The organism is Mycoplana dimorpha, from assembly GCF_003046475.1.
In the GTDB taxonomy this organism is placed as follows: Bacteria; Pseudomonadota; Alphaproteobacteria; order Rhizobiales; family Rhizobiaceae; genus Mycoplana; species Mycoplana dimorpha.
The window spans coordinates 1-163,444 of the sequence record NZ_PZZZ01000006.1 but is presented as its reverse complement, the minus strand read 5'-3'; the positions used below and the strand labels follow the sequence as shown (position 1 = coordinate 163,444).

At 65.2% G+C, this 163,444-nt stretch carries 143 protein-coding genes and 1 pseudogene; 78 read left to right on the top strand and 66 right to left on the bottom strand.

The features are described from left to right. The 7 genes and pseudogenes from C7449_RS22120 to C7449_RS15445 form a co-directional block, all read left to right on the top strand. On the top strand, positions 1–343 hold a 343-nt coding region (locus C7449_RS22120), incomplete at its 5' end, for a DUF4082 domain-containing protein (protein WP_245414410.1). Positions 344–458: 115 nt separating this feature from the next. Beyond that, positions 459–1,486 (top strand): annotated as a pseudogene (locus C7449_RS15470) (GTP-binding protein). A gap of 338 nt (positions 1,487–1,824) precedes the next feature. Beyond that, positions 1,825–2,652 carry a transporter substrate-binding domain-containing protein gene (locus C7449_RS15465; protein WP_108003796.1) on the top strand — a complete coding sequence of 276 codons (828 nt, stop codon included), beginning with the start codon at positions 1,825–1,827 and terminating at the stop codon, positions 2,650–2,652. Between the two features lie 84 nt (positions 2,653–2,736). Further along, complete coding sequence (locus C7449_RS15460) at positions 2,737–3,378, top strand: amino acid ABC transporter permease (RefSeq protein WP_108003795.1); 642 nt, start codon at positions 2,737–2,739, stop codon at positions 3,376–3,378. Continuing rightward, positions 3,375–4,043: an amino acid ABC transporter permease gene (locus C7449_RS15455; protein WP_108003794.1), complete on the top strand. Its 669-nt coding sequence runs from the start codon at positions 3,375–3,377 to the stop codon at positions 4,041–4,043. The genes C7449_RS15460 and C7449_RS15455 overlap by 4 nt, the downstream gene beginning before the upstream one ends. Further along, entirely contained in the window at positions 4,040–4,831 is a 792-nt protein-coding gene (locus C7449_RS15450; RefSeq protein WP_108003793.1) for an amino acid ABC transporter ATP-binding protein, read from the top strand. The genes C7449_RS15455 and C7449_RS15450 overlap by 4 nt, the downstream gene beginning before the upstream one ends. A gap of 257 nt (positions 4,832–5,088) precedes the next feature. Then, positions 5,089–5,760, top strand: a complete 672-nt coding sequence (locus C7449_RS15445; protein ID WP_108003792.1) for a TetR/AcrR family transcriptional regulator — start codon at positions 5,089–5,091, stop codon at positions 5,758–5,760. A gap of 165 nt (positions 5,761–5,925) precedes the next feature. Here C7449_RS15445 and C7449_RS15440 read toward each other — a convergent pair whose 3' ends face one another. Together C7449_RS15440 and C7449_RS15435 are read right to left on the bottom strand one after the other, a co-directional pair. Further along, entirely contained in the window at positions 5,926–7,215 is a 1,290-nt protein-coding gene (locus tag C7449_RS15440) for an NAD(P)/FAD-dependent oxidoreductase (RefSeq protein WP_108003791.1), read from the bottom strand. Between the two features lie 40 nt (positions 7,216–7,255). Further along, a complete protein-coding gene (locus C7449_RS15435; RefSeq protein ID WP_210204742.1) occupies positions 7,256–8,629 on the bottom strand; it encodes a glutamine synthetase family protein in 1,374 nt (457 codons plus the stop codon). 578 nt (positions 8,630–9,207) lie between these two features. On the opposite strand from C7449_RS15435, the gene C7449_RS15430 reads away from it, so the two are divergent. The 6 genes from C7449_RS15430 to C7449_RS15405 all read left to right on the top strand — a co-directional run bounded on the left by C7449_RS15430 (position 9,208) and on the right by C7449_RS15405 (position 15,116). Next, positions 9,208–10,305 carry a polyamine ABC transporter substrate-binding protein gene (locus C7449_RS15430; protein ID WP_108003790.1) on the top strand — a complete coding sequence of 366 codons (1,098 nt, stop codon included), beginning with the start codon at positions 9,208–9,210 and terminating at the stop codon, positions 10,303–10,305. A 12-nt stretch (positions 10,306–10,317) separates the two neighbouring features. Continuing rightward, positions 10,318–11,457 (top strand): ABC transporter ATP-binding protein, encoded by a 1,140-nt coding sequence (locus C7449_RS15425; protein WP_108003789.1) that lies wholly within the window; start codon positions 10,318–10,320, stop codon positions 11,455–11,457. Beyond that, positions 11,454–12,377: an ABC transporter permease subunit gene (locus tag C7449_RS15420; RefSeq protein ID WP_108003951.1), complete on the top strand. Its 924-nt coding sequence runs from the start codon at positions 11,454–11,456 to the stop codon at positions 12,375–12,377. The genes C7449_RS15425 and C7449_RS15420 overlap by 4 nt, the downstream gene beginning before the upstream one ends. Position 12,378: 1 nt before the next feature. Then, positions 12,379–13,188, top strand: a complete 810-nt coding sequence (locus tag C7449_RS15415; RefSeq protein WP_108003952.1) for an ABC transporter permease subunit — start codon at positions 12,379–12,381, stop codon at positions 13,186–13,188. 270 nt (positions 13,189–13,458) lie between these two features. Then, a complete protein-coding gene (locus C7449_RS15410) occupies positions 13,459–14,334 on the top strand; it encodes a hydroxymethylglutaryl-CoA lyase (protein WP_108003788.1) in 876 nt (291 codons plus the stop codon). Beyond that, complete coding sequence (locus tag C7449_RS15405; RefSeq protein WP_108003787.1) at positions 14,331–15,116, top strand: crotonase/enoyl-CoA hydratase family protein; 786 nt, start codon at positions 14,331–14,333, stop codon at positions 15,114–15,116. Before C7449_RS15410 ends, C7449_RS15405 begins: the two co-directional genes overlap by 4 nt. Positions 15,117–15,310: 194 nt before the next feature. On the opposite strand, the gene C7449_RS15400 is transcribed toward C7449_RS15405, so the two are convergent. The 7 genes from C7449_RS15400 to C7449_RS15370 are packed head-to-tail and all read right to left on the bottom strand — an operon-like array spanning position 15,311 to position 23,577. Next, positions 15,311–15,679: a RidA family protein gene (locus C7449_RS15400; RefSeq protein ID WP_108003786.1), complete on the bottom strand. Its 369-nt coding sequence runs from the start codon at positions 15,677–15,679 to the stop codon at positions 15,311–15,313. Between the two features lie 13 nt (positions 15,680–15,692). After that, positions 15,693–16,988: an NAD(P)/FAD-dependent oxidoreductase gene (locus tag C7449_RS15395; RefSeq protein WP_108003785.1), complete on the bottom strand. Its 1,296-nt coding sequence runs from the start codon at positions 16,986–16,988 to the stop codon at positions 15,693–15,695. A 54-nt stretch (positions 16,989–17,042) separates the two neighbouring features. After that, entirely contained in the window at positions 17,043–18,608 is a 1,566-nt protein-coding gene (locus C7449_RS15390) for an ABC transporter substrate-binding protein (protein WP_108003784.1), read from the bottom strand. Positions 18,609–18,637: 29 nt separating this feature from the next. Next, positions 18,638–19,960: an MmgE/PrpD family protein gene (locus C7449_RS15385; RefSeq protein WP_108003783.1), complete on the bottom strand. Its 1,323-nt coding sequence runs from the start codon at positions 19,958–19,960 to the stop codon at positions 18,638–18,640. Between the two features lie 25 nt (positions 19,961–19,985). Next, entirely contained in the window at positions 19,986–21,758 is a 1,773-nt protein-coding gene (locus tag C7449_RS15380) for an ABC transporter ATP-binding protein (RefSeq protein ID WP_108003782.1), read from the bottom strand. Next, positions 21,758–22,639, bottom strand: a complete 882-nt coding sequence (locus tag C7449_RS15375) for an ABC transporter permease (RefSeq protein WP_108003781.1) — start codon at positions 22,637–22,639, stop codon at positions 21,758–21,760. Before C7449_RS15375 ends, C7449_RS15380 begins: the two co-directional genes overlap by 1 nt. Continuing rightward, complete coding sequence (locus C7449_RS15370; protein WP_108003780.1) at positions 22,636–23,577, bottom strand: ABC transporter permease; 942 nt, start codon at positions 23,575–23,577, stop codon at positions 22,636–22,638. Before C7449_RS15370 ends, C7449_RS15375 begins: the two co-directional genes overlap by 4 nt. Here C7449_RS15370 and C7449_RS22400 point away from each other — a divergent pair. Together C7449_RS22400 and C7449_RS15365 are read left to right on the top strand one after the other, a co-directional pair. Then, positions 23,568–24,080 carry a helix-turn-helix domain-containing protein gene (locus tag C7449_RS22400; protein ID WP_342588265.1) on the top strand — a complete coding sequence of 171 codons (513 nt, stop codon included), beginning with the start codon at positions 23,568–23,570 and terminating at the stop codon, positions 24,078–24,080. The genes C7449_RS15370 and C7449_RS22400 overlap by 10 nt on opposite strands. Further along, complete coding sequence (locus C7449_RS15365) at positions 23,966–24,583, top strand: IclR family transcriptional regulator domain-containing protein (RefSeq protein WP_245414408.1); 618 nt, start codon at positions 23,966–23,968, stop codon at positions 24,581–24,583. The genes C7449_RS22400 and C7449_RS15365 overlap by 115 nt, the downstream gene beginning before the upstream one ends. A 165-nt stretch (positions 24,584–24,748) precedes the next feature. Here the strand turns inward: C7449_RS15365 and C7449_RS15360 are convergent, their stop codons facing one another. Both C7449_RS15360 and C7449_RS15355 read right to left on the bottom strand, forming a co-directional pair. Continuing rightward, positions 24,749–27,940, bottom strand: a complete 3,192-nt coding sequence (locus tag C7449_RS15360) for an efflux RND transporter permease subunit (protein ID WP_108003779.1) — start codon at positions 27,938–27,940, stop codon at positions 24,749–24,751. Beyond that, complete coding sequence (locus C7449_RS15355) at positions 27,937–29,106, bottom strand: efflux RND transporter periplasmic adaptor subunit (protein ID WP_108003778.1); 1,170 nt, start codon at positions 29,104–29,106, stop codon at positions 27,937–27,939. Before C7449_RS15355 ends, C7449_RS15360 begins: the two co-directional genes overlap by 4 nt. A gap of 352 nt (positions 29,107–29,458) precedes the next feature. Between C7449_RS15355 and C7449_RS15350 the strand changes: the two genes are divergently transcribed. The 5 genes from C7449_RS15350 to C7449_RS15330 all read left to right on the top strand — a co-directional run bounded on the left by C7449_RS15350 (position 29,459) and on the right by C7449_RS15330 (position 34,116). Next, the gene (locus C7449_RS15350; RefSeq protein ID WP_108003777.1) at positions 29,459–29,851 is read left to right on the top strand and encodes a RidA family protein; all 393 of its coding nucleotides are present in this window, start codon (positions 29,459–29,461) and stop codon (positions 29,849–29,851) included. A 147-nt stretch (positions 29,852–29,998) separates the two neighbouring features. Next, a complete protein-coding gene (locus C7449_RS15345) occupies positions 29,999–30,997 on the top strand; it encodes a TRAP transporter substrate-binding protein (RefSeq protein ID WP_108003776.1) in 999 nt (332 codons plus the stop codon). Positions 30,998–31,081: 84 nt separating this feature from the next. Further along, the gene (locus C7449_RS15340) at positions 31,082–31,558 is read left to right on the top strand and encodes a TRAP transporter small permease (RefSeq protein ID WP_108003775.1); all 477 of its coding nucleotides are present in this window, start codon (positions 31,082–31,084) and stop codon (positions 31,556–31,558) included. Continuing rightward, complete coding sequence (locus C7449_RS15335; protein ID WP_108003774.1) at positions 31,555–32,835, top strand: TRAP transporter large permease; 1,281 nt, start codon at positions 31,555–31,557, stop codon at positions 32,833–32,835. Before C7449_RS15340 ends, C7449_RS15335 begins: the two co-directional genes overlap by 4 nt. A 36-nt stretch (positions 32,836–32,871) precedes the next feature. Beyond that, entirely contained in the window at positions 32,872–34,116 is a 1,245-nt protein-coding gene (locus tag C7449_RS15330; RefSeq protein ID WP_108003773.1) for a Zn-dependent hydrolase, read from the top strand. Between the two features lie 30 nt (positions 34,117–34,146). Here C7449_RS15330 and C7449_RS15325 read toward each other — a convergent pair whose 3' ends face one another. From C7449_RS15325 to C7449_RS15310, 4 genes are all read right to left on the bottom strand, one after another. Next, positions 34,147–35,067: a LysR family transcriptional regulator gene (locus tag C7449_RS15325; protein WP_108003772.1), complete on the bottom strand. Its 921-nt coding sequence runs from the start codon at positions 35,065–35,067 to the stop codon at positions 34,147–34,149. Between the two features lie 162 nt (positions 35,068–35,229). Continuing rightward, positions 35,230–37,188 carry an oxidoreductase gene (locus tag C7449_RS15320; RefSeq protein WP_108003771.1) on the bottom strand — a complete coding sequence of 653 codons (1,959 nt, stop codon included), beginning with the start codon at positions 37,186–37,188 and terminating at the stop codon, positions 35,230–35,232. Continuing rightward, the gene (locus tag C7449_RS15315) at positions 37,181–37,543 is read right to left on the bottom strand and encodes an AraC family ligand binding domain-containing protein (protein WP_108003770.1); all 363 of its coding nucleotides are present in this window, start codon (positions 37,541–37,543) and stop codon (positions 37,181–37,183) included. Before C7449_RS15315 ends, C7449_RS15320 begins: the two co-directional genes overlap by 8 nt. Positions 37,544–37,674: 131 nt before the next feature. Beyond that, positions 37,675–38,253, bottom strand: coding sequence for a helix-turn-helix domain-containing protein (locus C7449_RS15310; protein ID WP_210204741.1), 579 nt, complete (start codon positions 38,251–38,253; stop codon positions 37,675–37,677). Positions 38,254–38,531: 278 nt separating this feature from the next. On the opposite strand from C7449_RS15310, the gene C7449_RS15305 reads away from it, so the two are divergent. Both C7449_RS15305 and C7449_RS15300 read left to right on the top strand, forming a co-directional pair. Further along, complete coding sequence (locus C7449_RS15305; protein WP_108003768.1) at positions 38,532–38,921, top strand: antitoxin Xre/MbcA/ParS toxin-binding domain-containing protein; 390 nt, start codon at positions 38,532–38,534, stop codon at positions 38,919–38,921. After that, positions 38,918–39,436, top strand: a complete 519-nt coding sequence (locus tag C7449_RS15300; RefSeq protein ID WP_108003767.1) for an RES family NAD+ phosphorylase — start codon at positions 38,918–38,920, stop codon at positions 39,434–39,436. The genes C7449_RS15305 and C7449_RS15300 overlap by 4 nt, the downstream gene beginning before the upstream one ends. A gap of 215 nt (positions 39,437–39,651) precedes the next feature. Here C7449_RS15300 and C7449_RS15295 read toward each other — a convergent pair whose 3' ends face one another. Further along, the gene (locus C7449_RS15295; protein ID WP_108003766.1) at positions 39,652–40,167 is read right to left on the bottom strand and encodes a MarR family winged helix-turn-helix transcriptional regulator; all 516 of its coding nucleotides are present in this window, start codon (positions 40,165–40,167) and stop codon (positions 39,652–39,654) included. An 84-nt stretch (positions 40,168–40,251) separates the two neighbouring features. Here C7449_RS15295 and hmgA point away from each other — a divergent pair, with 84 nt between their 5' ends. Beyond that, positions 40,252–41,613 (top strand): homogentisate 1,2-dioxygenase, encoded by a 1,362-nt coding sequence (hmgA, locus tag C7449_RS15290; RefSeq protein ID WP_108003765.1) that lies wholly within the window; start codon positions 40,252–40,254, stop codon positions 41,611–41,613. Positions 41,614–41,911: 298 nt separating this feature from the next. On the opposite strand, the gene C7449_RS15285 is transcribed toward hmgA, so the two are convergent. Further along, positions 41,912–42,538 carry a DUF2585 domain-containing protein gene (locus C7449_RS15285; protein WP_108003764.1) on the bottom strand — a complete coding sequence of 209 codons (627 nt, stop codon included), beginning with the start codon at positions 42,536–42,538 and terminating at the stop codon, positions 41,912–41,914. A gap of 35 nt (positions 42,539–42,573) precedes the next feature. Between C7449_RS15285 and C7449_RS15280 the strand changes: the two genes are divergently transcribed. Both C7449_RS15280 and maiA read left to right on the top strand, forming a co-directional pair. Further along, positions 42,574–43,599 carry a fumarylacetoacetate hydrolase family protein gene (locus C7449_RS15280; RefSeq protein WP_108003763.1) on the top strand — a complete coding sequence of 342 codons (1,026 nt, stop codon included), beginning with the start codon at positions 42,574–42,576 and terminating at the stop codon, positions 43,597–43,599. After that, positions 43,596–44,237 carry a maleylacetoacetate isomerase gene (gene maiA / locus C7449_RS15275; RefSeq protein ID WP_108003762.1) on the top strand — a complete coding sequence of 214 codons (642 nt, stop codon included), beginning with the start codon at positions 43,596–43,598 and terminating at the stop codon, positions 44,235–44,237. Before C7449_RS15280 ends, maiA begins: the two co-directional genes overlap by 4 nt. Positions 44,238–44,406: 169 nt before the next feature. Here the strand turns inward: maiA and C7449_RS15270 are convergent, their stop codons facing one another. The 9 genes from C7449_RS15270 to C7449_RS15230 form a co-directional block, all read right to left on the bottom strand. Continuing rightward, on the bottom strand, positions 44,407–45,435 hold the full coding sequence (locus C7449_RS15270) for a trans-3-hydroxy-L-proline dehydratase (RefSeq protein ID WP_108003761.1): 1,029 nt from the start codon (positions 45,433–45,435) through the stop codon (positions 44,407–44,409). Between the two features lie 113 nt (positions 45,436–45,548). Then, on the bottom strand, positions 45,549–47,243 hold the full coding sequence (lhpI, locus tag C7449_RS15265) for a cis-3-hydroxy-L-proline dehydratase (RefSeq protein WP_170115906.1): 1,695 nt from the start codon (positions 47,241–47,243) through the stop codon (positions 45,549–45,551). After that, entirely contained in the window at positions 47,240–48,241 is a 1,002-nt protein-coding gene (locus C7449_RS15260; RefSeq protein WP_108003759.1) for a 4-hydroxyproline epimerase, read from the bottom strand. Before C7449_RS15260 ends, lhpI begins: the two co-directional genes overlap by 4 nt. 13 nt (positions 48,242–48,254) lie before the next feature. Next, the gene (locus C7449_RS15255) at positions 48,255–49,502 is read right to left on the bottom strand and encodes an NAD(P)/FAD-dependent oxidoreductase (protein ID WP_108003758.1); all 1,248 of its coding nucleotides are present in this window, start codon (positions 49,500–49,502) and stop codon (positions 48,255–48,257) included. A gap of 10 nt (positions 49,503–49,512) precedes the next feature. Then, a complete protein-coding gene (locus C7449_RS15250; RefSeq protein ID WP_108003757.1) occupies positions 49,513–50,235 on the bottom strand; it encodes an amino acid ABC transporter ATP-binding protein in 723 nt (240 codons plus the stop codon). Beyond that, positions 50,228–50,881: an amino acid ABC transporter permease gene (locus C7449_RS15245; protein WP_108003756.1), complete on the bottom strand. Its 654-nt coding sequence runs from the start codon at positions 50,879–50,881 to the stop codon at positions 50,228–50,230. The genes C7449_RS15250 and C7449_RS15245 overlap by 8 nt, the downstream gene beginning before the upstream one ends. A 13-nt stretch (positions 50,882–50,894) precedes the next feature. Next, on the bottom strand, positions 50,895–51,560 hold the full coding sequence (locus C7449_RS15240; protein WP_108003755.1) for an amino acid ABC transporter permease: 666 nt from the start codon (positions 51,558–51,560) through the stop codon (positions 50,895–50,897). 68 nt (positions 51,561–51,628) lie between these two features. Continuing rightward, a complete protein-coding gene (locus C7449_RS15235) occupies positions 51,629–52,435 on the bottom strand; it encodes an ABC transporter substrate-binding protein (protein ID WP_108003754.1) in 807 nt (268 codons plus the stop codon). Positions 52,436–52,598: 163 nt separating this feature from the next. Beyond that, positions 52,599–54,116, bottom strand: a complete 1,518-nt coding sequence (locus C7449_RS15230) for an aldehyde dehydrogenase (NADP(+)) (protein ID WP_108003753.1) — start codon at positions 54,114–54,116, stop codon at positions 52,599–52,601. A gap of 125 nt (positions 54,117–54,241) precedes the next feature. Between C7449_RS15230 and C7449_RS15225 the strand changes: the two genes are divergently transcribed. The 3 genes from C7449_RS15225 (at position 54,242) to C7449_RS15215 (ending at position 58,001) form a co-directional block, all read left to right on the top strand. Beyond that, positions 54,242–55,279 (top strand): Ldh family oxidoreductase, encoded by a 1,038-nt coding sequence (locus tag C7449_RS15225; protein WP_108003752.1) that lies wholly within the window; start codon positions 54,242–54,244, stop codon positions 55,277–55,279. A gap of 704 nt (positions 55,280–55,983) precedes the next feature. After that, positions 55,984–57,495, top strand: coding sequence for an APC family permease (locus C7449_RS15220; protein WP_108003751.1), 1,512 nt, complete (start codon positions 55,984–55,986; stop codon positions 57,493–57,495). 11 nt (positions 57,496–57,506) lie between these two features. Beyond that, complete coding sequence (locus tag C7449_RS15215) at positions 57,507–58,001, top strand: universal stress protein (protein ID WP_108003750.1); 495 nt, start codon at positions 57,507–57,509, stop codon at positions 57,999–58,001. 544 nt (positions 58,002–58,545) lie between these two features. Here the strand turns inward: C7449_RS15215 and C7449_RS15210 are convergent. The 7 genes from C7449_RS15210 to C7449_RS15180 all read right to left on the bottom strand — a co-directional run bounded on the left by C7449_RS15210 (position 58,546) and on the right by C7449_RS15180 (position 64,941). Next, entirely contained in the window at positions 58,546–59,508 is a 963-nt protein-coding gene (locus C7449_RS15210; protein WP_108003749.1) for a dihydrodipicolinate synthase family protein, read from the bottom strand. 113 nt (positions 59,509–59,621) lie between these two features. Further along, positions 59,622–60,329, bottom strand: a complete 708-nt coding sequence (locus C7449_RS15205) for a GntR family transcriptional regulator (protein WP_108003748.1) — start codon at positions 60,327–60,329, stop codon at positions 59,622–59,624. 125 nt (positions 60,330–60,454) lie between these two features. Next, entirely contained in the window at positions 60,455–61,597 is a 1,143-nt protein-coding gene (locus C7449_RS15200; RefSeq protein WP_108003747.1) for a M24 family metallopeptidase, read from the bottom strand. 160 nt (positions 61,598–61,757) lie between these two features. Continuing rightward, positions 61,758–62,519 carry an amino acid ABC transporter ATP-binding protein gene (locus tag C7449_RS15195; protein WP_108003746.1) on the bottom strand — a complete coding sequence of 254 codons (762 nt, stop codon included), beginning with the start codon at positions 62,517–62,519 and terminating at the stop codon, positions 61,758–61,760. Next, complete coding sequence (locus C7449_RS15190; RefSeq protein ID WP_108003745.1) at positions 62,516–63,196, bottom strand: ABC transporter permease subunit; 681 nt, start codon at positions 63,194–63,196, stop codon at positions 62,516–62,518. The genes C7449_RS15195 and C7449_RS15190 overlap by 4 nt, the downstream gene beginning before the upstream one ends. Before the next feature lie 304 nt (positions 63,197–63,500). Further along, a complete protein-coding gene (locus C7449_RS15185) occupies positions 63,501–64,274 on the bottom strand; it encodes an amino acid ABC transporter substrate-binding protein (RefSeq protein ID WP_108003744.1) in 774 nt (257 codons plus the stop codon). 223 nt (positions 64,275–64,497) lie between these two features. Further along, positions 64,498–64,941 (bottom strand): DUF1810 domain-containing protein, encoded by a 444-nt coding sequence (locus tag C7449_RS15180; RefSeq protein WP_108003743.1) that lies wholly within the window; start codon positions 64,939–64,941, stop codon positions 64,498–64,500. Between the two features lie 213 nt (positions 64,942–65,154). On the opposite strand from C7449_RS15180, the gene C7449_RS15175 reads away from it, so the two are divergent. Together C7449_RS15175 and lhgO are read left to right on the top strand one after the other, a co-directional pair. Next, positions 65,155–65,889, top strand: coding sequence for an SDR family NAD(P)-dependent oxidoreductase (locus tag C7449_RS15175; RefSeq protein ID WP_108003742.1), 735 nt, complete (start codon positions 65,155–65,157; stop codon positions 65,887–65,889). Between the two features lie 15 nt (positions 65,890–65,904). Beyond that, positions 65,905–67,098, top strand: a complete 1,194-nt coding sequence (gene lhgO, locus C7449_RS15170; RefSeq protein WP_108003741.1) for an L-2-hydroxyglutarate oxidase — start codon at positions 65,905–65,907, stop codon at positions 67,096–67,098. A gap of 96 nt (positions 67,099–67,194) precedes the next feature. On the opposite strand, the gene C7449_RS15165 is transcribed toward lhgO, so the two are convergent. Beyond that, the gene (locus C7449_RS15165; protein WP_108003740.1) at positions 67,195–67,452 is read right to left on the bottom strand and encodes a glycine zipper domain-containing protein; all 258 of its coding nucleotides are present in this window, start codon (positions 67,450–67,452) and stop codon (positions 67,195–67,197) included. A 404-nt stretch (positions 67,453–67,856) separates the two neighbouring features. Between C7449_RS15165 and C7449_RS15160 the strand changes: the two genes are divergently transcribed. The 9 genes from C7449_RS15160 to C7449_RS15120 all read left to right on the top strand — a co-directional run bounded on the left by C7449_RS15160 (position 67,857) and on the right by C7449_RS15120 (position 76,071). Continuing rightward, entirely contained in the window at positions 67,857–68,954 is a 1,098-nt protein-coding gene (locus tag C7449_RS15160) for an RHE_PE00001 family protein (RefSeq protein ID WP_108003739.1), read from the top strand. A 244-nt stretch (positions 68,955–69,198) separates the two neighbouring features. After that, positions 69,199–69,903, top strand: a complete 705-nt coding sequence (locus C7449_RS15155) for an SDR family oxidoreductase (RefSeq protein ID WP_108003738.1) — start codon at positions 69,199–69,201, stop codon at positions 69,901–69,903. A 128-nt stretch (positions 69,904–70,031) separates the two neighbouring features. Continuing rightward, complete coding sequence (locus C7449_RS15150; protein WP_108003737.1) at positions 70,032–70,646, top strand: DUF922 domain-containing Zn-dependent protease; 615 nt, start codon at positions 70,032–70,034, stop codon at positions 70,644–70,646. Positions 70,647–71,024: 378 nt separating this feature from the next. Then, positions 71,025–74,018: a DNA translocase FtsK gene (locus tag C7449_RS15145; RefSeq protein WP_108003736.1), complete on the top strand. Its 2,994-nt coding sequence runs from the start codon at positions 71,025–71,027 to the stop codon at positions 74,016–74,018. Positions 74,019–74,271: 253 nt separating this feature from the next. Then, positions 74,272–74,481: a cold-shock protein gene (locus tag C7449_RS15140; protein ID WP_108003735.1), complete on the top strand. Its 210-nt coding sequence runs from the start codon at positions 74,272–74,274 to the stop codon at positions 74,479–74,481. Between the two features lie 321 nt (positions 74,482–74,802). Further along, the gene (gene rpsU / locus C7449_RS15135) at positions 74,803–75,045 is read left to right on the top strand and encodes a 30S ribosomal protein S21 (RefSeq protein WP_108003734.1); all 243 of its coding nucleotides are present in this window, start codon (positions 74,803–74,805) and stop codon (positions 75,043–75,045) included. A gap of 39 nt (positions 75,046–75,084) precedes the next feature. Then, on the top strand, positions 75,085–75,285 hold the full coding sequence (locus C7449_RS15130; RefSeq protein ID WP_108003733.1) for a hypothetical protein: 201 nt from the start codon (positions 75,085–75,087) through the stop codon (positions 75,283–75,285). A gap of 355 nt (positions 75,286–75,640) precedes the next feature. After that, entirely contained in the window at positions 75,641–75,823 is a 183-nt protein-coding gene (locus C7449_RS15125; protein ID WP_108003732.1) for a hypothetical protein, read from the top strand. Continuing rightward, the gene (locus C7449_RS15120) at positions 75,820–76,071 is read left to right on the top strand and encodes a hypothetical protein (RefSeq protein WP_108003731.1); all 252 of its coding nucleotides are present in this window, start codon (positions 75,820–75,822) and stop codon (positions 76,069–76,071) included. The genes C7449_RS15125 and C7449_RS15120 overlap by 4 nt, the downstream gene beginning before the upstream one ends. Before the next feature lie 60 nt (positions 76,072–76,131). Here C7449_RS15120 and C7449_RS15115 read toward each other — a convergent pair whose 3' ends face one another. From C7449_RS15115 to C7449_RS15100, 4 genes are all read right to left on the bottom strand, one after another. Next, positions 76,132–76,575, bottom strand: coding sequence for a DUF1801 domain-containing protein (locus tag C7449_RS15115; protein WP_108003950.1), 444 nt, complete (start codon positions 76,573–76,575; stop codon positions 76,132–76,134). Between the two features lie 41 nt (positions 76,576–76,616). Further along, positions 76,617–77,171, bottom strand: a complete 555-nt coding sequence (locus C7449_RS15110) for a DUF1801 domain-containing protein (protein WP_108003730.1) — start codon at positions 77,169–77,171, stop codon at positions 76,617–76,619. A gap of 101 nt (positions 77,172–77,272) precedes the next feature. Continuing rightward, a complete protein-coding gene (locus C7449_RS15105) occupies positions 77,273–78,514 on the bottom strand; it encodes an AGE family epimerase/isomerase (RefSeq protein WP_108003729.1) in 1,242 nt (413 codons plus the stop codon). 657 nt (positions 78,515–79,171) lie between these two features. Continuing rightward, the gene (locus C7449_RS15100; RefSeq protein WP_108003728.1) at positions 79,172–80,008 is read right to left on the bottom strand and encodes an amidohydrolase family protein; all 837 of its coding nucleotides are present in this window, start codon (positions 80,006–80,008) and stop codon (positions 79,172–79,174) included. Between the two features lie 187 nt (positions 80,009–80,195). Between C7449_RS15100 and C7449_RS15095 the strand changes: the two genes are divergently transcribed. From C7449_RS15095 to C7449_RS15080, 4 genes are all read left to right on the top strand, one after another. Continuing rightward, positions 80,196–81,473 carry an L-fuconate dehydratase gene (locus tag C7449_RS15095; RefSeq protein ID WP_108003727.1) on the top strand — a complete coding sequence of 426 codons (1,278 nt, stop codon included), beginning with the start codon at positions 80,196–80,198 and terminating at the stop codon, positions 81,471–81,473. Between the two features lie 64 nt (positions 81,474–81,537). After that, positions 81,538–82,680 (top strand): alpha-hydroxy acid oxidase, encoded by a 1,143-nt coding sequence (locus C7449_RS15090; protein ID WP_108003726.1) that lies wholly within the window; start codon positions 81,538–81,540, stop codon positions 82,678–82,680. 138 nt (positions 82,681–82,818) lie between these two features. Further along, entirely contained in the window at positions 82,819–83,304 is a 486-nt protein-coding gene (locus C7449_RS15085) for a nuclear transport factor 2 family protein (protein WP_108003725.1), read from the top strand. 222 nt (positions 83,305–83,526) lie between these two features. Next, positions 83,527–83,922, top strand: coding sequence for a VOC family protein (locus C7449_RS15080; protein ID WP_108003724.1), 396 nt, complete (start codon positions 83,527–83,529; stop codon positions 83,920–83,922). A gap of 57 nt (positions 83,923–83,979) precedes the next feature. Here the strand turns inward: C7449_RS15080 and C7449_RS15075 are convergent, their stop codons facing one another. Continuing rightward, entirely contained in the window at positions 83,980–84,888 is a 909-nt protein-coding gene (locus C7449_RS15075; RefSeq protein WP_108003723.1) for a DMT family transporter, read from the bottom strand. 258 nt (positions 84,889–85,146) lie between these two features. Here C7449_RS15075 and C7449_RS15070 point away from each other — a divergent pair, with 258 nt between their 5' ends. Further along, complete coding sequence (locus C7449_RS15070) at positions 85,147–86,931, top strand: IlvD/Edd family dehydratase (RefSeq protein WP_108003722.1); 1,785 nt, start codon at positions 85,147–85,149, stop codon at positions 86,929–86,931. Positions 86,932–86,946: 15 nt separating this feature from the next. On the opposite strand, the gene C7449_RS15065 is transcribed toward C7449_RS15070, so the two are convergent. The 3 genes from C7449_RS15065 to C7449_RS15060 form a co-directional block, all read right to left on the bottom strand. Then, complete coding sequence (locus C7449_RS15065; RefSeq protein ID WP_342588264.1) at positions 86,947–88,785, bottom strand: heavy metal translocating P-type ATPase; 1,839 nt, start codon at positions 88,783–88,785, stop codon at positions 86,947–86,949. A gap of 143 nt (positions 88,786–88,928) precedes the next feature. Next, positions 88,929–89,090: a hypothetical protein gene (locus C7449_RS21820; protein WP_170115905.1), complete on the bottom strand. Its 162-nt coding sequence runs from the start codon at positions 89,088–89,090 to the stop codon at positions 88,929–88,931. A gap of 73 nt (positions 89,091–89,163) precedes the next feature. Next, positions 89,164–90,060 carry a DMT family transporter gene (locus C7449_RS15060; protein ID WP_374828230.1) on the bottom strand — a complete coding sequence of 299 codons (897 nt, stop codon included), beginning with the start codon at positions 90,058–90,060 and terminating at the stop codon, positions 89,164–89,166. A 374-nt stretch (positions 90,061–90,434) separates the two neighbouring features. Between C7449_RS15060 and C7449_RS15055 the strand changes: the two genes are divergently transcribed. Next, positions 90,435–91,790 (top strand): amidase, encoded by a 1,356-nt coding sequence (locus C7449_RS15055; RefSeq protein WP_108003948.1) that lies wholly within the window; start codon positions 90,435–90,437, stop codon positions 91,788–91,790. Between the two features lie 285 nt (positions 91,791–92,075). Here C7449_RS15055 and C7449_RS15050 read toward each other — a convergent pair whose 3' ends face one another. Both C7449_RS15050 and C7449_RS15045 read right to left on the bottom strand, forming a co-directional pair. Continuing rightward, a complete protein-coding gene (locus tag C7449_RS15050) occupies positions 92,076–93,509 on the bottom strand; it encodes an aldehyde dehydrogenase family protein (RefSeq protein WP_108003947.1) in 1,434 nt (477 codons plus the stop codon). Between the two features lie 140 nt (positions 93,510–93,649). Further along, the gene (locus tag C7449_RS15045; RefSeq protein ID WP_108003720.1) at positions 93,650–95,137 is read right to left on the bottom strand and encodes a S10 family peptidase; all 1,488 of its coding nucleotides are present in this window, start codon (positions 95,135–95,137) and stop codon (positions 93,650–93,652) included. Between the two features lie 228 nt (positions 95,138–95,365). Between C7449_RS15045 and C7449_RS15040 the strand changes: the two genes are divergently transcribed. Then, the gene (locus C7449_RS15040) at positions 95,366–95,794 is read left to right on the top strand and encodes a CHRD domain-containing protein (RefSeq protein WP_108003719.1); all 429 of its coding nucleotides are present in this window, start codon (positions 95,366–95,368) and stop codon (positions 95,792–95,794) included. A 153-nt stretch (positions 95,795–95,947) separates the two neighbouring features. Here the strand turns inward: C7449_RS15040 and cueR are convergent, their stop codons facing one another. The 6 genes from cueR to C7449_RS15005 all read right to left on the bottom strand — a co-directional run bounded on the left by cueR (position 95,948) and on the right by C7449_RS15005 (position 103,107). After that, positions 95,948–96,358: a Cu(I)-responsive transcriptional regulator gene (cueR, locus tag C7449_RS15035; RefSeq protein ID WP_108003718.1), complete on the bottom strand. Its 411-nt coding sequence runs from the start codon at positions 96,356–96,358 to the stop codon at positions 95,948–95,950. After that, entirely contained in the window at positions 96,355–98,859 is a 2,505-nt protein-coding gene (locus tag C7449_RS15030; RefSeq protein ID WP_108003717.1) for a heavy metal translocating P-type ATPase, read from the bottom strand. The genes cueR and C7449_RS15030 overlap by 4 nt, the downstream gene beginning before the upstream one ends. 227 nt (positions 98,860–99,086) lie before the next feature. After that, positions 99,087–100,490, bottom strand: coding sequence for a c-type cytochrome (locus C7449_RS15020; protein WP_108003715.1), 1,404 nt, complete (start codon positions 100,488–100,490; stop codon positions 99,087–99,089). Beyond that, positions 100,487–102,118, bottom strand: coding sequence for a GMC family oxidoreductase (locus tag C7449_RS15015; RefSeq protein ID WP_108003714.1), 1,632 nt, complete (start codon positions 102,116–102,118; stop codon positions 100,487–100,489). The genes C7449_RS15020 and C7449_RS15015 overlap by 4 nt, the downstream gene beginning before the upstream one ends. Positions 102,119–102,127: 9 nt before the next feature. Next, positions 102,128–102,637 carry a sugar dehydrogenase complex small subunit gene (locus C7449_RS15010; protein WP_108003713.1) on the bottom strand — a complete coding sequence of 170 codons (510 nt, stop codon included), beginning with the start codon at positions 102,635–102,637 and terminating at the stop codon, positions 102,128–102,130. A 59-nt stretch (positions 102,638–102,696) separates the two neighbouring features. Beyond that, positions 102,697–103,107, bottom strand: a complete 411-nt coding sequence (locus C7449_RS15005; protein WP_108003712.1) for a DoxX family protein — start codon at positions 103,105–103,107, stop codon at positions 102,697–102,699. Between the two features lie 359 nt (positions 103,108–103,466). Between C7449_RS15005 and C7449_RS15000 the strand changes: the two genes are divergently transcribed. The 6 genes from C7449_RS15000 to C7449_RS14975 all read left to right on the top strand — a co-directional run bounded on the left by C7449_RS15000 (position 103,467) and on the right by C7449_RS14975 (position 109,937). Further along, positions 103,467–104,591, top strand: a complete 1,125-nt coding sequence (locus C7449_RS15000; protein ID WP_108003711.1) for an AI-2E family transporter — start codon at positions 103,467–103,469, stop codon at positions 104,589–104,591. Positions 104,592–104,879: 288 nt separating this feature from the next. Beyond that, positions 104,880–105,593, top strand: a complete 714-nt coding sequence (locus tag C7449_RS14995; protein ID WP_108003710.1) for a cyclic nucleotide-binding domain-containing protein — start codon at positions 104,880–104,882, stop codon at positions 105,591–105,593. A 70-nt stretch (positions 105,594–105,663) separates the two neighbouring features. After that, a complete protein-coding gene (gene dnaK, locus C7449_RS14990; RefSeq protein WP_108003709.1) occupies positions 105,664–107,577 on the top strand; it encodes a molecular chaperone DnaK in 1,914 nt (637 codons plus the stop codon). Positions 107,578–107,798: 221 nt separating this feature from the next. Beyond that, positions 107,799–108,737: a lactate/malate family dehydrogenase gene (locus C7449_RS14985; RefSeq protein WP_108003708.1), complete on the top strand. Its 939-nt coding sequence runs from the start codon at positions 107,799–107,801 to the stop codon at positions 108,735–108,737. A 188-nt stretch (positions 108,738–108,925) separates the two neighbouring features. Further along, the gene (locus C7449_RS14980; protein WP_108003707.1) at positions 108,926–109,417 is read left to right on the top strand and encodes a redoxin domain-containing protein; all 492 of its coding nucleotides are present in this window, start codon (positions 108,926–108,928) and stop codon (positions 109,415–109,417) included. After that, positions 109,404–109,937, top strand: coding sequence for a DsbA family protein (locus tag C7449_RS14975; RefSeq protein WP_108003706.1), 534 nt, complete (start codon positions 109,404–109,406; stop codon positions 109,935–109,937). The genes C7449_RS14980 and C7449_RS14975 overlap by 14 nt, the downstream gene beginning before the upstream one ends. A 339-nt stretch (positions 109,938–110,276) precedes the next feature. Here the strand turns inward: C7449_RS14975 and C7449_RS14970 are convergent, their stop codons facing one another. Then, entirely contained in the window at positions 110,277–111,926 is a 1,650-nt protein-coding gene (locus C7449_RS14970; protein ID WP_108003705.1) for an MFS transporter, read from the bottom strand. Between the two features lie 567 nt (positions 111,927–112,493). On the opposite strand from C7449_RS14970, the gene C7449_RS14965 reads away from it, so the two are divergent. Then, complete coding sequence (locus C7449_RS14965; RefSeq protein WP_108003704.1) at positions 112,494–113,870, top strand: PQQ-dependent sugar dehydrogenase; 1,377 nt, start codon at positions 112,494–112,496, stop codon at positions 113,868–113,870. Between the two features lie 274 nt (positions 113,871–114,144). On the opposite strand, the gene lon is transcribed toward C7449_RS14965, so the two are convergent. Genes lon through C7449_RS14950 form a run of 3 tightly spaced genes read right to left on the bottom strand, consistent with a single transcriptional unit; the run spans position 114,145 to position 117,496 of the window. Beyond that, positions 114,145–116,562 (bottom strand): endopeptidase La, encoded by a 2,418-nt coding sequence (lon, locus tag C7449_RS14960; RefSeq protein ID WP_108003946.1) that lies wholly within the window; start codon positions 116,560–116,562, stop codon positions 114,145–114,147. Between the two features lie 32 nt (positions 116,563–116,594). Further along, on the bottom strand, positions 116,595–116,999 hold the full coding sequence (locus C7449_RS14955) for an Hsp20/alpha crystallin family protein (protein WP_108003703.1): 405 nt from the start codon (positions 116,997–116,999) through the stop codon (positions 116,595–116,597). A 56-nt stretch (positions 117,000–117,055) separates the two neighbouring features. Then, positions 117,056–117,496 (bottom strand): hypothetical protein, encoded by a 441-nt coding sequence (locus C7449_RS14950; RefSeq protein WP_108003702.1) that lies wholly within the window; start codon positions 117,494–117,496, stop codon positions 117,056–117,058. A 614-nt stretch (positions 117,497–118,110) separates the two neighbouring features. Between C7449_RS14950 and uidA the strand changes: the two genes are divergently transcribed. From uidA to C7449_RS14935, 3 genes are all read left to right on the top strand, one after another. After that, a complete protein-coding gene (gene uidA, locus C7449_RS14945) occupies positions 118,111–119,994 on the top strand; it encodes a beta-glucuronidase (protein WP_210204740.1) in 1,884 nt (627 codons plus the stop codon). A 333-nt stretch (positions 119,995–120,327) separates the two neighbouring features. Then, on the top strand, positions 120,328–123,153 hold the full coding sequence (locus C7449_RS14940; protein WP_108003700.1) for a glycoside hydrolase family 2 TIM barrel-domain containing protein: 2,826 nt from the start codon (positions 120,328–120,330) through the stop codon (positions 123,151–123,153). A gap of 362 nt (positions 123,154–123,515) precedes the next feature. Beyond that, positions 123,516–124,010: an FUSC family protein gene (locus C7449_RS14935; protein WP_245414404.1), complete on the top strand. Its 495-nt coding sequence runs from the start codon at positions 123,516–123,518 to the stop codon at positions 124,008–124,010. A gap of 148 nt (positions 124,011–124,158) precedes the next feature. Here the strand turns inward: C7449_RS14935 and C7449_RS14930 are convergent, their stop codons facing one another. After that, the gene (locus C7449_RS14930; protein WP_108003698.1) at positions 124,159–125,130 is read right to left on the bottom strand and encodes a quinone oxidoreductase family protein; all 972 of its coding nucleotides are present in this window, start codon (positions 125,128–125,130) and stop codon (positions 124,159–124,161) included. 45 nt (positions 125,131–125,175) lie between these two features. Between C7449_RS14930 and C7449_RS14925 the strand changes: the two genes are divergently transcribed. After that, on the top strand, positions 125,176–126,078 hold the full coding sequence (locus tag C7449_RS14925; protein WP_108003697.1) for a LysR family transcriptional regulator: 903 nt from the start codon (positions 125,176–125,178) through the stop codon (positions 126,076–126,078). A 257-nt stretch (positions 126,079–126,335) separates the two neighbouring features. Here C7449_RS14925 and C7449_RS14920 read toward each other — a convergent pair whose 3' ends face one another. Next, positions 126,336–127,349 (bottom strand): LacI family DNA-binding transcriptional regulator, encoded by a 1,014-nt coding sequence (locus C7449_RS14920; protein WP_108003945.1) that lies wholly within the window; start codon positions 127,347–127,349, stop codon positions 126,336–126,338. 274 nt (positions 127,350–127,623) lie between these two features. On the opposite strand from C7449_RS14920, the gene C7449_RS14915 reads away from it, so the two are divergent. From C7449_RS14915 to betT, 11 genes are all read left to right on the top strand, one after another. Next, positions 127,624–128,670, top strand: coding sequence for an ABC transporter substrate-binding protein (locus C7449_RS14915; RefSeq protein WP_108003696.1), 1,047 nt, complete (start codon positions 127,624–127,626; stop codon positions 128,668–128,670). Between the two features lie 72 nt (positions 128,671–128,742). Continuing rightward, complete coding sequence (locus C7449_RS14910) at positions 128,743–129,561, top strand: ATP-binding cassette domain-containing protein (protein WP_108003695.1); 819 nt, start codon at positions 128,743–128,745, stop codon at positions 129,559–129,561. Next, on the top strand, positions 129,558–130,820 hold the full coding sequence (locus tag C7449_RS14905; RefSeq protein ID WP_108003694.1) for a sugar ABC transporter permease: 1,263 nt from the start codon (positions 129,558–129,560) through the stop codon (positions 130,818–130,820). Before C7449_RS14910 ends, C7449_RS14905 begins: the two co-directional genes overlap by 4 nt. Before the next feature lie 21 nt (positions 130,821–130,841). Continuing rightward, positions 130,842–131,570, top strand: coding sequence for an SDR family oxidoreductase (locus C7449_RS14900; protein WP_108003693.1), 729 nt, complete (start codon positions 130,842–130,844; stop codon positions 131,568–131,570). Between the two features lie 43 nt (positions 131,571–131,613). After that, a complete protein-coding gene (locus C7449_RS14895; protein WP_108003944.1) occupies positions 131,614–133,245 on the top strand; it encodes an FGGY-family carbohydrate kinase in 1,632 nt (543 codons plus the stop codon). A gap of 456 nt (positions 133,246–133,701) precedes the next feature. Next, positions 133,702–134,826, top strand: coding sequence for a sugar ABC transporter substrate-binding protein (locus C7449_RS14890; RefSeq protein ID WP_108003692.1), 1,125 nt, complete (start codon positions 133,702–133,704; stop codon positions 134,824–134,826). 161 nt (positions 134,827–134,987) lie between these two features. Beyond that, a complete protein-coding gene (locus C7449_RS14885; RefSeq protein WP_245414403.1) occupies positions 134,988–136,532 on the top strand; it encodes a sugar ABC transporter ATP-binding protein in 1,545 nt (514 codons plus the stop codon). Next, positions 136,529–137,509, top strand: a complete 981-nt coding sequence (locus tag C7449_RS14880) for an ABC transporter permease (protein WP_108003690.1) — start codon at positions 136,529–136,531, stop codon at positions 137,507–137,509. The genes C7449_RS14885 and C7449_RS14880 overlap by 4 nt, the downstream gene beginning before the upstream one ends. Further along, positions 137,506–138,498, top strand: coding sequence for an ABC transporter permease (locus C7449_RS14875; protein WP_108003689.1), 993 nt, complete (start codon positions 137,506–137,508; stop codon positions 138,496–138,498). Before C7449_RS14880 ends, C7449_RS14875 begins: the two co-directional genes overlap by 4 nt. A gap of 145 nt (positions 138,499–138,643) precedes the next feature. Then, positions 138,644–139,540 (top strand): DMT family transporter, encoded by an 897-nt coding sequence (locus C7449_RS14870; protein ID WP_374828227.1) that lies wholly within the window; start codon positions 138,644–138,646, stop codon positions 139,538–139,540. A gap of 463 nt (positions 139,541–140,003) precedes the next feature. Beyond that, positions 140,004–142,229: a choline BCCT transporter BetT gene (betT, locus tag C7449_RS14865; protein WP_108003688.1), complete on the top strand. Its 2,226-nt coding sequence runs from the start codon at positions 140,004–140,006 to the stop codon at positions 142,227–142,229. Positions 142,230–142,555: 326 nt separating this feature from the next. On the opposite strand, the gene C7449_RS14860 is transcribed toward betT, so the two are convergent. From C7449_RS14860 to C7449_RS14845, 4 genes are read right to left on the bottom strand one after another with little or no spacing between them, the layout of a single operon-like run. Then, a complete protein-coding gene (locus tag C7449_RS14860; protein ID WP_108003687.1) occupies positions 142,556–142,801 on the bottom strand; it encodes a hypothetical protein in 246 nt (81 codons plus the stop codon). Between the two features lie 2 nt (positions 142,802–142,803). After that, positions 142,804–144,057: an aminomethyltransferase family protein gene (locus tag C7449_RS14855; protein WP_108003686.1), complete on the bottom strand. Its 1,254-nt coding sequence runs from the start codon at positions 144,055–144,057 to the stop codon at positions 142,804–142,806. A 2-nt stretch (positions 144,058–144,059) separates the two neighbouring features. After that, positions 144,060–145,622: a phytoene desaturase family protein gene (locus C7449_RS14850; RefSeq protein ID WP_108003685.1), complete on the bottom strand. Its 1,563-nt coding sequence runs from the start codon at positions 145,620–145,622 to the stop codon at positions 144,060–144,062. After that, positions 145,609–147,228 (bottom strand): phytoene desaturase family protein, encoded by a 1,620-nt coding sequence (locus C7449_RS14845; protein ID WP_108003684.1) that lies wholly within the window; start codon positions 147,226–147,228, stop codon positions 145,609–145,611. The genes C7449_RS14850 and C7449_RS14845 overlap by 14 nt, the downstream gene beginning before the upstream one ends. Before the next feature lie 162 nt (positions 147,229–147,390). Between C7449_RS14845 and C7449_RS14840 the strand changes: the two genes are divergently transcribed. Genes C7449_RS14840 through C7449_RS14825 form a run of 4 tightly spaced genes read left to right on the top strand, consistent with a single transcriptional unit; the run spans position 147,391 to position 151,308 of the window. Further along, the gene (locus C7449_RS14840) at positions 147,391–148,191 is read left to right on the top strand and encodes a class I SAM-dependent methyltransferase (RefSeq protein ID WP_108003683.1); all 801 of its coding nucleotides are present in this window, start codon (positions 147,391–147,393) and stop codon (positions 148,189–148,191) included. 26 nt (positions 148,192–148,217) lie between these two features. Continuing rightward, positions 148,218–148,910, top strand: a complete 693-nt coding sequence (betI, locus tag C7449_RS14835; RefSeq protein WP_108003682.1) for a transcriptional regulator BetI — start codon at positions 148,218–148,220, stop codon at positions 148,908–148,910. Between the two features lie 26 nt (positions 148,911–148,936). Continuing rightward, positions 148,937–150,019 (top strand): substrate-binding domain-containing protein, encoded by a 1,083-nt coding sequence (locus C7449_RS14830; protein WP_108003681.1) that lies wholly within the window; start codon positions 148,937–148,939, stop codon positions 150,017–150,019. Then, positions 150,016–151,308: a flavin monoamine oxidase family protein gene (locus C7449_RS14825; protein WP_108003680.1), complete on the top strand. Its 1,293-nt coding sequence runs from the start codon at positions 150,016–150,018 to the stop codon at positions 151,306–151,308. Before C7449_RS14830 ends, C7449_RS14825 begins: the two co-directional genes overlap by 4 nt. 16 nt (positions 151,309–151,324) lie before the next feature. Here C7449_RS14825 and C7449_RS14820 read toward each other — a convergent pair whose 3' ends face one another. From C7449_RS14820 to C7449_RS14805, 4 genes are read right to left on the bottom strand one after another with little or no spacing between them, the layout of a single operon-like run. Next, complete coding sequence (locus C7449_RS14820; RefSeq protein ID WP_108003679.1) at positions 151,325–151,690, bottom strand: VOC family protein; 366 nt, start codon at positions 151,688–151,690, stop codon at positions 151,325–151,327. Between the two features lie 29 nt (positions 151,691–151,719). Beyond that, positions 151,720–152,793 carry an ABC transporter ATP-binding protein gene (locus tag C7449_RS14815; protein ID WP_108003942.1) on the bottom strand — a complete coding sequence of 358 codons (1,074 nt, stop codon included), beginning with the start codon at positions 152,791–152,793 and terminating at the stop codon, positions 151,720–151,722. A 40-nt stretch (positions 152,794–152,833) separates the two neighbouring features. After that, on the bottom strand, positions 152,834–153,655 hold the full coding sequence (locus C7449_RS14810) for an ABC transporter permease (RefSeq protein WP_108003678.1): 822 nt from the start codon (positions 153,653–153,655) through the stop codon (positions 152,834–152,836). Then, on the bottom strand, positions 153,652–154,569 hold the full coding sequence (locus C7449_RS14805; protein WP_108003677.1) for an ABC transporter permease: 918 nt from the start codon (positions 154,567–154,569) through the stop codon (positions 153,652–153,654). Before C7449_RS14805 ends, C7449_RS14810 begins: the two co-directional genes overlap by 4 nt. Before the next feature lie 252 nt (positions 154,570–154,821). Here C7449_RS14805 and C7449_RS14800 point away from each other — a divergent pair, with 252 nt between their 5' ends. Then, a complete protein-coding gene (locus tag C7449_RS14800) occupies positions 154,822–156,243 on the top strand; it encodes an aminotransferase (protein ID WP_108003676.1) in 1,422 nt (473 codons plus the stop codon). 6 nt (positions 156,244–156,249) lie between these two features. On the opposite strand, the gene ybaK is transcribed toward C7449_RS14800, so the two are convergent. Both ybaK and C7449_RS14790 read right to left on the bottom strand, forming a co-directional pair. Continuing rightward, positions 156,250–156,723 carry a Cys-tRNA(Pro) deacylase gene (gene ybaK, locus C7449_RS14795; protein ID WP_108003675.1) on the bottom strand — a complete coding sequence of 158 codons (474 nt, stop codon included), beginning with the start codon at positions 156,721–156,723 and terminating at the stop codon, positions 156,250–156,252. Between the two features lie 107 nt (positions 156,724–156,830). Beyond that, positions 156,831–158,045, bottom strand: a complete 1,215-nt coding sequence (locus C7449_RS14790; RefSeq protein ID WP_108003674.1) for an aromatic ring-hydroxylating oxygenase subunit alpha — start codon at positions 158,043–158,045, stop codon at positions 156,831–156,833. 575 nt (positions 158,046–158,620) lie between these two features. Here C7449_RS14790 and C7449_RS22355 point away from each other — a divergent pair. From C7449_RS22355 to C7449_RS14765, 5 genes are all read left to right on the top strand, one after another. Further along, on the top strand, positions 158,621–160,585 hold the full coding sequence (locus tag C7449_RS22355) for a DUF2817 domain-containing protein (protein ID WP_108003673.1): 1,965 nt from the start codon (positions 158,621–158,623) through the stop codon (positions 160,583–160,585). Positions 160,586–160,664: 79 nt separating this feature from the next. Beyond that, on the top strand, positions 160,665–161,462 hold the full coding sequence (locus C7449_RS14780) for a transporter substrate-binding domain-containing protein (protein ID WP_108003672.1): 798 nt from the start codon (positions 160,665–160,667) through the stop codon (positions 161,460–161,462). A 113-nt stretch (positions 161,463–161,575) separates the two neighbouring features. Next, positions 161,576–162,283 carry an ABC transporter permease gene (locus C7449_RS14775; RefSeq protein ID WP_108003671.1) on the top strand — a complete coding sequence of 236 codons (708 nt, stop codon included), beginning with the start codon at positions 161,576–161,578 and terminating at the stop codon, positions 162,281–162,283. Between the two features lie 3 nt (positions 162,284–162,286). Continuing rightward, positions 162,287–162,979, top strand: coding sequence for an ABC transporter permease (locus C7449_RS14770; RefSeq protein ID WP_108003670.1), 693 nt, complete (start codon positions 162,287–162,289; stop codon positions 162,977–162,979). A 168-nt stretch (positions 162,980–163,147) separates the two neighbouring features. Continuing rightward, positions 163,148–163,444: alcohol dehydrogenase catalytic domain-containing protein (locus C7449_RS14765; protein WP_170115903.1), on the top strand; the 297-nt coding region annotated here is incomplete at its 3' end.

Here is a 163,444-nt window from a genome sequence, read left to right as displayed (position 1 = left end):
CGACCTGTGGACGGCCACCGGCACGAAGCTGTCCACCGCCACCTTCACCAACACCTCGGCCACCGGCTGGCAGACCGTGGCCCTGCCGAACCCGGTCACCATCGCCGCTAACACCACCTACATCGCCTCCTACCACAGCACCGGCAACTACGTGGCGACCGATGGCTACTTCAGCAGCCCCGTCACCAATGGCCCGCTGACGGCGCCGTCCAATGCCGGCGCGGGCGGCAACGGTGTCTATGCCTATGGGGGATCCGCCACCACGGGCGTATTCCCGAACGCCACCTTCGATTCCGCCAACTACTGGGCCGACGTGGTGTTCAAGCCCCAGCTCGCCGCCTGAGGCACCCGGCCGGGGGCGGGAAGGGGAGGCGGGAGGCGGGCAGCACTGGCGTGGCGCCGACCTGGGCGATCAGCCTGGCCCCCGTGCAGGAAAGCGTTCGACGGAGAGGGGAGGCATGACCGATCGGCTACCTGTGACCGTGCTCGCCGGGTTCTTGGGGGCCGGCAAGACGACGCTTCTCAGCCACGTGCTGATGAACCGGCAGGGGCTTCGCGTCGCCGTGATCGTCAACGACATGAGCGAGGTGAGCATAGACGCCAGCCTGATCCGCGATGGTGACGCCAGGCTGTCGCACACGACGGAGACGCTCGTCGAACTGACCAACGGCTGTATCTGCTGCACGCTGCGCGGCGACCTCCTCGTGGAGGTGCGGCGGCTGGCCGAAGAGGGGCGGTTCGATTATCTGCTGATCGAAGGGACCGGGATTGCCGAGCCGCGCCCCATCGCGGCGACCTTCTCGTTCCGCAACGAGCACGGCGTTTGCCTTGCCGATTCCGCCAGGCTCGACACGATGGTCACCGTCGTCGACGCCGCGAACCTGCTCGCCGATTACGGCAGCGCCGATCTGTTACGTGATCGCGGCCTGCAGGTGGACGGTGAGGACCGCCGCACGCTCATCGACCTCCTTGTCGACCAGATCGAGTTTGCCGACGTGGTGGTGATCAACAAGGTCGCGGATGCGACCGAGGCGACCCGTACAGCTCCGATGCCCACGTCCCCGAGACCGAGGAATTCGGCGTCGCGAGCTTCGTCTATCGGGCCAGGCGTCCATTCGATCCGGCGCGGTTTCGCGCCTTCCTTGACAAGCCCTGGCCTGGGGTGCTGCGCGCCAAGGGCCACTTCTGGCTGGCCACCCGCCCGCGCCATGTCGGCCTGATGTCGGCCGCCGGCGTGCAGCGCCGCTGCGAGCCGATGGGGCTCTGGTGGGCGGCCGTCCCGCTGGAGAACTGGCCGCCCCGACCGCAGTTTCGCCGGTTCCTGCAGAGCCGCTGGGACAGCGCCTGGGGCGACCGTCGGCAGGAACTCGTCTTCATCGGGGTCGCCATGGACGAGGCAGTCCTCCGAGCCGCATTGGACGACTGCCTCGCCAGCGCCGATCCTCGGGATTGGCCGACCCTCACAGATCCGTTTCCGGCCTGGTAGCCTTCCGGCATCCCTTCCCGTCGCCTGTCCGAGCGACCGCCAGCCTTGCGATGCCGGCAGGCGCGACAACGGGCGGCAAATCAGGATTGCGGAGTGGGAGGAGGCGGCGCCCACGCCGGCCGGCCGGCACAAGTATATACATAATCCCCGCAATCCAGCGTTGGTGGGCGCGGCTTCGCCATCCGATATGATGCGTTGACAGCGCTCGAAAAGCTGCTTTTATGTATAGTCATGTCGGCCTTATGGAGGATCGGGGTTGACGGGGTTTCAAGGGGGATCCGACGTTTTTGTCAGGCTTTTGCGCCCGCTTGCGGGCAGAGCCCAAATGGGAGGTGTCAATGCAGAAGAGCTTTTTAGTGAAGGCGGTGGTCGGGGCAGCGATGCTGCTTGCGGCGACGGCGGGTGCCTACGCGCAGGATGCGCTGGACCGTGTCAAGCAGGCCGGGACGCTGAAGGTCGGCACGGAGACGGCGTTTGCGCCGTTCGACTTCATCGACGCGGGTGAGCATGCAGGCCTGAACGTCGATCTTTACGATGAGATCGGCAAGGAACTCGGCGTCAAGATCGAATGGGTCCTGCTGCCGTGGGAAGGCGTGCTGCCTGGCCTGGAGGCGGGCAAGTTCGACATCGTCGGCGGACCAGCGACGGTGACCAAGCAGCGCATGGAGCGCTATCGCTTCACGCCGCCGGTCGCCGAGGCGACCGTTGCGCTTCTGAAGCGCGCCGGCGACGAAAGCGTGCAGAAGCCGGAAGACGTCGCCGGCAAGGTGGTCGGCGGCGGCAAGGCTTCCGCCCAGCTCGAGCAACTCAAGGCGTTCGTCGACAAGCTGCCCGGCAAGGCCGACGTGCGCGAATATCCCGGCAACAACGAGGCTTATGCCGACCTGGCGGCCGGCCGCATCGTGGCGGTCGGCAATTCGCTGCCCAACATCGCCTTCGTCGCCAAGCAGCGACCGGAAACCTTCGAGGTGGTCCAGCCGCCGTTCGGCACCAAGGCCTATTTTGCCTATCCTGGCCTGAAGGACGACGATCACAAGAGCCTGATGGACGCGATCGAGGCCGCGATGCTCAAGATCAAGGGTGACGGCCGTCTTGCCAAGATCCAGGAGAAGTGGTTCGGCGCGACCTTCGACACGCCCGACCTCGTCACCGAACCGGCGCTCTGATCGATCAGCACCGCCGCACGCGCCGGGAAACGCGTGCGGCGGTGCTGCATTCCAACCAGCCAACCCAGACGGGTAAGCCGCTAAATGTCCTGGAAACTATTCGAACTGCTGGTCCAGGCGTCGCTTTATACGGTGCTGATCAGCTTCATCTCCATCACCATCGGGCTGGCCATCGGCATCGTGGTGTCGGCGGCGTCCCTTTCCTCGCAGCGCGCCCTGTCCATCCCGGCCCGGACCTTCGTCAGCTTCTTCCGCGGCGCGCCGCTGCTGGTGCAGCTTCTGCTCATCTACAACCTTCTGCCGGCACTCGGCCTCAACGTTCCGAGCGTGGTCGCAGCGATTGCCGGGCTGTCCCTGTGCACGGCCGCCTACCAGGCGGAGAACCTGCGGGGCGGGTTTCAGAGCGTGCCGCGCGGGCTGCTGGAGGCCGCCGACATGGCGGGATTGAGCGCGTTCCAGCAGTTCCGCCGCATCCGGGCGCCGATCGCCCTGCGGCTTGCCTTTCCCTCGCTGGTCAATGAAGCGATCATGATCCTCAAGGCCTCGTCGCTGGTGTCAGTGGTCGGCATCGTCGAGCTGACCCGCATGGCGCAGGATCTCGCCGCCAGCACCTATCGGCCGATCGAGCTGTTTTCGGCCGCCGGCCTGCTCTACCTCATCATTAATTGGCTGATCGCCTCGGGCGGCTCGCTGTTCGAACGCTCCTTCCGCTGGGGACGGCCATGAATTTCGATACGAACCTGATCGTCAGCATCATGCCCGAGCTGGCGCGGGCGTTCGGGGTAACGCTTCTGACCTGGGGCTTCGGGGTGATCGGTGCGGTGATCCTCGGCTTTATGGTCGCGGTCGGGCGGCGCTATGGCGGGGCCTGGCTCAATTATCCGCTGTGGCTGTGCGTCGAGGTCATTCGCGGCACCCCGTTCCTGATCCAGCTCTTCCTGCTCTATTACGGCGGGCCGTTCGTCGGCATCTCGTTGGATCCGATACCAGCCGGGCTGCTGGGCCTCACCGTCTACGGCGCCGCCTATTTCAGCGAGATCTTCCGGGCCGGCTTCGAAGCGGTGCCGCCGGGTCACGTCGAGGCGGCCGAATGCGTCGGGCTTAACCGGCCGCAGATCATCCGGCGCATCATGATTCCCGAGATGACCATGCTGGTGCTGCCGGCCTCGGTCAACATGGCCATCATCCTGCTGAAGGAAACCGCGGTGCTGTCCATCATCACCGTGCCGGAACTGACGCTGGTGATCAGCGCCATCGGATCGCAGCAATATGCTTTCGTCGAGTCGCTCTTCCTGCTCGCGCTGTTCTACTGGGGGCTCGTCGAGCTTTCCGGCAGGCTCGGACGCTTCATGGAAGTCCGTCTCTCAAAATACAGGTTTGTAACGACATGACGACGCCAGCCATTTCCGTCAAAGGACTGATCAAGCGTTTCGGCGAGGTCGAGGTGCTGCACGGGATCGACCTCGAGATCCCGCAGGGGCAGGTCTCCTGCATGATCGGCCCGTCCGGCTCGGGCAAGAGCACGCTGCTGCGCTGCATGGCCTTTCTCGAGGAGGCGACCGAGGGTCTGATCTACATCAACGGCGAGCCGCTCGGCTTCGCGCCCGGGCCGCAGGGAAAGCCGGTGCGGCTGCCGGCCGCTCGCATCCGGGCGGTGCGCTCGCAGATCGGCATGGTGTTCCAGCAATTCAATCTGTGGCCGCACATGACTGCCCTCGGCAATGTCAGCGAGGCGCTGAAGACCGTGCACGGCGTCCGCAAGAGCGAGGCCGAGGAGCGCGCCATGCTGCAGCTGAAGAAGGTGGGCCTCGCCGAGCGCGCCGGGCATTACCCCTCGCAGCTGTCCGGCGGCCAGCAGCAGCGCGTGGCGATCGCGCGGGCCCTGGCGCTCGAGCCGAAGATCATGCTGTTCGACGAACCGACATCCTCGCTCGACCCGGAACTGACCGGCGAGGTGCTGAACGTCATGCGTTCGCTGGCCGCCGACGGCATGACGATGGTGGTGGTGTCGCACGAAATTGGCTTTGCCGCCTCGGTCGGACAGCAGATCGCCTTCCTCGAGCAGGGCAGGCTGGTGTTCGCAGGGCCGCCGCGGGACGTCTTCAACAAGCCGCGTCACCCCCGCCTCGACCAGTTTCTCGACACCTACCTCGACCGCGGCGCGGCGATGCTGGCCTGATTGCGGGGGGCGTGGAGCGGCACCCGACTGGGGCCCCTGCGGATAGACGGGCAAGACGCTCAGGACGCCGATCTCCTCTTTATCGGCGAATGATGCGCGGCCGAACCGTGGAGTTTCCCGGACGAGCCCATCGAGGCGGCCCGGCCGCGTCCGCGCGAACGGCGAAGAAAGGACCTGCCGCTGCTTGCATCCCGAAGCGTCCGGCGACATCATCGGTCGCGATGCCGCCGCCGGCGGTGCCTTTCTGAATGAGCGCGATGACTACTTCCAGACAAAGAACCAGCCCAGGCCCGCGCGGCCTGTCGAAGGACATCATCGTGGAGGCGGCGCTGGAGCTGATGGAGGCGGGGGGAGAGGCCGGCTTCACGCTGCGCAAGCTGGGCACGCGTGTCGGCTGCGATCCGATGTCGATCCTCTATCATTTCAAGTCGAAGGAAGGCCTGTACCGGGCGATGGCAGGGCGACTGGAATCGCAGCTGCGAATCGCGCCGGCCGCGTTGCCGTGGCGCGGGCGCATGCGCCATCTCGCAGACCAGTATCGCTCCGTGGCGCTGCGCTTTCCCAAGAGCTTCTGGCTGATGCAGAATTTCGTCTATACCGGCCCGGCCGACTACGACCATATGGAGATGGTGCACGGCGCGCTGCGCGAGGCCGGCATTCCGACCCGCGACATTCCCGCGATCTGCCTTGGCTGGTATGCCTGCATCACCGGACTGGCGATGGGCGAGATCGGCGGGCTGGTCGGCCCCGCCAGCACGCAGGACCTGGAGGAGCTGGCACAGCTGCCGGATCATTCGCATCCGCTACTGAAGGGGGCGATGCCGCTCTATCAGGACCTGGCGCCGAATTCGGTGTTTGCGCTGAGCATCGAAATGCTGCTCGACGGCATCGTCGCGCTGGCGGCGCAGCACGAGACCGTGCGGGCCTGATCGGCCGCTGGCGGCGCGGTATCGCGCCGGCATTTTGCCCGTCGCGACCTCGGCCGGAAAACCGCTGACGCTTTTCGCCGCAAGGGTAGTGGCTGCGGGTCCGGGCGAGGTCGGCGTCGGCTGTCGCCCGAAACGCCTGCAACACTACCGGGGCCGGGGCGTGCCCTACCGCAGCGCTTCCGTTTTCTGGAAATACCACATGCCGAGCGCCAGCGCCCGGTTGCCGAGATAGCGGCCGACCGGCAGGCGCCAGTGCCAGGCGCTGGCGAACACGTCGAAATCCCGGCTGTCGCCGGTGATCGCCGCCGCCATGATCTCGCCGATGATGTGCGAGGTGGCGATGCCGTGGCCGGAATAGCCCTGGGCGTAGAAAACGTTCGCCGTGACGTTGCCGAGCTGCGGGATGCGGTTGATGGTGATGCCGTCCTGCCCCTCCCAGGCGAACTCGATCTTCACGTCGGAAAGCTGCGGGAAGGTTTTTACGATCGCCGGCCGCATCGGCGCGCCGATGTCGCGGCTCTGCGTCCCCTTGTAGTTGGTGCCGCTGCCGAACAGCAGCCGGCGGTCGGCGGTCAGCCGGTAATAGTCCAGCACGAACCGGGTGTCGTAGACGGCGAAATCCTGCGGCAGGACGCGTCTGGCCAGGTCCTCCGGCAGCTGCTCGGTGGCAACGATGCCGAGCGTGGCCGGAAACAGCATGCCGGCAAGCTTGCCCGGCGCCAGATGGTGATAGCCGTTGCCGGCGATCAGCACCTTGTCGGCCCGCACCCGACCTTTCTCGGTCACGACTTCGGGCCGATCGCCATGGACGATCTTCGTCACGGGCGTATCGGTGAAGATCTGCGCGCCCAGCGAACGCGCCGCCTCGGCTTCGCCCAGGCACAGGTTGAGCGAGTGGAGATGCATGTTGCGGCGGTTGACGATGCCGGCATGGTAGATGTCGGTGCCGACATACTGGTGCAGGTCGGCGCCATAGACCATCTCGACCTCGTCGCCCATGCCATGCGCGCAGGCTAGCCGGTACATCTCCTCCAACTCGCCGATGTGCGAGGGCTGGTAGGCGGCCTGCATGTGGCCGTGCTTCAGGTCGCAGCTGATGCCGTATTTCGCCACGCGGTTCTTGATGATGTCATGGCCGCGCCAGCGCAGGCGCCAGACGAAGTCGGCGGCCTCGTCGCCGAGCTTGCGGCGGAACTGCCGCTCCATCGCCTTGTCGCCGGAAAGCGAGCCGGTGACCTGACCGCCGTTGCGCCCGGAAGCGCCCCAGCCGATGCGGTTGGCCTCCAGTACGACGACGCGCACGCCGCGCTCGGCCAGTTCCACCGCCGTGGCGATGCCGGTGAAGCCGCCGGCGACGATGGCGACGTCGCAATCGACCTCGCCTTCCAGCCGCGAAAATTGCCCGGTCCCATTGGCGGACGCGGCGTAATAGGATTTGCAATAGGCTTCGGCCATGCCGGCTCCGTCGGAATTTGGGGGATCAAGCCCGGCCGGATCAGACCGAAAGCCGGTAGGTGGTGAGTTCGAATTCGCTGATGCGGGCGGCGAATTCAATCTGTTCCTGCTCCTTGCAGGCGACGAAGGCGTGGACGAATTCGGGATGCAGCAGGGTCTTGGCCCGTTCGGATGCCGAAAACCATTCCAGCGCCTGCAGCCAGTCGCGGGCGATCGCGGGGCGGTCGGAATCGTGCGAATTGTTGCGCACCGGTTCCGCCGGCTCGCACCTTTCCTCGATGCCGCGCAGCGCAGCACTCAGGATGGCGGCCAGCACGATATAGGGGTTGGCGTCGGCGCCGGCGACGCGGTGCTCGATGCGCCGCGCCGCGGGATCGCCGGCCGGGATGCGCACCGCCGAGGTGCGGTTCTCATAGCCCCAGGCAACCGTGGTGGGCGCCAGCCCGCCGGGTCGCAGGCGGCGGTAGGAGTTGAGATGCGGCGCGAAGGCCAGCGTCATTTCGGTCATGGTCGCCAGCAGGCCGCCGACGGCATGGCGCATGGCGTCCGTTCCCTTCTCGCCGCCGTCGTTGAAGATGTTGGCGCCGTTCTCGTCGATGATGGAGAAGTGCACATGCATGCCCGAGCCGGCCCAATCGCGGCGCGGCTTGGCCATGAAGGATGCGGCATGGCCGTGGCGGCGGGCGACGTTCTTGATGATCTGCTTGAAGAGGATCGTGTCGTCGGCGATCCTCAGGGCGTCGGGCAGGTGCAGCAGGTTGAATTCGAACTGCCGGGGCGAACTCTCGGCGATCGCCGCCTCCACCTTGATGCCGCAGGCATCGGCGGTGCGGTAGACGTCGTCGAGAAAGGCGCTGGCGGCGTCGAGTTCGTCGAGCGAGTAGATATTGTCGAAATCGCCGCAGATCGTGCCGGGCCGGAAGCCGGCGGGGGCGGGATCGCCCTCCGGCGCAAGCAGGTAGAATTCCAGCTCGGTCGCCACGACCGGCCGCAGGCCCTTGGCCGAATAGCGCGCCAACACGGCGGCGAGCAGATGCCGGGCATCGGCGAAATAGGGGCTGCCGTCCTCCTTCCACATCGTCAGCGGCAGCAGCGGCGCGTCGCAGCCGGCCCAGCCCAGCGACACCGGCGGGCGGCCGGTCGGCAGGCAGATGCCGTCGAGGTCGCCGCTCTCCATGGTGAGCTTGGTGCCGGCGACATCGACGCCCCAGATGTCGACGCCGATCGACGACATCGGCATGCGGATGCCTGCCTTGTGCACCGACTTCAGCTTGGAATCGGGCATGCGCTTGCCGCGCAGCACGCCGTTGAGGTCGCAGATGGCAGCAAAGAAATGGCGCTGCGCCGCGGCTTCGCTGCCGCTTCCGGCGGGCTCCGCACGGTCCAGATCGCCGGCAAACATCGTGGCATCCATAAGAACGTTCCTTACTCGTCACCGGCTCGGTCGGTGCAGATCCCGAGCTACCGGTCTGTGCGGCGCCCGGGCCACTGCCGCGCAGAGATGTTGCGCGGCCGCTGCCGAGAGCGGGTTTTTGCGGAATTTCTACACCGTAGATAAAACAAGTCAAGCGTGCTGACGGAACTGGCTCGAGAGCTTGGCACGCCCGATATACGCGGCCCTTCGCGTATGGGAGCCATCGCGGTTGCCGCTCACCCGAGGTGGCCCGAAGGCAATGCACCCGTGGCGGTCGAATTTCGACGCGTGGGGCGATCGTCGCCCGTCCCAAGCTTTCATCAGGTTGCAGGTGACGGCAAATCCGGCTTGACGCAACCCCGCCGCCCTGTATGTTTTCTACATTGAAGGGTTTGGGCTCACATGTGTGGAGGCATGCGGGTCTAGGACGGGAGAGGGGCGAATCGCCGGCGCGGCACGGTGGGGCATGTCCGGCATCGGCCGTTTCATGTTCTCGGCGTCAAATTCGCTTCTGCTCCAGGATGCCCGTATCGCCCGGCGCGGACGCGCCGGGCCACAGAGGCAAAAGGGGAGGAAACATGCGAAACTTGCAACGAGGCGCCCTCGCGGCGTTCCTGTCGATGACGATGCTGTCGCCGGCTGCCGCCGACGATGAAAAGTCCCTCAACGTCTACAACTGGTCCGACTATATCGGACCGACCACGGTGGCCGATTTCGAGAAGGAAACCGGCATCAAGGTCAATTACGACGTTTTCGATTCCAACGAGGTCCTTGAGGCAAAGCTGCTGGCCGGCAGCTCCAACTACGACGTGGTGGTGCCGAGCGCCCAGTTCCTGGAGCGGCAGGTCAAGGCCGGCGCCTACATGGAGCTGGACCGCAGCAAGCTCGAGAACTTCGGCGATCTTGATCCGGTGCTGATGAAGCAGCTGGCCCTGAACGATCCCGGCAATGCCTATTCGGTGCCCTATCTGTGGGGCGCGATCGGCATCGGCTACAACAAGGCGATGATCAAGGAGCGGCTCGGCACCGACAAGATCGATTCGCTCGACGTCATCTTCAAGCCGGAGAACGCCAGCAAGCTGGCCGATTGCGGCCTGACGCTGCTGGATTCGCCCTCCGAGATCATGGCGACCGCGAACGTCTACCTCGGCATCGATGCCAACAGCGAAAATCCCAAGGATCTCGAAAAGGCGGTCGAACTGCTCAAGGGCGTGCGCCCGCATGTCCGCTATTTCCACTCCTCGCAGTTCATCAACGATCTGGCGAACGGCGCGGTCTGCATCACGCTTGGCTATGCCGGCGACATGGTGAATGCGCGCGAACGGGCGCAGGCGGCCAATAACGGTGTCGATCTGGCGATCATCGTCCCCAAGGAGGGCGGCATCCTGTTCTTCGACGTGATGGCGATCCCGAAGGATGCCCCGCATCCGGAAAACGCCTATGCCTTCATCAACTACATCTCCAGGCCGGAAGTCATGGCCAGCCTGTCCAACTCGATCAACTTCCCGAATGTCAGCCTGGCGGCCGATCCGATGATCAGCGAGGAAGTGCGCAACGATCCCGGCGCCTACCCGCCCATGGAGCTGCGCGACAAGCTCTATGCGATGAAGGCCCATTCGCTGAAGTTCGACCGGCTGCTGACGCGGGCCTGGACCGAGATCAAGACCGGCCAGTAGCGGCGAGGACCCATGAGCAGCGCCATTGAAACCCAACCCGTCGGCACTGCCGGCGGGGCAGATGCCGCCCCCTTCGTGCGCATCGAAGGCATCACCAAGCGCTTCGGTGCGATCGTGGCGGTCAACAGGATCGACCTGGACATCCAGCGTTCGGAGCTGTTCTGCCTGCTCGGCGGCTCCGGCTCCGGCAAGAGCACGCTGCTGAGAATGCTGGCCGGCTTCGAGCAGCCGAGCGAGGGCCGCATCCTCATCGACGGGCAGGACATGACCGGGGTGCCGGCCTATGAGCGGCCGGTCAACATGATGTTCCAGTCCTATGCGCTGTTTCCGCACATGAGCGTGTCCGACAACGTCGCCTACGGCCTGCGTCGCGGCGGCGTGCCGCGCGCGGAGATCCGCAAGCGGGTCGCCGACATGCTCGACATGGTCAAGATGGGCGACTATGCGCAGCGCCGCCCGCATCAGCTTTCGGGCGGCCAGCGCCAGCGCGTGGCGCTGGCCCGCGCGCTCGTCAAGCAGCCGAAGCTCCTGTTGCTCGACGAACCGCTGGGGGCGCTCGACAAGAAGCTGCGCGAGGAAACCCAGTTCGAGCTGATGAAGATCCAGGCCCAGCTCGGCACCACCTTCATCGTCGTCACCCACGACCAGGACGAAGCGATGACGCTGGCCTCGCGCATGGGGGTGATGCGCGACGGGCGGCTGGTGCAGGTCGGCGGCCCGCGCGATCTCTACGAGTTCCCGGCCGACCGCTACGTGGCCCAGTTCATCGGCGCGGTGAACCTGTTCGACGGCGTGCTGATCGAGGACGAGCCCGGCCACGCCCGCATGCGCTGCGAGGAAGCCGGCTGCGTCATCCATGTCGGTCACGGCGTCACCGGCACGCTTGGCCAGACCGTGCACCTGGCGATCCGGCCGGAGAAGATCAACCTCGCCCACGACCGGCCCGCACAGGACGAGAACGTCACACCCGGCACCATCGACGAGGTCGCCTATCTGGGCAATCTCAGCGTCTACCAGGTGCGGCTCGACACCGGCCGGCTGATCCACGTCACCCTGCCCAATCTCGACCGGCACGAGGGCAATGTGTTCGAGATCGGTAACCGGGTCTATTGCAGCTGGGGCCCGGCCAGCGCCGTGGTGCTGCCGGCATGAGCGGCCAGGGAGCATCCGCGGCAGAGGGCCGGCCGAAGCGGCGGCTGGGGCGCAACAGCGTCATCGCGCTGCCCTATGCGTGGCTGCTGCTGTTCTTCCTGCTGCCCTTCGCCTTCGTGCTGAAGATCTCGCTGGCCGAGGCCGACATCGCCATCCCGCCCTACACGGCGTTGCTGGACTGGATCGACAACACCACGGTCGCCATCCAGCTGACCTTTGCGAAATACCAGCTGCTGCTGGAAGACCGGCTCTATCTCGCCGCCTATCTGAACTCGGTGAAGATCGCCGCCATCGCCACCGGCCTCTGCCTGCTGATCGGCTTTCCGATTGCGCTGTTCATCGTCAGTCGGCCCGTGCATGCCCGCATCTTCTGGCTGGCCGTGGTGATGCTGCCGTTCTGGACCTCGCTGCTGCTCAGGGTCTACGCCTGGGTTGGTATCTTGCAGAGCAACGGCCTGCTCAACACCCTGCTGCTCGATCTCGGGCTGATCCATCAGCCGCTGGTGCTGCTGCACACCGATCTCGCCGTCTATATCGGCATCGTCTATTCCTACCTGCCCTTCATGGTGCTGCCGCTCTATGCGGCGCTGGAGAAACTCGACGCCACGCTGCTGGAGGCCTCGGCCGATCTCGGCGCGCGCCCGGCCGTCACCTTCGCCACCGTCACCCTGCCGCTGGCCTTGCCCGGCGTCATCGCCGGCTGCCTGCTGGTGTTCGTGCCGGCGGTCGGCGAATTCGTCATCCCGGCGCTGCTCGGCGCGCCCGACACGCTGATGATCGGCCGGGTACTGTGGGACGAGTTCTTTGCCAATCGCGACTGGCCGATGGCCTCGGCGGTGGCGATCGTCATGCTGGTCGCGCTCGTGGCGCCGGTGATGGTTTTCCGGGCGCGCGAAACCAGAAAAGCGGATGGGGCTTGAGATGCTGAGGACCGGTCGCTTCGTCTCCATCATGGCCGTTGCCGGCCTGCTGTTCCTATACATCCCCATCCTGCTGATGATGGTGCTGAGCTTCAACGCCTCGCGGCTGGTGTCGGTGTGGGGTGGCTTCTCGCTGAAATGGTATGGCGAGCTGTTTGCCAACGATCAACTGCTCGGCGCCGCCTGGCTCAGCGTCAAGGTCGCGGCGGTCAGCGCCACGCTGACGGTGGTGCTCGGCACGCTCGCCGGCTACGTGCTGACGCGCTTCGGCCCGTTTCGCGGCCGGGCGATGATGGCCGGCATGGTGACCGCGCCGCTGGTCATGCCCGAGGTGATCACCGGCCTGTCGCTGCTGCTTCTGTTCGTGGCGATGGAGGATTTCATCGGCTGGCCGCAGGGTCGCAGCCCCACTACCATCATCATCGCGCACGCCACCTTCTGCATGGCCTATGTGACGATCATCGTGCAGTCGCGGCTGGCGCAGATGGACGGGGTGCTGGAGGAGGCGGCGCAGGATCTCGGCGCCCGGCCATGGCGGGCCTTCGTCGACGTCACCCTGCCCATGCTGGCGCCGGCGCTGGTCTCGGGCTGGCTGCTGGCGTTCACGCTGTCCTTCGACGACCTGGTCATCGCAAGCTTCGTCTCGGGGCCGGGGTCGAGCACCTTGCCGATGGTGATCTTCTCCAAGGTCAGGCTCGGCGTCAGCCCCGACGTCAACGCGCTGGCCACCCTCCTGATCGGCTTCGTCGGCGCCTGCGTGTTCATCTATAGCTGGCGGGTCGGGCGGCGGGCGAGGCAGCGCGACGCCTGACGGCGACGAGCGCCCTGCCAGGCGTCGAGTTGCTCCGGCATTTGACAGAAGAGACCAGCCGGATTGATCCGCCGGCGCCCTGCGTGCACTATTGCGCAATGTTGCTCGATGTGAGTTCCACCGTCCGCAAAGGAGGCAAGGACACCGGGATCCAGGTGGGCGGGTGGCTTTGCCCTCCGAGTTTCCGGACCGCCGCCCGGATGGGCCCGCTGCGGTGGATCGAGCTTGCGCTGACACCAATGCGGTTGCGTTCGGTGAACAGGTGACCTAATGGGCGAGTTTGTCGAGATCGTCGAGATGGCGGCGCGTGACGGCCTGCAGAACGAAAGGCGTATCATTCCGGCGACGGGCAAGATCGCGCTGATCGACCGGCTGTCGGTGTGCGGCTTCAGGCGCATAGAAGCGACGAGCTTCGTCAGCCCGAAATGGGTGCCGCAACTCGCCGACGGCGCCAAGGTGATGGCCGGCATCGCCCGGCGGCCGGGCGTGCGCTACGCCGCACTCGTGCCCAACGTGAAGGGATACGAGGCGGCGAGGGCAGCCGGCGCCGACGAGGTGGCGATCTTCGTTTCGGCGTCGGAAGGCTTCTCCCGCGCCAACATCAACTGCTCGATCGAAGAAAGCCTAGAGCGCTTGAGGCCGGTTGCCGAGCGCGCCCGTGCCGACGGCCTGCCGCTGCGCGGCTACGTCAGCTGCGTCGTCGTCTGCCCCTATGACGGGCCGACACCACCCGGCGCCGTTGCCGCTGTGACCGAAAAACTGCTGGCGCTCGGCTGCCATGAGGTGAGCCTTGGCGACACGATCGGCCGGGGGACGCCGGAGAATATCGCCGTCATGTTGCGCGCGGTGCTGGGGGTGGCGCCGGCCGAGCGATTGGCCGGCCACTACCACGACACCGGCGGCACGGCTCTCGACAATATCCGCGTCAGCCTCGACATGGGGCTGAGGGTCTTCGATGCCTCGGTCGGCGGCCTGGGCGGCTGTCCCTATGCGCCGGGCGCGAAGGGCAATGTCGATACGCTCGCAGTCGTCCACATGCTGCAGGCAACGGGCTTCGACACCGGGCTGGATATGGCCCTGCTGGCGGAGGCGGCCGATTTCGCCCGTGGACTTGTCGCCGGGCCCGAAGCGGAGGCTGCCACATGAGCTTCGAGACGATCTCGATTTCCACGGACCATCGTGGCGTGGCGACGCTGAGGCTCGCCCGGCCCGAACAGCACAATGCGCTCTCCTCCACGATGATCGCCGAGCTGAGGGCGGCCGCCGGACGCCTGGCAGGCGATCCGGCGGTGCGCGTCGTTGTCCTGACGGGGGAGGGGGGGAGTTTCTGCGCCGGTGCCGATCTAAACTGGATGAAGCAGCAGGTCGCGGCGACGCGCCAGCAGCGGATCGCCGAGGCCCGCAAGCTCGCCATGATGCTGAAGGCGCTGCGCGACCTGCCGAAGCCGCTGATCGCCCGCGTCAACGGCCAGGCCTATGGCGGCGGCGTCGGTCTGATCAGCGTCTGCGACGCGGCGATTGCCGCATCGGGGGCGCGCTTCGGCCTGACGGAAACCCGGCTCGGGCTCATTCCGGCCACCATCAGTCCCTACGTCATCGCGCGGATCGGCGCGGCGAACGCGACGCGCTATTTCTGTTCGGCACGACTGTTCGACGCGACAGAGGCGCATGATGCCGGCCTCCTCAATGCGGTCGTCGAGGCAGGCGGGCTCGATGCTGCGGTCGAGGCGGAGATAAGCCCCTATTTCGCGGCGGCGCCGGGGGCGGTCGCGGCAGCCAAGGCGCTGGTGCGCGCGGTTGCCGCGCCGATCGACGAAGCGTTGATCGAGATGACGCTGACCCGGCTTGTCGACACATGGGAAACGGCGGAAGCGGCCGAGGGGATCGCAGCGTTCCTGGAGAAGCGGCCGGCGGCCTGGAAGGCCTAGCGGGATGGGCAGGGCAGGGGAAGTGGTACGCAATCGCGTGCCGGCCGACCGCAGCCATCTGCCTTGAGCAGTGACATGCCCCCTACAGGATCGGACGATGCAGCGCTCAAGACAGACGGAGCGCTGCACCGCAACGTTATCGGCGGCGCGTGACCGCGGGATCGGGCCGAGCCGGAACTCGGCCAGCCCCAACCTCAGGCTTCGATCACCTCTGCATCGCCGAGCGCCGCGGTGACCATGATCTCGACGCGCATGTCGGGATCGCCGAGCTCTACGGCGCAGCAGCATCGGGTCGGCGGGTTTCCGGGCGCCACCCACTCCTTCCAGACCGCATCCATCGCGGCGAAGTCGGCCATCGTGGTGATCCAGACTTCGGCTGTCAGCAGGCGCGACTTGTCGGTGCCGGCGCGTGCCAGCAGCTCGTCGATCTTTGCCAGCGTTTCGCGGGTCTGTGTGGCGACGTCGCCGGCATTGTCGGAGAACTGTCCGGAGAGGTAGCAGACGCCGTTGTACTTCACCAGGCGGCTCCGGCGGGCATTGACGTCAAATCGTTCGACTTTCATGTTTGGTTCCCTGCTACGATTCCAGACCAGCCTTGCGGCTCTCGATTGACGACACAATGTGGAAGCCGATGCTGCGGAACGGTTCCGGAGCGATCAGGCTGGCGGTCCCCATCACATCGGTGATTTTCGCCGGATCACCCTTGCCGAGCATCAGTTCGCCGAGGTGCCGGCCCAGCATCGTACCCTTGGCGATGCCGCTGCCGTTGCAGCCGCCGGAGGCGAAAAGGCCGTCCTCGAGCCTGCCCCACCAGGGCGCACCGTTCATCGTGAAGGCGGTGGTCCCGCCCCAGACATATTCGAATTCCACGTGTTTCAGCCCCGGCCAGCGCCGCGTGAAGCGATCGCGCAGCTTGGTGAAGGCTTCGTCGTTTGGGACTTCGCTCTCATGGGCGTAGAGCGACCGCACCATCAGGCGGTCGCGCCCGATGCGGCGCAAGGTTGTCCCCAGCCGGTGCGAGGGCAGCAGGCCCCAGGCGGGCGATTGGCCGAGATGGGCCAGGTCGGTCTCCGAAACGGCCCGCGTCACGGCGGCATAGGTGAAGATCGTCGTCATCCGCAGCTTCAGGTAGCCGAACCGCCGGATGAAGCCGTTGTTGGCGAGCGCCACGTTGCGGGCGCGGACCACACCGCCCGGGGTTCGGAGCTCCCATCCGGAACCGCTGCGTGTCAAGCTCTCGACCGGTGTGTTTTCGTAAAGGCCGATGTCCTTCGGAAGCGCGTCGGCCAGGCCACGAATGAGGGCGGCCGGCTGCAGGAGGTAGGTATCGTCGAGATGGACACCGAAGCGGTAATATTCCGAGCCGATGCGTTCGGCGATGTCGGCCCGGCTCAATTCGGTATGCCGGATGCCGTTGGCCTTTGCGACCTCGACGACGTTCCTCAGCGAGGCTTCGCCGGCTTCGGTAGCGGCACCGCGGATTGACCCCACCTGCTGCAGATCACATTCGATGCCGTTATCGACAATGATGTCCTTGAGCCAGTCGAACGAGGCCCTCATCAGGGCCGACTGCCGGCGGGCCTTGTCGGCGCTGGCGAGGGTGGCGGTGCGCGGCAGGACCTCGGCACCGGTAAATCCGGAATTGCGCGCCGAAGATCCTTCCCCGATCGTCGAGGCTTCAAACACGGCAATCCGCGCTTGCGGATCGATTTCGTGGAGCCGGCGGGCGACCGCCAGGCCGGTGTAACCGGCGCCGACGATGGCGTGGTCGACGACCAGATCCTTCTGCAGGGGCGGGCGGGGCGTGCGTGGCGGCAGCATGGCGTTCCAGCCGCACAGGTTCGAATAGCTCGGGAAGGTTTGCTTCGGCATGACTAATTCATCGCAAGGTGGGATGGGCTGCGGTTGCCCGCAGCCCGGAGGTGGCTATTCGGTGAAGTGGGTGAGTTCGGTCACCAGCGGTCCGAGCGACATCGAACCCTTGAACTCGAAGCCCCAGTTCAGGTTTTCCCGCCGCGCCCAGACGCCGGCGGTCTCCGTCGTCGGGATGGCGCAGACCGCCTCGATGATCAGGCGTTGCGCCTCATGCCACAGCTCGAGCTGCTTTGCCGGGTCGGTTTCGACGCGGGCGGCCTCGATCTGCTTGTCGGCCACGTCGCAATGGCTGAAGTTCGTCACCGCCGTCGGAGAGCCGATGGCGCTGCTCGAATGGAAGAACTGCGACAGGTAGACGTCCGCGACCGGGAAGCGCGCCGCGCCGTAGGAGACCAGCGGGCTGACGTCCTGGCGGATCATCTGGTGCCAGGTCGCATGTTCGACCGGCTCCAGCTCCATGTTGATCCCCACTTCCTCGAGCTGGGCCTGCAGGACCTGGTTCGAAGATTCGTAGCTGGGCAGCTGGCTGGAGATCATCTTGACCGACAGGCCGTCCGGATAGCCGGCTTCGGCCAGCAAGGCCTTCGCCTTGTCCGCATCGAACGTCACGTGGCCGTTGTCTTCGGTGTAGCCGAGATTGTTCGACGGCACGACGGACTTTGCGACGCGGGTGAACTCGGCGCCGCGATAGGTGGCGACGCGGCTCGAATCGACGGCATAGGCCAGCGCACGGCGGACGCGGATGTCGTCGAACGGCGGCTTCTTGGTGTTGATGTGCAGCAGGGTCAGTTCGGCGGGGTCGAAGATGTCGACGGTCGCGCCTTCGATCGCCTGGGTGCGCTTCAGCCAGTTCGGGTCGGCCAGGCCGGTGGCCGCGTCGACTTCACCGGCAACGAAGGCCAGGTCACGGGCGGCTGCGGCGTTGAGGAAGCGATAGGTCACCTTCGTCAGCTTCGGGGTGCCGCGGAAATAGTCCTTGTGAGCGGAGAAATGCACCGCCACGCCCGGCTCGATCGAGTCGAGCTGGAACGGCCCGAATCCGACCGGATTGCGCGAAAAACTCTCGCCGCGCTCTTCATAAGCCTTCTTGCTGACGATGAAACCGCCGGCGTAGTTGGCCAACGGACCGAGCACGCTCGGAATGACGTTCTTCAGCGTGATGCGCACCGTATAGGGATCGACGGCTTCGATCTTCTCGAAGGCCGCGTAGTCCGTGGCGAAAGCCGAGCGCTGGGGGTCGGCCGACTTCTGCAGGCTGAAGACGACGTCCTCGGCGGTCACTTCGCCGTAATTGTGGTGGAACTGCACGCCCTTGCGCAGCTTGAAGGTCCAGACCAGCTTGTCGTCGCTGGATTCCCAGCTCTCTGCCAGGTCTGGCTCGATCGTCGCAGGGTCGGTGGTGCCGGGAGCAAAGCGGACCAGCCCGCCGAAGACCCAGGCGACCAGCGTGCGGTCGGTCGTGCTCGCCGAATAGTGCGGGTCGAGATTGCCGATGTCGGCCGCTGCCGCACCGAGGGTGAGCTCGGTTTTCGCGGCCAGCGCCGGCAGGGGAGCGAGCGCGCTGCCTGCGAGTAGTGCAGCCAGAACGCCAGCCTTTGTGAACCTCAAATGCATCATTGCCTTACCTCCTTGATGAGCATGATTTCTTATTTGTTCAGATCCGGCCGCGGCGGGCTCAGCACGCTGAAGAGCGGCCCGAAGCCGCGGTCGAGCGCCGGAAGAATTTTGTCCAGCCAGTGCGTATCGACGCTCGCGGCGCCGATCCTGCGGAACTTGTCGATCACCTGCTCGCGCGACATCGGGTTTGCGACGTCGCCGAGCGGATGCAGGACCGTCAGGCTCTGCGGCCCTTCGCCCTGATCGAGGATCACCCGGCAGGGCGTGCCCTTGGGGAAGGAATCGGCGAAGTCTTCGTGCGCGACCAGTTCGATGCGGCCGGCAAGGTCGAGCACGTCGGGATCGGTGAGCCGGGCCGGGTCGACGGGCTGAAGGGCGGCGGCGCCGTGCAGGGCGGCCAGGGCGCAGCTGAAGTAGAAGCTGTATTGGCCGGCCTCGAGCGTCTTCGGCGCCCGGGCATTCGACAGCCGCAGGCCTTGCGGGAAGGTCTCGATGCGCAGGCTGCGAATGGTCTTGCCCGGCTGGCGCAGCTGGACGATCGCGTCGACCGCGGCGTGCATGTAGCGGCAGCAGGCGTAGGGCTTGAGATAGCACTGCTGCAGCCACCAAGACTGCCCAAGGCCGCCGGTCAGGATTTCCCGATCGAAATGCGTCGGCTTGTCCAGGAGATCGATCGGTCCGTTGGCGCCGGCGCGGGCCCGGTAGGCGCCGGTGAGGCCGGCCGTGACGGCAGGGGGAATCGCTTCCTTGACGGTGCTGCCCTGATATTTGGAGCTGCCGGTCGGGAAGCTGATGGGGCCTTCGGCGCCGGCAATCGCCATGGCATGTGCGAGCTGCGCGGCGTTCAGGCCCAGCAGGCGTCCGGCCGCGGCGGCGACGCCGTAGCCGACCCAACGACCGCTGCTGTAGGTCTCGATGGTCGAGGTCGGTCGCGACGTGGCCACGCGCAGCGCCACGTCATAGCCGAAAATCATGGCGTCGATGATCTGCTCGTCGCTCGAGCCGAGGGCCTGCCCCACGGCCAGCGCGGCGGGAATGACGCCCGCGCCGGCATGGCCGGCGGCGCCGCGATGGCCATCGTCGATGTCGAGCGCACTGGCGGCGGCGGCGTTGGCCATGGCTGCGCCGGCAGGCGAAAGGCTGAGATCGGTCAGCCAGACCCTGGCTGGTCCGGCGCCATACAGGTCGGCTGCGGCGGCGCGGGCGGCGGTTGCCAGCGGCGAGTGCAGGCCGGCGGCCGTCGCGGCCATCAGGTCGGCCAGCAGAAGCGATGCGGCTTCACGCGCTTGCCGGGGTATGTCAGCGGACGGGTAACCGGCAACAAAAGTCGCCAGCTCTTCAATTATATACACGTGAGAAGGTCCTTTTGCGGTCGGGTCAGCTTGCGCTGCGGATGAAATGCCCCTCGGATGCCATGCTCCAGCTCGGCGGCGGTGCCCGGTATTCGAGGGGCTTGATCGGGCTGCGCGGCTTGGTGAGGTCCACGCTCGGCAAGGGACGCTTGCCGCGCTGGTCGGGGTGGGTGATTGGGATCGCCGACAGCAGGCGCCTGGTATAGTCGTGGCCCGGATGGCCGATGACGTCCTCGGTCTTGCCGATCTCGACGATCTCGCCGAAGTACATGACGGCAACCCGATCGCAGATGCGCTCCACCGCCGCCATGTCGTGGCTGATGAACAGATAGGAGACGTCGAATTCCTTCTGCAGATCGATCATCAGGTCGATGATCTGACCCTTGATCGCCACGTCCAGCGCCGACACCGCCTCGTCGGCAATGATGAGCTTCGGCGACATGGCGAGCGCCCGCGCGATGCAGATCCGCTGCCTTTGACCGCCGGAAAATTCGTGCGGCAGGGAGGTGGCGCGGGCCGGGTCCAGGCCGACGCGTTCCATCAGCCATTGCATCTTCTCGAAGGCTTCGGCCCGCTTGGCCAGGCCATGAACCAGCATGGGCTCCATGATCGCGGAGCCGATGGTCTGTCGGGTGTCGAGCGAGCCGAACGGATCCTGGAAGATCATCTGTACGTCTCGGCGCATCCGCGCGAGGCTCTGCGGGTCGCCGTAATCCACCCGCTGGCCGGAGACGCGGACCTCGCCGGAATCGATCGGGGCGAGATTGATGATCGCCTTGCCGATGGTCGATTTCCCGGACCCGGATTCACCGACCAGCCCGAGCGTTTCGCCCTTGCCGATGGCAAACGAGGCGTGCTCCACCGCATGGACCATGCCGGTCAGGCGGCCGAAGAAGCCGCTGCGAACCGGAAAACGCACCGTCAGGTCGTTGACCTCCAGCACCGGCGCGTCGCCGGCGTAGGAGACCGGCACGCCCTGCACCGGCTGCGGCGGCGTCCGGGTTTCGGCGAATTTCCCGACGAGGCTCGGGGCTGCCTCGATCAGGCTGCGGGTGTAGGCGTCCTTGGGGGCGGAGAATACCTCATGGACCGTGCCGCTCTCGATCTCGCGGCCGCGGCGCATGACCAGCACATTGTCGGCCACCTCGGCCACCACTCCCATGTCATGGGTGATGAACAGGACGGCAGTTTGTGTCTCCCGCTGCAGGTCCTTCAGAAGCGCCAGCGTCTGGGCCTGGACAGTTACGTCGAGTGCTGTGGTCGGCTCGTCGGCGATGATCAGGGCGGGATTGCAGGCAAGAGCCATGGCGATCATCACGCGCTGCCGCATGCCGCCGGAGAAGGTGTGCGGATACTGGTGCATCCGCACTTCCGGGTCGGGGATGCGCACCTTCCGCAGCATGTCGAGGACGGCTTCCTTCAGCGCCGCGCCTCTGAGCCCCTTGTGGATGCGGATCACCTCGGCGAGCTGGTCGCCGACGCGCTGCACCGGGTTGAGCGAGGTCATCGGCTCCTGGAAGATCATGCTGACCCGCCCGCCGCGCACCTTCTGCATGGAAGGCTCGCTCAGCGTCAGAAGCTCGCGGCCTTCGAGCGCGATCGAACCCTTGGCCCGGCCGATGCGCTCGGGCAAAAGTCCCATGATCGCCAGCGAGGTGACGGATTTTCCGGAGCCCGACTCGCCCACCAGCGCCAACGTGCTGCCGGGAGCGATGTCGAAATTGAGGTCGTGGACAACCGTGGTGCGCCCAAAGGAAATGCTGAGGTTGCGCACCGAAATCACGGGGGACTTATTCATCAGGAAGCATCCTTCAGGCGGGGGTCGATCGCGTCGCGCAGACCGTCGCCGATCAGGTTAAATGCAAGCACGAGCAGCAGGATCGCGAGGCTGGGGATGATGGCCAGGTGGAAGGCGCTGAGGATGTTGTCGAACCCGTCGCGCACCATGCCGCCCCAGGTGGGAGTCGGCGGCGCAAGGCCGAGGCCGATGAACGCCAGCGACGCTTCGGTGCGCACGGCGGTCGCCATCCAGAGCGAGGCCATCACCATCACCTCCGGCAGGATGGCCGGCATGATGTGCCTGAACAGGATCCGGGGGCCGGAGAAGCCCATCGCCCGGCAGGCCTGCACATATTCGCGGTCACGCTGCGTGATGACGCCGGCGCGGGCGATGCGGGCGAAGGCAGGGGTCGCTGTGAAGGCGATCGCGATGATGATGTTGGTCAGCGTCGCGCCCATCAGGGCCACCAATGCGAGGCCGAGGATCAGCGAAGGGAACGCCAGCACCACATCCATGACCTGCATGAAGATGATGTCGATGCGGCCGCCGACATAGCCGGCGATCATGCCGATCACGGTGCCGACAACCAGGGCCACCAGGATAGCGGACATGCCGATGGTGAGCGAATAGCGTGCCCCGTACAGCAGCCGCGTCCAGATATCCCGGCCGAACTGGTCGGCGCCCAGCCAGAACTGGGAGCCGGGCAGGGCCAGCTGGTCCATGATGCTCTGGCGGGCAGGGCTGTGCGTCGCCAGCTGCGGCGCGAAGATCGCGGCGAGAACCAGCGCCAGGACGATGAAGACGCCGATCCAGGTCGAGGCATTCAGCTGCCCGAGAAAGGCGCGAATGCTGCTCTTGCGATCGATCGGCGTCGAGGGTGCAACGGTCGTGTCGGTCATTTGTACTGAACCCTCGGATCGAGAATGCCATAGGTCAGGTCGGTCAGCAGGTTCACGACGACGACCATCAATGTGTAGACGACGATCATGCCCTGCAGCAGCGTGTAGTCCCGCTGGGTCAGCGCGGTCAGGATCAGCTTGCCGAGCCCCGGGCGCGAGAAGACGATCTCGGTCAGCACCGAATTGCCAATCAGGATGCCGAGGTAGAGGCCCACCACGGTGGTGATCGGGATCAGGCAGTTTCCGAGGGCATGCTTCCAGACCACGGTGGCGGGGCTGGCCCCCTTGGCGCGCGCCGTCCGCACGAAGTCCTGGCTCAGCACCTCGAGCATCGCCGAACGGGTGACGCGGGTGATGTAGGTCATCATGATCAGCGCCAGCGCGATCGTCGGCAGCGCCATCTGCCGGAGCCTGTCGGCGATGGTCTCGCCGGTACCGGCACTGATCACGGGGAACCAGCGGAGCTGGATGGCAAAGACCATCAGCAGGATGATCGCCGCGACGAACGCCGGCAGGGAAAGCCCGAGCAGCGAGATGAAGCGCAGCACATAATCCGGCAGCCGATTGCGCTTGACGGCGGCCCAGACGCCGGCCGGAACGCCGAGCAGCACGCCGAGTATGAGCGCTGCGATCGTCAGTTCCATCGTATAGGGCAGGACCGCGAGGATCTCTTCCGAGACCGGGCGTCCCGTCACCATCGAGTTGCCCAGATTGCCCTGGACCGCCTGCAGCAGGAACTGGCCGTATTGCACGAGCACCGGCTGGTCGAGGCCGAGCCGCTTGTGCAGCGCGGCGATGCTGGCCGGGCTTGCCTGGTCGCCGAGGATCACCAGCGCCGGATCCCCGGGCAAAATCCTGACGATCAGAAAGACCAGGGTTAGCACGCAAAACAGCGTCAGCGCGGCGAAGCCGAGTCGCTTGATCAGAAATGGCAGCATCCAAACGCCCTATTCTCAGACCGGACAGCGGGAAGGCGGCCTGCAAGCGCACCTCGACGCCCCGCGCCCGTTGTCTGGCGCAGGCGAAACAGGCGGATGATGCCCCTCCCAATGTCCGGAAAACTTGTTCTCCGTGCCCACAGGTTGCCCGAAATTTGACACCCCTGTCAACAAATTCCTTTAATTGTCATTGTTGGCGTGATATTGTTCCAAATATCAGAATTCGGAGAAGCCCGATGTCCGGCAGCCTTGCCTCCTCGCTCAACGCAGAGCGCGCCCTTGAGATTTTGCTGGTTCTCGGCGAGGTGGGGCCGGAAGGAATTGGCCTGGCGGAGATCGCCCAGAGAACGGGCAGCGCGAAGTCGGCCGCCATCGCAGCCTTGCGGCATTGCTGCAGAAGGGCTTTGCCGAGCCGGCCGCGCGCTACGGGCATTACCGGCTGGGGCCGGCCGTTCCCATGCTGGCCAAGCGGCAGGAGCGGCTGGAGCCGCAGATCCAGCTGATTCGGCCCGGCATGACGGAGTTTGCCCGGCGCACCGGCTTTACGGTCTACCTGATGGTGCAGGCCGGCGTGGATGCGGTTTGCGCCGAAATGGTCAGCCGCTCCACGCGCCGGCAATTCACCATGGGCGTCGGTGCACGCGTGCCGATGGGCATCGCGGCGGGAAGCGTGGCCCTGCTGTCGATGCTGTCGGAGGAGAACGCCGCGCAGATCATCCAGGCCAACGGCGAGCGCTATGCAAGCCATCCCTCGCTGCGACACGTCGATGCCGACGTTGTGGCGGAAAAGGTCGCCGCGGCGCGTCGGCGCGGGTATGCGGTCAATATGGGGTACTTCCTGCCGGGTGAGGGCGGCCTCGGCCTGCCGGTTCCGCGCCGCGGCCACTACGAAGTCAACGTTGCCGTCTCGTTCAATGCGCCGCTCGAGATGATGAATGATCGCTGGATCGAAGAAACAATGGCGAACCTGCGGGAATGCCTCGGCGTGACACTGTCGGCCCCTTGAACCGGATGCCTGAAAACCAGACGCGCGGCGGGCCCGGCACGTGTGGTGCGGTGACCGGCCGTGAGAATGGTGAAGAATGGTGGGGGCGGATGGCTCGCCGATGAGGCGAGCGGCATGCGTGGCTCACCGCAGCAGACCGTTTTCGCGCCGGTCCGCGCTTGACCGCTACAGGTCCGCCGCCTCGAGGGCAGCGTCCTTGCGCTTTTCGGCGAGCGCTTCCGGGCGATGCCTGCCGGCCGAGCGCAGGGCCACGAAGAAGACCGGCGTCAGGAACAGTCCGAACAGGGTCACGCCCAGCATTCCAGAAAAGACGGCGGTGCCGAGCGCCTGGCGCATCTCCGCTCCGGGGCCGGTCGCAATCATCAACGGCACGACGCCGAAGATGAAGGCGAAGGCGGTCATCAGGATCGGCCGCAGTCGCAGCCGCGTCGCTTCGACCGCCGCCTCGACCGCCGTCTTTCCCTCCAGTTGGCCCTGCCGGGCGAACTCGACGATCAGGATCGCGTTCTTGGCCGCCAGGCCGATCAGCACGATCAGGCCGATCTGGGTGAGGATGTTGTTGTCCATGCCTCTCAGATGCACGCCGATCAGCGCTGCCAGCACCGCGAGCGGGACGATGAGGATGATCGCAAGCGGCAGCACCCAGCTTTCGTACTGGGCGGCAAGCGCCAGGAAGACGAAGATCACCGAAAGAGCGAAGATGTAGGTCGCCGTGCCGCGGGTGGCGCGTTCCTGGAAGGCGAGTTCGGTCCACTCGAACGAGGTTCCGGCCGGCAGCATCTGCTTTGCCAGCGCCTCCATCTTGTCGAGTGCCGTGCCGGTTGAAACGCCCGGCGCGGCGTTGCCCTGCAGCGGCACCGAAACGTACATGTTGTAGCGCTGGATGAGGGGTGGGCCGCTGGCGTCGCGTATGTCGACGAGCGTTCCAAGCGGCACGAGCGCGCCCGTCGCCGACCGGACCTTGAGCGCCAGTATGTCGGACCGTTCGAGACGGTGCTGCTGGTCGGCCTGCGCCCGCACCTGGTAGACACGCCCGAAGGCGTTGAAGTCGTTGACGTAAGACGTGCCGAGGTTGATCGACAGCGTGTCGAAGATGTTGGGGATCGGTACGTTCAGCGTACGCGCCTTATCCCGGTCGATGGCGAGGAAATACTGGGGACTGGAGGCCGAGAAGGTGGTGAACACTCCGGTGAGGCCCTCGGTCTGGTTCGCCGCCCCCATCATCTGGTAGGCAAGGCCGAGCACCCGGCGCATGTCGGAACTCTCCAGATCGAGCAGCTGGATCTTGAACCCGCCCGAGCTGCCGACACCCCGGACGGACGGGGGCGGCACGGCGATGATGAAGGCTTCCTGTATGCTTTGCAGGCTGCCGTAGAGCTGGCCGATGATCTGGTTCGCGCCGAGTCCTTGTTTCAAGCGGTCCTCGAAGCTTGCGAAACTGGCAAAGACCACGCCCGAGTTCGAGGCGTTTGTGAAGGTCGCCCCCGAGAAGCCGGAGAAGGCCACGGCGTTCTTCACGCCGGGCGTCTTGCGGATGATTTCGGAGGCGCGCAGGACGACGGCATCGGTTCGCGCCAGCGAGGCGCCATCCGGCAGTTGCACGACGACGATGGCATAGCCCTGGTCCATCGTCGGGATGAAGCCACGGGGAACGACCTGGCCCATGTGCCACGTCGCATAGAGAAGCCCGGCGAAGACCAGCAGGCTTGCGGTGATTGCGACCCGGGTGCCGACGAGGCGCCGGACAATCCAGGAGTACCCCTCGCTGAGTCGGCTGAACCCGGCGTTGAAAGCCTGGGATGGCCGGCGCACAAGCCGGACCAACGGACTGCCGCTCCGGTTCTTATGTGAGTGGGGCCGCAGCACGATTCCGGCCAGCGCCGGAGACAGAGTCAGCGAATTGACCGCCGAAATCGTGGTCGCAACCGCGATCGTGACTGCGAACTGCCGGTAGAACTGGCCGGTGATGCCGGGGACGAACGCGGCCGGCACGAACACGGCAGTCAGTACGAGCGAAATCGCCACGACCGCGGTGCCCACTTCGTCCATGGTGATGTGCGCCGCCTGTTTCGGCGTCAACCCCTGCGCCAGGTTGCGCTCGACATTCTCCACCACGACGATCGCGTCGTCGACCACGATCCCGATCGCGAGCACGAGCCCGAACAGCGTCAGCATGTTGAGCGAGAAGCCGAAGGCAAGCAGGAAGGCGAAGGTGCCGATCAACGACACCGGGATCGCGACGATCGGGATGATCGCCGTGCGCCAAGACTGGAGGAACACCAGCACGACGATCGCAACCAGAACGGACGCCTCGAGGATGGTCTTGTAGACCTCGCGGATCGATTGCGAGATGAACTCGGTCGGATTGTAGACGATCCGATATTCGAGCCCCGGCGGAAAACTCGGCGCAACCTCCTCCATCAGGGCCTGGATGGAAGCCGCGGCTGCGAGCGCATTTGTGCCGGGCCGGGCGAAGATGCCGAGGGCCACCGCCGCCTTGCCGTCGAGATAGCTGTTCGACACGTAGTCCTTGGCTCCGAGCTCGATGCGAGCGACGTCCTGCAACTGCACGAGCCGGCCGGCCCCGGTCGACTTGACGATGACATAGCGGAACTGGCGCGGATCGGAGAAGCGCCCCTCGGTCGTCACCGTGTACTGGAAGGCGTTGTTGCCGGAGGTCGGCGGGCCGCCGATGGAGCCGCCCGACACCTGGACGTTCTGATCGCGCAGGGCCTGCACCACGTCGGTTGCCGTCATCCCATAGGCGCCGAGCTTCTCCGGATCGAGCCAGATGCGCAACGAGTACTCCCGCTCGCCGAAGAGGATGACGTCGCCGACGCCGTCGAGGCGCACGAGCCGGTCGCGGATGCGGCTCTTGGCATAGTTCGAAATATACAGCTGGTCATACCGGTCGTTCGGCGAGAGGAGGTGCACGACCATCATCAGGTCCGGCGAGCTTTTTGTCGTGGTGACGCCGGCGCGACGGACCTCTTCGGGAAGCCGCGGCTCGGCGACGGCCACGCGGTTCTGCACCAGCACCTGGGCCTGGTCGAGGTCGGTGCCGAGCTTGAAGGTGATGGTGAGCGACATCGTGCCGTCGGCGGTGGAGTAGGAGGACATGTAGAGCATGTTCTCGACGCCGTTGACCTCCTGCTCGATCGGCGTCGCCACCGTATCGGCGATCGTCTGGGCGTCGGCGCCGGGATAGACGGTCCGCACGACGATGGTCGGCGGTGCGATTTCCGGATACTGGGCGACCGGCAACTGGGTGTAGGCGATGCTGCCGACGAGCAGCAGCACGATGGACAGAACCGAGGCGAAGATCGGCCGGTCGACGAAGAAATGGGCGAACCTCACTGGAGCGCCTCCGCGCTCACCGTCTCGGGCGCCGTATCCTGTCGCTCCGGCGGCAGAACGATCGTCTCGGCCGTGACCTTCACGCCGGGCCGGATGCGCATGAGGCCGTTGACCACGATCGTCTCGTCGCCGCTCAGCCCGTCGCGGATCACCCGATAGCCATAGATGCGCGGACCGGTCCGCACCGGCTTGGTGCTGACGCTGCCGTCCGGCTGGAGCACGTAGACGACCCGCTCGTTCTGGTCCGATCCGATTGCCTCGTCAGGCACGAGAACCGCGCGATAGGGCTGCGAGCCGGCGACCTGGATCCGGCCGAACAGTCCCGGCTGCAGCACATATTGCGGATTGGGCAGGCGGGCGCGAACCCGCATCGTGCCGGTCTGGTCGTCCACCCGGTTCTCGGCGAAATCGAGCTTGCCCTTGAAGGACGAGTGCTGGAAATTTCCGATCGTCACCGTGATCGGCAGGCCGCTTCCGCCTTCCTGCAGGTCGGTGCCGGCCGCCCGCGCGGTGTCGGCGTAGGACAGCAGCCGGCGTTCGTCGACGTCGAAATAGAAGTCGATCGGGTCGAGGCTGACGATCGTCGTCAGCACCGTTTGGTCCGCTTCGACAAGGCTGCCGGGCGAAATCAGGCGCCGGTCGATGCGGCCGGATATCGGCGCGGTGATGCTGGTGTAATCGAGGTCGAGCTGGGCGCGCTCGACTGAGGCCTCCGCCCCGCGCACATTGGCTCGGGCCGACTCCAGTTCGCGGCGACGATCGTCGAGGGTCTCCACGGCCTGGCTGCCGCTCGTGACCAGAGACTCGGCCCTGTGGAACCGGGATTCGGCAAAGGTAAGCGTCGATTTCGCCACCTCGAGCGCCGCCGTCGCCGAGTTGAGTGCAGTCCGGAAAGGACGCTGATCGATCACGAAGAGGAGATCTCCCGCCTTCACGATCGTTCCATCCCTGAAATGCACTTCCTCGAGATAGCCGCCGACGCGGGCGCGGACCGCGACCTCGTCGACGGCCTGGAACCGCCCGATGAACTCGTCATTGTCGACGACCTCGCGCACGAGCGGCTTGGCGGCCGTCACGGTCGGCGGGGCATTCTGGGCGAACGCGGCCTGCGTAGCGGGACCGGATACGAGAACCAGTATGGCGGCAAGCACTGGAGACTTCGTCATGGCTTTGTCTCTGCTCAAAGTGCGCTGAATTTGCTCAGATGCGGCGGGCGATGTGCCGCCGGGCTGCCTGTTCGTCTGTCGCTTTATCGTCCTTCGGAGAGTGGGCGGCGTCTCGGGCGGGGATTAGGCCGGTCGTCGCGCTGCACCATGCATATTAGCTGTTGCTACGAATTGGTCGAGTGCTTCGGCCGGCGTTTTTGGGCGCAAGCGCTTTCGTGGCCTCTCGAGCATGCTTGACCCGCGGAACGAACTCCCGGCGGTCGGCACCAGTCGAGGCAGGCCCTTCCCCTGTCGCCGGACTCATGGCTTAGCTTTCCCGACGCAAACACAGCGGCATCCGGAGGCAGGCACCTTGAAACATGAAGCTATTGAAATTCCAATCATTTCTGAAGCGATACGAAAGCTGGGCGCTCCCACCTCGGCGTTGACCCGAGTCGGCGGCCTTCTCTACACCTGCGGGATGCCGCCGATCGATCTTGAGACCGGTGAAATCGTCAAGGGCAGTATCGCGGTCCAGACGCGGGCTTCGCTGGAGGCGCTTTCCCTTACCCTGCAGCACGCCGGGTCATCGCTCGATAATGTGTTCAAATCACTCGTCTTTATCACCGACAACAAGCTCGCCGGCGAGATGAACGCGGTCTACCGCGAGTATTTTCCGAATAATTTCCCGGCTCGCAGCTGCGTGGCGGTCAGGCCGTGGTCGCTCTTCGACATCGAGATCGAGTGCATTGCGACGGTCGACTGAGGCGGGCGGATGCGGGCGTTAGCCACAGGAAATCCGCCCTGCCTGACATAGGCGGATGCAATGCTTGTCATTGAACCGGGTTATTTGCCTGCGGGCGGTCCTGCCTGCCATGGATGTACGGAATAAGCGCAACAAATGAGGGTGCAAATGAAACTGGGCATATCGAAGATTTCCCGCGGCCTGGCCGCCACAATGCTGGCGGGCCTGATCGGTCTTTCCTCCCATACGGCCGCCATGGCCGAGACGACGATCCGCCTCGGGCACGTGCTTGCCGATACCCATAGCTGGCACAAGGCCTCGACTGACTTCGCCAAGGAAGTCGCCGAAAAGACCGAGGGCCGCGTCAAGATCGAGGTCTTCCCCTCCGGCCAGATCGGCACGGAAAAGGAAGTCATCGAGGGCATGCAGATCGGCACCATCCAGGGCGGCCTGATCGGCAGCGGCTCCTTCCAGTTCGTCGAGCCGAAGTTCGGCATCATCGAAATGCCCTATGCCTGGACCAGCCGCGAGCAGGCCTTCGCCGCGCTCGACGGCAAGCTTGGCACGGCGCTTGCCGGCCTGCTGCAGCCGAAGGGCATCGAGGTGTTGGCCTGGTGGGAGAACGGCTTCCGCAACATCACCAACAACAAGCACCCGATCGTAAAGCCCGATGATCTGTCCGGAATCAAGATCCGCGTGACGCCGGACAAGGTGCGGCTTGCGACCTTCGAGCTTCTCGGCGCGCAGCCGGCGCCGCTGGCCTTCGGCGAACTCTATTCGGCCCTTCAGCAGGGCGTGTTCGACGCGCAGGAAAACCCGCTGTCGATCATCGACGCATCCTCGTTCTACGAAGTGCAGAAGTACGTCTCGATGACCGGCCACATCTGGGGCGCGGCCTGCCTGACGGTGTCGAGCATGACCTGGGCGCAGATTTCCCCCGAGGACCAGGCCATCGTCAAGGAAGCCGCCGTCAAGTGGGGCAACGCCCAGCGGCAGATGGTCGCCGACAACGAGGTCGCGCTGATCGAGAAGCTGAAGTCGAAGGGCATGGAGTTCAACGAGGTCGACAAGGCCGCCTTCGTCGAGGCCCTGCAGCCGATCTGGGAAAGCGAGAAGGACGTGTTCGGTCCCGAGCTGATCGCAATCATGGACGAATACCGCAAGTAAGCCCGATCCGTCCTGCCCGCCTCTTCCGGCGGGCAGGACGCCGCCGTTTCGACGGCCTTTCCCAACGACATCAGCGAGGTTTACATGGAAGACGCACCGATGCCGCCTTCGCGGATCGCCTCGGCCATAGACCGGGCAGCCGGCACCATAGGCGGTCTGGGCATTGCCATCTTTACCGGCATCATCGTCTACGTCGTGATCTGCCGCTATGCGTTCTCGTTCACGCCGCGTTGGTCGGAGGAGATACCGCGTCTGCTTCTGGTGTGGGTGACGTTCATCGGCGCGATCTCGGCCTTCGTCCGCAAGACGCATCTGTGTGCCGGCCTGACGGACCTCATCGTCGCACCGGGCCGCTTCCGCGGCTTTCTCGCCCTTCTCGCACGGGTCGCCGCGTTCCTGTTCCTGATCGTGGTCTTCTGGTCCGGCTGGAAGATCACGACCCTGACCTGGTCGCATGAGACCACGGTGCTGAGCTGGCCCGCCGGCCTCGTCTATCTCTCCCTTCCGGTCACGGCGGCCTTCGCCCTCGTCGCCCTGCTCGCCATGGAGCTGCGCAAATGAGTCTGGCGCTCGTTGTCCTCTTTCTCGTCTTTGTCCTGCTGCTGCTCATCGACGCGCCGATCGTCATTGCGCTCGCGCTGTCCTCGGTGGCCTATCTGCTGGTCGGCGATGCGCTGCCGGTGATGGTGGTCGCGCAGCGCATGGTCGCCGGCATCGACAGCTTCACGCTGCTTGCCATTCCGCTGTTCCTGCTTGCCGGGCTGCTGATGGTTCATGGCGGCCTGGCGCCGCGGATCGTCAATCTCTGTGCGGCCGTCGTCGGCCAGCGCACCGGCGGCCTTGCAATCGTGATGATCGCCGCCTGCATGATGTTCGGCTCGCTCTCGGGTTCGGGTGTCGCCGATGTGGTGGCGATCGGCTCGATGCTGCTGCCGGCCATGAAGGAGCGCGGCTACGATCCCGGCTTCTCCGCCGCGGGCCTCGGCTGCGCCGGCTCGCTCGGTACGGTCATTCCGCCCTCGATCGTGCTGATCGTCTACGGAACGGCGACCGGCACGTCGATCGGGCAGCTGTTCATCCATTCCATCGGCCCCGGCATCCTGCTCGGGCTCGGCCTGATGGTCGTGGCTTGGTGGATCTCGCGCAAGAACGGCTGGAAGGGCGGCGAACCCTTCAGCTGGGGGCGGCTGGCGACGGCGCTGCGCGAATCCGTTCTTGCCCTGCTGGCGCCGGTCATCATCGTCGGCGGCATCCGCTTCGGCATCTTCACGCCGACGGAAGCGGCAGGCATCGGCGTCGCCTATGCCCTGCTGGTCGGAACGCTGGTCTATCGTCGCCTGACCTTCGCAAAGGTTTCCGCCCTGCTGCGCGACACGACGGAGATGACCGGTTCGATCCTCATCGTCATCGCCGCCGCCTCCGTGTTCGGCTGGATCCTGACGGTCGAGCAGGTGCCGCAACTCGTGGTCAACGCGATCACCGGCGCGACGGAAAGCGCCACGGTCGCCCTGATGCTGATGATGGTGGCCGTCCTCGTGCTCGGCACATTCATGGAATCCATCGCCATCATCCTCATCCTGGCGCCGGTGTTCCTGCCGGTGCTGCGGGTCTACGAAATCGATCCGGTCTATTTCGGCGTGCTGCTGACCATCAACCTGGCGATCGGCGCCAACACGCCGCCGCTCGGCATCGACCTGATGGCCGCCTGCCGTACCGGTGGCATCCCGATGTCGGCTTCGTTCCGCTACCTGCTGCCGTTCATCGGCGTCATGACGTTCATCATGTTCATGCTCGTCCTGTTCCCGGGCCTGATGACCGTGATGTCGTTCGGCATGTGAGCAGCTTCTTCCACAATCGCACCTGAAAGGTGAACCATGTCGTTCTCCCCGAACACCCGAGTCGATATCGACCGTTTCTGGTCGACCATCGAAAGCTCCGCCGAGATCGGTCAGGGACGGCCGGGCGGGCTTGCCCGGCTCACGCTGACCGACGCGGATCGCCAGATGCGGGACCTGTTCGTCAACTGGTGCCGGGATGCGGGCCTGAGCGTCGAGATCGATGAACTCGGCAACATCTTCGGCCGGCGCGAGGGCCGCGAGCCCGGCCTGCCGCCGGTCGTCATCGGCAGCCATCTCGATACCCAGATCAATGGCGGCCGCTTCGACGGCATCGCCGGTGTCCTGGCCGGGCTGGAAGTGGTGCGTATGCTGAACGATGCGGGGCACGTGACCCGTCGCCCGATCGTCGTCGTCGACTGGACGAACGAGGAGGGCGCCCGCTTCTCCCCGCCGATGGTCGCCTCGGGCTGCTTCGTCGGGGCATATGAGGCGGACTGGGTCCGGGGTCTGGTAGCCGATGACGGGGCGCGGTTCGGCGACGAGCTGGAGCGCATCGGCTACAACGGCAACAAGCCGTGCCGGGCTGGCGAGATCGATGCCTATTACGAACTGCATATCGAGCAGGGGCCGATCCTCGACCGCGAGGGTCGCGACGTCGGCGTGGTGACGGGTGGCTATCCGAGCTATGGGATGCGGGTGCGCTTCGAGGGCAAGACCGCGCATACCGGGCCGACGCCGATGGACCTGCGCCACAATGCACTGATCGCCGGCGCCCGCTGGCTGACGGCGGTGGACGACATCGGTTGGGATTTTGCCGTCGGCGACGGCAAGGCGACCGGGGCACGGCTGGCGGCCTGGCCGAACAAGCCCGGCATCCTCTCCGACACGGCCCAGGCCATCTGCGACGTGCGTCATCCCGACCCCGCCACGGCACGGGTGATGGCCGAGAAGATGCGCCGCGCGCTGTTCGAAAGCGCTGCCCGCGCCGGCTGCGAGGCGGTGATCGAGGACGAATGGTTCTGGGGTGGCGACATCTTCGACCGCACCATGGTGGACGGCATCCGGGCCGAGGCTGCGCGCATGGACTATGATTGGCGCGATATCCAGTCCCAGGCCGGGCACGACGCCTATTTCCTCGCCCGGCACTGCCCGACGGCGATGATCTTCACGCCCTGCAAGGGAGGCATCACCCACAACAACGAGGAGGACTGCGACCGTGACGACCTGGCGCCCGGCCTCAATGTGCTGCTGCATGCGGTTGTGGCCCGCGCCGACCGCTGATGGCCGGTGAGGGTGCCGGTCGCGGCGCCCTCAATGCATGTCGGGATAGAGCGTTCGCAGCTCCTGGACCAGATCGAGGAAATGCCGCTCGGCGCGGGAGTAACCGCCTTCCGGGTGGCTTACCAGGAAGACGTCGGCGCCGAGCGGATATCCCTTGATCTCCAAGGGCCAGAGGAGGCCGCTCGCCACCTGGCCGTGAACCGCGGTCACCGGCAGAATGCCAATCCCGAGGCCGGCGATGATCATTCGCCGCACCTCCTCCAGATTTGGGCTCTGTCCGCTGATGCGCTCGCCGAGGCCAAGGCTCTGGCTGAGCACTGCCATGGGTTCGAGGCCCATGCCCTCGGTGGCGCAGGTGAAGGACACAAAGGACTCCTGCCGCAGTTCCCGCTTCTCGATCTCCTTGCGGCCGAAAAACGGGTGCTCCGCGCCGCAATAGACGCTGAATTCCTCGCGAAACATCAGCTCGCAGTTCAGGCTGAAGACGGGGCGGGAAAGCAGGCAGAAACCGATGCCGCACTTTTCCGTCTGGATGCGCTTGATCGTGTCCTGGCTGTTCTGGACCTCGACCACCCAGGTCACCGAGGGGTAGCGCTGGTGGTAGAGGCGCATGGCTTCGTTGATCAGCGACGACTCGAGGTTGGAGATGATCTGGATGCGGATCTCGCCGAACTCCTCGGCGGCCCGGTCCTGGGTGCGCTGGGCGATCCGCTCGACCGCCTGGAAGATTTCGCTGCACTCCTCGTAGACCTTCTGCCCGGGCGCCGTCAGTTCGAACTTCCGGCTGCCGCGCAGCACGAGCTGGCATCCAAGCTGCTCCTCCAGGCGCTGGAGCGCCTGGCTGACGGAGGGTTGGCTCATGTTCAGCCGCGCCGCGGCCCGCGTAACGCTCCGCTCTTCGGCAACCATGAAGAACGATCGCAGGAGATTGAGATTGAGGTCTTTCAGCATCCGGTCACTCTATCCAGGAGATTGCAGCCGACGTCATGTCCGGATGGCGCCTGCTTTGCAATGCACTATAGATGCTGTTTGAGCATTGCTGGTCAGTTTGGCCCTCTGATGCGCCGCATGCGTTCGCCTTGAAGCGGGTGCCCCCGCCTTGGGGGCAGGGCCTTAAAGCCCGGCCCCGATCCGCAGTCCATCGTAGACAGCCTCTTCTGCCGTGCGCGGCGCCAGGCAGTCGCCGGCCATGTGCACCTCGATGCCCAGCCCCGCCAGTTCCCGCTCGAGACTGTCGGCCGGCCGATGGCCGAGACAGACGACGAGCATGTCGATGTCGTCGAAGGTGATGGGCTCGCCGCTGACGGTGTGCTGCATGTAGACGGTGCCGCTGTCGGCACCATAGAGGCGGGCATAGGGCGTGACGCGAACCTGCAATCTGTGCAGTTCGGCGGCGATGTTGTCGCGGACGTAGAGCGGCAGCGTGGCGGCCGGATGGGTGCCGTTCACGGCCAGTTCGACGACGCTGCCATCCTTGACCAGCATCTCGGCAATGCCGGGCCCGATCCAGTCGCTGCGCCAGTCGGCGATGACGACGCGGCGGCCCGGCTTGACCTCCTTGCGCAGGATCTGCCAGGCGTCGACGACCTGGACGGACTCGTCGACCGGGAATTCCGGCACATAGGGGGTGGCGCCCGTGGCGAGAACGACCGCGTCGGGGCTCTCGCGTTCCACCAGCGCCCGGTCGACCCGGACGCCGCGGACGATCCGCACCTGCTGCTGTTCGAGCTCGCGGCTCAGGTTGGTGATGATGCCGCCGAACTCCGCACGTCGAGGCAGGAGCTGCGCCAGCTTCGCCTGGCCGCCGAGCTGGCTTTCGGCCTCGTAGAGGGTGACCTCATGGCCACGCTTGGCCGCCGTGATGGCCGCCTTCATCCCGGCCGGGCCGCCACCGACGACCATCACGCGCCGGGCGCGGCCGGCGGGCTCGATGGAGCCGAAGCGGAGTTCGCGGCCGGTCTCCGGATGCTGGATGCAGGAGATCGGATAGCCCCGGTGGAAGTGGCCGATGCAGGCCTGGTTGCAGGCAATGCAGGCGCGGATGTCGTCGGGGCGATTGTCCCTCGCCTTGTTCGGCATTTCCGGATCGCAGATCAGCGCACGGGTCATGCCGCACATGTCTGCCGAACCGCTGGCGATCACCGCTTCTGCTTCGTGCGGCTGGTTGATCCTTCCCGCGACGAAGACCGGGATCGTCAGCGCATCCTTGATCCGCTTGGCGTCGCTGGCGAGGTAGGCGTTCTGGTAGGCCATCGGCGGCACGATGTGGACGGCGCCGCCGACCGTTGCGGACGTGCCGGCCGTCACGTTGACATAGTCGAGCAACGGCTCGAGGCCGGTGCAGCACTCGAGCACTTCGTCGGCGGCCAGCCCGGTCTCGTCGCGTTCATCCGCACTGATGCGCATGCCGATGACGAAGTCGTCGCCGGTTTCCGCCCGCATCGCCTCCAGCGCCTCCCTGAAGAATCGCAGGCGATTGTCCAGGCTGCCCCCATACGCATCGGTCCGCCGGTTGACCCTCGGATTGAGAAACTGCGCGGGCAGGTAGCCGTGGCTGGCGACGAATTCGACCCCGTCGAGACCGGCCAGATACATCCGCTTCGCAGCCGAGGCATAGCCGGCGACGATCTCCGCGATGAGTTCCTGATCGAGTTCCCTGGGCATGACGCCGAACCGCTCGTTCGGCGAAACGGAGGGCGCGTAGGCGACGGCGAGCAGGCCATCGCCACTTTCCATGATCTCGCGGCCCGGATGGAAGAGCTGCGAGAAGATCGCACAGCCCTCGGCGTGGCAGACCTCCGCCAGCCGGCGATAGCCATCGATGCAACCGTCATCCGTCGCCATCAGCATGTGCGACGTATAGCGCGCCGTTTCATGAACGCCGGCGACCTGGGTGATGATGAGGCCCACCCCGCCCTTGGCGCGCGCCCTGTGGTAGGCGATCAGCGCGTCGTTGACGGTCGCATCGGTCGGCATCGTGGTGTCGTGGCCGGTCGACAGGATGCGATTCTTGATGCGCTTGCCGCGAATTTCCAGAGGCGAGAAAAGACCGGGAAACAGTTCTTCAGTCATTCCGGGCCTTCTCCGCACGCGCCTTCCAGTCGACCGGCGAGAGCGCGTAGAATACCGTCGCGCCATCGCCTTCATAGTGCAGCGGCGTGTTCTCGGGCACCCACAGCACGTCGCCCGGGGAGCATTCGTACACGGCATCGCCGACACGAAGTCGGAATGTTCCTTCCAGCGTGACGATCAGTTCGTCGTAGAGGACGGTCCAGGCGATCGAGCAGTCATCGAACCGGGCGATCCCGGCGCCCATCGAACGGCTCAGTTCGGGGCCTACCAGGCGGCTGATCGACGCCTTGTCGGCGGGGCTGCCATACGGCTCGAAAACCCGCTCGCTGCTTTTGAAATGCACGATATCCGCCATGTCTCACTCCCGTCCGCCACCAAGATTTTCTCCGACACTGCGGTTCCACGAGTAAAAAATCAATCCAAATTTTTACTACTGGAAACTTACAAGGCGAATTATTTTACGTGAGACCTTGGCGGACGGGGACGTCAGAATGCGGGCGGGCTTATCGCCCAGAGGACGATCGCCTCGACCGTTCCGGGATTCCGGTAACGGTGCGGCTCCCTGGAGGAGAACGAGCAACTGTCGCCGGTTGCAAGGTGAAAGTGCTTCTCGCCGACCCAGATCTCCAGTTCGCCGGCCAGCACGAACCCCACCTCGTCGCCCTCGTGCGAATAGGCTTCCCTGCTCTCGCTGCCGGGGGGCATGCGGCTGTAGATCATTTCGACCTGAGCGCTCATCTTCGGGGTGAGCAACTCGTCGACGATCCCCTTCTCGTATTCGATCTTCAACCGGTTCCGGGCACGGACGACGTATTCGCGCTCTTCCGCCGGCACGTCCAGCGAGCCGGAGAAGAACCACTGCACCGTCACGCCCAGGCTCGCGGCGATGTTCACCAGCGCCGGAATGGACGGATAGGCAAGGCTTCGTTCGATCTGGCTGATGTAGCCGGGAGACAGCCTGGACTGTTCGGCGAGGGCGGACAGGGTCATCTTGCGGCGCTTCCGCAACCCGCGGATCCGGTCCCCGAGAATTGGGTGGCCGTTCAACTCCGATTCGACTCTCATGTCCTGCATTTCCCTTTCGCCCGCATATGGCACCCCACACGGCTTTATCCAAATTATCCAGCGGGGAGGCGGTGTAAAGCCGGCCACGATACATCCGACGAGTGCGCCGGCGCGCAACAGGCGGCGGCGCGAGCTTGATGTCCGATCCGCGGGGAGGTTCGCGGACTGGCGTTGAGGCAGGCTGGGGACGCAGAAGTCGGGGGCCGGTGCCTTGTCGCAGCGCTGGAAGCGCCATATATTATGCACAGGAAATACGGCGCGGGAATTGGCAGGGTGACATGGCACACGCATTGAAAACCACAGAGCGGAATGCTCCGCTGGTCGTTGCCTACATGGACCAGGGCGGCAAGATCGCGCCGGATGACGTGGCGGACGGCTTCGGCATGTCCAAGGGCCAGCTCGCCGAGACGGCCGGGCTGGCGCGCGAGACACTCTACCGCTCCGCCCGCAGCATGGGCCCGAAGACACAGGGGCGCCTGCGCGAGATGCTGGAGATCATCAGCCGGGTGAGCGACTGGGCCGGCGGCAAGGACCAGGCGATGGCCTGGTACCGGGCGCAGCCGCTCGCCGCCTTCGGCGGGCGTACCGCCGAGGCGTTGGTGAAGGACGGCAAGGCATCGGCCGTGCGCGACTATCTCGACCACGTCGCGCTCGGGGGCTTTGCTTGAGGTTTGCCGGTACCGCCTACCGCGCGCATGACCCGCGCTGGGCGTTCAAGCCGGTCTCCGGCGAGGGGGCGGCGATCCGGGGCGCCCGATTCAATCCGAAAGGCACGCCGGCGCTCTACCTGGCGCTGAGCATCATGACGGCGGTCAAAGAGGCCAACCAGGGCTTCGCCCACCGCATCGATCCCTGCGTGCTCTGCTCCTACGACGTGGACTGCGAGGACATCGCCGACCTCTGCACCGTGGCCGGCCGGGCGGAATTCGCCGTTTCGGTCGAGGAAATGGGCTGCGCCTGGGCCATGGCGCTCGCCGAAGGCAAGAGGCCCGCCTCGTGGGAGATCCACGACCGCCTCGTCGCACGCGGCGTTGCCGGCATCGTCGTGCCGAGCTTCGCCCCCGGCGCCGGCGAGGACGATCGGAACCTGGTCCTTTGGAAATGGGGGCCGGACCTGCCGCACCGGGTGGACGTTTTCGATCCCAGCGGCCGCCTGCCGAAGGACCAGCTCTCCTGGCGTTGATCTGCCGGCGCTCCCCGCGGGTTCGTCGACCTGGCCGAAGGCCACCTCGATCCGCCGTGCTCAACCGGCTTGCGGGCCTTACTTTCCCCTGCGCACTTCCAAATCGGCACGATGAGCAAGAATCGCATGCTCGCCTTGGTGCAGTTGGCAGCGGGAAGGCAAGCGCTACGGTAAGCGAGGCAAGGCGTGAGACGGCCAAACACGAGCCGCGTCCGTCAGCCAGCCCCACCGCGCCGCCGTGCCGCCCGCTGCGGGTTCGCCATCATCACCTCGACGGCATCGAGCCCCGCCTCGAGCTGCCGCAGGCCGGCATCGCCCAGAAACTCGGCCAGCTCCCGCTCGTAGGCGTGCGCCAGATCCACCATCTCCCGGTAGATGCGCAGGCCGGCCGCCGTCAGTTCGAGGTTCTCGACGCGCCGGTCGCTCTCGTCCAGGCTGCGCTTCAGCCAGCGGCGATCCTCCAGCGACTTCACGGCACGGGAGACCTTGGTCTTGTGCATGGTCGCATTGGCCCCAATTGCCGTCGCGGTCATCCGCCCGTAGGAGCCGAGCGCCGCCATCGTCCGCCATTCCGGCCGCGTCATGGCGTAGCGCGCCTTGTAGTGGGCGGCAAAGCGCAGGCTGACCGCCTCGGCGGCGCGGTTCAGCCGATAGGGCAGGAAGGCGTCGAGATCGAAATCCGCAGTGCCTGCCACAGTCTGCACCGCCTCCTCGTCGAGTTTCCGGCTCATGCGATCGCCTTGATAGTTACAAAATAGACAGTTACGACTGTAACCAATTTCCGATATGGCAGTTTTGCAGAGGAGGTGCGAGCCATGCTGGAGAAGACCGAAAAGGCGGTCGCCGCAGGCGCGACCACGTCCGAAGGCATCAGCTACATGCCGGGCTTCGGCAACGACTTCGAGACGGAGGCGCTTCCCGGCGCCCTGCCGCAGGGGCAGAACAGCCCCCAGAAGTGCAATTACGGCCTCTATGCCGAGCAGCTGTCAGGCTCGCCCTTCACGGCGCCGCGCGGCACCAACGAGCGCTCCTGGCTGTACCGCATCCGCCCGAGCGTGCGTCACACCCGGCGTTTTGCCAACGCCAGCTATCCGTTCTGGAAAACCGCGCCCTGCCTCGACGACCATTCGCTGCCGCTTGGCCAGTTGCGCTGGAACCCGCTGCCGGAGCCGGCGGACACGCTCAACTTCCTCGACGGCATCCGCACCATGACGGCGGCAGGCGACGTCCTGACCCAGGTCGGCATGGCGGCGCACGCCTATGTCTTCAACGACGACATGGTCGACGACTACTTCTTCAACGCCGACGGAGAGCTGCTCGTCGTGCCGCAGGTCGGCGCGCTGCGCGTCTTCACGGAAATGGGCATCATAGACGTCGAGCCCTCGGAGATCTGCCTGATCCCGCGCGGCATGATGTTCAAGGTGTCGCGGATCGGGGAGGAAAAAAGCTCGCGCGGCTATATCTGCGAGAATTACGGCGCCAAGTTCACCATGCCCGACCGTGGCCCGATCGGTGCCAACTGCCTGGCCAACCCGCGCGATTTCAAGACGCCGGTCGCCGCCTTCGAGGACAAGGAGACGCCCTGCCGGGTGCATGTGAAGTGGTGCGGCAAGTTCTACGTCACCGAGATCGGCCATTCGCCGCTGGACGTGGTTGCCTGGCATGGCAACTACGCGCCGTTCAAATACGACCTGCGCACCTTCTCGCCGGTCGGCGCCATCCTGTTCGACCACCCCGATCCATCGATCTTTACGGTTTTGACGGCGCCGTCAGGCGAGGAGGGGACCGCGAACGTCGATTTCGTCATCTTCCCGCCGCGCTGGCTGGTGGCCGAGCACACCTTCCGGCCGCCCTGGTATCACCGCAACATCATGAGCGAGTTCATGGGGCTGATCCACGGCCAGTACGACGCCAAGGAAAAGGGCTTCGTTCCCGGCGGCATGAGCCTGCACAACATGATGCTGCCGCACGGCCCCGACGCGACCGGCTTCGAGAAGGCCTCGAACGGCGAGCTGAAGCCCGTGAAGCTCGACAACACCATGGCCTTCATGTTTGAGACCCGCTTTCCCCAGCAACTGACGCGCTTCGCCGCCGAGCTGGAGACGCTGCAGGACGACTACATCGACTGCTGGGACGGGCTGGAACGCCGCTTCGACGGCACGCCGGATACCAAGTGATGGTGGTGTGTCGCGGCGGGCGGCAGGTAATGTTGCGCTTGCCTTGTGCATCGGCTCGACTCCCTCTCCGCAACGCTCCCGACGTCAGACTGGGATCGGTGGCCTCGCCCCTTGTTCCCGTCACCCCGGACTTGATCCGGGGTCCAGCCACGCCGTGTCTTCGGCGCAAGAGTTCCCTTGCGCTCAAGGACTTGAGCGCGCTGGATGCCGGATCAAGTCCGGCATAACGGGGGAGGGGAGGAGGTCCGTCGTCCAAGCGCTTGTCGTCGCGGAAGCGTTGTCGGTGTTGCGCGGCGCCTCAACCGCCCGCCTGCCATGCCTTCACCGCCTCCAGCGGCCAGACGAGCATCAGGATGTTGAGCGCCAGGCCGTCACGGATCAGATACGTCGTCAGCGCCTCGAAGAAGATAATGATCGCGACGCTCGCCCAGACCGGCAGCCGTGCGGCGAGGAAGAAGCCGAGCACCATCGCGGCGATGTCGGCGGCCGAATTGATGATGCTGTCGCCAAAATAGTCGAGCGAGATCGTCGCCTCGCGGTAGCGGTTGATGATGAAGTCGGTGTTCTCGAAGATCTCCCAGGCGCATTCGACGACGAGCGAAAGCGCCAGGCGGGTGACGATGCCGGCCTTCGGCAGCAGGAACGCGAACAGCGCGTAGAACAGGATGCCGTGGATGATGTGGCTCGGCGTATACCAGTCCGACAGGTGCTGCGAGTTCTCCGAGGAGACGACGACGCCGTGCCAGAGCTTCACGTAGCCGCACTTGCAGATCCAGATGCGCCCCATAAGGTGCAGGATTACAGCTGTAACGGCGATGGCCGCGGCGGAGACGCCAAGCGACTTGAAGAGCGTGCGGTTCAAGCGGAAATTCCTTGGCTTTTGGGCCGGGAGCGAACAGGCGACGGGTCGCGGCGAAGATGCCATACTGGCGCGGCAAAACACAAGATCGGGGAGGCAGCATGAAACTCGCAACGCTCAAGGACAGTACCCGTGACGGCAAGCTTGTGGTCGTGTCGAAGGACCTGACGCGCTGCTCGGAAGTGGGCCACATCGCCCGCAGCCTGCAGGCGGCCCTCGACGACTGGGCCCATGCCGGCCCGCGCCTTGCCCGGGTGGCCGAGGGCATCGAGACCGGCTCGCAGCCGACCACCCGCTTCCACGAGCACGAGGCCGCCTCGCCCCTGCCGCGCGCCTACCAGTGGGCGGACGGCTCGGCCTATGTCAATCATGTCGAGTTGGTGCGCAAGGCCCGCAATGCCGAGATGCCGGCGAGCTTCTGGACCGACCCGCTGATGTACCAGGGCGGCTCCGACTGCTTTCTCGGCCCCCGCGACCCGATCGTCGTCGCCGACGAGGCCTACGGCGTCGACATGGAGGGTGAGGTCGCCGTCGTCGTCGACGACGTGCCGATGGGGGCGAGCGTCAAAGAGGCGCGGGGCGCCATCCGGCTCGTCATGCTCGTCAACGACGTTTCGTTGCGCGGCCTGATTCCGGCCGAGCTCGCCAAGGGGTTCGGTTTCTTCCAGTCCAAGCCGTCGTCGGCCTTCTCGCCGGTCGCCGTGACGCCGGGCGAACTGGGTGACGCCTGGGACGGCGGCAGGCTGCACCTGCCGCTGCTTGTCTCGCTCAATGGCAAGACCTTCGGCCGCGCCAATGCCGGCATCGACATGACCTTCGACTTCGGCGAGCTTATCGCGCACGCGGCGAAGACCCGGGCGCTGGCGGCTGGCTCGATCATCGGCTCGGGCACGGTCTCCAACAAGCTCGATGGCGGCCCCGGCAAGCCGGTCTCCGAAGGCGGCGCCGGCTATTCCTGCATCGCCGAGATCCGCACCATCGAGACCCTCGAGACCGGCGCGCCGAAGACGCCGTTCATGAAATTCGGCGACACGGTGCGCATCGAGATGAAGGACAAGGCCGGCCATTCGATCTTCGGCGCCATCGAGCAGCGCGTGGAACGGTGGGCGGAGTCGCAACGCGAATGAGCGAAACAGTCCTCTACGATTACTGGCGATCGTCGGCGAGCTATCGCGTTCGCATCGCCCTCAACATGCTGCGCTTCGACTACCGGACGGTGCCGGTGAACCTGCTGGAGGGAGCACACAAGGCGCAGGAGCATCTGGACCGCAACCCGCAAGGGCTGGTGCCGGCGCTTGAGATCGATGGGCTGATGCTGACGCAGTCGCTGGCGATCATCGAGTATCTCGCCGAGACTCGCCATGGCTCCGGCTTCCTTCCTGCCGACCCGCCGGGCCGGCAGCGGGTGCGCGCGCTCGCCTATGCGATCGCCTTGGACATCCACCCGATCTGCAATCTCGGCGTCGCCGCCCATGTGATGGAACTGACCGGCGGCGGCGATGCGGTGCGGGCGGCGTGGATGCGAAAATTCATCGGCGACGGTCTTTCGGCGGTGGAACGGATGCTGGACGCCCCCTGGACCGGCACGTTTTGCCATGGCGATGTCCCCACCATGGCTGATATCTGCCTCGTGCCGCAGGTCTATAACGCCGAGCGTTGGGGCGTCGATCTCTCCGGGCTCGAACGGATCCGCCGCATCGCCGACGCCTGCGCCGAGTTGCCGGCGTTCAGGGCCGCGCATCCGGATGCCGTCAAGCCGGCTTGAGGGCGGCAGGCCGCAGTTCCGCGATCCGACCTCGCCGCCGCGGGAGGAGGACGGTGAAGCCTCTAACGGCGGAGCTTATTCGCTTGTTTGAAACACAGGACGAGCAGATCGCGTGAAACGGTTTCCACGCGATCTGTCTCAGGCATGGCCCACCCATCCGCGGATGAATTCAGCGCGCGCCCCAGGTGTCGGTCAGGCGATACCCTTCCGGCCACGGGTCGGAGGGGTCAAGCATGTGCTGGTGGGTGCCGGTGATCCAGGCGCGACCGGAGATTTCCGGCAGGACGGCCGGGCGGTCGCCGACGGTGGTGGTGCCGAGGATGCGGCCGGAGAATGTCGAGCCGATCAGCGACACCGCCGTCAACCGGTCCTCGAGCCCCATCTGGCCGCGCGCATGCAGCACCGCCATCCGTGCCGACAGCGCCGTGCCGGTCGGCGAGCGGTCGACCTTGCCGGGCTGGATCGCGACGGCCGCACCGGCGCGCAGGCCCTCGGCCGTGCGCTCCACCGGTCCGGCGAAGAGGCAGAACGAGAAGTGCTTCCAGTCGGGGTTTTCCGGATGATGGAAGCCGAGCGCGGCGTTGGCGGCATTGGTGATCTTCACGCCGAGGCGCGCGATGTCGTGCGCCTCGTCGGGCTTCAGCGAAAAGCCCATCGCGGCGGCATCAACTATGACGAAGCTGTCGCCGCCATAGGCGGTGTCGACAGTGAGCGTGCCGAGTCCCTCGACCTCGAGCTTGGCATCCAGCCGCTCGGCGAAGCTCGGCAGGTTCTGCACGAAGATGCGCTCGGCCTTGCCGTTGCGGCATTCGGCCCGCACGCGCACCAGCCCGCCCGGCGCTTCCAGCGTGATCTCGGTCACCGGCTCCTGCATCGGCAGGATGCCACTGTCGAGCAGCACCGTGGAGACGCAGATCGAGTTCGAGCCGGACATCGGAGGCGTGTCCTCCGGCTCCATGATGATGAATGCGGCGTCGGCCTCGGGGTTCTTCGGCGGCACCAGCAGGTTGACGTGCCGGAAGACGCCGCCGCGCGGCTCATTCAGCACGAAGTTGCGCAAGGTGTTGTCCTTGGCGATCCAGCGGCTCTGTTCCCAGATCGTGTCGCCCGGGGGCGGGGTGACGCCGCCGACGATGACGTCGCCGACTTCGCCCTCGGCGTGGGCGGAGATCACATGGATGGTCTTCGTGCTGCGCATCGCAAACTCCTCAGAGCGATTCCCGGAAAGCGCGACGCGGGTTCACACCCGGAATCGCGCAAGAACTGAGAGATAGAGGGGACTGCGCATTTCGAGAGAAATGCGCAGATACTTTACTTGAGCCAGGCCGGCAGGCGTGCCGGGGCGCGGCCGGTGAGGGCGGCGGCGGCGCAGTCGGCAAGGCTGCCGAAGCGCACGGCGCGGCCGGAAAGGCCAGGACCGTAGTGGGCATACTTGCCCGAATTGGTCATCACCGCCCGGGTCCGCGTCGGAAACAACGGCTCGGAGATCGAGCACCAGCAGAGGTCGGGCAGCACCTGCACGCCGCTCGCCGCGAGCCGGCCGAGCGTGCCGTCGGATCGGGCTTCGGCGATGACCTGATGGCCTGCGGTGACGATCACCGCGACGTCCTGGTGGCGCTTGCGGCCGGCGAGCACGTCGGCGAGCGCGCGGCATTCCTCCAGCGAGGCGTGCGGGCTGCCGATGGCGACGAGCTCCACCGCCTCGGGTCCTTCGTTCAGGCGCGACCAGGCGGCGGCCATGTCGGCGCGGGTGATGGTCGCCCGGTCGGCGTTCCCGGCTGCTGCCCCTTCGACCTCGGGCGTCACGCCCTCGACGTGCAGCATCGGGGCTGCCGAGGTGGTGCCGAAGGCGGCGCAGAGCGCCTTGAGGTCGTCACGCGACGGATTGCCGGCGGCAAGGCCGCGCAGCAGCGGTATGCGGTCGGGCGCCACATGGCCGGCAAGATAGCCGATCAACGGCCAGAAGGCGTCGTCGACATTCTCGGGCAGTTCGACGTCGATGACGCGCCGGGCCTTGCGATGGGCGTCGAGATAGACGCCGGAGAGCGGCGCCCGGCCGGTCAGCGCGATGCAGAGGTCGAGGAAGTCGGGATGCTTGGCCGTCCGCGCTCCGAGCACGGTGTTGGCGAAGATCACCGCGTTTGATTCCGCCCAGGCGATCGACTCGCCCATGCCGGGGGCGCTGTCGAGCAGGTAGGGCGAGCAGGTGAAGGTCGGGCGGCAACCCATGCGCACATAGGCGTCGGCGAGCCGTGCCGCCGGGTCGCCGAACGCGGCGGGCACACCTTGCGTTTCCCAGTTGGCGCGGTCGACGGAGATGGCGTTCATCGTCGTCGGCACCCGGACTTTCGCGCCGAGATCGGCCATCTTTTCGGCGAAGGTCAGGTTGGCGGGGCTGGCATAGATGCAGCCGTCGATGTGCCCTTGCGTAACGTCGACGAGTGTCGTTGCGCCCTGCTGCGCCGCCATGGCGCAGATGATGCGCATCGCCTGCTGCACGGCGACGCCGTCGCGCCCGTCGAGCATGGCGCGGTCGGCCTCGGAAAGATCAAGCGCGGCGGTAGCCGGCGGTTCGATCGCAAAGCTCAGCCCGTCGGCTTCGATCGTCGTGTCGGTGATGCGCGCCGTCTTCGCCTGCGAGAGTGCGGCAAAGGCGTCCGGGGCAAGGCGCAGGACGGGCAGCGGCTTGCCGAACATCTCGGTGGCGATCAGCGAGCCGAGCGTCAGCACGTCCTCGGCTTCGGAAAAGACCAGTGCCCCCGGCGCGCGGCCGCCGAGCACCATGTCGAGGAGCACGCCCGATCCGGTGCACGAGCCCCGGCTCGACGGCATCATCAGGATGGCGCCGGTGAGGCAGGTGCCGTGCAGCGGATGGTGCACGTCGATCACCGATGCGGTGGCGGGATCGACCCCTCCCCAGAAGCTCAGGGCTTCCGGCGAGGCGATGACGGGACCCTCGGCCGTGCCGGCGAGGATGCTGCGGGCAAGCATAGCAGTATTGCTCATTTCACGACGAAGCCGTGCGCGAAGGGGTCGCGGTCGTCGATGAAGATCGTGTTGATCCCGGTCATGCGGGCCCAGCCGGCGATCGAGGGGATGATCGCGTCACGGTCGGCGACCTTCGCTGCCGCCTCGACGCGGCCCTTGAAGATCGAGCCGATGATCGATTCATGCCAGAACTCGTCGCCGACCTCCAGCTTGCCCTTGGCGGCGAGCTGCGCCATGCGGGCCGAGGTGCCGGTGCCGCAGGGCGAGCGGTCGATGGCCTTCTCGCCGTAGAACACGGCGTTGCGGGCGTGCGCATCCTCGACCGTCGGCTTGCCGGTCCACTGGATGTGGCTGAGGCCGCGGATTTCCGGATGCTCGGGATGGACGAACTCGTACTTCTCGTTGAGCGCGGCGCGCAGCTTCGGGCTCCAGCCCACCAGTTCGCCGGCGGTGTGATCGGCCATGTCGCGAAAGTTCTTCTGCGGCTCGACGATGGCGTAGAAGTTGCCGCCATAGGCGACGTCGACGACGATCTCGCCCAGGCCCTCGACCTCGGCCGTCAGCCCTTCGGCATAGAGGAAGCCGGGCACGTTGGTCAGCCGCACTTCCTCGACGAAGCGGCCTTCCTGGCGGTAGGTGATGTCGACCTTGCCGGCCGGTGCTTCGATCGACAGCTTGCCCGGCTCGCGCGGGGTGATCAGGCCGTTCTCGATGCCCATGGTGATCGTGCCGATCGTGCCGTGGCCGCACATCGGCAGGCAGCCGGAGGTCTCGATGAACAGCACCGCGACGTCGCAGTCCGGGCGCGTCGGCGGATAGAGGATCGAGCCCGACATCATGTCATGGCCGCGCGGCTCGAACATCAGGCCGGTGCGGATCCAGTCGAACTCGCGCAGGAAATGGGCGCGCTTTTCCAGCATGTTGGCGCCTTCGAGGCGCGGGCCGCCGCCCGAGACGAGGCGGACCGGGTTGCCGCAGGTATGACCGTCGATGCAGGAGAAGGTGTGGGTGGCCATGGCAAAACCTCTGTCAGAATCTTTGCGGCGAGAAGGAAGCGATGTCGATGGCAGGCGTCCTGCCGGTGATGAGATCGGCGACCAGGCGGGCGGTGCCGGCCGACTGGGTCAGGCCGAGATGGCCGTGACCGAAGGCATAGGTCACCCGCGGCGTGGCGCGGGCGCGGCCGATCGCCGGCAGGCTGTCGGGCAATGACGGGCGGAAGCCCATCCACTGCTCGCCGCCCTGCGGCTTCAGGCCCGGCAGGAACGCCTGCGCCTTCTTCAGCATGGCCTCGGAGCGGCGGAAGTTCGCCGGCATTGCGAGACCACCGAGCTCCACCGCGCCGCCGACGCGGATGCCGGTCGACAGGCGACTGACGACGAAGCCGTGGCCGCCAAAGGTGACCTGGGTGCGCAGGTCGAAGGCATCGGCCGGGAGCGTAGTGTTGTAACCGCGCTCGGTCTCGAGCGGAATGCGATCGCCGATGGTGCGGGCGATGCGGTGGGAGAAGGCACCGGCCGCAAGCACCACCTGGGCCGCACGCCGCGTGCTGCCGTCCGCCGTGACGATCTCGACGCCGCCCTCGAACGGCCGCAGCGCCGTCACCTCGCCACGCTCGATCGAGCCGCCCCGCTGGCGGACCTCGTCGGCGAGCGCCAGCGTGTAGAGCTTCGGATCGGCGATGGAGTACCAGCCGGGCGTGAAGGTGCCGTGAGTGAAGCGCGGCGACAGGCCGGGCTGGATCTCGGCCATGGCGGCCGCGTCGAGGTGCCGGAACTCGATGCCGTGCTCCTCGCGCGCCTTCCAGCCGGGCAGCGACGCCTCGAGCTCAGCCTTGCCCTCGTAGACCTGCAGGTTGCCGTCCTTGCGAAGCATCGGCAGGGTGCCGGTCTCCTGCAGGAAAGGCTCAAGCTCGGCCTTCGACAGGTCCATCAGCGCCGTCTGCGCCGCCGTCGAATGGGCGACGCGGGAGGGCGAGCAGGCCCGCCAGAAACGGAACATCCACGGCGCGATCTTGAACGCATAGCTCGGCGGCACCGTCAGCGGCCCGAGCGGATCGAGCAGCCACTTCGGCGCCTTCTTCAGGATGCCGGGCGAGGCGAGCGGCAGGATGTCGGTGAAGGCGAAGGCGCCGGCATTGCCTGCCGAGGCACCCGCCGCCGGGCCTACACGATCCAGTACGGTGACGGAAAGCCCCCGCATCTGCAGGGCCAGTGCCGCGGAAAGCCCCACGACGCCGGCGCCGATCAAGATCACCTCGGGCTGAGCCTTGTTCATTCTCGTGTCCTCAGTGCGTCGCGGCGAGGAACTTCTTGGTCTCGGCGTGCTGCGGCGCGTCGAACAGCTGTTCCGGCGGCGCGATCTCGGCCATGACGCCCTGGTGGAAGAAGGCCACGCGGTCGGAGACCTCGCGCGCGAACTTCATCTCGTGGGTCACGCAGATCATCGTCATGCCTTCGGATGCCAGCATCCGCAGCGTGTCAAGCACCTCGCCGACCAGCATCGGGTCGAGCGCCGAGGTCACCTCGTCGAACAGCATGTATTCCGGCGACATCGCCAGCGCTCGGGCAATCGCCATGCGCTGCTGCTGGCCGCCCGACATGCGGTTCGGATAGACCGACAGCTTTTCGGCCAGGCCGACGTGGGTGAGCTGGCGCACGGCGATGGCCTCGGCCTCTGCCTTCGACAGGCCGAGCACCTTGCGGGGCGCCAGCATGACGTTTTCCAACACCGTCAGGTGCGGGAACGCGTTCCACTGCTGGAACACGATGCCCACCTTCTGGCGCAGCTTGTTCAGGTTGGTGCTTTTGGCGTGAACATCGGTTCCGTCGATGACGATCCGGCCGGCATCGATCGGCTCGAGGCCGTTGATGCAGGTGAGCAGCGTCGACTTGCCGGAGCCGGAGCCGCCGATGACGGTCAGCACTTCGCCCTTGTCGACGGTCAGGTTGATTCCCTTCAGAACCTCCAACTCGCCGAAGGATTTGCGGACGTTTTCAATCTCAATCATTGGGAGACCACCGTTTCTCGAGATACCCGCCGAGCCGGGCGATGGGGAAGCTGATGATGAAGTAGATGGCGCCGCAGATCATCAGGATCAAAAGCGGCTCCTGCAGGCGGGTGACGAGGATCTGCGAGGCGCGCAGCAACTCGATCAAACCGAGCCAGAGCACGAGTGCGGAATCCTTCATCACGCTGAGCGCCAGGCCGATCCAGGCCGGCAGCGAGACGCGGGTGGCGAGCGGCGCCACGATGTAGCGCATGTCCTGCCACCAGGTCATGCCCAGCGACCGGGCCGCGCGGCGCGTCGTCACCGGAACCGATGACATGCCGCCGCGGACGATCTCGGTGCAATAGGCGGCCGTATAGAGCGACAGCACCACGCATGAGGTCGTGAACGGCGGCCAGCCGAGCTTGGCGATCGACTGGAAGGCGTTGCCGAGCACGAGCTGGATCAGCAGCGGCACGGAGCGGAACACGTCCAGCACGAAGGTCAGCGGGGCGGACCAGTAGGGGCCGAGCTGGAAGCGGATCACCCCGCATATGACGCCGAGCACCGTGCCGGCGGCGACCGAGATGGCGGTGACCGCGAGCGTCATCCCCGCGCCCTTGGCGAGGAAGGCCAGGTCACCCCAGGTGAGGGCAGTTTCAATCATCACTTACCTCTCCTCAGTAGCGGAACATGCGCGAGGCAAATGCCCGGGCGGCCAGGGTGACGGCCTTGGCGATGACGTAGTAGATCACCGCGGCAATCGCGAAGAACTCGAAGGTGCGGAACGAGCGGGCGTTCAGATCCTGCGTAACGCCGGTGAGATCGGTGTTCATGCCGACGGTGACGCCGAGCGAGGTCATCAGGATCGCCCAGACCATCTGGTTGGTGACCGGCAGGAACGCGATGCGCAGCATCTGCGGCATGACGATCAGCCGGAACGCCTGCAGCGAGCTCATGCCGAGCGAGCGGCCCGCGCGCGTCTGGGTGTCGGGGATCGCCTTGAGCGCGCCACGGAAGTTCTCCGCCAGGTAGCCCGCATTGTTGAAGACGATGCCGACCAGAAGTGACGTGAAGGGGCTCAAGTGGATGCCGAAACTGCCAAGGCCGAAATGGGCCATGTAGATCTGGAACAGGGCCGGCGTGTTGCGGGCGATCTCGACCCAGGCGGTGGCGAAACCGCTGAGGATGCGGTTGCCCGACATCCGGAAGAGCGTCAGGATGATGGCGATCACCAGGCCGATGGCCATGGACAGGAGCGCGATCTGCAGCGTCACCAGGGCGCCGTCGAGCATCTGCGGCAGAGCCTTGAGCGCCTGCTTCCATTGAAAGGTGTAGCTGAACATTACCGTCTCACCTTGCGAAGGATCAACGGCGCGAGGTCGTGCCTCGCGCCGTCGGGAAAACGGTCAGATTAGCGGTAGACACCGTTAACCGACAGGGACGGCAGTTCGCCGCCAACCCACTTTTCGTAGAGCTCGGCGTAGCGGCCGGTGCGAACCTGCTGGTTGATGAACAGGTTCAGGTAGTTGATCAGGCCGTACTCTTCGCGATTGGTGAAGAGGGCGACATAGTCGATGTCAAACGGCGCCTTGCCGACCACCGAGATGCCGGAAAACTTGCCCGACTTGACGTTGGACTGTGCCACGGTCGAGGTGGAGACGGTGGCGTCGATCTGGCCCTGGCTGAGAGCGAGGAACACGTCGGCCTGCGTCTGGTAGGGACGGAACTCGCCCACACCCCATTCCTTGACCTGCTTTTCGAGCGCGATCGCCTCGAAGGTGCCGGCGGTGGCACCCACGGTCTTGCCCTTCATGTCCTCGAAGGACTTGACGCCCGACTTGTCGTTGGCGGTTACCGCCATCTCGAAGGCGAAGTAGGGGATCGTCATGCCGACGGTCTTGGCGCGCTCCAGCGTGTCGGAGGTCGAGGCGACGCCGACGTCGACGCGGCCGGACATCAGCGCCGGGATGCGCTCGGGGAACGGCGTCTCGACGATCTCGGCGGTGACGCCAAGCGCCTTGGCCAGATCGTTGCAATAGTCGACGTCGAAGCCGATCGGGTTGTTGTTCTCGTCGCGCGAGCCCATCGGGGGGAAGTCTAGCACTACCGCGCAGCGCAGCGTGCCGGAGCCGATGATGTCGTCCAGCTTGTCGGCCTTGGCCGGGGTCGTCAGGACGGTGGTGGCCAGGAGGCCGATGGCGAGGACCTGGGTTTTCATTACTCTCTCCCTGCGTTGGTCTGGTGAATGGCGGACATCACTATTCGGGTTGGCAGACACAATCAAATTAAAAATACAAGTCGTATACAAAAAGAATTCAGGTATGCCGATCTTGCATGGCCTGGGGCTTTCCCGTGGGAAAGCCCCATTCCGGCAGCTTTACTCAGCCGAGGAATTCGGTAGGCAGCAGGCCTTCCGGGAAGTTCTGGTAGGCCACCGGGCGCAGGAAGCGGCGGATCGACATGGTGCCGACGCTGGTCGCGCCGAAGTTGGTCGAGGCCGGATAGGGGCCTCCATGCACCATCGAGTCGACGACTTCAACCCCGGTCGGGAAACCGTTGACCAGAACGCGGCCAGCCTTGCGCTCGAGGACCGGGCGGAGGCGGCGGGCGGCGTCCAGATCGGCGGCGTCCATGTGGATCGTCGCCGTCAGCTGCCCCTCGAAGCCGCGGGCGAGCTGCTCCATCTCGTCGAGCGAACCGACGCGGACGACGAGACCCAGCGGCCCGAACACCTCTTCGCCCAGCGCGTGGTCGGCGAGGAAGCGCTCACCGGTCGCCTCGAACAGGTTCGGCGAGGCGTCGCGGCCGTTCGAGTCCGTCGTCAGCAGCGGCTTGACGGTGTTGCGCTCGGCCAGCCGGGCCCGACCGTCGTGGTAGGCCTTGGCGATGCCGTCGGTCAGCATCGTCTGCGGCTGCACCTTGCCCAGCGCCTCGACGGTGGCGGCGGTGAAGCGGTCGGCATCGGCGCCCTCGATCACCACTGCGATGCCCGGCTTGGTGCAGAGCTGGCCGGCGCTGCCGGTCATCGAGCCGGCCCAGCCCTGGCCGATGGTCTCGGCCCGCGCCTTCAGCGCTTCCGGCAGCAGGAACATCGGGTTGACCGAGCCGAGCTCGCCGAAGAAGGGGATCGGCTCGGGGCGTGCGGCGCAGAGATTGAACAGCGCACGGCCGCCGGCCAGCGAGCCGGTGAAGCCGACCGCCTTGATCAGCGGGTGCTGCACCACTGCCTCGCCGACCTGGCGGTTGCCGCCCTGGATCAGCGAGAAGACGCCCGGGTGGACGCCGGTCTTGCGGATCGCCGCCTCGATCGCCTCGGCGATGATCTCGCCGGTGCCGGGATGGGCCGAGTGCCCCTTCACGACGACCGGGCAGCCGGCCGCAAGCGCTGCGGCGGTATCGCCACCGGCCGTGGAGAAGGCGAGCGGGAAGTTCGAGGCGCCGAAGACGGCGACGGGACCGACCGGCCGCTGCACGAGGCGGATTTCCGGCCGCGGCGCTGGCTGGCGGTCGGGCAGGGCAGCGTCGACGCGGCGGTCGAGGTAGTCGCCCTTCTCGATGTGGTCGGCAAACAGGCGCAGCTGGCCGGTGGTGCGGCCGCGTTCGCCCTGCAGCCGTGCAACCGGCAGGCCGGTTTCCTGGGTGCCGATCTCGGTGATCGCCTCGGCACGGGCCTCGATTTCATCGGCAATGGCGCGCAGGAACGCGGCCCGCTCGGCCCGGCTGGAATAGCCGTAGCTCCAGAAGGCCTCCTCGGCGGCCTCGCAGGCGCGGTTCACCAGTTCCACGGTGCCGATGGCGTATTCGTGCGACGGGCCGTGCGCCGGCGTCGACGCGAAGGTGCCTGCGCCATCGAGCCATTCGCCGGCGACGAGGTGTTTTCCTTTGGGGGTGAAAACCATCCTTTGATCCTTTCTTCGGAAGGCCCGGAAGGGGCCGAGTTTGCACTGCCTCGATTTTTGTATACTCTGTGTATGCAAAACATCAACCACCGACCACGCCGGTCGGGCAGCAGACGAGAGACGAGATGAGCGAGACTACCACCCTGACGATCACGGCGTTGCAGGAGCGCGTCGAGGCGATCTTCCGCAAGGCCGGACTTAACGCCGTCCAGGCTGGCGCGGTCGCCCGGGTGATCGTGGCCGGGGAGCGCGACGCCTGCAAGTCGCATGGCATCTACCGGATCGAGGGTGCCCTGCGCACGGTCAAAGCCGGCAAGGTGAAGCCGGACGCGGTTCCGGAGCTTCTACTGACGGAAGGATCCGCGATCGTCAAGGTCAATGCGCAGGGCGGCTTTGCAAACCCGGCCTTTGAACTCGGCGTGCCGGCGCTGGCCGAACGGGCGCGCAAACTGGGCATCGCCGCCCTCGTCATCAACGATTGCACGCATTTCTCGGCGCTCTGGCCCGAGGTCGAGGCGCTGACGGAGCAGGGGCTTGCCGGCATCGTCATGTGCCCGAGCTATGCGACCGTGGCCCCCACCGGCGGCAACAAGCCGCTGCTTGGCACCAATCCCTTTGCCTTCGGCTGGCCGCGCAAGGGCACCTCGCCCTACGTCTTCGACTTCGCGACCTCGGTGGCGGCCCGCGGCGAGATCGAGCTGCACCGCCGGGCCGGCAAGAAGCTGCCGGAGGGCTGGGCGATCGACGCGGACGGCAATCCGACCACCGATCCGGAAGCTGCGCTGGCCGGCGCCATGCTGCCGTTCGGCGGCCACAAGGGCTCGGCGATCGGCACCATGGTCGAGTTGCTCGCCGGCATCATGATCGGCGACCTGACAAGCCCCGAAGTGCTCGACTACCTCGGAACCACGACGCTGTCGCCGTTCCATGGCGAACTGATCATCGCGTTCTCGCCGAAAGCCTTCGCCGCCGGTCGCCCCGGCGATCCCTTCGCGCGGGCGGAGGCGCTGTTCGAGGCGATCGTCGGCCAGGGCGCCCGCCTGCCGTCGCAGCGGCGCTTTGCCGCCCGCGCCTCCTCGCAGGCCGACGGCGTCGTCCTGACTGCCGCGGAGATCGAGCACCTCGACCGCCTGCTGGCGCTCGGACTCGACTCCATCGCGTAAAGCGCAACTTCCCGGCACCCGCGTCGACCTCCGGCTCTGATCAGGGCCGGGGGCTTTTTCGCGCGCCAGCGGAACGGGGAAGCGGGGAAAAGACCTCCGCAGCAGAGCCTGCGGATCCGCCGCGTCGCAGGCGTCCTTTTCCGTCATGACGGACTTGATGCTGCGTCGATCGAGCGCAAGAGCTTAAGCGCAGTTGGTTTCTAAGCCGCGGACTCGGCGCTGCTGGACCGCAGATCAGGTTCAGGATGACGACAGGACCAGCTGACTTCGCTGAAGCTCTGGCGCTCCAAGATACCTCATCAGATCCCCGTCTGATCGCGCTTCGGGTACGCGTCGACATGATGCGCTAAATTAGCGCGTCCTTCATTTTGCAGAACATTCAGACGGATGGCCGCCTTGCTGCCTTCTGCTGACGCAAGCTCACTGGCTGCTTGACAAGCAAGTTCGCCGGTGTTTCTCATTGGGGAAATTATTTGCCTGGCAGTATAATAAGAATCGGGGAAGTACGGCGTCCGGCCAGGCTTACTGGACGCTTCAAAAAGGAGAGAAACACCGCCTCAATCAACGGATTGCGGCTACGGAGCTTGCTGCCTTGCATCAAGCGCAAGCATTGGTTGAACGAACGCTCAATACCGGCATCGAGGAATAGTTCGCTTCACCGGGACCGTCCCGGGAAGCCAGGCGCTCATGACGGAGGTCATCGAATGAGCCAGACTGGATCAGAGGCATTAGACATTCTTGACTACGAACACGGCAATCTTCAGACCGGAACCAATTGGTGGGGAGCCTTTGTAATCGGTCTAGCAGGCACAATTCTCGTTACCGGAGCCGCGCCCGCCTTCCTTACGGTTTTCGGCGCTTCGTACATTCCCTTCATAACCTTCTTTACTCTCACCGGTGTAGCCCTCTGCCTGCTTCTGGCGGAACTTTCGGCGATGATGCCGGGACGCACCGGCGGTTCGCCCTCCTATGCCTATCCCGCCTACAAGGAGCGCTGGCCGCGCCTCGCGCCGCATGTCAACGGTATTACCGCCTGGATGTATTGGGTGGGCTGGATGCCGGTAGCACCGCTGAACATGATCCTGGCATCCTTCTACATCACCCACCTGTTCGGCCTCGATGCCACGCAAGGCATCACGCCGGTCAGCACCTTCATCCCGTACTGGACGCTCGCCATCACGGCCGTCGGCCTTTTGGTCCTGTCCATCCCGGCTTACCTGGGCATCCGCTTCGGCACGTCCATGGCAACGGTGCTTGCAGTGCTGTCGATGATCCCGCTGACCTTCCTGTCGATCGGCTTCATCTTCAACCCCGACGCAGCGAACTGGAGCGAACTTGCCGGTTTCCCGCATCTGGATGGATCGAGCTTCTTCAGTCCGATCGGCGGCTATCCGGCCTGGATGATGTATGTCGCCTATGCCTTTCCGCTTCTGTGGACGGTGATCGCCTATGAGGCGGCAGCCTGCTACATCGGCGAGTGCAAGCATCCCGGGCGCGACGCCAAGATCGCGATGACGCTCGAGGGCGGCTACGGCGTGTTCGTCTACACCATGCTGCCGATTTCGTTCGTCGTGGTGCTGGGCGCCAGTGCGATTTCGGATCCGGCGCTCGTCGATCCCAAGACCATGTTCGTCACATTCGCGAGCAACATCTTTCCGGGTGTGGCGGGAACTGTGATGGAATGGCTGATGGCCATCATGCTCATCATCGCACTGGTGCTTTCGGCATTGAACTCGCTCATGGGCTGTTCGCGCTCGCTCTACCAGATGTCGATCGACGGTCAGTTTCCGCGCTTCTACCAGCATCTCAACAAGCACCATGTGCCGGACCGCGCCATGATGACCAACGTGGGCGCAAGCCTGCTCATCGCGTTCATGGGCGGCGCGATCGAAATCTATTCCTTCTCGAATGTCGGCTATCTCGGTTCGTTCGTGCCGGTGCTCATCGCCTATTACCTGCTGCGCACGGACCGGCCGAACGTGCACCGTCCATTCCGGCTTCCAGAATACTTCAAGTATGTGGCGCTTTTCCTGGCTGCACTGTATTTCTTCGTATGGCTGGTCGGCGGCCTGATCTACTCCTTCATCGGAGGTCAGGCGATTTATTATTTCCTCGGCGTCGCCACCATCTTCATGTATCTGCCGCTTTACTGGTATCGCCTGTCGGAGGACCGCCGCGCCGGTTTCGCGCCAGCGATAGCGCCTTCCGGCAACTGAGGAGCATCCGGATGATCGGTGCTCTGTTCAGGCAACGGCAACCGCCCGACGACCGGCAGAACGTGAGAAGCGTGCTGGTGGCGTCGGAGGGGCGAAGGTTCACGCAGGACGTGATCGACCTGGCCGTGCGCATGGTTAGCCCGCAAGGCGGCCGTGCGCAGGTCATCACCGTGGCAAGGCTCTGGGGTACGAGCTTCGGCCTGCCCAATCCGGGTCTCCGCCCCAGCCGCCGCGAAATGGCCGAACAGGAGGAAAATATCCTCTGGGCGATTACGCAGCTGGAGAGCGCGGGGGTGGTGGCCGATGGTCACATCGTCACCACGCGCAATCCCTGCCGAAGCATACTGAACGAGGCAAGGCGCAAGGGGTGCGATGCGATCGTCATGGGCGCCGATCCCCGCCGCAGCTGGTTCATCGGCAGCATGATGTGGAGCCAGGAACCCTACCGGGTGCGCGGGCGCACCAGTGTTCCGGTCCACCTGGTGTGTCCGCAGGGTCGCGCCTGAAACTTCACCGCCGCCCGGCATGCCGGGCGGCGGCAAAACGTATTTGACTGGAAAATTTCCGCACCCGCTTCGACCTCCGGCTCTGATCGAGGGCCGGAGGTTTTCGGTCGGCCGGACGCCCGAATGCGCGGAAAAGGCCTTCACAGGAGAGCCCTGATTGCTGGCAAGCCGCCACCTTGCAACTGGCTTCCGTCATCCCGCTGGCCTTGGCAGGAGCCCTCCCGTCCGGAAAGTCTGGGATGTCCCGCTCGAAGGGTTGCCCTGACATACCGCCGACCTTGCAACACTCCGCTCAGTCATCCCGGACCTTATCCGGGATCCAGTTGCGTCGCGTCTGCGGTGCGGAGGAGCATTCTGCGCTCAAGGACTCGAGCGCGCTGGATGCCGGATCAAGTCCGGCCATGACGGGGGCGTTGAGTCCCGCGCCGAGAATTCCTCGGAAAAGGCCTCGGCAACAAAGGATTTCCCGCGGGAAAGCACTGCCGGCAAAAGAAAAGGCCCTCCCGTCGGGAGGGCCTTTTCGAAGGCGAAAGGTTCTAAGCGATCAGGGCTTGTACTTCTGGACCGCGCCCGGGAGCTTGCTCCAATCGGCATACCAGGTGTCGAACAGCTTGAGCTGGGCCTCGACATAGCCGCGCTGGCTCTCGGAGAGCGCGTCGGTCTCGTTGAAGTGCAGCGTGTATTCCTTGTCGCCCTTCAGCACCATCATGTGCTTGTAGTAGAGGACCAGGTCCGGGCCTTCGTCGAAGGAGGAGAGAACGGCAAGCGCCTGTTCCATCTCCATCGCGCGCTGGCGGGCTTCGGCGTCGCCGGCGGCGGCAGCGCGTGCCAGGTTGCACATGTGCAGGACTTCCTTCGGCAGGACGCAGCCGATGCCGGTGATGGCACCGACGGCACCGCAGTTGACGAAGCCCTGGAAGACGCAGGTGTCGACGCCGACCATCAGGATGACGTCGTCATCGCGGCTGGTGATGTGCTCGGCCGCATAGCGCATGTCGGCCGCACCGCCGAATTCCTTGAAGCCAATCAGGTTCGGGTGCTCGGCGCGCAGCGCGAAGAACAGGTCGGCGCGGGTGGCGTAGCCGTAATAGGGGCTGTTGTAGATGACCGCCGGCAGGTCCGGAGCGGCCGCCAGGATCGCCTTGAAGTGGTCCTTCTGGGCCGAGACGATCGAAGCGCGCGACAGGATGCGCGGGATGACCATGAGGCCGTGCGCGCCGACCTTCTGGGCGTGCGCGGCGTGGGCAACGGCCGTGGCGGTGTTGACGGCGCCGGTGCCGACGATGACCGGCACGCCGGCCTTGACCAGGCGCTCGACGCCTTCCATGCGCTGCGCGTCGGTCAGCAGCGGCCAGTCACCCATGGAGCCGCAATAGACGACGGCCGACATGCCCTTTTCGATCAGCTCCTTGCCCTTGCGGACCAGCGCGTCGAAATCGGGGGTGCGGTCGTCCTTGCAAGGGGTCATCAGCGCAGGGATGACGCCGGCAAAAATCTCGGTCTTCATATCAAAACTCCTCTGGACCATGGGTTGGAAGGGACCGGACGTGCCGGTTCCTTACCTTCGTGAAGGATCATAGCTCGCTGTATTTTATTTGTCGACAAGAAATCGACAGCGACTCACAGGGCCATGTCGAGCCGCTCCTGGCGGCTGAAAAGCGTCTGGATCTGGCGGACGATCTGCTCGGCGTGCGCCCTGGCCAGGCGATCGGCACCCTCGACGTCGCGGGCAGCGATGACGGCGATCAGCTCGGCATGCTCTTCCACGAAGCGCTGCGGGAACTGCTCCTCGTAGGATCGGTAGTAAAGGCGCAGTATGCGGCGCCCCTCGTCGAGGATCCTGCGGAACAGGCTGGTGAAATAGGGGTTGCGGCCGGCCTCCGCGATCGCCGAATGGAAGGCGGCATTGGTGGCGATCATCGCCAGCGCATCGTGCGCCTTCACTGCGGCCGCGTAGTCCTCGTGGAAGCGGCGGATCACCACGAGGTCCTCGGGCCGGTGGTACTGCGCTGCCAGCCGTGTGGTGACACGGTACATCAGCACCAGCGCATCGAAGAAGGTGTGCAGGTTCAGGAAGTCGATGTTTGACACCATTGTCGAGCGGTTGGGCAAGGTCTCGATCAGGCCTTCGCCGGCCAGCCGCACCAGCGCCTCGCGGATCGGGGTGCGCGACATCTTGAACCGCTCGGCCAGCTGCACCTCGTCGATAGGGCTGCCCGGCGCAAGCTTCAGGTCAATGATCTCGTCGCGCAGCAGGTCATAGACCATCCTTGCGCCGGAGCCGCGCTTGCGCTCGGGAAGGTCGGAATCGGAATCCAAATCGGTCATGGGCAATCCTTTGTCGACAAAATGAATACTTCAATTCACACGTCGAATCAACAGCTTCCGGCTCTTCCAGCTCGGCGGCGCCCGTGTGGCGCCGCAATCCTGAGAGGAGGGACGGCCGCCGGGCCTCACGCGAAGGGCTCGGCCGGACCCTTTGCAGGCGCGGTGAACCATGCCGGCCCGCTCGCCGTCATGTGGATATGGTCTTCCAGACGGATGCCGAAGCGGTCCGGGAAGACGAGCATGGGCTCGACCGAGAAGCACATGCCTTCGGCGAGCGGCACGTCGTTGCCGCGGACGATATAGGGCTCCTCGTGGATTTCCAGGCCAAGCCCGTGACCGGCGCGGTGCGGCAGGCCCGGCAGCCGGTAGTCGGGACCGAGCCCGTGGCGGACGAGCGTGGCGCGCGCAGCGTCGTCGAGGCTTGCGCAGGGGGCACCGATGCTGGCTGCGTCGAACACCGCCTGCTGGGCCTCCCGTTCGATCGCCCAGGCGCGGGCGAACTCCGCAACAGGCTCGTCGAGCACATAAGTACGTGTCAGGTCGGAATGGTAGCCGTCGATGCGCGTTCCGGTATCGACCAGGATGACGTCGCCGGCGGCCAGCGTCTGCTCGCCATCGGCGCCGTGCGGCAGCGCGGTCGCGGCGCCGAAGGAGACGATGCAGAAGGTCGAACCCTCCGAGGCGCCGAGCGCCCGGTGCTGCTCGTCGATGTAGCGCACCACCTCGGAGGCGCGGATGCCCGGCTTCATGATGGCATGGGCGCGCTTGTGCACCTCCAGCGTCAGCCCCATGGCGTACTCGATGATGGCGATCTCGGCCGGCGACTTGCGAAGGCGCAGGTTGCGGATAAGCCGGCCGCCGTCGGCGAGCCGTTCCTGGCCGAGGCTTGCAGCCAGCGCGTGATAGGCAAAGAGCGGCAGCGCGTCGTCAAGCGCCAATTTCCCGTTCGGCCCGAGCAGCGATGCCACTAGGCTAGTGGGGCTTTCCTCTTCTTCCCAGGTGGCGATGTCGCCGGGCAGGTGCGGCAGCGTCTCGACGCGGCTCATCTCGAAGGCCGGCACGACATAGGTCAGCGTGGTCGGGGTGACGAGCGCGCCGAGCAGCCGCTCGCTCTGGTGCCAGACGAGACCGGTGAAGTAGCGCAGGCTCTCGGTCGAGCCGAGCAAGACCCCTGCGAAGCCGGCGACCAGCATGTCGTCGCGCAGCCGCTGCAGCCGGGCCTGCCGTTCCACGTCGGTGATGAATTGGGGCGGTGTTGGAAAAGACATGGCGGCTCCGGTCCTGGTTCGACGGCAAGAGATCGGCATCGACCGATCGCGCCGGGTGAGCCGGCGGCGGTACAGATTATTTCCTTTGTGGGCAATTTGTCGACAAGAAATACGGCCCGCGCCGGACCTTGAAATAATGCGGGCCGCGGCCCGTCATCTCTCAGATCTCGTAGTCGGCGGTGACGTTCAGCGAGGCGATGAAGCGTTTGGTGCGCTCGCGCTCGGGCCTGGAAAAGATCTGCGCCGGCGGGCCGCTTTCGACGACCACGCCGCCGTCGAGGAAGACGACCTTGTCGGCGACGCGCGAGGCGAGGCGCAGGTCGTGCGTCGCCATCATCATCGTCGTGCCCTCGCGGGCCAGCCGCCCGAGCACGTCGACGACCTCCTCGGCGAGTTCCGGGTCGAGCGCCGAGGTCGGCTCGTCGCAGAGCAGCACGCGCGGGGAGGGGGCGAGCGCGCGGGCGATCGCCACGCGCTGCTGCTGGCCGCCCGACAGCGTTGCCGGCCAGGCGTCGGCCTTGTGGGCCATGCCCACCTTTTCGAGCAGTTCCATCGCCCGCGCCCGCGCCCGCTCGGCCGGCCATTTCAGCACGGTCACCAGCCCTTCCATGACATTCTCGATGGCGGTGCGATGCGGAAAGAGCTGGAAATTCTGGAAGACCATACCGGTCTGCCGGCGCAGGCGCTGAATCTCCGGCCAGCCGGTCTTGCCGCCCGGCGAGAACGACAGCGCCTCCTCGCCGATCCGCACCGTGCCGCTCGTCGGGATCTCCAGAAGGTTGACGCAGCGCAGGAGCGTGCTCTTGCCGCCGCCGGACGGGCCGACCAGCGCCGTCACCGAACCCTCGGGCATCTCGACGCTGACGTCCTTCAGCACGAGGTTGTCGCCGAAGCGCTTCTCGATGTGGTCGAGAACGATCATGCCCGCGCCTCCAGGAAGCCGCCGTAGCGGGAAAAGCGTTTCTCCAGCCGTACCTGCAATGCCGACAGGACCGAACTCATGGCGAGGTAGATCAGCGCCGCCTCGATGTAGAGGATCAGCGGTTCGTAGGTGGTGGCGACGATCCGCTGTGCGGTCTGGAACAGCTCCGGCACGGTGATCGCGGCGGCCAGCGACGTGTCCTTGACGAGCGAGATGAAGGTGTTGGACAGCGGCGGCACGGCGGTGCGGCCGGCCTGCGGCAGGATGGTGCGGCGCATCGCCTGGCCCCAGCTCATGCCGATCGAATAGGAGGCCTCCCACTGGCCGCGCGGCACCGAGGCGATCACCGCCCGGATGATCTCGGAGGTGTAGGCGCCGACGTTTAGGGTGAAGCCGATCAGCGCCGCCGAAAACGCATCGAGCAGGATGCCGACGCTCGGCAGGCCGTAGAAGATGACGAAGAGCTGCACCAGCAGCGGCGTGCCGCGGATGATCCAGACATAGAAGCGCGCGATCGCCACGAAGGGTTTCGGCGCGAAAAGCCGGACGATCGCGACCAGTAGCCCGAGCGACAATCCGAAGGCGAAGGACAGCAGCGTCAGCGGGATGGTGAAGACGAGCCCTGCCCACAGGAGCGGGCCGAGCGAATCGATCATCAGTTGGAGCCAGTGCGGCAAGGGCGGTCCTCAAGTTGAGCGGGGCAGCTGTCCGCCCGGTAACGTCCGTGAAACTACCCCTCCCCAACCCCTCCCCACAAGGGGGGAGGGGCGGGAGCGCGATGTGCCATCCCCACCGGGCCGGCCGATCGGCAAGTCCGCAATTCGGACCGGCTCATGAGAGAGCCATTGGTCGCTCGTTTTTTCGGCGCACGTTCGGCAGTAGCGATGGTGTTGATGCGGCGAAGAGCCGTGGAAGATTGGCCCGCCCTCATCTGGGGAAGGGCCGGGGCGGAAACAGGCGCGCGCCGCGCGCCGTTGCCGGTTACTTAGATACGTCCTGGCCGAAGTACTTGTCGGCGATCTTCTGGTAGGTGCCGTCGGCCTTGATTTCGTCGAGCGCCTTGTTGATCGCCTCGACCAGCTCCGGCTCGCCCTTGCGCACGATGATGCCGGAATAGTCGGCATTCGGCTGCTCGGCGGCGATCTTCACGTTGGCGTCGGGCTTCTGCTTCTTGAAGTCGAGGTAGGAGAGGCTGTCGTTGATGGTCGCGTCTGCGCGGCCGGTCAGCACCAGCTGGATCGATTGGTCGAAGCCGTCGGTGCCGACGAGCTCGGCGCCGTTCTCCTGGGCGAGCTTGCCGAAGTTCGAGGTCAGCGACTGCGCCGACTTCTTGCCCTTCAGGTCGGCAAAGCCCTTGATGCTGTCGTCGTCGGCGCGCACGATCAGGACTGCCTTGGAGGCGATGTAGGGCTCGGAGAAATCGTACTTCTGCTTGCGCGCTTCGGTGATGCCGACCTGGTTGATCACCGCGTCGTAACGGTTGGCGTCGAGGCCGGCGATCAGACCGTCCCACTTGCCCTCGATGAACTCGGGCTTGACGCCGAGCTTCGCCGCCACCGCCTCGCCGATCTCGACATCGAAGCCGACGAGCTTGCCGGACGTGTCGTGATAGGTGAACGGGGCATAGGTGCCCTCGGTGCCGATCCTGATGGCACCGGCGGACTGGATCGCGGACAGGTTTTCACCGGCGGTGGCCGGAAGCAGGAAGGCCGCCTGCAGGAGGGTCGCGGCGGCAAGGGTCTTGAGCCAGGGCATGTCGTTCTCCGTTGCTGGTCATGATTTCGATGGACCCTAGATTGCAGAAATCTCCGCCCCGCGAAGCGTAGGAAACTGCGTCCGGAGCCGCGTTAGGCGAATATTTTTCCTTTCGGTGCAGAATTCTCAACTCCACACGCAAAACGATCCCCCGCAGCGATGCATTTCGCGTGCCCGGGCAGCGGTCCCACGACAAGGCCCGCGCGGCAAGGGCGATTTGCGGTTACAGACCCGGCCGCTGCGCCAGCAGCACCAATGTCCGGCCGTCCGTCTCCCCGCCGTAAAAGCGCTGCAGGGCCGCCTCGAACGGGGCGGGGTCGGCGGCGACCGCGGCAAACAGCGTCAGCGACGAGCGGAACTTCACGTCGTCGGGCGAGCCGAAGATCTCGTGGGCGGATTTCTCCGGCACCGACAGCACCGCCCTGACGCATTCCAGCAGGCGGGCGCCGAGCACGTCATCGGCGAGATAGGCGCGTGCCTCGGCGGCGGAGCCGATCGCGTAGCGTTGCGACATGGCTGACATGCCAAGTCCCTCGATCTGGGGAAAGACGAACCACATCCAGTGGCTCTCCTTGCGCCCGGCGCGAAGTTCCGCCAGCGCCCGCCGGTAGACGGGGTCCTGCGCCTCGCGAAAGCGGGACAGGTCGTGCTTCGACGTCGGCTCCATGGCAGCCGTCCCGTTAAGACCCACGCAGGATAGCACGGTTGCCGCCCGCCGGCACCAAGGGCACTTCGCACATTGACCGTCTCGCCTGTACCTCCCTGATTTCAACCATTTGCCGCATCGACAGCAGGCGCGTCCCTCCCTACAGTCGGGCGGTTTTCACCCCCGCTGGTGGGGTGGGCGCGACATGCTCACATGAAGATCGGAAATTCTGCCATGGCTACCGGATACATGCTCCTGACGGGCGCAAGCCGCGGGATCGGACACGCGACCGTAAAGCTCTTTCAGGAGCACGGCTGGCGCATCCTCACCGTTTCGCGCCAGCCGTTCTCGGAAGCCTGTGCCTGGCCGGCCGCCCGCGAAAGCCACATCCAGGCGGACCTTTCCGATCTCGGCCAGATTGCCGCCCTGGCGGCCACGGTTCGCGAGCGGCTGCCGGACGGCAAGCTGCACGCGCTCGTCAACAATGCCGGCATCTCGCCCAAGGGGCCGGGCGGAAGCCGGCTCGGCGTGCTCGCCTCCGACGCAGACACCTGGACGAAGGTCCTGAACGTCAACCTGATCTCGACGGCACTGCTGGCGCGCGAGCTTCTGCCCGAGCTCGAGGCCGCGCAGGGCTCCATCGTCAACGTCACCTCAATCGCCGGCTCGCGGGTGCATCCCTTCGCCGGCGTCGCCTACGCGGCCTCGAAGGCCGGCCTTGCCGCGCTCACCCGGGAACTTGCGCATGAATTCGGCCCGCGCGGGGTGCGCGCCAATGCGATCGCGCCCGGCGAGATCGAAACCTCGATCCTGTCGCCGGGCACCGACCGGCTGGTCGAGCAGGAGGTGCCGCTGGGGCGGCTCGGCAGCCCGCGCGAGGTGGCCCAGACGATCCATTTCCTCTGCGGTAGGGCCTCTTCCTACATCAACGGCGCGGAAATCCACATCAATGGCGGCCAGCATGTCTAGGTCGATGGAGGCGCGATGACATACGACTACTGCGTCATCGGTGGCGGGATCGTCGGCCTTGCGACGGCGATGGCGCTGCAGGAGCGCGAGCCGGGTGCGCGGCTGGTGGTGCTGGAGAAGGAAGCGGGACTTGCCCGCCACCAGAGCGGCCACAACAGCGGCGTGATCCACGCCGGTATCTACTACCAGCCGGGGTCGCTGAAGGCCCGCCTCTGTCGGGCCGGCGCCGAAGCGACCAAGGCGTTCTGCACCGAGTACCGCATCCCCTTCGAGACCTGCGGCAAGCTGGTGGTCGCCACCTCCCCCGCCGAACTTCGCCGCATGGAGGCGCTGGAGGAAAGGGCGGGGCAGAACGGCATCGACGTCCGGCGGCTTGATCGTGCCGAACTCAACAGGGCCGAACCCGCGGTCTCAGGCCTCGGGGCGCTGCTGGTACCGGCAACGGGCATCGTCGACTATGCCAAGGTCTGCGCGGCCATGGCGGCGCGCATCCTCGAGCGCGGCGGGACGATCCGGACCGGCGCCAGGGTCACCGCGATCTGCGAGGACGAGCGCGGCGTCCGGCTTGCAGCCGGCGTCGATACGTTGCGCGCCGGCCGGCTGGTCGCCTGCGCCGGCCTGCAGTCGGATCGCATCGCCTTAATGGCCGGCGTGCCGATCGAGCATCGCATCGTGCCGTTCCGGGGCGAATACTACACGCTGCCGCCGGCGCGCGCCAAGATCGTCCGCCACCTGATCTATCCGGTCCCCGATCCGGACCTGCCCTTCCTCGGCATCCACCTGACCCGCACGATCGATGGCGGCGTTACGGTGGGGCCGAACGCCGTCCTTGGCCTTTCCCGGGAGGGATATGCCAAGGGCAGCGCCCGCCCCGGCGACATGGCCGACATGGCCGCCTTTGCCGGCTTCTGGCGCATGGCTTGCCGCAACTGGCGCTCGGCGCTGTCGGAGTTCGGCAATTCGGTTTCTCGGAGCCGCTATCTGAAGGAGTGCCGCAAGTACTGGCCCGAGCTCGGCATCGCCGACCTCGGCCGGCCGGGCGCCGGCATCCGCGCCCAGGCGGTCATGCGCGACGGCACACTGGTTCATGATTTCCTGTTCAAGGAGACCGACCGGATGCTGCACGTCTGCAATGCGCCGTCGCCGGCCGCGACCTCGTCGATACCGATCGGTCGGATGATCGTGGACCGTCTGCTCGGTGCCGCATAGAGAGCATCGCGGTCGTTTTGAGAGGTGCAAAAAATTTCACCGGCGAGGCGCAGCCGCCCCTCGCCGGGAAAAAACCAATCGAGCCGCGTCTGCGACTTACGGGCACCGTGCGATGTAGCGGCGGCCGTAGCGGTCGCGGTAGTAGCACTGGCCGGGCCGGTCGGCGACATGGCCGATCACCGCACCGGAGACGCCACCGATTGCCGCTCCGACGGCGGCGCCGCGGACATTGCCGGTGACCGCCCCGCCGATGATCGCGCCCGACGCTGCCCCGATGCCGGCTCCTCTTTCCGTCGCGGTGCAACCGGCGGCGGCGAGTCCGAGCAGAACGAGTATGAGGGAAATTTTGGCCATTTTCGCTCCTTCCTGCCTCGTTGATAAATCACTGCCTGAAAATTCCGGTCTTGCCCGGCCCGTGTTCGAGTGTAATCCAGTCCAAACCGATTACAACCGGTCGTAGCCACGCCGACCCTCTCCAGCGGGCGCCGATCGCCCGCCCCGATATGGCAGCTGCAGCGTGTCCTTCCGCTGCTACAAGGCCAGAACTGCCAATCCGGGCAATCGGTTCCACGACCGATGCGAGCGCGCACCGACATCGGCCCGCATCCGTTGCGCTAACCCGGCCGTTCTGCGCCCTCCGGTCGCTTGCTGCCGCGCGGCAGCTTTCGGGTTCCAATGCTTGTCCGCGCGCCGGCGCGGACGTCCCGCAGGACGGCCGGCGCGTTGTCATCAGCGCGCGAGTCGGACATCGTCTGCCCATGCGCTACGACGTCGGCAAACTCGATCTCGGCAGCCTGCTCGTGCCCCTGTGCCGGGCCGGGGAGGCGCTGGCGCGGCTGGACGAGCGGATCGCCCGCTCGCCGATCGGCGAGGGCTTCCTGCAGCGCCAGCACTTCCATGACGCGGCGGCCTCGCTCTGGATCGACGGTGAACTCGTGCATGTCGAGGATCTGGTCCTGCACGACGCCCGCATGGACGTACGGGCGCCAAGCCATGAGCTGACGATCGCCCATGGCGTGCTGCGCGCCCGCCGGCAGATTCTTGCCGAGCCGCCGGGGTGGGCGCTCAGCCCAGCCGGTCTGGCCCACCTGCGCGGCCGGCCGGGCGCGGTGCCCGTGACGGAAGGCCCGTCAGCTGGCGGCGGCGTTGCAGCGGCGGCGGACGATGCGTCGGAGCCGGAAGCCGACGACGCCTTCGCCGAGATCGACGCGCTTCTTGCGCGCAGCCGCGCGGTGCTCGACGGGCTGGCGGAGCCCGTTCTTCGTCGTCACGGCCGCGAGCGCGATCCGTTCGTCTACGACGCCGACTGGGACGAGGACGAAAGGCTGGCGGAGTGGAAGAGGGTATTCTCCGACACGGCCGGCCTGCCGCCGGTGCTGCGGGCGGCGCTGCTGCTCGACGCCTGGAATGGGCTGCAGGTGCTGCAGCATGCCCCCTGGCTCGGTCGGCAGCTCGTCGCCGCGTTCCTGCGCGAGCAGGGAACGACGGGGGCGCATCTTCCGGCGGTCAATGTCGGACTGCGCGCCGTGCCGCGCGAGCGGCGCCATGCCGGGGACCGGCTGACGCGGCTGATGGCGATCCTGGAGGCCTTCGAACTGGCGGCCGAGCAGGGGCTGAAGACCCATGACCGGCTGGTGCTGGCGCGCTTGCAGCTGCAACGGCGCCTCGGCAGGAAGCGGGCACATTCGAAACTGCCGCGTCTGATCGACCTCGTCATCGCCAGACCGCTGGTGTCGGCCGGCATCATCGCCAGCGAGCTCGGCGTGACGATCCAGGGCGCGCTGGGGCTGGCGAACGAGTTGCAGCTGCGCGAGATCACCGGGCGTGAACGATACCGGGCGTGGAGCATCCTCTGACCGGCGGTATCGCGCGATTCCCCGCGCAGACCTAAATCGGCGGCGGAAGGCCGGCGTGCCCTACGTCACCGGTGTGCGATAGCGCAGATCCGGTCGGCCCCCGTTGACCAGCATCGTCCCTGATGGCGGCTGTGGGCGGAGCGCCGTTCCGCCTCGACCTTGCGCCGCACGCTGCTATCATCGCCGCCGATGATGGACCGGGACGCGCGGATGCGCGCGTGCCTTATGTAGGAAGGGCGGACCGATGGCAGTAGAAAAAGTGGCACTCATCACGGCAGGCGGCAGCGGCATGGGGGCGGCGACAGCCCGGCGCCTCGCCGCCGACGGCTATCGCGTCGCGATCCTCTCATCCTCAGGCAAGGGCGAGGCGCTGGCCAAGGAATTGGGCGGTGTCGGTGTCACCGGCTCAAACCAGTCGAACGACGACCTGAAACGGCTGGTGGATCAGGCAATGTCGGCCTTCGGCCGCATCGACGTGCTGGTCAACAGCGCCGGTCACGGGCCGCGCGGGCCGATTGTCGAAATCACCGATGAGGACTGGCACAAGGGCCTCGACGTCTACCTGATGAACGTCATCCGTCCGACGCGCCTCGTCACCCCGATCATGCAGGCGCAGAAGTCCGGCGCGATCGTCAACATCTCCACCGCCTGGGCCTTCGAACCCGCGGCGATGTTTCCGACGTCGGCCGTGTTCCGGGCGGGCCTCGCCTCCTACACGAAGATCTTCGCCGACACCTATGCGGCCGACAACATCCGCATGAACAACGTGCTGCCCGGCTGGATCGACAGCCTGCCGGCGACGGAGGAGCGCCGGACGAGCGTTCCCATGCAGCGCTACGGCCGCAGTGAGGAGATCGCCGCCACGATCGCGTTCCTGGCCTCGGAGGGCGCCGGCTACATCACCGGCCAGAACATCCGCGTCGACGGCGGGCTGACGCGGTCGATCTGACCGCCTCCGGCGGTGGGGCCTTCATTCTCCCATGGCGCAATATCGAGACGAGGCCGGCCGCTGCCGAACGGGTTGAGTGCGGCGCGGGCGCCCGTTAGGTTGCCGCCGTCAAGACATGGAGCTCCCCCGTGAAAGCAGCTGTCGTGCGGCGCGTCGCCGCCGCCCTCCTTTTTTGTGTGCCGGTCGCCAGCCGCGCGGAGTGGCGGGCGGTCGAGCAGGAAAAGACCTATGCGATCGCGGGGACGACCGGCATGGAGCTCTACCAGTCGATCGGCGAGCGCGGACCGAAGGTCCGGGGCAGTCGCGCTATCGCGTTCACCGATTTCAAGCTGACCTGGTCGCGCAAGTACGAGCCAAGGAACGGCGGCTGCGTGCTCGCCGCGGCGCGGCCGAACCTTACCATCACCTACATGCTGCCGAAGCCTGGCGAAAAACTGCCGGCACCGGTCCGTGCCAGATGGGAAACCTTCATGACCGGGGTCCGGGCCCATGAGCGCATGCATGGCGAGTTCATCAAGGACATGGTTCGGCAGATCGAGCAAGTTTCCGTCGGCCTCGCCGTGGCCAACGATCCGAACTGCAAGAAGATCAGGAAGGAGCTCACCCGTCGGCTGGGCCCGATCTCGCGTCAAAAGGGCCAGCGCGACGCCGACTTCGACCGCACCGAGCTGAAGAGCGGCGGCACAGTGCGCCGGTTGGTCGTCGACCTCGTCAACGACGGGCTGGGGCCGCTTCTACCTTAAAGCGCCGGCTGCGTTCGCCGCGATCCCGGCCACGCAAACGCCTGTTCCAGGACCAGCGCAGCCCGCCGTCGCGCGCCCAGGTCGCGGCCGGCGAGGGAGCTTTTTTGCGTTAAGAAACTGCTGCTGGCCTGGCCCTGGCCGAACCGGTCTCGGAATCTTCCACAGGCGCTGGCCGGAGCGCCCGCAAATTTCACAATCATCGCGGCTGCGCCTAATCAAGTATTTGATTTTTTTCATGCCAGGGTAGGTGTTCACGCCGCCTTGCCGTCGCCGCCGGGCGGCTTCAGGAGGCCGATGGAAAGGTGCTGTTAACCTTTATTTTCTATTCCGAAGGCAGGGGTTTCATGCCTTCCGGTAGTTCCAGCGTTGCAGGTTTCCATGCGTCCTTCCCGTACGATTTCGCCCACTGCTCAAGCCGTTTCCGCGACCGATGGCGTCAGCGCGAACCAGACGCGGCCAGTCGCCGCAGTGACGCTCCCCGGCATGACCGTCGCCGGCGAAGTGCAGGCGGGCGCCGACCTGCCGGCGTGGCAGAGCGCCTTCATCCTCGGGCCGAATGTCCGTTTCACGCGCACGCCGGAAAGCGCCTATGCCCGCAAGCCCGCGCCAGTGGTCGAGGTCCCACAAGCGGACAAGACCGAAACCGCGCCGGCCGAGCCGACCGCGGCAGCGGACGAGGCTGCCGCATCGCCTGCGGCCGTGGTCCCGCCCGACCTCGACAGCGCGGTCATGCGCAAGATCGAAAGCGGATATGCACGCCCCGTGGCGACCGAACCGCGCCATGGCCCGCCTGAAGCCACCGCCGCCCAGAGCGTCGAAGGCGACAACGGCGCATTGGCGCTGTACCTGCGCCTCAAGCGCGAGATGACCGAGGTCAGCCGCGACGTGCGATCGTCTCCGCCCGCAAGGTCGTATCCGGCCCTCCGAGCGGCCGAGCCGGCACCCCTTCAGAATAGCCCTCAGGCGCAAACGCCGCAGACCGCCGCACTGTTGCCGAGGTCCTCCGGCGCGTTCAGTCTTTCGATTTCCGATTACGCCCTTTGGGAGATCATGAACCCGGATGTCGACCTGACGGGGCTGGCGCCGGCGGATCGGGTCGCGCTGCCCCGCTTCGATGCGGGCGCGAGTTCGCCCGCTTCGCTTTATCGCGAAGTGGTGGTCAGGCGCGGGAAGGGTTCTGCCGCTGTGCCGAACAACGAAATGCCGGCCGCAACGGCGACGCGGACCGATCCCGTCCAGGCGCAGCGCGCCGAGACGCGACCGGTGACGCGGTCGTTCGCGTCCGGTTCCGGCGGCGTGGCCGCTGCAGCAGGCTCGCCGGTAGCGCGCCCAGAGGCCGAGGCCCATGCGGCGGCGGAGAAGGCACTGGCCCCTCGGGCCCCGATTTCCCCGGTCGTATCGCGCTCCTCGCCTCCGTCAGGCGACCGCTTGCAGAGCCCGGTGGCGACGTTGGATGCAGCGGAAACCCGGCTTGCCCCGGCAGCGCCGCAGCTTGCGCAGGTCTCGGTCGCCGCGAGCTACGCCTCGTTCTCCGCCCTGCCGTCGCTGTCGGCCTTCCAAGCTGCGACCGTGCAGGTCACCGCCACGGCCGGTGGGTGGCAGATGCCGCCGCTGATGTCCGCGTCGCTCGCGGCATCGACGGTCGACACTCCGGCCGTTGCCGCAGCGGAAGAGGAAGAGATCTTGCCTCCGACAGGTCAGGAGAATCCTGCCGTGCCGGCCGAAAGGGTGGCGGCCGTTGCCAGGGTAACGCCTGTCGCGTCCCGCTCGCTCGCCCGCTCCGGCCTGTTCGCCGCAGCCGACAGCAACCCGGACTACGAGTTCCCGCCCGTCGATCTCCTGCAGCAGCCCTCCGGCGAGCAGGCGCATCACAGCATGACCCAGGAAGCGCTTGAGCAGAGCGCCGGCCTTCTGGAAAGCATCCTCGAAGACTTCGGCGTCAAGGGCGAGATCATCGACGTGCGCCCCGGGCCGGTCGTCACCCTCTACGAATTCGAGCCGGCGCCGGGCGTAAAGTCCTCGCGGGTGATCGGCCTTGCCGACGACATCGCCCGCTCTATGTCGGCGCTGTCGGCCCGCGTCGCCGTCGTCCCCGGCCGCAACGTCATCGGCATCGAACTGCCGAACGCGGTGCGCGAGACCGTCTATTTCCGCGAGCTGATCGAGTGCGAAAGCTATTGGGAGACCAAGTTCAAGCTGGCGCTCTGCCTCGGCAAGACGATCGGCGGCGAGCCCGTCGTCGCCGAACTGGCCAAGATGCCGCATCTGCTCGTGGCCGGTACCACCGGCTCGGGCAAGTCGGTGGCGATCAACACGATGATCCTGTCGCTGCTCTACCGGCTCCGGCCTGAGGAATGCCGGCTGATCATGGTCGATCCGAAGATGCTCGAGCTGTCGGTCTATGACGGCATCCCGCACCTCCTCACCCCCGTTGTCACCGATCCGAAGAAGGCGGTGATGGCGCTGAAATGGGCAGTGCGCGAGATGGAGGACCGCTACCGCAAGATGTCGCGGCTCGGCGTGCGCAACATCGACGGGTTCAACGCCCGTGCCGCGGCGGCCCGCGCCAAGGGCGAGACGGTGATGTGCGACGTGCCGAAGGGTTTCGACCGCGGCACCGGAGAGCCGGTCTACGAGCAGGAGGAGATGGACCTGACGCCGATGCCCTACATCGTCGTCATTGTCGACGAGATGGCCGACCTGATGATGGTCGCCGGCAAGGAGATCGAAGGTGCGATCCAGCGGCTGGCGCAGATGGCGCGCGCCGCCGGCATCCACCTGATCATGGCGACGCAGCGCCCCTCCGTCGACGTCATCACCGGCACGATCAAGGCGAACTTCCCGACCCGCATCTCCTTCCAGGTCACCTCGAAAATCGACAGCCGCACCATCCTCGGCGAACAGGGCGCCGAGCACCTGCTCGGCCAGGGCGACATGCTGCACATGATCGGCGGCGGCCGGATCGCCCGCGTCCACGGCCCGTTCGTCTCCGACGCCGAGGTCGAGGCCGTCGTCGCCCATCTGAAGACGCAAGGGCGCCCGGAATATCTCGGCACCGTCACCGAGGACGCCGACGAGGAGGAGGCGCCCGAACCCGAGGACAGCGCCGTCTTCGACAAGTCGGCAATGGGCGAGGAGGATGGCGACGACCTCTACGACAAGGCCGTCAAGGTGGTGTTGCGCGACCGCAAGTGCTCGACCTCCTATATCCAGCGACGCCTGTCGATCGGCTACAACCGCGCCGCCTCGCTGGTCGAGCGGATGGAGAAGGAAGGCCTCGTCGGTCCGTCGAACCATGTCGGCAAACGCGAGATCCTGAACGGCAGCCGCGACACGATACCGGCGGTGAACATGCCGGACGACGATGATTGAGCACGTCGCGACCTCCTGTCCGGGAGGTCGCAGCGAAGCTGGGGGCGAGCGTCGCCCCCGCGTCGGCCGGACGCTTCGTCAGCCGAGCCGAATGGCCGCCTGCCTTGCTAAATGGCCATAACCCGCTATAAAAGACGGATCGTACTTTGCTAGCGACTTTTGTCCGCTGCCCCTGGGCACTCTCAGATTTCCTCTCATCGGCGATTTACCGAGCGGTCGGGCGACCGCTTACAGCGATTGAAAGGACATCCTCATGAACACAGGTACAGTGAAGTGGTTCAATGCAACCAAGGGCTTCGGGTTTATCCAGCCGGACAACGGCGGCGCGGACGTCTTTGTCCACATCTCGGCCGTTGAACGCGCAGGCATGAACGGCCTCAACGAGGGACAGAAAATCCGCTATGACCTCGTTCAGGACAAGCGCTCGGGCAAGAGTTCCGCAGACAACCTGCAGGCAGCCTGAGGTTCTGGACTGACCGGCACGCCTCGCATGAACGAAGGTCGGGAACTTCCCGGCCTTTTTATTTTTGCATGCGGCGCAACAGCGTGTAAAAATACTGTTCTGTTGCATCGCTCAAGCGAGCCCTGCGGCCCTTCGCCTGCATCGCATCAAGTTCGATGACGAGAACATTGAACTTCCGATAGCTGAAACCGAAACGGACCCACGCGGTCCTGGGCCTGCTGAATGCCAATGGCGTCGCCGCCAAACCGTTCGTGCCGATTTCCGGGTCAACTCGACCGCATCAGGATCAAGAACAGCAGCAGAGGCTGCATAGGAGATAACTTGCAAGTACTAGTCAGAGACAACAACGTCGATCAAGCCCTTCGCGTGCTGAAGAAGAAGATGCAGCGCGAGGGTCTGTTCCGGGAAATGCGGGCGCGCAGCGCCTACGAAAAACCCTCTGAAAAGCGTACGCGCGAAAAGGCAGAGGCAATCCGTCGCGCTCGCAAGCTGGCGCGCAAGAAGGCGCAGCGCGAAGGCTTGTTGCCGGCGCCCAAGAAGAAGGCCCGGTCATCGGGCCGCTAAGGACTGAACCAACACGGCTGCTCGTCAGGAGGACAAGGAATGACGGCCACCAAGGGAGAGTTCTTCACGCCGGCAAAAATGTCAGCGCTGGAAAAGGCCTCGCGCACCCACGCTGTCGCGAAAAACATCGTCGCAGACGAGATTGCGGCGCGCGAGAAGAAGACCGAAAGGCTTCGCGCTCTGCGGCTGGCGAAGGCCAGCCTCACGCCGGAAGCTCCCGCTCGCAAGAAGAAGCGCTAGGGGCATAAAAATAAAAAAGGTCGGGGCGAAACCGCACCGACCTTCCTCATCATCGCTTCTCTACAGTGCCAGTACATCCGTGGTCAAAGTCATAAGCGACTTCGGCGCTTGCGAGCGGCAGATACATTCCAGCGCTCATCAGCAATGCCGATGGCCGCTGTATAGGGGCACATTGTGTTCAAAACAAGTCATGCGGGACGATGGCCCGAACATTCGCGCCTGCCGCGAACTGACCTTAATTGATTGCTTGCCAATCGGTGGGGAAGCGCCCACAGTCGCTCCGCAAGCGGCCAAGGCAAGGGCACACGCCGCTTGAGGGCTCAGGCCCTTGCCCCGACCCGAAAGGAGGACGCCTTTGTCTTCCCATATCCAGGATGTCGAAATTCGCTCAAGCGACGCGCGCATGTTGCGCACCATACTCAAGAACGCGGGCTATGTGACCGCGAAAATGGCGCCGCTCAACGGCCCGCTCCATCAACCCTCCGAAGCCGTGCTGCAACGGTTCATGTCCGGCACCATGCAAGAGTCCCGCGCATGATCGTCCGGTTGGAGGCAGTCCCCTACGCGCACCGACGTGAGCCGAACGGCACATGGACGGTCTTCGACACGCAGTCCGGCAACGCCGCGAAGTTGGGCAGCCAGCCGTCGGTCAATCTCACGGAGGTTGATGCTTGCGAGCTGGCGGCCATCTTCAACCGGAATACGATCGGCTCCGCCTCGCGGCTGCATCACTATGCAATACAGGGTTTGCCCGGTTCTGCTGAACATGCCATGAACCAAGGCTAGCCGCATGCCGCCTTTCCCGTGCTGCGGGGGAGGTGGGCAGGCGTTGGTCTCCGGCGTCGCTCAACCGACCTTTCCCGCCTGGCCGCCGGCCCGGCGGGCTGCGGGCCGTGCTGAGATGTTCAGAGCAACGGCAGCGCGGATGAGCGCCGCAAGCGCCTCTTCGTCGATCGCCTCACCCTCATGGATATCGATGGCACGCCTGGTGTTGCCCTCGAGGCTGGCGTTGAAGAGGCCGGAAGGGTCGTCCAGCGAGGCGCCCTTAGCGAAGGTCATCTTCACGACGCTCTTGTAGGTCTCGCCGGTGCAGATGATGCCGGCATGCGACCACACCGGGACGCCGCGCCACTTCCACTCCTCGACCACGTCCGGGTCGGCGCGCCGGATGATCGCGCGGACTTGCGCCAGGGTCTCGCCACGCCAGTCGTTCAATTCCCCGATCCGCGCGTCGATCAGCCGGGAGGCAGTATCGCCGCCGTCCCCCTCGTTCCGGTCACGCTTCGCCATGACGTTCCTGCCCTCCTGATCGTCAGCCGGAGCCGGCCGCTTCACATCTTTTCGCCGGGCAATCGGCTGGCCTGCTCCACCCAGGCGGCAAGTTGCGCCTCGTCGAACCGGTCGCCCTCGTGGATATTGAAGTAGCGCACGTCCTTCTGCCTGGATGGTTCAGGCGGCACGGGCCGCAACGATGCTCCGCGGAAGAAGGCTACCTTGACGTAGCGGGTGAAGCAATGGATCCCGAGGAACCAGCCCTGGCCCTCGAGCCCGTAGAGCGGCGAATTCCATTTGACCGCCTTGCGCACCTCGGGAACGGTGCGCTCGATGAGCGCGTCGAGGCGGCGCCCGACGTCGCCCTTCCAGCCCGGCATCGCGACGATATAGGCTTGCACCGGGACGTTGCCGTAGCCCTTGGCGATCTGCGGGTTGCCGCCGGAAAGCAGCCTCGGCCGCGCAAGCGCCGCATCGTCGTCGCTGCCCGTCGGCGGCTTCGATGGCTCACGGCGGGTCCGCGTCCGCGGCGGATCGGGCGACTTGGCAGCCGTCCGCCGCCCGGCGGACTTCCGTGTAGTCTTCGTCTCTCCAAGGCGTGTCCTGTCAGCCATTGCGTTCACTCAGCGCCAGTCGAACGGGAACCAGCGACCCCGGCCCCTCGGTCATCTGCCCGCCGTGCAGTGTCAACGGGCGCAACAAGCCGGATGGGCTGCTACGCGCCGCCCGCCTCGACGATGACCTTGGTCAGGCTGCCGGTGGTCGGGTAGAGCGGGATGAGGCAGGCCTGCAGCGAGTGATAGATGTCACCCTTGCCGGCGAAGAGCGTATAGCTCGGCACCAGATCCTCGGTGAGCTCCTCATGCCAGCCGCCGCGCTCCCGGTCGATGAAGTGGCGGGAGATGCCGTCCCAGATCTTCCGGTACCAGGTCTCGTGGAAATCGCTCGGCTGATGGTCGGACAGGAACGCGGCGGCTGCGGCGCCTTCCGCCATCGGCCACCACAGCTTGTTGCGCTTGGCGGGCGCGTCGTTCCAGTCGAGCGTATAGAAGAAGCCGCCCTTCTCCTTGTCCCAACCGAGCTCGACCGATTGGGAGAACAGCGCCTTTGCCGCTTCCGGCATCCAGTCGTGCGTCTTGCCGCCGAGAGCCCAGAGCTGCAGGACGAGCCGCGCCCATTCCAGCCAGTGTCCTGGCGTCGTGCCGGAAGGGCGGAACATCTCGTTGCCCTTGTAGTCCCGGTCCAAGGCCCAGTTCTCGTCGAAGTGTTCGGCCACCCGAAATCCGTTCTCTCCGGCGCGGCGGCGGATGACGAGGTCGGCGATCCGCTCGGCCTTGCGCAGATAATCGATCTCGCCGGTCGCCTCGAAGGCCGCCATTAGCGCCTCGGTCAGGTGCATGTTGGAGTTCTGGCCGCGATAGCCCGGTACCGGCGTCCAGTCCGCCTCGAATTCTTCGGCGATTGCTCCGTGCTGCTCCTCCCAGAAACGGGAATGCAGCACCTCGGTGACGTCGGCGATCATGCGGTCGGCATCCGGGTGGCCGGCGACCTTGGCGCTGGAGGCCGCAAGCAGCACGAAGGCGTGCCCGTAGCCCTGCTTGGTGGAGTCGAGCAGGCCGGAATTGTCGAGCGACCAATGATAGCCGCCGCGCTCATGGTCGCGATGGTTTTCCCATAGATACTTCATGCCGTGATCGACGATGTCGTCGGATCCGGGGCGGCCGAGCAGGCTGCCGATCGCGAAGCAATGGACCATGCGCGCGGTCGAATGAATGCCGCGAATCGGGTTTCCGGCGTTCAACGGACGCCCCTCCGCGTCGAGTTCGTAAAAACCGCCGCCCGAGTTGAAGGCGCGGTTCTGGAAGAAGTCGAAAAGCCCGTTCGCCTGGTCGCGGAGCCACTGCCGGTGATGGGCCCGGCTGCGCCAAGCGAGATCGAGCTGTCCAGTTGAGGCCATGTGCTTGCTCCTAGTGGTTTTCATGCAGCGAACCGCGGGCACTGATGCCGTCGTGGGACGGGGGGCGCCCTGTGGCGTGTGCGAGACCTGCGGCCCTGAAACGACCCGTCAGATCGTGACGGGGGGTCGCACTTTATGGCCCAGAACCATCTCTTGAGCAAGTTTGGAACGATTTAGAGGGGCGGGAGCGCTGCCGCACGACGGTTCGGCAACCGTACCGCCGTGCGAAAAAACCGGTTGGAAGCGCTGGTCGAGCAATGTTTTTCGCCCGTCCGTGCGGTCCCGCGCAACCGCCATTCATGATTGTGGCAAAAAAATGAAATGGAAGCCTATCATTCTTATAGACAATCTTTATAATTTTGCGGGACGGCCCTCCAAGGCCCGACTGCAGACGTCTGTTCGACCGCACACGGCCGGGCGGCGTCCGAAGGAAAGGACGAACACGATGCACAGTGCCAACCATCCTTTTAGCAAGGCCGGTTTCGGTCAGGGACGCCAAACCACTTCCGCGCGTTCCTCAGTCACTGGGCGGCGGGGGCTGGACAGTGTCGTCTGCTATGCGGCTGCCGGTGCGGCCATCCTCTTCCTGGCCGCCGTGGTTCTCGGCCTCGTCGGCCACTGATTCCTAGCGTCCGTGTCGCGTCTGACGCTACCAGTCTACAGATTCCAAATCCGCCTGGCGTTGCCACGATAGAGCTTTTCCCGCTCGTCGGCGGAGCAGCCTGCGAAGATCGCCTGGGTCGCGCCGACCCAGGTCGACAGGCCGCCGCCGCGCCGGCAGACCGGCCAGTCGCTGCCCCAGACGACCCGCTCCCAGCCGAAACTGGAGACGAGATGCTCCGCGTATGGCCGGATCGTATCGACGGTCCAAGCCTCGGGATCGGCATAGGCGATGATGCCGGACACCTTGGCCGACACGTTAGGGCGTTTGGCGATCTCCTCGATGCCGCGCTTCCAGGCGTCGAAATCGCCGGAGACGATGTCCGGCACGCCGCAATGGTCAAGCACGAAACGGACGCCGGGCGCGCTGTCGATCAGGGCGATCGCGAGTGGCTGCTGGCGCGCCAGCATGCAGATGTCGAAGGTGAGCCGGCTCCCCGCCATTCGCTTGAGATTGTCGCGAAACAGGGTCTGTTCTGAAATGTCGTCCGGCACCACGTGCAGCACGCGCCGGAACCCCTTGACGAACGAATCGGCCTCGCATTTTTCCAGATAGGCGGGAAAGCCCATCTCCTCCGGCCGGCAGGCGGCGATCACTCCAGCGATCAGGTCGCCCTGCGATGCCGCCAGGCTGCGCACCATCTCGGTTTCGACCTCGATGTCGGCGGTGGCGACATCGACCTCCATGTGCAGCGCCGCCTCGATGCCGAGGCGCCTGGCCTCCTGCGCATATTCAAAATAGGTGAAGTCGCGATTGAGGTCACCGGCGTCCGATAGCCATGGATAGGCCAGCCTCGACTGGTCGATCAGGTGCAGATGCGTGTCGATGAACATGGCAAGCGCTCCTCCGTTACGGCATCGGCTCAGGCGGTCCCGCTTCGGGCATCGGCCGCGGCACCTCCGCACCGCTTGTTGACAGCGGCATTTGATGATCTCTATGCATAAAGGACAATTGCGAGACAGCAAGCATCGGCGGCGGTCTTGAGGGCAGCCGCGCGATCATAGCACCTTGTGAGGACCGATGGCCCGGATCACCGGCATGCGCGTGTTCGACTTGCGATTCCCCACCTCGGAGCATCTCGACGGCTCCGACGCGATGAACCCGGACCCCGATTATTCGGCGGCCTATGTCATCCTCGACACCGACGAGCCGGGCCTTGCCGGTCACGGCCTAACCTTCACCATCGGCCGCGGCAACGATATCTGCTGCATGGCGATCCGGGCGATGCAGCACTTGGTCGTCGGCACCGAGCTCGACGAGGTGCGAAAGGCCCCGGGCCGGTACTGGCGCCATCTCACCGGCGACAGCCAGCTGCGCTGGATCGGCCCCGACAAGGGGGCCATGCACCTCGCGACCGGGGCCGTCGTCAACGCGGTCTGGGATCTGCTCGCCCGGCAGGCCGGCAAGCCCGTCTGGCAAATGGTGTGCGAGCTTTCGCCGGAACAGATCGCCGATATCGTCGACTTCCGCTACCTCACCGACGTGCTGACGAGGGAGGAGGCGCTTGCGATCCTTGAGAAGGCTGAAGCAGGCAAGGCCGAGCGGATCGCGACGCTGCAGCGCGAGGGCTATGCCTGCTACACCACCTCGGCCGGCTGGCTCGGTTATCCGGAAGACAAGCTCAGACGCCTCTGCCGGGAGGCGGTGGATGCCGGCTTCAACCATATAAAGGTTAAGGTCGGCCGCGATCTCGACGACGACATCCGGCGGCTGGCGATCGTCCGCGAGGTGATCGGCCCGGATCGCCAGCTGATGATCGACGCCAACCAGGTGTGGGAGGTCGACCAGGCGATCGATTGGGTCAAGGCGCTCGCCTTCGCCCGTCCGTTCTTCATCGAAGAGCCGACGAGCCCCGACGACATCGCCGGCCATCGGAAGATCCGCCGGGCGGTAGCGCCGGTGAAGGTCGCCACCGGCGAGATGTGCCAGAATCGCGTCATGTTCAAGCAGTTCATCGCCGAAGGGGCGATCGACATCGTCCAGATCGACGCGTGCCGGATGGGCGGCCTGAACGAGGTGCTTTCCGTGCTGCTGGTCGCGGCGAAGTATAACCTGCCGGTCTGGCCGCATGCCGGCGGCGTCGGCCTGTGCGAATATGTCCAGCACCTGGCGATGATCGACTATGTCGCCGTTTCCGGCACGAAGGAGGGGCGGGTGATCGAGTATGTCGATCATCTGCACGAGCATTTCGTCGATCCCTGCTCGATCGAAAACGCCGCCTACATGCCGCCGGGTCGGCCCGGATTTTCGATCGAGATGAAACCGGAATCGATTGCCCAATACACCTTCCGGCCCTAAAAGGCGGGCGTTGATTTCTGACGGCGCCATTCGGCATGCCGTCGCCTGCCTGGGGGAGACTACCGTGGACGATATCCTGACGATCGCCGACATGAAGGCGCGCGCGAAGCGCCGCGTGCCGAAGATGTTTTTCGACTATGCCGATTCCGGCGCCTATACCGAAGGCACCTACCAGGCGAACGAGGATGACTTCCAGAAGGTGAAGCTGCGCCAGCGGGTGCTGGTCGACATGGCCAACCGGTCGCTTGCCAGCGAGATGCTCGGCGAGAAGGTGTCGATGCCGGTGGCGCTCGCCCCGACCGGGATGACCGGCATGCAGCACGCCAACGGTGAGATGCTGGCCGCCCAGGCCGCCGAGGAGTTCGGCATCCCCTTCACCCTTTCCACCATGAGCATCTGCTCGATCGAGGACGTCGCCTCCGTCACGACGAAGCCGTTCTGGTTCCAGCTCTACGTCATGCAGGATCGTGACTTCGTCCTCAATCTGATCGACCGCGCCAAGGCGGCCGGGTGCTCGGCGCTGGTGCTGACGCTCGACCTGCAGATTCAGGGCCAGCGCCACAAGGACATCCGCAACGGTCTGTCCGCGCCGCCCAAGTTCACCCCGAAGCACGTCTGGCAGATGGCGACGCGGCCGCTCTGGTGCGCCCAGATGCTGGGCACCAAGCGCCGCACCTTCGGCAATATCGTCGGCCACGCGAAGAGCGTCACCGATCTTACCTCGCTCTCGGTCTGGACGAGCGAGCAGTTCGACCCGCATCTCTCCTGGAAGGACGTCGCCTGGATCAAGGAGCGCTGGGGCGGTAAGCTGATCCTCAAGGGCATCCTCGACGAGGAAGACGCGCGCATGGCCGTGTCTACCGGCGCCGACGCGATCATCGTCTCCAACCATGGCGGCCGCCAGCTGGACGGCGCGCCGTCGACGATCAGCATGCTGCCACGCATCGTCGATGCGGTCGGCGGCCACATCGAGGTGCACCTCGATGGCGGCATCCGCTCCGGCCAGGACGTCCTGAAGGCGCTCTGCTACGGCGCCAAGGGCACCTATATCGGTCGCCCGTTCCTCTATGGGCTGGGCGCCGGCGGCAAGCGCGGCGTCACCCGGGCGCTCGAGATCATCCGCAAGGAGCTCGACACCACCCTGGCGCTGTGCGGCGAACGCGACGTCCGCAACCTGTCGCGCCGCAACCTACATCAGGGGCTCTGAGATTTACAGTCATCCGGCGGCACGCGCCGCCGGGCGATCGCATCGGCGGCTCGCCTCATCCGAATTGATGGCGGGCCGCGAATTGCCAGCCTCGACCGTCGGGCGCACACTTTCTCCTTTCAGCGGAGGGAGGCATCCATGACGGATCGCAGCGAACTCGAAAGAACCGCCCAGGCGCTCTACCAGGCCCGGAATGATAACGACGTTGACGCGATGATGAGCTTCGTCGATCCGGACGCGAGCTTCCACATCGCCGGCAACTACCGGCTTGGGCCGCTGACGCATGTCGTCGACGGCGCCGCCGAGATCCGGGCTCGTTTTTCGGACCTGGTCGAGGCCTGGGACCTGTCCGGCATGGATTACGACAGCATGTATGTCGACGGCGACACGGTGCTGGTCCATCGCACCGGCTCGGTCCGTTACATCGCAGACGACAGCCGCTTCCCCACCGAAATTCTGGACAAGCTGACGTTCCGCGACGGCCGGATCGTGGCGTTCACCGAGTTCGTCGACACGCTGATGGCGGCGGAAGCAATCGGCTTCGTCAAACCGTCCGGGGTTTGGACCGGCGATGCCACCGTGTCGACCGAGCCCCCCGAGGAGGAAGACCGGCTCGACGCCTGACCCAACCCCTTGCGGCTTCCGGCGGGGTGGCCGCGGGCGGCCACGGAGCACGCCCGCACGCGGGTGACCGCAACAGCGAAGCGGCGGCGTTTGCGCGCCTGCACTCGGTCGCAGGTGGCGCTCGCCTGCGGCGGAAATTTGCCTTTGCGCGATCGGGCTGCTACCCCGTCGGCTACTCACGCGGCGCCGGTTCGCGCCGCAATCAAGCAGCAGGGAACCGCCTTGGCAAAGCTCATCCATTCCATGATCCGCGTGCTCGACGAGGCACGCTCCATCGAATTCTATCGCGCGGCCTTCGGCCTCGGCATCGCCGAACGCCTCGACTTCGAGACCTTCACGCTCCTCTACCTGAGCAATCCGGAGAGCGAATTCGAGCTCGAACTGACGGTCAACAAGGGCCGCACCGAGCCTTATGCACCGGGCGACGGTTACGGCCATCTCGCCGTGTCGGTCCAGGATGTCGACGCCGAGCACGCCAGGCTTGCGGCGCTTGGCCTCAACCCCGGTCGGATCGTCGAGCTCGACCGCGACGGCGCGCTGCTCGCGCGCTTCTTCTTCATCACCGACCCGGACGGCTACAAGATCGAGGTGCTGCAGCGTCGCGGGCGTTACAAGTAAGCGGGGGCGGCCGTGCGGTCAACGACTGTCGTCGCCGCGATCTTCATTCCTCTATCGTCAGCGCCGGTCGGCCTGCTTCAGCTTCTGCTCGCGGAAGAAGATGAACAGGCCGGAGGCGACGATGAGGACTGCGCCGACCAGCATGGCGCCCCGCGGCACGTCGCCGAAAAACAGCCAGCCCAACAGGATACCCCAGACCAGCATCGTGTAGTTCAGCGGCACGATGGTCGCTGCATCGGCCAGCTTGAGCGAGCGGTTCACCAGCATGTGCGCCGACATGGCGACGACGCCGAGAAGGGCGAGCAGGCCGAAATCCACGGGACGGACGGGTATCCAGCCGGTCGGGTCGATGCCGATGGCGACGACCGAGAAGACAACGGCCACGGCCATCTGCCAGAACGCCAGCGTCGTGTCGGGCGTGCCGCGCAGGCTGCGGGCGAAGATCATGGTGAAGGTGAAGGCGAAACTGCCCGCAAGCGCCACCAGCGCCGGCAAGGTGAAGCTTGCCGCCGACGGCTCCAGCGCCACGACGACGCCCGCGAAGCCGACGAGGATCGCCGTCCAGCGGCGCCAGCCGACCTTCTCTCCCAGCATCAGCGGCGAGAGCGCCGCAACATAGATCGGTGCTGCCAGCCAGTAGGTTATGGTGTCGGCGAGCGGCATATGGCCGACGACGTAGTAGAAGGCGGTCGCCTCGACGGCGCACAGCAGGGCGCGCAAAGCCTGCAGCAACGGCCGTTCCACACTCACGAGTTTGCGCCAGCCGGAACGCCAGAAAAAGGGCAGCAGCACCGCAACCGCGGCGACGCTTCGAATCAGGATGAGTTGCGGCGCCGAATAGGTCGAGACCAGCCACTTGCCGAGCACGTCGTTCAACGCGAACATCATGATGCTGAGCAGCATCAGCAGCACGCCGGCGCGCGTGCTGCTGGACGGAGATGCGGAGGATAGGGTCAGGTCCGTCATTGCGATGTCCGCGCACTTCGCCGTGGCGCCTGCACGAGGCGTCTGCCGGCCGCTGGAAGGGGAAGATCCGGCTGTCGCACATTCGCCGGCCCCCGACCAGTCAACAATATTGATGGCTGCATGAATGCCGGCGAAGCGTCCGCGACAGCCCGGGATTCGGCCAGTCGCGACGAGCGCGCGGTTGAAACGCCGGCGAAGCGATGAAATGCTTGCCGCAGAACGAGGCGCGTACCGCAGAGCGGTGACAGGAGAAGTGAGATGGCAGACAAAAGGACGGGCGCCCGGCGGTTGCGCTCGCAGGACTGGTTCGACAATCCGGACCACGTCGACATGACCGCACTCTATCTGGAGCGCTTCATGAACTACGGCATCACTCCGGAAGAGCTGCGCTCGGGCAAGCCGGTGATCGGCATCGCCCAGAGCGGCAGCGACCTGACGCCCTGCAACCGCCATCATCTCGAGCTGGCCATGCGGGTGCGCGACGGCATCCGTGACGCCGGCGGCATCCCGATCGAATTCCCGACGCATCCGATCTTCGAAAACTGCAAGCGTCCGACCGCGGCCCTCGACCGCAACCTCGCCTATCTCGGCCTCGTCGAAGTGCTCTACGGCTATCCGCTGGACGGCGTCGTGCTGACCACCGGCTGCGACAAGACCACGCCGTCGGCGCTCATGGCCGCGTCGACGGTCGATATCCCGGCGATCGTGCTCTCCGGCGGACCGATGCTCGATGGCTGGCACGAGGGCGACCTCGTCGGCTCCGGCACGGTGCTGTGGCGCTCGCGGCGGAAATTCGCCGCCGGCGAGATCGACGCCGCCGAGTTCGTCGATGCGGTGATGGATTCGGCGCCGTCGGTCGGCCACTGCAACACGATGGGAACCGCCTCGACCATGAACGCGCTGGCCGAGGCGCTCGGCATGTCGCTGACCGGCTGCGCGGCGATACCCGCCGCCTACCGCGAACGTGGCCAGATCGCCTACCGCACCGGCAGGCGGGCGGTCGAACTGGTGCTGGAGGACCTCAAGCCGTCCGACGTCCTGACCCGCGCGGCATTCCTCAACGCGATCCGGGTCAATTCGGCGATCGGCGGCTCCACCAATGCCCAGCCGCACCTAATGGCGATGGCGAAACACGCCGGCGTCGAGCTTCGCCCCGAGGACTGGCAGGAGCACGGCTACGACATCCCGCTGCTGGCCGACGTCCAGCCGGCCGGCCGCTTCCTCGGCGAGCGCTTCCACCGCGCCGGCGGCGTGCCGGCGATCATGCGCGAGCTGCTCGACGCCGGCCGCCTCGACGGCGGCTGCCGAACGGTGACGGGGCGGACGATGGCGGAAAACCTCGAGGGCCGGCATGTCACCGATCGCGAGGTAATCCGCCCCTTTGACCAACCGCTGAAGGAGCGGGCGGGTTTCCTCGTGCTGAAGGGCAACCTGTTCGATTTCGCCATCATGAAGACGAGCGTGATCTCGGAGGAATTTCGCACGCGTTACCTGAACGAACCGGATCGCCAGGGCGTGTTCGAGGGACGGGCGGTGGTGTTCGACGGCTCGGAGGATTATCACCGGCGCATCAACGATCCGGCGCTGGAGATCGACGAGCGGTCCATCCTCGTCATCCGCGGCGCCGGGCCACTCGGCTGGCCGGGCTCGGCGGAAGTGGTCAACATGCAGCCGCCGGACCACCTCCTGAAACGCGGCATCACCAGCCTGCCGACGATCGGCGACGGCCGGCAGTCGGGCACCGCCGACAGTCCCTCGATCCTCAACGCCTCGCCCGAAAGCGCCGCCGGTGGTGGGCTCGCCTGGCTGCGGACCGGTGACAGGATCCGCATCGACCTGAACGAGGGCCGCTGCGACATGCTCGTGGACGAGGCGGAGATCGCGCGCCGCAAGGCCGACGGCATCCCGCCGGTGCCGGCCGACGCGACCCCCTGGCAGCGCCTCTACCGCCAGACCGTGACGCAACTTTCCGACGGCGCGGTGATCGAAGGGGCCGCCGACTTCCGCGGCATCGCCAAGACGCCGCCGCGGCACAACCACTGACGCCGCGGCGCCCTGCTACCGCAAGGCGCGCAGTGCGTTCACGATCACGGCGATGTCGATCAGTTCCTGCGTGAAGGCGCCGGCGACGGGGGGCAGGTAGCCGGCGGCGGCGACGAGCATGGCCACGACCGAGAGGCCCAGCCCGACCAGTACGCTCTGCAGCGCGATCTTCTTCGTGCGGTGGGCGGCGTGGATCGCCTTGATCAGGTTGTCGAGCCGGTCGACGAGCAGCACCACGTCGGCGCTCTCGGAAGAGGCGGCGGCGCCGCGGGCGCCCATGGCGATGCCGACGGTGGCAGCCGCCAGCGCCGGCGCGTCGTTGACGCCGTCGCCGACCATCATCGTCGGGGCCTTGGCGGCTTCGCGCCGGACGATCTCGACCTTCTGTGCGGGATCGAGTTCGCCGTGCGCCTCGCCGATGCCGAGCTTGCCGGCGATCGCCGCGACCACGTCGGAGCGGTCGCCGGATGCCAGCACGATGCGGCGGATACCGACCTTGTGGAACGCCTCGAGCATGGCGGCGGCGTCGGGCCGCACGTGGTCGGCAAGGACGATGATGCCGGCGAGCTCGCCGTCGACCGCGACGGCCACCACGGCGGCATCGTCCGGCACGCCCGCGCGCAATGCGTAGGGATCACCCTTGCGGCTGTTGTCGCGGACGTAGCGGCTGCCGCCGATCGTCACGCGGCGGCCGTCGACCAGCCCCGAGACCCCGGTGCCGGCGGCCTCGCTGACATCGCTCGGCGTCGACAGCACCAGGCCGCGCCGGCGGGCGTCCTCCACCAGTGCATCGGCGATGACGTGGCTGGACGCCTGGTCGAGCGATGCGGCCAGTTGCAGCACCTGCTGTGCATCCCAGCCCTCGGCCGTCCGCACCTCCACGACGCTGGCCTGCCCATGCGTCAGGGTGCCGGTCTTGTCGAGCACGGCGGTGGTGACCTTGGCGAGCGCCTCAAGGGCCCCGCCGGTCTTGATCAGCACCCCGAGCCTGGCGGAGCGGGACATGCCGGAAATGATCGCGACCGGCAATGCAAGGATGAGCGGGCAGGGGGTGGCGACGACGAGCACCGCAAGCGCCCGGATGCGGTCGCCGGAGATCCACCAGGCGATCCCGGCAATCAGCAGCGTCAGCACCAGGAACCAGACTGCGTAGCGATCGGCGATGCGCACGCTCGGCGCCTTGCTCTCCTGTGCCTGCCGCACCAGCCGCACGATGTTCGCATAGGTGCTTTCCGCAGCCGGCCGCACGGCCAGGAGATCGAACGCATTGCCGAGATTGGTGGAGCCGCTGAGGATTTCGTCGCCTCTCGCCTTTTCGACCGTCGTGCTCTCGCCGGTGAGGCTCGACTGGTCGAGCGCCGCAGCGTCCGAGGCGAGCGTGCCGTCGACCGGCACCACCTCGCCGTGGCGGACGAGGATCCGCTCGCCGGGTCGGATCGCTTCGACCGGCACCTCCTGCAGCGCCTCGCCGGCATAGCGCATCGCCGTATGGGCGACGCGGCCGAGCAGCGCCGTCATCTCATGGCGGGCCCGACCCTCGGCATAGCTCTCCAGCAACTGCCCGCCGGAATACATCAGCGCCACGACGTTTGCGGCGAGCGGCTCGCCGAAGGCGAGCGCCGCGGTCATCGAAAGGGCCGCGACCAGGTCGAGGCCGACTTCGCCGCGACGCAGTGACGTCACGATCTCGACGACGAGCGCTGCAAGCACCGGTACCGTGGCGGTGAACCAGATGCGGTCGGCCCATGTGCCGCTCCCGAAAAGCCAACTGACCGTGCCGGCGGCAAGGCCGGCCGTGGCGATGACGACGAGCATCGAACGCAAAGTGAAGAGGGTTCTCGGTACAGCGGGCAAGATCGCTCCGTCGCGATTCGATGGTTGGCCGTGGAGCGCCCGACCGAGCGGTGCTCGGCCTAATGACTTAGGGTGCCTTTCCCGGCCTGTCCATATCCCGGCCCATCGGGGCGTTGAATGCGCAGGGGGCTCCGACCAGATGCCTATTTCGGATCCGGATTGACGATGCTCTCGTTGGGATCGACAGAGCCGCTGCGATCGGTGACCGGAAGGCTGGCAACATAGACGACGGCGGCGATCAGCGCCGAGACGATGACGACCGCCAGCATTGCCTGCTTGCCGTTTCGGACGGTGAAGACCTTCATCCTCCGCCAACGCCCGACGCCGGGGAGTGGTTCCGCCGGAGTGGTTCCAAGGGGCAATCCGGCGGCCGTCCTGCTAGCCGCGGCGGGCCGTCAGGATGCCGGCGAGCACGATCAGGCCGCCGATCGCCTGCATCGCGCCGAGCGGCTCGGCCAGCAGGCCCCAGGCGAGCAGGGCGGCGACGACCGGCTGCAACAGCAGCGTCAGTGAGGAGAAGGCGGCAGGCAGGTAGGCGAGCGCAAAGGTGATCAGCACCTGGCCGCCGGCATGGCTGACGAAGGCCAGGCCGAACACGGTGCTCCAGCCGGCGGCGGTGGAGGGCAGCAGCGTCGGCTCGAACCACAAAGCGATTGGGAGCATGCAGCAGGCGGCCGAGGCCGATCCCCAGCGCATGATGCGCAGCGTGTCGTAGCGGTTGCGCAACTGGCCGACGGCGAGGATGTAGCCGGCGTAGAACATCGCGGCGATCGTCGCGATGGCATCGCCCGCAAGGTTGCCGCCGCCGAGCGCCGCCGGCCCGCCCTTCAGCACCACGATGCCGACCGCGGCGATCGCCAGGCCGGCGAGGAAGGTGCGGGTGATCGCAAAGCCGAAGAGGAGACGTCCGAAGATGGTGACGAAAACCGGTGCGAGATTGGCAAGCAGGGTGGCGTTGGCGACCGAGGTGACGTGGATCGACAGGTGCCAGGCGGCGAGGTTGACGGCAAGGATGGCGCCCGGCAAAGCCAGCAGCGCGCAATCGGCAAGCGTCTTGGGACCGGTGTCGCCGGCCTTGCCGCGGGCAAGCAGGGAGAAGAGGCTCAAGGGGAGCAGCGCCAGCGCGACGCGCCAGAAGGCGGTCGCAAGCGGTCCCACCTCCGACAGCCGGACGAAGATCGGCGATCCGCCGATGGCAATGCCGCCGGCGACGATGGCGAGCAGGGCCAGCCGATGGGCCGGTGCCGGTGTGGACAAGGACTGGGTCTGGGCCAAGGGTGCCTGCCTGCGAACGATGCCGCTCCGGACCCAGCACCCACGGTCGAGGTGGCACGCTGCGGAGCGAGGATATGTCCTGCAGGCTGGTAGCAGATCGCCGCCTCGTGCAACAGGGAAGCGCGGCGGATTTTTTGCCGATCCGCCGCAACCGGCGTGTGCGGCCGGTCCGGACATGAGGTTTGAAGCGGAGCGGCCCGTCGGCCGTTCCGGTCCTTGCTGCGATGCAACTGTATGGCGGCGCGGGCCGATGCCATGAGGCAACGTCGGTCGTCCGAAGCCCTTGCCGGCGCCGGCAAGGCATGACAATCCAGTTGGCGACGAACAGCGCTGGCCGCTCGACAGCCAGCCGCACCATTGCAGAGGACGACGACATGACCGACACCGCACCGACACTGGCGCAACTCGCCGACGATCTCGGCTCCGGGCGCACCACCAGCCGCGCCCTTGTGGAGGAATGTCTTGCGCGGATCGAGGCCTCAAGCGAGGGCAGGACTACCTTCGTCAAGGTGTCGGGCGAGGCGGCGCGGCAGGCGGCCGACGCGATGGACCTGTTGCGCCGGGCCGGGGCGGCGCCATCCCGCTGGGCCGGAATTCCGGTCTCGATCAAGGACCTGTTCGACATCGAAGGAGAGGTGACCACGGCCGGCTCGCGGGCGCTCGCTGACGCGGCTCCGGCAAAGGCCGACGCGCCGGCGGTGGCGCGGCTGCGCCGGGCCGGCTTCGTGGTGATCGGCCGGACCAACATGACCGAGTTCGCCTATTCCGGGCTCGGGCTGAATCCGCACTACGGCACGCCGCGCAGCGTCTGGGACCGAGACGGCGGCCGGATACCGGGCGGCTCCTCGTCGGGCGCTGCGATCTCCGTCGCCGAAGGCATGGCCCACGCGGCGCTCGGCACCGACACCGGCGGCTCCTGCCGCATCCCGGCGGCCTTCAACCGCCTCGTCGGCTACAAGCCGACCGCCCGTCGCGTGCCGCGCTCAGGCGCCGTGCCGCTGTCGACGACGCTCGATTCGATCGGACCGATCGCCCGCTCGGTCGCCTGTTGCGCAACGCTGGACGCGATCCTGGCCGGCGAGGACACGGTGCCGCCGCGCGATGTCGCCGTCTCGCGGCTCCGGCTGGCGGTGCCGACGACGATCGTCCTCGACGGCATGGATGCCACGGTGGCGGAGGCGTTCCGCTCGGCGCTGTCGCGGCTCTCCGCCGCCGGCGCCGTGATCGAGGAGATCGAGGCGCCGGAATTCGCCGACATTCCGAAGATCAACGCCAAGGGCGGCTTCAGCGCCGCCGAGAGCCATGCCTGGCACCGGGAACTGCTGGAGCGGCGCGGCGAGATGTACGACCCGCGGGTGGCCGTGCGGATTCGTGCCGGCGCATCCCAGTCCGCCACCGATTACATCGAGCTCGGACCGGCGCGCCGCCGGCTGATCGACGCCATCGAGCGCCGCTTCGCCCCTTACGATGCGGTGCTGATGCCGACCGTCGGCATCGTGCCGCCGCGGATCGCCGAGCTTGCCGACGATGCGGATTTCGCCCGCATCAACCTCTACGTGCTGCGCAACGCCGCCTTCGTCAACATGTTCGACGGCTGCGCCATTTCGCTGCCGATCGGCGCGCCCGGCGCGGCACCGGTCGGGCTGATGGTGTCGGGCACGGCCGGCATGGACCGCAGGATCTTCGAGATCGCGCAATCGCTGGAGCGGCTGCTGCAACAGCCGGCCTGACTGTACCAGCCCGGCGACAACAGGAACGCCGGGCCCATTCGAAAACCCATGATTGCGAGGGCTTCCTATTTCCGTCACCCCGAACTTGATTCGGGGTCCAGCGGCGCCGCGTCTGCGGCGCGATAGAGACGCTTTTGCGCTCAGGACGTGAGCGCGCTGGATGCCTGATCAAGTCCGGTATGACGGCTCGATTTGGCCGCCGTTCGGCGATTTAACGTCAGAAGAACGGACCGGGCGCACGCCGATGCGCCCGGTCGATCACTTGTCCGACGGCAAGCGGCCCGCTCAGGCGGCGTCGGGGCGATGGACGGTCTTCACCTCGAGGAAATCCTCCAGGCCGAAGATGCCGCCCTCGCGGCCGTTGCCGGACTGCTTGTAGCCGCCGAACGGGCTGCCGTAGCGATGCGGTCCACCGTTGATGTGGACCATGCCGGCCCGAAGGCGTGCGGCGACGCGTTCGGCGCGGTCCGGATCACCGGTCTGGACATAGGCGGCGAGGCCGTAATCCGTGTCGTTGGCGATCGCGATCGCCTCCTCCTCGGTATCGAAGGGGATGATCGAAAGAACGGGGCCGAACACCTCCTCGCGGGCGATGCGCATGTCGTTCTTGACGTCGGCGAAGATCGTCGGGCGGACATAGTAGCCGGTCTCGTAGCCCTCCGGCTTGCCGGGTCCTCCGACCAGAACACGCGCGCCCTCGGCCACGCCCGCCTCGATGAGCGCCTGCACCCGGCCGAACTGGACGTGCGAGACGAGCGGGCCGATGTGGCTGCCCGGCTCTTCCGGATTGCCGACGGTCGCCGCCTTGCCGGCGCGCTCGGCGATCTCCAGCACCATGTCGTAGACGGAGCGCTCGACGAGCATGCGCGTCGGCGCATCGCAGGACTGGCCGGAATTGTTGAAGCACTCGGCGACGCTGCCGGCGACGCGGCCTTCGAGGTCCGCATCGGCAAATACGAGGTTCGGCGACTTGCCGCCGAGTTCCAGCGTGACGCGCTTGACGGTGTCCGCGGCGTCCTTGCTGACCGCGATGCCGGCGCGGGTCGAGCCGGTGAACGACATCATGTCGATGTCCATGTGCTTCGAAAGGGCCGCGCCGCATTCGAGGCCGTCGCCGTTGACGAGGTTGAACGTGCCGGCCGGGAAGCCGGCCTCGTCGACCATCTCGGCATAGAGCAGGGCGTTGAGCGGGGTGAATTCGGACGGCTTGAGCACGCAGGTGCAGCCGGTCGCCAGCGCCGGCACCACCTTCAGCGCGATCTGGTTGATCGGCCAGTTCCAGGGAGTGATCAGGCCGCAGACGCCGATCGGCTCGCGCCTAACCACGTCGCCGTTGGGCAGTACCTCGCGGCTCTTCAGCCGCTTCAGCGCATCGATGAAGCCCTGCAGGTGGCCGACACCGACATCGGCCTGCTGCTCGGTGCTCATGGTGATCGGCGCGCCGAGCTCGAGCGTGATCGTGCGGGCCATCTCGTCATAGCGGCGCTTGTAGATGGAGAGCAGCTTTTCCAGCAGCGCGATGCGCTCGTCGACGCTCGTGCGGCTATAGGTGGAAAACGCCCGCTTCGCCGCGGCGACGGCGCGGTCGATATCGGCGGCGGTGCCCATGGAGATCCAGGCGATCGGCCGTTCCGTGGCGGGGTTGATGACCTCCAGGTCATTGGCCTTCAGCGGATCGACCCACTTGCCATCGATATAAAACTTGCGTTTGTCGAGCATGCTTTCCTCCATCCATTCACTGTCTTGGCCGTGCGCCCGGCGCCGCGGCCAGCCGGCGGCGAATGTCGACTGCCGGGACGGAAAGCGCAAGGCCTCCCCAGCAAATGTGATCACATTTTTTCGCAGGTCCGGTCCGGCGGTCAGTCCTTGTCCCGTCCGGCATAGAACGACCGAACATCGGCGGTCAGCTTCCGCCGCTCGTCCGGATTGGTGTAGAACATGTGGCCGCCCCGATAGACTTCGAGCGTCGCGCGGTCGGCGACGAGCGCCGGCGGCAGGTGGTCGAGGACGTAGCGGCTGGCGCCATAGGGGGTCAGCGCGTCGCTGTAGCCATGTGCGACCAGCAGCCGGAACGAGGGAACGACCGACAGGAGATCGCGCAGGTCGGGCGTGACGCTGACCTGGGAGCGGGAGCCGTTCCAGTCCCAGTGGCGGTTCACCTCCTTGTCGAGGAGGCGATAGGTCAGACTGGTGGAAAAGCCCAGTTCGTCGCGGGCATAGGCCGAGAAGGCGGCGCCGTAGGCGCGGGTGAGCCCGTCAAGGATCGGATCGGCGCCGCGGTCGGCGGCGGTTTCGGGATAAGGGTCGTCGGCGAGAAAGGCCGCATCGTAGGGGCTCGCGACCTTGCCGGGCGCGCCGGCAATGCTCTTGGTGTAGATGTCGCCGACAAAGCCGCGGGCGCGGGCCACCTCCGCCTTTTCGATCCCCGTCAGTGCCGCCACCCGCGTGTAGAAGCGCTCCGCCTCCTCGCCGGTCGGGAAGGGGCCGGCTAGCGAAACGAGGTAGTCGGTCATCGCGAACCGCTCTGCCGCCGCCACGGCCTCCTCGCTGAACGCGCCCTTGCGCTCGAGCGCCGCGGCCGCGAGCGAGGGGAGTTGCAGGGCGGCGTCGAGCGGGTCGTCGCTGTCGAACACCAGGCTGCCATTGATCAGCGGCGAGAGCATGATGATCCCCGAAACGACGATACCCTGCCCCTCCTTCAGGGCGGTGGCCACCTTGGCCGCCCGGAAACCGCCATAGCTTTCGCCGAGGAGAAATTTTGGTGCCGCCATTCGGCCGGCCTTCTGCAGGTAGAGCGCAATCACCTTCGCCAGGCTTTCGGCGTCCTGCCGTACCCCATAGAAGGCTCCCTCCGCCTCCTTGCCGGCAGGCCGGCTCCAGCCGGTGCCGACCGGATCGATGAGGACGAGATCGGTGAAGTCGAGCCAGCTGTCGGGATTGTCGGAGAGGGCCGGCTTCGTGCCGTCCCGATTGCGGGCGTCGAACTCCAGCACCCGCGGGCCGACGAGTCCCAGGTGCAGGTAGGCCGAGGCGGCGCCGGGCCCGCCGTTGAAGGCGAAGGTGAGCGGCCGGTCGACGCCGGCCTCCTTGGCCACATAGGCGGTGTAGAAGACCTTCGCCGAAATCTTGCCGTCCTGGTCGCGAAGTTCGAGCGTGCCGGCGGTGGCGACATAGGAGAGGTCGCCGGACGGACGCTTGAGGACGTGCTCGGTGACGGCGTCGGCAGGCAGAAGGTCGAGGATCCCGCTGGCGGCGCCGCCGTTATTTCCGGCGTCCTGCGCGAAAAGCGGCGTCGCGACGGAAAGGCATAATGCGACGACGGCGGCGAAGAGCGGGTGGCGATGCATGTCCGAATCCTTTCCTGCGCACGGCTGTCGTCAGTCTGGCTCAGGTGCAGACCTATCGGAACTCAACTCAAGTTGATCGCCATGAATATTGGCGACGATAGCCGGTCGCCAACTCGCGGTGTCCGAGGTCGCGATGGCTCGGCACGCAAACCGACTTCGGAACGGAACCGAGGCCGCTCTCACAAGTTTCGAGCGCTTGGAGCGTGGCAGACCCTTAGGAGGTGAGCGATGTGGCGTTGCAGGAATTCTCTTCTAACCGGACTGGCCGTAGCCGCTATCCTGGCCAGCAATCCCGCCTTTGCCGAAACCTTGAAGTTCATGGCCGATATGAAGGGCTGGAGCGAAGTGCCGCCCAACGACAGCGCCGCGACGGGCGTCGGCGATGTCACTGTCGACACCGCCGCGAAGCGGCTGACATGGACCGTCACCACCAGCAACCTGTCCGGCGAACCGGTTGCCGCGCATTTTCACGGACCGGCGGACCCGGGCAAGAATGCCGATCCGGTCATCGACATCTCCGACTCCCTGGCGTCCGGTTCGGCCGACATCACCGACGAGCAGTTGGCTGACCTGCAGGCCGGCAAATGGTATCTGAACGTCCATACCGACAAGTTCCCTGACGGCGAGATCCGCGGCCAGGTGGAAAAGGTGCAGTAAGACGATATCAGAGCCTGCTCAGCGGTTTTGGGTTCGCAACCGCCACGAGAAGCAGACTGCAGTTCGGGAGACAAGCGGAGCTTCGGTCCTCAAGGCGAACGCGGGGGCTGCGCATGGCCGGGATCCGCCTCTCGGCGGCAGAAGGAGCGGCGCTCAGCAGCAATCCTTTCCGGCCCCGCCGGTCGCCAGTCGCTCGAGGATTGGGCAGTCCGGCCGGTCGTCGCCGTGGCAATGGGCCGAAAGGTGCTGCAGGGTCATTACCATCTCCTGCAGTTGCCGCATCTTTGCCGTCAACTCCTCGATATGCGCGCCTGCGATGCGCTTGACGTCGGCCGAGGCCCGGCTGCGGTCCCGCCAGAGTGCAAGCAGGTCGCGGATCTGGGCGATCGAGAAGCCGAGGTCGCGAGCGCGGCGGATGAAGGTGAGGGTGGCGAGATCCTTCTGCCCGTAGGTGCGATAACCCGAGCCGGTGCGGCCGGCCGCTTCGATGAGGCCGATCGCTTCGTAGTGCCGGATCATCTTTGCCGAGACGCCGCTGGCGGCGGCCGCTTCGCCGATGTTCATGCCCGGGCCTCCTGCGCTGCTACTGCGGAGGCGGGGCGGAACCGCTTCAGCCGCAACGCATTGCTGACGACGAAGACGCTGGAGAGCGCCATGGCGCCCGCGGCGATCGCTGGCGACAGCAGGATGCCGAAGGCCGGGTAGAGGACGCCGGCGGCGACCGGGATCAGCGCGACGTTGTAGCCGAAGGCCCAGAACAGGTTCTGGCGGATGTTCCTCATCGTCGCTCTCGAGATTGCGATGCCGGTCGCGACCCCGCGCATGTCGCCGGCCATCAGCACGATGTCGGCGCTTTCGATCGCCACGTCCGTGCCGGTGCCGATCGCGATGCCGGTGTCGGCGGCAGCAAGGGCAGGGGCGTCGTTGATGCCGTCCCCGACGAACGCGACCTTCTTTCGGCCGCCCTCAGCGAGCGACTTGACCGCGGCGACCTTGCCGTCCGGCAGCACCTCGGCCATCACCCGATCGATGCCGAGCGTGGCTGCAACCGCTTCGGCAGTGCGGCGGTTGTCGCCGGTGATCATCACCACCTCGACGCCGAGCGCCTTCAGTTGCGCGATCGCCTCATTCGTCGTCGGCTTGATCGGATCGGTGACGGCGAAGAGCGCCGCCAGCTTGCCGTCGATCGCTGCATAGAGCGGCGAGGCGCCTGCGGCCGCCAGCCGCTCCGCCTCCCTTTCGAACGGGGCGACGTCAAGCCCGCGCGCGGCCATGAATCCGACCGAGCCGGACTCGATCCGGCGGCCGGAAACGGTCGCTGAGATGCCCTGGCCGGAGGTCGCCTCGAAGGCCTCGGCGGCGGGAATGTCCAGCCCCTCGGCCTTCGCAGCCTCGTGGATCGCGAGCGCGATCGGGTGTTCGGACCGCACCTCGGCGGCGGCGACCAGCGACAGCACCTCGCTGCGGTCGAAGCCGGGCGCCGGCACGATTTCGGTCAGTTCGGGCCGGCCGAGCGTCAGCGTGCCGGTCTTGTCGACGGCGACGACGTCGGTCGATTCCAGCGTCTGCAGCGCCGTGCCCTGGCGGAACAGCACGCCGAGCTCGGCGGCGCGCCCGGTGCCGGTGATGATCGAGGTCGGCGTCGCAAGCCCCATGGCGCAAGGGCAGGCGATGATCAGCACGGCGACGGCGGCGACCAGCGCATGGGCCAGTTCCGGGCTCGGCCCGAGCACGTACCAGAGGCCGAAGGTGACGAGCGCGACGGCGATGATCGCCGGCACGAACCACTGGGTGACGCGGTCGACCAGCGCCTGGATCGGCAGCTTGGCGGCCTGGGCGTCCTCGACCATGCGGATGATCTGCGACAGCACCGTATCGGCGCCGACGCGGGTGGCGCGGAAGGAAAACGAACCGGTCGTGTTCATCGTGCCGCCGGTGACGCTGTCGCCCGGCTTGCGCTCGACCGGCATCGGCTCGCCGGTGATCATCGATTCGTCGACAAAGGAGCGGCCCTCCGTCACCTCGCCGTCGACTGCCACCTTTTCGCCCGGCCGCACCAGCACGATATCGCCCGGCACGACCGCCTCCAGTGGAACGTCCACCGGCTCGCCGTCCTTGAGGACGCGGGCAGAGGTGGCGCGCAGGCCGGCGAGATGGCGGATCGCCTCGCCGGTGCGGCCCTTGGCGCGGGCCTCCAGGTAGCGGCCGGCGAGGATCAGCGTGACGATGACGGCGGCCGCCTCGAAATAGACGTTGGCAGTGCCGCCGGGAAGAAGGCCGGGGGCGAAGGTCGCGACGGTCGAAAAACCCCAGGCGGCCGCCGTGCCGATCACCACCAGCGCGTTCATGTCGGGGGTGCCGCGCAGCAGGCTCGGCACGCCCTTCCTGAAGAAGCGCAGGCCGGGGCCGGCAAGCACCAGCGTCGCCAGAACGAACTGGATCACCCGGCTCGCCTGCATGCCGAGCGTGTCGTGGATGGAGTGGCCGAAGGCCGGCACCGCATGGGCGCCCATCTCCATGACGAAGAGTGGCGCGGTCAAAACGGCGGCGACGATCAGCGACCGCCGGAGTGCCGCGATCTCGCCGGCCCGGCGCTCCTCGTCCGAGGGCGCAGCGGCGGCTTCCGTGTCGCGGATGGCGCGGTAGCCCGTCTTCTCGATGGCTTCGGCCAGGTCCTCGAAGGCGACCGCGCCCCGCAGGAAGCGCACCCGCGCATGCTCGCTCGCCAGGTTTGCGGTGGCGTCGATCACCCCCGGAACCGCCTTCAGCGCCTTTTCGACGCGGGCGATGCAGGAGGCGCAGGTCATGCCCTCGACGGGAAACTCCAGCGTTTCCTCCGACACGCCGTAGCCGGCTTCCCGCACCGCATCTGCGACTGCCGCGACGTTTGGTCGGCCTGCGAAGGTCACGTCGGCCTTCTCGGTTGCGAGGTTGACGGCGGCATCGGTGACGCCGGGCACCTTCGCGATCGCCTTTTCCACCCGCCGCACGCAGGATGCGCAGGTCATGTCCTCGATGGACAGTTTCAACGTCTGCCGGTCTTCCGGTTTTTGGATTGTGAGCATGATCTTCCCTTTCACTGGGACGATCCTGCACCTTCCCATGATGTCAAGGTCAAGCGCTTTTTTTCTGGCGGGCGCCGACCTCAATGCTGATGGTGGCTATCGTGATGCGTTCCGTCTTGTTCGCATGCGGTTGTGAGTCCCCCACGGCGCACTCGCAAAGCATGACCAGCTTCCGCTCCACCCTGCCGACAAGCCGCGCTGAACCGGTACTCGTCAAGTCACACCACTCAATGCTGCGTCGCCAGTCTCCTGTTCCCTCTCCAGCGCAGCAAGAGGGCAATCAGGCCGATCAGGACCAGCACGGCGACAGCGAGGCCGACCCTGGCGGCCCAGACCGGCCAGGTCGACGTTGAGCCGCCGGCACGTAGCGTTGCGACCTGCGCCGCCGTGACCTTGGCCGCCGGGTTGCCAAAATTCTGGATCAGATAACTGCCCAGCGTTGCGACCTGGGTATCCGAAAGCTCCCTGGCAAAGCCTGGCATCAACACGTCCGGCTGCCGATGCAGCCCGTTGAGGATCACCATCACCAGATTGTTGGTGTTTTGACGGCCGAGCGCGGTGTTGTGCACGAGCGAGGGCAGGCCGCCTTCAAAACTGCCCTGGCCCTGCACCTGATGGCAGCTCGCGCAATAGGCGTCGTAAAGCTGCGGCCCGTTCATTTGATCGCGGTCCTGCGGCCACGCCGCGCCGCGGATGCTCGCCAGGTCGTCGGACGGCCTGCCCCAGGCAAAGACCGGCTGCGTGTCGGCCGGGTCGCGAACCGGGGGGACGGTTTTCAGGTAGACTGCCATGGCCTTCAAGTCCGGTTCCGTCATGAACCGGAGGCTGTTGTCGATTGCTTCAGCCATCGGGCCGGCCGCCTGACTCTTGGCCACATGGCCGTCGCGCATGTAGGCAACCAGTTCCTCCACGCTCCAGCCGCCGATGCCGCTGTTGGGGTCGGATGTGATGTTGGGCGCATACCAGGGGCCGACATCGCCTCCCGCCATTTGGGAAGACGCCTGTTCGCCCATGAAGAGATTGCGCGGTGTATGGCAGGTGCCGCAATGCGCGGGCCCGCGCACGAGATAGGCGCCGCGGTTCCAGTCGGTGTCGTGGGCGGGGTCCGGGTCGAACGGGCGCTTGTCGAGGAACAGCAGGTTCCATCCGGCCATCGACAGGCGGATGTCGAACGGGAATGGCAGCTTCGTCTCCGGCGGCCTTGTTTCGACCGGTGCCACACCATTCATGAAGTAGGCATAAAGTGCCGCGACGTCGTCATCAGAAAGCAGTGCATAGGCCGTGTAGGGCATCGCTGGATAGAGCAGCTTGCCGTCGGCGCGCACGCCCTTGCGCACCGCGGCGTCGAACTGCTTCAGCGTATAGTTGCCGATGCCGTTTTGCTTCGACGGCGTGATGTTGGTCGCCATGATTGCACCGATGGGAGTCGACAGCGCCAGGCCGCCGGCCATCGCTGCGCCGCCGGGCGCGGTGTGGCAGGCGATGCAATCGGATGCGGTGGCGATATATTCGCCGCGGGCGATCAGTTCTGCATCCGCGGCCAAGACCGGGCTGGTGACCCCGTAGGCGGTCGCCGCCAGTGCCAGCGCTACCGCGATGCGGCCGAATAGGCCAGACACGGCACGGCTCATGACTTTGATATCCCAGTTGCACTGGTCGAGGCGCCCTGCTGCTCCAGAACATGGGCGACCGAGCGCAGCGCCACCGCAAGACCGTTCTCCGTCGAATTGCAGGTCGAGGAAGTCGGGAGCACGGCTGTGCCGGCGAGGAACAGATTCTCGTGGTCGTGCGCCCGTCCCCATTGATCGCAGACCGACGTCCTGGGATCATTTCCCATGCTGAGCGTGCCGCAGATATGCTGGTTGTTGGCGAACTCGCCCTCCTTGCTGAAGCGCAGGTTGCTGCCGCCCATCAGATTGGCGATGCGTTGGAAGTCCTGCTGGGAGCGTTCGTGGCCTTTTCGCGTGTAATCGTCGATCGAGTAGCGCGCCTCAGGCTTGGGAATGCCCATCTCATCCTTCTCCGAACTCAGGGTGATCCTGCGTTCTGGATCCGGCAGCACCTCCAGCACGTTCTTCACGTTCATCTCGCGAGCGGCGCTGTATCGAAGACGTTTCCCCAGTTCGCTGCCATAGACGCCGGCCGCAATCAGGGCTCGCGTCGCACCATCGACGCGCGAGATGTTGGTGAAGTCGAGGCGGTAGGGCGCATGCTCGGAGCGGAACGGGCCGTCGCGCATGACGTTAATGGAGCTTGGGCTTTGCGGTCCGCGTCCCAGCCAGACGTCCTCGTCGGCGTCGAAGGTCAGCGAGGTACTGGGGTGATCCATCAAGTTGCGCCCAACCATATCGGAACTGTTGGCCAGCCCGTTGGGAAACTTGTCGCTGGTTGACAGCAGCAGCAGCCGCGGGCTTTCGATGCCGTTGGCGGCGACGACGAAGGTCTTGCCAGTAACACGATGCGAAGCCCTGTCGGGATCGTAGTAGAGCGCCGCGGTGATATTACCCTTCTCGTCATGTTCGAGCTTGTAGACATTGGCGTTGGCGATCAGCCTGGCCCCTGCCGCTTCGGCGGCGTCCGCCGAAAGTCCGCCATGATACTGGGCATTGATCGGGCAGATCGGCTGGCAGGAATTGTTGCCGCAGCATGCGGGTCGCCCGTCATAGGGGCGGCTGTTGCGTGCGGTGGTGTTGGACACGACTTCGTATTCGGGGGCGAGCCGCTCGCGCAGGCGACGCATCGCATAGGGTTCGGCCACCGGCTCCATCGGAAAGGGTTTTTGGCGCGGCGATCCGGTGTTGTCGGCGCCCGACACCCCCATGATCTCCTCGGCCTCCTGGTAGAACGGCTCCAGATCGTCATAACCGAATGGCCAGTCTACGCCGACGCCATAAAGGCTCTTGATCCTGAAATCGTTGGGCAGGTTGCGCCAGGCATGGGCTGCCCAGTGCCACGACGTGCCGCCGACCTGGCGGATATACTCGGCAGCGTAGGGATATGCACCGGCCTGCACGATATGATTGTTCGGCTCCGGCTGGTAGATCGGATGCGGCGCCCACGGCACCGAAGGATAGGGCGACATCCAGTCGCTGCGGCGCGGGGAATTCCTGAACCGCGCCACCAGTTCGGCGAGCGTGACGCGCGGCCCTGCCTCGAGGATGATCACCGAGGCTCCGGCGAGCGCGAGTTTTCGCGCCGCCAGCGAACCGATGATCCCCGAGCCAACGACGACGAAATCCGCGGACAATCTGTCGGCCATGTTTTTTCCTCAGCGCGGTTTGCTGGTCCAGCTACCATAAGCGCCGTAGGCATAGGTCGGCGGCTTCAGCACATCGGCGACCACCTCGGCATTGAGGGCGGTCTCGAAGGCTAGGCATCGCGCCTTGCTGCCGTCGCCGACGATGCCCATGTACCAAGCGGTCACGATCCGCCACGGAACCAGAGCCAGCGGCGACTTTTCCTCGTCCAGCACCTCTTGCAACTGCATGGGATCGGTCTTGCGCTGTTCGATCATGGCGAGCAGTGCTTTGGCGGCAGCCGGAAAGCCCGGGTCGTCGGCGACAAGCGCTGCGTATAATCGTTTGCCCTGCGCCGCATCGAGCGACCGCCAGCCGGTCAGAATCGACGAGAGCGTTTGGAACGCGCTCTGGTCGCTCTCGGTCACCTCTTGTGCCAGTGCCCAGGGGATCAACGATGCCGTGTAGGCTGACGCCAACCCAAACAACAGCAGCCGACGGGTGGGGTTCGGACTGCCGGCTAAATCGACGAACTTCTCCATGAAACTGTTCTCGTTGAACGCAATCGCATCCCGCTGCCTTTTCGCAGTGCTTCAGGGCGTCAAAAGCCAAGATAGGGCGAAGCGACCAACGCAGCCGCGCCGTCTCCCAGAAGAAAAACAGCAAAAAGAGACGCCGTCCAAAAGGCCGGGTACTCCCATCCGCCGTCGGTATTGCTGAACAGCCATCCGTTTTTGCCGTGAACGGTCACGATCGTGCCAAAAACGAGCGGCACAAGCAGCAATGCGGCGTAACGCGGCCAGATTCCAAGAATGAGACAGGCTGCGCCGCCCAGTTCCGCTGCAATCGTCACATAGGCCAGCCAGCCGGGAAGGCCGAGCGACTTGAAGTAGTCCACAGTGCCGGGGATCGTGTATACCCGGATCTTGAGCATGGCGTGAGCAACAAACATTGCACCGAGGCAAAGCCGCAACAAAAGCACGCCATAGGGGCCGGCAATCTGATCGATCATCGCGCTATTCCCATGCCTGACGTGGCATTGCGCAACGGCTGGACGCTGCCGTCAGCGTACGCCTGCTTTTACCCGTGTCAATGATCACGACAAGAAGCCTGAGGCTCGGCTGGCTGACGCCTGCCGAGAGTTCGCCAGCAGTCAAAAGGGATGCAAGTCAGCTTGCGCCAATTGTGGTCATTTTGCTCGGCTTGGACGAATGACCAAATTGGCGCAAGCAAGCGGACTGGCAGCTTTCGGCCCCCGGATTGCCCATGAGGACATTAGCCGGTCGCGCACGTGGCGTTCGTTACAAGCCTGGATGAAATGATATACGATGGTGGCATGCTCCCGCCCTTCCGGAGCTTTGCGGAGGCGATATGCGCACGATAGAGGATCTTGCGTTTCTATGGCTCCTCGTCGCGACGTCGCTGGCGTTTGGACTGATCATCTGGCCCTATTTCGGGGCCGTCCTCTGGGGCGTGGTGGCGGCGATCGTCTTCGCGCCGCTTTACCGCCGTCTGTTGTGGGTCACCGGGCAGCGCGCCGGCCTCACCGCAATCATCACCGTCGTGCTCGTCGTTCTGCTGGTCATTGTGCCGCTGATGCTGATCGCCTCCTCACTGGTGATTGAGGCCAACAGCCTGTACGACGGCATTCAGTCGGGACGGCTGGACGTCAATCAGTACCTCAGGAGCGTCGGCGACATGCTGCCGGCCTGGGTCAAAGGGCTGCTCGACCGCTTCGATCTGTCCACTGCCGGCGCCCTCCGTGAGCGGCTGTCGCAGCTGTTCTCCCAGTTTCTCCAGTTGGTCCTCACGCGCGCCCTCACCGTGGGGCAGAGCACGCTCGAGTTCATCGTCTCCCTTGGCGTGATGCTCTACCTTCTGTTCTTCCTGCTGCGGGATGGCTCAGGCCTGACACGCAGGATCAGGGACGCGATTCCGTTGCGGGCGTCGCAGCGGGACGAGCTGCTGCAGAAATTCGCGGTCGTCGTTCGCGCCACGGTGAAGGGGTCCATCCTGGTGGCAATCCTGCAGGGCGCCCTCGGCGGCTTGATCTTCTGGGTGCTGGGGATCCATGCTCCAGTACTGTGGGCCGTGGTCATGGCATTCTTCGCGCTCGTGCCCGCTGTCGGAGCGAGCATCGTGTGGCTGCCCGTCGCACTTTACCTCCTGATCTCCGGCGCGGTCTGGCAGGCGATCATCCTGGTCGCCTTCGGCACGCTGGTCATCGGCCTCGTCGACAATCTCCTGCGGCCGATACTCGTCGGCAAATCCACCAGGATGCCGGATTACGTCGTCCTGATCTCCACCCTCGGCGGCATTTCGGTGGCTGGGCTGAACGGTTTCGTCATCGGCCCGATGATCGCAGCGATGTTCATCGCCGTCTGGGACATAAATACGTCCTGGCGCCGCGCCGCTGGCATACCGGCAATACAAGCCGGTTCGCATGAGAATGCCGACAGGCTTCCGCCGAGCGGAGACACGGACTCTCGGGACTGATCGGCCGTCGAGCGCGGCAGAGTTACGTCCGAGCTTCCACGTCTGACACTTCGGTCGATCTGGCAGGAGCGGCGCCGGCGGCAACTGCTCGTCAATCCAACGTTCGTCCATGTCTTCGGCCCTTCCATGTGAGGAGGTGTTGGTCTTGCTTTTCCGGTGACGACACACATCTGCAACTGCTGGACAAAGGAACGGGAACGACGCATCGTCGATCCGATCCACCAAGTTCTGGAACTAAACACCTAGCCGAGTCCGACCGGTGAGTTATCCGCGAGAAAGGCTTGTCAAATGCTGCATTTCCAGAGGTCGACATCACCCAATGAAACCGTTGCTCCGCTGCGACCTTTGCCGGACACCGGTCTGGGTGCACCGGATGCGCTGCATAGCATCGCTCATGTCCGGCGCCTGAGACGGAACCAGGAGATATTCGACGAGGACGAGCACGGCGACAGCTGGTACTGCGTTGTCGCGGGGGCAGTTCGCGAGTATGTCGTGCAAAGCGACGGGCGCCGCCAGATCATCGACATCCTTCTTCCGGGCGACTTCTTCGGGTTCACATTGCGCAGCCATCGATGGTTCGGCGCTCAGGCCGTGGCCGAAGAGACGACGATCGAATGCTATCCGAGGCAAAAGGTGGAGGTTCTAGCGGACAAGGAACCATCCGTGGCCCATGAGATCAGAGCCCAATGCTTCCAGGCGATCGAACGGCTCGAGTCACAGATGCTCGTTGCCGGCACCATGACCTCACAGGGGAAGGTGCGCGCATTCCTTGCCTATTTTTGCGATCGGTTGGCCTGCGTCCAAGGCGATGGTGCGCCGCTGCCGATATCCCGTTACGACATCGCGGACATGCTTGGCATCTCCGTTGAAACGGTATGCCGCGCCTTCACGGAACTCCAGGAGCGCGGGCTGATCACCTTGCAGGGTCCGCGCCGCATCACGGTCAAAGGAAGCCCAACCCGATGCTGCTGTGCGGAAATTGACGACGGTCAAGGTAATTGATCGGCAGCCGCCCGAAGATGAGCAGTTGAAGCGCCCTCGCTTGCGCCGAACGTGTGCCATGGAGGCTGTAATGGCAGGCAAGGTTATCGGCATTGATCTGGGAACGACCAACTCCTGTGTCGCGATTATGGAAGGCAGCCAGGCGAAGGTGATCGAGAACGCCGAGGGCGGACGAACCACGCCTTCGATAGTCGCCTTTACCAAGGATGGTGAAATCCTCGTCGGCCAACCCGCCAAGCGCCAGGCTGTAACAAATCCGGAAAACACCATCTTTGCCATCAAGCGCCTCATCGGCAGGCGCTATGACGACCCGACCGTCGAGAAGGACAAGGGGCTTGTCCCCTACAGGATCGTCAAGGGCGCCAATGGCGATGCCTGGGTCGAGGCGATGGGCAAGCAATACAGCCCAAGCCAGATCAGTTCCTACATACTGGTGAAAATGAAGGAGACGGCGGAAGCCTATCTCGGTGAGAAGGTCACGCAGGCCGTCATAACTGTGCCGGCCTATTTCAACGACAGCCAGCGCCAGGCCACCAAGGATGCGGGCAAGATCGCCGGGCTCGACGTTCTGCGCATCATCAACGAGCCGACCGCGGCCGCTCTCGCCTACGGGCTGGACAAGAAGAAGGCCGCAAAGATCGCAGTGTACGATCTCGGCGGCGGCACATTCGACATCTCGCTTCTCGACATCGGAGAAGGGGTATTCGAGGTCAAGGCGACAAACGGCGACACTTTCCTTGGCGGCGAGGATTTTGACAAGCGCATCGTCGACTGGCTGGCCGATGAGTTCAAGAAGGATCAAGGCATCGACCTGCGCCAGGATCGGCTGGCGGTGCAGAGGCTGCGCGAGGCGGCGGAAAAGGCCAAGATCGAGCTGTCGTCGGCGATCGAAACCACGATAAGTCTGCCGTTCATCACCGCCGATCAGCATGGTCCCAAGCATCTCGAGATCAAGCTTCGCAGGGCCAAGCTCGAAGACCTGGTTGCCGACCTGATCCAGCGCACGGAGCCGCCTTGCACGGCGGCGATGAAGGACGCGAAGACCACTCCGCAGGATATCAATGAAGCGGTATTGGTCGGCGGCATGACACGCATGCCGAAAGTGCAGGAGACGGTCAGGAAGATATTTGGCCGGGAGCCCAGCAAGGGCGTCAACCCGGACGAAGTGGTCGCCATCGGCGCCGCTATTCAGGCAGGTGTTCTGCAAGGCGATGTCAAGGATGTATTGCTGCTCGACGTGACGCCGCTGTCTCTGGGGCTCGAAACGCTGGGGGGCGTGTTCACACGGCTCATCGAGCGCAACACCACCATTCCCGCAAAGAAAAGCCAGATTTTCTCGACGGCAGAGGACAATCAGAGCGCCGTTACGATACGCGTCTTCCAGGGCGAGCGCGAAATGGCCGCCGATAACAAGCTGCTTGGCCAGTTCGACCTGGTGGGCATCCCTCCTGCGCCGCGCGGCATGCCCCAGATCGAGGTCACCTTCGACATCGACGCCAACGGCATCGTCAATGTCACCGCGAAGGACAAGGCGACCGGCAAGGAGCAACAGATCAAGATAGAGGCTTCGGGAGGATTGTCTCAGTCCGACATCGACCGGATGGTGAAGGAGGCGGAGGCAAATGCCGAGGCCGACAAGAGGCGGCGTGCGCTGGTCGAGGCCCGCAACCAGGCGGACGCGCAATTAAGTGCCGCGCAACGGACCCTGGACGAGGCTGGCGACAAGCTGTCGCCCGCGGACAAGGCGCCCTTTGAAGCGGCCATCAACGACCTCAAGACAGCCATGGCCGGAGATGCGGTAAGCGAGATCGAAGCGAAGATGCACGCGCTGCAGGTGGCCTCGACCAACTTCGGCGCGAAGCTCTACACGGCCAATGCCGGATCTTCAAAGCCCCAGCCTCAGACAGGAACGTCATCGGATGAAGGTGTCGTCGATGCTGACTTCGAGGAAGTTGACGATGGGGATGGGCACAAGCATTCCTGAACGCTCGACAACCTGCGGCGGGTGATCGAGGGTGACATTGCCATCGAAGCCGGCAGATCCTGAGCACTGCACGCATCGCCGACAGGCCGCTTGCTCGCAAGGTCATCCCTTGTCGGGCATGCCGCGAGCAGCTTGGTGAACGGTGCCTTGAACTGCGTTCGGTCGAAGCCGGTGGACCCGATTTCTGCTCAAATCGCGTTTGAGATGCCGAGAGCGGTCACATGAAGATAGGAATAGTCGGCACCGGAAACGTGGGCTCTGCATGCGCTATGGCGGCTGCGGTTCGTGGAAGCGCCAGGGAGATCGTGCTCGTCAACCGGACACGCAAGACCGCTGACGCCGTGGCAGCGGATATCCAGTACGGCACCCCGCTCGGACGCAGGCTTGACATCGTCGCCGGCGACTACGACGCGCTGAAAGGTGCAGGTGTCGTGGTGATCACTTCCGGGATGAATGAAAAGGCCGGCGGCGCAACCAACCGCAATGATCCGGAAGGACGACTGAGACTGCTCGGTAAAAACGCTGAGATCTATCGCGACATCGTGCCCAGGATCGCCGGCGCGGCGGCTGGTGCCGTTCTCCTTGTCGTGACCGACCCACCCGACCCGCTGGCCGACATCACGCGCGAGATCGCCGGTCACAGCCGGGTGCTCAGTGCCGGGACCTTTCTGGACAGTCTGCGGTTCCGGATCCATTTGGGCCGGCATTTTGACATCGATCCCGCCTCTGTCGAGGCGCAGGTGGTCGGCGAGCATGGCACGTCGCAGGTGTTTCTTTGGTCCTCTGCGCGTATCGGAGGGATCCCGGTCCCCGCACTGTGTGAGCAACGAGGCGAGAAGCTCGAGAAGGTACGGCCGGCGCTCGAAGACGCCGTGCGCTATGCGAATATCGCAATTATCGAGGGACATGACGCAAGTCAGTACGGGATCGGCATCGCATCTGCCCGCATTTGCGAAATCGTGCTGGCCGATGAACATGCCATCATTCCGATCGGTAGTTTCCAGGACAGCGTCGGCGTTTTTCTGTCATTGCCAAGCGTCGTGGGCCGGATTGGCGTCGTAAAGACAGCGGAGCCGGCAATGTCTGACGAAGAGCGTGAGCAACTCGCAAGCAGCGCAAATAGCATCAGGCAGGCATTGGATCGCATCCGAAAGAGCTGATACCCATCGCTTCGACAGCCGCTGGACCGGGCGCAACGCCACGCAGTCAAAAACTGACGGGTGTCAATGCTCCCGTCGATGAAAGGCAATAGCCTTTCCGTTACGCGCTGCGATCGCGCAGCCAAGGCGCTCATCGCCATATATGTTCCCCGGCCCGCGGGCTTCGCGTCCTTCGATAGGAAGCACATATGCCAACCATCCTTTCACCTGGCACCACCGCGCCCGACTTCACTTTGAACGCCACGCCGGATCAGAAACTGTCGCTGTCGGAATTCCGCGGCCGTCGCGTCATCCTTGCCTTTTACCCGGCCGACTGGAGCCCGGTTTGCGGAGACCAGATGTCGCTCTACAATCACGTGCTGGCGGAGTTTCGAAAGAAAGGCGCCGAGCTCGTCGGAATTTCGGTCGATGGGGCGTGGTGTCACCAGGCATTCGCTCACGACCGCAACCTGCATTTCCCGCTGCTGTCCGACTTCGAGCCAAAGGGGGCGGTATCGCGTGCCTACGGCGCCTATCAAGACAACGTCGGCGAGAGTGCCCGCGCCCTCTTCATCGTCGATGAGCAGGGAAAGATTGCCTGGAGCTTCCTCTCCCCGGTGGGGATCAATCCGGGAGCGGACGGAATCCTGGATGCCCTGGACATGATGCCAGCCCCGGAGACAACCAATGTCGCAACTTAGAGTGCCCGTTAGCGCGCGTGACCATATTCGCGGCGGCAACGATGCCGACGTGACGCTGGTCGAATACGGCGATTACCAATGCCCGTACTGCGCCATGGCCAACCCGATCGTGGGGCTGATGGAACGCCAGTACGGCCGCGCGCTGCGCGTCGTCTTCAGACACTTCCCGATGGAGGAAGTCCATCCTCTCGCCCTGACGGCGGCCGAGGCCGCCGAATATGCCGGTGACAACGGCGTGTTCTGGGAAATGCACGATGCGATCTACGCAAACCAGCCTCGGCTGGGGGTACCCCTTCTCTTCGCCATCGCGGGAACGCTGAAGCTCTCGCAAATCGGGCTACGCGATTCGCTTGCCAGTTTCCTCCACGCCGAACGGGTGCGATCCGATTTTCTCGGCGGCGTGCGTAGCGGGGTCAATGGCACGCCGACCTTCTTCATCAATGGCGTTCGACACGATGGCGGCTTCAGCGCATCGGAACTCTCCGCCGCGTTGGAGCAGCAGTTGACCGTGACACGTTGAAACGGCGAAGGCGCGGACAAGCCCCCTATCGCGGGGAGATCTTCTCGACGAAGTAGCGCGGGATCTGATCGCGCTCACGGCTGCGATAATACTCCATGCAGAAGCTGACGAATGCCTTGAACCGGGGCCTGATTGATGTCAGCCGCGGCGATAGGTGCTGGCATGACGAAGCACTGCAGCTAGACTGATCCGCATCTCACCGCTACAGCCGCCGCCGCTTTTCCGTCGAGATCAAGGCGCACGCCGTGCCGGCGGATGGGAGGCGGACGGCTCGGCGCTGATCCCGCAAATGGCTTCGACATCGAAACCGCGCCACCGCCCGTGACCGGCCGCTCGTGCTCACCGATGCTGATTGCGCTCGGCAGCGATGAGATGGGTCACCGTCGGCTTGCCGAGCAGCTTGGAACCGAGCTTGTCTTCGATAAGGCGGTCGGCGGTCGTCACGCGCCTGTGCTGGCGCAAATGCTCCAGCCATGATTCAAGCAGAAACGTCTCCATGTATCGCCCCTTGACGGCTGGATCTTCGAAGATGCACCAGGCATATGCTCCGTCACGCCTTCGCTCATGCGACAACTGTTCCACAGCCGCAAGAAACGCTTCACGATCCTTGGGGTCTATCCGGTACTCGACGGTCACCATCACCGGGCCCGCATCGGCTTCGACCGGCTCGGTGATGATGGGCTCAGGCCAGTGCATGGAAGGCGAGAGGTCGATGCTATCCCCGGTCTGGAGTTTCCAGCGCCATGTCAGCGGAATCGCCAGCAGCGCCCCGCCCGCGGCGACGAAATGGGTCAGCGGCAGCCCGACAAATTCGGCAAGGCTCCCCCAGATGATGCTGCCCAGCGTCATGCTGCCAAAGAACACGCATACATACATCGCAAGGCCTCGGCCGCGCACCCAGTCGGGCAGGACCACTTGTGCCGATACATTCAGACTGGAGAGCGTGGCGATCCAGGACATGCCGGCTATCAGGCTGGCCGCCAATGCGATAATCGGTTCCCTCGCCAAGCCGAACAGCACCAGCGTCACGGCCGTGCCGATTTCACCGAGGACCACGATGCCGTTCGGACTGAACTTCTCTCTCAGCCGCGGCAGGAAAAACGCAAAGCCAACCGCCCCCAGTCCGATCGCCCCCAGAAGCATGCCGTAGATGTCGGCGCCGCCGCCAATCTGGGTGCGCGCGACAAGCGGCAGCAACGCCCAATAGCCACTGGCAAACAGGAAGAATCCCGTGGCGCGCACCAGGGTTGCCCGCAGATGCCGGTTGTTGCGAGTGTATCGCAGCCCGGTACGAATGGCGCTGGCGAACCGCTCCGCCGGAAGTCGGTGCGTCGGAGGGGCCTTCGATCGTCGCCACCACAGAAAGACGCCGATCACGCCCATGTTGCTGAACGCATCGAGCCAGAACGGTGCGGTGATCCCGAACGCGGTGATGACGATGCCGGCCAGTGCCGGCCCAATGGCACGGCTGATATTGATGCCGACGCTGTTGGCCGCCACGGCCGCCGGGAGATCTTCCTTGGCAACGAGCTGCGGAACGATGGACTGCCAGGCCGGGGCCTCCAGCGCCGCCAATGTGCTAATCGCCAGCATGAACAACAGCAGCATTGCGGGCGTCACGTAACCGGCGGACAGCAGGGCGGCAAATGTCACCGCGACGAGGGCAACGAGGATCTCGAGGATGAGGATGAAGCGGCGCTGGTCGACGATGTCGGCGAGCGCGCCGGCCGGCAGCGCGAAAAGAAACAGCGGCAGGCTGGCCGCGGCCTGGACCAATGACACCATCAGCGGATCAGCATTGAGGCTTGTCATCAGCCAGCCTGCCGAAGCGTTGTACATCCAGGATCCGATATTGGCCACGACCGTCGCCAGCCAGAGCAGTCGGAACACACGGTTTCGGAAGGGCGCCAGCGCCGCCGCGGCCGCGCGAGGCTGGGCGGTCTCAGTCGTTCGGGACGGCGTTTTTTCTTCTGATCTCCGAGAGGCCATAAGTGCCTTGCCTGAACTTCTGAAGCGCTCGGGCGATTACATGAGGCGATGGTAGTCGGCGCCGTGAGCCACCTGATGCGCCGTAGTCGGCCATGTCCCGGAACAGCGGGTGCAGTGCCCGGGCCTGTATCGTCGAGCCTGTGCCTCACGGGAACACGCCGCCGGGGCTACACGACAGGTCTTCAAGTGTGTTCTCGTTTTGAAGCGAGTCAAGAAACTTGCGCGCCGCTGCAGCCTTGAACAGCAAAGCCGCCCGCGTCGGGGGGCACGACCAACTCGCCCGGATACTGTGGTGACCAGGATGACCGTGGTGCAGCCCGGCAAACGTGTGCTTAAGACTGTACACCAGCACGCCAGCGGGTTTCGCTGCTCGGAGGTTGGAACAGCCGAAATCCCGATGGCGCCGATTACGATCCCCTGCCATTCAACCAAGCCCTTCGTCTTGGCGGCGCAGTGGGCGAATGCCGCTGCAATATAACGGACAGCGATCATTGACAGGTCTCGGCGGCGCCATACCTTCCTTCAGTGGCGTGGGGCCGGGTTTCTGTAACGGAACGGAGAACTGTCATGCCGTCTTCACGCAAGGAACTTGCCAGCCTCGCAGGCGCGGCCACCGCCGCCTCACTGGTGCTCGCTTTGCTCGCGCCTGCGCAGGCGCAGGAGGTGCGGACCGGCGACAAGGCCTTCGGCACCTGGCAGGACGATGCCCCGGGCGTCGCCCGGCACATCACGGCGGCCGACCTGCCGCCGCCGAGCCTCACCGAAAACGATCCTGAAGCGCCGGATTTCGAGAACATGGCGAAGGTTGTGCCGGCGCCCGAAGGCAAGATGCCGGATGTCCCGGCAGGTTTCACCGTGCAGGTGTTCGCCAGCGGCCTGAACCAGCCCCGCGTCATCCGGATCGCCCCTGACGGCGATATCTTCGTGGCGGAAAGCGCCAGCGGACGCATCCTGGTTTTTGCCGCCGACGCGGCCAATGATGCGCCGGCCAAGCCCGAGGTCTTTGCCGAGGGGCTGGAGAAGCCCTTCGGCATCGCCTTCTATCCGCCGGCCGAACCGCGATACGTCTATGTGGGCGCAACCAACCAGGTCGTTCGCTACCCGTACAAGGCCGGCGACCGCAAGGCGACCGGGCCCGCCGACATCATTATTCCCGATATACCTACCAAGCGGCATTGGACGCGCGACCTGGCGGTGTCCCCGGATGGTCAACGCATCTTTGTCTCGATCGGCTCTTCTACAAACGTCGCGACGGGGATGTCGGAGAAGAACCCGGAGGAGATCAAGGCCTTCGAGAAAACGCACGGGCTCGGTGCAGCCTGGGGCGACGAAGAGAATCGGGCCGTGGTGCGTGTGTTCGATTCGGAAGGCGAGAAGGTCCGCAACTTTGCGACCGGCATCCGCAATTGCTCGGGCATGACCATTCAGCCGGGTACGGGCACCTTGTGGTGCACCGGCAACGAACGGGACCATCTCGGCGCCAACCTGGTGCCCGACTTCCTGACCAGCGTGAAGGACCGCGGGTTCTACGGCTGGCCATGGTACTACACCGGCGGCAACGAGGATCCGGCCCATGCCGGCGAGCGCCCCGACCTCCAGAGCAAGGTGACCGTGCCGGATGTCCTACTCCAGGCGCATTCCTCCACGTTGCAACTTGTCTTCTACGACAAGGATGCGTTTCCAGCGGAGTACCGGGGCGACGCATTTGCGACCATGCACGGGTCTTGGAACCGGCAGGAACGGACCGGCTACAAGGTGATCTGTGCCCGCATGAAGGATGGCAAGCCAACCGGCGTCTATGAAGACTTCATGACCGGGTTCGTGCTGGACAAGGACACGGTCTGGGGCCGCCCGGCCGGCATCGCGGTCACCCGGGACGGTGCCCTGCTGGTCAGCGACGATGCCAATGGCACGATCTTCCGCGTTACGGCAGGCAATCAGTGATCCGGCTCATCGGCAGTGCCCTCCATGCTGCGCGCACCGAAGAGATCAGGTCGGGCGGTTTCCGTTCCGACTGAGATTCGCAGATAGGGAGGGTTTGAATCGGGTCCGAGAAGCGACGGCGGCTTCGGGTGAGATGACATTGCGCGGAGCCGCACGCAATTTCGTTCGCAATGGCGGTATCATTGGCAAGTAGAAGCCAGAGTTCGCTGCGCAGGCGCAGCTGACTTCGATCCTGTTTGCGGCGTTGAGTTTGGCAAGGACCGCCTGAACGTGGTTATTCGCCCCCTTCTTCCGCACCGTCTGGTTCGCCATCTTCTCCGTCCGGGGCGTCGGTCAGGCCGGCCGCGATCGCATCGTCGACTTTCTCCAGCCAGATGAATTCCAGCTTGTCGCGGACCTCTTCGGGAATATCGGGGAAGTCGCGGCGGTTGCGGCCAGGCAACATCACGCGCGTGATCCCGGCCGCAGCCGCCGCGACGACCTTTTCCTTTATGCCGCCAACAGGCAGCACCAGCCCGCGCAGGCTGATCTCCCCGGTCATGGCCGTGTCGCTGCGCACGGCGCGGCCGGTCAATAGCGACACGAGCGCGGTGAACATGGCAACCCCAGCACTCGGACCGTCCTTCGGCGTCGCGCCGGCGGGCACGTGCACGTGGACGTCGATTTTCTCCAGCAGCGTCTCATCGATGCCGAGCGATGCGGCGCGGTTCTTGACAAGGCTGAAGGCGGCCTGGGCGCTCTCGCGCATGACCTCGCCAAGCTGTCCGGTGAGAATGAGATTGCCCCTTCCCGGAATGCGCGTCGCCTCGATGAACAGGATGTCACCGCCGACGGGCGTCCAGGCGAGGCCGGTCGCCACGCCCGGAACGCTTGTGCGCATTGCGACCTCGTTTTCGAAGCGCGGTGGTCCGAGAATCGCGTCGAGGTCGGCCGCCCCGATCCGCACGGTCGCCGCGCTGCCTTCGGCGATTTTTACCGCCGCATTGCGCAGGGCGCGGCCGATCTCCCGCTCGAGGCCGCGCACACCCGCCTCGCGGGTGTAGTCGCCGATGATGCGCCGGATCGCTTCGTCATCGATCGCGATCTGCTCCGGCTTCAGCCCATTTGCTTCCGCCTGTCGGGGCACCAGATACCGCCTCGCGATCTGGAACTTCTCGCCCTCTGTGTAGCCGGCAAGGCTGATGATCTCCATGCGGTCGAAGAGGGGACCTGGCACGGTATCCAGCATGTTTGCGGTTGCAATGAAGACCACATGCGACAGATCAAACGGAACCCCGAGATAATTGTCGCGGAACGTGCTGTTCTGTTCGGGGTCAAGCACTTCGAGCATGGCCGCCGACGGATCGCCCTGGATGCCGCGCCCCATCTTGTCGATCTCGTCCAGCATCATGACGCAGTTGCGCGCCTTGACCTTGCGGATCGCCTGAATGATGTTTCCCGGCAACGCACCGATATAGGTGCGCCGATGCCCCCTGATCTCCGCCTCGTCATGAACGCCGCCAAGGCTGATGCGGGCGAAGGGGCGATCCATCGCCCTGGCGATGGATCTGCCAAGCGAGGTCTTGCCGACGCCGGGCGGACCGACGAAGCACAGAATGGGCGCCTTGCCCGTGGGCGCCAACTTGCGTACGGCGAGATACTCGACGATGCGGCGCTTTATCTTGTCGAGCCCGAAATGGTCTTCGTCCAAAATGCGCCTGGCCTCTGCGACGTCGATCGGCTTTTCCTGCGGCAGGGCCCAGGGCAGTTCGATAAGCCAGTCGAGATAGGTGCGCACCATGCCGGATTCGGCGGCAGCCTCCGGCATGCGCTCGTAACGGCGCAACTCCTTGCGTGCGATTTCCTCGACCTCCGGCGGCATATCGGCTTTGGCGATCGCCTCGCTGAGATCGGCGATTTCCGGGCCACGGCCTTCGGTGTCGCCGAGCTGCCTCTGGATCGCCGCCATCTGTTCGCGCAGGATCGCCTCGCGCTGCCGCTCATCGAGCGATGCCTTGGTTTGTCGGCCGATTTCCTGGGTCAGCCGCAGCACCTCCAGCCGCTGCGCCAGATATCGGGACACCTTGTCCAGGCGCGCCGAAACGTCGACGGTTTCAAGCAGCTCCTGTTTCTCTTCGGGTTTGATGTCGAGATAGGCGGCGACCAGATCGGCCAGCGCATCCGGTGCGGTGGCCGCCTGCAGCGCGCCGATCATCTCTTGCGGCACCTGCGGCAGGAGTTGCAGCCCTTCGACGGCCTGCTGGCGCAGATGGATGGCCTGTGCCTCGATCTGCGGCGTCAGTTCCTGGCGTTGTTCGATGCGCTGCACCCGGGCGGTAAAGTAGGGCCGCTCACGAACGAAGTCGACCACGCTGAACCGTTGGTCCCCTTGCAGGACAAGGTGATGGTTGCCGTCCGGCGTGTTGACGTACCGCAGGATGTTCGCGACCGTGCCGATCCGGTGCAGATCGAGCGCTGAAGGTTCGGCAAGCTCTGCATCGCGCTGCATCAGAACGCCGACCGGCTGCTCATCGCGCAGCGCTTGCTGAGCGGCCAGGATCGAAGGCTCGCGGCCGATGGTGACCGGAAAGACCGTGCCCGGAAAGATGACGGCGTTGCGCACCACCAGGATGATCATGGCGTCGCCCGGCAGCGCTGTCGCGGGTGGTGGCGGGGCGGGTTCGGCGCCAGAACCGGTTTCTGCTCCCCGCATCAATTCGTTCCGATGAGTCATGGGTTTCGCCATCAGTCGCCTTTGCGCAGGGTGAACACCAGGCAGCCGTAGGCCGCACTTCGCTGCACCGAGGTGTAGCGGCCCGGCGGCAAGGGAATGCTGCGCTCGAAGCGGCCTTGTGGCAGCTCCAACCGGTGAATGACGGCTGTGCGCAGTTGCGGCGGAGGTGGGCGGCGGCCCGCCACAATGAGCACGTCGCCTTGGATGGCGGCGTCGACCGAATTCGGCTCTATGCCAGGAAGGGCGACCATGATCACCACTTCGTCGGCGAGTTCCAGCACGTCCACGGGCGGCTCCCATGCCGGCTGCTGCGACGGCCCCCGCGGCTGGAAGAAGTTGCGGTGCAGTTGCTCGGCTCGCATCAGCATGGCGATGGCTTCCGACCACATCCAGTTGGTAGAATCGTCACGCCCCATCTGCAATTACCTTCCCAATCTGGCGTTCCATGGTCTTCTCGTCCGCCGGCGGACGACTAGAATTCGGAGTGTTCCTCGGGATGCTCATGCAGATACACAATCACCAGCATCGCCATGCTTGCCCCGGCGACCGTTCCCGACGTCAGGCCGAAAAGAGCGCCCGTGGTAACGCCGAAGAGCAGGCCGATATCATGTCCAGCCAGCCCGCCGATCACCGATGAAAAGACGACGCCGAGCCAGAAAGCGGGCGGAATGGATTTGTCGCGCGGCCTCGCGAAGAGGTCGGGGTAGGAGTCTCCGAGGAAGTGGCGAAGCAACCAGATCATCACCAGCGCGAACAGCGCCGCAAAGATTGAAAGGAGTCTGTCACCGACCCTGCCACCAAGGGTCCAGCCGACGGCTGCGCCAGCGACCGCGCCAATAATCAGGGCGATGAAAATGAATATCGACGCGAAGTTGCTCGTACTCCGAGTCCCGGTTCCGCGTGTCGTTGCCATCTTTGCTCCTTCGCCAGGCCGGCAGGGACAGGACGGCGCCCTTGGTCTGATCCGGCTTTGGCACTGAGCGGCGGTCGGCCTATAAACGCTCCCAGAGCAATCGACCGCCTTTGCCCGTTTTGAGGAACCGCACCGCAAATCCGCACGGATACACGTTGCTCCGGTGCCATTTGCCGTTCAACCGTTCTGAAAACCGGGCTCTTTTCGCCCCCCGGTCAGCGCATGGTCATCAACCGCTATCACGTCATTGGGGCACTCTGGTGATAATGCCACTTGCAATGCCGGCTTGCATTCAAAATCGCCCGCTTCCGTTTCTCCACGACTGACAGAGCCGGATCTCGAGGCCAGATCTGGAGCCGCATCGGGATGGGCGAGGCAGATCGATGTTCGACCGCCAGTGCGGAATCGCTGCGAGCAGGGCGCGTGTCATCTTCGAGCCTGGCGGTTGTGATTTGACTGGCGGGGACGCTAGGAATTCGAACGGGCAGATGGTACCTTCGCATGCTTGTGCAGACGGGCCGAGGAGCTTGTCGTTGCAGCAATCATCCACCATTGGCGATCCGGCTCCGAGCCCCCTTTCGGTTAGTCGACGCGACCTCCTATGGGCCTCGGCGATGGCGGGGGCCATCTCCGTGGCAGGCGCTCCCGCGGCCGCTCAAAGCCCCTCCGAGCCCCTTCCGTCGCCGAATTCAACCTCTCCAGGGCAGGGGCTGCTCTATCCGCAGCGAAACGAAACTCGCGATCTGATCGATCTCTCAGGATTGTGGCAGTTCCAGATGGACCCGCATGGACAGGGCGAAGCGCAGGGCTGGTTCCAGGCCCTTCCTAGCCCGCGGACGATCCCGGTGCCGTGCAGCTGGAACGACCTGTTCGACGACGCTCACACCTATGTCGGGCTCGCCTGGTACCGAATCGAGGTGTGGGTGCCCTCGGGCTGGCGTGGCCGGCGCGTGATCCTGCGCGTCGGATCGGCGACCTATGCCGCCAGGGTATGGGTCAACGGCTCGCTCGTGACGGAGCACCTCGGCGGCAACCTGCCCTTTGCGGTCGAGATCACCCAACAGCTGGCCTGGGAGCGGGCAAACGTCATCGCCATCGCGGTCGAGAACGAGCCGAAGCCGGAGCGGGTGCCGCCCGGCCCGCCTCCCGGGGGTGGCGGGGTGCTTGGCGTCGCGGCCGGTTTCCCCGGGACGACCTACGACTTCTTCCCCTATTCGGGGCTGCACCGCCAGGTGTGGCTCTGTGCAGTCCCAGCCGTGCACATCGATGACATCACGGTCGTGACAACGATCGAAGGCGGTGACGGCATCGTCAACCTGAAGGTCGCGACCGTCGGCGCCGAAGCAGGCACCGGAAAGGCGCGCCTGGACGGCATCGAGGCCGACCTCGTGTTCCGCGCCGGCATGGCCGAGGCCACTCTGCGCGTGCCGGGGGCACGGCTCTGGAGCCCACAGGATCCGTACCTCTACCGATTGACCGTCACACTGACCGACCAGGCGCGGGTCGTCGACATTTACGCCCTCGACATCGGCATCCGCACGGTCGCGGTCCGGGGCGACCAGATCCTGCTCAACGGCCAGCCGATCAAGCTCACCGGTTTTGGCAAGCACGAGGATTTTGCGCTCAGCGGCCGTGGCCTGAACCTGCCGGTGTGGATCCGCGACTATGAGCTGCTGCGCTGGATCGGCGCCAACTCCTACCGCACGTCGCATTACCCCTATCCGGAAGAGGTGATGCAGCTGGCCGATCAGCGTGGCGTGCTGGTGATCAACGAAATCCCCGCCGTCGGCTTGAATATGGCGGATTCGCAGCAACTCACTGAGCAGCGCCTCATGCAATCGCAGTCGCAACTGCGCGAGTTGATCGCGCGCGACAAGAACCATCCGAGCACGATCATGTGGTGCGTGGCAAACGAGCCGGTGGCTCGCGCGCCAAACGATGAGGTTCCTCTGTCGCCAGCGCTGAAGCAGACGGCGATTGACGCCGGCACGCAGTTCTTTCGCCGGGTCTATGACGAGGCACACCGGCTCGACGGAACGCGGCCGGTCACGCTCGTCGGGGTCGGCGGCGGGCCGCGCGAATGGCACAAACCATTCGATGTGATTTGCATAAATCGTTACTATGGGTGGTATGGTGGCCTGGGCGGCCGGCTCGATCAGGCAGCCGCGGCGCTGGCACGCGACCTGGACGAATTGCACCAATCATTCGCCAGGCCGATCATCATCACCGAGTTTGGTACCGACGCGCTGCCGGGCACGCATAGCCTGCCGCCCGAGATGTGGAGCGAGGAATATCAGGTGGAATTCTTGCGCCGCTACCTCGATGTCGCAGCGCAGCGTCCGTTCATGGCCGGGATGCATGTCTGGGCATTTGCCGATTTCAGGACCGTCCAGGGCGTCGGGCGTGCGGGGAGCATGAACTACAAGGGTGTGTTCACCCGCGACCGCCGGCCCAAGATGGCGGCGCTTTTCCTGCGCAGCCGCTGGGTCGGGGCGTGAGGGGCCATTCCGCCAATGCGCCACCGCGGCGCTCCCGTTTTGGCCTGTGTTTTCCTGTCGTGTGTCCGGAACGAAACCGATCCCGTGCGGTTCTGCATGTCGGCGTGTCGTCCCAGTTTCCTGCATCCGGTCCAAGGCCTGCTGGCGGGCCCGGCCCGGATGGGCATGGCATCGCAGCATAGCCATGCCGCATTTGGACCATGCAATGACCTTGGTTTTAAGAAAGCCTGATGTTGCAGCGGCAATCTCGAAGGTTTTAGGTGCAGCGAGCTGACGACGGGCATTGGCGCGTTCTTTTCACAAGCGGTCCTTCGGGCCGAAGGGAGAAGGAACATGAAACGCGTTTGGATTGCCGGGTTTCTGCTTCTTTCGACGCTCAACGGCATGGCCCTGGCCCAGGGCGCACCGCCCGCCGCAACCGACCCGAGCACCACGGGAACAGTCGGCCAGCCAGGTGCCATCGCGGCGCAGCTGCGGACGACGACACCCCTGATGCAGGGCTGGAAATTCACCTTCGACAACAATCTCAGCGACGATGACGCGCTGGCTTCCAGGGCAACCAATTGGGAAACGGTAAACCTGCCCCATACCTGGAATGCCGACGCTGCCACGACCGGCAACACCTCACCCTACAAGCGCGGTCTCGGCTGGTATCGGCTGGAGTTCGACACACCGGCGAAGGGAGCGCGCAAGTGGCTGGAATTCGGTGCGGCAAGCCTTGTCGCCGACGTCTGGCTGAACGGACACAAGCTCGGACAACACAAGGGCGGGTTCACGCTCTTTCGGTTCGACGTCACGGACACGTTGGTTCCGAACGGCAAGAACGTGCTGCTCGTCAAGGTAGATAACACCGCGCCCACCGCAGCTGACGACCCGACCGACATTCCGCCGTTGGGAGGCGATTTCATCTTGTACGGCGGCCTTTACCGTCATGTTTCCCTGGTATCAACCGCCGACGCGGTGCACTTCGAACTCGGCGACATGGGCGGTCCAGGCGTCTATGCTGCCACCACCGCCATCTCCCGCGATAGCGCCACCGTCAACGTGCGCGCCAAGCTGAAGAGCGATGCCCAGGCCGGCGCCGACTACCTGGTTCGCCTCTCCTTGCTGGACGCGGACAGCCATGTCGCGCAGAGCGCGGAGGAGAGCGTATCGCTGGATGCGGGCGGCAGGGTGGCGGTCTCCCACGACCTTCAGGTGAGCCGACCGCACCTGTGGCATGGCATCGAAGATCCCTACCAGTACAAGCTGTTTGCCGAACTGCTGACGCAAGATGGCAAGGCCATCGACAAGGTTGTGCAGGATTTCGGCATCCGTGAAATGCGCTTCGATCCTGAGAAGGGATTCTTCCTGAACGGCAAGCATGCCGCCCTGCACGGGGTCGCCACACACCAGGAAACCTACCGCAAGGGCTGGGCCGAAACGACCAGCGACGTCGACGAGAAGTTGGCCCTGGTCAAGGAGATCGGGGCCAACACCATTCGCCTCGCACACTATCCCTATGACCAGTACATGCTTGAAAAGCTCGATCGCATGGGGCTCATAGCCTGGGCGGAACTCCCTGTCGGCATCGGCGTCACGACGGATGTCCCCGTCATCATCGGACAGGCAGGCCGGTCGGTGTGCCCCCATAGCGAAGCCTCCCGCTCCTTCCGCGCCAGTGCGCGCCAGCAGTTGCAGGAGATGATCAGACAGCAGTTCAATCATGCTGCCGTGGCCATCTGGGCCCTCGGCAACGAAACCACCTACATGCACAAGGACTGTGCGGGGCCCTGGCCCGACAATCTAACCCCGGTCTTTCGCGAGTTGCAGGCGGCGGCCAAGGCCGAGGATCCCTATAGGGTCACGGCCTACGCGGATAACGTCACCCAGGCGCTGCCTCCAGTGAACGGCAACTACATCGATCTGGGCGGCATCACCGATGTCTGGGCCCGCAACCAGTATCCTCTCTGGTATTCGGGCCCGGTCGCGCGGCTGACCACCATACTCGATGCCGTGCGCGGGCGGTATCCCGACCAGCCCGTCGGCATATCCGAGTACGGCGCCGGCGCAGCGCTGACCCATCACACCGACAATGTACTGGGCGGCCCGCCCGAGGTCCGGAACCCGGGCCTGCCCGTCGTCTATCAGCCGGAGGAATACGCAAGCTTCGTGCACGAGCAGGTCTATGCGAAGATCCTGTCCACCGACTATCTCTTTGCCACCTATGTCTGGAACATGTTCGATTTCGCCACCGGTCTCCGCAACGAGGGTGACGTCCAGGACGTCAACACCAAGGGCCTCGTCAGCTTCGACCGCAAGACCAGGAAGGATCCGTTCTACTTCTACAAGGCGAACTGGAGTTCCGATCTGGTGACCTACATCACCAGCCGCCGCTACACGAACCGCGCCTACCCGATCGCCGACGTCAGGGTCTACAGCAACGCCGACCGGGTCGAGCTCTCGGTCAATGACAGGCCGGTCGGCGCGATGAAGCAGGAACAATGCCTTCTGAAGACGTGCGTGTTCAAGAACGTCAGACTGGCTCAGGGCGCCAACAAGGTGGTGGCTGTCGGGCAGCGTGGGGACGACTCGATAAAGGATTCGGTCGACTGGTCGCTGAACACAAAGAACATCAACATCGCGGCCGGCCAGTTGGAGACCGGCTTCATGTCCGGGGAACATCCCGACAAGCTGGCCCTCGATGACGCCACCGCTCCGGATGTGACGGGGTCCACATCGGCATCTTCGTCGGGCGAACTCTTCGGCTCCGACAACTTCTTCATCGGCGGCGAGGGCGATTGGCTGGTATCGAAGGGGCTCGATGCGCCGCTGGACACGACCGCTGTCCAGGGAACGGACGATCCGCAACTGTTCAAGAATTTCCGTCGCGGTACTTTCAGCTATTTCGTTCCGCTCGATGACGGTGACTATACGGTCACGCTTGGTTTCCTTGAACCGGACAAGGCCAAGAAGATCGGCGAGCGTGTCTTCGACGTCGTCGCGAACGGCGAGATCGAGCTCGAAAACTTCGACGTGCTGAAGGCCGCCAAAGGCAAGTACCGCACGGCTATCGACGAGTCTTTTTCGACAAAGGTCGCCGACGGATATCTCAAGCTCGATTTCACGCCGAGCCTGGGCGAAGCCGTTGTGTCGAACATCCGTATCCGGAAGCGATAGCGAAGGGGCGGGAGGCTGACTTGAAGGTCTCATTGATTGGCCTGGCGGCCGCATCGGGTCGACGATCACAGCGGAACTGCTGCGGCGGGGGCATGCGGTCTCTGGAATTGCGCTCCCATCTCGCCTGGGCAGAGCAACGCAAGTGGCTTGGCCTTAGACGCTGTGATCTCGACAACGCGCTTCGACACGTCGGATCCCGCCGCGCTGATCGCAGCCGTCAAATCGGCCGAAGTCGGCCGCGCCCGCTTGTGGTCGGGGGTGGGAAGCCTCGAAGTGGCGCCAGGAAAATGCTTCAGGGCTCGCCGGACTTCCCCGGGCTGGCGGGCGTGGGAGTCATTCGCCTTGAGATGCTTGGGTAATGATTGAGCATTGAAATGCCCTTGGTCCGTACCCTGTGGGCAAGATGGTCAGGCGCCTGGCGTGAGGTTGCGGCAGCAACGATCGCGGCGCCCTTGGCATGGGCGGTTGCACAGAAGCTGTTTGGCCACCCTCATCCGGTATTCGCTGCGGTTATTGCGATCGTCGCGTTGGGACCTGGCATCGCCAGCCATCGGAAGCAGGCTTGGGGACTTGTCCTTGGGGTAGCGATCGGCATCCTAGTCGGAGAAATCGTTCTCTTTATTCCCAATTTCACTGCGGCAGCGGGTATTGGAGTGTTCGTTTCGATGATGATCGCCTGTTCTTTCGACCTGGGCCCGGTCATGCCAATTCAAGCCGGTGTTTCTCTTCTCCTGGTGCTTACACTAGGCCCTGAGACAGCAGGCTATGTTCGCATGGTCGATGTCGTGATTGGCGCAGTAATAGGGCTGGCCTGCGGTAGGGTTCTCCTCGAGTCGCAAGGCCGAGATAGCAGCTGACCTGAAAGGGGCAACATCAATCGGAGTGGGCGTTCGCGAGTCCTTCGACGTCCTTTGATTTTCCTGGCATGTTACCGAGGCCGGACGAGGCTGCCAGTCCCGGGGTTCGGCCAGCTAAGGCGGCGAGCCGCCATCGATCGGTTGCCATTTATGGGATCAGCAAGACGCTGCCCGCTATCCGTCCTGACTCCATCTCCTCGTGGGCTTTGGTCACGTCCTTTAGATGGAATTCTGCGGCGATTTCGGAAACGATTTCCATCTCCATTGCCCGGATCGCTGCATTTGCGGCATTACGGTACCTGTTGGTGTCAGAACACCACGCCATGATGCTCGGGTGGCAGAGTGACTTGCCGGGCCGCAGCTCTTCGATGGAGATGGGAGGTACAGGTCCCGCCGCCTGGCCGATTGTGACGGCGGTACCGAAAGGGCGGACGGAGCGGATGGTTTTGACAAGCATGTCGCCGCCGATCCCGTCGTAGGCGACGTCGGCACCCACACCGCCTGTAATCTCTTTCACCTCGGCAACAATATCCGCTTCCCGCCCGACGATAAGGTGGTCCGCTCCATAGGAAGCGGCGCGTGACGCTTTTTCGGGCGTACTGACCGCACCGATTACCGTGGCATTGAGCGATTTCGCCCAGCGAACAAGGATACTCCCAAGGCCGCCCGCGGCCGCATGGATCAGGACTATACTTCCTTCCCTGACATCATAGACCTTCTCGAGCAGCATATAGGCCGTCATGCCCTTGAGCAGTGAGCTGGCCGCCGTCTTCGACGAAATCGCTTCGGGCAGCTTGACGACCTTTTCAGCGACGATGTTCCTGGTAGAGCAATAGGCACCGACAGGCGGGCCTGCATAGGCGACATGGTCGCCGAGCTCAAACTCGACGACGCCAGCACCGACTGCTTCGACAACCCCTGCCGCCTCAGCGCCGATGACCGCAGGGTAGGATGGAAGCGGATAAACACCCTCGCGATGGTAGATATCGAGGAAGTTCGTGCCAATGGCTTGTTGGCGGATTCTAACCTCGCCCGGGCCTGGCGCTCTGGCGGGTTGATTTTCAATGCGGAACTGTGTGGTGCCGCCGGGCGCTTGCAGCAGTATGATATGATCGGTCATCCTGATCTCCACTTCTGCGCGCAAAAATAAGCGCTGGCAGCATGTGTGAAAATTCCCTATTGCTTCACATCGGTTGGGAGAAAATTCACACAGATGAACTGGGAAGACCTGAGACATTTCCTTGCGCTGGCGCAGTCGGGAACGTTCCTCGGCGCGGCAAGACAGCTCGGCGTCGAGCACGCGACCGTCAGTCGACGCGTCACGGCGCTGGAAAGCAGCTTGGGGCGCAAGCTTGTGGACAGGCGGGGTCGGCGCGTCGTTCTCACCGCTGACGGCGAACAGGTTGCCCGGCAGGCTGCCCTTGTGGCCGAGCAAGCCGCCGCTGTCGAGCAGGTCGGGCGCAACAGTCCAACGGCGATGCGCGGCCATGTCAGGATCAGTGCGCCACCGGCTCTTTCATCCGCGCTTCTGGCGAAACCCATCGTTTCGGTCAGGCGCGATCATCCTGGGATCGCGATTACGTTAGTCGGCGAAACGCGCCTTGCCTCGCTGAACCAGCGTGAGGCAGACCTCGCCATCCGGCTGTCACGACCGGAGCGCGGCGATTTCTCAATCGTCAAGCTCGGAGAGGTGGAGTTCCGGCTTTACGCGACAGCATCCTATCTGGACATCACGCCGCCCGGCGAATGGACTTTTATCGGTTATGACGAGAGCATGAGTGCATCTCCGCAGCAAACGCGCTTGGTCGAGTATGCTGCCAGCCGACCCATCACGGTTCGCTCCTCGGTTTTGGAAGTTCAGGCTGCTGCCGCGAGACTTGACGGTGGCGTGGTCATGCTTCCCGACTTCGTCGTCTCGGAAACCGATAGTCTTCAAAAAATCGACCCCGATGCGGTCCTGACGCGAGAGGTTTGGCTCATCGTGCACTCTGAGATCAAGAACGTCCCGTCAATTCGTGCCGTCTCCGACGCTTTGAGGCAAGTCTTCGTGGATCGGCGCGCTCGCTAACTACCTCGGCTGTGTTGAGATCAGGTGCCCCTTTGGCCACAAGGCTCCCTCCCTTGGTCCCACGAGTTCAGCCTCGACTCCCCGCGAACCTTCAAGCATTGGCAGGTCGACCGAGCAGCGAAGTGCGTCGGCAAGCGACCTTCACCTTTTTTGGAAAAGCACCTCAGGACTTTTTGGTGGAAGGCGTGATTCCAGCCACTTTGCTGAATCACCTTAGTATTGACCAACAGCTGACCGGTCGATCTGGTAGCTCAGCGTCAAGCGAAGAGAGGCGGGATTTCGATCAGTTTTCCGGTGTCGCCGCTTCCCTTCTCGACGATGTCGAAGGCCGCCGTCAGCATGCCGGGTACGTCCTGCCGGGCCATTTCGATGTCGTGGCCGAGCAGTGCAACGAAGGGATCCCAGTCGAAACAGCCGATGATGGGCGGTGCGGCATCGAAAAGCGGTGACGACTTGATCCAGCGCATCACGCCTTCGAGCGAGATGGTGGAGTTGACGAACATCCCGCGCGGCACGCTGCCTTCGCTGGCCGCCATCGCGCTCAGCGCCTGCGCGGCCTTTTCCGGCGCGTAACCGCAGGCGAGAATATGGTGTTCCTCAATCGGGACGCCGAGATCCTGGTGGGCCATGCGGAAGCCGCGAATACGTTCGGCCGTGTTGTGATCGCTGCCGCGTCCGCCGATGAAGAGTAGCGGCGCCATGGCGCCGCTCTTCTGTTCGACATTGATCAGTGTCCGCTTCGTCAGCTCGCGCGCGCCGGCGAAGTTGTCTGAAATGATCGAGGTCGCCTTGGTGCCGGGCAGGTCGAGATTGAGGCTGCGCGTACCCGCCGCGAGACAAATATCGGTGATGCGGTCCGGATCGGTGGCGCCGGTCGAGATCAGCCATTCGACCTGGTAGGACAGCATGGTGCGCGCCGCTTCGATTTCGAGGTCGGGATCGCGCAACGTGCAGGTGATGATCGGGAAGAGCCCGCGCGCGCGCGCCATGATCTCGAAGGTTTCGACGATCGAACCGAAATAGCGGTTGTCGTACTTCGGTACGATCATGCCGATGATGCGGGATTTCTCCCGCCGCAGCAGGCTCGCCTGCATGTTGACGGCATAGCCCTGTTCCTCGGCGATGCGGGTGATCTTCTCGGCGAGCTGGCTGCTGATCCGGCGCTTCTTCCAGTTGCCGTTCAGCACGGCGCTGACGGCACTCGCCGATGTGCCGGCGAGCTCGGCAAGATCATAGATCGTCGTCTTCTTCTGCGGGCGCTGCTGATTCACGAAGTCCTCCTCCGAAAGCCAACTTGACATCAAACGGGCAAGGTGGCAATTCTTGCTTCATCGATTGAGCAACGGTGCTCCATCGATGATACAGGTTGGCTGTGGAGGGTCGACCGGGAGGCGTTCTGCCAGTGCCCACATCCCGCGGCGCCGATGTGCTCGGCGAAAAACGGTGATCTGCGTCCTTGTGACAGGCGACGCGGAGTGGGTGCGAGGAGCGGTCCGGGATGGTCTCTCGACACGGGCTTTCCCCACTCAAGGAGGAGAATGAGACATGAAAATTCGTTCCGTGCTGCTGGCGACCATTGGTCTTGCCGCACTGGCTTCCGGTTCTGCTTTCGCGCAGGAAGGGGCGACCGTCGCCTTCCTGATGCCGGACCAGGCATCGACCCGCTATGAAGAGCATGACTATCCGGGCTTCAAGGCTGAAATGGCCAAGCTCTGCCCGACCTGCACCGTCATCTACCAGAACGCCAATGCGGACGTCGCGCTCCAGCAGCAGCAGTTCAATTCGGTCATCGCCCAGGGCGCCAAGGTCATCGTCCTTGACCCGGTGGACTCCGCTGCGGCCGCTGCCCTCGTCGAGATCGCCCAGTCGCAGCAGGTTAAGGTCGTCGCTTATGACCGGCCCATTCCCGACAAGGCTGCCGACTACTACGTCTCCTTCGATAACGAGGGTATCGGTCATGCAATCGCGCAGTCGCTCGTCGAGCACCTGAAGGCGAGCGGCGTGCCGGAAGGTTCGGGCGTTCTCCAGATCAACGGCTCGCCGACCGATGCCGCAGCAGGTCTCATCCGCGACGGCATCCATCGGGGTCTGAAGGACTCCGGCTATAAGACGCTTGCCGAGTTCGATACGCCGGATTGGGCGCCGCCGAAGGCGCAGGAATGGGCCGCCGGCCAGATCACCCGCTTTGGTGCGGATATCAAGGGCGTTGTTGCAGCCAACGACGGCACCGGGGGTGGCGCGATCGCCGCCTTCAAGGCCGCCGGCGTAAATCCGGTTCCTCCGGTCACCGGCAACGACGCGACGATCGCCGCCCTGCAACTGATCATCTCGGGTGACCAGTACAACACGATTTCCAAGCCGTCGGAAATTGTGGCGGCCGCCGCGGCGAACATCGCCGTGACGCTCCTGAAGGGCGAAACCCCGGAAGCCAAGACCACGCTCTACAATACGCCGTCCGAACTCTTCGTGCCGGCCGTGGTTACGGCGGAAAACATCAAGGCGGAGATCTTCGACAAGGGTATCCAGAAGCCCGAGGAAGTCTGCACCGGCGAATACGTCGAGGGTTGCAAGAAGCTCGGCATTATCCAGTAATATCTTTCAAGGGGCTCGGTCGGGGCCTATGCTCCGGCCGGGCGTATCCATTCCAGAGAAGAGCGCCTCGTCATGCAACGAAATGACATCGGCCTGCCCCCTAAAGGCACGACCATTCTGAAGTTGAGCAATGTCTCGAAGAATTTCGGTGCGGTCTCCGCGCTGACCGACATTGAGCTGGAAGTGAAGGCGGGCGAGGTGGTCGCGCTGGTCGGCGACAACGGTGCCGGCAAGTCGACACTGGTCAAGGTGCTCGCGGGTGTGCACCAGCCGACTGCGGGCCGCATCGAGTTCTGCGGCCAGGAGGTTTCGCTGGATAGCCCGAGCAGCGCGCTCGGACTTGGAATTGCGACCGTCTTCCAGGATCTGGCGCTCTGCGAGAATCTTGATGTCGTCGCCAATCTTTTCCTTGGCCATGAGCTCTCGCCCTGGAACCTCGACGAGGTGGCGATGGAGGTGCGTGCCTGGACGCTGCTGCGGGAGCTCGCAGCCCGAATCCCCTCCGTTCGCGAGCCCGTCGCCTCGCTCTCCGGCGGCCAGCGCCAGACGGTGGCAATCGCCCGGTCGTTGCTGCTGGATCCCAAGATCATCATGCTCGACGAGCCGACGGCAGCGCTTGGCGTCGCCCAGACGGCCGAGGTGCTGAACCTGATCGAGCGCGTGCGCGAGCGCGGCCTCGGCGTCATCATCATCAGTCACAACATGGAGGATGTGCGGGCCGTTGCCGACCGCATCGTCGTGCTTCGTCTCGGCAAGAACAATGGCGTCTTCACGCCCGACGCCTCCAATCACGAACTGGTGGCGGCCATCACCGGCGCTACCGAAAACGCCGTGTCGCGCCGCATCGGCCGCAATAGCGGCGAGCAGGCAGCAACCGGGAGCCCCGCATGAGCACTCAGATGCCTAACGAGAATAAACCCACTCCCCTTGCCCTCGACCGCAGCGACGAACGGGTCAGCCATGCCGACAGCATAGGCGGCATGGTCCGCGCCTTTGTCAGCCGTGTCCGCTCCGGCGACCTCGGCATGCTCCCGGTCGCGATCGGCCTGATCGTCATCTCGACCGTCTTCAGCATTCTCAACCCGATCTTCCTTGCGCCGAACAACCTGGTGAACCTGCTGTTTGACTGCGCGACCGTCGGCATCATCTCGCTTGGCATCGTCTGCGTGTTGATCCTCGGCGAGATCGATCTTTCCGTCGGCTCCATGAGCGGCCTCGCCTCGGCGATCATCGGCGTGCTGTGGGTGAATTCCGGCATGTCGCTGCCGCTCGCCATCGGTGCCGCGCTGGTGACCGGCGCGGTCGTCGGCGCGCTTTATGCGGTGCTTTACAATCGCCTCGGCATGCCGAGCTTCGTCGCGACGCTTGCCGGACTTTTGGCGCTTCTCGGCATGCAGCTCTACATCCTGGGGCCGACGGGCAGCATCAACCTGCCTTATGCGTCGCCGCTCGTCCGGTTCGGCCAGATCCTCGTGATGCCCGGCTGGCTGTCGCATCTGCTCGCTCTGGTGCCGGGTGCCGTTCTCGTCATCGCGGGTCTGGTGATCCGCAAGCGCCGTCAGGCCGTCAATCTGTCGTCCCAGCCCCTGAGCAGTCTGGTCGTCAAGGCGGTGGTGCTGACCGTCATCCTGGAAGCCGCCGTCTACTATCTCAATCTCGGCCGCGGCGTGCCGTGGATGTTCGGCCTTTTCGTCGCACTCGTCGTCATCCTCAACTATGCGCTGACCAAGACCAAGTGGGGCCGTTCGATGTTCGCCGTCGGTGGCAATCGCGAGGCCGCTCGCCGCTCCGGCATCAACGTCCGCCGGATCTACCTGAGTGCCTTCATGCTTTGCTCGACGCTCGCAGCCCTTGGCGGCACCTTTTCGGCAGCCCGCCTTGCCTCGTCAAGCCAGCAGGCCGGCACGGGTGACGTGAACCTCAACGCCATCGCAGCGGCGGTCATCGGCGGCACCAGTCTGTTCGGCGGCCGCGGCAGCGCCTATTCCGCCCTGCTCGGCATCATCGTCATCCAGGCGATCTCGAACGGACTGACGCTCCTCAACCTGAGCTCGTCGCTTCGCTACATGATCACCGGGGCAGTGCTTGCCATCGCCGTCATCGTCGACTCGCTCGCCCGCCGTTCGCGCGTCAGCCATGGCCGCGCCTGATTGAAAGACTGGAGACTGAACATGACTGAACTCATGAAGGGCAAGGTCGCCGCGATCACCGGTGCGGCATCCGGTATCGGCCTGGAATGCGCGCGCACACTGATCGCCGAGGGAGCCACCGTCGTTCTGATCGATCGGGCGAAGGACAAGCTCGAGGCGCTCTGCAAGGAGCTCGGCGAGCGCGCGGTACCGCTGGTCGTGGACCTGCTGGATGGCGCCGATGTTTCCAGCATGCTGCCGCGCATTCTCGAATGCACCGGTCGCCTCGACATCTTCCACGCCAATGCAGGAGCCTACATCGGCGGCCCGGTGGCGGAAGGTGATCCTGATGCCTGGGACCGCATGCTGAACCTCAACATCAACGCCGCCTTCCGTTCGGTGCATGCGGTTCTGCCACACATGATCGCGCAGAAGTCGGGCGACATCCTGTTCACGAGCTCGATCGCCGGCGTCGTTCCCGTTGTCTGGGAGCCGATCTACACCGCGTCGAAATTCGCCGTTCAGGCCTTCGTTCACTCTACCCGTCGCCAGGTCGCTCCGCATGGGGTCCGCGTCGGCGCGGTTCTTCCCGGCCCGGTCGTCACGGCTCTGCTCGACGACTGGCCGAAAGCCAAGATGGAGGAGGCGCTCGCCAACGGCAGCCTGATGCAGCCGAAGGAAGTGGCCGACGCGGTTCTCTTCATGCTGTCGAGGCCGCGCAACGTAACGATCCGTGACCTGGTGATCCTGCCGAACAGCGTCGACCTCTGACACCGGTCTTATCCTCCGCATGCCCATGAATGAGCAGGACACCATGACCCCAGTAGAGAACTCATCCGAGGCAGCATCGCGCTACGTCATCGGCGTCGATGTCGGAACCGGCAGTGCGCGTGCGGGTCTCTTCGACCTCAACGGCCGCATGCTGTCCGTTGCCAAGCGTGACATCTCGCTGTTCCGCGAGGCCGGTTCGATCGTCGAGCAGTCGAGCACCGAAATCTGGGATGTGGTCTGCGGCATCATTCGCGAGGCGGTTGCTTCCGCAGGCGTGGACCCGGCAGGGGTCGTCGGGCTCGGCTTCGATGCAACCTGCTCGCTGGTGGTGCTCGGGGAGGACGGCAGGCCGCTCGCCGTCGGCCCTTCCGGACAGGCCGAGCGTGACATCATCGTCTGGATGGATCACCGCGCGGTTGCCCAGGCCGAACGCATCAACGCCCTGGGCCATGACGTCCTGCGCTATGTCGGCGGTCGCATTTCTCCGGAGATGGAGACGCCGAAGATCCTCTGGCTGAAAGAAAACCGACCGGCGACCTACGCTGCCGCCTGGCAGTTCTTCGATCTCGTGGATTTTTTGACCTGGAAAGCAACCGGCGATCTCTCCCGCTCGACCTGCACGGTTACCTGCAAGTGGACCTACATCGCCCATGAAGCCCGCTGGGATGAAGGCTATTTCCGTACCATCGGCCTGCAGGAACTGGCAGATGAAGGCTTCGCCCGCATCGGCACCGCGATCGTCGAGCCCGGCACCGGTCTGGGCCATGGCCTGACGGAGGAAGCCGCGCGTGCCATGGGCTTGATGCCCGGCACGGCAGTGGCTGCCGGGATGATCGACGCCCATGCGGGCGGCATCGGCACCGTCGGCATCGGCGGCAATCCGTCCGAGAACCTGGCGTATGTTTTCGGTACGTCGTCCTGCACCATGACCTCGACGGCCGAGCCTGTGTTCGTACCCGGCGTCTGGGGACCATACTATTCCGCAATGGTACCCGGCATGTGGCTGAATGAGGGTGGCCAGAGCGCGGCCGGTGCCGCGATCGACCAACTGCTGTCCTTCCACCCTGCCGCCGCCGAGGCAACGGCGCAGGCGCGTGCCGAAGGCAAGTCGCTTCCGGCCTACGTGTCCGAACTTGCAACAGGGAAGGTCTCCCATGCTTCGGAGGCAGTCAAACTGGCCGTCGGCCTGCATGTCGTCCCGGAATTCCTCGGAAACCGCGCACCTTTTGCCGATCCGCATGCCCGTGCGGTCATCGCAGGGCTCGGAATGGAGCGGGACATCGACAATCTCGTCGCACTCTACATCGCCGGTCTTTGTGGCATCGGCTATGGCCTGCGCCAGATCATCGAGACCCAGGCGGCGGCCGGCGCCTCGGTTGAAAGGGTGGTGATCAGCGGAGGTGCCGGTGCCAGTCCGCTGGTCAGGCAGATCCTGGCCGATGCCTGCGGCAAACCGGTCGTCGCCCCTGTCGCCGAGGAACCCGTCCTGCTTGGTTCGGCGATCCTCGGCAGCGTCGCAGCCGGGGCTTTTCCCGACGTTCGCAATGCTATGGGAGCGCTCTCCGAGATTGCCGCGGAGTATGCGCCGAGCCGTGAAGTGGCTGGAGTTCACGAGCGGCGTTACCAGGCATTTCTCAACTTTCAGGAAGTCTTGCGAACTGCCCGGCTTTTCTGATCTGGGTTTTAGCAACGCCTGCCACTGTCAGCTTTCGCGACACGATTCACGGCTGCTGGCAGGTAGCTCCAGCGCATTGTCTTCGATCTGCGGCGGGCCTGGACAATCTTTTCAAGCATGACCCCGTCGGGATCGACCGCGCGCGAAGGGCGGCGTCGCCTCCCGCGGATCGTCACCGCCACGTCGCGCGGCCGCCGCACATCGCTCTGGTTCGCCATTGTATTGATTTCATTGAGAATTTGTAGTTAGGGCGCCGATAGCGCTCGCTTTACAACTCAAATTGGCAGCGCTACCATGATTTCGTGACGTCGAGGGATAAGAGAAACTCGGGAACGTCACTGGAACGGCGCTGTCGGAATGGTTCTGCAGGCCATTGCCTGTTGCGCCTGCTCGACCTCCTCCGGTTTGCCCCTTTCGATTCCGCATCCCACACGACAACTCTTGGGAGGGAAATCGATGCAGAAGTCTTTCCTCAGTGGCCTGCTCGCCACTGCTGCTATTATCATCGCCTCCACGACTGCCAGCGCTGCTCCCGAGATCGTCGGCGGCCCCGCAGCCGATCCACAATGCTTCGCGCCCTGGACGGCGGAAACGAAGTTCTTCAAGTTCCCGAAAAAGGAAGGTCCCTATCGGATCGCCCTTGCGAACGGCTTCATCGCCAACACCTGGCGCATCCAGATGGTGCAGACGGCCAAGGCCTATGCGGCGCAGCCGGACGTTGCCGCCAAGCTGAAGGAATTCAAGGTCGTCTCGACAGGCGAGGACGTTCCGGCGCAGATTTCCGCCATCAACAACTTCATCGATTCCGGCTTTGATGCGATCGTCGTCGACGCACAGAACCCGACCGCCTTCGGCCCGGTCATCAAGCGCGCCAAGCAGGCCGGCGTCGTGCTCGTCGCATTCGACAACATTCTCGACACCCAGGATGCGATCAACGTGAACGTCGACCAGAAGGGTCTCGGCATCCTCTGGGCCAACTGGCTGGCAAAGCACCTGCCCGACGGTGGCAAGGTCCTCGAGGTGCGCGGCGTCGCCGGCACGTCCGTCGACACCGACCGCCACAATGGCATTCATGAGACGCTCGGTGCCACCGGCAAGAAGTGGGACGTCATCGAAGTGGTCGGCAAGTGGGACGATCCGACGGCCCAGAAGGCAACGGCCGACGCGATTGCCGTGCACAAGAAGTTCGACGGCATCACCGCGCAGGGCGGCGACACCGGCGTCGTGCAGGCGATGATCGACGCGGGCCATCCCTTCGTGCCCTTCGGCGGCGAGACGGAAAACGGCTTCCGCAAGTTCTGTGCCAAGTATGCGGGCGAAGGCCTGAAATGCTCCTCGGCCGGCACCGGCCCGGCACAGGTTGCAGTCGCCCTAAAGACGGCGATCGCTGCTCTTGAGGGGCAGGTGGTGCCGCAGTCGATCAAGTTGCCGCTCGCCATCGTCGAGGATCCGAACTTCAAGGCGGGCGACAACTTCTATCCGGACCAGTCCGACAACTTCTTCGTCGGCAATTCCTTCCCCACCTGCGGGATCAACTTCAGCGCCCAGGAAATCATGGGGCAGACGAAGGAAAATCAGTAGGCGGTTCACTCTCCCACCGCCAAGGCAGAGTCGCAGCCAAAGCTCGCGGCATTTGAGAACGAGGGCGCCGGGAACACGTGGATCGGTCCCGGCGAACTGCTCGAAAACAATTCCCCGCGTAACGCTGCCGGTTGGCGGCGGGAGCGCAGATCGAGGGGGTGATGACGGCAACGCAGTCACAAGGCGGAACTCCGCTGTTCCGGATGGAGGGCATCTGCAAGCGCTATGGCGGGGTCCGCGCCCTGGAGGACGCTTCGCTCGCCGTCGAGGGCGGCCGGATTCACGCGATCCTCGGCGAAAACGGGGCGGGAAAATCCACACTGATCAAGATCATGGCCGGCGCCGTCGTCCCCGACGAAGGCCGTATGCTCCTTGAGGATCGCCAAGTTGCGTTTCGATCACCGGCCCAGGCGGCCCGCGCCGGAATTGCCTGCGTGTTCCAGGAACTGTCGCTGATCCCCGACCTCAGCGTCGCCGACAACATCTCGATCTCCAACCCGCCGCGCCGGTTCGGACTGATCGACCGCACCGCGCAAAGGCGGCTGGCGGAAGAGGCGCTTGCCCGGGCTGGCGCCGAAGATATTCACCCTCGCACGCTTGTCCGCGACCTGCCGTTGTCGCGCCGCCAGATGGTGGAGATCGCCAAGGCGCTCGCCTGGAAGCCGCGCATCCTGATCCTCGACGAGGCGACCTCGGCGTTGACGGCCGGCGACGTGGCGAAGGTGTTCGCCGTGCTCAGGCGCCTGCGTGCCGAGGGCCTGGCGCTGCTCTACATTTCCCACCGGATGCACGAGATCACCGAGATTGCCGACGAATGCACCGTGTTCCGCAACGGTCGCAACGTCGCAAGCTATGCTGCCGGAACCCGCTCCGGCAGCGAGGTGGTCGAAATGATGATCGGCCGCGAGGTCAGCGGCGTTTTTCCGCCCAAGCCGCAGCGGCACCGCGAGAGCCCTCCCGTGCTCGCCTGCGACAGGTTCGGCTGGTCCGACCGCCTGCACGACATCACGCTCAAGGTCCGACCCGGCGAAATCGTCGGGCTCGGTGGGCTGGATGGGCAGGGCCAGCGCGAATTGCTGCTCGGACTTTTCGGCGTCCTCAGGGGCACGACAGGCAACGTCAGCATCGACGGCGTGGCGACATCGATCGCAAGTCCCGGGACCGCGCGCGCCGGCAGGATCGGAATGGCGCTGATCCCGGAGGATCGCAAGACCGAGGGGCTGATGCAACCGATGACCGTGCGCGAGAACCTCTCCTTCGCCGCGCTCGACCAGCTGTCGGCGCGCGGCGTCATCGACCGCGACAAGGAAGAGCGCGCGATCGACGAGCTGGTCCGGCTGCTGGCGATCAAGGCCGCGAGCCTCGACATTCCCGTCGGCTCGCTCTCCGGCGGCAACCAGCAGAAGGTCGTCATCGCCAAGTGGCTGATGCGCCGGCCGCGGATCATCCTGCTCAACGATCCGACGCGGGGCATCGACGTCGGGACCAAGCAGGAGATGTACCAGTTGCTGCGCCGGCTTGCGGACGCGGACGCGGCGATCCTCTTCTATTCGACCGACTATGACGAACTGGTCGGCTGCTGCGACCGGGTTCTGGTTCTCTACGACGGACGCATCGTCCGCGAGCTCGAAGGGGCGGGCATCACCGAGCGCGCGCTTGTCGCAAGTGCGCTCCACGTCGACGCGCAAGCGGAGGCCGCGGCATGAGCGAATGGCGCTACTGGCTGAATGAGCAACGCGGCACCTTGATGGGCCTCGCCATCTTTCTGCTGATGTTCAGCGTCTACATCGCCAACCACCCGGCGGGCCTGACCGTCAACGTCGTGGAGACTGCAGCCAACAAGGGCGTCCTGCTCGCCTTCATAGCCATGGCCCAGGCATTGGTGGTGATCACAGCCGGCATCGACCTGTCCGTAGGCATGATCTTCGTGCTGACGAACTGCATCGCCTCATGGATCGTCGTGGGCACGCCGATGCAGACGGCGCTCGGCGTTGCCGGCGTGCTGCTCGCCGGGGCGGCCTGCGGCGCGATCAATGGCCTGCTCGTCATCTATGGCCGGCTGCAGCCGATCGTGGTGACGATTGCGACGGGGGCGATCTATTTCGGCGTGGCCTTGCTGCTGCGGCCTTTTCCCGGCGGCTCGGTGAACGAGGATCTGGCCGATGCCCTGACCGGGCGGCTGTTCGGCACCATCCCCACCAGCCTCGTTGCGCTCCTCGTCGTCGTCCTTCTCGTCTGGCTGCCGTTCCGGGGGTCGGAGATCGGGCGTGCCGCCTATGCCGCCGGCTCCTCCGAGACGGCCGCGTTCATGTCGGGCGTTCCCATCCGGCGGGCCAGATTTGCCGCCTACACGCTCGCCGGCCTGCTTGCCGGCATCGGCGGGCTGTTCCTCACCTTCTTCACCTACACGGGAGAAGCGGCCTTTGCGAGCGGCAGCGGCTACACGCTGTGGTCGATCGCCGCCGTCGTGCTGGGGGGCGTCTCCCTCTACGGCGGGCGCGGCAGCGCGGTCGGCGCAATCTTCGGCGCCTTTGCCGCACGCACCACCGGCGACATGCTGTTCGTCTTCGACGTCGACCCGCTCTGGCAACCGCTCCTGCAGGGGATGGTGCTGCTCGTCGCGGTCAGCATCGGTGCGATCGGGCTTCTGCGCGTGCGCAGTCGGCTGGACTGGTTTCAATGACAGAGGCAACGGAAAACAAAACGTCCCTCCGCGCTCGGCTGCCCGCACCGTTCCGCCGTATCGACCCGGCAGTGCTCATCGCTTTCGGCTGCATCCTGCTCCTGCTCTTCCTCGGCAGCCTGTATTCAAGCAATTTCCTGTCGTTGGAATATCTGCTGCAGCAACTGAAAGTCGCTTCGTTCCTGGGCGTGATCGCCGCCGGCATGATGCTGGTGATCCTGCTCGGCCAAATCGACCTTTCCGTCCCCTGGGTCATGACAATGGGGGCGATGATGGCCTGCGCGGTCGCCGGGTTCGGCACCGGCGGCATGATCCTCGCCATTCCCTTCGGCATCTTCTGCGGGATGGTCTTCGGCCTGCTGAACGGCTTCGGCGTCGCCTACATGCGCATCCCCTCGATGATCGTCACGCTCGCGACCAACGTCGTGGCCCAGGGGCTGATGGTTCTCTACACCGGCGGCTTCTCACCGCAGGACTCGGCGCCCGAAGCGATGCGCTGGCTCGCGACCGGCTTCATCATTCCGGGTGTGCCGAACGCCATCCTCGTCTGGGCGGCGATCAGTGCCGCAATGGTGTTCCTGCTGACGCGCACGACCTTCGGACGCTCGGTCTACGGCATCGGCAACAGCGAGCGGGCCGCCTACCTCTCGGGGATCGACACCCGCCGCATCGTCATGATCGCCTTTGCCGTTTCCGGCGCGCTGAGCGCCTTCGGCGGGGTGCTCCTGGCCGGTTATGCCTCCAAGGCGGCCCAGGCGATGGGCGATGCCTACCTGTTGCCGTCGATCGCAGCGGTGGTGCTCGGTGGAACCTCGATCCTCGGCGGTCGGGGCTCCTATCTCGGTACCGTTGCCGGCGTCATCCTGATCACGCTGCTGCAGTCGATCCTGTCGGTGATGCAGATGCCGGAAGCCGGGCGCCAGATCGTCTATGGCATCGTCATCATCGTAATGCTGCTGCTCTATGGCCGCGGTCCGGCAAGCCCGTAGGCGGGACCCCGAAGGGCATGTAAAGATGGACGGCACCGTCGGCCCGCGGGCCGGTCTGGCCAAGGCCGGTGACCGGGTTGCAGTCTTGGCGATCTCAGGCTAACTCATCACCGCAAATCAAACCGCATGCAGACTGGACAATGCCGTGTCGCAGACCCAACTTGCCGCCACGGCATCCGCCACCCACAACCGCTTGGCGCTGATCGCGCTGCTGGCGGGCGGTATCGCCATTGGCGGTTCGCCGATCTTCGTTCGGCTTTCCGAGATCGGCCCGATGGCGACCGCATTCTGGCGAGTCGCTCTGGCGCTGGTGCCGCTGTTTGTGTTCTTCCGCGCAACGGAGAGGCGCCACGTGCCCGGCCCCGAGGGGGTGGGCGACATGATGGCACTCTCGCTGCCGGGCGTTTTTCTGGCCGGCGATCTCATCGCCTGGCATGTCTCGATCCATATGACGACGGTCGCCAATGCGACGCTGCTTACCAATCTGGCGCCTGTCTTCGTGACGGTGGTGGGCTGGCTGTTCCTCGGCGCATCCATCAGCCGCGCCTTCCTGATCGGCCTGCTTATTGCGATCATGGGCATCGTCGTCCTGAAGGGTGGGCTGAGCGGGCTTTCTGCCGGAAATCCGGCGGGCGACGGCCTGGCAATTGTTGCGGCCCTGTTCTATGCCGGCTACATGCTTGCCATCGCGCGGCTGCGGGGGCGTTTCGACACCGTCCGCGTCATGCTTTGGAGCACGCTGTCGGCAGCGGTCTGCCTGTTGCCGGTGGCACTTCTGACCGAGAGCCAGTTTTTCCCCTTAACGACCTTTGGCTGGGCCATGCTTCTGGGGCTGGCGCTGATCACCCATGCCGGCGGGCAGTTGGCGATCACCTATGCGCTTGCCTATCTGCCGACGGCCTTCTCCTCGCTCACGCTGCTCCTGCAGCCCGTGGTCGCGGCCCTTCTCGGCGTGGCGGTGCTCGGCGAAGCCGTCACTGGCACACAGGCGATCGGTGGCATGATCGTCCTTTGCGGCATTCTTTACGCACGCCGGCAATAGGTTGAAGCTGCGACATCACCTGACGCGAGCGATCGCGAAACGATGCTTCGAAGCGTCTCCTGGTGTCGTTGGCATTCCCCGCACCTTAGCAAGCGGACCGCGCCGGCGATCAGCGGGCTGACAGGCTAACCGGTCGGGGAGGTCATAGGTGGCGCCGTCCGCGTGTCGGATAACCGCCCATTCTGCCGTTCCCAAAAGCGGACTCTTGATTTCGGAGCTTAGGCGACTGCATCGGGCCGATCGCGCCATAACCCAAAGTGCCCGACATTTAGCATCGCTGGATTTTCTCTACTGGCCAGTTCAAGGTTCGCGCTCTCTCCGGCCCTGAAACCTTTCAGGGGGCCGCCATGGTCATATCGACTGCCGCCATTTCAAAAACCTGCTATGCATGGCAGGCAGGTCGTCGTCGAGTTCATCGTCGCGTTGTCGGCACCCGAGGCGGTCCCACAGGAAGGAGCAGGCGATGCCCCCATCCGACGACGAACGCTCCGAAACCGCACAGTCGGGCGTGCATTGGCTCAGCGCGCAGGCCGGGACGTCGCAGCCCTCGCTGGAGCGCGGCCGTTTCGGCGGCACGGAGCGCCGGCACGAGCGTCCGGTTGACGACGACGCGCCGGTATCGCGCAGCGACCTCAGCAAGGGGCGCGAGGAGGTGCTCGAGCATCGCGCGGCCTACATCAACTGGCGCGTTCTGGTCATCTCGTCGGCGGTGATCCTCTGCTTCTCGATCTGGGCCATTCTCATGCCGAGGGGCGCGCGAACGACGATGAAGATGGCGGTCGACTGGATCGCGATGAACCTTGGCTGGTATTACGTGCTGACGGTCACCCTCGTGACCGGTTTCGTCATCTGGGTGGCGTTCTCCAAGGAAGGCAGCGTGCGACTCGGTCCCGATCACTCGCGGCCGCAATACAAGCTCCCCACCTGGGTGGCGATGCTGTTTGCCGCCGGCGTCGGGATCGACCTGCTCTTCTTTTCGGTCACCGGCCCGGTGGTGCAGTTTCTGCATCCGCCGTTCGGAGACGGCGGCACACGCGAAGCGACGCGGGATGCGGTCGTCTGGACGATGTTCCACTACGGGATTGCAGGTTGGGCGATCTATGCGCTCCTCGGCATGGCGATGGGCTACTTCGCCTATCGGTGGGACATGCCCCTGTCGATCCGGGCGGCTCTCTACCCGCTGCTCGGCAAGCGCGTGCGCGGCTCCTTCGGCGACGTCATCAACATCATCGCACTGGTTGGCACCGTGTTCGGCGTGGCGACGTCGATGGGCATCGGTGTTGTTCTGCTGAACGTCGGTTTCGCGCTTCTCTTCGGGCTGCAGCAGGGCCTGGCGCTGCAGATCGCGCTGGTCGTCGTCGCCGTCGTCCTGACCATCGCCGCCACGACATCGGGCGTCGACCGGGGCATCCGCTGGATCTCCGAGCTGAACCTGTGGAGTGCAGCGGCGATGATGATCTACATCCTTTTTGCCGGTCACACCGCGTTCCTCCTGAACGCGCTGGTCGAGAACATCGGCCGGTTCTTTCTCACGCTGCCCGAGCGCACGCTTCAAACCTTCGCCTACGAGCCTGACGGCGCGAAGTGGATGGCCAGTTGGACGTTGTTCTTCTGGGCATTCTGGCTTGCATGGGGCCCGTTCGTCGGCATCTTCCTTGCCCGCATTTCGCGCGGGCGCACGCTGCGCGAGTTCGTGATCGCGGCAATCACGGCCCCCGTGCTGTGCGACTTCATCATCGTCTCGCTATTCGGCAATTCGGCGTTGTACGAGGTGCTGCAGGGCAACAAGGAGTTCGCCCAACTCGCGGTCGAAAGCCCGGAGCGCGGATGGTACGCACTGCTCGAGATGTTCCCGGGCGCGATGTTCCTCATCGGTCTGGCAACCTTCTCGGGTCTGCTGTTCTACCTCACGAGCGCAAACTCGGGCGCGATGGTGACGTCGAACTTCTCCGCCTCGATCCCGGATCCGTCGCACGACGGGCCGAAGTGGCTGCGCATCTTCTGGGCCGTGCTCACCGCCGTGCTCACCGTGGCGATGCTGCTCGCAGGTGGCGTGCCGACGATGGAGTATGCGACGCTCATCTTCGCGCTTCCGGTGACGATCATCGCCTACCTGGTCATGGCATCTTTCTACAAGGTGCTGCGGATGGAGCGCGCCGAGCGCAAGGGTCAGGTGCTGCGAAGACCATCTATGGCCCCTATCGGCGGCCACGTGCCCGAGCGGTCGTGGAGGCAGCGGCTTGAACGGCTGCGCGCATACCCGTCGCTGCCCGAGGTCGTGCACTTCCTCGACCGCACCGTGCGGCCGGCGCTCGACGACGTGGCGGGCGAGTTCAGGAAACAGGGTTACGAGGTCGAGCAGGGCGTCATCATCAACGCGAGCGGCATCGAGGAGCCACTGCTGCGGGTGTCCTTGGATACGTTCCGCGCCTTCCAATACCACGTCGCCATCGTCGAGGCACCGGTGCCGATGTTCAGTGGTCGCATGTCGCGTGAGACCGACGTCTACTACCGGCTCGAGGTGTTCACGCAGACCGGGTCGGGCGGCTATGACCTGATGGGCCTCACAAGACAGCAAGTGATCGATGACGTGATAGAGCGATACGAGGCCCACCTTGCGTTCCTCACCTTGTCCACGGAGACGGATACCGCATCGGTGCTCACACCACCAATGCCGCGGCCAGATTAGCCGTCCGCGGCGGAGGACACGCGAGACAGTCTGGAACCAGGGAAGAAGGAGTGATGGCCACCTGGTCAACGCACCTTGGTCTGGCACTTTTCTTCGGGTTGCGCCCGGATGGGGAGCCGAGGCGAGCGGTTGTCGGCCAGCATCCGCTTGCAGTTCGCCAAGGTGCTTTTTGGATCCTTCCGGAGGTATCAGGCGCTTGGCCTTCAGGATTTTTTTGGCAAAGGGGCGTCCGTTCGGCCACTTAGCGGCATCAGCTTAGTATTGGCCGAACATCACAGACGTTCGCTTGGGGTCGCGGGGCGGGTAAATGTCCTCTGAAAGCCAGGTCAGCCCCGCTTCCCTTCCTCCATCCGCTTCAGCCAATGCTCGCCGACGCCGCGGTCGCGGATGATCGGCAGCGGGTCGGCCGAGTCCAGCCGCGAGCAGATGCGGTAGACCTCCAGCGTCTCGGCATCCATGTCGCCGCGCTTGTGGAACCACATCGCCGCCGCATAGCGCGCACGGCCGGACCATTCTTCGCCGAGCGGCGTGTTGACGAGCTGCCACTGCTCGGCGAATTCGGCGTCGTTCATGCTCAGAACTCCGCTGGCGGGCTCGCGGTGCGGCGGTCGAGCTTTATGAAGGGCCGCGCCACCACCTTTGCCCGCTTCATCAGCCGCTCGTATTTCAGCTCGCGCATTGCGTAGATCTCGACCCAGAGGTCGTCCGTGGCCGTGTCGCCATAAGGCCGCTGAAGGCTTGCCAGCGCGATGTTTCGCTTGGCCATGGGTGACCAGATGGCGGCGCTGACCAGCCCGACCTCCTTCTTCTGCCGATGATAGACAATGGCGTGCTCGGCGGGAATGTTGCCCTCGATCTCCAGCCCCACCAGAACGTGCTGCAGCGTGTCCTTGGAGCGCGCCTGCGCGATGACGCGGCGGCCGTTGAAATGGCCCTTTTCCAGGTCGACCATGAAGCCGAGCCCGATCTCGTCGGGCATGCGCAGGCGGTCGGCGCGGATGGCGTGCTCGGCGGTGACGAAATCGGCATTGGCGACGATCAGCCCGGCCTCCAGCCGTGCGCGGTTGAGCGCGGTGTAGCCGATCGCGCGGATGCCGCGCAGCTCGCCCGCCTGCCAGAGGCGATCCCAAAGGCTCAGCGCAAGATCGGCGGGCACAAAAAGCTCGTAGCCGAGATCGCCGGTGAAGCCGGTGCGCGAGATGACCACGCTGCCGCCGTCGTGTGGGAATTCTGCAAGGTCGAAGATTTTTAGCCGCTCCACGCCGGCAAAGCCCGCCTCGCGCAGGATCGCAAAAGAGGTCGGGCCCTGCAGGGCAAGTGCGGCGATCGCCTCGGTTTCCTCCGTCACGGTGACGTTGAAGCCAATGGCGCTGTCGAGCAGCCAGGGCAGGTGCCGCTCCTGGCAGCAGAGGCGGAAGCGGGTTTCAGTGAGGCGAAACAGCGTGCCGTCGTCGAGCACATGGCCGGCATCGTCGCACCAGGCGGTGTAGTGCACGCGGCCGGGCTTCAGCTTCGCAACGTCGCGCAGGGTGAGGCGGTTGAGGAAGCTCTCTGCGTCCGGCCCCTCGATGCGGTATTTGACCATCGGCGAGATGTCGAACAGCGCTGCCTGGCTGCGGATGGCAAAATATTCGAGCTCTTCGTCCCACAGCGAGGCGGGCGCGCGATAGCCGCCCCAGTCGTACCAGTCATTGGTCTTCATCAGCGCGTCGATGCGAGGCTGGAATGGCGTGTCGACCCGCAGCGTGCGGAAGTGGAGCTGGGCGGGGGAGTGGGCAGCCTGGACGATCGCCTGTTCAGCCAAGGGTTTTGCGGCCGTCTTCGACATGGTCAGCCCCTCATTTCGATGATGCGCCGCGCCGCGTTCAGGCCCGGCACGCCGGAAATGCCGCCGCCCGGATGCGAACCGGCGCCGCACAGGAACAGCCCATCCACCGGCGTGTCGTAGCCGGCAGCACCCAAGGCGGGGCGCGACATCAGCATCTGGTCTGCCTGCAGTTCGCCATGGTGCCAGTGGCCGCCGGGCATGCGGTAGCGCGCCTCGATGTCGGCGGGCGTAAGCAGTTCGGCATGGCGCACCAGCTTGCCGACGCCCGGCGCGAAAAGCTCTAGCCGGGCCATGATGGCGGCCAAAAACTTCGGCTTGCCGGCCTCCCAGCCTTCCTTCAGCGCATAGGGCGCATATTGCACCACTGCCGAGACCACGCAGGCGCCGTCCGGCGCGAGCGTGGGGTCCGCCAGGCTCGGCAGGGTGATCTCCATCACCGGCTCCGGCGAAAACTCGCCATATTTGGCCGGGTTGAAGGCGCGTTCGACATGGTCGGCCGAGGGCGCAATGACGAGGCGGCCGCGATGGCCGGCGGCATCGACGCCCAAAAATTCCGGCGGCCGGTCGAGTGCGAGATGCAGCTTTGCCGCATCGCCTTTCATGCGGATGTTCTTTATCCGTCGGACAAAGCCGGTGTCGATCTCGCGCGTGCCGACGAGATCCAGAAAAGTGCTGCGCGGATTGATGCCCGAAACCACCGTGCGGGCGCGGATTTCCTCGCCGCTGGCGAGCACGACGCCGACGCTGCGACCCTTTTCGACCAGTATTTTCGCCACAGGCGCTTCGGTGCGGATGCTGACGCCGGCAGCTTTTGCCGCGCGCTCGATGGCGGCGACCACCGCGCCCATGCCGCCGGCGGGCAGCGCCTGCGCGCCGGGCTGGGCGCCGATCTCGCCGGCAAGGCGATAGTAGAGGCCGAGCAGCGAGGTGGGCGAGCGCGGCCCGAGATGGCTGCCGAGCGTGGCATCGAAGGCGAGCAGGCCTTTCAGCCGGTCGTCTTCCTGATGTTCGTCGGCGACGTCCGAGACGTTCATCAGCAGCATGCGCAGGAAATCGCGCATGTCCTCCTTGCCGAGCCGGCGCAGCGACAGGCCGGTCATGGCAAAGGCCGAGATTTCCATCAGCGACATGTTGCCGAGGTCGGGCGGCCGGCGGGTCAGCAGCGGCTTCAGGATGCCGGCATAGCGGAGCAGCTGCGCCCGCAATTCCTGCCACGCCGCGGCTTCCGGGGCCGAGGCGCCGGAGAGGCTTTCGCCATAGGCGCCATGGAGCGTGAGCGGCTTGCCGTCACGCGAGAGCGCAATGCTAGGAGCGAGCTGGCCTTTGGGCAGCACAAGCCCGTGCTTCTCAAGCTCGAGCGTCCTGACCACCTCAGGATGCAGGCGGTTCAGCAAGTGGGCGGTGGACACACGAAAACCCGGCGCGAATTCCTCCGTGCGGGCGGCACCGCCGAGCTCGCCCGCGGCCTCCAGCAGCAGCACCTTGCGGCCGCTCTTCGCCAGGGTTGCTGCGGCGGTGAGGCCGTTGTGGCCGCCGCCAATGACGATGGCATCAAATGACGTCATGGGCCGGGCTCATATGCTTGGTGGGGCGCGAGAGGTCGCGCAGGATTTCGTGTGCGGCGTTGCGGCCGGGCGCACCCATGACGCCGCCGCCGGGGTGGGTGGAGGAGCCGCAGATATAGAGCCCGTCGATGGGCGAGCGGTATTGCGCGTAGCCGGGCACCGGGCGGTTGAACAGCAGCTGGTCGAAGGTCAACTCGCCCTGGAAAATGTTGCCTTCGGTGAGGCCGACTTCGGCCTCCAGTTCGCGCGGCGTGCGCACCTCCATGTGCACGATGCGGTCGCGAAAACCGGGCGAATAGTCGGCGATCTGCGAGACGACCGTTTCGGCGAAGGCGTCGCGGTCGGCGTCGGTCCAGTCGCTGCCTTCCACCTTGGGCGGGCAGTATTGCACGAAGCAGCTCATGAAATGCTTGCCGGGCGGGGCCATGGTCGGGTCGAGCATGGTGGGCATCATCATGTCGAGGAAGGGGTCCGCCGACCAGCGCCCGGCCTTCCAGTCGTCATAGCCGCGCTCCATGCGCTCGACGGAATCGGTGAAGTGCATGTCGCCGCGATAGCAGGGCGAATCCTTCGGCAGCGCGGGGAATTCGGGCAGCGAATCCAGCGCGATGTTCACCTTGCCGGACGAGCCACGCATCTTGAAGTTCTTCACCCGGCGCAGGAAGGCGTCAGGCAGTTCCTTCTCCTCGACGAGCTTCAGGAAGGTGCGCTTGACGTCGGCATTGGAGACCACCAGCTTGCCGTGGACTTCCTCGCCGCCGGCCAGCACCAGCCCGCGTGCCTTGCCGTTCTTCACCAACACCTGCTCCACTTCCGCGCCGGTGCGGATGGTGCCGCCGGAGGCGCGAAAACTGTCGGCCAGGGCCTTGGTGACGGCCCCCATGCCGCCGCGCGCATAGCCCCAGGCGCCGACCGAGCCGTCGACCTCGCCCATATAGTGGTGCAGCAGCACATAGGCCGTACCAGGCGACATGGGGCCGAGCGCGGTGCCGATGATGCCCGAAAGCGCGAAATTGGCCTTAATGACGTCGGTCTCGAAATATTCGTCGAGGAAGTCGGAGATCGACATGGTCCAGAAGCGCAGCGTGTCGGCCATCTCAGTCGCGCCCAGTCCGGCGAACTTCTTGCCGAGATAGATGAGCTCGCCGATGTCGCGTGGGCGAAAGCTGGTCGGGTCTGGCGCGGTGCGCATCAGGAGCGGCTGGATGAACCGGCACTGGCGCGTCACGTCGCGGGCGTAGCGGCCGTAGGCCTCGGCATCGCGGGCTGAGAAGCGCGCGAATTCGCGGCGGTGGGCGTGGTGATCGCGGTAGTTGGCGAGATAGTCGCCATCGCGGGTGAACACCGCGCCGCCCTCATAGGAGATGACCTGCAGGCCGAAGCGCGGCAGCTCAAGGTCGCGCATGATCTCGGGCCGGAACAGCGAGCAGACATAGGAGCAGTTGGAGTAGAGGAAGCCGGGCGTGAGCGAGCGGCTGGTGGCCGCGCCGCCGATCCAGTCGTTCTTCTCCACCACAAGCACGTCGAGGCCGGCGCGCTGCAGGTAACAGGCGTTGACGAGCCCGTTGTGCCCGGCGCCGATGACGATGGCGTCCCAAGTCTTCATTCCGGTTCCCGCTCTTGTTTTTTGCAAATCTGGCACGGGAACGCCGGCCCTGTCCAGCCATTTTGAATGAATGTTCAACAAACTAGAGTTGCGTTTTGTCGTAAGTGGAGTAGGCTTTCCGGAATTTCGACGTTGGATTTTTCCGCTTGGAGGGGTGGAACAATGATCGAAACTGCCGAGGCAGAGCCGGAATATGACGGCACCGCCATCCGCTTCCTGGAGGCGCTGTGGGGTGAGGGCTATCTGTCGCCCGGCGGGCCGGAAGAGGTCGATAGGGTGGTCGATGGCCTGTCACTGGCCGGCAAGCAAATCCTCGACATCGGCTGCGGGGCAGGCGGCATCGCGCTGCATCTCGTCGAAAAGCACGATGCGGCGCATGTGACCGGCTTCGACGTCGAGGCCCCGGTGCTAGAGGTCGCGCGCGGGCGTGCGGAAAAGCGCGGCCTTTCGGATCGCGTCGACTTCGTTCAGGCGCCGCCCGGCCCATTGCCCTTCGGCGATGCTGTCTTCGACGTTGTGTTCTCCAAGGATGCGTTGCTCCACGTGCCGGACAAGCAGGCGCTGTTTGCCGAGATCTTTCGCGTGCTGAAGCCAGGCGGGGTTTTTGCCGCCTCGAACTGGATGATCGGCCATGACGGCGAGCCGTCGCCCGAGATGAAATCCTATGTGGCGGCGGAAGGGCTGAGCTTTGCCATGCGCTCGCCCACCCACTACCGCAAGGCGATGGAGGCAGTGGGCTTCCGCGACATCACCGTCACCGACCGCAACCCTTGGTATCGCGAGGTTGCGCGCGGCGAGCTCGAAAGGCTGAAAGGGCCGCTCTATGCGCCGGTCGCAGCGGTCGTGGGCGCTGCCTATGTCGACAAGAACATCGCAACCTGGGAGGCGATGCAAAAGGTGCTTGACAGTGGGGAGCACCGTCCCACTCATCTGCGCGGATGGAAGCCGGACGAGGGTCGTTAGCGGCGATGTGCAGTATGGCGGCAAGGATGGGATCGACGACACAGAAGGAGGCCGAGAAGGCCGCCGGCAAGGGCGACGCGGAACGGCGCAGCCGCAAGGCCTCCAAGGAGACGCGGCAGCTGCAGCTCATCGAGGCAACGATCGATTCGCTGGCCAAGCGCGGCTATTCCGACACCACCATGGCCGATGTGGCCGATGGCGCCGGCCTATCACGCGGCATCGTGAACTTCCATTTCGAAAGCAAGGAAAAGCTGCTCGTCGCCACCTTGCAGTACATGTACGACGAGTATTCCGCCCATTGGCGCAGCGCCCTGCAAAAGGCCGGCGATGATCCGGCGCGGCGGCTGCAGGCGCTGGTGGCGGCCGATTTCGACCGCTCGATCTGCAACAAGCGCAAGCTGGCGGCCTGGTGCGCCTTCTGGGGGGAGGCCAAGTCGCGCCCGACCTACCAGATGCTGAGCGGCGCGCGCGACGAGGCCTACCAGCAGACCATCGTCGAGCTGTGCACGCAGCTCAAGCAGGATGCCGGCTACGACTACGACGCGGAGGCGACGGCGCTGGGCCTGAGCGCCATGCTCGAAGGGCTGTGGCTGCGCCTGATGATCAACGCCGAGAGCGTAACGCGCGAAACGGCCCATCAGGCCGCAGCGGACTATCTGGCCTCGGTCTTTCCAAAGCATTTTTTGCGGGAAGCCGCAGGCCGGCGAAAGATCTCATGACACGATAACAACCAGAGGGTGGAACGATGAGGGAATTGACCAGAAGGCTTTCGATCAAACTGGCGCTGGGAGGCGCGCTCTTCGTGTCCGCTGCCGGCCTTGCCTCGGCTGCAGACAAGGATCTGGTCATCTTCGACTGGGCCGGCTACGAGGATCCGGCCTTCCATCCCGCCTATGCCGAAAAGCACGGGGATTCGCCGACCTTCACCTTCTTCGGCGACGAGGACGAGGCTTTCGAGAAGATTCGCTCCGGCTTCAAGGCCGATCTCGGCCACCCCTGCTCGCAGAGCGTGGTGAAGTGGCGCGAGGCGGGACTGCTGCAGCCGCTCGACCCCGCCAAGATCACCGGCTGGAAGGACATCAACCCCGGCATCATGGCGATGAAGAACCTCGCCACCGACGAGAACGGCACGGTCTGGTTCATGCCCTGGGACTGGGGCAACACCGCCGTGACCTACAACACCGAGAAGGTGGACGAGAAGGACATCCAGTCGCTGAAGGCCTTCGCGGATCCGAAGTTCGAGGGCCGCGTCTCGATCGGCGACAATGTCGACGACGCCTATGCGCTGGCGAGCCTGGCGATCGGCTTGCGCGACTGGACGCAGATGACCGACGAGCAGTTCAGCCAGGCATCCGACTTCCTGCGCCAGGTGCACAAGAACGTGCGCCTATACTGGACCGACACCACCGAAATCGTGCAGGCGATCAGCGGCGGCGAGGTCGACCTCGCCTGGGCCTGGAACGACGCGGCCGTGCAGTCGGCGGCGGGTGGCGCGCCGGTGAAGATGAAGCGCGACACCGACGAGGGCATCTCCACCTGGGTGTGCGGCTATGTCCGCTACAAGGACGCGCCGGGCTCGGAAGAGAAGGCCTATGACTACCTGAACGCGGTGAACGATCCGGCGACCGCGGGCTACATGGTGGGCGAATGGGGCTATGGCCACGCCAACGCCAAGGGTATGGCCTCGGTCGATCCGGCGATGCTCGAGGAGAAGGGCTATGCCGACGTCGACAAGTTCCTCGACAAGACGCTGTTCCAGACGCCGGTTCCGGCCGAGCTGAAGCAGAAGATGATCGCCGAGTTCGAGAAGATCAAGGCCGGCTATTGAGCCACAGGCAGGCAAAGACGGAGGTTGTCATCGTCGGGGCCGGGTTCACCGGCCTTTCGGCGGCGCAGGAACTGCGCCGCGCCGGGGTGGACTTCTTGGTGCTGGAGGCGCGCGACCGGGTGGGCGGGCGCGTCGAGGCGCGGCGCAACGGCCTCGGCGAACTGGTCGACACGGGCGGGCAGTTCCTGTGCGAGGATATGCCGGAACTGATCGCGCTGGTGAAGGCGCGCGGCAAGACGCTGGTGGAAACCCATGTCGACGGCGAATTCATCGCCCAGCCGCCGATGCCGGCCGGCGACGCCGAGCGGAACTATGTCGGTGTCATGGAAATCCGCGAGCGCATGAACGGCATCGAGCCGGACGATCCGGCAATGGCCGGCATGACCGTGGCCGAATGGCTGGAGCGGCAGCAGGATGCGGCGGACACCAAGGCGGGTTTTCGCTCGATGATCGAGGGCCTGTGGTGCCAGGCGCTGGAGAATATCCCCCTCTGGCACCTGATCGACAACGACCGCCGCATCACCAACGAAGCGTCGGAGCTGCAGTATTTCCTGGCCGAGACCATGCAGTCGCTGGCCGACGACCTGGCGGGCGACCTCGGCGACCGGCTGCAGCTCGGCAGGCCGGTAACCAGGATCGAGCATGCGCCGGACGGCGTGAAGGTGCTGGCGGGCGATCGCGTGTTCGAAGCGCTTTCGGTGCTGGTCGCGGTGCCGCCGATGATGGCGTCGAAGCTCGCCTTCTCGCCGCCGCTTCCCGCCCGCCTGGCGCGGGCGCTCGGCGTCTGGCACAGCGGCGCGGTGATCAAGGTTCTGGTGCGCTATGCCCGCGCCCTCTGGCGCGAACGGGGCCTGAGCGGCATGGTCATGTGGCGCAACCTGCCGGGGCTGTTTGCCTGCGATGCCGGCAAGGACGAAAGCCATCCGGCCGTGGTCGTCTTCATCGGCGGCCCGCTGGCGCTGCGCTGGGGCGGGCTGGACGAAGCCGCCCTGCGTGGCGAAGTGATGTCGCGGCTGGTGACGGCGCTGGGGCCCGAGGCCGAGGCCGTGCTCGACTTCAGCTATCGCAGCTGGATTGACGATTCCTGGAGCGGCGGCGCCTATAGCGATCTCATCCTCGATATGAATGCCACGGATGCGGAAGGCGTGCTTCTGGCTGGCGCCCCGCCGGTGCATTTCGCGTCGTCGGAACTGTCGCCGTCCTTCCCCGGCTATATCGAAGGCGCGATCGTGGCGGGGCGGATTGCGGCTCGGAAGGTGCTGTCTGAACTGGAAGCTTCGCGAGGATAGCCCGGCCAGCCGATGACTACGGCTTTCCCTGGACCAGCTCTATGCGGTTGCCGAAGGGATCTCTGACAAAGCAGCGTTCGGTGTCAGCAAGTGCGTGGTCCGGAGTAACCGCAACGCCCGCAGCCTCAAGCTTTTTCGCCAAGCCGGCAAGGTCGTCAGTGACCAAGGCGGGATGGGCCTTGCGAGCCGGCACGAAATCCGTCTCGACGCCGAGATGTATCTTCACCGAACCGATCTCGAACCAGCAGCCGCCGCGCGCGGCGAGCGCTGCCGGCTTCGGCACTTCGGGAATGCCGAGCAGGTCCTGATAGAAGCTCCGCGCCTCTTCCTCGCGGCCGGCCGGCATGGCGAGTTGGACATGGTCGAGCGCGGTGATCGTCATGCGAGGGCTCCCATTGCGGAGAGGTGAATTCAGTCGGCCATCGCCACCAGAGCGTCGGGGTCGTAGGCGAGGCGGATGGGTGCGCCGACCGGAATGTCGTCGGCGCCGAAGTCGTTGGTCTCGGTGACGGAAAGCGGATTTTCCAGGCCCGGAATTTCCACGATCAGATGGGTGATCTCGCCGAAATAGTGGCGCTCGACGACGCGGCCGGCCACCTCGAATTTCGCTTTTGCGTCGTCCCACAAGACGCGCAGCCGTTCGGGCCGGATGCCGAGCGTGGCCGCCTTGCCGTTGCGCACGAAGGCGGCCGGCTTGTCGGTCCTGACGCGGCCGAAGCCCAGCGTGTCGACCACCAGCGAGGCGCCGTTCTCCTCCACGATCTCGGCCTTGACGAAATTCATGCCGCCGAGGAAGTCGGCCACCTGCCGGTTGACCGGGCGCTGGTAGATCTCCTTGGGCGAGGCGACCTGCGCGATGCGGCCGCCGAACATCACCGCGATGCGGTCAGACATGGCCAGCGCCTCGTACTGGTCGTGGGTGACCAGGATGAAGGTGATGCCCACCGCCTGCTGCAGCCGGCGCAACTCCACCTGCATCTGCTCACGCAGCTTCTTGTCCAGCGCCGACAGCGGCTCGTCGAGCAGCAGCACCTTTGGCCGCATGACCAGCGCGCGGGCAAGCGCGACGCGCTGACGCTGGCCGCCGGAAAGCTCGGTGGCGCCGCGTTTTCCCAGCCCCGTGAGCGAGACCTGCGCCAGTGCCTCCTCGACGCGGCGCTTTTCTTCCGCCGCGCCGAGCCTTAGGCGCTTCAGCCCGTAGGCGACGTTCTGCTCGACATTGAGATGCGGGAAGATGGCGTAGCTCTGGAACACCATGTTGGTGGGGCGCCGGTTGGCCGGAATGCCGTCCATCGGCTGGCCGTCGACGGCGATGGTGCCGCTGGTCGGATTGTCGAAGCCGGCGATCATCCTGAGAAGCGTGGTCTTGCCGCAGCCCGACGGCCCGAGCAGCGAGAAGAACTCGCCCTCGCGGATGGTCAGCGAGGCGTCGTCCAGCGCCTTGAAGGCGCCGTAGCTGCGCGTGACGCGGGAAATCTCGATCATGGTGCGATGATCGGCGGGCGTGTGTTCAGGCATCGGGGTCTCAGGCAAAGGCGCCTCCGGTGTTCTGGCTTCGGCGCGCGGCGCGGCGGCGCAAGAGTTCGGCGATGGTGAGCAGCAGGAACGAGCCGACCAGCAAAAGCGTGCCCAGCGCCAGCACGCCCGGCAGCTTGGCGGCGAAGCGCAGCTGGCCCCAGATGTAGATCGGCAGCGTCGGCTTGGTGCCGGTCAGGAAGAAGGCCATGATGAACTCGTCGAGCGAGATGGTGAAGGAGACGAGCAGGCTGGAGATGATGGCCGGCGTCACCATCGGCAGCGTCACCCGCCGGAAGGTGCCGAAGGCGGTCTCGCCGAGGTCGGCGGAAGCCTCCTCCAGGCTGCGGTCGAAGCCTTCGAACCCCGAGGTCAGCACGGTCAGCGAATAGGGGATGCAGACCAGCACGTGGCCGAGCACGACGGTCATCAGCGACAGGTCCAGCCCCATCTGCAAGATGACCAGCAGCATGGACACGGCCACGATGATCTCCGGCAGCACCAGCGGGGCCATGATCAGCCCGTTGATGGTGCGGCGCCCGGGAAAGCGATAGCGGGTGATGGCGCGCGCGGCGCAGATGCCGAGCACGGTGGAGAGGATGGCGGCGGCGATGCCGACGACAAGGCTGTTCCAGGCCGCGTCGAGCAGCGCCGGCGTGTTGGGTAGCTCCTCGTACCATTTGAGCGTCAGCCCCTCGAGCGGGAATTTGGGAGTGACCGCCGTGTTGAGCGAGAAGATCGGCAGGAAGACCACCGGCAGGTAGAGAAAGACGATGTAGAGCCCCGCATAGACCGGCAGCCACCTGGCGAAAATCTTGCGCAGGGCCGTCATCGTGCCAGCCTCGCAGCACTTCGGATAATGAGGACAGCGGCTGCCGCCATGGCGGTGACGATCACCATGGTGGTGACGGACAGCGCCGCGCCCAGCGGCCAGTTGGCGGCCTTGCTGAACTGCGCCTGGATGGCGTTGGCGATCATGACGCCATCCTTGCCGCCAACGAGGCGCGGCGTGACGAAGTCGCCGACCGTCGGGATCATGACGATGAGCAGTGCTGCGATGACGCCTGGCGATGACAGCGGCAGCGTGATGCGCAGGAAGCGGCGCAGCGGCCCGTCGCCGAGATCGGTCGCGGCCTCGATCAGCGAGCGGTCGACCTTTTCCAGCGAAACGAAGATGGGCAGGATGGCGAAGGCCGCCCAGGCATGGGTGAGCGTGATGACCACGGCGCTGGTGTTGTAGAGCAGGGCGGTGGAAGGCTCGCTGATGAAGCCGAGGCCCATCAGGCCGGAATTCAGCACGCCGTTGTAGCCGAGGATGACCCTCCACGACATGACGCGCAGCAGATAGCTGGTCCAGAAAGGGATGGTGATGAGGAACAGCCACAGCCCCTTGTGCTGGCCGCCGTGGAACGAAATGAAATAGGCGATCGGATAGGCCATCACGACCGTGAAGAAGCTGACCAAAAGCGAGATCCACAGCGAGCGCATGAGCAGGTCGCGATAGATCGGCTCGGTCAGCGCGACGCGGTAGTTTTCCAGCGTGAAGCTGCGGTCGATGGTGAGATAGTTCTGGGTCCAGAAGCTGTGCGCGACCACCACCAGGATCGGCACCACCAGAAGCACCAGCGCGTAAAGAAAGGTCGGGCTGATCAGGGCAAAGCCCTGCGCGGGTTCGGTTTGCAGAAGGGAGCTTCTTCGGCGCCTGCCCAAAGCGAGCGGCGGTGACCCTTCCGCGGCCGCCGTCATTGGTGCGGCTCTCGCAAAAGTGCGGCTGCGCAATCTTCCGGCATGTTCCACCCATTCGTTGCCGGCGTCGCGGTTCCCGGCGCGCGCCGTGCTTTCTTTCTCTCAAGATGAGCCTATTCGTGGATTGAAATCAAGCGGTATTTCTGAGATATTGATTGAACGGACATTCAATATGAAATCATTTGAATCGCCTGGTCCCAAGGCGCGGAGCGGTCCGGAAACGCGAAACGAGGCTCATGAAAGGGCAAGCATATGGCGGCGGCAGAGAACATGACGGCGGCGAACGAGGCCTGCACGTTGGGTCATGAGGAGGCGGTCGAGCTTGCCAGGCGCCACTTGATGCAGCCCTGGCCGACCGCCGGCGAGATCGGCGCGGAGGCCCGCAGCCTGATCGGCGAGGGCGAGGGCATCTACATCACCGACGGCGACGGAAGACGTTTGATCGACGGGCCGGCGGGCATGTGGTGCGTCAATGTCGGGCACCGCCGTGAAGAGCTGGCGCGGGTGATGTACGACCAGGCCATGCAGCTTTCCTACAACACGCCGTGGTACACGATGAGCGAGGCTTCGGCCGTGCTTGCCGAGCGCATCGCGGGGCACGCGCCGGGTGACCTTAACCACGTCTTCTTCACCACCGGCGGATCTTCGGCGGTGGAAAGTGCGCTGCGCTTCATGCAGTTCTACAACAATGTGCGCGGGCGGCCGGAGAAGAAGCTGATCCTGTCGCGCGGCGGCGCCTATCACGGCTCGACCTATCTGTCGGCCTCGCTCAATGGCCGCCCGCGTGACCGCGACTGGATGGATGGCGCCGACGAACTGGTGATAAAACTGTCGTCGCCCGACCCGTTCCGCCGCCCGGCGGGCATGAGCCTTGCGGCCTTCACCGACCAGCTCGTGGCCGAGTTCGAGGAGACGGTGAAGCGCATCGGCGCCGAAAAAATTGGCGCCTTCGTGGGCGAGCCGGTGCAGGCCTCGGGCGGGGTCATCGTGCCGCCGGAAGGCTATCTGCGGCGCATCCGGAAAATCTGCCGGGACAACGACATCCTGTTCATTTCCGACGAAGTCGTCACCGCCTTCGGCCGGCTCGGTCACGTCTTCGCTTCAGAGAGCGTGTTCGGAATCGAGCCCGACATCATCACCTTCGCCAAGGGCGTCACCTCGGGCTATTTCCCGCTCGGCGGCATGGTGGTGTCGCAGCGCCTGCTGGAAGAGCTGCGCCGCTCCAATCACCCGACGGCGATGTATGCCCATGGCCTGACCTATTCGAGCCATCCGGTCGGCTGCGCGGTGGCCCTGAAGAACCTCGACCTGCTCGAAGGCGGCGTGCTCGCCCATGCGCAGGCCGTGGCGCCCTATTTCCAGGCGCAGCTGAAGACGCTGGAGGAACTGCCGCTGGTGGGCGAGGTGCGGGGTCTCGGCCTCATGGCCTGCGTGGAATGCGTGGCCGACCGCGAGAGCAGGAACCCGCTGGAGCTGGACAAGAATGTCGGCAAGCGCATCGACGCGCACTGCCAGGAGCTCGGCCTTCTGGTGCGGCCGCTGATCAACATGTGCGTGATGTCGCCGCCGCTCATCATCACCAGGGAGCAGATCGACGACATGGTGGGCATCCTGCGCGAAGGCATCTCGCGCACGATGGACGATCTCAGGAAAGAGGGTGTCTGGCGGGGGTGAGGGGGCTCACCGGACGAGATCTGCCACCCTGGCGCCCAGCGCCTGGACGAGATCGTCCGGGCGCATGCGGATTTGCAAGCCTCTCTGGCCGCCATTGAGGAAAATCTCGTCCTCCAACGTGGCCATTTCCTCAACGGCCGTCGGCACCTGCTTGCGCCGGCCGAAGGGGCTGATGCCGCCGACCTTGTAGCCGGTCAGGCGCTCGGCGTCGGCCGGCTTCATCATGTTGGCCGACTTGCCGCCGAAGGCGGCGGCGACCTTCTTCATGTTGACCTCCTGATCGGAGGGAACCACCACGCAGGCAGGCTTGCCGTCGACTTCCACCATCAGCGTCTTCAGCACGGTGGAAGCCGGAACGCCCATGGCCTCGGCCGCCTGCAGTCCCACCCGCTCGGCACCGGCATCATAGTCATAGGTGGCCACGGTAAAGGGCATACCGGCCTTGGTCAGAGCGAGCGTGGCGGGCGTGGTCCTGGACATGGCCCTTTCTGTAGCAGAGCCGGCGCGCCGGACAAGCAGGCCACCTGGAAAAGGCACCCGATGGCCGGTCTGCCGGCGCACCGCGTCGGTCGCGAAGCCCTGCCATGCTAGGGCGCCGGCGGCGTGACCCCGCCAAGCATCTCTGCGTTCAGTCCCTCCATCTCCGCCTCGTTTGGCGCGGTTTCCAGCTTCAGCACCGGGATCTGCGCGCGCATATGGTCGTGGTGGGTGCGCACGCCGTATTCGAGATCGGAAAGGTAGAAGCCGGCAAAGCCCTTCGACAGCATGGATTCGTTTGACCAGACGGAAAGCTGCACGTCCTCGGCCTGGGTGTCGCGGTCGATGCGGGACGACAAGTAGCGTGCGGCGGCCGCTTCGCGGCTTTCGTCGCGGTAGCGGTAGATCGCGCCGCGCAGCAGCGTCTCGCCGGTCGACAGCGGGAACTCCTGGTAGAACTGCGCGCTCTCCGGCGTCACCGCGATCACCGCATTGGGGAACATGCCGTAATAGATCCAGGCCTTCCTCAGCCGCTCGGGCAGGTGGGTGGGCTCGGGAGCGACATTGATGTAGCGCCCGACGCTCCAGCGCCGGCCGGCATGCGGGTTGTAGGTGGCGAACGACCGCGACACGCCGTTGACGAAGGGCTCGTCGTAGTAGCTGGCGCCATAGAGGTCCTGCAGCGCCGGGTGGGCCATGGCGACGTGGTAGCCTTCATTGTCGACGTCGCGTACCGACTTCCAGTTGACCGGGCTGGTCTGGGTCCAGACGCCGTTTGCCGGCACCATCTCGGGGATGCGGTAGTGCGACAGCTCCTCCTCGAAGGGTTTCAGCAGCGAGGCGACAGACGCCTGCGGCCCTTTGCGGAAGCGGATGAAGATCAGCCCCATCCAGATCTCGAGGTCGAGCGCAGGCAGGCCGAACTCATTCTTGTCGAGCTCGGGGAAGGATTGCGGACGCGCTGCCCCCCGCAGCGTGCCGTCGAGATTGTAGACCCACCCGTGGAAAGGGCACACCAGTGCGTTCTTGCAGTTGCCGCGCTCGTCGGCCACGACGCGGCTGCCGCGATGACGGCAGATGTTGTGAAAGCCGCGCACCACGCCGTCCTTGCCGCGCACGACCAGCGCGCGCTCGCCCACGATGTCCATGGTGAGGTAATCGCCGGGCTCGGGCAGGTCGGAGACGTGGCCGATGATCTGCCAGTGGTTGCGGAAAAGGTGGTCCTTCTCCAGCTCCAGCAGTGCCGGGCTGTAGTAGGCCCAGCCGGGCAGCCCGCGCCGATCCCAGTCGGTTGGAACCCTTATGTCGCGAATGTGCGGGTTCATTGCTCCACCTCTCAATATTGAATAACTGTTCAATATAATCATATTTATTGTTTAATTGCAATAGTTTATGATTTCCAGCGACTTTCCAGGGGTGGCGCTTGCGCCCTTCCGGACCGGCTGTCGAACCGCTGCGGGCAGAAAAAGGCTCGACTTTTCCGAGCGTTAGTCGGGCGTGCGTGACGGGACGAGGCTTGCAAGTCGGCGGAGGCTGCCGGCTTATTCCTGACCGCCTTCGGCGCGGCTGGACCATTGCTCGTCCAGGCAAGCGAGAGACGCCAGCCACTCTTCAGAAAGCTGGCCCGAGACCGGCACGATCTATCGCCGGGGAATTAATGGATGTTGTTGGGGCTATGACGCCGTCCGACAGGGTACTGCCTCGCCCCGCGGGCGGCGTATCCGATTTTCCCTGGCGATCCGCCGTCGACGACACGGCCAAGTCGCCATCCCGAGATTTTATCGGCGTCCGTCATAAAATGTATAGACATATATGGGGCGCTCCTATAACCAATAAGAAAACGGGAACTCCTAAACAAGGCAAAAATGCCGGTTCAGTTCTTAACTTGGGACAGCTTCGCATGCATCAGATGCCACCCGTGACGGCTTACTCGGTTGACTACACGACCTTGCGCGCGCGCTTCATCGCCGCCGCACAGAAAGCCGGCGCTGAACTTCACGAATTTCGCCATCCGCTGAACGGTCCGCGCGGCGAACCCCTTTTCACCGACGTGGCCTTCCTCGGCCGTCGCGACGCGTCCAGGCTGATGGTGCTGATCTCGGGTACGCATGGCGTTGAAGGCCCATACGGCTCGGCCTGCCAGTCGGCCTGGCTTGCCGAAAGCTGTCCCTGGAGCCTGCCGGACGACACGGCTATCCTGATCGTTCATCTGATCAACCCTTGGGGTATGGCCTGGTCGCGCCGCGTCAACGAGGACAATGTCGACCTCAATCGCAATTTCATCGACTGGCGGGCTGATCCTCCCAAGAACGCCCGCTACGCCGAACTCCATCCCGCCCTCGTCTGTCACGAGTGGGAAGGGCCCGGCCGCAACAGGGCCGACGAGGCGCTCGCGGCGGCGATGAAGGCGAACGGCGGCTATGCCGGCATCGCGCCGGTCATCGAGGCCGGCCAGTACGACTTCCCCGATGGCCTGTTCTACGGCGGCAGCGGCCCGGTCTGGTCCAACCGCACGCTGAACGACATTCTTGCCACCTTCGCCCAGCAGGCGTCGGACGTCGTGGTCTTCGACCTGCACACCGGCGCCGGCCCCTATGGCTATCCGGCGCTGCTGTCGGTGGCCGAGAACGATCATTCCGGCCTGGCATGGGGCAAGGACGTGTTCGGTCCGGCGCTGTCCGTCGTCGTCACCGGCGAAACCGCCACGACCGACACCGGCATTGCCGCGACTGCGACCGGTTACGTCTCCGCCGCCGTCCGCAAGGCGATGCCAAAGGCCCGCGTCCTGCCGCTCGTCATCGAGTGCGGCACGCTGGAGGGCAAGGTCGTGTCGGATGCGGTGCAGGCAGACAATTGGCTGCACCTGTTCGGCAAGGTCGACAGCCCGCTCGGCCAGAAGATCAAGGCGACCCTGCAGTCCGCCTTCATCCCGGAAGATTTGAACTGGCAGCGCACCTGCCTTGGGGCGAGCCTCGGCTATTTCGATCGCGCCCTTGCCGAGTTGAAGGCGCTCGGCGACGGCGTCACCACGCGGGTCGTCGCGTCTGCCCCGGCGGCGGTCGCCGTTGCGCAGGCGGTTCCGGCAGGGCCGAAGACCGGCGAGAGGCCGGCTGTCGAGGTCTACGACATCCACAAGCGCTTCGGCCCGCTATCGGTGCTGAACGGCGTCAGCGTTTCGGCGCAGCCGGGCGAAGTGGTGTCGATGATCGGCTCGTCCGGCTCCGGCAAGAGCACCTTCCTGCGCTGCATCAACCTTCTCGAGCAGCCGAATGACGGCCGCATCGTTGTCGATGGCGAAGAAATCAAGATGAAGAAGACCGCTGACGGCGGCGCGATGCCCGCCGACATGCGGCAGGTCGAACGCATCCGCGCCCGCGTCGGCATGGTGTTCCAGAACTTCAACCTCTGGCCGCACATGACCGTGCTCGAAAACATCATCGAGGCACCGCTGCACGTCCTGAAGGAAGGCCGCAGCGAGGCGGTCGAACACGCCCACGCGCTCCTGAAGAAGGTCGGCCTGTCCGATAAGCATGCCCAATATCCGGGGCAGCTGTCCGGCGGCCAGCAGCAGCGCGCCGCCATCGCCCGCACGCTTGCCATGCGCCCGAAGGTGATCCTGCTCGACGAGCCGACCTCGGCGCTCGACCCGGAACTGGTCGGCGAAGTGTTGCTCGTCATCCGCCAGCTGGCGGAAGAGGGCAACACCATGATCCTCGTCACGCACGAAATGCAGTTCGCGCGCGAGGTGTCGCACAAGATTCTGTTTCTCCACCAGGGAAAGGTGGAGGAAGAAGGCCCGCCGGCGGAATTGTTCGCCAACCCGCGTTCGGAACGTCTGCGCCAGTTCCTGGCCCGCACGCTCTGAGTTCGGCGGCTTTTGAAGCATCCGGGATTAGGAGCCCGGTTCAGAGTGAATGAACGAAGTTAAATAGGGGAGTGAGCACATGAAATTGAAAGTGTTGTCGCTGGTCGCGTTCCTTGCCGCAGGCATGGGCAGCGCGTACGCAGCAGAGGGTGAACTGTCGATCGGCACCGAAGGCGCCTATCCGCCGTGGAGCATGGCCGATGCAGCAGGCAACGTCACCGGCTTCGACGCCGATGTCGGCAACCTGCTCTGCGCCAAGCTGGAAGTGAAGTGCAAGTTCGTCGTCCAGGCCTTCGACGGCCTGATCCCGGCACTGAAGGCCAAGCGCTTCGACGTCATCATCTCGGGCATGTCGATCACCGAGGATCGCAAGAAGGAGATCAGCTTCTCCAACGGCTACGCCGAGCTTGCCAACATGTTCGTCGCGCCGAAGAGCTCCGACCTCGCCGGCATCCATGATTTCGACACGCTGATCAAGGCGCTCGACGGCAAGAAGGTCGGCGTGCAGGCTGGCACGACCCACGCCCACTACCTCGAGAAGAACGCCCCGAAAGCCGACCTGAAGACCTACGACACGCTCGACCAGATGCAGATCGACCTGGCCAGCGGCCGTATCGATACCGCGTTTTCGGACGCTTCGGCGCTGGAAGATTTCCTCGCCAAGCCCGACGGCAAGGACTTCCAGCTGGTCGACGTCAAGATCGCCAGCTCCTCCGATGCGACGCTCGGCGAAGGCATCGGCGTCGGCATCGCCCAGGAGAACACCGAGCTGAAGGCGAAGATCGACAAGGCGCTCTGCGAACTGGTCAACGACGGCTCGATCGCCAAGGCCTCCGAGACCTGGTTCAAGACGGACATCTCCCGTCCCTGCAAGTAGCGACAGCGACTGGTCCCGCACGCGTTCAAGGCGTGCACGCCCTCACGGGCGTGCCGCCGGCCCGCGGGGCCGTCACCTTGATCTTTCAGGCATAAGCAGGTGTAGGCGATCTGATGGAATTCGGTCTTTGGCAAGTTTGGGAAGGCGGCTGGATCGGCGCCATCCTGCGTGGCGCGGCAATCACGATCGCCGTCGGCACGGCCGCCATGCTGGCGGGCCTTGTGGTCGGCATCGCCTGCGGCCTCATCAAGTGGGGGCGGGTCTTCCCGCTCAACTATATCGTCGACGCCTACACGTCGGTGGTGCGCGGCGTACCGGAACTCCTGATCATCTACCTGCTGTTCTTCTCCTCGGTTGAGTTCGTCACCAGGGTCGCGACCGCCTTCGGCTATGCGGGGCTCGCCGACAGCGGCTACGCCTTCACCATCGCGGTCATCGCCATCGGCGCGATCTCCGGAGCCTATTCGACTGAGGTCGTGCGTGGCGCCCTGGGCTCCATTCCCAAGGGCCACATCGAGGCCGCGCGGGCGCTCGGACTTTCCGGCTGGCGCATCTTCCGCCGGATCATCCTGCCGCAGATGCTGCGGATTGCCGTTCCCGGCATGAACAACGTCTGGCAGGTCACCATCAAGGATACCGCGCTCGTCTCGGTCGTCGGGCTGCAGGAGCTGATGCGCGCCGCCTTCATCGGAGCCGGGTCCACCCGGAACCCCTTCATCTTCTATCTCATCGCGGCCGTCGTCTATCTGATGATCACCCTCGTCAGCCAGGTTGGCTTCGATCGGGCCGAGCGCCTCCTCAAGGTCCGTTCAAGGAAGTAACCGATGGAACTCGAACTCATCCAACGTGCGGTTCCGGTCCTGCTCAAGGGCTTGGGTGTCACGGCCCTGCTGACTGGCGTCTCCGTGCTGGTCGGCTTCAACCTGGGGCTCGGGCTGGCGCTGATGCGGCTGTCGGAGAACCGCTTCCTTTCCGGCTTTGCCAAGTATTACAGCACGGTGTTCCGCGGCACGCCACTGCTCGTCCAGCTCTTCCTTTTCTACTACGGCCTCGGCCAGCTGTCCTTCATCAAGAACAGCGAAATGGCCTGGTGGGTGATCAGCGACGGCACGCGTTGCGCCATCATGGCGCTTGCGTTGAACACCGCTGCCTACACCTCGGAAATCCTGCGCGGCGGGCTGATGTCGGTTCCGGCCGGGCTGGTGGAGGCGGCACAGGCCGCCGGCATGTCGCGGTTCCTGCGCTTCCGCCGCATCCAGTTTCCGCTGGCGATCCGTCAGGCCCTGCCGGCCTATGGCAACGAGCTCGTGCTGACCGTCAAGGGCACCAGCCTGGCGTCGACGATCACGGTGCTTGAAATCACCGGCTACGCCAAGCGGCTGATGAGCCAGACCTTCGCGATCTTCGAGGTTTTCGCCATTGCAGGTGCGCTGTATCTTATCATCAACCTGGTGCTGATCACCCTCGTCAGGATGCTGGAAGCCCATTTGATGCGCCATCAGGCGCGATCGCGTTGAGTTTGCCGCGGCCTGTAGCGCCGCGGCTGCGAGGCGATCCTCGCCCCGCCATCTGATCCTGTGCCGCGCCGATCGGTGCGACGCATGTTCCCGCTCCATCCGCCAGCCGGATGCTCTTTCGTGCGCCGGTTCGGCCGCACCCATATTGACATGAAAGGACCAGAAATCATGGACGTACGCGCCGCCGTCGCCGTTGCCGCGGGCAAGCCGCTGGAAGTGATGACCGTGCAACTCGAAGGCCCGCGGGCCGGCGAGGTGCTGATCGAGGTCAAGGCCACCGGCATCTGCCACACCGACGACTTCACGCTGTCGGGCGCCGACCCGGAGGGGCTGTTTCCGGCGATCCTCGGCCATGAAGGCGCCGGCATCATCGTCGACGTCGGCCCCGGCGTCACCTCGGTGAAGAAGGGCGACCACGTCATCCCGCTCTACACGCCGGAATGCCGCGAGTGCTATTCCTGCCTG

Bases quoted from the DNA above. Each gene is read 5' to 3' on its own strand.
- C7449_RS14850 (WP_108003685.1), bottom strand. From the start codon at position 145,622: ATGACGTCATTTGATGCCATCGTCATTGGCGGCGGCCACAACGGCCTC.
- C7449_RS15105 (WP_108003729.1), bottom strand. From the start codon at position 78,514: ATGGCCTCAACTGGACAGCTCGATCTCGCTTGGCGCAGCCGGGCCCAT.
- dnaK (WP_108003709.1), top strand. From the start codon at position 105,664: ATGGCAGGCAAGGTTATCGGCATTGATCTGGGAACGACCAACTCCTGT.
- C7449_RS15460 (WP_108003795.1), top strand. From the start codon at position 2,737: ATGTCCTGGAAACTATTCGAACTGCTGGTCCAGGCGTCGCTTTATACG.
- C7449_RS14895 (WP_108003944.1), top strand. From the start codon at position 131,614: ATGACCCCAGTAGAGAACTCATCCGAGGCAGCATCGCGCTACGTCATC.
- C7449_RS15325 (WP_108003772.1), bottom strand. From the start codon at position 35,067: ATGCTGAAAGACCTCAATCTCAATCTCCTGCGATCGTTCTTCATGGTT.
- C7449_RS15355 (WP_108003778.1), bottom strand. From the start codon at position 29,106: ATGACGAAGTCTCCAGTGCTTGCCGCCATACTGGTTCTCGTATCCGGT.
- C7449_RS15340 (WP_108003775.1), top strand. From the start codon at position 31,082: ATGGAAGACGCACCGATGCCGCCTTCGCGGATCGCCTCGGCCATAGAC.
- C7449_RS15390 (WP_108003784.1), bottom strand. From the start codon at position 18,608: ATGATGCATTTGAGGTTCACAAAGGCTGGCGTTCTGGCTGCACTACTC.
- C7449_RS15070 (WP_108003722.1), top strand. From the start codon at position 85,147: ATGGCAGACAAAAGGACGGGCGCCCGGCGGTTGCGCTCGCAGGACTGG.
- C7449_RS14975 (WP_108003706.1), top strand. From the start codon at position 109,404: ATGTCGCAACTTAGAGTGCCCGTTAGCGCGCGTGACCATATTCGCGGC.
- C7449_RS14885 (WP_245414403.1), top strand. From the start codon at position 134,988: ATGACGGCAACGCAGTCACAAGGCGGAACTCCGCTGTTCCGGATGGAG.
- C7449_RS15260 (WP_108003759.1), bottom strand. From the start codon at position 48,241: ATGGCCACCCACACCTTCTCCTGCATCGACGGTCATACCTGCGGCAAC.
- C7449_RS15440 (WP_108003791.1), bottom strand. From the start codon at position 7,215: ATGGCCGAAGCCTATTGCAAATCCTATTACGCCGCGTCCGCCAATGGG.
- C7449_RS14855 (WP_108003686.1), bottom strand. From the start codon at position 144,057: ATGTCGAAGACGGCCGCAAAACCCTTGGCTGAACAGGCGATCGTCCAG.
- cueR (WP_108003718.1), bottom strand. From the start codon at position 96,358: ATGAACATCGGCGAAGCGGCCGCCGCCAGCGGCGTCTCGGCAAAGATG.
- C7449_RS14955 (WP_108003703.1), bottom strand. From the start codon at position 116,999: ATGGGGCGTGACGATTCTACCAACTGGATGTGGTCGGAAGCCATCGCC.
- uidA (WP_210204740.1), top strand. From the start codon at position 118,111: ATGGCGGGGGCCATCTCCGTGGCAGGCGCTCCCGCGGCCGCTCAAAGC.
- C7449_RS15180 (WP_108003743.1), bottom strand. From the start codon at position 64,941: ATGGAGCCGACGTCGAAGCACGACCTGTCCCGCTTTCGCGAGGCGCAG.
- C7449_RS15410 (WP_108003788.1), top strand. From the start codon at position 13,459: ATGGGCGAGTTTGTCGAGATCGTCGAGATGGCGGCGCGTGACGGCCTG.
- C7449_RS15380 (WP_108003782.1), bottom strand. From the start codon at position 21,758: ATGAATAAGTCCCCCGTGATTTCGGTGCGCAACCTCAGCATTTCCTTT.
- C7449_RS14775 (WP_108003671.1), top strand. From the start codon at position 161,576: ATGGAATTCGGTCTTTGGCAAGTTTGGGAAGGCGGCTGGATCGGCGCC.
- C7449_RS22355 (WP_108003673.1), top strand. From the start codon at position 158,621: ATGCATCAGATGCCACCCGTGACGGCTTACTCGGTTGACTACACGACC.
- C7449_RS15165 (WP_108003740.1), bottom strand. From the start codon at position 67,452: ATGGCCAAAATTTCCCTCATACTCGTTCTGCTCGGACTCGCCGCCGCC.
- C7449_RS14815 (WP_108003942.1), bottom strand. From the start codon at position 152,793: ATGATCGAGATTTCCCGCGTCACGCGCAGCTACGGCGCCTTCAAGGCG.
- C7449_RS15445 (WP_108003792.1), top strand. From the start codon at position 5,089: ATGACTACTTCCAGACAAAGAACCAGCCCAGGCCCGCGCGGCCTGTCG.
- C7449_RS15120 (WP_108003731.1), top strand. From the start codon at position 75,820: ATGATCGTCCGGTTGGAGGCAGTCCCCTACGCGCACCGACGTGAGCCG.
- C7449_RS15250 (WP_108003757.1), bottom strand. From the start codon at position 50,235: ATGATTGAGATTGAAAACGTCCGCAAATCCTTCGGCGAGTTGGAGGTT.
- C7449_RS22400 (WP_342588265.1), top strand. From the start codon at position 23,568: ATGGCAGCATCCAAACGCCCTATTCTCAGACCGGACAGCGGGAAGGCG.
- C7449_RS14805 (WP_108003677.1), bottom strand. From the start codon at position 154,569: ATGACGGCGGCCGCGGAAGGGTCACCGCCGCTCGCTTTGGGCAGGCGC.
- C7449_RS15050 (WP_108003947.1), bottom strand. From the start codon at position 93,509: ATGCTCGACAAACGCAAGTTTTATATCGATGGCAAGTGGGTCGATCCG.
- C7449_RS15425 (WP_108003789.1), top strand. From the start codon at position 10,318: ATGAGCAGCGCCATTGAAACCCAACCCGTCGGCACTGCCGGCGGGGCA.
- C7449_RS14790 (WP_108003674.1), bottom strand. From the start codon at position 158,045: ATGAACCCGCACATTCGCGACATAAGGGTTCCAACCGACTGGGATCGG.
- C7449_RS15225 (WP_108003752.1), top strand. From the start codon at position 54,242: ATGAGCGAGACTACCACCCTGACGATCACGGCGTTGCAGGAGCGCGTC.
- C7449_RS15230 (WP_108003753.1), bottom strand. From the start codon at position 54,116: ATGGTTTTCACCCCCAAAGGAAAACACCTCGTCGCCGGCGAATGGCTC.
- C7449_RS15085 (WP_108003725.1), top strand. From the start codon at position 82,819: ATGACGGATCGCAGCGAACTCGAAAGAACCGCCCAGGCGCTCTACCAG.
- C7449_RS15295 (WP_108003766.1), bottom strand. From the start codon at position 40,167: ATGAGCCGGAAACTCGACGAGGAGGCGGTGCAGACTGTGGCAGGCACT.
- C7449_RS15010 (WP_108003713.1), bottom strand. From the start codon at position 102,637: ATGGAGAAGTTCGTCGATTTAGCCGGCAGTCCGAACCCCACCCGTCGG.
- C7449_RS15420 (WP_108003951.1), top strand. From the start codon at position 11,454: ATGAGCGGCCAGGGAGCATCCGCGGCAGAGGGCCGGCCGAAGCGGCGG.
- C7449_RS14995 (WP_108003710.1), top strand. From the start codon at position 104,880: ATGCTGCATTTCCAGAGGTCGACATCACCCAATGAAACCGTTGCTCCG.
- C7449_RS15270 (WP_108003761.1), bottom strand. From the start codon at position 45,435: ATGCGCAGCACGAAGACCATCCATGTGATCTCCGCCCACGCCGAGGGC.
- C7449_RS14900 (WP_108003693.1), top strand. From the start codon at position 130,842: ATGACTGAACTCATGAAGGGCAAGGTCGCCGCGATCACCGGTGCGGCA.
- C7449_RS15005 (WP_108003712.1), bottom strand. From the start codon at position 103,107: ATGATCGATCAGATTGCCGGCCCCTATGGCGTGCTTTTGTTGCGGCTT.
- C7449_RS14940 (WP_108003700.1), top strand. From the start codon at position 120,328: ATGAAACGCGTTTGGATTGCCGGGTTTCTGCTTCTTTCGACGCTCAAC.
- C7449_RS14845 (WP_108003684.1), bottom strand. From the start codon at position 147,228: ATGAAGACTTGGGACGCCATCGTCATCGGCGCCGGGCACAACGGGCTC.
- C7449_RS15020 (WP_108003715.1), bottom strand. From the start codon at position 100,490: ATGAGCCGTGCCGTGTCTGGCCTATTCGGCCGCATCGCGGTAGCGCTG.
- C7449_RS14970 (WP_108003705.1), bottom strand. From the start codon at position 111,926: ATGGCCTCTCGGAGATCAGAAGAAAAAACGCCGTCCCGAACGACTGAG.
- C7449_RS15245 (WP_108003756.1), bottom strand. From the start codon at position 50,881: ATGATTGAAACTGCCCTCACCTGGGGTGACCTGGCCTTCCTCGCCAAG.
- C7449_RS15000 (WP_108003711.1), top strand. From the start codon at position 103,467: ATGCGCACGATAGAGGATCTTGCGTTTCTATGGCTCCTCGTCGCGACG.
- C7449_RS15015 (WP_108003714.1), bottom strand. From the start codon at position 102,118: ATGGCCGACAGATTGTCCGCGGATTTCGTCGTCGTTGGCTCGGGGATC.
- C7449_RS14880 (WP_108003690.1), top strand. From the start codon at position 136,529: ATGAGCGAATGGCGCTACTGGCTGAATGAGCAACGCGGCACCTTGATG.
- C7449_RS15415 (WP_108003952.1), top strand. From the start codon at position 12,379: ATGCTGAGGACCGGTCGCTTCGTCTCCATCATGGCCGTTGCCGGCCTG.
- C7449_RS15235 (WP_108003754.1), bottom strand. From the start codon at position 52,435: ATGAAAACCCAGGTCCTCGCCATCGGCCTCCTGGCCACCACCGTCCTG.
- C7449_RS15175 (WP_108003742.1), top strand. From the start codon at position 65,155: ATGGCTACCGGATACATGCTCCTGACGGGCGCAAGCCGCGGGATCGGA.
- C7449_RS15130 (WP_108003733.1), top strand. From the start codon at position 75,085: ATGACGGCCACCAAGGGAGAGTTCTTCACGCCGGCAAAAATGTCAGCG.
- C7449_RS15110 (WP_108003730.1), bottom strand. From the start codon at position 77,171: ATGGCTGACAGGACACGCCTTGGAGAGACGAAGACTACACGGAAGTCC.
- C7449_RS14860 (WP_108003687.1), bottom strand. From the start codon at position 142,801: ATGAACGACGCCGAATTCGCCGAGCAGTGGCAGCTCGTCAACACGCCG.
- C7449_RS15430 (WP_108003790.1), top strand. From the start codon at position 9,208: ATGCGAAACTTGCAACGAGGCGCCCTCGCGGCGTTCCTGTCGATGACG.
- C7449_RS14780 (WP_108003672.1), top strand. From the start codon at position 160,665: ATGAAATTGAAAGTGTTGTCGCTGGTCGCGTTCCTTGCCGCAGGCATG.
- C7449_RS21820 (WP_170115905.1), bottom strand. From the start codon at position 89,090: ATGAAGGTCTTCACCGTCCGAAACGGCAAGCAGGCAATGCTGGCGGTC.
- lhgO (WP_108003741.1), top strand. From the start codon at position 65,905: ATGACATACGACTACTGCGTCATCGGTGGCGGGATCGTCGGCCTTGCG.
- C7449_RS14905 (WP_108003694.1), top strand. From the start codon at position 129,558: ATGAGCACTCAGATGCCTAACGAGAATAAACCCACTCCCCTTGCCCTC.
- C7449_RS14800 (WP_108003676.1), top strand. From the start codon at position 154,822: ATGGCGGCGGCAGAGAACATGACGGCGGCGAACGAGGCCTGCACGTTG.
- C7449_RS15370 (WP_108003780.1), bottom strand. From the start codon at position 23,577: ATGCTGCCATTTCTGATCAAGCGACTCGGCTTCGCCGCGCTGACGCTG.
- C7449_RS15075 (WP_108003723.1), bottom strand. From the start codon at position 84,888: ATGACGGACCTGACCCTATCCTCCGCATCTCCGTCCAGCAGCACGCGC.
- C7449_RS15285 (WP_108003764.1), bottom strand. From the start codon at position 42,538: ATGGCATCTTCGCCGCGACCCGTCGCCTGTTCGCTCCCGGCCCAAAAG.
- C7449_RS14965 (WP_108003704.1), top strand. From the start codon at position 112,494: ATGCCGTCTTCACGCAAGGAACTTGCCAGCCTCGCAGGCGCGGCCACC.
- C7449_RS15210 (WP_108003749.1), bottom strand. From the start codon at position 59,508: ATGAAGACCGAGATTTTTGCCGGCGTCATCCCTGCGCTGATGACCCCT.
- lhpI (WP_170115906.1), bottom strand. From the start codon at position 47,243: ATGAGCAATACTGCTATGCTTGCCCGCAGCATCCTCGCCGGCACGGCC.
- C7449_RS14910 (WP_108003695.1), top strand. From the start codon at position 128,743: ATGCAACGAAATGACATCGGCCTGCCCCCTAAAGGCACGACCATTCTG.
- C7449_RS15195 (WP_108003746.1), bottom strand. From the start codon at position 62,519: ATGATCGTTCTCGACCACATCGAGAAGCGCTTCGGCGACAACCTCGTG.
- hmgA (WP_108003765.1), top strand. From the start codon at position 40,252: ATGCTGGAGAAGACCGAAAAGGCGGTCGCCGCAGGCGCGACCACGTCC.
- C7449_RS15335 (WP_108003774.1), top strand. From the start codon at position 31,555: ATGAGTCTGGCGCTCGTTGTCCTCTTTCTCGTCTTTGTCCTGCTGCTG.
- C7449_RS15115 (WP_108003950.1), bottom strand. From the start codon at position 76,575: ATGGCGAAGCGTGACCGGAACGAGGGGGACGGCGGCGATACTGCCTCC.
- ybaK (WP_108003675.1), bottom strand. From the start codon at position 156,723: ATGTCCAGGACCACGCCCGCCACGCTCGCTCTGACCAAGGCCGGTATG.
- C7449_RS14980 (WP_108003707.1), top strand. From the start codon at position 108,926: ATGCCAACCATCCTTTCACCTGGCACCACCGCGCCCGACTTCACTTTG.
- C7449_RS15305 (WP_108003768.1), top strand. From the start codon at position 38,532: ATGGCACACGCATTGAAAACCACAGAGCGGAATGCTCCGCTGGTCGTT.
- C7449_RS14830 (WP_108003681.1), top strand. From the start codon at position 148,937: ATGAGGGAATTGACCAGAAGGCTTTCGATCAAACTGGCGCTGGGAGGC.
- C7449_RS15160 (WP_108003739.1), top strand. From the start codon at position 67,857: ATGCGCTACGACGTCGGCAAACTCGATCTCGGCAGCCTGCTCGTGCCC.
- C7449_RS15100 (WP_108003728.1), bottom strand. From the start codon at position 80,008: ATGTTCATCGACACGCATCTGCACCTGATCGACCAGTCGAGGCTGGCC.
- C7449_RS15310 (WP_210204741.1), bottom strand. From the start codon at position 38,253: ATGAGAGTCGAATCGGAGTTGAACGGCCACCCAATTCTCGGGGACCGG.
- C7449_RS15345 (WP_108003776.1), top strand. From the start codon at position 29,999: ATGAAACTGGGCATATCGAAGATTTCCCGCGGCCTGGCCGCCACAATG.
- C7449_RS14820 (WP_108003679.1), bottom strand. From the start codon at position 151,690: ATGACGATCACCGCGCTCGACCATGTCCAACTCGCCATGCCGGCCGGC.
- C7449_RS14875 (WP_108003689.1), top strand. From the start codon at position 137,506: ATGACAGAGGCAACGGAAAACAAAACGTCCCTCCGCGCTCGGCTGCCC.
- C7449_RS14930 (WP_108003698.1), bottom strand. From the start codon at position 125,130: ATGACCGATCATATCATACTGCTGCAAGCGCCCGGCGGCACCACACAG.
- C7449_RS14985 (WP_108003708.1), top strand. From the start codon at position 107,799: ATGAAGATAGGAATAGTCGGCACCGGAAACGTGGGCTCTGCATGCGCT.
- C7449_RS15140 (WP_108003735.1), top strand. From the start codon at position 74,272: ATGAACACAGGTACAGTGAAGTGGTTCAATGCAACCAAGGGCTTCGGG.
- C7449_RS15240 (WP_108003755.1), bottom strand. From the start codon at position 51,560: ATGTTCAGCTACACCTTTCAATGGAAGCAGGCGCTCAAGGCTCTGCCG.
- C7449_RS15205 (WP_108003748.1), bottom strand. From the start codon at position 60,329: ATGACCGATTTGGATTCCGATTCCGACCTTCCCGAGCGCAAGCGCGGC.
- C7449_RS15045 (WP_108003720.1), bottom strand. From the start codon at position 95,137: ATGCATCGCCACCCGCTCTTCGCCGCCGTCGTCGCATTATGCCTTTCC.
- C7449_RS15435 (WP_210204742.1), bottom strand. From the start codon at position 8,629: ATGGATGCCACGATGTTTGCCGGCGATCTGGACCGTGCGGAGCCCGCC.
- C7449_RS15450 (WP_108003793.1), top strand. From the start codon at position 4,040: ATGACGACGCCAGCCATTTCCGTCAAAGGACTGATCAAGCGTTTCGGC.
- C7449_RS15465 (WP_108003796.1), top strand. From the start codon at position 1,825: ATGCAGAAGAGCTTTTTAGTGAAGGCGGTGGTCGGGGCAGCGATGCTG.
- C7449_RS14890 (WP_108003692.1), top strand. From the start codon at position 133,702: ATGCAGAAGTCTTTCCTCAGTGGCCTGCTCGCCACTGCTGCTATTATC.
- lon (WP_108003946.1), bottom strand. From the start codon at position 116,562: ATGCGGGGAGCAGAAACCGGTTCTGGCGCCGAACCCGCCCCGCCACCA.
- C7449_RS15455 (WP_108003794.1), top strand. From the start codon at position 3,375: ATGAATTTCGATACGAACCTGATCGTCAGCATCATGCCCGAGCTGGCG.
- C7449_RS15215 (WP_108003750.1), top strand. From the start codon at position 57,507: ATGATCGGTGCTCTGTTCAGGCAACGGCAACCGCCCGACGACCGGCAG.
- C7449_RS15320 (WP_108003771.1), bottom strand. From the start codon at position 37,188: ATGACTGAAGAACTGTTTCCCGGTCTTTTCTCGCCTCTGGAAATTCGC.
- C7449_RS15185 (WP_108003744.1), bottom strand. From the start codon at position 64,274: ATGCCCTGGCTCAAGACCCTTGCCGCCGCGACCCTCCTGCAGGCGGCC.
- C7449_RS15255 (WP_108003758.1), bottom strand. From the start codon at position 49,502: ATGAACAAGGCTCAGCCCGAGGTGATCTTGATCGGCGCCGGCGTCGTG.
- C7449_RS15055 (WP_108003948.1), top strand. From the start codon at position 90,435: ATGACCGACACCGCACCGACACTGGCGCAACTCGCCGACGATCTCGGC.
- betI (WP_108003682.1), top strand. From the start codon at position 148,218: ATGGGATCGACGACACAGAAGGAGGCCGAGAAGGCCGCCGGCAAGGGC.
- C7449_RS15040 (WP_108003719.1), top strand. From the start codon at position 95,366: ATGTGGCGTTGCAGGAATTCTCTTCTAACCGGACTGGCCGTAGCCGCT.
- C7449_RS15375 (WP_108003781.1), bottom strand. From the start codon at position 22,639: ATGACCGACACGACCGTTGCACCCTCGACGCCGATCGATCGCAAGAGC.
- C7449_RS15220 (WP_108003751.1), top strand. From the start codon at position 55,984: ATGAGCCAGACTGGATCAGAGGCATTAGACATTCTTGACTACGAACAC.
- maiA (WP_108003762.1), top strand. From the start codon at position 43,596: ATGAGCGAAACAGTCCTCTACGATTACTGGCGATCGTCGGCGAGCTAT.
- C7449_RS14915 (WP_108003696.1), top strand. From the start codon at position 127,624: ATGAAAATTCGTTCCGTGCTGCTGGCGACCATTGGTCTTGCCGCACTG.
- C7449_RS15095 (WP_108003727.1), top strand. From the start codon at position 80,196: ATGGCCCGGATCACCGGCATGCGCGTGTTCGACTTGCGATTCCCCACC.
- C7449_RS15145 (WP_108003736.1), top strand. From the start codon at position 71,025: ATGCGTCCTTCCCGTACGATTTCGCCCACTGCTCAAGCCGTTTCCGCG.
- C7449_RS14770 (WP_108003670.1), top strand. From the start codon at position 162,287: ATGGAACTCGAACTCATCCAACGTGCGGTTCCGGTCCTGCTCAAGGGC.
- betT (WP_108003688.1), top strand. From the start codon at position 140,004: ATGCCCCCATCCGACGACGAACGCTCCGAAACCGCACAGTCGGGCGTG.
- C7449_RS15030 (WP_108003717.1), bottom strand. From the start codon at position 98,859: ATGCTCACAATCCAAAAACCGGAAGACCGGCAGACGTTGAAACTGTCC.
- C7449_RS15400 (WP_108003786.1), bottom strand. From the start codon at position 15,679: ATGAAAGTCGAACGATTTGACGTCAATGCCCGCCGGAGCCGCCTGGTG.
- C7449_RS15200 (WP_108003747.1), bottom strand. From the start codon at position 61,597: ATGTCTTTTCCAACACCGCCCCAATTCATCACCGACGTGGAACGGCAG.
- C7449_RS14840 (WP_108003683.1), top strand. From the start codon at position 147,391: ATGATCGAAACTGCCGAGGCAGAGCCGGAATATGACGGCACCGCCATC.
- C7449_RS15405 (WP_108003787.1), top strand. From the start codon at position 14,331: ATGAGCTTCGAGACGATCTCGATTTCCACGGACCATCGTGGCGTGGCG.
- C7449_RS14810 (WP_108003678.1), bottom strand. From the start codon at position 153,655: ATGACGGCCCTGCGCAAGATTTTCGCCAGGTGGCTGCCGGTCTATGCG.
- C7449_RS15330 (WP_108003773.1), top strand. From the start codon at position 32,872: ATGTCGTTCTCCCCGAACACCCGAGTCGATATCGACCGTTTCTGGTCG.
- C7449_RS15155 (WP_108003738.1), top strand. From the start codon at position 69,199: ATGGCAGTAGAAAAAGTGGCACTCATCACGGCAGGCGGCAGCGGCATG.
- C7449_RS15280 (WP_108003763.1), top strand. From the start codon at position 42,574: ATGAAACTCGCAACGCTCAAGGACAGTACCCGTGACGGCAAGCTTGTG.
- C7449_RS14950 (WP_108003702.1), bottom strand. From the start codon at position 117,496: ATGGCAACGACACGCGGAACCGGGACTCGGAGTACGAGCAACTTCGCG.
- C7449_RS15395 (WP_108003785.1), bottom strand. From the start codon at position 16,988: ATGCCGAAGCAAACCTTCCCGAGCTATTCGAACCTGTGCGGCTGGAAC.
- C7449_RS15315 (WP_108003770.1), bottom strand. From the start codon at position 37,543: ATGGCGGATATCGTGCATTTCAAAAGCAGCGAGCGGGTTTTCGAGCCG.